This window comes from Propionispora hippei DSM 15287, assembly GCF_900141835.1.
GTDB classification, from domain to species: Bacteria; Bacillota; Negativicutes; order Propionisporales; family Propionisporaceae; genus Propionispora; species Propionispora hippei.
The window spans coordinates 1-179,183 of the sequence record NZ_FQZD01000008.1; the positions used below are offsets into that span (position 1 = coordinate 1).

Here is a 179,183-nt window from a genome sequence, read left to right on the forward strand (position 1 = left end):
CATCAATTCCTACTGCGTTCATAAAGTACACTCCCATTACAGATTTGCAATTGGCGGCCCAGTCTTCTATCGTTGCCGATTCTGTCTGTTTGGTGACACGGACGCACTGGTGAACAGTGGTTCTACCTGCATAAATCGAACGCTGTGAACGAGAGGCTGGCTGACTGGCTTATAACCGGACGTGGTTAGTCCTTGGAGTGATACGTCGGCCTACTGCTCTCTCATTCTAACAGCTTAGGCAACAATGCGGTGAATAACATGGATGTCCATGTTTTGAACCGTAAATATATAGTAACAGGAGTGATCATGGATGAAGAAAAAGATAATTTTGACATGGCTGCTGGCATTGGCTCTGGCAGCAACAGCCGGTACGGGCTTTGCCGCCAGCAGTTTTGTGGATGTCAACGAAAAACACTGGGCTTATGATTCAATTAATAAATTAGTCAGTACCGGGGTAATTGAAGGCTATCAGGATGGTTATTTCCGGGGTGATAAACCGCTGAGTCGCTATGAGTTTGCGGTAGCAACCGCTAAAGCGATTGACAATTATAATAAAGCGGACGATGCGGAAAAATCGGAAATTCTTAAATTAGTTGCCGAATTTTCTAAGGAACTGGACAGCATTGACGCCCGTTTAGGCAAGGTGGAACAAAAAGTGGGCAGCGTTAAGTTCAGCGGTGATTCCCGAATCCGCTATCAGCATAATTACGGACTCAATGGCAAGTCCAACGGCCAAGGCGCTGATGCGTCGAGAAGCCAATTACGCCTGCGGTTGACCGGCGATGCCGTGCTTGATCAAAACTGGTCGGTAAGCACCCGCTTCGGAGTGCAAAATACCACCGGACAAACGGCCGGCGCGGCGGGGGTCACTCTGCCGGCCGGAGCCGAGCAAGGCAGTAATAACGGCCAGGTTTTCTTTGACCGGGCCGAGTTTAAATACAGTAAGGATGCTTTTACCGGGACCATTGGGCGGTCAACTTTGTTTTTAGGCCAGGGCTTGCTGTATGATTTCGCCTTTGATGGGTTCACGGCAGGCTATGCGTCCGGTAAACTGACCAGTAAATTGCTGCTCGGTGACGCCAGCCTGACCCGCTCGGCCTGGGCGCAAAATGTCAGCGGCGGGGCAGGGACTGCTTGGAACCAGACCGAGAAGTTCTGGGGAGCTGACTTTAAATATGCCTTTAATCCGAAACTTTTCGCAACGGCAACGGCATACCAAAGTACTACCGCGGGATATCCTTATAAAGATATAGCGCTGGGCATCAATGCTACGCTTGGTGATTTCCGGCTGTTGGCGGAAGGGGTCAGAAATACGTATAACAATTATGGCAGCAGTCAGTATCAAGGAACGACAACCAGCGCTGATGCTCAAAAAAATGGTTACTGGGTTGATCTGCGCTGGAAGTTTGCCGATGTGAACAAACCCGGTTCCTGGTCGACTAACGTGCGGTATGTCAGCTTAGGCAAGGACGCTATTGACGGACCGCCTACCACTTTGAACTGGGTTGGTTCCTCGACTATCGCCAATGGCGGTGGTACGGCAGCGGCAAGCGGTTACGGTATTAAGGGTTATGAACTGGGCGGTGACTATATTTTAGCCAAAGGAGCCGATCTGAGGCTGGCGGTAGGAAAATATAAGCCTTATGACAAGAATTACGCCGGCTTTGATTCGTATAATACGGTGGCTACGGCAACCTTATTCTTCAATTTTTAAAGCGGTTCGCACTTTTGCGGCCTAGCGATTCAAAGGGTTAGTCTAAATAACAACCTGTCGGAGGAAAACAGTTGCTTTCCGGCAAAAACGGTAAGGTAAATAAAAAAGGTCTTGGGAAGCGTTGACAAGAAATATAAAGATTGGTATTATATTTTTATATTCTAACGGGTAGCCCAAGGCCGATCAGACACACTGAAGGCTAAAGAGTTTTCATAGACGAAAATTCTTTAGCCTTTTTTATTTCCCAGTGCTGGAGCTTTTGACGGCAAAGGCGTTATAAAAAGGGCATAGCAGAAGCTGATCGGTCTTACAGACAGAAGGCTAAACAAGTTCGTTTAACGGACCTGTTTAGCCTTTTTTGTTCATGTGAGTAAAGTAGGGAGGATGATTATGGAAGAGGACTTGTTTCCGTTATTGGCAGCCGGGTTGGGACAGACGGTGTATATGGTGGTTATGTCGACGCTGTTTGCCGTGTTGCTTGGCCTGCCTTTAGGAATATGCCTGGTCGTTACGGCAAAAGGGCATATTATGGAGGCACCTTCGGTGCATAAACCGCTGGATACCTTGATTAATGCCACCCGTTCGTTTCCCGATCTGATTTTGATTGTGCTGCTCCTGCCATTGGCTCGCTGGCTGGTGGGGACTACACTGGGAGCGACCGCCGCTGTGGTGCCTCTGTCGATGGGAGCCGCCCCTTTTGTTGCCAGGCTGGTGGAAAGCTGTTTGAAGGAGGTGGATAGGGGGAAAATTGAGGCTGCCTTGGCCATGGGCGCGTCTTCGCTGCAAATCATTTATAAAGTGTTAATTCCCGAATCGCTTAGCTCTTTAGTTAGAGCATTTACCATTGCCGTCATTACGATAACCAGTTTTACGGCAACCGCCGGGGCGATTGGCGCCGGCGGGCTGGGCAGCCTGGCCATACGTTTCGGGTATATGCGTTACCGGGACGATATTATGATCATGACGGTCATCGTATTGATTATTTTGGTGCAGAGTATGCAGTGGGCAGGCAACCGTGTTGCCACGGTTTTGGACAAACGAAGACAGGGGTAGGTTAACCTATAACAAAGGAGTCGATAAAAATGAACAAGAAGCTTATTCTGGGTTTGGCATTATTAGTCTTGGCCATGGGAGCCGTCGCCGGCTGCGGCAACAATAAGGAAGCTGCCGCAACCAATAGCCAGCCGGCTAAAAAAGTGCTTAAAGTAGGGGCAGCGGTGGTACCCCATGCTGAAATTTTGAATTTTATCAAACCGGCTTTAGCTAAAGAGGGCGTTGATTTGGAAGTTGTCGTACTGGATGATGAAGGACAATTGAATCCGGCGTTAGCGGAAAAGCAGATTGATGCCAACTATTTTCAGCATGTTCCTTACCTGGACTCGGTAAGTAAGGAAAAGGGCTACCAATTTACGGTAACGGCTAAAGTGCACGTGGAGCCGATCGGATTTTATTCGCAAAAGATAAAAGCAACCGGTGAATTAAAAGAAGGAGCCCAAATCGCCATTCCTAATAATCCTTCTAACGAATATCGGGCTTTAGTCCTGTTGCAGAAAAACGGATTAATTAAATTGAAAGAAGGCATACCGGATTTTAAGGCTACACCGCGTGATATTGTGGATAACCCGAAAAAGCTGAACTTTGTTGAAGTGGATGCCGCTCAGTTGACCCGGAGCCTGCCCGATGTGGATGGCGCCGTGATTAATACTAACTGGATTTTGGAGGCTAAAATTGATCCTAAGAGTGCTTTGTTTAGAGAAGAAGCTGATTCGCCTTATGCCAATGTCGTTGTTGTCAGAAAGGGTGAAGAAAATCGCGAGGAAATTAAGAAGCTGGATAAGGCTTTGACTTCGCCGGAAGTTAAGAAATTTATCCAGGATAAATACGGTGTCGCTGTAGTTCCAGCCTTTTAAGCCAGCCCTGAACTTTTCTAATGATGTTTTTTACATAGAAAAGAGCCGCAGTTTCCTGCGGCTCTTTTTCGCATAGGGCGGACGGCAGACGAAAAAAGCTAGTTGGCGTTAACCAGGCAGCAGGCTAACCGTTACCAGCGTGTTTGCTCAAAATATGTCTCAATCCACTGCAATGTCTGCAGGTAGAGATCGGGAATTTCCAACTCGCTTATATGAAGGCGGGCTGCGTAGGCAGAGACAGCTTCCCATTCGCCTTTTTCATAAGCACTAATAAGGCGAAAAATGATGCCCAGCGAGTGGTCGGAACCGGCGAGAGCCAATTTGATTTCCTCAGTAATTGGCAGTTCGGCTAAAACCTCGTCCAGTGGCCTCTGGAAAAAACAGTCCAGCAGGGAGAACATGCCCATCGTGAAAGCGTGGGAGATCATATCGGGCGGCAGGTTCGCTTTGCGGGCCAGGTTTTCCCCGAATTTCGCCCGGATAACGGATAACACCATGATTTCTTCCGGCCTGTCCTTGCCCAGTTCACGCAAAATCAGCAAAAACAGCCATTGACGGATTTGCTGCGCTCCCAGCAGGACGAGTGCCTGCCTGACCGAGTCGACGGTCTTCTTGAAGCCGAAGTAGGAAGAATTGATATATTTTAACAGCTTAAAGGAAAAGGCCACGTCGTGCTTGATGATTTGTTCCATCCGCTGAAAATCCATATCGGGACGGCCCAGTTCGTGTAAGATGCGCATATACTGTGTTTTGTAGCTGGGCACGTCCTCGCCGGACAGTACCTCAGGTTTGCTGAAAAAATAACCCTGGAAGTAAGTATAGCCCAAGGCCACGGCTTCTTCAAACTCGGCTCTGGTTTCCACCTTTTCTGCCAGAAACTTAACCTTGGGGTTGTTGACGCGTCGGATGATTTCACTTCGCTCTTTACCGGTGGTCAGAATAAAATCTACTTTGATGATGTCTGCCAGGGTAAGCAGGTCGCAGTATTTTTCGTCAAAAATAAAGTCGTCTAAAGCAAGTGTATAGCCACAGCGCTTAAGTTGTCTGCACAGGCTGAGCAGTTCTTCATCAGGTTCAACGGTTTCTAATATCTCAAGAACAATGGAATGGGGCGGAATCTGGCGGGCCAGTTTTTTTAAGCTGTTGCGGGTAAAGTTGACAAAAGCCGGTTTTTTTCCGGTTGCTTTATCCATGCCCAGCAGCAGGAAGGCGCCGGAAATAACGGAAGCTGTTGCTGTATCATCATCTTCACCGTCATAGACGGGGGAATTTCCTGAACGGAACAGCAATTCGTAGGCGACAACATTTTCCTTCTTATCAAAAATCGGCTGTCTGGCCACAAAAATTTTCATTACAGATTCACATCCTACTATTCAATTTCATAAGGGCGTATTTTCAAACTAACGGAATGATCCATGGCGAGTGATTTTGGCGCCAGACGAGGCAACATGTTGCGGGAATAGTGGCCCCTATTTCAAAACATGTTAACGAAGTATGGCACAAAAGCGCCGCAGGGGACGTTTCGGATAGCTTGAAGACACACCCTAAAGGACTGCTGATTTATCGCCTTGCGCGTTCAGCGGTTCCTTAAACTCCGGCCGTAGTTCTAATGTTATAAAGAATAGAAAGGGTATCTGAAAAAACATCATAAGAGAAAGGCCATTCGGTACAGTGTATGCCGCAGACTCGCGGCTTGTTCCGGTAGTGTGGCCGCTTGGTAAATGTTGATAAAACCAGCGATCCTTAGAACCATCTTATTGTATATGGGGCGGAATGTCTAGTACTTTGTCAAACCAGGCAGATCTAAGTAGTTCAATGGCTGGCTGAATTTCCTGCCTGGGTATTTTGGAAAAATATAAAATGATTTGCGGCAGCTTGCCGGGCGGATTCTCCCAGTAATATTCTTCAATCGGGACTACGCGGCAGCCTTGCTGGCGGGCGCGGGTCACCAACTCTCCGGTGGATAAGGTCGTCTGGAGGTTCAAAATCGTGTGAAGACCGGAATCGGTCATATTAATTGTGGCCCGGTCACCCAGGCAGCGCTGGATGGTCTCATAAAAGAGCAGACTCTTTTCCTGATACAGCTTACGCAGTCGCCGGATTTGCCGTTCAAAATGCCCGTCCGCCATAAAAGCAGCCAGAGCAAGCTGTTCCAGGGTGGAAGCCGATTGGTTATACAGGGCGGAGTTCTTTTGATACAGATAGAGCAGGCGCGGCGGCAGTACCATATAGCTGATACGGATGGAGGGGGGAATAAGTTTGGACAGGGAGCCTACATAGATAACGGAGCCATCCCGGTCCAGTCCCTGCAGTGCCGGAATGGGCCGGCCGAAATAGCGGAATTCGCTGTCGTAATCGTCTTCAATAATCGTCCCTTGGGCGGTTTTAGCCCAGGCCAGGAGGCGGTGGCGTTGGCCGATAGGCATGATATAACCGGTGGGAAATTGGTGGGACGGACTTAAGTAAACCAGCCGGGTCTGGCTGGTTTGCAGCTCCTGCATATTCAGGCCGTCCGCGTTCATGCCGACGGGAATAATAGTGAAGGAATTGTCCGCGAAGATGCGCCGGCCGTTTTTAAAGCCCGGTTCCTCGAAGGCGATGCTGGTATGCTCCGGTTTCAAAAGACTGCAAAGCATATGGAGCAGATTTTGCACACCGGCGCCGATCACGATTTGCTCCGGATGGGCTGTTACGCCGCGGGAGCTTTGCAGATAACGGGCCAGCTCCTGTCTAAGCTCCAATTCTCCCTGGTAATGGCCGTAGCCGGTTAACTGGTCAGGGCGGGCGAATACTTTATTGATATACCGTTTCCACAAGGGAAAGTTAAAGCCGTTGCCGTCCATTTCACCGCTGGCGAAGTCATAGCGGATGGGCGGTGCAGGCGGCGGATTGACGATCCGGGCGGCCGGCAGGGGATTCTTGGCGACCGGTGCTACGCTGGGTTCAAAAGGACTGACAGTATAGCGGGAGCGATTGCCATTTTCAATATAGCCTTCGCTCATAAGCTGCAGATAGGCTTTTTCCACCGTGATTTTGCTGATGGTGAGTTGTCGGGCCAGACTGCGGATGGAGGGCAGTTTCTCGCCGGCGGTAAGGCTCCCCTGTTCAATTTGGCGCCGAAATTGCTGATATAGCTGGATGTACAGCGGTTCGGGCAAGGTAGGATCAAGTAATAGTAAATCCATAGTCAAACTCCTTTATAAAAAAAACTGTACCTATTAAAAAATATAAAACTGTATATTTTAAAGGGAACAAATATATTTTATACTATACATGTTATTTTTTAAATACAGGAGGCATTGATTTCTATGACTATTTATAAAGCACTGGCAGTAGCCGGTTCGGATACAAGCGGCGGCGCCGGCTTGCAGGCCGACTTGAAGACCATGCAGGAACTGGGCGTATACGGAATGACGGCGATCACCGTCATTGTAGCACAAAATCCCCATAACGGCTGGGCTCACGATGTGTATCCCTTGCCGCTGGAGGTATTGGAAGCTCAAATGGAAACCGTACTGGCCGGTATCGGCGTGGATGCGCTGAAAACAGGCATGCTGGCCAGCAGCGAGGTCATCGCGCTGGTAGCGCGCAAGATTGACCAGTATTCGGTTAAAAATGTAGTCATTGATCCGGTGCTTGTCTGCAAGGGCACTGACGAGGTGTTGCACCCGGAAGCGGCCGTCAGCATCCGTGAGGAGCTGGCTCCCCGGGCAGCCATTATTACTCCTAATATTTTTGAAGCAGGCCAGTTAAGCGGCATCAAACATATCCAGTCTATTGAGGAGATGAAGGCTGCTGCCGAGGCGATTCACAAGCTGGGACCCCGTTATGTTTTGATCAAAGGCGGCGCCAAGTCCGGCTTGGACACGGCGGTGGATGTGCTGTATGACGGCAACCGCTTTGAAACGCTGGAATCACCGCTATTTAAGCAGGCCTATACGCACGGTGCCGGCTGCACCTATGGATCGGCCATTACCGCCGGCCTCGCCAAGGGCCTTGATGTCCCTGCCGCCGTACGCCAGGCGAAAGCCTTTATCACGAAGGCGATCGAGCACTCGTTCCCGCTCAATCAATATGTCGGGCCGACCTATCACGCGGCTCACCGTCTGAAATAACGGAGAGACCGGCAGAAAAGAGCCTGTTTCAATAAAAAAGTTTCGGTAGCCTGTTCGTTCCCCGTTCGGCCTTTCCGGAAAAATACGTTCCGCAGGATGAAAAATTTTTGGCTTACGTTAAGAAATCCGTCTGTGCCCTTTGGGTAGTTGTTTGAGCGAAGCGAGTTTACGGATTTTAGTAAGCCAGAAATTTTTCAAGTATTTTGGAGGTAGGCCTAGCCTTTTTGGTCCTTTTGGGGCAATGCCAAAAGGATGTTATGCTATTTTGGTGACAGCCTTTTCTGTTTAGTAAGCATATACAGGCAGGCTGCCATGGCTATAGGAAAGGAAGGAAAAAGTATGAAACAACAAGCGTTCAGCCAGACAAAACAACTGGCCTATGCCGCGTTAGGCATTGCTCTCGTATTTATTTGTACATCCTTTGTTAATCTTCGTCTTCCCATTGCCGCCAACGGCGGACTGATTCATTTGGGAAATGTGCCGCTTTTTATTTTCGCCATTCTTTACGGCCGTTGGACCGGCGCTTTGGCCGGTGGCATCGGTATGGCTCTGTTTGATGTAGTGGGCGGCTGGTTTCTGTGGGCTCCCTTTACCCTGCTGATTGTCGGTCTGATGGGATATACCGTTGGCGCTATCGCCGAACGGAACCGGGCTATGAAGGCTTATTTTCTGGCGCTGATCGCCGCTTGCCTGATCAAAGTGGTTGGCTATTACGGCGCCGAGGGAATTATTTACGGCAACTGGGTGGCGCCACTGACCTCCGTCCCCGGTAATTTGGTGCAGATCGGTGTGGCGGCGGTTGTCGCCCTGCCGGCGGTGAAAAAGTTGCAAAAATATGTGGCTGCACCAGCGCAGCAAGGCACTGTGCTTTCCACTAACAAGTAAAAATAAAGGCTTTTGCCTAGGTCCGCGGGGACTTGGCAAAAGCCTTTGTTTTTCGGTTTTAAATCTGATAGTCGTATACCGGTTTGATGCAGCGGGCAGCCTGACCGGCCTTGGCATCCCGGATGACCCCGTGATCCAGGGCCAGCCTGCCGTTGAGGAAGACATATTCGATTCCTTCGGGCGGAACGTCGGGCAGACCGAAATCGGCCTTGTCGATCAAGGTTTTTATGTCGAAAACGACAAGGTCGGCGTCCATATCTTCCCGCAGGCGCCCCTTGGTATGAAGTCCCAGCGTTTCGGCCGGCAGCAGGGTAGCCTTGCGAACTGCTTCCATGAGCGTCAACTCATACCGTTCGGCCACCATCTTCTTAAAATAGCGAGGAAAACTGCCGGCGATTTGCGGGTGCCCCTCGCCGGGGGCATAAGCGCCGGTATCGGTGGACGGCATGGCAAAGGGGTGGGTCAGGGCCAGATAAATTTCCTCTTCGATGCCGGTGAGCACAACCACTGCCGTATGCGGCGCCTGGGTGCGCAGTTCGTGATACAAGGCTGGCGTCAGCCGCTGTCCGTTATACGGGCCGGTGATGGCGACGATATCCTGCAGGTCCCAGCCGTTGTCCCGGATATAGTCTTCCTGGAACAGGGCGGCGCCGATATGGGTGGCCCATTGGGTGTACATCCCACTGTCGAAGCGGACATCCAGGCCGTCGGCGCGGGCCCGGTTGATAACCGCCAGCGCCTCTTCCATCATGCCGGTGCCGTATTGATAGACCAGATGGGAGATTTGGACCCGGGCGCCGGTATGACGGGCTATATTGACGGCTTCTACCAGGGAATACATATCAATCCCGGTAGCCATCCGGGTGTCAACGGCGACGATCCGGCCGTAGCGGGCGGCCAGTCTGCTTAGGCGGGACACTTCCTCGTCCGAGCTGCCCGGTGCATAAGCCAGGCCCAGTGACAGGCCGCAGGCCCCCGCTTCAAAGGCTTCTTCCACCAGATACTCCATTTTGGCCAGTTGCTCTGCCGTGGCCGGCTGCATGGGATCTTTGATGCCCACTTTATCCCGGAGGCTGAAGGAGTGGCCGATGAGTTCGGCCTGGTTGACAATAAAGCCGTCTTTTTCCTGTTTGGCGAAAAAGCCGTTAATATCCAAAGGACTAAAGCCGCAGTTGCCGCCCACCGTTGTGGTAATCCCCTGTCGCAGCGATAACTCGCCGCAGTAGGCGTCCAGTTCTACATGGCCGTGAATATCAATAAAGCCGGGGCAGACGATTTTGCCCGTTATATCCAATTGCCGGACACCTGGTAGTTCGGTTTTGCTGATGGCGGCGATTTTTCCGCCGCTAATACCGATATGGCCGGTAAAACGGACCAGCTTCTCCGGGTCAATAAGAATGCCGTTGGCAAGCACAAGGTCAAACATATTTATCACCATCCGAAGGGGGTATACTTTGCAAATAATAGTGGTTGAATCGTAGCATATTTCCCGCAAGCATTCAAGCCAAAGAACTAATAAATTTTTATATAGGCAGGTAAAAAAAGTAAATGCATCTTATTACAACCGTATTGACGTAGCGCAGGGAACTTGCTATAATTTAACTCAATAAAAGAATAAGCTAATCAGAAAAACTGAAGGCTAAAAGTTTTTTCCCAGGGGAAAATCTTTTGGTCTTTTTTGTTTTTCATCGATTACGCTTGTCAATGGCGCGGCTGATCAGGAACTTAACTGAAGGCGCGAGGGAAATATCTGTGCCCTTTAGCCCTAGTACTTTGCCATCTTATCCAATGATTTAAGTGACGCAGAGTACAACAGTATGTTAATCAAGGAGGAGTTATATGTCAGATCATCCTACTGCCAGAAAAAATGTTACAGCCGAAGTGCGCAGTGCGCGGAGTCCGGGAAGAAATACCCTGGGAAAGCAGCTTCAGCACCAGGTACTGGAGATCGTAAATCATTTTTTATTCTCCGCGGAAAATGGCTATTTGATTTTGACAATACAGGACGGCGTTGTTGTTAAAGTTGAAAAAACGGAGAAATATATCATCACCAATAAGAGCCGGGAAACAGGCTATGTAAAATACGGCAAACCTGTATCCGTTCATCCGCTGCAGGCACAGATTGTTACCGAACTGCAAAAAATCCAGTATGGACAACTGGTTATCCGGTTTGCCAATGGTAAAGTGGAACAAATTGAAAAAACCGAAAAACGTCGGGTTCATGAAGTGGAAGGAGTCCATGGCGATGGAATATAACTGTATTATCCATTTTTAGCATTAAACACTATTTTTTGAAAAAAATGCTTGCATTTTAAAAACTTTTGAGTATAATAAACAAAAGAGCTATTATTTAATATTCATATGCTGATTAGTTATCAAGCTAAAGGCCAGAGGCATTTCTGCGGAAATGTTCTTCTGGTCTTTTTTGGTTTATCGGAAACCATACATTTTCTGATAGGCGTAAGTGCAACCAAGGACTAGCGTTATGGCATAAAGCTTGCCGCTAACCGGGTTCTAAATTTTAAAACACAGGGGGATAAAAATGAGTAAAAAGATTAAGCAGATTGCTATTTATGGTAAAGGCGGGATTGGCAAGTCAACAACCACTTCCAATATCAGCGCGGCACTGTCCAAGCTGGGACTAAAGGTTATGCAGTTCGGCTGCGACCCGAAGGCTGATTCGACCAATACGCTGCGGGGCGGTACGTACATTCCCACTGTGCTGGATACCTTGCGGGAGAAAACGCAGGTTAAGGCGGAGGATGTTATCTTTAAAGGGTTTAACGGCATCTATTGCGTGGAGGCCGGTGGGCCGGCGCCGGGAGTAGGCTGTGCCGGACGCGGTATCATTACCGCCGTGCAGCTTTTAAAACAACTGAAGGTATATGAGGAACTCGACTTAGACGTGATTATCTATGATGTCTTGGGCGATGTAGTATGCGGCGGCTTTGCCGTTCCCATCCGCGAGGGCATTGCCGAGCATGTGTTTACCGTCTCGTCGGCCGATTTCATGGCCGTGTATGCTGCCAACAATCTGTTCAAGGGGATTAAAAAATACTCCAATTCGGGCGGCGCCCTGCTGGGTGGTTTAATTGCCAACTCGATCAATGCGCCCTATGCCAAGGATATTGTCGATGATTTTGTTGACCGGACCCAAACGCGGGTTGTCGAGTATATTCCCCGTTCGGTAACGGTAACCCAGGCCGAGCTGCAGGGTAAGACGGCGGTAGAAGCCTCGCCTAATTCCGAGCAGGCTAAAATTTACGGAAAACTGGCCCAGAAAATCATTGATACCACCGAATCCAAAGTGCCGTCACCGTTAGACACTTCGGAGTTGCGCGAGTGGGCAGCCAAATGGGCTGATCATTTACTGGCCCTGGAAACAGGGGAAGTGCGCGGCAAAGCGGCGGCGATTTAACAGGAAAGAGTGGTTCCTCAGGCAAGAAGCTGATCAGACCCGACTGAAGGCTGCAGAAACAGACGATTTCTGCAGCCTTTTTATTAGGATTTGGCAATGGGAGAGAAAGAGGTGATAGTATGAGTTGCGTTTGCCCGGGAAGTATGAGTCAGACAGTTTGGGAAAAGACCCAAAGGCATCCTTGCTATTCCGCCGAAGCGCACAGTAAATACGCGCGTATTCATTTACCGGTGGCGCCCCGGTGCAACATCCAGTGCAATTACTGCAATCGTAAATTCGACTGTGTGAATGAAAGCCGGCCGGGTGTTACCAGTGAGGTATTAACGCCTGAACTGGCCAGGGAAAAGTTTGTCTGGGTCCGTGAAAAGGTGGCAGACCTGAGTGTGGTGGGGATTGCCGGGCCGGGCGATGCGCTGGCTGACTGGCCGGCGACAAAACAGACAATCCAGGCGATACAGGCCATTGCGCCTGAGGTGGTTTTCTGCCTGTCCACCAACGGATTGTTGCTGCCGGACTATGCGGCCGAAATAGTAGAGCTGGGGATTCATCATGTTACCGTTACGCTGAATGCGCTGGACAGCGAGATTGGCGCTAAGCTATATCAGTTTATTACCTATCAGGGCCGCCGCTACGAAGGGAAAGCAGCCGCCGAGCTCTTGCTGAAGAACCAACTGGCCGGCATCCGGTATTTAACCGGACGCGGCATACTGGTAAAGGTAAATATGGTGATGATCAAAGGCATCAACGATCAGCATATTCCGGAGGTTGTAAAAAAGGTTAAGGAGCTGGGCGTATTCGTTACCAATATTATGCCGTTAATCCCGGCACCGGGCAGTAACTTTGAACATTTTCCGCAAACCAGCATGAAAGAGGTCAATGAACTGCGAGATCGTTGTCAGGTTGATCTGCCGCAAATGCGTCACTGTCAGCAATGCCGGGCCGATGCCATCGGTAAGCTCCACGAAGACCGTTCCCAGGAGTTTCGGATGGTAACCTATACGGGTGAGACGAAAAAGATATACAATCCGGTAAGAAAGCAATACCGGATTGCCGTTACTTCCAAGTACAACAAGCTGGTGGATCAGCACTTCGGACATGCGACAGGCTTTACGATTTATCAGGGCGACGGGTATACCTTTCAACCGCTGGAACAGCGCTCAGCCAGCAAGTATTGTTCGGGTATGGCTGATTGCGAAGACGGCGAAAGCAGACGGGATCAGACTATCGACCTGTTGAGAGATTGCGATGCGGTGCTCACCATGCGCATCGGTCCCCATGCCAAAGATAAGCTAAGCTGCCGGGGTGTTACCGCTATCGAATATTGTGACAGTGTGGAAAATGGCCTGCGTTACGCGGTCGAAGTGTTAATTAAGCAGGAGGCAACGGAGTATGAAAGAGGTATTGCGTCAACTAAGCGAACGGCTAATTGATATGTCCGGGGTGATTCTCTTTTTTCTATTATGGGAGATCCTTCCCAGGCTGGGAGTGCTTGATGCTCAGTTCATTCCGCCTTTCTCCGCGGTGCTGCAGGCTATTGTCAAGCTGTTGGCCAATGGGGAGCTGTTTATTCATATGGCGGCGAGCCTGCAGCGTACGTTGCTGGGGCTGCTGCTGGCCCTGGTCCTTGCCATCCCGGCAGGATTTGTGTTAGGCGGTGTTTTTCCCACTCTGTCCCGCCATGTAAGGCCGTTGCTGCGCCTGCTGGGACAGATCAATGCGTTCTCCTTGTTTCCTATTTTTATTCTTTTTTTCGGAATTGGCGAAGTTGCCAAAGTCAGCATTATTTTCTGGTCCACCATTTGGCCGGTGCTGTTTACCACGATTGCCGGGGTGCAGCAGATTGATCCGTTATATATTAAAAGCGCCCGTTCGGTGGGCGCCGGCCGGCTGACCATTTTCACCCGGGTGCTGCTGCCCGGTGCGGCACCGGTCATCTTTACCGGAATCCGTACCGGAGCCTCTCATGCCTTTCTGATGTTGATTGCGGCGGAAATGATCGGTGCCAGCGCCGGACTGGGCTGGATAGTGCATAATTCATCGATGAATTTCGTGATTCCCCGTCTGTTTGCCGCGACGATTATCATTGCCTTGCTGGGAATGGCGATTAACTATTTTATTTACTGGCTGGAGGAAAATCTTCTGGAATGGAAACAGTAACCGGGTTTAGTGGGCTTGTTCGTTGGAATTTTGCTAAAGAAAGGAGTGGTGGTGATGGAAGTGATCTGGAAAGAAGCATCTTCAAGCCGAAAAAAGTTGTTGTCTGCGCAAGGTATTGCCCGGTGGTTTGGCGACGGCCTGTATACGAATAGCTCCATTATCGTTTTCCTGCTGCTGTGGGAAATCGCTCCCCGCGTCGGTTGGGTGGAACAAACCTTTATTTCGCCGCCGTCGGTGGTATTGGAAACCTTGCGGGAGCTCCTGCTTGACGGAACGTTGCTCAAGCATATCGGTGTCAGTCTGGGGCGGGCGCTGGGGGGCTTTGCTATTGCGGCAGTTGTCGGTATTCCGCTGGGCTTTTTTCTGGGAGGCTGGTTTAGGCTGTTTGAACGGATTGCCACACCGGTTTTGCGCCTGTTAAATGCCGTCAATCCTTTCTCCCTCTTTCCGGTATTTATCTTACTGTTCGGTATTGGCGAGGTTTCCAAGGTGGCCATGATTATCTGGGTTTGCGTCTGGCCTGTATTGCTGCACACCATTACCGGCGTTAAGGAAACTGATCCTTTGCTGATTAAATCGGCCCAGTCTATGGGCGTCAAAGGCAAGGAGCTGTTTTATAAAGTGATATTGCCGGCGGCGGCCCCCGCTATTTTTCACGGCCTTAAAATGAGTTCGGGCGTAGCCTTCTTTATGCTGATTGCGGCGGAAATGATCGGCGCCAGCAGCGGTTTGGGCTGGCTGGTCTGGAATGCCCAGATCAATTATCAGATTCCTATTTTATTTGCCGCTACCGTGGTCATAGCCGTATTGGGGCTCAGCCTGAACTACCTGTTTGGCAAGCTGGAGCATAAACTGATTAGCTGGCAGGAACATACACCGGAATATTAGGGATTTATCAAATTGATAAAAAAGGAATGAAGAAATATGGCGGAAAAAAAGACAGTGAAAAGTATTATTGCCGGCCTGGTAGGATTGGCGATTATCGGCGGTATCGCCTATGGTGCTAACTTTGCCGATAAACCGGTCAGCGGTGGCGGAGGAGCTAAAAGTGCGCAAACAACCGACGCGAAGGATAACTTATTCCCCATAAAGACCTGGTCAAAAACCAACTGCGAATCCACCCCCTGGGTAGTGGCGGATTTAAAGGGTTTCTTTGCCGAAGAAGGACTGAAGATTGTCTATACCGGCGATACACAGCCGGCCCAGCAAATCCCGTCGGTGCTCAATGGCAACAATGATGTAGGATCGGCCCATCCCAATACCCTGGCCGTGGCGATAGCCGGCGGCGCGAAAATTAAGGGCGTTGTCCGGGCCGGGATTGATCCTACCCCCGACCAGGACCCCAAACTTCGCCATATGTTCTGGTATGTCAATCCGCAAAAGGATGGCCATATCCATTCATTTAAAGATGTAAACAGCAAAGAAGGGACAGTTAAATTTTCGACGATTACCAAGAACATCTGCGCCGACTTTTTAGCCGGCCAAATAGCTGATAAACAGGGACTGGACCGGAGCAAAATTGAATGGGTATCCATGCCGGACGTGCAGGCCGTACAGGCGTTGAAGCAGGGCCTGGTCAGTGTGGCCGGGGTGCATCCGCCTTACTATAAATCCATGGAAGATGCCGGCATGGTCAAAATAGCCGACAGCCTGGATGCCGGCTTGGGTGTAGGCGGTGGCGTAGGGTATTACTACTTTACCACCGACTTTATTGACAAAAATCCGGAAATCATTAAAAAATTCGCCAGAGCCATTGCCAAGGCCCAAAAATGGGCGAATGACAATCCGGAAGAGGCCCGCAAAATGACGGAGGACTGGATTCATGTACCGGTTAATGCCACTCATTATTATGCTACCGATACCAAAATAGTGGAAGAAGAAATTGTACCCTGGATTCAGGACCTGGAAGCCAATAAGGTTATTCCGCAAGGCAAGGTGAAGGCTTCCGATTTGGTGATTCATTCGTTTGACAGTTGATGCTTGGCAGGGAGGGCCTGCCGGGGTATAAGTAAGCGGTGTCATGGCGGTTGCCCGCAGCGGTGACTGCCATGACAGTATATTTAGTGAAGTGGATAGAGGAGGTGCCATTAGCTATGGCGATTAATTTAGAGCTTCCCGAAGTAGCCATCCGGGAGAACCGTCTGGGCTCCATTACCGGTTATCAGGGTACTATCCGGGATTTGGGAACCCGTGTATCAGGCTGTTCATTGCAAAATAAAGGCAGGTGCTTCAGCCAGGCCAGTGCCTGCAGCTCCGGCTGCGCGCAAAACTACTTGTCCGGCATTGTTGATGCGGCGGTGGTCAATCACGCGCCAATCGGCTGTGCCGGCGACAGTGCCGGGGCCAATGAACAGGATAAATGGGGTCGTAAGGTCAGAGGTCTGGAGTACCGGAATATCAATATTCTTAATACCAATATGGTGGAGGAGGATACCGTTTTCGGGGCGGTTGCCAAATTGAAAGACGCGGTGCGGGAAGCCTACCGGCGGTTTCAGCCGAAGGCTATCTTTGTTACCACCTCCTGCGTATCAGGCATTATCGGCGAGGACATTATCAGCGCGCTGGATGAATTGAGAGAAGAGATTCCGGTGCCGTTGACGCCCGTTTTTTGCGAAGGGTTTAAATCACAAATCTGGGCTTCCGGCTTTGACGCGGCTTTTCATGCCATCTTAACGGGAATTGTCAAACCGCCGGAAAAGAAAACCAATAAGGTCAACCTGATCAATTTCCGGGGCAGCGCCCGTCAACAGATTACGGCTATGCTGGCCCAGTTCGGTCTGGAGCCGGTATTTATGGTGCCCTATAGTTCGATAGACGAACTGGCGCGAACCTCCGAATCGGTGGCGACCATCAGTATTTGCGGCACGCTGGGGGGCTACTTCGGCAATGCCCTGGAACAGCAATACGGGGTTCCTTATGTGAAAGCGTTGCAGCCTCACGGTATAACAGGGACGGACAACTGGCTCCGGGAACTGGGGAAAATTGTCGGCAAGGAAGCGGCCGTGGAAGCTTATATTAAGGAAGAAAAGGACCGCATCGCCGGAGAACTGGCCGAACTGCGGGGAAAACTCAAAGGTAAAAAAGCGGTTGTCGGTATGGGCCCCAGCTTTGCCCATGATTATATCCGGACGCTGCAGGAACTGGGCGTTGAGATTATCTGGGGAGCCTCCTGGCACTACGATCCACAATATGACAGCGGCCAGTCGCCGGAAACGGTACGGCATTTGCTGGAAGGAACCGAGGACATACCCTTTAGCGTGGCCGATCAGCAGGTGTTTGAAATGATGAATCTGCTTAATAAACTGAAACCTGATTTATATATCGGCCGCCATCCGGGCATGACAGTCTGGGCTACAAAACTGGGCATTCCGTCGATTATGATTGGTGACGAATATACCGCCTATGGCTATCAGGGACTGGTGGATTTTGGTTTTCGGGTGCTGGACGCTTTGACAAACCGTAATTTTGTCCAAAAGCTGTCAGCCCGGGTCACCCTTCCTTATACCGACTGGTGGATGGAGCAGGACAGCTTTACTTTTTTACAGGATGAGGTGGGATAATGTCGCGATTTGTAGAGCAGGTACGCCATGTATGCGCCTTAGGCGGCTATCAGTCGGTACTGGCTATTGAAAAGGCAGCGCCTATTTTGCATGCCGGACCGGGCTGCGGTCAGAAGTTATGGCGGACCCTGGGCTCGGCTAATGGCTGCCAGGGGTCGGGTTATGTCGGCGGCCACTCGGTGCCATGCACCAATATCGGGGAAAAGGAAGTCATCTTTGGCGGCGATGACCGGCTGCGCGATATTGTGGGCAATGCTCTTAAAGTCATTGATGCCGGGTTGTTTGTCATTCTGACCGGCTGTACTTCCGATATTGTCGGCGACGACGTAAGCGAAGTGGCCCGCAGGTTTCAGGAACAGGGCAAGCCGGTGGTGGCTGTGGAAACAGGCGGCTTTAAAGGCAGTAATTTGTTTGGCCATGAGCTGGTGCTGGATGCGATTATTGAACAGTATTTGCAGCCGGCCGCGGAAAAAGAGGCCGGGTTGGTGAACATCTGGGCTGTTGTGCCTTACCAGGACCCTTTCTGGGTGGGGAACCTCCGGGAGATTGAAAAGCTGGTAGCGCTGCTGGGTCTGACGCCCAACATTATTTTCGGTCCGGGCAACGGGCTGGAGGCCTTGCAGCGGGTACCGAAAGCCCAGTTTAATTTACTGGTCTCTCCCTGGGTAGGCCTCAAAAATGTAAAACATCTGGAGGCAAAGTTTGGCACGCCTTATCTGCATTATCCGGTGCTGCCGATCGGGCCGACCGAAACGGCGAACTTTTTACGCACCGTAGGAACCTATGCCGGAATTGAAGGCAAACGGGTGGAAAAAATCATTAACAAACTGGAGCAGGATTACTACTATTACATTGACCGGGCTGCCGATTCCCTGCTGGAAACGCAGATGATGCCCCGGCGGTTTGTTTCCATTGCCGACAGTTTCTACGCGCTTGGCGTAGCCCGTTTTTTAATCAATGATTTGGGTTTGCTGCCGGAAACCCAGTATATCACCGACGGCGTTGCCGAAGAATACCAGGACAGCATAACGGAGGAATTTAAAAAATTTGAGGACGGCATTGAGGCGAAGGTGATTTTCAGCAATGACGGCGGTGAAATTCATGAAGATATCCGCAAGCTTACCTTCCGCAGCCGGCCCCTCATCCTGGGCAGCGCCTGGGACCGTGTTTTATCGCGGGAAATTAACGGCTATCAGCTTTCCCTGGCCACACCGGTTACCAACCGCCTGGTGCTAAACCGCTCCTATGTAGGCTATGAAGGGGCCTTGCGGCTGGTTGAGGATATCTATTCCTTGGTACTGGAAGATTTTCAGTAACCGGTTTTTTGACGTTGCTTCCTCTATATTTGGGAAGCCGGCTACCCTCCACAAAGGTCTTGCATTGTACATGGGCCGGCTTCCCATTTTTATCATTCCTGACAAGACCGGTTTGTTATGACAGGCTGTGGACCGCCGGTCCGGTACCCGGCAGACAATATTTTCGCTTGACAAATAAATAGGGATCATTATAATTAAAGAAAATAATGAATGAGAGCATTTGCTGATCAGAATAACTGAAGGCTAAGGTTAGTACCCTCACTAGGGTATGCCTTAGCTTTTTTCATACTCCCGTGCCGGACTTTGCGCGATAGCGGCAAAGTTCTGAGCAAGTGCACGGTATTCATTAAGTGAATAACGAAGTGATGACGGCAGGGCAGCGGTCTTGAAAAAGAAGACTCGACTGCCAAGCCGCCGGCTATGATAGTTGACTGGTCAGTATATCCATACTGAAGGCAAAGAAGAATCCTTTACGGAATCCTCTTTGCCTTTTTTGTTTTAACCCGATTACTTTTATCTGGGAGGCAAGTATATGAGCAAATTTATTGACCGGCCGCGTTATTTGTGCACCATGGGCGGTGCGGTAGCCACGTTGAATGCCCTGCCGCGGACCATATCCATCCTGCATGCCGCTGCCGGCTGCGGCGGCAACTTTACCAATGCCTTAAACGGAGCCGCCGGTTATCTGGGCAGCAGTTACTGTGCCGGCCAGGCCTTGCCCAGCTCCAATATCTACGAGAAGGACATTGTCTTTGGCGGCGAGGAGCGTCTGGAGGAACAGATCGCCAGCACGCTGGAAGTGGTTGACGGCGATTTATATTTTGTTGTAACAGGCTGTATGGTGGATATTATCGGTGATGACGCCGTTGCCGTAGCCAATCGGTTCCGCCAGGCGGGAAAACCGGTGCTGGCGGCCGAGACAGGCGGGTTCAAAGGCAACTCGTATCAGGGCTATGATATTGTTCTCAGCAAATTATTCCGTGATTTTGTTACCTCTAATCCGGTGAAGGAAGAGAAGACGGTGAACCTGTTTGGCCTGGTTCCGGTGCAGGATGTATTCTGGAAAGGCAACCTGCAGGTCTTGAAAGCGCTGATTCAGAAGCTGGGCTATCAGGTCAACACCTTTTTTGGCGAAGGGGAAACACTGGAAAACCTAAAATCTGCGGCGGCAGCCCGCTTGAATATTGTTGTATCCGATGTGTCCGGCGTGGAACCGGCTAAGGTATTTGAAGAGGTGCATGGCGTGCCCTATGTGATTGCCCCGCTGCCCATCGGGCCAACCGGCACGGAGGAGTTTTTGCGCACCGTCGGCAAAGCGCTGGATATTCCCGGCCAGGAGCTGGGAAAAATCATTGCCGGTGAAAAGAAGTGTTATTATGATTACCTGGTGCGGTTAGCCGATGTGTATAACGATCTTGATTTTCAGCGCTACAGCGTAGTCGTAGCCGATGCCAATTATGCGTCGGCGTTAACCAAATTTTTGGCCGATGACCTGGGCTGGCTGCCGGAGCTGGTGGTAATCACTGATGATCTGGAGGAGGCGGAACAGGAGTCGGTAAGAAAGCGCTTTCAGGGGTTGTACGGGGTTGAGCCGCAAGTGATATTCGATACCGATACGGCCAGTGTGGGCAAGCATTTTAGCAAGGCCTGGCCCCGGAACCGGAACAACCGATATTTTGATTCGTTTAGTCCGGCGTTTGTCTTTGGCAGCAGCCTGGAAAAAGATTTTGCCGATACCCTGGGGGCCGCTCATTTAAGTGTGGCCTATCCCATCTCCAACCGGGTAGTGCTGGACCGGGCTTATGCCGGGTATAGCGGGGCCTTGCGGTTGACCGAGGATGTACTGGGAATATTGGTAAGCAATCGATAAGGAAGGGAGCCGGTATCAATGGATTATATACAGGAAAAAGCGCCCCCGGTGCGCGAGGACCGCTTAAAGGCCTGTAATGCCTACGGTGGACCGAGCGACCGGTTGGTAGATCAATCAAAAAAGGGTTGTCTCAACGGGATCAAACGGAAATTCGCCCAGACCCAGGGCTGTCAGTTGAATTTAAGCCTGGCGATTTTAAATACCATCCGCGATGCCGTGGTGATTGTTCATGGTCCGGTGGGCTGCGGTGGCGGCAGTCTGGCGCAGGCGGGCATTAACAAGGGGTTTCAGCAACTGCGTGATAGCAGTGCCCGGGGTCTGATCTGGGTGAATACCAATTTAAGAGAAGCCGAAGTTATTAACGGTGGCGAAGACAATTTGCGTGAGGCTATTTTACATGCTGAACAGGAATTCCGCCCCAGCGCCATTATCATTGTAAATAGTTGTGTGCCGGCCATTATCGGCGATGATGTCGACAGTGTGGTGGAACAGGTGCAAAAGGAAGTAAAGGCCAAAATTGTGCCGGTCCATTGTGAAGGCTTTAAAACGAAAATTATGGCCAGCGCCTACGACGCCGTCTATCACGGCATATTGCGCAATTTGATTGAACCTGATCCGGTCGATGAACGGCTGGAGCGGGATGAACAGGAAATATTTCTGGAAAAGTACCGCATCAGCCGCACGGTCAACGTATTAAATGTTTCTTCCATGAGCCGCATTGACGAATATGAATTGGTACGGCTGCTGCAGGCGCTGGATTTGAATCTCAACATTCTGCCCTGTTATGCTCATCCCGAGGATTTTAAAAAAGCGACTGAAGCGGCCTTAAATGTAAGTATTTGCGCAACCCATGACGACTATTTTGTTGAACATCTGAAAGAGAAATACCATATTCCCTTTATTCTCCGGACCATTCCGATCGGTGTAAAATACACCAATCGCTGGATTCAGGACATTGCCGAATTTTTTGGTATGGAAAAAGAGGCAGCGCGGTTTATTGAGCAGGAGGTCAGGCAGTTGGAAGAAGCCCTAGCCCCTTACCGGGAGTTGTTCAAGGGCAAACGGGTGCTGGTCGGCGGCGGGGAAATCCGTGTCGTGGCCAATGCCGAACTGCTCCAGTATTTAGGGCTGGAAGTCATTGGGCTGCGGGCCTACCATTATGATCAATTCGGCGATGAAATGCTGGGTGAACAGGAGGCTATCCAGCAGATTCCCTTTAATGTCGCTACCGGGCAGCCCTTTGAAATGGCAAACCTGGTACACAGGCTGAAACCCGATGTGTATGTCGGCCATGTGGGCACCAATGCCTGGGCCGCCAAACAGGGTATTCCCGTTATTCCTCTTTTTCACCAGAGCCAGCTCTTTTTGGGGTATGCCGGCGTATTTGAATTTGCCCGCCGGCTGGCCAGAATTCTCCGGAATCCGGCGTTTAACCGGAGCCTGGGGCAAAATGTCCGTCTGCCGTACCGGGATGACTGGTATGAAAAGGATGCCTTTTCGTATATTGATGAAAGCAATGCTTGAACAAAGAGATAAGGAGTGGGAATATGGCTAAAATAGCGAATAGTGTAACCGATCTGATCGGCGGTACGCCGCTGCTCAAGTTAAACAAGGTGGTAACGGCCGAAAGTGCCGAAGTGGTTGCCAAACTGGAACTGTTTAATCCCGGCGGGAGCGTGAAAGACCGGATTGGCCTTAGCATGCTGAAAGCCGCGGAAGAGCAAGGGCTGATCGGTAAGGATACGGTTATTATCGAACCGACCAGCGGCAATACTGGCATCGCCCTGGCCTTTATTGCCGCTGCCAGAGGTTACCGTCTGATTCTGACTATGCCGGAAACCATGAGTACCGAGCGGCGCAGCCTGTTAAAGGTCTATGGCGCAGAGCTGGTGCTGACCCCGGGAGCGGAAGGCATGAAAGGCGCTGTCCGCAAGGCTGAGGAACTGGCGGCGCAAATACCGAACTCGTTTATTCCCCAACAGTTTAACAATGCGGCCAATCCGGCTATTCACCGGGCAACAACGGCAGAAGAGATCTGGGCCGATACCGACGGCCGGGTGGATGTAATTATCGGCGGCGTGGGCACAGGAGGAACCATTACCGGGATTGGGGAAGTGCTGAAAAAACGTAAACCTACGCTGAAGGTTATTGCCGTAGAACCTTTTGATTCGCCGGTGCTTTCCGGCGGTAAGCCGGGGCCCCATAAAATACAGGGGATTGGCGCGGGATTTGTGCCGGGTGTACTGAACTTGGATATTGTTGACGAGATTTATAAGGTGAAAAATGAGGAAGCCGTGGAAACAGCACGGGACCTGGCCCGGCAGGAAGGCATCCTGGTCGGCATTTCCTCGGGCGCAGCGGCTTTTGCCGCCCTGCAACTGGCCAAACGGCGGGAACATGCCGGGCAATTAATTGTGGCTATCCTGCCTGATACAGGCGAGCGCTATATTAGCACCGTGTTATTTCAGGATTAAAAAACAACCGTCATTTTGAAGAGAGCATTTTGGATAAACATAGGGCTGCACACTTGTCCGACTATGAAACATAGAGGCCAAGTTCCTGAACGGAGCTTGGCCTCTATGTTTTCTTAAAGTAAATAAAAAGGCGCAGCAGCGCCATGAGGAGGAAGGAAAATGTCCGGTAATATACAAGCGCAGAGTCAAGAGTCGGCCGGCGACGATAAGATTGTAGCCCGCAATATCCGCCGGGTATATACCATTAAGCAAAAAGGGGACGGCGGACTTAGTGAATTTGAGGCTATCAAGCAGTTGGACCTTACAGTCAAGCAGGGCGAATTCCTGGTGATTGTCGGACCCAGCGGCTGCGGTAAATCAACATTCCTTGATATGGTGGCAGGCTTGGCCAAACCCAGTTCGGGAGAGATTTTTATTGACGGCCGCCTCATTACCGGCCCGGACCTGGACCGGGGCATTGTATTGCAGGGATATGCCTTGTTTCCCTGGCGAACGGTCCGGAAAAACGTCGAGTTTGGCCTGGAAGTGAAAAAAGTGCCGCCTAAGGAGCGCCGGGAAATCAGCCAGAAATATATTGAACTGGTTGGCCTGAAGAATTTTGAGGAACGGTACCCCCATGAACTGTCCGGCGGGATGAAGCAGCGGGTGGCCATCGCCCGGGCGCTGGCGTATGATCCGGAAGTGCTGTTAATGGATGAGCCTTTTGCGGCAGTGGATGCCCAAACCAGGGAGACGCTGCAGGAGGAACTGCTGCGAATCTGGGAAAAAACCAAGAAAACCATTATCTTTGTTACCCATGGCATTGACGAAGCGGTATTTTTAGGGGACCGAGTAGCGGTTATGACGGCCAATCCCGGTACGATCAAAGAGGTTGTGGATATTAACCTGCCCCGGCCCCGGGACGGTATCCGTTCTTCAGCCGAATTTGGCTGGATTCGCCATAAGATCTGGCAGTTGCTGCAAAATGATGAGTCTGCCGGAGCAGGCGGGCCGGTTGCCGGGCAAAGTATTGCCGAAGCCATTTCGTCGTCGGCAGCCTTATAAGCGGAGGGAATGGTATGCATTTGACCACAGCTAAGCTGCGCTATGTTTTACTCCGCTGGTCGGGGGTTTTGGCCTTGCTGGCCCTTTGGGAAATCGCGCCCCGTTTGGGCTGGGCCGATGCCCAGTTCCTGCCGGCGCTGTCCACTACGCTGCAGGCTGTAAAGCAACTCGGCCTGAACGGCAGTTTATACAGCCATTTGGTGGTTAGCCTCTGGCGTGTTCTGACCGGCCTGCTGCTGGCGGTGGCGGTGGCAGTACCGCTGGCCTTTATTCTGGAAGGCTGGTTTGCCGGCCTGTCACGGCAGCTTGATCCGCTGTTCCGTTTGCTCAGCCATGTCAATCCTTTTTCCCTGGCACCGGTGTTTATTCTGTTTTTTGGCATTGGGGAAGCGCAAAAGCTGGCCATAATTTCGCTGGTCACAGTGTGGCCGATTTTATTTCATACCATCACAGGCATCCGCGCGGTAGACCCTTTGCTGGTGAAGACCGCCCGTTCCCTGCATGTATCGCGGTTCAGAATGGCCCGGGACGTGTTATTGCCGGCTGCCTTTCCGACCATTATCACGGGACTGCGGGTCGGCACGCAAATGGCGGTGTTTATGCTGGTGGCGGCGGAAATGCTGGGAGCCAGTGCCGGCATGGGCTGGCTGGTGCATAACTCGGCCATGAACTACCAAATTCCCCGGATGTATGCCGGCGGTGGCTTTATTATTTTGTTAGGCATTGGCATCAATCAATTCATTCTGCAATTGGAACGGGACAGCTTTTTTTGGCAAACACCGCCTGCTTTGTTGGACCAGAGGTCTGAACGGCAGATTCCGGCTACCGGGAATACCTATTACCTGCCGATGATAACAGGCGTGCTGATCGGGATTTTGTTTTTTGGCGGCCAGGAAGTAGCCAGGGTCAACAGCCAAGCCGCCGCCTCAGGTTTTACCGCGGAACAGCATAGCCATCATCATACCCAACCGGACGACGGGGCGGCAAACGCTGCGCCGCCGGAAGGGCATAACCACCATATGTCGATGCCGGGCCATGGCGCCGAACAGGAAGGTGGGGATAAGGATGCCGTGAACGACAAGCCTGAAAGTCCGTAAGACGGCTTCCTGTCAGAGGGAAAATCCAATTAGGAGGTGCTGTATGACAGTGATAAGCCACGCAAAAAGGCTGCTAACGGATAAAGCCGCAGTCTGCCTGTTTTTAGTCGCTTGGGAGGCCGGCGCCCGCCTGGGGCTGGTTAACAATATGTTTATTCCGCCGCTATCCGGCATTTTGGCGACCATTTGGGATTTGCTGCTGGCGGGCAGTTTGCTCCCTCACATTGCGATCAGCCTGGAACGGTCGCTGGGCGGTTTTGCGCTGGCTGCGGCTATTGCCATTCCCCTGGGGCTGGTGATGGGTGGCTGGTTTCCTAAGCTGGAGTTGGTCCTGGAGCCGTTATTTGCGCTTGCCGCCCAGGCCAATCCGTTTATTTTGTTCCATGTCATTATCCTGTTTTTAGGTATTGGCGAAGCCACGAAGCTTACCATTATCGCCTGGATTTGCCTTTGGCCGGTACTGTTTAACACCATGAACGGTGTGCGCCAGGTAGAGCCGGCTCTGCTTAAAGCCGCGTTGTCGTTTGGCCTGAAGCGCCGGCAAATTTTTTTCCGGGTTGTGCTGCCGGCGGCGGCACCGGCCATTTTTACCGGCCTAAGGCTTAGTGCCGGCTATTCATTTTTCCTGTTGATTGCGGCGGAAATGATGGGGGCCAGTTCGGGACTGGGCTGGTTCATCCTGTACAGTCAGGAAAACTTTAATATTCATTGGATTTTTGCCGGTGCCGTGGTGATTGCCCTGCTTGGGTTAGCCATTGACACGGTACTGGTCTTTATGGAAAAAAGGCTAATTGTCTGGCGTATTGACTAAGTCAATTCCGGTGCAGGACGCTTGATGGGCAGCATTTTGTGGAGGTGACAGACGGTGGCTTTTCTTGTTGCGGTGGCCAGTGTTGATGGCAGGTATATTAACCGGCACTTTGCCACTACCGATAAGTTCTGGATTTTCAGACTCATGGAAGACCGGTTTTACCTGGATGACGTTCGTGATGTGGACAGACCGGCTTATGCCAACCACAAGGAAATGCTGCTTAATCTGCTGGAAGGCATTGCCGATTGTAATATGGTACTGGCACAGCAGATCGGTCCGGGAGCTGCCGTCATGCTGGGTTACCGGGGTATGGAGACTTATGTGGCCGAAGGAGAAATTGAGGCAGTGCTTAACCGTATTGCCTGGCTACAAAAAAAGAAACTGTATCGTACCAAACGCCGGACAGCGCAGTTTTCCGGCCTGGGACAATACTGGTAGCCGTTAACACAACGCAGGGTATAAATTTATTAAGAGGAGGAGTTCCCATGGGGTTGTTATATGATTTGACGATTGAGGCAGCCCGGCGTTCCCGCAGTTTACAAGAACAGCAGGCCCAATTACCGCCGCAAGAAAATAAAGATAACAGCAAACAGAGCCGTATTGCTGCTGAGAACGGGAGTTGCCGCAAGTCAGACAAAAAGGCAATCCCGGCAAAGATAAATGGATGGGTCAGCTTTGGCAAATAGCTGGCCAATGTGGGCGATGCCAAATCGCTGGTCATTCATCCGGCCAGCACCACGCATCAGCAACTGACTGTGGAAGAGCAGCTATCGAGCGGGGTTATGGAGGATCTGGTCCGCCTGTCCATCGGACTGGAGGATGTTGACGACTTGCTATATTATCTGGAAAAAGCACTGGAAGTCAGCCAGCAATAAGCCGAGGCTGACAGTACGCGCCGGCCACGTGACTTTTCGCAGGCCCGGAAGGTAACTAACGGGAAAGGTGTGGCAGGGATAGCTTGTTTTCCGGTATGGTTTTCAGTATAATTTAATATAATAAAGGGACTGGTTGGTAAATATGCCAAAGGTCAGGTTAATTTTCTTTTGAACGTTAATCTGGCCTTTTCCCCGTAAACGGAGGCATTGACCGGGAGAAACAACACAGCATGGCCGGATTGGAATCCCGGCAGGCGAGGAAGGATGGTCGGCAATGAGTTTCTTGGAGTTGGCTAAAAAACGATATTCTGTACGCAAATATCAGGAAAAAACGGTGGAGGAAGACAAACTGCTGAAAATACTGGAAGCAGGCCGGGTGGCGCCCACCGCCGCCAACAAGCAGCCTCAGCGACTGGTGATCGTCAGAGAAAAGGAGGGCTTGGCAAGGCTGAAAAAAGGAGCCAATGTCTTTGGTGCGCCCCTGGCGATTATTGTCTGCGGCGAAAAACCGGCAGCCTGGGTTAGAAAGTACGATGGGAAAAACACGCTGGATATTGATGCCTCCATAGTTACCACCCAGCTTATGCTGGAGGCAACGGAACTGGGGCTGGGGACCTTATGGGTATGCCATTTTGACCCGGTGGTAATCCACGACGAATTTAAGCTGCCGAAAGATGTGGAGCCGATCAATATTCTGGCCATTGGCTACGCCGACGGCGATGCGGCTTCACCGGACCGACACGCGACGCAGCGCAAGCCATTAGAAGATATTGTGTTTTACGAAAGCTACCGCTAAAACGGATTTTCCTGCAGGATCTGGTCTACATAGACAAAGCAGGCTGAACAGAGAATGAAGGCTAACAGCCATGCCTTATGTAAGGACTGCTGTTAGCTTTTTTTGCATCGTTATTTTACGGTTGCCACCGCGATAGCCTTTGTAAGCCCGGGAGTATTTTCTTGACAAAATCACTCCTGACTTTATAATGATAAGTAAAAAGAGTGTATTGGCTGATCAGAGCTACTGAAGGCTGCGATAATCCTAGTGGGATTGTCCTGGCCTTTTTTTATTTTTACATTCATAGCGGATTAAGGGAGTGGTATGGGTGAGAGCATTGGTAAAACGGGAAACCGGCTATGGCCATTTACAGGTAGTGGATAAACAGGAACCGGAGCCCGGTCCGGGGCAGGTGAAAATCAAAGTGGCCTATGCCGCCATCTGCGGCACTGATTTACATACTTATGAAGGGAAATACAAAGTAGCCGTACCGGTAGCGCTGGGACACGAATTTTCCGGGGAAATCACCGCTCTCGGCGCAGGAGTTGCCGGCTTTCAGGTGGGTGACCGGGTGACGGCGGAAACAACAGCAGTCGCCTGTGGTGAATGCCGGTATTGCCAAACAAAACAGTATAACCTGTGCAGCCGGCGCCAGGGGATTGGTACCCAGGTAGACGGTGCGTTTGCCGAATATCTGGTGATCCGGGCGGCAAGCGTTCATAAGCTGCCGGAAAACGTTAGCTTTTTAGCCGCGTCGATGACCGAAGCAGTGGCTTGCGCTCATCATATTGCCACTAAAGCCGGCGTGCAGCCGGGGGATGTGGCAGTGGTACTGGGACCGGGGCCGATCGGTCTGCTGACGGCGCAAATGGCCCGCCGCCTTGGTGCTCAGGTGATTATCGCCGGTTTGTCGCAAGATAGGGTCAGACTGGAAAAAGCGCGGGAGGTAGGGATAAACCAGGCCGTGGATATTGAGCGGCAGGATCTGCGGCAGCTTGTGGTCGATGCGACGGCGGGTTATGGGGCAGATATCGTGTTTGAGTGTACCGGGGCGCCGCCTTCGGTGGCTATGGGACTGGAGCTTCTGCGCAAGCAGGGAACTTACGTGCAGGCCGGAGTTTTTCCCACAGCCGAGCTGCCGGCCGACTTTGACAAGATCATTCAAAAGGAACTGCGGATTATTGGCAGCCGCAGCCAGAATCCGTTTGACTGGGAACCATCCCTTCAACTAATCAGTGAAGGCGCTGTAAAAACGCAGGAACTGGTTTCCCATCAATTTACGCTCGCTGAATGGGATAAGGCCTATGCGGTGATCAAACAGGGACAAGCTATAAAAGTGGTGCTGGTACCTGGGCGGGAAATGGAGGCATAACCTCTTGACAGTGATTTGCTTCTGCGGTAGAATGAAAAACAATATACATCTACATAACGTTAAATTCTCTTATTTAGAGTGGTCGAGGGACTGGCCCGATGACACCCGGCAACCGGCAGCAATGCAGTGGTGCTAACTCCAGCAGGAATGATTTCCTGGAAGATGAGGGAAGGGTATTTTATAACAGTAAAACCCCTTTCTGCGGAGAGGGGTTTTTATTATGCCGGAAGGGATAATAAAAATAATTTACGATTTTAGTTTAAATGGGGGATATTATGAAACTGAGTACAAAAATAGTTCATTGCGGCGTGGGGGCCGACCCGCGCACCGGTGCGATCAGCACACCAATTTATCAAAATGCCACCTTTCGCCATCCGGCGTTAGGAGAAAGCACCGGCTATGATTATTCCCGTTCCCAGAATCCAACCAGGGAAGCGGTTGAGAAGGCTATTACCGACCTGGAAGGCGGTGCTGCCGGCTATGTCTTTGCATCAGGCATGGCCGCTGTGACGGCGGTATTGTTGTTATATAAGCCGGGCAGTCATTTTATCGTTACCGAAGATTGTTATGGCGGTACCTATCGCGTGTTGGACCAGATTTTCGCCAATCTGGGTTTTACGGTGAGCTTTATTGACAGCAGCAATCTGACAGAAGTCCAGGAGTCAATTCAAAAAAATACGGCGGCCATTTTAATTGAAACGCCGACCAATCCGCTGATGAAAATTGCCGATATCAAAGCGATTGCCTGTATGGCGGCGCAGCGTGATATTCATACGATTGTGGATAATACTTTCTTATCCCCCTATTTCCAACAGCCCTTACTTCTGGGGGCGGACATTGTCATCCACAGTGGGACAAAATATTTGTCAGGCCATAATGATACCGTTTGTGGTGCCGTCGTTGCCCGCACTGCGGAGCTGGGGGAACGGATACGGTTCATCCAGAACTCAACCGGCAGCATTCTGGGACCGCAGGATAGCTGGCTGCTGCTGCGGGGCATTAAAACGCTGGCTTTACGTATGGAAAAACACAGTGCCAATGCGCTTACCATTGCCAAATGGCTGCAAACTCAGCCGCAAGTCAAACAAGTCTATTATCCCGGCCTGGAAGATCATCCGGGTAAAGCTATTCAGGATGCCCAGGCCTCCGGTTATGGTGGCATGCTTTCTTTTGATGTGGCCTGTCCTTCGCTGGTTCCACAGGTGCTGTCCCGGGTCAGGCTGATTCAGTTCGCCGAAAGTCTGGGCGGCGTGGAATCTTTGATTACCTTCCCGGCTGTTCAGACACACGCTGATGTGCCGCCCGAGGTTCGGGACCGGCTGGGGGTTTCGGACTGCCTTTTGCGGTTTTCCGTAGGGATTGAGGATGTGGAAGATCTAATTGAGGATTTGCGGCAGGCGTTGCATAATAAAGGGTAACGGCCGGAAGAAATGGAGAAAACTAGTGCTCCATCAACTTTGAAAGTGCAAATTAAATTTGCGGAGATTTTTTCGACTGGCAAGGAAGTAAAACCGCAGGAATAGCAGTCCCTACTGCAAGATTTTGCCGACGCAGCCGGGCGGAAAAAGATCCGTCAGGATGCGCAGTGTGAATTAATCAGCGGTTACCTAATGGCAAAAAAATCTTGACATCGCCTGTCATTGGTACTATCATGTAAGTAACAAGTTGGTTTGAATGGTAGGCTGATCAGAAAAACTGAAGGCCAAAGGAGATGCTTGCTGCAGCTTCTTTGGCCTTTTTTGTTTATGTGGCGTTTCCTGACCATACCGACAGCGGCTTATACGCCGGATCAAACTAAAAATTTGGTATGGGCCGTATTTGTCCGTGCATAACTATAACTTGGGTTTGATACATTATCATGTAAATTTAAAATATAAACGGGGGTATTTACTATGTCACGTATTGTAAAGAATTTAACCGAATTAATCGGTAACACTCCGCTGTTGGAATTTGACAACTACCGTAAGGCCAGAGGGTATGAGGCAGCTGTTATTGCCAAGTTGGAATATTTTAATCCCTTGGGCAGCGTGAAAGACCGGATCGGCTATGCCATGATCGCCGATGCGGAAGAAAAAGGCCTGCTTGACAAAGATACTTTAATTGTTGAACCTACCAGCGGCAATACCGGTGTAGGGCTGGCTTTTGTCGCAGCGGCTAAGGGCTACAAATTGGTGCTGACCATGCCGGAAACTATGAGTATTGAAAGAAGAAAGCTGCTTAAAGCGCTAGGTGCCGAACTTGTTTTAACGCCGGGCGCGGAAGGTATGAAGGGGGCTATTAAAAAGGCCGAAGAAATTGTGGCGGAAAACCCGAAGGCCTTTATTCCCCAGCAGTTTAAAAATCCGGCTAATCCGGCTATTCACCGCAAGACCACGGCTGAAGAAATTTGGCGCGATACCGACGGCAAGGTTGATATTTTTGTCGGCGGTGTAGGTACGGGCGGCACCATTACCGGTGTTGGCGAAGTATTGAAGCAAAAAAATCCTAACGTTAAAATTGTAGCGGTTGAACCGAAGGATTCGCCTGTTTTGTCGGGCGGTAAACCGGGACCCCATAAAATTCAGGGTATCGGCGCCGGGTTCGTGCCGGACGTGTTTAATAAAGACGTCATTGATGAAATTATTCCGGTAAGCAATGAGGATGCTTTTGCTACTGGCCGGGAACTGGCCAGAACCGAAGGCCTGCTGGTCGGTATTTCCAGTGGTGCGGCAGCTTATGCGGCAACTCAACTGGCTTTACGTCCGGAAAATAAAGGTAAAACCATTGTGGTGCTCTTGCCGGATACCGGTGAACGGTATCTGTCGACAAGTTTATTTGAAGAATAATAGTAGGCTCGGCTGATCGGACATAACGAAGGCTGGAGTTTGCACTACGACGGCGCAAACTCCAGCCTTATTTCTATACCGGTGGCCGGCTCTCGCAAGAGGTTCTGCTTTTCCCTCTTATTTTAAGAACGGCTACCGGGAATGGCATGATTCAAACTTACCGGACATATACTACCTGTAAGCAGCTTAGCGTGCGCTGAGACAGAAAACTGGTCTGCTTGCTTGGCGGTAAATAGTTATTGACACTGTTATTACCCTATGATACTATTTCATATAAGTTGATAAAGTAGCTCTTATCCAGAGAGGTCGAGGGACTGGCCCGAAGAAACCCGGCAACCGGCAGCAATGCAGTGGTGCTAATTCCAGCAGGATAATTAATCCTGGCGATGAGAGGAAAGTATGACCCCAAACCCTTTCCTTGGAAAGGGTTTTCTTAGTTTCAACCCGGCCGATACAAACTGCTTATAGAGGTGTGAGCATGGCAAATACAAAAAAGAACGCAAGTGCGGTGCAGCAAGAAGTTGTGCCCCAGTCGGTTATGGACCAAATTGAAAAGGTTATTAATAGCACATTGCACGGTTCAGTTACCTTAATCGTCCAGGACTCCCGTATTATCCAGATTGAGCGGGTCGAGAAAATTAGATTATGCTGATACGATAAAGGCAATGGAAAAGATATAGTTAGCAGCGGGGGGAGGCGGCGAGGATTTATGCCTGCAAAAAAGGAAGCAGTTTCACAGGAGGCGGCCAATCAGGCTAAATCGCAGGCTTTGCGCAAACGGATCGCAGAGGCTGTGGACGGACTGAAATTTGGCCAGGTGGTCATTGTGATCAAGGACGGCAAGGTCACCCAGCTTGACCGGACCGAAAAACAGCGGTTTACCGGTGTTGAAGGGATTTATGGTGACGGAATATAACGATAAACCGATAAAATATTACAGGCGGCGGGGACTGGCCGAGGCCGGGCAAAGACTGGTAAAAAAAGGCTTGACTTGCTGAGGGCTTCATGGTATTTTATAACAAAAGAAGATAGTGAATAAGCTGATCAGAAAGACTGAAGGCTAAGGAAACACCTCGAGTGCTTTCCTTGGCTTTTTTATTATCACAACAATATAGCGAATAGAGAGGGGTACATATTATGGCATTACCGGAAAACTTGAAATTTGACTCAGTGGCTGTCCACGGCGGACAAGAACCCGACCCAACCACAGGTTCCCGCGCGGTTCCGATTTATCAAACCACATCCTATAATTTTCGCGATAGCGAACATGGCGCCAATCTATTCGGTCTAAAGGAAGCGGGCAATATTTATACCCGTATCATGAATCCCACCACCGACGTATTTGAAAAACGGGTAGCGGCCTTGGAAGGCGGTGTTGGCGCTCTGGCCTTTGCTTCCGGCCATGCTGCTATCAGCGCGGCTATTTTCAACATTGCCCAGGCCGGTGATGAAATTATCAGCTCATCAACGCTGTACGGCGGTACCTACAATATGTTTACCTACACTCTGCCTCGTTTGGGTATTAACGTGATCTTAGTCGATCCCAGCGATCCGGAAAATTTCCGTAAAGCCATAACGCCGAAAACCAAGGCCATTTATGGTGAAACCATCGGCAACCCTAAAATTGACGTGTTTAATTTTAAAGCCGTAGCGGCTATTGCCCATGAAAATGGTATCCCCTTGATTATTGACAGTACCTTTGCCACGCCTTACCTGTCACGGCCGATTGAATTCGGTGCCGATATTGTTATTCACTCGGCTACCAAGTTTATCGGCGGTCATGGCAGTTCGATGGGCGGTATCGTAATTGACGGCGGTAAGTTCAACTGGGGCAACGGCAAGTTCCCGCTGCTCAGCGATGCCGATCCCAGTTATCACGGCCTGAGCTATACCGAGGCGTTAGGCGAAGCGGCATTCATTACCCGCCTGCGCATTCAGGTGTTGCGCGATTTAGGCGCTGCCCTAAGCCCGTTCAACAGCTTCCTATTCCTGCAGGGTCTGGAAACGCTGCATCTCAGAATGGAACGGCATAGCCAGAATGCTCTGGCAGTAGCTGAATTCCTGGAAAGTCATGAGCAGGTATCGTGGGTAAGCTATCCGGGCCTTGCCAGCCATCCGGATCATGAACTGGCCAAGGAGTACCTGGCGAAAGGGGCCGGTGCTATCTTAACCTTTGGCATTAAGGGCGGCCTGGAAGCGGGTAAGAAGTTCATTGACTCGCTCAAGCTTTTCTCTATTCTGGCCAATGTGGGCGATGCCAAGTCGCTGGTTATCCACCCGGCCAGCACTACCCATTCGCAGCTGACTTCGGAACAGCGGGCAGCGGCCGGCGCACCGGACGACATGATACGTCTCTCGGTTGGTATTGAAGATGCAGCGGATATTATTGCCGATCTGGAACAGGCCCTGCAAGCAGCTAAATAGCATTGTTTCTTGGTTTTTCATTGACAAAAAGAGAACATTTCGCTAGAATTTAGAATATAAATTTTGGCAAAGGAGCCATTTCTCTAAGGGGAGAAGTGGCTCTATTTTTTTGAGGAGGCGGCGACGATGCGGTGGTTTAGCAGCAAGGGGTTACAGCAATTAGCCGAACAGACGAGTCAATATGCAGCCGGGAATATAGCAGGCGAGTTAAAGCCGGAGGAGTATCCGAAGGAGCTGCAGCCACTGGCTGGGCATATTCAGGCCATGGCGGAGATGATCCGCAGCTTTACTCAGGAGTCGCAGGTGGCGTCCAGCCAGGTGATGGCCGCCGTAAAACAGGTTAACAAGGCCATTGTCAATGCCGATACGCTGGGCGGTAAGATTCATCAGGAGACTGCCGGCACGCAGAAGCTGGCCGCCAGTCTCCTGAACGGAGCCTCCCAGGCCAAACAGGAAATCGAACAGGTGGTCCAGACGGCGCAAACCATTACGCAGGTGGCCGGCGGTATTCATCAGGACAGCATTAAAACCAGGCATACCGCCGAGCAAGGCTGCCAGGCAGTGCTGGAGGCATCGGACGCGATGACAGCCATTCAGCAGTCCTCGACCAGAATTGAAGCCTGTATCCAGAATCTAACCAAAATGGCGCGGGAAATTGACAGTTTTCTGGGCGCCATTCAGGGAATATCCACGCAAACTAATCTCTTGTCCCTGAACGCCGCCATTGAGGCGGCCCGGGCCGGCGAGCACGGCCGGGGCTTCGCTGTGGTGGCCCAGGAAATACAGAAGCTGTCCGAAGCCAGTGCCACAGCCGCTTCATCGGCCAATGGCCTGTTGGCCCAAATTGACGAAGGCGTGGCTGCTGCCGCTGCCGCTGTCGAGGAAGGGGCTAAGTCGGTGGAAAACGGCGTCAAGGCGATGCAGGAAGCTGACGGCAGTCTGAAGGAAATCCTGGCGGCCAGCTCCCAAATTGAAGATCAACTGTCGGAAGCCAGCGCGGCCCGGCAATCACAGTTGGCCGCAACCACCGGCGCCTCGGATACGTTGAATGACATGGCCCAGATGTGCGAACAGGCGGCGCTCCATATTGATGAAGTGGTCGGTTCTATTGCCGATCAGGAGCGCCATCTGGCGGAAACACGCAACATGGGTAATTTGCTGGCCAAGGTCGCCAAGTCGTTGGTGGATACAACCCAGAAGATCACTTTGGTAACTATCAGCCCGGAGATGCAAAACCAGATTCAGCGTTTAAAGGAGCAGCTGACTGCCCTTGCCCGGGAACAGTCGCTGCTCAGTCTGGAGCCGGCCGTACATAAAACGGTGTTGTCCGGCTTTTTACAAACCCATGCTAACCTGGAAGCCATTTGGAGCAACAATCTGGAGGGCGAGTTTATTGTTTCCCTGCCACCGGCCGGCATTGCCAATGCCGGATCGCGGGAATGGTTCCAGGAAGCGGCGGAGGGAAAAATCTATGTGTCGGCTGCCTATGTGTCGGCCATATCCCACAAGCCCTGCGTCACCATCGCCGTGCCGATCAGCGGCGCCGGTGGCCGTATCGGTGTGCTGGGGGCCGATGTAAGTGTAGCCTGATTTTTCAGCGAGAGCAGAGGTAGCCGCGCGAAAACGCGTCCTAATACCTCTGTTTTTATTTGAATCAAAAGGTCAAAAGGTCAAATATTTTCCTTGTATAGTTGGGAATTTTTTGCTACATTATAAATGTAACATATATATATAAACAGAGGTTACACGAGGGGGTATCTGTCATGAATCAGGAAAAATATACGCAGAAGGCGATGGCTGTTCTGTCGGCCGCGCAGCAGATCTGCGCCCGGTATTATCACCAGGAAATGACGACAAGACATGTATTGCTGGCCTTGCTTAAAGAAGATGACGGCATGACCGCGCACCTCCTTAAGGAAGCGCAGGTGGACACAAAGCTTTTTCAAAAACAGGCGGAAGCCTTGCTTAAACAACAGCCTGCCGTTCGCGGCCAGGAAAGCGGGCTCAGGATGAATACAGCCATGCTCCGCGTACTGGCTTTGGCTGAGGAGATCGCGGCCCATATGCAGGATGAATATATTAGCACCGAACATATGCTGATGGCGCTGGCCGATGACGGCGACAGCGATGTGGTGGATTTGTGCCGGAAGTTCGGCCTGCACCGCAGCCGTTTGCAGCAGTTGGTCAGTGCTTACCGTCAGGGCCGGCGCATTACCGGTGATAATCCGGACGAGGCGTTCAAGGCGCTGGAGAAATACGGCCGGGATTTGACGGCGCTGGCGCGGGAAGGAAAACTGGACCCGGTGATCGGCCGCGACGAGCAGATCCGGCGGGTGGTGGAAATTCTCTCGCGGCGCACCAAAAATAACCCGGTGCTTATCGGGGAGCCCGGTGTCGGCAAAACAGCCATTGTGGAGGGGCTGGCCCGGCGGATTGTGGCCGGCGATGTGCCGGAAAGCTTAAAGGACAAAATCCTGTACTCGCTGGATTTAAGCTCCCTGGTGGCCGGTGCGAAATTTCGCGGTGAATTTGAGGAACGTCTGAAGAATGTGCTGGATGAAATTTTACAGGCCGAGGGCCGTATCGTCCTGTTTATTGATGAACTGCACACCGTGGTGGGAGCCGGCGCCGCCGAAGGCGCCATGGATGCCGGCAATATTTTAAAACCCATGCTGGCCAGAGGGGAACTGCGCTGTATCGGGGCTACGACACTGAATGAATACCGCGCCCATATCGAAAAGGATACGGCCCTGGAACGGCGCTTCCAGCCGGTCATGGTCGGCGAACCTTCGGTGGAAGATACCATCTCCATTTTGCGGGGCTTAAAGGAACGCTATGAGGTCCACCACGGGGTGAAGATCAAGGACGCGGCCCTGATTGCGGCGGCGACGCTGTCGGACCGTTATATTGCCGACCGGTTTTTGCCCGATAAGGCCATTGACCTGGTTGACGAAGCGGCGGCCAAGCTGCGCACCGAAATTGATTCCATGCCGGCCGAACTGGACGAAGTATCCCGCCGGGTGCTGCAACTGGAGATTGAGGAACAGGCCCTGCGCAAGGAGACGGAAGCAGCGGCTCACAGCCGGCTGGCCGGTATCGAGGCGGAGCTGCGAGAACTGCGGGCTCAGGCCGACAGCCTGCGCGGCCAGTGGGATGTGGAAAAGCAGGGCATTGTCAAGCTGCGGGAACTGAAAAAGCAAATGGAAGCCGTGCGGACAGAAATGGAAAATGCCGAACGGGCCTATGATTTGAACCGGCTGGCCGAGCTGAAATACGGCCGGTTGCCGGCGCTGGAAAAGGAGTTGCAGCAGGAAGAAGCTGCGCTGGCGCAGAAACGGACCCAGCAGGTGTTGCTCAAAGAAGAAGTGGACGAAGACGATATCGCTAAAATCGTCAGCCGCTGGACCGGCATTCCGGTCAGCCGCATGCTGGCCGGCGAACGGGAGAAACTGGCCGGTCTGGAAACCATTCTCCATCAGCGGGTAGTCGGCCAGGATCAGGCGGTGCAAGCTGTCAGCGAGGCCATTATCCGGGCCCGGGCCGGCATCAAGGACCCCAACCGTCCGATTGGTTCTTTCATCTTCCTGGGACCGACCGGCGTTGGGAAAACCGAGCTGGCCAAGACGCTGGCCGAGGTGCTGTTCGATGACGAACGCAGTTTAATCCGGATTGACATGAGCGAGTATATGGAAAAACATGCCGTGGCCCGTCTGATCGGCGCACCGCCCGGCTATGTCGGCTACGACGAGGGCGGCCAGTTGACCGAGGCAGTACGGCGGCGTCCCTACAGTGTGCTGCTGCTCGATGAAATCGAAAAGGCCCATCCTGATGTCTTTAACGTGTTGCTGCAAATCCTGGACGACGGCCGCTTGACCGACAGCAAGGGACGGACGGTCGACTTTAAGAATACCATCATTATTATGACCTCCAACCTGGGGTCGGCGGAAATCCTGAAAAAAGAAGGCGCCGCTGCGCAGGAAGCCGTCTTTACCATTCTGAAAAGCTATTTCCGGCCCGAATTTTTAAACCGCATTGACGACATCATCGTCTTTAAGGCGTTAACGCCGAAGGAAGTCCGGTCCATTGCCGGCCTGCTGCTGCAGAATCTAAAGCAGCGGCTGCAAAAACAACTTAACCTTACCCTGGAGTGGGACGAAGACGTTGAAGCGCTGCTTGCCCGGGAAGGCTACGACCCGGCCTTCGGTGCCCGACCCTTGAAACGGCTGATCAGCCGTACAGTAGAAACTGAACTGGGCAAGAAAATCGTCACCGGCCAGATTCCCGAAGAAGGAACGGTGCAACTGTCGGTGGTTGACGGGAAGCTGACAGTTGAGGGCAGGTAATAGCCGGTTTTAGCTGTAAGATTAACAATAATAATAGATAAAAACGACTTATTTTTTCAAAAACTTTTTTGAAAATAAGTCGTTTTTTTGTTGTATATGATAAATGTTCTGTAGATTAAGGTTGGATATTGTGAAACAATGAATACTTTTGTAAAAATGTGGTGTTTTATGTCGGACGAAAATGGTCGTAAATTAAAAGGAATTTGGAATCTAATGGTAAATATAGAAATCTTGGAATTTTATTTGAAAAAATGTAAAAATGGAAATTTTTTTGAGGTGGATGAATGAAGCGACATAGTAAGATAGGGCTGCTGTTGCTTTCTCTTTTTCTGATGCATCAGGCTGGTTTTGCTCAGCCTAGCGATGATGAGTTAAGGCGGCAGGAAGAGTTTTTGCAAAAACAGGAACACTCTATTGCGGCAAAAGAGTCAATCGAAGAACAGCGTAAACGGACTCAAGCGCCGATGGAAAGGCTAAGAAAAGAAAGCTCGGGGTTGAAAAAGATTGATTTGCCGCAAGAATCGCCCAGCTTTTATATTAGAACCATTCAATTGAGAGGCGCTTATGCGGATAAATTCCTCTGGGTTCAAAAATATTTGCAGCAGTACCAAAATCAGAAAATTGGTATTCAGGGAATTAACTTGGTGACAAAACAAATTAATGAGGCACTTGTCGATAAAGGCTATGTTACTACCCGGGTCTATGTGAAGGAACAGGATATCTCTACAGGAACCTTATTTGTTGACCTTGCCGCCGGGACGCTTGGCGAAATCCGTTTTTCCGATCCTGCAGTGCCGGGAACCTGGAAAAACGCTTTCTCCGCCCGTCCCGGTGATTTATTGAATATCCGTGATTTGGAACAGGGCTTGGAACAAATGAAAAGAGTACCCTCTCAGGACGTGGCTATTAAGATTGAACCGGCAGCTATTGCCGGACAGAGTAACATTGTTCTGACTGTGACCCGGAAGAAGCCCTGGAAGCTCATTACCTCCCTTGACGACTCCGGCACGGAAAGCACCGGTAAGCTGCAAGGGACGGCATCGCTGGAACTGGATAACCTGTTTGCGGTCAATGATATCATCAATATTTCCGTAAATCAGGATGCTGTCAGGGACGGTGAAATCAAGGGGACAAGAGCCAGCAGCTTTTATTATTCCATACCCTCCGGTAAGGACACGTTAACGTTCAGCGGGAGCCGCTATTCTTATCACCAAACAGTGCGTACGGCAGTAGTCCCTTTTTTGCAGTCAGGAGAAACGGGAAATTTGCAGTTTACGGTGACGCATCTGTTAAGTCGTGACCAGACCAGAAAAACCAATATGGAAGTTGGCCTGATCAAAAAAAGCAGACGAAGTTTTATTGATGATACGGAGGTTACGGTGCAGCGGCAGGATACGACAGCACTGCGTTTGGGGCTCACCCAACGGCAATATGTCGGCAACACGGTGCTGGATGCGGCTGTGCGGTATCAAAAAGGAATTCCCTGTCTCGGGGCGAGAGATGGTGTGACCGATCATGTGCCCGGTCAAGCGTCAACCCGCTATCAAATGCTGTTAGCTGATTTTGCTATGGACAGTCCGCTGCAAATCGGTCATCTGAAAAGCTCGTATAATTTACATATCCGGGGCCAAAGAACAGATGATTTGACGTATGGTTCGGAATTTTTCAGCATTGGCGGACGATATACGGTTAGAGGTTTTGATGGGGAGCAGACCTTGTCGGCAGAGAATGGACTGACTGTGCAAAATGAGATCAGACTGCCGGTGAACAAAAACAATCAGCTCTATTTGGCCATTGATTATGGAAAGATACAGGGACCTTCGGCGGAAGCTGCCTTGGGCAAGGAACTCTGGGGCAGTGCGGTCGGTATCAGAGGCAACCTGAAAAAAATTCAATATGATGCCTTTATCGGCTGGCCTCTGAAAAAGCCCGATGGTTTCCAAACATCCAAGCAGGCCTGCGGCTTTCAGATATTAATGGAGCTATAAAGAGGTGGAAAGATGAAGAAAAAAGTACGACTGACGATAAGGAAGATAACTTCTGTTTTTATATTAATTAGTTTTATGGTCCAGCCGTTGGCTGCTTTTGCCGATACTACGGCGGACCCTTCGGCTGATGCCGCGCATAAGCCGACCGTCAATGAAGTAAAACAGGTGACAGTGGTAGACATTGCCGCCCCGAACGCCAATGGTCTGTCCCACAACTTATACACCGACTTCAATGTAAATGCCAAGGGCCTTGTGCTAAATAATGCCTTACAGTCAACGAATTCTGTGCTTGCCGGCACTATACAGGCTAACGCCAACTTACAGGGGACGGCCGCCGGTATCATATTAAATGAAGTGACCGGTTCCAACCGTACCAATTTAAACGGCAGTCTGGAAGTGGCAGGGGCACAGGCCGCTGTGATTATTGCCAATCCCAATGGTATTACCGGAGATGGCTTCGGTTTTATCAATACCAGCCGGGTCAGCCTGGTAACAGGAACGCCGAATATCGATGATAACGGCAATCTGGCCTCGTTTAATGTAAACCGCGGCGATGTGACCGTCCAGGGACAAGGCTTGAGTGAAGATAGACCGGCTACTAAATTGGATATTTTGACCAGGGCGTCTAAAATCAACGCCGGAGTATGGGCCGATGAAATCCATGTTGTAACCGGTACGAATAAGATAAATTATTCTGATCTGACAACTTCGGAGCTTAGTGCGGCTCCGCTTTCGGATACGCCAAGCGTGGCCCTTGATGTAGGGGCGGTTGGTGGCATGTATGCCGGAAAAATCATGTTGATCGGTACCGAAAAAGGTCTGGGCGTTTCGGTTAACGGTGAGATTTCCGCCGATAAGGAGCTTTCTTTAACCAATGAAGGAAAAATAACAATCAACGGAAATGTTAATTCCAAGGAAGACGTGACAATCAGTTCGAAAGATTCTGTTGCAAATAATGGGCAAATTATATCAAATAAAAATATTGCTATTTCAGCCGATCAGATTACGAGCAGCGGCTTCATCAGTGCCGGCGACGAGGACGATGATGAAGATGAGGACGGAAACAGCGGTGCGGTCAGTATTGTTCCTGCCGACGCAACCTTGTTGGCTGCCGGTAATATTGATGTAAGCGGGGCCATCAATGCCAGCCGGAACATTGTTATGACCGGCAAAAAAGTAGCCTATGATCCTAACCGGATGATTGCTCAGAATACGACAGTACATCAATCCGATCCCGATCCGGTGAATCCGGAGCCGGAAAACCCGGACCCGGGACATACCGACCCTAAGCCGCCGGAGGAACAGCCGGTAAGTGAAGTCATACCTAATACCATTCAACCTAAGCTGCCTGACCTGCCTGACCTGCCGGTAATTAACCCGGCGCAGCCGGGAACGGCGGCCACACAGGCCGTGGCCAAGGAAGAAGGGCTGACACTTACTGCGGATATGGCAGCGCCTAATGTGTATAAACCAATAATCGATAAAACGGCCAGCGGGATTGATCTGGTTCAGATTGCCACGCCATCTGCCAGTGGCGTGTCCCGCAATCTATATACCGACTTTAATGTTAAAGCCTCCGGGCTGATCTTAAACAATGCGACACAATATGCTTATACTCAACTGGGCGGCTATATCGATTATAACAGCCGCCTGGCCGGAACTGGCGCCAGAGTCATTTTAAATGAAGTCACCGGCAATCGGTCCAGCAGCTTGAATGGTTTTATTGAAGTAGCCGGCAACCGGGCCAGCATCGTCGTCGCCAATCCCAACGGTATGGTGATTAACGGTCTTGGCTATATCAATACGGCGAATGCCACACTGTCCACCGGATTGATCAGTACCTGGCAGAATGGCAATGTGGAATTTTATCCGGTTGCCAACGGCAGCATCTGGATTCAGGGTGACGGTCTTAATGCGGCAGCTACGGACCAGCTTACGGTCATTACCAATGCCTTTGCCAATACAGCCTCAGAACTGTGGGCTAATCATTTGAGCTTAAGCGCCAACGGTGATATAACCAATAGCGGCAAAATGATCATGTCAGGCAATACGGCCATAACAGGAAACCGCCTGGCCAATACCGCTCAAGGCGTTATTGATTCTGCCGGTACGCTCGATGTGCAGCTTAAGGAAGACCTGGAAAACAACCGGGCGACGCTGAGCAGTGGAAAAACAGCGACCATCGCAGCTAAATCCCTGAGCAATACGGACAGTTCCGTGCTGCACAGCGGCGGCGATCTTCACCTTACGCTTGACGGTAATCTGTCAAACAAAGGCTCACAGGTTACAACTGGCGGACAAGCTGTTATTGCGGCGGACAGCCTTAGCAATGACGCCGGTGCCGCTATCGCAGCAGGCAAAGAGCTTACGTTGGAAGCAGCCGGCGACGTCCTAAATCAGGCTTCTGCTATGCAAAGCGGCGGCAGCCTTGCTATGCACGCTAAGGGTTTTAGCAATCAGGACAAGGCTGCCCTTTTCAGTGGTGGTGATCTTACCGTTGCTGTAAAAAATGACATCGAAAACCACACATCGACTATTTCGGCGGGTGGTAAGGCGCAGCTTGCAGGCAATTCCCTGCAGAATACCGGCAATGCCTTGCTTTATGCCGGCGGTAATATGGGCATAACCGTGGACCGGGCCATCCAGAATGACAAGTCCACAGTGAAAAGTGATGGGAGCAGTACGCTGCAGGCGAAAACCCTGTCCAACCAAAACGGAGCCTACCTGTCGGCTAAAGGCAATCTGGAAGTCACCGCAACAGATAGTGTTGTTAATCAGGGATCGCTTGTGAACGGCCTGGCCGATGCAAAGGTCACAACCGGAACTTTTAGCAACCAGGATGGGGCGGTACTTCAAGCTAAGAGGAATATTACGCTGCAGAACAACGGCGAATTTACCAATCAGGCGGCTGCTGTTAAAGCCGACGGTGATTTGACCATCAGGGCAGCAGACATTGCCAATCAGGATCACGCTTTACTCCATAGCGGGGGAAAGCTGGCTCTGACGGCAGAAAAAAATGTAACCAATCAAACCTCGGTGCTGGAAAGTGGCGACGCACTAACGGCAGCTATGCAAAATCTTACTGTTAGCGACAAGTCGGTGGTAACCAGTGGCAAAAACCTGCAATGGCAGGCGGCAGCCGATATTGCTAACGCTAACTCGACCGTGAAGAGTGGCGGGACGGTTCAGATAACCGGCCAAAATTTGAGCAATGATACAGTGTATTTCAAGAGTAACGGCAATGTAACTATCAACATGTCGGAGAAACTGAGCAATAAGTATACGACAATTGCCGTGGATGGCAATGCCAGTCTGAAGGCCCGTAATATGGCCAATCAGGCGGGTTCTGCCATCTTTACGGACAAAAACCTTACAGTGGACGCAGCGGAAACCATTGATAATCAAAACTCCGTCCTGGCGGCAGGCGGTTCCGCCCGGCTTAGTGCCGCCGATCTCAACAATACCGACAATGCCATGCTGTACAGCTCGAATGATTTGGAGATTAACGCGCAGAACAACGTACTAAACCAATCTTCCAGTATCCAGAGTCAGAAGGATATCCGTATTAAGGCCCAAAAACTGGTCAACGAGAAAGCTGTTTTTAATACCGGCTGGGATGTAAAGAATCAAAACATAGCCTATGCCATCACACCTTTCGCCGGGAACTATAGTGCGACCAGAAATTTTGTTAGAGAAATTAAAACAGGCACGATTCAACAGGAAACAGCCACAGCCCAAATTGCCGCTGATCATGATATTACGATTGATGCCGCCGTAGTCAATCACTACAGCACCATCGCCGCCGGCAATGACTTGACCATAACAGGGCCGAGCGTGGAAAACTATGGGTATCAGGGGACGATTATCACTACGGACAAAGGGAATGACAATCATTTCTGGAAATATATGCATCATGGGAAATGGCATTTGCATTGTCATTGGGTTTACGGAACTACGGTCATCCCATACTCCAATCAGACGGTGGTGGATACCGATACGGCCAGGTTAGGTATATTGAGCGGGGTAAATAAGGTAACCATTATTGCCGATGCTGCTAGCATCGACAATAAAACCTTTGATGCGGGGAAAAATGTGATCGAAAGGGAAGCTAAAAAAGCTGCCGAGCCAAACGTGCTGAGTCAATTGACCAATAAAGAAAAAGGAAAAGCAACCACGCAGGTTAAACCCCAGGTTGCCGAAACAGGCACGGAGCCCAGCATCGGGAGTCTGGCGATCAATACACAAATTTTCTCTATTCATACGGAACCCTCGGCAAAATACCTGATCGAGACAAATGAAAAATTTGCCAACTATCATAACTTCCTGTCCAGTGACTATCTGCTGGAACGGATTAAAACCAATCCGGAAAAAGTCATGAAGCGTTTAGGCGACGGCTACTATGAGCAGCAACTGGTCACTGAGCAAATCACGGAGATGACCGGCAGAAAACTGCTGACTAATTACGGTTCGGAACTGGAGCAATATAAGACGCTTATGGAAAACGCCGCTACCTTTGCCGCACAGTACAACCTGTCGGTGGGCGTGGCGCTGACCAAAGAACAAATGGCCCTGCTTACCAGCGATATGGTATGGCTGGTGGAGGAAGAAATCAACGGGGAAAAGGTTCTCGTACCCGAAGTCTATCTGGCAGGACTTAAAGAAGGGGATCTCACCCCTGGCGGAGCCATTATCACCGGTAACGATGTGGAACTGATTGCCAAGGATGATCTGAAAAATGTGGGAACCATCAAAGCGGATAAAAATCTGACTGTCAATGCGAAAAACATCACCAATGAAAATGGCACGATAACGGCAGACGATATGAGCCTGACCGCTAAACAAGCCATTACCAATAGTAGCGGAACCATCAGCGGCGGTGATGTTTCCCTGCAGGCCGATACCATCGTCAATCAGACCAATACCCAGACCGATACCTATCGGGAACTGGAACAAACAAAGCTTCTCGATACGGCAAGCATAACGGCCGCAAATAATCTGACCTTGCGGGCAGAGGATTCTATTACCAACCGGGGCGCCCAGCTTGGCGCCGGTAAAGAGCTGATTTTGACCGCCAAAAAGGATATTGATATCGAAAGCGTGTCACGGGAAAAACACGTGGCTGTCAGCTATGCCAAGTCCAGCGCAGAGGAAAACGATGTGACTCATATAGGCAGCAGCCTGGGCGGGACCAACGTGACGATCTCCGGGCAGAATATCAACATCAAAGGCTCCGGTGTCGCGGCAAGCGATACCATCCAACTGACTGCCACCCATGACGTCAACATTACGGCAGAAAAAGACCTGGCCCAGACCGACGCTTCGGTCGGCCAGCGGGGCGGCTACTACTTCAACCGTCAGCAAAATACCGATGAAACAGTAGCTGGCAGCAGTATCGCCGCCGGTAAGGGAATTAACGTGGACGGTCAAAATATTGCGGTCAAGGGTTCCGGTATCAGCAGCGAAACAGGCAAAATCAACCTCACTGCCGATCAGAACGTGACCATCACCAACGAAACTGAACGCCACGAAAGCCTGCATGAGGAACACCGGGAAAAAACAGGCTTCCTATCCTCCACCAAAACCGACATCTATGATTACCAAAGTCAGGATAAGGTCAAAGGCAGCAGCCTGTCCGGCCATGAACTGGCGGTAACCGCCAATCAGAATGTGACCGTACAAGGCTCCAGCGCCGTGGCGGACCAGGATGTCACACTGAAGGCGACTACAGGAAACATTAATATCGAAGCAGCAGCAGAAACCAGCCGGAGCGATTATGAAAAATCGGTCAAAAAATCAGGCTTATTCGCCGGTGGCGGTATAGGATTTACCATCGGCAAGCAAAGCCAGAAAAGCACCAACGAACTGGACAGTGTCAGCCAGGCGGGCAGTGTGGTCGGCTCGACCGGCGGCAACGTAACGCTGGAGGCCGGTAAAGACGTAGCCGTCACGGCTTCGGATATCATCAGCGGCCAGGATACGACGATAACCGGCCAGAATGTAACCATTCAGGCGGCGGACAACACCGACAAAGAACATGACACCTATCAATTTAAGCAAAGCGGCCTGAGTGTATCCCTGGGCGGCCGGGCCATAGACAATATCCAGGCAGTCTACCAGCCGGCTAAACGGGCCACGGAAGTGGAAGACGGTCGCCTGAAAGCGCTCTACGACTACAAAGCCGTCAAAGCAGTAGATAACCTTAGCAAAGGGAAAAACGCCGACGGCAGTGATCCCAAGGGCGGCGGACTGTCGGTCAGCGTCAGTCTGGGAACAACGAAGCAGCAAAGCGAAACCAATGCCGAAGCAGTGACTGCCGCGCCGAGCCAGGTAACGGCCGGCGGCGATGTCAACATCACTGCTACGGGAGTGAAGGACAAAGACGGTCAAGTCATTGACGGCGGCGACCTGAATATCATCGGCTCCACTGTGGATGGCAAAAATATTCACCTGAAAGCCGCTAATGATGTAAACCTGATGGCCGCGGATAATACGACCCGGAGTGAAACTACCAGCAGCGGCAAATCGGCCAGCATCGGAGTCAGCTTAAGTCAAGGCCAGGCGCCCGGCTTCTCCCTGGGAGGAAATAAGAGCAAGGGCAACGAAAATGGCAATACGTTAAGCCATACCAACACGCAGATTACTGCCACCGATACGGTGACCATCGAATCGGGCGAGGATACCAACCTCAAGGGAGCGAAGGTCAAAGGAAAAACCGTCAAAGTTAATGCCTCCGGCGACCTGAATCTGGAAAGTCTGCAGGATGAGGATAATTACAAAGAAACCAACAAATCAGCAGGAGTCACCATCAACTTCGGTGTCGGCGGCGTAAGCGGCACCGGCTCAGCCAGCAAAGGCAAAATCAATTCCGAGTACCAAAGCGTCACCGAACAAACCGGCATCTACGCCGGCGAAGGCGGTTTCGATATCCACGTAGGCAAAAACACCGACCTGAAGGGTGCGGTCATTAGTAGCGAGGCTACACCGGATAAGAATAAGCTCTCGACCGATACGCTGACCTACTCGGACATTGAAAACCATGCCGATTACAGCGCCAGCAGCGTTGGGGTGAATTATGATAGCAAGGGTAATGCAGAAAATAATGTTGCAAAAGGTTTTTCACCCATTATGGGTTTGCCAGTATCGGGTGATTCCAGCAGTACAACTAAATCTGCCATTTCATCAGGAAATATTGAAATAAGAAGTAATCCAAATCAAGATATTTCTAATCTTAGTCGTGACCCACAAGGAGCTTTAAATGCACTAGGGAAAATATTTGATAAAAAGACAATTCAAGAACGTCAAGAATTATCACAGCTATTTGCAAAAGAGGCATTTGAAGAGATTCATAAAATTTCTCAGAGAGTAATTGATGCGCAAATAGAAAAAATTGCAAATGCTAAAAGCCCGGAGGAGGTAGATGCCGCTAAGGCTGTTATAAAGCAATGGAGTTCAGGTGGAGAGTATAAAACATTATTGCATACGGCAGTCGGTGGTTTGACAGCTTATTTGGGTGGAGGTAATGTGGCTTCAGGAGCAATTGGTGCTGGAGTTAATCAAGCGAGTCGTGATCTACTGAAGGATTTGCCTCCTGCATTGCAAGAATGGGGTAGTGCTATTATAGGTGCAGCAGCAGCCAAGATTGCGGGAGGTAATACTGAAGATACACAGACGGGTGCATCAACTGCAGTATCGGGAACGCGATATAACGAGAATGCACTAGTTACCTCTGGGCTTGTATTTGATCGTGAAAAAATGTTAAGTGCTTCTCAGAATCTTTATGATTCCTATAAATCCGCAGAAGAAAATATACACACTTTATTAGATGTTTTAGGTTTTGTTCCAGTTATAGGAGAAGGGGCTGACGGAGCTAATTCTATATTATATTTTGTCGATGGTGATTATGTTAATAGTGCTCTCTCTGCTGGTTCTGCAATACCTGTTATAGGTAATGCTATAGCTGGTATAAAAGTAGTTAATAAGGGAATGGGTAATCTAAGAGTGCTTAAAGATGTAACAATAAAAGGATATAGGGTTTCGATGGATTTAGAACGAGGTGGTTCAGGATTAACTAATATACATGTAAAAATAGATAATGTAAAATATTATTTTAATAAAGATGCTGGAGCCTTTTTGAATGAAGCGGGGGATAGATTGCCAAATTCTTTAAGAGGCAATTCCCTTATCACGAAAGCTTTAGAAAAAGCGTTAGATATTGAGAGTAAAGGATGGTAAACAAATAAAAGATGAAAAAGCCAATAATATTAAAATATAGCGAGGATGATATACTCGAAATAGTAACAGAATATATGGCAGAGAAGCATAAATTTGGAGAATATCGTTCTAAGTCGATGATTTTGGGTACTCCGGGAAAAGATCTGAGATTGGTGGCTATCATTACTGAATTAGAGGATGACAGTATTAAAAATACCAATCTAGAAGAGATTGATTCAGTTATTGAATACAATGGAGAACATTCTAAAATCAAACCCATGAGTAAAGAGGATTTATTGAAATTAAGGACTCAGTTAAAGAATTTAAAAGAGGTATAAGTTTTAATTTGTTCATCAATAAGGTCAGCGGAGGTAAAAATCCGCTGACCTCTCTTTTTTCTCTTAGGTGTCGTCTGATGAAAAAACAACAATTGGATAATATTACCTATTAATAATCCCTAAAATCAACTCTCGTCAATCAGAATGACTTAGACTCATTACTCCCATGAAAGACAGGGGGACGGCAGACTGTGTGAAAAGTCGGGCATTAATCACCATACCGATAGCAAATATGGTAAAATATAACTATGAAGAATAAGCTGAGAAGGTGGATTATGGGCTACATCAAAGGCGCAGATCGGAATCAAAATACCTTGTTTCCTGAAAGCTTCGAAGACTACATCAGTGATAATAATCCAGTTCGTATCATTGATGAATATGTCGAACAGCTAGATATGAAACAACTCCGGTTTCAACGAGCCGATTGTCCGGATAGTGGCCGTCCACCCTATGCCCCAAAAGATTTGCTCAAGCTTTATCTTTACGGGTACCTAAACAGAATTCGTTCTTCACGCAGACTAGAGCATGAAACTATCCGTACCATTGAAGTCATTTGGCTATTAAAGAAACTAAAACCCGACTTTAAAACGATTGCGGATTTTCGAAAAGACAATAAAAAAGCATGAAAGGCCGCTTTTAGAGAATTTGTTCGTCTATGCGACGAATGGGAACTGTTTGGAAAAGAACTCATAGCAATTGACGGTACAAAAATCCGTGCATGTAACAGCAAACGCAATAACTTTAGCTCTAAAAAATTAGAGCGGCATATCCAATATATTGACGAAAAGATTGATACCTACCTACAAGAACTGGAACAGCAGGATATGGCGGAAGAGGCCGATCGGAAGCCAACTGCTGAAGAAGTAAACCAGCGAATTAAGGAACTTCGAAACCGCAAACAAAAGTATGAAGCCTATCAGAACGAATTAAAGAAAACAGGACAGAATGAGATTTCTACAACCGATGCGGATGCCCGGCTGATGTGTAACAACAATAACAATGTGGATGTCAGTTACAATGTGCAAACAACGGTAGATGCCAAACATAAGCTGGTTGCCGACTTCAAAATCACGACTAAGCCCAATGACTTAGGAGAATTGGATAACATGGCGCTTCGCGCCAAAAAAATCTTTCAGGCTAAAGGACTTGAAGTGCTGGCTGATAAAGGATATTACAAAGCAGAAGATTTAAAGAAATGTGTCGAGAATCAGATTACCCCCTATGTCACCAAGCAAATGTATTCGAATGGAACGGGAGATCGGGATTTTTACACCGACCGATTTACTTATGTTAAAGACCGGAATTTATATCTTTGCCCAGCAGACAAAGAACTTTTCTTTTGGAGAAACCGTTATACGAGAAAAAAGGTCTTGTAGGTTATGATTACAGAAATTACGAGGCTTGCCAGTCATGCCAGTATAAAGAACGCTGCACTAAAAGCCAAAAAGGCCGAAGTATATTTCGTCATGTAGATCAAGATTTTTTAGATACAATTGATCTACAGACCGAATTAAACAGGGATAAATACAAGCTTAGGCAAATAATTATTGAACATGTTTTCGGAACCGTCAAGAGAGGTTGGGAGGCGTACTACTTTCTGACAAAGCGCAAGCTTTCAGTCAGCGGGGAGATTGCTTTGTCCTTTTTAGCCTACAACTTTAGACGAGCTATAACAATATTGGGTCCGGGAGAAATTTTAAGAAGACTAAGGGAAAAAAGAGATCCTGCTATGGCATAAACCAAGGCTGGTTTTCTCTTTTATTAATTCAACGCAAAATGAAGTTGGATAACCCTTGCTTAGCTAATATTAAAGATGAATTTTCACACAGTCTGCCGTCCCTCTGTCTTTTACACTATAAGTCAAAAATACAGCTATAAAATAGTAAAAAAAGACTTGTTTCAAAGAATTTCTTTGAAAACAAGTCTTTTTTGGTTATGGCTGAAAAGGAGGCGGTAGAATAGTGTTTTACTTGAAATAGCCTCCAGCGCTAGAGATACATCGACCTTTTCCTATACTCTGTTGGTGAACAACGTATGTAGCGCCGGAAGATTTCTGCGTAGTAACTGGAGTTGGAGAAACCAACCGCTTCGGAAATTTCCGTGATATTTTGTACATTACCCAATAATAACGGAATACTTTTCTGAATGCGATAGCGGAGTAGATATTCAAAACAAGTCTGACGCATCATCCTTTTGAAGAAGCGGCAAACTTCGCTCTTACTGATATTACAGGCTGAAGCAATATCCTCTAGAGTAAGATTTTCTCGGTAATTGCTGTGGATATAGTTTAGTGCTTCTTTTAAACGGGGAAGGTTTTTGGAACTGGACGGGCTTTTTCCCTGCATTAATTGAATTTCTTGATACAAAACAGCCCAAAGCACACACAATTTGCTCTTGATTTGTAGTTCATAGCAAGTGGGTTGTTCCTGATGAAGGCTGCTAATATCCCACAAAAGGTCGATAATCTGTTTTTGTATATCGTTTTCCGGATTTAAATACAGAGAAGAAAACTGCGGGGATTGGACTATGGGATCCACATATATATTTTTTATGGCACTAGTTTCATGACCAAAAATCAGGACCGGATCAAATATCACTGCGAAATAAGAGCAGTCCTGTCCTTTATAGGCTCTTGCCGTATGAAGGCTGTTGGAGTTGGCAAATATACCGCAACCCTTTTTTGCGGTATATACGGTATCGTTTACTTGGTATTCCATCATCCCGTCCAAGATGACAGAGAACTCAAATTCCGGATGCCAGTGACAGTCCAAAAAGCCATGCTCAAACATGGACAGGGAATCGTAGCTTGTTTCTAAAGGGAAACCGTAATTGCCATGGGGTGTTTCCTCGAAAAGATTCTCTCCTATTTTTAGCTTCTTTTTCATAACAACCTCCAGTGGGCAATATTGTTATTAATATAGAGAATATTCTTATGGATAGCAAGCTTTAATGCTATTATACTTATGCTAATACAAATTGAAAACATTTTTCTGAAGGGGATTGTTATGAGCGAAGAATTGCACGAACGTAATAAAAACCGGATTAAAAAATTCTTACTTAATTTTCTATCTTGTACCAAAAAAGACGTCGCTGATGGATTAGAGATGGATCTTTCCTTGGTTAGTAAGATTATCGACGAAATGCAGAAGAACGGCGAAGTGGTTCAGGCCGGGCAAGACATATCTCGTGGAGGCTGGTTAATAAATCGATATCGTCTAAATGAAGATTCTTCCTATGCAATGATTATTTGTCTGACAATGAAAACTGTAAAAATTCAGGTGATCAACCTCTTTAAGAAAGTAAAAGAAGAACAAACCTTTGAGGTGACAGGAGAGAAGCATATTGATTGTCTAAATAAAGTCATTCTTGATGTAAAGTTGAGATATCCGACGCTGCGAAATATTACCATGAGTGTGCCGGGAAATGTACAGGACGGGAAGATCATGTATGTCTCCCAACCCAATTATCTTATAGGGACAGATATAGCGCAGATTCTGTCGCAAAAATGTGAGTTACCGGTTTTTACTTTTAATGATGCTAATGTTATGGCACTAGGATACTATACGAAACACATTGAAATTTCTTTGAAAAACAATAGCATGGCCTATCTTTGCTGTACTGAAAACGGTCCTGGAGCAGGAGTCATTGTTGATTCGAAAATTGTAAACGGATTTTCCGGGTTTGCAGGTGAGGTATCTGCAATTTGGCCCAGGCAGGAGAATGAAGCCTTACAAATACAAAATTATATTTCAGCGATTATTTCAGTTGTTAATCCCCGATATCTTGTTTTAAGTCCTCAGACAAATAAAAAAATAGATGAAGACGCCATTAAAGAATTTGTCTGTGAGAATTTTCCCGAGCATAGCATACCGGAACTACGCTTTTCTTCCGAAACTGAGATAAACTTAACAGATGGATTGGCTGCGTTGGCTATTGCTAATCTATTCCCCAATCGATTTTTATTAAATTGGTAGATAGTACCTATATCATAAAATCATGCGCAGAAGTGAATTAATCGCGGGGATAAGGGGGCAGGTTTGTTGTCACAATTATGAAGAAAGTAAAACTACGGGGGCAACGGACGTAAAAATCCGCTGACTTTACGTACTTGATTATAGGCTGGCCTGCTTTTTTTGCCAGTTCGGGCGTCAATTGCACATAGATCCACAAATCGGCTACTCTTCAGTTCAGATAAAAGTATTTCTAAAAATCCTTAAAAAGGCGATATGGTTTCCGAGAATCTTTGGAAACCATATCGCCTTTTGATCAAATTAGTAAATGATTTTGTAAGTTAAAGATAGATATTGAGGAAATATGAGATATTTTGTAAAAATACAAAATATTATGTCGAACGAATGGTTGATTTAAGTAAGAGGAAAAAGTAAGTAAGTGTAAAATATATGATTCTTGGAATTTTATTTGAAAAAATGTAAAAATTGGTTTGGAGGCGAACGAGCTTATGCATTGATGTAAATCAAAACAAAATAAGGGAATTAAATAGAGAGGTGATTTGAGTGGTTTCAAGACCACCAAGGCTTTTTGAGAGAACGATTCTGGCAATTGCCTTAATTGTTAGTTTTTATGCCTTTGTATTAATCGTTTCAGGTGGATTATTTTATATTTCCTATTTAATTTTTTCATGGGCGCGCAATGGTTTATTACTAGCTAAAGTTGGTTTGCCATGTATTGCGATAGGTGGGACTATATTGTGGAGTGCCATTCCACGGTTTGATCGTTTTTTACCACCAGGGTTGCGTTTAACTCAGGAGAAGCATCCCAGGGTGTTTGAACAAATTGCATCGGTAGCGCAAGCGATTAAGCAACGACCTCCCAAAGAAGTGTATCTTATCCCTAATGTGAATGCTTGGGTAGGTGAGAGAGGCGGGATTATGGGAATCGGTAGTCGTCGTATCATGGGAATCGGCCTGCCGTTGCTTCAGACACTTTCGGTTTCTGAATTCAGGGCTGTTTTGGCTCATGAATTTGGTCATTACTATGGCGGCGATACTAAGCTTACTCCGTGGATATATAAAACAAGGACCTCCATTGCTAGAACCATTCAATCCTTGGGGGAAGGGATTCTTCATATTGTTTTTCAAGTGTATGGAAAATTGTTTCTTCGTATTACCCATGCGATATCACGCTATCAGGAATACGTAGCGGATGAGGTGGCGGCTCGAGTGGAGAGCGCCCACGCATTAGCATCTGGATTGCAAAAAATTCATGCGGCAAGTTTAGCTTACAATCCTTTTTGGCAGAATGAATTTCTTCCAGCTTTAAACGCAGGGTACCTTCCGCCTTATGCTGAGGGATTTAAATGCTTTATGAGCAATGATAATATTCATAGCGCCATGATGACTAGTGTGGAAAAGGAGTTGGCGGCAACTTCACCTTCACCTTATGATACTCACCCTCCATTGCGGGAACGACTACAAGCGCTGGGCAGCAATCTGATTTTAGAAGAGGAAATTCCAGCAATCACATTATTGGATGAAATACCTCTTGTTGAAAAAGAGCTTTTTGTGGCGTTGAATGAAGAAGCCGGAAAGAAGCTGCAAGTAGTTCACTGGGCTAGTATAGGTGAATCAGTCTATTTACCAATGTGGAAGGGTATGGAAAAAAGATATAAATCAATTTTTGAGGGAATTGCTTTAGCGGATATTCCCGATATTGCTGGAGCACCAAGAGAATTTATAAGGAAAATAGAGTTGGTCGAAAATCGGCAATTGCCCGTTGATAGCGGCTATTTATATGCAAAACAAATAATAGCAGCAGCAATTAGTGTAAAATTGGCTCATAAGGGGTGGCGCATTAGCGCAATGCCAGGGGAAGCAGTCAAACTAACCAATCAAGACAATGAATTTGAACCATTTAAAGCAATAAATGATTTATTTGAAAAAAAGCTAACAATTTTAGCTTGGCAACAAATATGTCAGCAAGTGGGAATATATGAAATGACACTATAAATTATAAATATAAGGAGATGTAATATGAAAAAAAATATCTTGATTTTAATATGTATAATTTTATTAAGTACTATTTCAACAGTGTTTGCTACAGATGGGAGTTCTAATAAGAAAATAATCAATTTGACAAAATATATAACTACACACCCTAATGATGATAAAGCTTATTATGAGCGAGGTCTTGCCTATTTTTTTGACCACCAAAATGATTTAGCCATTGCTGATTATAATAAGGCGATTGAAATTAATTCTAATAATCCAAACTATTATTATTATCGGGGAACAGCCTATGAAATGAGTAGACAGGATGATTTAGCCATTGCCGATTATACAAAGGTGACAGAAATGAATCCTAAATATTACAATGCTTTTTATGGTCAAGGTAGAGTATACGAGAATTTACAATTATATACAGAAGCCATTAATGCATATAAAAAATATGTTGCCTTAGTGCCATCTACTGAAGAGCCTATGATTGTTCAATATGCCAAAGAACGTATTGATGAACTATGCAAAAGTAATAAGCAGCAAGAAAAGAATAAATAGAATAGTTAGAGGTTACAGACGAATTAATTTGTCCGTTAACCTCTATTTTTTATAAGAAAACCCTACTTTAGCCTGGTGGCAAATGTGCCAGCAAGAGGGGATCTATGAAATGATATTGGGGAATCAGTGAGTTAATGTTCATATTAGGCGGTAAAAGATCGCAGCGTATGAGTCAGCAGTCAGTAGAGAATGATTTTGAAAGTAGATAATAGTGTATAGATGGATGGTTAAAACTATAATAAAGTCGCTTTTCGGCTAATTCCGAGGGACGTTTTTCATTGTAGATCGAGCTGTAAATTAGTGTTTATAAGACTTGGGGACGGTACTTCTGAATCTAAAAATATGATATGTAAAGGAATTTCAAGTTCTGAATATGCGTAAATGACGATATTTAAATCAGGAAAACCGTCCTGGGAGTTATAGATGACATGCTAGTCCAGTGTTAAGGTGATTAAATACCGGGACAAGCTTTTGCTTGGTAATATGTGTAATGCCGGTCAACGGGCAGGATATGCGTCCGGAGTTGGCGAAATACATAAAACATTGTTTCGTTACAGAATCAATCCTTATATTGCATTACTACATGGAGGAATTAATGAGAACGAGAAATTTTACAACTCTTTTGTTTCTGATTGTTTTGACGCTGCAGTTGTCTGTAGCTCAGGCTGCTACTATTCTATATGTCCCGCAGGATGATCGTCCGGTAAGTCTGGATAATGTGGTGGATACGGCGGAAGCAGCCAAGTTGACGGTTTTGACGCCGCCGGCTGAATTGATTGCCAGCCGGGATAAAAAGGGAGAGCCTGATAAGCTATGGGAATGGGTTGACGAGCATGCCGGCCAGGCGGATGCTCTTGTTTTATCAGGCGATTCGTTAATTTACGGCGGTCTGGTCGATTCGCGCACCCATGATTTTGGTGAAGCTGTGCTCACGGCGCGTTTGGCCCGGTTTAACGAGCTGCGTAAAGCACATCCCTTCGTTAAGGTATACGTATATTCGACGGTTCTCCGTACGCCGCAGGGTACGGCCGGCGGAGTGGAACCGGCCTATTATGAGCAGTACGGCTGGAACATCTTCCAGCTTACCGCTCTGCGCGACAAAGAAGAGCTGGCAGGCCTGAATAAAAAAGAACAGGAACTCTTAAAAAACAATCTGGCTATTATTCCGCCGGAAGCGCTAAATGACTGGATGCAGCGCCGGCAGAAAAATTTTTCCATCAACTCCGGTCTGATCGAGCTGGACCGGCAGGGCGCACTGGATTACTTTTTATTAGGACGGGACGATACCGCTCCTTATTCACAAAGCCATAAGGAAGGCCGGGAGCTTAGCGCTCTGGCGGCTGATATACCGCAATCGAAGTTTCAGTCCTTTCCGGGTGCCGACCAACTGGGTATGGTGATGCTGGCCAGAGCCTATAACGATATGATGCTTCGTATTCCGATTGTAAAAGTGCAGTATGCTCCCGGCGCGGGCAAAGACAGTGTGCCGAGCTATGAAGATCAAAAGGTAGGTCAATCGCTTACCGCCCATATCGTGGCCGCCGGCGGTATTGTGCTGAGTAATCCTTTAAAGCCGGATTTTATCGTCGATGTAAATTCGCCGCCTACAGGCAAAACACCTGAGGCCGGATCAGTTAAAAACACAACCAAACTGACACCGGAATTACGGCGCTTTATCGATGATATTCAGGCTCAGGTTGAAGCGGGCCAAAAGGTTTCTGTCGCCGATATTTCCTTTGCCAACGGCTCCGACAATGCCTTTATGTCCGAATTGTCCCGCCGCAACCTGCTGGACAAGCTGAATTCCTATTCCGGCTGGAATACGGCCGGCAATACGATGGGTTATACCATTGGCCAGGGCATGCTGGCCGGTGCGGCTGAAGATAAAGACCGCAAACGCCTGCTGGCTACCCGTTATTTGGATGACTGGGCATACCAAGCCAATATCCGGCAGGAACTGGAGGAAAAGATCGTATATCCTAATAAGGGCAGCTTGGTTTATCTCAATGATTTAAAACCGCTGCTAACAGAAAAAGCACTGGAACAGGAACGTCAATTTGCCCGGCAACACTTGTGGCTGTCGCCAGAACGGGTTACTGTGGAGTTTCCTTGGAACCGGATGTTTGAGCTTAAAGTGATGATTGCTCCCGAATAAAAACGATGATTTCCATTAGTTTAAACGCCTGACGGCCTCATGTCCGTCAGGCGTTTGAACTGTTTATGGGGATAAGAGGGCAGGTTTAAGCTTCTCTCTTGGCAGAGGTTACAAGAATAGAGGGACGGTACGGAGAATAGGATTTAATGATGTATTAAATTGCAGGAGGATCGAATAAACGCTCCGGAAGTTTTGCAGCTTATATGGAACAGCTTGGCGATGGAGTACAGTAATTACTGTGGAGGATAGTGGTAAATCGTTATTATCAGTTGGCAAATATGATAAGGCGATTGCTGACTAAAGGATAATAAAAACGGCTTTCGGCTAATGGCGACCGCCATTTTTATTGAAGGGTCAAACTTGTAAATAGAATGAATGCCTAAATGTATTGCCCGTTAAAGTAAGCAATTTGGCCGATAAATGAATGATGCACATGGAACGCTCCTGTAGAATATTATGAGTTGTGCCAATAAGAATGAGAAGAATCTCAAAGATTTTCATATTGGTACATACTTTCAATTCAGAAAGGGCGCGTAACTATGATGGAGTGGTTCCTGATAGTAGGCTTTGCGATCTCTTCCAGTATAGACAACTTGGGGGTAGGGATGTCTTATGGGATTCGCGATATCCGCATTAACTGGCTTTCTAACCTGGTGATTGCCATAATCTGCTTTCTCTTTAGTGAGGGAGGTATCTTATTTGGGAATTGGTTGTCTGCTGTGATCCCCGGCGTTCTTCCGGATTTGATTGCCGCCTTCATTTTGTTTGCTGTGGGGATTCGGATTATTTTACTAGCCCTGCCGCGTACAAAACAGGGTAAAGAGGTATCAGGAAATGCAAAACTTATGAAACCACAGCAGGGGAAGTTTGCGGCCATATTAGAAAATCCTGAAATGGCAGATATGGATCATTCACAGGAAATTGGCTTTGGTGAAGCTATTCTGCTGGGAATAGTATTATCGGCTAATGCACTGACCAACGGGCTGAGTGCCGGGCTTATCGGACTATCGCCCTTAGCCATTTCACTGGTATCTGCCGTCGGCAGTTTTATCGCGGTTTGGGCCGGTGTTTATTTGGGACACAAAGTCGTGGATTTTCGAATCGGTTCGTTCACTTTGGGGCAGTTTGGGACTATTCTAAGTGGAATCATTTTGCTGCTTATCGCGGCGCATGCGCTCTGGTAGAAGCTGAAAGGTTTGTGTTTCCGGGTCCATTTGTCCGCCAACTTTTTAAAGTTAGCTGGGGAACTAATGGTTTATTCACACTGCGCAGCCAGACGAATCTTTTTGCTGGGGTACGTCAGCAAAACCTTGAAATAGCCGTATTTACATTAGATAAATATAGAGCGCTGCCAAATGCTGAAATCACGGGTGTAGATTATTCCGAGGATATGCTGCTGCAAGCCCGGGAAAGATTCTCTGCTAGTAAACTTGGCAATGTTACTTGTATTCAGGGAGATGTTGGTGATCTGAATTTCGGCGATGGAACCTTTGATATGTCCTTTCCATGAACGGATTTTATGCTTTCCCTGATAAATAAGGTTATTGACCACGTACTCGCAAGTAGAAATAGACAATGAAAAATCAATGGTTTATTTTAAGTGTGTTAAATAGTCATAAGCATTGTTTAGTTCGTCATTAGGGGGATATAGTTTGATTAGATTAACATACTTTCAACAAAATCTGAGGGACGGTACTTTAATTTGATTTGATGGTGTATTAAAACAAAGCACAGGAGAATCGACTCAACCATCCCTGAAAGTTAAAATGATTGGGCATTAATCCAAATGCCTGCCGGCTTTATGCCTGGCAGGCATTTAACAGTCTCGGACGTTCCCTGTCGGAGGCCTGGCGGAGAGGCCATATCTGATAAAAAATGCCAAGGGAGTAAATACTTGAAAGAGACGTCTTATTGTAAGAGGACAAAATGGACAATACCGCATTGATATTAGCAAGAATACAGTTTGGTCTTACGCTGACATGCCATTTCTGGTTTGTGGGGCTTACCCTTGGGTTATCCATCTTAATAGCCTTAATGGAAAGCTGTTATGTGCGCGTGGGAGACCAAATATACAAGTGGATGGCTAAATTTTGGGGCAAGTTGTTTTTGGTCAGCTATGCTGGTGGTATCGTAACCGGTCTTGTCAACGAGTTTCAGTTTGGCATGAACTGGTCAGAATACTCCAGGTTTGCCGGCAGTGCATTTGGGCCGCCTTTGGTATTTGAAGCCTTAACTGCGTTCTTCGTGGAATCAATTTCGGTTGGAGTATGGGCGTACGGCTGGGACAAGGTTTCCCGGCGTGTCCACCTTAGCTTTATCTGGCTTGTGGCGTTAGCTGCCAACTATTCGGCGTTCTGGATCCTAGCGGCCAATTCCTTCATGCAGCATCCTGTGGGCTATGCATTGAACAATGGACGCCTGGAGCTAAACGATCTGGCAGCGTTTATAACCAACCCGTATCTCTTCCATCAATATTCCCACACCGTTCTATCCGGGCTGGTGTTGTCCGGATATTTTGTTATGGCTGTGAGCGCATACTACCTGCTTCGCAAGGAGCAGGTCAATTTATTCATTCGGTCTTACAAAATAGGTCTGGTATGCGCCATGATAGCTACCGTTTCGGTGATTGGTACCGGCCATTTTTACAATCAATATCTTGCGGATACCCAGCCCATGAAAATGGCGGCCTCTGAGGCATTGTGGGAAACGGCCGAACCGGCGCCGTTCGTTTTTTTCGCAAAAATTGATGAAGAGAACCGGCGAAATACTTATCAATTAGCGCTGCCGGCGGGGCTCTCCGCCTTGGCTTACAATAGTTTGAACACTTCCGTGACCGGGATGAATGATCTGCAAGCCGAATTCGTAGAAAGGTACGGTTCAGAGGACTATATTCCGGCGGTGACGATTTTGTTCTGGAGTTTCCGGGGTATGGTTGGAATCGGCTTTTGGCTGGTTTTCCTTGCCGTTCTCAATTTATGGTATTGGTGGAAGAGGCAGCTTGCCGGCAGTCCGGCATTGTTGAAAGCTACCATGTGGAGCCTGCCTTTGCCGTACCTGGCTATCACCATGGGGTGGACAATGACCGAGATGGGCAGGCAGCCGTGGCTTGTTTACGGGTTGCAGTTGACGAAGAAGGGCGTCTCCCCAGTTGTATCTTGGGCAAATGTAGGGACCTCTCTAATGATATACGCGGCGGTATACGCCGGCATCATTTTGTCAGTCCTTTATATTGCCTGTACCATTATCCGGAAAGGCTCTGCCAATACACAGGAGGGGGGCAGATGACTCAATGGATTTAAACACGGTATGTTTTATCATGTTCAGTTTTCTGCTTCTCGGTTATCTGTTATTGGAGGGCTTTGATTACGGTGTTGGCATGCTGCTTCCTTTTCTTGGCGAGTCAGATAGAGAAAAGCAAGCCATAATCCAAACCATAGCTCCGGTTTGGGAAGGAAACGAAGTCTGGCTAATTGCCGCCGGAGCAGTTCTGTTTGCCGGCTTTCCTCACGTCTATGCCACTTTATTCTCCGGGCTCTATCTTTCGCTGGTTCTTATGCTCGTGACGTTGATTCTGCGTGGTGTAGCATTTGAATTTCGCAATCAGGACAACAATCCAAAGTGGCGGAGGTTTTGGGATTGGGCCATATTTTCCGGCAGTATAATACCTGCTTTACTCTGGGGAATCGTATTCGCCAACCTTGTTGCCGGATTACCCATAGACGGTGAAAAGCAGTATGCAGGTACTTTGGGCGATTTGCTAAGTGTATATTCACTGACCGGCGGCCTGTTTTTTGCTCTCCTGTTCTTACTTCATGGAACTGTTTTTCTCACATTGCGGTTGGATCGCCGCTTTATACCGCAGGTCGGAAGGATCGGCCTCACTACCAGTAAGTATGCATTGCTCTTGTCCGTGGGATTTATCATCCTGTCATTCCTGTATACTGACCTGGCAGCAAGGCTTGTGCCTGCACCGGCCCTGGCTGTACTATTTCTAGCGTTGCTTCTTTGCTACCGGCGTTTACAGAAGCAGCAATATGCACTTAGTTTTATGTTTAGTGCCGCTGCTATTATTTCTGCTGTTTCTGCCATCTTTACCGGGCTGTTTCCCAGGTTGATCGTGTCCAGTTTGGACCCTGATTGGAGTCTCACGGTTTATAACTCGGCTTCTAACCCTTTAACCTTACAACTTATGGCTGGCACAATGGCAATCACGTTACCTGTTGTGCTGGCACTCGAGGTTTGGAAATATCACATCTTCCGGGAAAGGGTATCTGTCAACACTTCTGATATTGAGTCGCTATTATGGGAACAATTGTATTGTCAATTGCAGAAAATAAGAACTCATTTAGGCAATCTCCTTACTGTTATCAGTAAAGGAAAGAAAGTATTAGACAGCAATGTGTTAAGGCTCGACAAAGCTCCGGCAACAGCGATGGCAAAGGAGCTACAGGAATTTCGCGAGTTAATACGATACGGCCATCAAGTGGCAAACCTAATCGCCAGAATGATAAGTATGTTGAGGAAGTAATATTTCTTTTCTCTGTTGCTTGTTGTTCTTATAATAGCCGTTCCTGAACGTTAATCCTTTGCTCTCCTACCGGTTGATTAGGATACGGGAACAATAAATACGGAATGTATCACAAGGTTAAGCCGAGACTGCCGGTTCAGCTTGACAGAGAATAAAAAAGGCAATAAAATAAAGTTAAATCCGAGTAATTCGGTATGAATAGTGTGGATTATTGTGAATTGTGTTACAAATTAATTATAGTAAGGAACTGCTGACTAACTGGCTGTTCCTGATATTCAAGATTATGAGGTGAAAAGATGGCAGAAAAACTTTTATCTATTCATGGACTGCGAGCGGCTGTTGACGGTAAGGAAATTTTAAAGGGGCTGGATCTGGAGATTAATAAGGGTGAGGTCCATGTGATTATGGGGCCTAACGGTTCCGGTAAGACTACGCTGGTTAACCTGATTATGGGGCAGCCGCGCTATGAAAAGACGGCTGGCTCTATTTTGTTTGAAGGCGAAGATATTAGCGAGTTGAAAATTCATGAGCGGGCCCGCAAGGGGATTTTTCTTTCTTTCCAAAACCCGGAGGAGATTCCCGGCATTACCGTGGAAAACCTGATCCGAACCGCCCAGAGTGCTGTAACCGGGGAAACGGTCCGAGTCATGGCCTTTAAGAAAAAACTACATAAGACGATGGAAGCGTTGCAGATGAATGATAGCTATGCGACGCGCCATGTAAATGTGGGATTTTCCGGCGGCGAAAAGAAGCGCAATGAGATTTTGCAAATGATGATGCTCAATCCCAAACTAGCCTTGCTGGACGAAACCGATTCCGGTCTGGATGTCGATGCCGTGCGCATTGTTTCCGCCGGCGTGCGTCAGTTTAAAAATGAGCATAATGCTGTTCTGATCATTACCCATAACACCAAAATTCTGGAACAATTGCAGGTTGACCGGGTGCATGTACTCTTAAACGGTCAGATTATCCGGACCGGCGATGCCAGTTTGGTGGAACAGATCAATGAACAGGGCTATGCGCCGTTGGTCGAAGCGCGATGTAGGAACGGGGAAACGGAAAAAGACTACGCGTAATGCGGGGAGCGGGGTGAAACGAAACTATGGATAAGAAAAAGACCGCCGTCGCAGACATTGAGCGAGGGCTATACGATATAAAAAATGAGGACCGGGCTCGTTACAAAGCGGCTAAGGGTCTGACGGCTGAAATCGTCCTGGATATTTCCCGCGAGAAGCGGGACCCGGAATGGATGCGTGATTTCCGTCTGCAGGCGCTGGAGATTTACTCGAAGACGCCGTTGCCGTCCTGGGGGCCTTCCTTACAGGAACTGGACATGGATAACATTGTGACTTATGTTCGCCCCGATACGGAAATGAAGGGGAATTGGCGGGAGGTTCCCGATGATATTAAAAATACCTTTGAACGGTTGGGTATCCCTCAGGCTGAGCAAGAATCACTGGCCGGTGTCGGCGCCCAGTACGATTCCGAGGTGGTATACCATAACGTTAAGCAGGAACTGGTGAAGCAGGGTGTCGTGTATACCGATATGGAAAGCGCCCTGCGGGAACACGAGGATTTGGTGAAAAAGCACTTCATGAAGCTGGTCACGCCCCGGGACCATAAGTTTGTCGCCCTCCACGGCGCCGTATGGTCAGGCGGTTCCTTTGTTTACGTGCCGCCGGGAGTTGAAGTTGACATTCCCCTCCAGTCCTATTTCCGTCTGAATGCCCCGGGAGCGGGGCAGTTCGAGCATACCCTGATTATTGTGGATAAGGGGGCCAAGCTGCATTTTATTGAAGGCTGTTCGGCACCCAAATATAATGTGACCAACCTGCATGCCGGCTGTGTGGAGCTCTATGTCGGTGAAGGCGCCAGCCTGCGCTATTCGACCATCGAAAACTGGTCGCGCAATATGCTGAATTTAAATACCAAGCGGGCTGTTGTTGAGAAAAACGGTTTAATCGAATGGGTGTCAGGCTCTTTCGGCTCCAAGATTTCCATGCTCTATCCCCGCAGCATTTTGAAAGGGGAAGGGGCCAGGGCGGAATTCAATGGAGTTACCTTTGCCGCCGAAGGCCAGCATCTGGATACCGGAGCGGCCGTAATTCACGCCGCCCCCTATACTTCCTCCAACATCAGTTCCCGTTCCATCGCCAAGGGTGGCGGTGTTGCCACTTACCGAGGTGCTATCAAGGTGGCTCCCCAGGCCCACCACGTCAAGTCGTCGGTCAACTGTGAGTCGCTGATGCTGGACGATTTGTCCCGGTCGGATACGCTGCCGGTCATTGATGTCCAGCAGGATGAGGTGGATATCGGCCATGAAGCGAAGATCGGCCGGATCAGCGAGGAGGCCGTTTTTTATCTTATGAGCCGCGGCATCAGCGAGGAAGAAGCCAAGGCCATGATTGTACGGGGCTTTGTGGAACCGGTCGCCAAGGAACTGCCTTTGGAATATGCCGTGGAAATGAACAATTTGATCAATATGGAACTGGAAGGGGCCATTGGCTAAGAGGTGAGGACATGGAAAAACATAATGAGATAGTAAATGCGATTCCGGTGCGGACCTGGAATTGGCTGGGTGTCAATGAAACGGCGATGCCTGTTGCTTTTCCGGTCGTCAAGGCTTATCGCAAGCAGCCACTGGTTCTGACCGGGGGAAAATCGGTAACCATCACATCCCTCAAAGACAGTCAGGCTCAACTGCAACAGTTGGGGCCACTGCCCAAGGCCGGTGTCAGTGGCACTATGAACCGCCTGGTGGCGGAACATACCAACAGCGGATACTTTATTGAAACGGTGGCAGGACAGAAATGTCAGAATCCGCTGGTTTTGCAGTATCATCTGGATGAGGCTGATCCGGTGCTGGTGGACCGGCAGGTCATCCTGGCCCGGGAAAACAGTGAAATCACGGTGGTCATCCGTTATACCTCCCAGGCCGGTACAGCCGCCTATCATAGCGGCATAACTCAGGTCGTTGCCCTGGCCGGTGCGGTAGTGCATCTGGTCAAGGTGCAGCTTTTGGCCGATGATGCTTACCACATGGATGCCGTAGGTGTTGTCAGTGGCGATAACGGACAGGCGGACTGTACGTTGGTCGAACTGGGAGCCTGCCAGACCATTACCAATTGCCAGACTCAACTGATGGGTGCCCACAGCGCCGGGAGCATTCAGTCCATCTACTTTGGTGATAAAGACCGCAGTATTGATATCAATCATGTCCTGACTCATCAGGCCCGGCAGTCGGTAGGCGAGATCAAAGCCCGTGGGGCGCTGCTGGACCGGAGCCGGAAGATATTCCGCGGTACGCTGGACTTTCTGAAGGGTGCCCGCGGTGCCAAGGGTAAAGAAGAAGAATATGCCGTATTGCTCAGCCCCGATGTACGCAACTGGTCGGTGCCGCTGATGCTGTGCGGTGAAGAATCCGTAGAAGGCCAGCACGCCGCCAGTGCCGGCAAAGTAGATGAAAATAAGCTGTTTTATCTAATGAGCCGGGGTCTTAGCGAGAACGAAGCGAAAAAGCTGATTATTGAGGCCTCCTTTGAACCCATCCTGGCCCGGATACCGGTTGAGCAGTTAAAAGAAGAAATTTCGTCCTATGTGAAAGGGAGGCTAGCCTATGTCCAGTAACTATCAAAAAGACTTTCCACTGCTCAAGCAGACCACGGCAAATGGCAAGCGCTTGGTTTACCTTGACAACGGAGCCACAACCCAAAAGCCCTTATCGGTCATTCAGGCGCTGGAAGGCTATTATGGCACGTCCAATGCCAATCCTCACCGGGGCGCCTATGGGCTGAGTGTGAAGGCGACCGAACTGTACGAAAATGCCCGGGAGAAAGTCCGCCAATTTTTGGGGGCAGCCAAAACAGAGGAGATTATTTTCACTAAAAACGCCACCGAATCGCTTAATCTGATTGCCTACAGCTATGGCCTGCAGTTTATCGAAGCAGGTGATGAAATCGTGCTGTCCATCGCCGAGCATCACAGCAATATGGTGCCCTGGCAACAGGTGGCTAAGGCGCGCGGCGCTGTGCTGAAATACATGTATGTCAATGCCGACGGCGTGTTGCCGGAGGAGGAAATCGAGTCGAAAATTACGGCGAAGACCAAGCTGGTGGCGGTGACTCATGTATCCAATGTGCTGGGGATTGTCAACCCGATCCGGCGGATTGCCGCTAAGGCTCACTCGGTTGGGGCTGTGATTGTGGTGGATGGCGCGCAGAGCGTGCCCCATTTGGCAGTAAATGTCCGGGAACTGGATGTGGACTTTTTTGTTTTCTCAGGTCATAAAATGCTGGCACCCATGGGCATCGGTGTTTTATACGGCCGGGAGGAGCTGCTGGAGGCTATGCCGCCTTTTCTCTGCGGCGGCGATATGATCGAGTATGTGGAGGAGCAGGATACCACCTTTGCGCCGCTGCCGGCCAAGTTTGAGGCAGGGACGCAGAATGTGGGCGGTGCCGTAGGATTGACGGCCGCTATTGAGTATCTGGAGCAAACCGGTCTGGATGTCATCGAACGGGAAGAACGGGAACTGGTCCGCTATGCGGTGGAAAAGCTGCAGCAATTGCCCTATATTACATTGTATGGCTGCGGTGATCTGACGAATAAAACCGGGGTGATTTCCTTTAATGTCAAGGATGTACATCCCCATGATGTGTCCACCATTCTGGATGCCGATGGGATTGCCATCCGGGCCGGCCATCACTGTGCCCACCCTCTGATGCATTACCTGGGCGTCAATGCCACCTGCCGGGCCAGCCTTTATTTTTATAATACCCGCGAAGATGTGGATGCGTTGCTTGACAGCCTAAGCCGGGTGAGAGGAGTGCTGGGCTATGGATCTTAGTGAAATTTATACGGAGATTATTGCCGAACACAGCAAGTCGCTCCGCAATAAAAAGCACATGGACAATCCCACGGTGACGTTAAAGGGGCGCAATCCCAGTTGCGGCGATGAAATTGAGCTGGAGCTTAAGCTGGAGAACGGAGTGATCCGGGACGCCCTGTTTACCGGCGTGGGCTGCGCCATATCCCAGGCTTCGACTTCCATGATGATTGATCTGATCCGGGGACAGACGGTAGAAAAAGCCCAGGAACTGATTGATACCTTTCTGGGCATGATCAAACGGGAGATCACCGATGACGAGCAATTGGAAGTACTGGATGAGGCGGCAGCGCTGAAAAATATCTCCAACATGCCGGCCCGCGTCAAATGTGCCGTGCTGTCCTGGCATACGTTGGAGGACGGTATTAAAAAGTCCCGCTGACGGCCAGGTGGGGAGAGAAGCAAATAAAAGTATAAAGGCCAGAAAATAAAGACCGGTATCTTAGGTGCCTGTCAATATTTTCTGGCCTTATTTAGTTTTTATAAAGTAATGAAACCGTGATCTACTAAACAGTCTGTTAGATGAGATAGAGTGTTCTATCTGGAAATTTTATGTTAAAATTATTATAGGCTGTCAGGGAACGGTTGGCTACTCCCGTGAAAAGGGGGTGGTGCCTATGACCACATATGAAGCGTTATCATTTGCTGTTGCATTTGCTACGTTGATTGTTTTGGTCATAAAAAGCAAATAACCGCTCCCTGCCCAAAGGTTAGCGGTTATTTCTTAACTACTTAATTTTGGTCAACCGTTTCCGGTTGCAGCCTAGGGTTGGTATGTTAGCGCATGCCGACCCTTTTTATATATTCATTATAACCTATCTTAAAAAGAATATGCAAGTTTTAACGTTGTTTTTCCGGGTTTCGCCTGCCGGAAAAAATGCACCCGATTTCTATGGCTAGTGGATAATTTTATTGCTTCTTAGCCATGCTGTGGGTGTGTGAAACTGAATTACAGCACCTTCAAGCACCAGGCGATCAGCCTTTGGACCAGAACATCGATGTATTGTTACATAGCTTGCAGCTTTTGGTCGTACTGTGTGTTACAATGTAAAGGTAAAAGTTTTGCCTTACAGGGGCAAACTATACCATGGGTGGTTTGAAGAACTTAGTGATCTGTCCACTCTGAAATCATAATGACTTCACGGGCCTTTTTCCCGCTATGCTTTGTTGTCATCGGCTACCTATGCCCATAGGTGCGTCGCCTATGCCTTGCCTTGCGAAAAAATCCTGCGAATTCTTTTACGCTTTCAAAGTAGACAGACCACTGGCCCTGTGATTTTCCAAGACAAGGAGTCGATCTTCATATGATAATCAAACCAAAATTCCGCGGATTTGTTTGTGCTACAGCACATCCCGAGGGCTGTGCATACCTGGTAAAAAAGCAAATACAATATGTGAAAGCAGAACAGCAGCTCAAGGGGCCTAAACGGGTTCTGGTAATTGGTGCGTCCACCGGCTATGGTCTGGCGTCAAGAATTGTGGCTGCTTTTGGTTGTGGAGCCAGTACCATCGGCGTTTCTTTGGAGAAGAATGCCCTTCATAACACTACGGCAACCGCCGGGTGGTATAACACGGTCACCTTTGAAAAGGAAGCGGCGGCAGCCGGGCTGTATTCAAGAAGTATCAACGGAGATGCCTTTTCTAATGAGATCAAGGAAAGAACGATTGAACTAATCAAACAGGACTTAAAAAAGATTGATCTGGTTGTATATAGTATCGCTGCTCCCCGCCGGACTGATCCTGCCACCGGTGAAATGAGTTCTTCCGTTATTAAGCCTATTGGTAAGCCTTTCACCAGCAAAACGATTAATCTGAATTCCCACGACCTTTATGATGTTACCCTGGAGCCGGCCAGTGAAGAGGAAATCAGGCAGACCGTAAAAGTCATGGGGGGCGAGGACTGGCAGCTTTGGCTGGAGGCGCTGGAAAATGCCGGAGTTTTGGCCGAGGGAGTAAAGACCGTCAGTTATTCTTATATCGGGCCTGAATTGACCTATCCGATTTATACCGGCGGAACCATCGGCAAGGCTAAGGAACATCTCGTGGCAACGGCAAAATTGCTGAATGATCAACTCAAGGCAATTGGCGGCAAAGCTTTTGTTTCAGTGAACAAAGCATTAGTCACCCAGGCCAGTGCGGCTATTCCTGTTGTACCGTTATATTTGATGCTGCTCACAAAAGTCATGGAGAGCAAAAACATAAATGAAGACTGTATAGAGCAGATCTATCGCCTCTTTGCTGACAGATTGTATGCGGCGGAGGGGCGTTTAGACGAGACAACGGTGATTCGGATTGATGACCGGGAACTGCGGGAAGATGTGCAGGCGGAAGTGCTGCAGCTATGGGAACAGGTCTGTTCGGGTAAGCAGGATGTCAGCGGCGCTGTCGAGCGATTCCGCAGGGAGTTTCTAAATCTTTTCGGATTTGAATATGAGCATATAGATTATGAACAGGAAAGCGAAGCGGAACAAGGACACTCGCATATCCTGACTTTATAAGCTATGCTGTTTTAAGTAACGCAGCCGAACTTTTGACGATTATCGCATTAATGTTTAGTAGGCAGAAAATAGGTAATGCAGTTCATTCTTGTAATGTTAACCTGCGCGTCTGACCGTATAAAACGGGTCAGTTCGCGCAGGTTTGATTTTTATGGAGAATATGAAAACTAATCATCTAAAATGCCGGCAGTACCGGATGCGTAAGTATTGGCAATACACAAAATCCTTAAAATTTGATATTTCTGTTTCGATTAAAATTAACCAAAGTATAACCTGATATTAACATGAGGAGGAAAAGAAACATGGTACGCTAAAACAGAGGGTGAGGCGTATGTCGGATAAATTGATCAATAGTTTATTCCTGTTACTGGCGATTGGCTATATGGTCATGTGTTTTTTGCAATGGAGTATTATTTCTGAGCCTGGTGGCATGTTTGATTTACCTGCATCGTAAAAGTACGGTAAAAAGGGAAAAGCTATGGTGATGGTAACCAATAATCCGCTCCGGAAAACAACTGGGAAGATCGTCTTGCGGCCTGCTCTGAAGGGGAAACCGGCGTATCATAAAAAAGGTTGTCAAACGCATTGGTTTGACAACCTTTTTTATTTGGAAAATTAAAAGGTATGAGAAGCGGGAAGGATTTAGTTAGCAAGAAATAAAAGAAAAAATATATTTGCCCGCCGGCATGATGATTCTCTCAAACCGGCAGGAATATGGACTTGTTTCGGTAAATTGGGTTATTATATAGGAAAAAATACATAGGAGGGGGATAAAATAAAAGTTAAATGGTTAGGAAATTTCTGTTTTTTATTTACTGCCAATAGGGGTATGAAAGTTTTGACAGCTCCCTTCGACAGTTCGGTAGGGTATAGCCTGGCTTTCTACGCCTCCGGTACTGGCTTTAGAATATAGATATGGCAGCCTTAGCTAGGGGCGTGTCTTTAAGTGATCGGATACGATTCCCAGCGGTGGTTTTTTGGGCCATTCAGGCATTGATGTTTTTTGAAACAGAGGCCACTATTCCTGCAAAATTTCGTCTGTTCTGTAGAGTATCACTCGTTTGGCCCCGAAAGCCCTCACCATGAAGCATACCGTTATTTTGAAGACACGTCCTAACATAAAGGAGAGATGAACCCCGTGAGACTGGAGGAATTGATTAATCAACACCAGTACGAATTGAGTCAGACCGACCATATTATCTGGAAATATATTTATCATCATAAAAACGAATGTCGCAGAATGTCGGTACATCAACTGGCAGCAGCCTGCAATGTTTCCAGTACGACGGTTGTGCGGTTTGCTCAGAAGTTATCTCTCGACGGTTTTAGTGATCTAAAAGCGCTGCTGAAGATGGAAAGAGAATACACGTTATGTACGGAAGAGGACGCAGTAAAAAAGGTTATTGACCATTATCAGCGCGTCAGCCAGGATATGGCCAAGAAAAGTTTCCAGCCGATGAGTGAGCTTTTATATCGGGCGGAGCGCATTATTGCTTATGGTTCCGGCTATGTGCAAAGCAATGTTGTTAAAGAATTAAAGAGACTGTTTTTGTTTGATAAAGTACTGATTTACGAAATACAAGGCAAGGATGAACTCACCTCAGTTGTGAAGATGCTGACGCCGGCCGACCTTGTTATTATTGTATCTTTAAGCGGCGAAACTCCCCTGGCCGTGGAAGTGGCGCAACAGCTTAAACTGCAAAGTGTGCCGCTGATTTCCATTACCCGTCTGCAGGAGAATTCCCTGGCTGCGCTGAGTACCGAGAACATCTATATTGAAACGTCGGAGTTTCATCTATATGCGGATCAAAGCCTTCCGACATACAAATCAATGATGATTTATTTTCTGGTTATTGAAATATGGTTTATCAGATATCAGGCCTATAAAAAAAGACAAAGGCAATTAAAAGAAAAAGATGCGGAAGAAGAGATTTTTTGAAAAGCCGGCAGGGACACCGTTCCTGCCGGCTTTTCTAACCTGTAACAAAGTACGGAAAATGGAACAAAGTCCATAGTAGTGACAAATATCCGGAATGCGGCAAATCCATTGATGATCGCCGCGAAATACTTTATGATGAGGGAGAAATCCCGGGATGGATTACATGGATTATGATGAAAGGATAAACACCCATGAAAAAATCATCTGTTGTTATAGCCGGCGGAGGAAGTACGTTTACACCGGGCATTGTTTTAATGTTGCTTGAACATCTGGAACGGTTTCCGATCCGGCAAATAAAATTTTATGATAATGACGCCAAACGACAGGAGCTTATTGGTAAAGCTTGTGAGATTTTACTACAGGAAAGAGCGCCGGAAATTGCTTTCAGTTATACCACCGATCCAGAGGAAGCCTTTACTGATGTGGATTTTGTTATGGCTCATATCCGGGTCGGCAAATACGCCATGCGGGAACAGGATGAGAAAATTCCGATGCGTTATAACGTGCTGGGGCAGGAGACCTGCGGACCCGGCGGAATTGCTTATGGCATGCGTTCGATTGGCCCTATTATTGAAATCATTGATTTTATGGAGAAATATTCGCCTGATGCCTGGATGCTCAACTACTCTAATCCGGCCGCCATCGTAGCCGAAGGCACCAGAAGGCTGCGTCCTACCTCAAGGATTATCAATATTTGTGACATGCCTGTCGGTATAGAAGACCGGATGGCGGGGATACTCGGATTAAAAAGCCGCAAGGAGATGCAAGTGAAGTATTACGGCTTGAATCATTTTGGCTGGTGGAGCGATATCCGCGATCAAGCCGGCCATGATTTAATGCCCAGGCTTAAGGAGCATGTGGCAAAGCATGGCTATATTGTCAGACCGGAGGCTGAACAGGTAACCGAACCCAGTTGGAATGATACGTTTGCCAAAGCGAAGGACGTATATGCGGTAGAACCGGATACGCTGCCCAACACGTATTTAAAATACTATTTGTTTCCCGATTACATTGTCAAGCATACCGATCCGAACCATACCAGAGCCAATGAGGTCATGGAGCACAGAGAGAAAAACGTTTTTGCCGCAGCCCGTGATGTGATTGAACAAGGAACGGCCAAGGATTGCCGGTTCACCGCTGATGACCATGCTTCCTATATTGTTGATTTGGCCGACGCGATTGCGTCCAATACCAAGGCCCGGATGCTGCTGATTGTTGAAAATGGCGGTGCTATTGAGAACTTTGACCCCACGGCCATGGTGGAAATTCCCTGCATTGTTGGTTCAAATGGATATGAAAAAGTTTGTATCGGCAAAATTCCTCAATTCCAAAAGGGTTTGATGGAACAGCAGGTGTCAGTGGAAAAACTGGTAGTAGAAGCCTGGATCAGCGGCAGCTATCAAAAGCTGTGGCAAGCGCTGACCCTATCAAAAACAGTGCCTAGCGCCTCGGTAGCCAAACAAATCTTGGATGATTTAATAGTTGCCAACAAGGGCTATTGGCCGGAATTAAAATAAACAGGCTTAATGTTGGATATTGGACTGATATGACCCCAAAACAGGAGGAAAGAAATCTCCCGGCCGTAGTTCAATATCCAATTATTTTTTTGACAGGTATTTTTGGAATTTTGATTTTATTTCGATAAATTTTGCAGACCAACAGCCGTACTGATTTGTTTGCAGCAGTGTGTTTGATTTTTAAGGAGGGTTACTATGGCGATTAACCAGGACGTAATGATGCAAAAGGTACAACGGTTTGGCGGTGCCATGTTTACACCGGTTTTGCTATTTTCATTCTTTGGCATTATGGTTGCCTTGTCGATATTGTCTAAAAATCCCGATATTATGGGTAGCATAGCCCATAAAGGAACACTGTGGTATGATTTCTGGTTTATTGTTGAGCAAGGTGCGTGGACGGTTTTCAGTCAGATGCCGCTTTTATTCGTTATTGCCTTGCCAATCGGTTTAGCACAAAAGAACCATGCCCGGGCCTGTATGGAGTCCTTTGTTATTTACATCGTTTTTAACTATTATGTCTCGGCGATGCTGACTCTGTGGGGCCCGGAGTTTGGTGTGGACTTTACCAAGGCAGCCGTCAGCGGTTCGGGCCTGGCGATGATTGCCAATATTAAAACACTGGACTTTGGCATGCTTGGCGCCATTTTTATCGCGGCTATAACGGTATATCTGCATAACCGTTTTTTTGACGTCGACTTACCCGATTTCCTTGGCGTATTTAAAGGCTCTTCCCTGGTAGTCATTGTCGGATTCTTTACTATGCTGCCGGTAGCGTATCTCTTTTGTCTTATTTGGCCCCATATTCAAATGGGGATTGCTTCTCTCCAGCAATTTCTTAAAATGAGCGGCGTTTTTGGAGTATGGCTGTATACTTTCCTGGAGCGGATATTGATACCAACAGGACTGCATCATTTTATCTACACTCCTTTCATTTTTGGACCGGCCGTTGTCGATGGCGGAATTAAGCAGTACTTTTTTCAACATTTAAATGAGTTTTCCACGACAGCCCATTCATTAAAGGAAATGTTTCCGCAAGGTGGTTTTGCCCTGCACGGATCTTCTAAAATGTTTGGTTCCATCGGGATTGCTCTGGCCATGTATGTCACAGCCAAACCGGCCAAGAAAAAAGCCATTGCCGGCCTTCTGATCCCGGCTACCCTGACGGCCCTGCTTTGCGGCATTACCGAACCTTTGGAGTTTACCTTTTTGTTTGTTGCACCGTTATTGTTTGCCGTACATGCCGTTTTAGCGGCAACCTTAGCTGCCGTATCGTATTCCTTTGGAGTGGTCGGTGATTTTGGCAGCGGTCTTATTGAAAATGCCGTGTTGAATTGGATACCGTTATTCAAGTACCATACGTCTACGTATATTATCCAGTTTATCATTGGTTTTATTTTTACCGGTATTTATTTTGTTACGTTCCGGTATTTAATTTTGCATTTTGATTTTAAAACCCCGGGGCGTACCGATGAAGAGGAAGACAGACTATATACTAAGGCTGATTATAAGGCAAAACAGGCTACGGCAGCAGGGGTTGACCTTGACGAAAGAGACCGGAAGGCAGCAGCCTTTCTGGCCGCTTTGGGCGGCAAGGAAAACATTGAGGAAGTCACGAACTGCGCAACACGGCTAAGAGTTACCGTTAAAAATGGCAAGTTGGTACAGGATACAAAGGTATTTGTCGAAGGCGGCGCTCATGGGCTGGTGTGCAAGGGTAATGCCGTGCAAGTCATTGTCGGGCTTTCGGTACCGCAAGTACGGGAGCGGTTTGAGGCTTTGCTGGCAACAGCACCACAGGACATCGACTCTCAGGAGAATAGGAACAAGAGCGCAGCTCTGAAAGCTTTTGTCTCCGGTCAGGTGTTTCCCATGACTGAAGTAAAGGATGAAATGTTTTCGCAAAAAATGATGGGAGACGGCGTAGCCATCTGGCCGGACAATCAGGTAGTAACCGCTCCGGCTGACGGTGAGATTACCATGGTTACCAGTCAATCCGGACATGCCATAGGCATGAAACTAAAAAACGGACTGGAAATTCTGCTGCATATCGGGCTGGATACGGTGAACATGTCCGGAGAAGGCTTTAAGGTATTGGTTGAACCGGGGCAAAGGGTGCAGGCCGGTACCGAACTGGTCCGGTTTGACCGTAAGCGGATCGAGGAAAAAGGTTATTCACCGGTTGTTATTATGGCGGTTACTAATTTTGACCAGTATCCGATGCTGAGTTTTTATTCCGGTGTGCAGGCCGAAGCCAATAAAACCGTCGTTGCAACTTATTAAAGGCATCAACCGTTGATGTAATGAGTCTGCCGGCATAGTAAGAGATTTTTTCAACAGGCAAAAGAAGTAAGATAATTATAGGTTATGCTTAAACGTAAAGACGGACCAAAAGCCTTAGAAGTAAGGCTTTTGGTCCGTTTGCTCTGCCATTGTGTTGCTTTATAGTTGACTATGATCTGTTATTTGGCAAAACGGGCTAGCATGCCTTCCAGCATCCGGGCGTGGCGGGCTTCGTCTTTAGCCGACTCATTGAAGTAATCTCTGGCCGTTTCAAGACCCAGTTCCTGTGCCTTTTCGGCTGCCTGTTTCTTGCCTTGGTTGGCGAAGGTTTCACCGTCCAGCATTTGACGGAGATTTTCAAACAAATCTTCCTGAATCATACCGTTAAACTCGGCAAAGCGGGCAGCATGCTCCGCTTCTTCCCAAGCAATTGTTTTTAACACTTCCGCAATTTCCGGATAGCCCTGCCGCTGGGCCAATCGGGCAATAGCCAGATAAAGTCCGGCCTCGGAAGTTTCACCGGTAAAGTTTTGTTTTACCATTCTTTCCAGTTCGGTTCCTTTTGTTTCACCGATTATATTCTCAACAGTCAAATCTCTTTTCATTGTATTGGCCCCCTTTTAGTGTCGGCGTTGAACGCTATGTAGAATTTTACCTGCCATTTCGGAATTAACCTTTTGAATATCGTTTAAATACAAGAGTGTGCTGCCTCTGTACTCCTGAACTTCACCCAGCAAGATGATTTCCAGGCTGGAGCGGATGATATTAATAATACAGTCTTCATCATGATAGACATTACAGTTGCGGCATTGATTTAGCAAAAAACCAATGGCGTTAACCACTGTCTCAGTATCATACAGCTTGGTGTCGTTATAAGGGAGGGCCTGCATCCCGTTTGCAATAAAATCGTCTTTTTGTTTAAGCACGGTCAAAAGCGACTTTTTACAAAAACCGATTAAGCATTCCTCCTGCTTACACTGATGGCAAAACTCTTCTCCCAAACAGCAATTGCCAATTTCGGTAATTAAAGCATCGACTTGCAATTGTATTACCTCCTTAATGATAAATTTAGAAATAATTTCCACATATTTAGAAAAAGTTCCCATTAATATTTTATTGCTAATAATTGTTTTCTACAAGTATTTTTTGTTGATTTTTGTACAAATGCCAAGAATAATGGAGTGATTTTGATTATACTGTTGGATGCAGAAAAGGTTAGCAAGCCCTGCCACAGGCCTGCTAACCTTTATTTTTACCAACCAGCAAAGAATGGGAGGACTTTGCAATATTTTGGAGAATTTGTGAAATAAAAGAAAAATATGGTTATTTTTTGTATCAGCGATGTCAGAATAAGGTTACCTTTAGGACTGTTGAGAGGTGAGCAGGTGGCAAAACAGCTAAAACAAACACTCCTATTAGCATTGCAGTACAGTGTATATGAGAATCTTACACCACGCGGCAGGTTGATCTTACAGCATGGAGAAGTATAGCAAGATAAACTGGAGTTCCTCTAAGACAATTGATTTTTTGTATGGGGAAGATGGGTTCTCATTTTAGCTAAGGGATGGTATCGGTGAAGAAAAAGACATTACGCGGTGAATTGTTGATATGGACGTTTATAGCAGGTATCGTTCCGTTTATCGTTGGCAGTTTATATATTGAAAAAACAGTTTCCAAACAGGTCCGGGAGGATTTTGGCGCCTATGCCCAGAGTGTGGTAAGCAAGGTGCATACCCGGATTAATGAAGGTGCCATTAAGCCGGCTTATGAAGCCGTGACGTTATTGGCCGTGGATGAAAATACGGCAAAACTGGCTGATTCTATCGGTAATCAGCAAATAGATAACCTAAATAATAAAAATAATGATATTTATGATGGTTTTATAAAATATACCAATATATTTTCCCAGATTAAAGGGCTTGCTATCGGTACAGAACAGGGAGGTTATTTCGAGTATCCCGATTATTTTACTCAGCTAGGCTATGATCCTCGAACCCGGCCTTGGTATCAGGCGGCATTACAGAAGAGGGGGAAAGCGCTGCTAACGGACCCGTATATTATGCATACCACAGGAGAAATGGTTGTTGCGGTGGCTCATACGGTCGAGCGGCAGGGACGTACTCTGGGTGTGGTGGTAACAGGATGGAATCTAATGGAGTTTCAACGGGAGATTGAAGAGTTAAAAATTGGCTTAAGTGGCTATGTTATGGTTCTAAATGAGAACAATAAAATTATTGTGTCTCCCCGGCATAAAGAATGGTTAATGCATACTCCTGAGGAAGTTGGTTTGCCTGTCGAGATTCTGTCAACAGAGAACGGCAAGATACATCAAGTGAATCTGGAAGGGAAAAAACAACTAATTTGTATAGATACTTCGGAAGAGTCGGGTTGGAGAGTAGTGGCTGTTATGGAGGAAGAAGAATTGCACAAGAAAGTAAGCGCGATTTTGTTTCCCGTTTTGCTTACCTATTTTGCCACACTGGTCAGTATTCTTGGCTTCATTTTTGTAGTGACTCAAAGATATGTAGTGGGACCCATTCGGAGTTTACAGGGGGGGGCTGCCGCAATTGCTGACGGTGATTTAACAGCCCGGGTAAAAAATCAGGAGCACGAAGAATTTGGGATTCTGGCAACGGCATTCAATCATATGGCCGGCGCTTTGCAGGACAGCTTTGCCAAAATACAAGAACAAAATGTTATGCTGTATAAAAGAGAAAAAGAGTTTCAGACCTTGGTGGAAAATGCTCAGGACATTATTTTGCGGATTGACCGTCAGGGGAGAATTACCTATATTAATCCGGTTTTTAGCCTGTATTCTTCGCATCCGGTGGAAGCCTTGTTCGGTCAGAATTTTAAGGCACTGGGCATGCCGGAGCTGTTTCAGAACAAAGTGGAAGCTATGCTGCAAATGGACAAGTCGGGCTTTCAGGAACAGGTATTGGAATTTGGGTTTACTGCCCAAAAAGGATGTGTATATTGGCTGCAGGCCCATATAATTCCGGAATTTTATGACCGGCAGCAACCGGATACCATTCTTTCGGTTATTCGCAACATTACGCAACAACGGGAAATGGAAAAGCAAATAGCCCGTTTGGACAAATTGAGTCTTGTCGGTGAAATGGCCGCCGGGCTGGCCCATGAGGTGCGCAATCCAATGACTACGGTGAGAGGCTTTTTGCAGATGTTGGCCCGCAAACATCCCGATTCGCCCAACATTGCTTACTATGATATCATGATTGCCGAATTGGATCGTACTGATGCTATTATCAAGGAGTACTTGTCGTTGGCCAAAAATAAGGCTATTCACCGGGCACCGGCTAACCTCAATGACATTATCCGGGCAATAGCGCCGCTGATGCAGGCCGACGCGACTATACATAATAAAGAGGTGCGCCTGCAATTGGGAGAAATTCCGGATTTGCTGCTGGATAAGCAGGAAATTCATCAACTGCTGCTCAACATGGTCCGCAATGGCTTGGAGGCCATGCCGGAAAAGGGAGCAGTATGTATTAAAACCTACCGTGAGGAGATGGAAGTCGTGCTGTCGGTAGCCGACCAGGGTACAGGCATCAAAAAAGAAGTACTGGAGCATTTGGGCATACCCTTTCATACAACAAAGGACAATGGCATTGGTCTGGGATTAGCCGTTTGCTATAGTATTGCGGCAAGACATCATGCCAGAATTCATGTGGAGAGTACTAGTCAGGGAACAAGTTTCTTTATTTGTTTTCCTATAGGAGCATAGGTCTGAACGGAGGAGATTGATGATGTCACCTCAGCTTGCTCTTGAAGTGAAGCCGTTGACAATTGAGCATGTACCTGAGATTCTAGCATTACAGGATTTGATTATTGAAACTCTGTCGGATAAAAAAAGTTATTATCGAGAAGAGAATGATTATTTTTTTAAAGCACTGCAGGGAGGCGACTATTCCTTAGGTTTGTTTGATCGGGGAAACTTAGTAGGATATAATATTGTTTCCTTGCCTGATGATATACAGAATCTGGGATATGAAGTTGGACTTTATGAGTCGGCGTTATCAAAGGTAGCGCATTGGGGTCCGGCAGCTATTCATCCTTCTTTGCAGGGAAACGGATTATTAAAGAAAATTCTTGTTAAACAATTAAAAGAATTAAAAGTTAGCGGCTATGAACATATTTTTCTTACTATTGCTCCATGCAATTATTCTTCGTTAGCTGCAGTTTTACAACAAGGGTTTCTTATAAAACGGATTAAATTGAAGTTTGGAAATTTACTTAGATATATATTGCATTTAGATATGAGCCGCACTTTAAAAAAACCTATTTGTCAAGTCAGAGTAACAGGAGAGGATTTGGAATCACAAAAACTTTTGTTAACGTTTGGGTTCTATGGATATTCTGTTGAAAGTGAAAAGTCAGGAACGACAACTCTTTTATTTGGTCATGATGGGCTTGAGGAGACACTATGACGTATTTGGGGCGGCAAAGGAGTAATGTTCATGAAAACTTGCGGTATCGTAGGTGGAATGGGGCCGGATGCCACATCGCTATTTTATATGAAATTGATAAGGAATTTCCAAAACAGGGAAAGTTATCCCCCGGTACTGTTGTATAGTGTACCGGAACCGTTTCAGGCTGCCGATGCCTGGATTAAAGAGAACAGGGACGGCGATTGTTTACAAGAGCTGATTTTGGAAGGTATCCGTTTATTGGGCACACGGGTAGGCTTTATTGTAATACCCTGCAATACGGCCCATATGTTTATGCCTCACATCAGGCAGGTGGCGTCTGTTCCGGTGATTAGTATGATTGAAGAAACCTGCGCTTATATTCAGCTTCGTAAACGATGGAATAAGGTTGGCATATTGGCTTCCACGGCGACGATTCAATCCGGCTTATACGCCTGTGAATTTTGCCAACGCGGTATCGAGCCGGTCATGCCGGACCAAAGTCAGCAAGAACTGTTGGCAAGTATTATTATGCACATTGTTAAGGGGCAGTTTCTGTCCAGGGACCGTGCGGCCCTCCGGCGGATGGTTGCGTCATTGCTGGCTAGGGGAGCCGAGGGGGTTTTGCTGGCTTGTACCGATTTGCCGGTGCTGCTGCCGGATAGTTATGCTAATCCGGTGCTGCTGGACGCTATGGATGTATTGGCAGAGGTGGCCAGTGCCTGGATTCTGGAGGAGTCCACCGGATTGTCTATGGCAGGTTATATTCCCGTGCCGGAGCACAGGAATCATTTGTTTCAGCGGCTATAGAAAGAAAAGAGCAGGTTGCCGGATTTCAAGCCGGCTGCCTGCTCTTTTTGGTTGCTTCGTTTAGAATTTTTGCTTTAGCATAATCTGATAATCGCTGTTGGAGTTGTCAGGATGACGCTCAATTTCAAGTTGCTTATCTTTGTCTTTATCCATTTCGATTTGGACAGCCCCGCTTTTTACCTGTACGCCAGGCAGGATTTGGACAGCCCCGTCTTTTACCTGTATGCCGGGCAGGATTTGCACTCCCTTTTTCTCTTCTTTTTGCAGGTGGTAAGTCTGTTCGGACAGGTTTTCCTGTTTGCCGGCCGGGGTTAACGTTTTCGTCGCTCCCAACTGCTGTGAGCCTAGGTTCGTTTCCCTGCCACTTGCCGGTACTGTTTCGGTTGATGCTTCGGCAGCCTTCTGACCGGCCGGTACTGCCGGTGGTATGGCTTGACTGGCCGGTTCCTGTGAACCGGAAGTTTGATTATCGGTAGCCGGAGATGTAGGCCGACCGGGGTGGGTCAGCAGCCAACCGAGCCAGATTACTAGCAGGGCGACTGTCAAGGCAAGCAGCTTTTTCATGGAAATCCTCCCAGAACTGGATTATGCTGCTTTGATTCGACGCCGGGCAGGCATTTTCCTTGTTCAAAGTTTTGAACTGGAGTTAGAAAAAATGTAGGAATAACTGCTATTCCTACATTTTTTAACGCCTTAAGGCGACAGACCAGGGCAAACGGAACGAAACGGTTAACTTGGTTGTGCAGGTAATATTCTCGCCCGTTTGGAGATTGTTAACCGGGATAAAGTACCTGACCATAATTATACCTTCGCCCTGTCCATTCCATAGAAGAAAAGAACCGTAAGCCGGGAGGTATTTCAGATCCGGCAATATTCTTGGATAACATTTTTGTGAAACTCCCGGCACTTACTTTGAATAATGACGTGACTGGGAGAATAGCAGCAAAAGCCAGTATTAGCAAATGGTAAAGTGCTTTCTCATCTATATACAAATTTTTGGAGGATCTATATAATGAATACATGGTTGACTTTCATTTAAGTAACTAAATATACGGTAGGGAAGAAGGTTGAGTGACATGGAAGGGCATTTGGTTTTACGGCTGTTATTGGCAGGAATCTTTGGCGCAATAATTGGTTTTGAGCGTAAAAGCAAAAGGAAAGAGGCCGGACTGCGTACTCACTTTTTAGTGGCTGTTGGCAGTGCTTTAATCATGATTATATCAAAATATGCGTTTAATGATGTTCTTCCTGAGCATGGGATCGCACTGGATCCCAGCAGAATTGCTGCGCAAGTGGTCAGTGGAATTGGCTTTTTAGGCGTAGGGACCATTATTATTCAACGCCATTCGGTCAGGGGCCTCACTACGGCTGCGGGATTGTGGACCACCTCCGGTATTGGCCTGGCGGTTGGCGCCGGCTTATATTTGTTAGGCTTGGTAGCTACGATCCTGGTGTTGCTGGGCTTGGAAGTCTTAACGAAGCTCTTGCAGATGTTTTTGCCTAAATATGTTCAGATGGCTGTCGATATCAGCGATAAAGCGATCATTGGTCAAATTATAAGTACCTTGAGTGAGCGGGGGATTGAAGTTTCTCTTTGCGAATCAAAGATTCCGCTTAAGACACATAGCGATATTCAGCTTATTTTAAAATTAAATGCTTTAGTGCCCAAAGGCTATGACACTAATAAATTATTGGAAGAAGTACAGTTGATGGCGGGTGTGTGCGCTGTACGCTTTATATGATAAGCGCAGGGTTACATAAAAAACAAAGGTGGAATAGGATATATAAAACGGGCAAGGGAGAATCATTATGTATCCTAAATATCCCTATTATGATAAAGTGAAGAAGTGTGAGGAGCAGCCTATTTCATTTCCACCACAGCATCAGGACCGGCAGCCGGGATTGGAATATATTATGGAGCCGCCGCCTATCTCGGAAAATCCGGATTACCGGGGCAGTGGCAAACTAAAAGGAAAAGTTGCAATTATAACTGGTGGCGACAGCGGTATTGGACGTGCTGTTGCCATTGCTTTTGCTAAAGAAGGGGCAGCGATTGTCATTGTATACTTGAATGAGCAGCGCGACGCCAATGATACGGCCAGGCGGATTGAAGAACTGGGCGGGGAGTGCCTGCTGCTTGCCGGTGATATGCGGGAGGAGCCCTTTGCCGGTTATGTGGTGGAACAGACAATGCAGTGTTTTGGCAAGCTGGATGTTCTTGTCAACAACCACGGGGTCCAGTTCCCTCAGTGCAGCATCATGGATATTTCGGCCAGACAGTTGGAGGACACGTTCCGTACCAATATTTTTTCCTTTTTTTATATGACTAAAGCCGCTTTGCCTTATTTAGACTCCGGCAGTTCCATCATTAATACCGCCTCGGTTACGGCATATGAGGGGAACCGGTATTTAATTGATTATTCGTCGACCAAAGGGGCTATCGTGAGTTTTACACGATCCCTGTCACTTTCCCTGGTAGGGCAGGGAATCCGGGTGAATGCCGTGGCCCCGGGACCGATCTGGACGCCTCTGCAACCGGCAAGCTGGCCGGCTGGTTATATTGCCACGTTTGGCACCGATACCCCGATGAAGCGTCCCGGCCAGCCCTTTGAACTGGCCCCGGCCTATGTCTATCTGGCTTCTCAGGATTCCTGCTTTGTTTCCGGCCAGGTATTGCACGTTAACGGTGGCGTGATTACCGAATCGTAACTCTTTAGAGTGTGAAAGCAATAAGGCGGGAGCAAAGTAAAACAAGATTTTTTTCGACCCTGTATAGAAGCAAACTATACAGGCTTTTTTTATACCTTTTTTACACAGAAATTCATTTACAGGGAGATAAGGCAGCATGTATTTACACACTTAAAAATAGAACTATCAGCAAAGCCTGATTTACGGCCTTTTGCCTTCTAATTAGTGTTTTGTGGCATAGAACTTGCATTTAAATACTTAATGAAACTGATTAATAGGAGGAACCCCATGAGCACATTACAAAAAGCGCTGGATAAAATAACGGCACAAATGACGATAACCGATGAACAAATAGAAAAGATAGCGGAGAACTTTCGCCGGGAAATGGTAAAAGGCCTGGCCGGCGGTAAAAGTTCTTTGAAAATGCTGCCGTCGTTTATTTCAACGCCGGCGGGAACTGAGTCCGGCACCTTTTTGGCCTTGGATTTTGGTGGCACTAATATAAGGGTATTGCTGGTGGATTTATTACAGGACGGAACCTTTGTAGTGCGGGAGCAGCGGATTAAACAACTTAAGGATGAGCAGGGTCAGTATGACTATTTGTATAGCAGAGTGCCCGGTGAAGTACTGTTTGATTTTATTGCCGATCATATTGCCGGTATAGCCGGACCGGAGAGCGCCTATTCTTTGGGGCATACGTTTTCCTTTGCCTGTGCCCAGACCGCTATAAATCAAGCGACACTGCTTCACTGGGGAAAAGAAATTAATGTTACCGGCGTAGAAGGGGTTGATATCAACACCCTGCTTGCCGAAGCCTTGGTAAGGCGCGGCTTGCCTGGCGTAAAACCGCAGGCAATTACGAACGATACGGTGGGAACGCTCCTGACCGCCGCCTATGGCGATCCTTATGCCGATATTGGTTCGATCTGTGGTACGGGGCACAATACGGCTTATCTGGAGACCCATATGCCTGATCGGCCGCCCATGATTATTAATATTGAATCAGGTTTTTTTGATGCTATGGAAACGACCTGCTATGATGATGAGCTTGACCGGGCCAGCGAGTATCCGGGTACAATGCGGCTGGAGAAGATGGTTGCAGGCTGCTATTTGGGTAATTTACTGCGAATTGTCGCCCGGCATTTGCTGCCAAACGGGCTGTTTGCCACTTGCCGGCAAGCAGCGGAGGAAATACTGGAGCAACAGGGCCGCATTTCCAGCCAGGATATCTCGGCTTTACTCAGTGACCGGAGCGCCGACTTGGCAGAGGTAGCCGGTTGGTTGGAGAACAAGCTGAAGCTTACGGTTACTTCCCGGGAAGATCGCCTGGCCATGGTCAAGATGGCCGGGGTGATTGCTACCCGGTCAGCCCGGCTGGTAGGGGCGACGTATATCGGTATTCTTAAGCACATTGATCCCCGGTTAGAGCAAAAGCATACTATTGCCATCGATGGTTCGCTATATGAAAAACTGCCGGGGTATGCCAGGGAGATTCGCCGGATGCTTGACGGGGTATTGAAGGATAAGGCAAAACAGGTGCAGGTGAGACTGTCCAAAGACGGCTCCGGTATTGGGGCGGCGATCGCAGCGGCCATTGCCGTTAACCGGCAGAAATAATGATCAGGCGTTAAAAAACGTCTATATTGAGAGGGTATAACATGAAGGATCAAAGAGGGTTTTTGCTGATTGATGTTTTGCTGGGTTGTTTACTGCTGACAATAGCATTGCTCTCGAGTGGTTTTGCGTTCCAACATTCGGTTAAAGCCTCGGCCTATGTTGAAAATTATAACGGCGCTTTGCGCGTAGCCCGGCAGGTGGCGGAAGCATTACGCACTAACGATGGCGCACAAAGCTTTATTGCCAATATCCCCGATCAAGTGAAAGAGGGCAATATGCTGTATGATGTCAAGGTGTCGCCCCCGGACATTGTTGCAGGAAACGAAAGTTTAGTGGCCGTTACGATAAACGTGTCCTGGGGGACGGATAATCTGACTATTGCCAATTATTATTATTTAAAGCCATGAAGAAGAATGAACAAGGGATGACTCTGGTGGAAATGCTGATTGGTATGGCCATTGCGGCAGTCGTTGGTGCCGGAATACTGGGAGTCTTGTTTACCGCAAGCCGCATATACACCACTTCGGCCGAGCGTCTTGATGCGGCCACGTACAGCCGGGAAGTTTCGTCGGCTATTGCCAATGAGCTTCGCTATGCCAGTAAGGTTTCCATTGGGGAAGCAAGGATACAATATACTGTTGCTGCCGGCACCCGGGAAATGTGGCTGAATACCGAGCAACATGCATTAATAGCCAACGGAGCCGTCATAGCCGCCGGGCAGGTTGAAAAACTGGCCTTCACGGCAGCGGCTGATAAGGATAAGGCTGTTATCACGGCAACCTTTACTCTTTATGGGAGAAAGGAAAACAAAGTTACGGTTATGACGATAAATCCGACCCCGATTGAGTAGGTGAGATTTTGCAACAGAGAGGTTATACGACTATCTTGGCTTTGCTTGTTACCATGTTTCTGCTGGGTATGATGGCCGTATTATTTCCGAAACTGAATAATGCCATATTTGCCAGCAAGACGGAACGCAGCTTGTTAGCTGCCCAGTATGCCGCCGAAGCGGGAGCCAAGCGAGCCATTGCCGCTTTTTATCAGTCTAGTCCTGATTGGACCTGGCTTGATGCCTGGCAAGGTATTGGAACAGGAGCTTATCGGGTGCAAATTGAGCCGCCGCCGGCAAGCTCGGTGGAGTCCGGATCGTATGTGATTACCGCAAAGGGGCGGGATGGCGGCGTGACCAAAACAACCAGCGTTACCGTTACGATCAGCGGCAGGGGGCCTAACTATGCCATGTATGCGGCTAACAATATAGTTATAAACGGGAATCTGCTGCTACAGGGAAAAATAGGGGCAACGGGAATGATAAGCCAAAGCGGAGTAGTTACCTATGTTGATCATGATTCTAAATTGTTGCCGAATCAACAGGAGGATTGGTGGTTTGATGACTATGCCACTTTTAAAAAGTCCAAAACCATGCCAGGTTTTTTAACCAGTGCCAATAGACCGGTTAATTCTGATATCAAGGTAAGTTCGCACCTGGACAAAGGGCAAAACTATAGTAATCAAACGATAGTTATAAACGGCGACCTGCTTTTGTCGGGCACTAAAAACTTTACGAATACATCTATTTTTGTTTCAGGAAATATCGTGAACTCCGGCGATACCAGCTTTACTAATCATTGCCTTGTTGTTGCCGGCAACAGTATAACGGTAAGTGGCAGCAATTTAGGCGGGGCAGTGTATATTTCTTATGGGTCCATTACCTATAGCGGTACGATTAAGGGAGGGGCTGTATATGCTAAAAACGACATTATTGCCAGTGGCAACAGCTCACTTATTTATTCACGGAGCGCTATGGAAGCTAATCAGTTAACAAGCGGCTTTCCCGGGGCTGGAACCAGCCGAACGATGGAAATAAGCTCATGGCGGGAGTAAAAGAGAGAAAGCCGGGATTGCCTCAGGGACAATCCTGGCTTTCTCTTTGGCTGTTTCGATATTGCAGAACAAATAAGATTGCCCCTGCCGCTCCAACAGGAGGCAGGGGCAATGGCTTATTCAAAAACGACAATCGCGTCTTTGCGTTTGATTCTAAGAAGAACGGTTTCCAAAACACGCAGTGTGTGGTTCAGTTTTTCTGGTCCCAGATAACCGGTAATCAGGTCCTGGCCAATGACCAAATCCAGGTTTTGCGGTTCGGCGCAAACCAGTACGGCTTTATTGGTGCCCAGGGCCGGAGTCTGATATACCTGACCGTCCAGCAGTTCTCTTACGCGGGCAATTTCCAGTAAGCCCGTATTCGGTTGCAGCCGTTGTAGCTGGCGGTATAAATCGGGACTCAGTGTTAAAGCAAACTTGCCGACAAAGCCTTTGCCAGCCAGCAGCTCCAGTGCTTCGGCAATATCAGAAAAAGCATTTTCGCCGACTTTCCAATCTTTTTTGGTCAGCGTATTTACACCGGCTGCGGTGGCAAGGCCTTCGTAGCCAAGGTCTTTATTGCCCTGGAAGATCAATTCGTCTTCCTTTCTGGCACAGACAGCGGCGGCGCCGGCGGCTGTTGCCACATCGAGGGGGAGTCCTGTTTGCTTGCTTTGTTCCACATCACGCCAGGGAATGGAAAAATCCTTGTAAAGCAAGGGGATTTCCAGGAACCTTCTGCCCCGGGTTTTTATCACATCCGTATCGTCGCTGTCGCCGAAGAAATCGGTATCGCCCTGGCCGACTGTGCCGTAGTCGTCAATATGTACGCTTTGCGCACCGGCGCCCAGCGGCCCGTAAATATGGATGAATTTCCGGCCCGTCAGTACCTGACGGGCGGTGTTCACGACAAGACTGTCGATTTTTTCCCACTGCTGTTCGGAGAAAGGAGCATCATCCCGTAATAAAAACTCCATGTTCTATACCTCCTGACTATTTTTGAATCAGACTGCCGACAGTCGTGTGGGCAGTTGTTATTTTTTCTACTTTTTCGGAACCGCCGATACCCAGATCTTCCAGCATTTCCTTTACTTCCGCTTCGCCGGAAGCAAAATGTTCAGCTTCTTCCGGGTCCAGATAACGGAGTAACGCCATCAATTCTCCGACGTGAGCTTTTTCCTCGTCACGGATATCGCCAATGACCTCTTTGGCCACAGGATCGTCTGTTGCCTGCACATGAGCGTCATAGATGTAGATTGCTTCCAATTCACCGGCGATATCCAGTCGAATGGCTTGAATCAACTCTTCTTTAGTCAATTTCCGGTTTACGTTTCCCTGAAAGGGGTTTGCAAAATTTGGCATTGTATAGACCATCCTTTCTTTGTTTACATAGGGTTATATAGCTCACTGCCGACGGTAAGCGGCAGAATCACCCGCATATGATGTTGGAAAAATATTGATATTATTATTATAACATAGTATTGTTTTTTATCAATAATCAATCTCCGGGAAATACTCGGCTAAAAGGCCATACCATTAGTATATGTCGTTGCTGGCAGTATCAAACCAATGGCGGCTATAAAATAAAAAACAACAGTCTTTCTTGCCGAAAGAAGACTGTTGCTTGGCGGGTGACTATTTAATTACGATTAAAAGCATTTTAAAGGCTTCGACCGCTTCCAGACCGTGGGGAACATTGGCCGGCATCACGATGGTTTCACCGGCTTTTACCAAATGTTTGTCCGTGCCGATAGTGATTTCCGCCTGGCCGTCGAGCAGGTATACCATGGCGTCGCCAGGTGCCGAATGGGTACTTACCCCTTCTCCACGGGCAAAGGCGAATACGGTAATACTGGTTGTGGGATTTTGTACCAGCGTCAGGCTGATTACCTGTCCCGGCTGGTATTGTACCAGATCGCTCAAGGTCAGGGCGGTGGCAAACTCAATGTTTTTGATGAACTTTTTATCCAATGCAATCACTCCTTGCTATTTGTCGCTATAATATTGTATCTGTTTATAGTATACCGCCGGGTAATGGTTTTTAACTGTGACGGATGTCACAATATTTTACAATACTTTACTTTCGGAGAACTACAGGAAAGCTTACATGTGACCGGTTTGCTTCGCTATGGCGGGAGTGTCAAAAAAAAGGAGGCCGACATATATTATCCTGTAGCCGGAGGCGCAGTTTGCTAATACCCTGGGTCACTTAAATCATTAGGGAACCGCTGATTTAATGAGCCTGCCGGCCTGGGAGAGATTTTTTCGGCCGGCAAGGAAGTAAAACCGCAGGAATAGCGATCCCTATTTTAAGGTTTTGCCGACGCAGCCAGCCGAAAAAAAATCGTCAGGATGTGCAGTGTGAATAAATCAGTGGTCCCTTGAGAAGGTTGCAAGGATTTTTTTCTTCCGAGGCGGAGGAGCCGCGCATATCGGACATATGTAAGGCGACGACAGCGAAGCAGGGTGAAAAAAGAGTGCAGGATTATCCAGGTGTTTAGGTGACACAGAGTACTAGTGTCAGGATAAGAAAACATCTATCTTTTTTTATATATTGATAGTCCAAGGAGATGATAGTTGTGTGTGGTATTGCCGGATGGATTGATTGGGAGAGAAATTTAGCGGAAGAACAGCATACATTGTCGGCCATGGTAAAAACAATGGAGGCCCGCGGACCGGATGCGTCGGGAACGTATATTCGCAATCATGTGGCTTTGGGACACCGCCGGCTGAGTGTGGTAGACCCGGAAAATGGTGCGCAGCCGATGACACGCAAGCGTGGCAAACGGACCTTCACGATTACGTATAACGGGGAGTTATATAATACGCCGGAACTGCGTCAGGAGCTGGAGGCCAGAGGATATTTATTTACCACCAATTGCGATACCGAGGTGCTTTTGACGGCCTATATGGAATGGGGGCCTGCCTGCACCGAAAAACTGAACGGGATTTTTGCCTTTGGCATTTGGGATGAAGAAAACCAGGAATTGTTTCTGGCCCGGGACCGTATTGGTGTCAAACCGTTGTTTTATAGCCTGCGTCCCAGCGGCTTACTGTTCGGTTCTGAAATCAAGGCCCTGCTGGCTAATCCGTTGATCAAGCCGGAGGTGGATGCGGAGGGGTTGGCTGAGATCTTGTTTATCGGGCCGGCCCGTACACCGGGGCACGGTGTATTTAAAGGCATCCGTGAGTTAAAGCCGGGACATTGCCTGGTGTATAACCATACCGGTGCCAAGATCCGGGCTTACTGGTCTTTGCAAAGCCACGACCATGAGGAGGATTTTGACAGTACTGTCCGTGCCGTGCGGGAATTATTGGCCGATACGGTGAAGCGCCAATTGGTGGCCGACGTGCCGGTCTGCACCTTACTGTCGGGAGGACTGGATTCCAGCGCACTCACCGCCTTGGCAGCCGACCATTACAAAGCGGCGGGACTTGGCCGGCTGCATACCTATTCGGTGGATTACCTGGATAACGACAAATATTTCAAGGCCAGCAGTTTCCAGCCAAATGCCGACGCTCCGTGGGTGCTGCGCATGGCGGAAGAGCTGGGCACGGTGCACCATAATATTCTGCTGGATACGCCGGAACTGGCTGGCAGTTTGCCGCAGGCGGCGATTGCCCGTGATTTGCCGGGCATGGCGGATGTGGATACTTCTTTATATCTGTTCTGCCGGGAAATTAAAAAAGGCGCCACCGTGGCGCTGTCGGGTGAGTGCGCTGACGAAGTGTTCGGCGGCTATCCCTGGTTTCGCCGGGAAGATATGATTTCAGCCGATACCTTTCCCTGGTCGATGAAGCCGGAAATCCGTCTGGAATGGCTGTCTCCTTCGGTTACGGCCAACTTAAAACCGCTGCAGTATGTGGCGGAGCGGTATCATGAAGCGCTGCAGGAAGTACCCCGGCTGCCCGGCGAAGACAGCTATGCCGCCCGGATGCGGGAGATTTTCTATTTGAGTCTGACCCGTTGGATGCCTACCCTGCTGGACAGGAAAGACCGGATGAGCATGGCTTTCGGCCTGGAGGTGCGGGTGCCGTTTTGTGATCACCGGATTGTGGAATACGTGTGGAATGTGCCCTGGGAAATGAAAAATTATAAAGACCGCGAAAAGGGGCTGCTGCGGCAGGCGCTCGCCGGACTTTTGCCGGAAGATATTCTGTGGCGGAAAAAGAGCCCTTATCCAAAGACGCATAATCCATCCTATTTACAGGCCGTAAGAAACCGTGTCCGGGAAATTCTGGATACACCGTCCTCCAATCTGCGCTATCTGGTCAATGAGCAAAAAATCCGGCAGATGATGGAAGAAGAAGGCGATGTTGTATTTAATACGCCCTGGTTTGGCCAGTTGATGGCCGGACCGCAGATTTTTGCCTATCTGATCCAGGTGGATGCCTGGCTGCGGGAATATAAAGTAAATCTGGTATAGCCGGCAGTTTTCTGCTAAGGCGTATCTGAGAATGAACGGAATACGGCGAGTGGACTTTTGCGTTAGACAAGGCAATATTTTGAAGGAATAGTGGACTCTATTGCAAAAAATGTTAACCAAGTATGGTACAAAAATCACCGCCAGGGGACATTTCGGAGGTTTTCAGACACGCCCTAACATCCATAAAGTGTAAATGACGAATCAGGACAGACATGATATACTATGTTATGTAACCTAAACTGCTATTTACAGAGAGGATGTTAGAACGAAGATGAAAACCATGCATACCAAAGCTAGAGCCTTGGCCGTTTGCGCGTTGGTTTTGTTTATGTTTGCCCTGGCCGGTTGCGGCGGCGGCGGCTCAAACCTGAAGCGGGAAAGCGGACTGTCGGCCACAGGGGTTGTGGATACCTTCTATAGCCTGGCCAAAGCTAATAAAATCAACGAGGCAGGACTTTATGTCTCTTCTTCTTCCAAAAGCAGTGCCCAGGCGGTAAAACAGTTTATTTCCGATAACGGTGATTTGAGTCAGATTAAAAAATCAAACCTGCTTTCGGTTAAACAGGCGGCAGCCCAAGGTAATTATGCCGTTGTGGTCGCTACACTGCAGGAGCAGGGAACACTTAAGATAACCGTAAAACCGGTGGGCTTGGAAAAAGTAAACGGTGAATGGTATATTGTCGATTTTAATCAAATCTACCAGAATGCCAAGTATCAGGTACTGCAACAGTTGTTGGAAAACGTGAATTTGTAGATGTGGTGAACAGGCAACCCTGCATAAGCAGGGTTGCTTTTATATTACCTTTTTTTAACCGACGCCGGTGGAACAGTTACTTTTTTTCAAACTAACTGTTTCCTTAATTTCAATAAGCAGGAAATTAAATAGCCGGGGAGTATAGTAGTTTGTAAAAGAATTTACTATTTTTAAACTTTTTATAGATGTTATTGGAGGGTTTAAAAATAGTAAAAATCAAAAAAAAAATTAAAAAACTGTAATTAAATCTGCAAAAATGGTAAATGATAAATATTAAATTTGTAAGTTCAGTTACAAATTTTAAAAGAATAATGCCTGGATATGCTGGATTTTACTTGTATAGTAACAATTTTAGCAAAATGTTGGCACGTTTATTGCAGATATAATAGGCAGGAGGGCTGGAAGTGAAAGATAAACTCCGCGATATCATACTGCAAGAGAACCGCAAGGAACCCTTTACCGATATGGAGTTGAGCGACAAGCTGGCTGTAAGCCGCGAATATGTGACACTGTTGCGTAAGGACTTGAATATTGCCGACTCACGGGAACGAAAAAAAACGTATATCTGTGAGGCAATCAGCAATCTATTGGCCGGCAACAGACAGATGGCTTACCGTGAACTGGCTCAGACTTTGAAAAAAGAAGGGTATCAGGTTTCACGCTATTTGCTGGATAAATATCTGGAAGAAGTGGAAGAGCGTGCGCCGGTTCAACGGGTTGCCGACAATACGGGCACTTCCCTGGAAAAAGCTCCAAAGGCCGTCCCGGAAGCGGATGGAGGCCACTATATGGCTTTCAGCAATCTGGTAGGCGCCAGTGGCAGTCTGGAAATGCAAATTCAGCAGGCGAAAGCGTCGATGCTGTATCCGCCCAATGGATTGCATTGTCTGATTCTGGGCGAAACCGGGGTAGGGAAAAGTGAAATGGCGGAGGCTATGTACAAATTTGCGGTGGAAAGCAAGCGTTTGCCGCCGGAAGCCCCGTTTATTGTTTTTAACTGCGCCGACTATGCCGATAACGGACAGCTTTTGATTTCACACCTGTTCGGCAGCGTGAAGGGGGCGTACACCGGTGCGGTCAGTGATCGCAAGGGCTTGGTGGAACAGGCCCACGGCGGTATTTTGTTTCTTGATGAAGTCCACCGGCTGACCTCGGAAGGCCAGGAGATGCTGTTTCATCTGATGGACAAAGGGCGATTTCGCCGGTTAGGCGAATCGGAGTTTGTCCGTGAAGTGCAAGTGCAGCTTATTGCCGCCACCACGGAAAATGTTGAAACCTCGCTATTGGCAACTTTTAAACGGCGGATTCCGATGATCATTGAAATGCCGTCGCTTAGAGAACGGCCGCTGAATGAACGCCTGAAACTGATCAAGACCTTCTTTGGCTACGAATCCACGCGGATGAACGCGCCGATTCATGTATCCATGGATGTGATGAAATCATTTTTGCTTTATGAATGTCTGGGGAATATTGGTCAGCTTAAGAGTGATATTCAGGTAATTTGCGCCAAAAGTTTTCTGGCTTTTGTCATGGAAAAGGATGAATGCGTCAATATTGATGTCCGGGACTTAAATGTTCATGTCAAAAAGGGACTTATGAAAATCAACAGCAAACGTCAGGAAATTGACACGCTGATTTGGCAGGATTTTAGGTTTAGTCCGGAAAGGCATCATATTTCAAATAATATCGAAAATGACATTTACAGTTTTTCCAAGGAATTTTACGGATATATCGAAAAGACCTATACCGAATACTTGGAGCAAGGCTTAAGCACCCATGAAATCAGCCGTGTGCTGGGCAGCCAAATTGAAAAGAAGCTGCAAACAGTTATCAAGCACGTAAAAGGCAGTTTGTCGCCAATTTCGCACGATGAGGTGGCCAAGGTAGTCGGAACCGAGACAATTGCCCTGGTGGAAGAACTCCTGAAGATTGCCGAAGCGGCGCTGGGTAAAATGGATGCATCCATCTTCTATTGCCTGGCGATTCACTTGAATGCCACCTTCAACCGGCTGAAACAAGGCAGGGAAATTGTCAATCCAAATCTGGAAGATATCAAGGTAAAGTGCAGTGAAGAATATACCGTAGCTTTGGCCATGGTGGACTATATTAAGAAGTATTACGGCCTGGAATTGCCGGAGGATGAAGTCGGGTTTATCGCGCTTTATCTGCATGGCAACAAGGAGGAAGACGAGGCCAAGGTGGCTGTTTTGGTGGTCACCCATGGCAATGCCGGCAGCGGGATGGTGGAAATCGCCAATAAGCTGCTCAATGTCAACCATGGTAAGGCCGTTGTCATGAATCTGGAAGAAAATCCTCATGACGTACTTGAACGTATGGTTTCGGTGGTGCATGCCGCCGATGAGGGAAAAGGCGTATTGTTACTGGTGGATATGGGTTCGCTCCTCACTTTCGGTGAGATCATTTACGAGCGCACCGGCATTCCGGTTGAGACGATCGACCGGGTAGACACCGTTATGGTCATTGAGGCCATCCGGCGCAGCCTGCTGCCCGGCTCCACATTGCGGGATGTCGTATATGCCATAGAAACCCTGAACTACACGTTTAAGAAAACCCGGGTAAACCAAAACCTGCCGAAGCGTCAGAAAGCCATTATATCCTTGTGTTTAACCGGGGAAGGAATGGCCATCCACTGCAGCCGCTTATTAAAAAAGATGCTGGGGGACAAACTGAAAGACGTAGCCATTATTCATATGGGAGTTATCGGCAAAAGAGACCTGTACAAGCAGATTCAGGAAACCATGAACCAATATGAAATTGTGGCCATTATCGGCAGTATCGATCCCAAATATTACGGTATTCCTTATGTGTCGATGGAGGATCTCCTAAATGTCAACGGCAAAGAGCAAATCATCAATCTGCTCGATCATGGCAGTAAATTCAGCCTGATCAGCGGCTATCACAATCTGATTCCCAATGTGGTGCGTGAGGCTAAAATCGTGATGATGCCTGCCATTAAGACCAAACAGGAGCTTTTAAAAGTTCTCTGTGACAGCATTATTAAGGAAGGCTATGTAAAGCCCGGCTATTATGAAGCCGTGCTGGAGCGTGAAAGCATGGGCAGCTATGTCATCAATCAAAAGGTCGCTTTGCCCCATGCCGACAGCAGTTATGTGAATCACTCTGTGGTTGTGATAGCCAAAATGCCGGAACCGATTGTCTGGGACGAAGAAAGCCAGGTATCTATTATCTGTCTCCTGGCTCTCGACATCAATGGCAAAGACGGTGTGCGCTATTTATACAATACATTTAAAAACGATGAACTTGTAGCTCAATTGGAAAAGCTGCAAAGTGTACAGGAATTTAGGGAGGTCTTACTGAATGAGCAAGATTAATTTTACCGAAAGCTTGATACTTACCGGCATAGAAGCCAAAACCAACATGGAAGTATTGGAATGTATGGCAGCCAACCTGTGTGAACAGGGTATGGTAAAAGAAAGTTATAAACAGGCAATCAAAGATAGGGAAAACAATTTTGCCACTGGGTTGCCGACATCCAGTGTGGGTGTAGCCATACCCCATACGGACATTGAACATGTTAATCAAGCTGCCATTAGCGTAGGCGTCTTGAAAGAGGAAGTCAATTTCGGCATCATGGGAGAGGAAGAAAGTACTGTCCCGGTAAAAGTGGTGTTCATGCTGGCGATGAAAGAAAGCCATGCCCAGCTTGAACTGCTGCAGAAATTGATGCAAATTTTTCAGGATGAAAGCGCACTGACTACACTAGCAACCGCAGCTTCCAAAACAGTAATTAAAGAACTGGTCAGTGCAAAACTTGGCTTGGAAGGAGGTGAATAATAATGGCTAGAAAAGTTGTATTGGTAGCTTGTGGCACTGGGATTGCAACCTCGACCGTTGTATCTGAAGCAGTGGGTAAAATCGCGAAGGAAAACAAATTGGACGTGGAAGTAGTGCAGTGCAAAATTACCGAGGTCCCCGGTTATGTAGAACGCGCATCGCTTTTGGTAACTACTACCATCGTTAAACAGGAATTCCCGTTCCCGGTTATTAATGCCAGAGCTTTTTTAACTGGTATTGGTCTGGATGCTGTTAAAGCGCAAATTCTCGATGAACTAAAGAAATAATATAAGAGTAAATAGTATGGAGGGATTGCAGTGGAAAATTTAATTCCTATGTTTCAGGCATTTTTGGGCCTAGGCCCGACGGTAATCTTACCGGTAGCCGTTTTCTTCCTGGGTATGCTGTTCGGTCAGACTCCCGGCAGATCGTTCCGTTCAGGTCTTATTATTGGTGTTGGCTTTACAGGTATCTTCATGGTGGTTGACCTGCTGGTTTCCAATCTGGCTCCGGCAGCGCAAGGCATGGTACACCGTTTCGGTATTGGACTTAATATTATTGATATCGGCTGGCCGGGCGCAGCAAGTATTGCCTGGGCATCACCGGTAGCAGCATTGGTTATTCCCGTAGGTTTGGTTGTAAACATCATCATGCTGGTTACCAAAACGACAAAAACGATGGACATCGACCTTTGGAACTACTGGCATTTTACTTTCTGCGGCGCGTTTGTTTATTCCTTGAGCGGCAGCTTGGCACAAGCCCTGATTGCAGCAGTTATCTTTGAAATTGTTATTTTGAAAATTGCCGACTGGACAGCTCCGATGCTGGAAGAGTACTTCGAATTACCGGGTATTTCCGTTCCGACAGGCAGCACCATTTCTTATGCTCCGATCGGTATTCCTCTTATTTGGTTGATTCAGAAAATTCCCGTAATTAAAGATCTTCATGCTGATCCGGACACAATCCAAAAACGTTTCGGTATCTTCGGCGAACCGATCTTCATGGGCTTGATCTTAGGTTGCGTACTTGGCGGTTTGGCTGGTTATGATCTTGGCAAAATCGTTAAAGTAGGCGTGGCAATGGGTGCTGTTATGTTCCTGATGCCGAGAATGGTTAAAATCCTGATGGAAGGCCTTATTCCTATCTCGGAATCGGCCCGTGAATTCCTGAACAAAAAATTCGGTGAAAAAGATGTGTATATCGGTCTGGACGCTGCTGTTGCAATTGGCCATCCGTCCGTTATCGCTACTGCTTTGATTCTGGTTCCTATTACAATCTTCTTGGCAGTTGTTCTTCCTGGCAACAAAGTATTACCGTTCGGTGACTTGGCAACCATTCCGTTTATCGTATGCTTCATCGTCGGTGCTGCCAGAGGCAACATCGTTCACTCCGTTATCGCCGGTACCGTTGTACTCGCTATGTCTCTCTATATGGCAACCGACGTGGCTGTGTTCCATACTCAGATGGCTGTGGACGCTCACTTCAAAATGCCGGAAGGCACAAACCTTATCTCCAGTATTGACCAAGGCGGTAACTTGATTCACTGGTTAATCTATAAATTATTCGCTTTATTCAACTAAGTAAAGCAGTATAATTAAATCAACAAGCGCCTTCCTGGGCTGGCATTTACGGATGCCAGCCCAAAAGGCGCATAATAAACAGACATTGGAGGGGATTTCATGAAAGCGTTGGTAAAACAAGAATTGGGTCATGGCAATCTAATTGTTGTCGACAGAGAAGAGCCGGCAGTAGGCCCTAATCAGGTTAAAATTAAAATTAAATTCGCCGGCATCTGCGGATCTGACCTGCATACGTATGAAGGGAAATACAAGGTGGCTGTTCCCGTTACCTTAGGCCATGAATTTGCCGGTGAAGTAGTGGAAGTGGGCGAAGGGGTAACGGAATTTAAAGTCGGTGACCGCGTTACTTCGGAAACTACCTTCCATATTTGCGGCGAGTGCAGATATTGCAAGTCTCAGGACTATAACCTCTGCAGTCATCGTAAAGGCCTGGGGTCGCAGGTTCATGGCGCCTTCACCAACTATCTGATTGCCCGCAAGGAAAGCGTACATATGCTGCCGGAAAATGTGGACTACCTGGCTGCCTCCATGACCGAAGCGGTAGCCTGTGCCCACCACGCCGTGATGAAAAGCAGTGTAAAACCGGGCGATGTAGCCGTCATTTTGGGACCGGGACCCATTGGACTTTTGGTGGCCCAGATTGCCAAGCATTATGGCGCCAAAACCGTGATTACCGGGTTGTCCAAAGATAAAAGCAGACTTGACAAAGGGTTGAGCCTGGGCGTTGATGTGGCGGTAGATATCCAGACCCAGGATTTAAAACAGATTGTTAATGATTTAACTGATGGTTATGGCGCTGATATCGTGTTTGAATGCACCGGTGCACCGCCTTCCTTAAATACCGGTTTGGACCTCTTACGCAAGCAGGGCGAATACGTGCAGGTCGGTATTTTCCCGCAGACGGAAATCTCCACTGACTTTGAAAAAATCATTCAGAAGGAAATCCGGGTGATGGGCTGCCGCAGTCAGAAACCGGCTGATTGGGAGCCGTCGCTGCATTTGATGAACATCGGCGCCGTAAAAGCTCATGAACTGGTATCCCACCAGTTTAAAATCAACGAATGGGACAAAGCCTACGACGCCATTAAAAAAGGCGAAGCGATCAAGGTCGTGCTGGCTCCGCTGGAAGACTAGGGTTGATTTAATGAGCCTGCCAGCCTGGCGAGAGATTTTTTCGGCTGGCAAGGAAGTAAAGCCGCAGGAATAGCGGTTCCTATTTTAAGGCTTGGCTGACGCAGTCAGACGGAAAAAGATCCGCCAGGCTGTGCGGTGTGAATAAATCAGTGGTTCCCTAGGATTAAGAACAATTGACAAAGTAATTCCTGCTGGTTTTAGCAAAAATTCTTTGTAAACAAAGGAGAATGACTTTTACAAATGTAAACAGTCATTTCTTTTTGTGAAAAAAATTTAATTATCCCTGTTTTTTTATCCGAAAAGATAGTATATAATATAACTATATTCCAGGCATTACCGTTATGCCTATTGTGCGGCAACGGTAATTGTGGATAAATAAGAGGTAAGAAGCATACTCTATTTCCGACAGGAACTGGAGATACTTAAACGAAAGGTGAATGCGGATGAATACGACTGAGCTAAAGAAAATAGCCACTAAAGTAAGAATTAACATCGTTGATATGTTAGCTGCTGCAGGATCCGGCCATCCGGGCGGATCGTTATCGATGACCGACATACTGACCGTGTTATATTTTACGAAAATGAACATTCGGACTAATGAACCTAAATGGGAAGACAGAGACAGATTTGTCCTGTCCAAAGGCCATGCAGCGCCCGGCTTGTATGCCGTGCTGGCCGAAAGAGGCTTTTTCCCGGTGGAAAACCTCAAAACCTTAAGAAAATTCGAGTCCACGTTACAGGGCCATCCGGATATGAAGAAAACTCCCGGTGTCGATATGTCGACCGGTTCCCTGGGACAAGGCCTGTCTGCCGCTAACGGTATGGCTATTGCCGGTAAATTGGACAAAAAGGATTATCATGTCTATGCTATTGTCGGCGACGGCGAACTACAGGAAGGCCAGATTTGGGAAGCAGCCATGTCTTCGGCTCACTACAAACTGGATAACCTGACTATATTTGTTGACCATAACGGCCTGCAGATTGACGGCACCAACGAAGAAGTTATGAACGTAAACCCGGTAACTGATAAATTTGCCGCTTTTGGTTGGAATGTCATCTCCATCGATGGCCATAATCCGGAAGAAATCGGTGCCGCCATTGATCAGGCTAAAACGGTAAAAGGCAAACCGACCGTTATTGTTGCCAAAACAGTAAAAGGCAAAGGCGTTTCCTTCATGGAAAACCAGGTTGGCTGGCATGGCAGTGCGCCGAACAAGGAACAAAGAGATCAAGCAATTGCTGAATTAGAAGGGAGCCTGTAAGCATGAGCATCGCAACAAGAGAAGCCTATGGTCAGGCTTTAGTAGAACTTAGCAAAAACCCTAAGGTGGTAGTCCTTGACGCCGATTTGGCAAAAGCTACGAAAACCATTGATTTTAAAAAAGCATGCCCTGAACGCTTCTTTGATATGGGTATTTCCGAGCAGGATATGATTGGAACGGCCGCCGGTCTGGCTACCTGCGGCAAGATTCCTTTTGCCAGCACCTTTGCTATTTTTGCTGCCGGCCGCGCTTTTGAACAAATCAGAAACTCCGTGGCTTATCCGAAACTGAACGTGAAAATTGCGGCAACCCATGCCGGCGTAACCGTCGGCGAAGATGGTGGCAGCCATCAGGCCGTAGAAGATATTTCCTTGATGCGCAGCATTCCCAACATGGTTGTGCTGAACCCTGCCGATGCGATCGAAGCTAAGCAGGCCATCGCCTTTGCGGCTGAATACTACGGACCTGTTTACATCAGACTGGGCCGGGCAGCTACGCCGGCCATCCATGACGAAAGCTATAAGTTTGAAATGGGTAAAGGCGAAGTGTTGCGGGAAGGCAAAGACGTAGCCATTATTGCCACAGGCATTATGGTAGCCAAAGCGCTGGAAGCAGCCGACCAATTAAAAGCCGAAGGTATTGAAGCTACCGTTGTCAATATTGGCACCATTAAGCCGCTGGACAAAGAATTGGTGATCAAAGTAGCCAAAGCCACCGGCAAAGTGGTAACTGCCGAAGAACATAGCGTAGTTGGCGGTTTAGGTTCTGCCGTATGCGAATTGCTAGCGCAGGAACATCCGACCAAGGTTCGTATGATCGGTATTAACGATTGCTTCGGCAGCTCAGGCAAACCGGCCGAACTCTTAGCCTGTCACAGCCTGACTGCAGAATGCATTGCCGGTACGGTAAAGTCTTTCTAAGATAGAAGGAGATAGATGATGTCGGTAAAAATATCGCCATCGATATTGGGAGCGAATTTCTGTAATCTGGAGCAGGACATCAAGGTGCTGGAGCAACATGCAGTGCCTGTTCTGCATCTGGATGTGATGGACGGCCATTTTGTTCCGAATATTACGTTTGGCCCTGATCAAATAAAAATGCTGCGTTCGGTTACGGAAAAAATGGAGTTTGATGCCCATCTGATGGTGACCGATGCCGACTCCCTGCTGGCCCGTCTGGCTGATGCCGGGGTGGATTCGGTAACCGTTCATGTAGAGGCCTGTCCTCATTTGTACCGGACGCTGACTACCATCAAAAATCTGGGGATGAAGGCCGGTGTGGCCTTAAACCCGGCTACGCCGATCGATACGATCAAGCATGTAGGACATATGCTTGACCGTGTATTAATCATGACAGTTGAACCGGGTTTTGGCGGACAGAAATTTATTCCCGGTATGCTGGATAAAATTGCTGAGCTGAACCAATACAAACAAGAAAAAAGTCTGGGCTTTTCCATTCAAGTGGACGGCGGCATCAACCTTGGCAATATAGCCGAGGTAGTTCGTCATGGCGCCAGTGATATTGTTATTGGTTCCTCTATGTTTAATGGTTCGCTGGAGAAAAACATTCAGGATTTTTACGCCGCTCTTAAATAAAGGAAGGCTAAATATGGTAAGGAGGTGCTGGCATGATCGCTTTAGGTGCCGACCATGGTGGATACCAGCTTAAGAATGCAATTAAAAAACACTTGGAAAGCAAGGGAATTGCCTGTAAGGATTTCGGAACCAACTCGGCCGACAGCGTCGATTACCCGAATTATGCGTTAGCCGTAGCCAACAGCATCAAGTCCGGCGAATGCACGGAAGGGATATTGTGCTGCGGTACCGGTGTGGGTATTTCCATCGCGGCCAATAAGATTGACGGCATCCGCGCTGCCTTAGTGGGGGATGTGTTCACTGCCAAGTTAACCAAGGAGCATAATAATTCCAATGTGCTCTGCCTGGGTGAAAGAGTCATCGGCCAGGGACTGGCGTTGATGATTGTCGATACCTGGCTGGAAGCCGGTTATGCAGGGGCCCATCATCAAAAACGCCTGGATTTGCTTGTCGAGCTGGAGAAAAACCAGAGCTGTTAACAGTTTGGGCAACCTGTAGCAGTGACAGCAAAAGTTAGTAAGTAATATGGTCCAACGCAAGTATAAACTGTAAATTGCAAGGTATTGCCAGTACCTTGTCGGCCTTAAGCTTGACAAGGTACTGTTCTTTTTTGTTTGTAAAGATTTACAGTTTATAGGATATCTATAAGTCTGTAAATCTTTATTTATTCTCTCCGGAAGTCTCCTAAATCTGTGGACAAAAGTGCAAAAATACCGTGCAAAACCAGGTGTTGGGCGGGTTTATTAATTTTTTATTCTGATTTGTGAAAAAATGAACATTTTTTTGCCGAAGTACTTGAAATAGTGGTTATAAGTTTGCTAAAATAACATATCACTACTTTTCAGTCTTTCAGGAAGTCTTCTGCACAAAAGAGTGAAAAAAATCACATATGGTAAATACTGAAAGCAGAATCAGCATTTAAATCGAAAGGATGTTTAGTTATGGGAGAAAATAACAGACCTCATGTAGTTATCATAGGCGGCGGTTTTGGCGGACTCAAGGCTGCGCAATCGCTGGCTCATGCACCGGTACGGGTGACTTTGGTGGAAAAACGCAATTATCAGTTGTTCCAGCCGCTTCTATATCAGGTTGCCACGGCGGAACTGGAACCGTCCGATATTGCTTATCCGTTGCGCGATATTCTGCGTTATCAGAAGAATATTGAATTCCGTATGACCAGAGTATCGAAAATCGATGCGGATAACAAAAAGGTAATGACCATCGACGGCAAGGATATTACCTATGATTATCTGATTATTGCTTCTGGGGGTTCCAGCAACTTTTTCGGCATGCAGTCCATTGAAGAAAATGCCTTTGGCTTAAAAGATATGGAAGATGCCATCGGTTTGCGCAATCACATTCTAAGCATGGTGGAACGGGCCGAGTATGAAGAGGACCCGGAAGTGCGTAAAGCCCTCCTGACTTTTGTCGTGGTCGGCGGCGGTCCTACCGGCGTGGAAACAGCAGGAGCTATATCAGAATTGATGAGCATGGTGCTGGTAAAGGATTTCCCGCGACTAAACTTAAAGGAAGTAAAGGTCATTCTTTTGGAAGCAGCGACCTGTCTGCTGCCGGTTATGCCGCAGCATCATCGCGATTATACGGTGGAAATACTGCGTAAAAAGAAGGTAGATGTCCGTTTGGAAGCCAAAGTGGTTGACTTTAACGGCGAAAGAGTATTGTTGGCCGGCGACGAAGTTATTCCGTCCCATACCTTGGTCTGGGGTGCCGGGGTACAAGCTGCCAGCGTCGCCCGCGAAAGCGGCCTGAAGCTTGCCAGCATGCGCCGGATTGCCGTTACTTCGACACTGCAGGTGGAAAGCCATCCGGAAGTGTATGCCATTGGTGACTCCTCTCATTTTGAGCAGGACGGACGCCCGTTGCCGATGATCGCTCCGGTCGCCACCCAGGGAGCCGCTGTGGTTGCCAAAAACATCTGCCATGCGATTAAGGGGGAAGCCCAGGAAACCTTTGTTTATAAAGATCCCGGCGCCATGGCGATTATTGGTCGTAATGTGGCGGTGGCCCGCATGGGTAACTGGGAACCGACCGGCTTTGTTGCCTGGCTGTTGTGGCTGGTTGTTCATGTCATCCGTTTAGTCGGCGCCAGAAACCGTATCATTACCGTCATCAACTGGGCTTGGGAGTATTTCTTCTACGACCGCAGCGTTCGGTTAATTATGCCGAATGTAAATAAACAGATCAAAGAGTAGCAAAATACTATTTGACAATAGCGGTAAACTTGGTTATTATATAAGCAATAAATGATCAGCTGAGTTAATTTATTATTGTTACAAAGAAATAACTGGCAATAGAGCCTGACAAAAATGTCGTGTACATGACATTTCTTGTTGGGCTTTTTTTTCTGCAATGAAACAGCAAGGTGAAAAATAATCATACCGGCAGGGCAAAGAGGCTCATTTTGACGTACGGGAAACTGTCTGTTGAAGTGAGCCTTTTTGTTTTGCCTATTAAGGAGGATGTGTATGGAAACAAGCATGAAATGTGAAGCAGCCCCTGTGGCACCGGTGGAGGACGTAAAACTTACCCGGGTATTAAAGCCGGTTCATCTGTGGGCGCTGGCGGTAGGTCTTGTTATATCGGGTAATTATTTTGGCTGGAGCTATGGCTTTGCGGCCGGAGGGGCTGTCGGCCTGGCCTTGGCGCTGATCCCGGTTACTATTTTCTATGTTACCTTTATTTTGTCTTATTCCGAGCTGGCTACAGCCATTCCCCATGCCGGCGGTCCTTCGGCCTATGCCCGCCGGGGGCTTGGTAAGTTCTGGGGCTATATGAACGGTATCAGTTGCCTGATTGAATTCGTTTTTGCGCCACCGGCCATTGCTCTGGCAGTTGGCGGCTATATTCACAATATGCTGCCGGGCATTCCTGTCCTGACCGCTACCGTCATCGCTTTCCTGTTATTTATCTTTATCAATTACTGGGGTATGAAAACCTCGGCTACCTTTGAACTGATTGTGACCATTGTGGCTCTAGTCGGCCTGGTGCTTTACTGGGCGCTGGCGCTGCCGCATTTTGAACTGTCCAGACTCACGGCAGAGCCCATGCTGCCTAACGGCATGAGTGGTGTGATGGCGGCAGTTCCCTTTGCCATCTGGTTTTATCTGGCCATTGAGGGGGGCGCTATGTCGGCGGAGGAAATGGTCAATCCTCAGAAGGATATATCGATAGGCTTCCTGAGCGGTATGGGCACACTGATGGTGATGGCTTTCGCCACGCTGCTGCTAACAGCCGGCATTACCGACACCAAGCTTGTTGATTCCATTGATTTTCCGCTGCCCATGGCGCTGTCCGGCATTTATGGCGAAGGGTCCTTTATTGTACTGCTAATTAACTTTATCGGATTGTTTGGTCTGATTGCCTCGCTGCATGGCATTATTTTCGGCTATTCCCGCCAGACCTATGCGATGGCCCGAACCGGCTATCTTCCCAAGTTTCTGGCTTATGTCCATCCAAAACACCGGACGCCTGTCTGGGGTCTGATTGTTCCAGGTATGATCGGCTTAGGCGCCGCTCTGACCGGATTAACCAATGTGGTTATTATCATATCGGCCTTTGGCTCGGTAGTGATGTATATTATCAGCCTGGTAAGTCTGTTTGTGCTTCGTTCGCGGGAACCGGAACTGAAGCGCCCCTTTAAAGTATCTTATCCGATTGTTCCCCTGATCAGTATTGCCATGGCCATATTTTGTCTGGGCAGCCTGCTGTATACTTCCAGCGAGGCGCTAACCTGGGTATGCGGCGTGTATGTTGTTTCCATCATTTATTACTTCATCTGGGGGAATAAAAATATCCGTCCCTTTGAAGAAGAATTCGGCGTACTGGATGAATTGGATTAATCTAACCGCCAGCCGAGTATCGCTGCGTATTGACAGGATAAAATAGAATATGGTTAACTAAGTGATAAATATAAGTAGTTGTGTGTAAGTGGTTGCGGCGGAGGATAAAGTCATGGTTAAAATAACGGGATTGCTGCGTGAGTTATGTCTGGAGTATACGTACCTGACAGAACCGGATATTGTGATTCTGGAAAATATAGCGGGTCAGCTGGACATAACCGCTGAACTGACAGGGACGGATGTTTTCATTGATGCCCTGTGCAGGAACAGCAGCGACTCAATTGTATTGGCCTGGGCTCATTCTTCCGCCAACCGTTCTTTGTACAACCGCAGCGTGGTCGGTCAATTGGCCTATGCGGAGAAAGAGCCGGCTGTGTATAAAGCACTGACCGGCGGGCAAATTATGCGGGATATCCGCGGCATTAGCCAGGAAGGGGTGCCGATTGCCCAGACGGTTGTGCCGGTTACCAATCTGGCGAAACACGTGATTGGCGTATTGATCATGGAAAAGGATATTTCGGAAGAAATACGGCAGGAGGAACAGGTTCAATTTTTAAGTCAGACGGCGGAGCACCTGAGCCGGACTTTGATGGACTTCACCACGACAGGCTGGGGCTGGGAAGAATGGCTGGGCAGTGGCATTTTCGTGCTTGATCAGGCCGGAGCCATTACCTATACCAATAAGCATGCCGAACGCATGCTGGAGGTATTGTGCGGTGCCGGGGAACTGAAAGAAAACCTGATTACCGCCTTGTCCTACGGTTCGCTGGAGGAACTGGTGGAGGGCTTGAAAAAGGCGGTCAACCTGGAATTTGGCCATGTCAGTTACTTGTGTCAGGCCCATCCTCTGGTTACGGACGGGGAGCTAAGCGGCTGTGTGGTATCGGTACAGGATGTGACCGAGCTGCGGCAAAAGGAAAAGGAACTGGATGTAAAAAGTGCGGTCATTCAGGAAATTCATCACCGGGTTAAAAATACGCTGCAAAACGTAGTATCGTTGCTGCGTCTGCAGATGAACCGCTCCCGCTCGGAAACGGTTCAGAGTGAGTTTGCCACCTGTGTCAACCGCATTCTTTCCATTTCCCGGGTTCATGAGGTGCTGGCCCGGCAATCCTGGGAAACTGTCGATTTGAAGGAACTGGCCGAATACATCGTATCTAACATCGTTGCCGGCTACAGTCTGGCTGAACAGGAGATTGTTACCCAGGTGGAGGGAGCATCCATTATGATACCGGCGCAGCAGAGCGTGCCGGTAGCGCTGGTACTAAATGAATTGGTGACCAACAGCCTGAAGCACGGGATCAAGACTGAGACAGACGGTGAAATCCGGGTAAGCATTTGGGAAACGGCCGGCTGTATTACCATTCAGGTGATTGACAGCGGCGCCGAGACGGTGCTGAAGCAGTTGCCGGCAGGCAATAAGCTGGGCCTCTATATTGTCCAGTTGCTTATTTGCGATCAACTGGGCGGTTCATTTTCCCTCAGCCGGCAGCACGGCTCAACAGTTGCGACCATATCTTTTCTTTCAGGTGGAAAGGAGCAGACAGTGTGAAACCATTATCCATATTGCTGGCCGAAGATGAAGTACTGATCCGGGTAGATATTAAGGAGATGCTGGAGAAAGCGGGCCATATTGTCTGCGCCGAATGCGGCGATGGAATGAGGGCTATCGAACTGGCCAAACAGACAGCGCCGGAGCTGGTCATTCTGGATGTGATGATGCCGGGGCTGGACGGGATCGAGACAGCCAAGGTGATGCACAGTCTCAACATACCGGTGGTTATGGTAACGGCCTACAGTCAGCCTAATACGATCAAACGGGCGGAAGCTGTCCATGTGTACGGTTATCTGATTAAGCCGGTATCGGAAAAGAATTTGCTGGCTACCGTACAAATCGCCTATGGACGCTGGCAGGATATGTGTCAGGTCCATCAGGAACTGCAGGCCACCAAGGAGCAGCTGGAAAACCAGAAGCTGATCGCCCGGGCCAGAGCGTTTGTCCAGGACCGGCTGAACCTTTCGGCCCAGGAGGCGCATAACCGGATGCTCCGGGAGGCCATGCGGCATCAGGTGACGGTAGCCCAAATTGCCCGGCGGATTATTGATCGGGAAAAGAAATGAAATGAAGTAAAAGGGAATAAGTTGGCAAAAGAGCCTGTAGAAAAAGCTGTCCCTGGGGCGGTCTTTTTTAGCAGCTCTTTTTTTATTGCAGGCAAGGAAAAGAGTATTTGCCGGCTCTTGCCGACAGCGGTAAAAATGCCTGCCGGGGGAGTAGCCGGAAAAGACCGGGGAGGAAGCGCTATGCAAGACCTGATAAGTGTTGGTATTGATGTGGGAACTACCACAACGCAGCTTATTTTCAGCCGGATCAGGGTGCAAAATACGGCGGCGCCCTGGATGATCCCGGAGCTGAAAATTACCGGAAAGGAGGTTATTTATCAAAGTCCGGTTTATTTTACGCCGCTGCTGGCGACGGATACTATCGACGCGGCAGGTTTGCAGGACATGATTGCCGGAGAATACAAAACGGCCGGCTTTCACAAGGAGGAGGTTTCTACCGGTGCCGTTATCATTACCGGCGAAACGGCCCGTAAAGAAAACGCGGCAGAAGTGGCGCTGGTACTGGCGGAATTTGCCGGAGATTTTGTCGTGGCCACCGCCGGTCCTGATCTGGAGGCCGTATTGGCCGGCTGTGGAGCCGGCGCCCAAGAGGCGTCAAAGCGATTGTCCGGAAGGGTTATGAACATGGATATCGGCGGAGGTACCAGTAATGGAGCGGTGTTTTGGGAGGGCGAAGTGGTAGACGCGTTTGCCCTGGATATTGGCGCCAGGCTGATTCGCTTTGACAGTGAGGGAAGGGTGACGCATATCGCGGAGCGGATTAAACCGCTGTTGGCTGTTCTGGGCGTACCGCTTGCCTTTGACCGGATACCGGAACTGGCTGAGTTACGGCAGGTGACCGATGCCCTGGCCGATGTCTTTTGGCGGCTTCAACAGCAGCATCCTTTGCCGCCGGAAACCCGGGAACTGTTTATTCACCACCCTCACCAGGGGCTGGCCGTAGAACATATGCTGTTTTCCGGTGGTGTGGCCGAGGACATTTATGATAGCCAGGGACCTGACAGAGACAAAGAACTGTTTCGCTTCCAGGATATCGGTCCGTTGCTTGGCAGGTCGATTCGGGATAAATATTGGGAAAAGGGGACACCTCTCCTGGAGCCTAAGGAAAAAATCCGGGCCACTGTTATCGGGGCAGGCAGTCATGCCTTTACTATAAGCGGCAGTACGGTGTTTTTGACGGAGGATTTGCTGCCGCTTAAGAATGTGCCGATTGTCAGACCCTTTGCCGGAGTGGAAGACCTGGACGGACTGGGCGCGGCGATTGCTTTTCAGATCAGGCTGTACGGCGACGAGCAGGTGGCCATTGCATTTTCGGGGCCCCGGTCGCCCTCCTACCGGCAGATACAGGCGATGGCTGCCGACATTGTTGAGGGAATGAGCTTGAGTACCAGACCGCTCGTCGTTATTGTAGAACACGATTTTGCCAAAGCGTTGGGGCAGGCGCTGCGCGGCCTGGTGCAAGGAACGAAGAAAATCCTTTGCCTGGACGGGATTCGGGTAAAGGGCGGTGACTATGTGGATATAGGAAACCCGGTGGCCCAGGCCGTGCCGGTTATTGTAAAAACCTTGATTTTTAGCTGACAAAAGAGGTGCGCTATGCTGTTGAGAACAAAATTATTTGGAAAGACCTATCGCTTTAAAGACGTAAAAGAAGTGCTGGCTAAAGCCAACGAGGAAAAATCCGGCGATCAGCTCGCGGGTATTGCGGCGGCCGATATGGCGGAGCGGGTTGCGGCGAAGGTGGTGCTTGCCGAGCTGACGCTGGAGGATTTAAGAAACAATCCGGTGGTGCCCTATGAGGAAGATGAGGTCACCCGGGTGATTCAGGACGCCGTGGTAGTCGAAGAATATAACAAGATCAAAGCGATGACGGTTGGTGATTTCCGGGAATTCATTCTTAAGGCCGAAGGACAGACGCTGCAGTCCGTCAGCAGCGGATTAACGGCGGAAATGATAGCCGGTGTGGCAAAATTGATGAGTAATTTGGACCTGGTCTATGGGGCCAGAAAAATAGAAAATACGGCGACCTGCAATACGACGATCGGCCGGAAAGGGACGTTTTCTTCCCGGCTTCAGCCCAATCATGCCACTGATGATATTGAGGGAATTATGGCCTCTGTGATGGAAGGGATCAGCTATGGCATCGGTGACGCTGTTATTGGACTCAATCCGGTGGTTGATACGGTAGAAAGCATTTCGCTCATTCTACGCAAATTCAAAGAATTTATGCTTACCTGGGATATACCGACGCAAAACTGCGTATTGGCCCATGTAACCACTCAGATGGAAGCGCTGAAGCAGGGAGCGCCAATGGATTTGATGTTCCAGAGTATTGCCGGCTCGCAAAAGTCAAACGAAGCGTTCGGCATTCATATGGCCTTGATGGATGAGGCCTATCAATTGATGGGGCAGCGAAAGAGTTCGACCGGCAGCAATTATATGTATTTTGAAACAGGTCAGGGTTCGGAGCTTTCCTCAGAGGGGCATCATCAGGCTGATCAGGTGACGATGGAGGCCCGGTGCTATGGTTTTGCCAGAAGGTATAAACCGTTCCTGGTCAATACGGTGGTAGGCTTCATTGGTCCTGAATATTTGTATGACGGCAAACAGGTCATCCGGGCTGGCCTGGAAGATCACTTTATGGGTAAACTAAGCGGGCTGCCGATGGGAGTGGATGTTTGCTATACCAATCATATGAAGGCTGACCAGAATGATCTGGAAAATCTGGCACTTTTGCTGGCTTCTGCTGATTGCACTTATTTTATGGGAATCCCCGGTGGCGACGATGTCATGCTTATGTACCAGACGACCAGCCATCACGATGTGGCGGCTATCCGGGAGATTACCGGTAAAGGTCCCATCGCCGAGTTTGCCGCCCGGATGGAGAGCCTTCGGATAATGAGAGGCAACCGACTGACCGAACGGGCCGGTGACCCGTCAATATTTATGATTCCGGGGTGAGAAGGATGAAACAGGATGAAATTCAGGATATTGCCGCCATAGATTATACCGACAGGGTGACCATTGACCAGCCTTATGATTATGAAATCTGCCGGCGGATGAAAAAAACGACCAATTCCCGAATTTGCATCGGCCGGGCCGCCGACCGGTTTAAAACGGAAACGCTGCTCCGGTTCCGGGCCGACCATGCCGTGGCCGTCGATTCGGTATGGTCCGATGTGGATGAAGCCTTGATCGATGAGTTAGGGTTTTTTAAAGTACAAACACTGGTGCGCGATAAGGAAGAGTATATTACCAGGCCGGACCTGGGACGGCTGTTTTCCGAAGAAACACTGCAAAGGGTAAAGAATAGCTGCGTAGCGGCGCCGGAGGTGCAGATTCTCGTTGCCGATGGACTAAGCTCCCATGCTATTACCGCCAATATCGGGGATATCTATCCGGTTATTGTCGATGGACTGACGGCGGAGGGCTACCGCTTGGGAACGCCAATTTTTATTAAATATGGCCGGGTGGCTACCATGGATAAAATAAGCCAGGCCCTCGCCGCAAAGGTGACCATTCTGCTGATCGGGGAACGGCCCGGACTGGCTACCGGCGAAAGCATGAGCTCATACCTGGCCTATGAAGCAAGCCCTCTTAAGCCCGAGCATCAACGCAACGTGATCTCCAATATCTATAAGAAAGGCACGCCGCCGGTGGAGGCCGGGGCGCAAATTGTGCAAATGGCCTGTTTGATGATGAAAGAGAAAAAGAGCGGTATTGAACTTAAGCTGTAGGAGAGAAAAGATGGAAATCAGAAGGATTATTTTGCTTGCCTTTTTCATTGGATTAAGCTATATGGGAGCGGCGGTTAAAATATTAGGCACCATCGCATTTGATTCCATGCCGGCTTTTTTAGCCGCCTTACTGCTAGGGCCGGCGGGCGGCGCTGCGGTCGGGGCGGCCGGTCACTTTTTCACAGCCGCGTTATCGGGTTTTCCGTTGACCTTGCCGGTGCATGTTCTAATTATGGGCGAGATGGCGTTGGCCGCTGCGGCTGTGAGCTGGATCTACCGCCGGCTGCGGGAACAGCCGCGGGCCAAACGAGTGGCCGGTATGGCTGCAGTGGCGGCCGGTTGCCTGATTAACGGCCCCCTGTCATTGCTGCTGTTATACCCCTGGCTGCTGCCAGTCATGGGGCGGGCGGCGCTGTTAGCTTATCTGCCGGTGCTGACCGCCGCAGCTTTGATGAATATCGGACTGGCCTTCGGTTTACTCCGGGTTTTGCCGGGTTTTGTCAAAGTGAATGGGAAGGCAGGCAGCAACTGTGAAGATTGAAAAAGTCCGGGATCTTACCCTGATCGAGCTGGAAAAGGGAAGCACTTTAGTGATTGCCTGCGATAGCTGCGGTGGTATCGGATTAAAGGACTGCGATGTATTGAAGGTGCCGCCGGAGGTGACCGGCAGATATACGGCCCGGGTCGTCCTGCTGGAGGTGTTATGTGCGGGAGCCCAAGTCGTATGTCTGGCCAATGCGGTTTGCAACGAGATGAAGCCTACCGGGCATGCTGTCATCCGGGGTATTCAGGCCGAACTCGAACTGGCGGAAATTGAGCAGGTGGTACTGACCGGCAGTACGGAGGAGAATTTCGCCACCTTTGCCACCGGTCTTGGCGTTACAGCGGTCGGGGTGGTTGAAACTGCCCGGCTGCGGGTCAAGCGCTGCCGGGCCGGCCTAACCGTTGTGGCAGTGGGAGCGCCCCTGGTCGGCGAGGAAGTGCTGCAGGCGCAGCTTGTGGGCTATTGCACCATCCGGGAGTTGCTTGCCCACCCTGGCGTGTATGAAATGGTACCGGTGGGTTCAAAAGGTATCCTGGCCGAAGCAGAGCTGTTGGCTGCCTGCCATGAACTGACGTTTATTCCGGAGCAGGCGGTACAGATTGACATGAAAAAATCGGCGGGGCCGAATACGGTAATTCTGGCAGCGGTGGATGAACGGTTTTTGGCAAGGCCTGTCCGGCATGCCGCCCTGGAAGTTATCGGAGAGTTGGCAGCAAAGCAGTGAGACAGAAAAAAATAAACAATGCTCGCAGGCAAGGCCCTGGTGGGGACCGCAACATGGTGTCCGGCCAGGGCTTTTTTTCGTAGAATAGGCGAAAAATAAGTGAGAAAAAAGTGAAAATAACCTATTGCAATTTTCTAAAAACTATATTAAGATTAAAACAAGATAACAAAAGTTACTAATCGTCACATATGTGACGGTGAAGCGGCTCACACAGAAAGGGTATGGTTATGCTTCCTGTAGATAAGCGACTATTGATTAAAGTAGCGCAGATGTATTATCTGGAGAATAAGAATCAGCATGAAATTGCCGCCCGATTCGGCATTAACCGTACTACTGTCAGCAAGTATCTGAAAAAAGCCATGTTGGCCGGTCTGGTGCAGATATCGATTGTCAACGACGAGTATGAAGACCTGGAAAACCAACTGGAGAAAACCTTTGGTTTGAAGGAAGCCTATATTGTGGATAAGGCCGCTGACTTGGGTAAGGCGGGCATCCGGTTTTTGCGGCGGGTGATTACCGACGGTGATATTGTCGGCTTTGCCTGGGGCAAGACGATGGCCTCCGTGGCTGATGCGGCTATGACGGAAGCCTGTGACCCAGTAGGCGCCGATATGATTCCCCTGGTGGGCGGCCCGGAGAATGTGGACAGTGAATATCATGTCAACACGATTACCTATAAAGTTGCCAATGCCTTTAAGGCCAAGAGCCACTATTTGTATGCGCCGGCTATTGCCGGTTCGGTCGAGGCCAAGGAGATCATGACTCAGGATGCCAACTGCCGTAAGGTCATTGATCTGTGGGAGCGGGTCAGCATTGCCGTTGTCGGTGTCGGTACGCCGCTAAGACATTCCAATCTGGTCTGGTCAGGGACTTTTGGTAAAGAATATGTTGACGCTTTACAGGAGGCCGGCGTGGTGGGTGATGTTTGCTCCCGCTTCTACGATGTGGAAGGCCGGCTGGTTGACACGGTACTAACCGACCGTACCATCGCCATCGACCTGGAGACGCTGAAGAAGGCGAACTACTCTGTCGGTGTAGCCGCCTCGCCGGAAAAGGTGCCGGCCATTTACGGTGCTTTAAGGGGACGGTTTATGAATGTGCTGATCGCCGATGCAGCTACCGCCAGATTATTGCTAGCCTTCCGGCCGGAAAGACATAATCCGGGCAGCGGCTGAATATATAGGGAGTAAGGGAGCTTTCATAGACTGAGTTCTTTTGCGCTTTTTGCTACCGGGAGACAAAGACAACGCGGGCAGGAGGGGGTTGCTTTGGCCAACAAAATGAAAACGCTGCAACCGGGCGACAAGATATACAGTTTATTCGAGTACAAGGAAGTCCTGATACGCGGTAAGGCGGAGCAGTTTCTGATCAAGATTGAGAAGGTTCCTAATGAAGATAAGGACATAAATGAAAAGACATTTTGTCAGCATGTAAGAGCCATGGGCTAAGCACTGATTGCTTATCTCATGGCTTTTTATTATTTACCTCCGGTTTTTTTATGGAGGCATTCTATGTGTGGAAAGTGGAGGAATGATCATGTCAAAAGTTGCATTAGTAGTAGGTGGCGGCCGGGGGCTGGGCTCCCACTTAAGCCGCCGGATGGCTAAAGAAGGTTATGCGGTAGCCGTTGCCGATCTGGTGGAAGAAAACGCGCAGCAGGTGGCGGCCGCTCTGACGGCGGACGGATACCGGGCGATGGCTGTTAAGGTCAATGTCTGTTCCGAAACCGAGATTAAAACCATGGTAGGTCAGGTAGTCGGGGAGCTGGGAAAAATTGATTCGTTGATTTATAATGTGGGGGCAACCATCAGTGCTAAAATTACCGAGTTTGAGCTTAAAAACTTTCAATTTTTGCTGGATGTCAATCTAACGGGCTATTTTCTCTGTGCCCGGGAAGTGGCCAAGGTCATGATTGCGCAGGGCATCCAGGGCTCGATCATTGTAATTAATTCCAAAACAGGCAAAGTGGGCAGTAAGTTCAATCCCGGCTATTCGGCGGCTAAATTCGGCGCTGTCGGTCTGACGCAGAGCCTGGCGCTGGACCTGGCGGAACACAAAATCCGGGTAAACTCCATGATGCTGGGCAACATGCTCAATTCGGAAATGTTTGAAGGGCTGATTCCGCAGTATGCCATTAAGCTCGGCATTCCTGAGTCGGAAGTGAAAAAGGCTTATATGGAAAAAGTACCGTTAAAACGGGGCTGTGAAGTAGAGGATGTGGCCAATGTCGTAGCTTTCTATTCATCCGAACAAGCCTGTTATCTGACCGGCCAGGCAATCAACATAACCGGCGGACAGGTGATGCATTAGTAAAGGAGGGGAAGGGCCTATGTGGAAACTATTCTTGCTGGCGGCGGGGCTGTGGGGGTTACAAGGTTTGCTGGGCTTTTATCAGATGAAGCACTTTAACAGCCATTTTAAAGCGCTAAGGCAGCAGGGAAGAGTGGTGGTCGGCCGTTCTAAAGGCCGGTTTGTCGCCGGCGTGGTGGTGCTGTTCTGTCTGGACGGGCAGGGACGAATTATCAAAGCGGAAAGGATGGCCGGCGTATCCAGCTTTGCCCGGCTGCGGTCCTTTTCCCTGTTTGATGGTTGTGACTTGTTTAATCTGCCGGACAATCCGGTCGGGGCATCCGGGCCGGATAAGCAAACCTGGAAGGCTGTTCTAAACGCGGTGGAAAACTACCGGTCGTTTATGGAAGCAAATAACCACGCAAGCAGGGAGGTGAAGCCGGCCGCAGGTGAACAAGTAACTGCCTAACCGTAATCATACAATATGAATTCAGAAGGAGAGAAGAATGGTATGGATACTCTAATTTGGCTCGCGACAGGTTTTATCGGTATGTTTGATGCCGGCGCCAAGGTATTCGTCGGTATGTTTTCCGGAATTGTTCCTAAATTAATCATGCTGCTGGTGGCGATGAATGCGCTCATCCGCTTTGTCGGACAGGAAAAGGTGGAGAAGCTGGCTCATATGTGCGGCGGCAATCCGCTTTCCCGTTATCTGATTCTGCCGGTAGTTGGCACCTTTTTCTTCTGCAATCCGATGACCTTATCCTTAGGCAAATTCATGCCGGAAAAATACAAACCCAGCTATTATGCGGCCGGCTCCTTTTCCTGCCACACGCTGAACGGTCTGTTTCCCCATGTTAATCCCGGTGAACTGTTTGTTTTCCTGGGCATTGCTGCCGGTATCACCCAGTTGGGTCTGCCTACCGTTGATCTGGCTGTCCGTTACTTCCTGGTGGGTGTGGTGACCAACTTTTTCCGGGGCTGGGTTACCGACTTTACGACAGCCTATGTGGAGAAACAGCAGGGTATCCAGCTCAAAACCGAGGTTACCACAACACAATCGGGGCTAAACGCCTAGAAGGGAGCAAACAAAGATGGCAAACTATCATTCGATAACCGTTACAGCCGGCAGAGGCGGCTTCGGAGGACCTTTAGTGATTACGCCTGATGAAACCAAAAATAAAGTGGTCAATATTACCGGCGGGGTTATATCGCCGGTGGCGCAGCGGATTGCCGAACTGAGCGGCTGCACGCTGGTGGACGGGTTTAAAACCAAAGTGCCTGATCAGGAAATTGCCTGCGTCATTATCGATTGCGGCGGCACACTGCGCTGCGGCATTTATCCGCAAAAACGCATTCCCACTATCAATCTGATGCCGTCCGGCCCCAGCGGCCCTTTGGCCGAGTATATTAAAGCAGACATTTACGTGTCGGACGTCAAAGAGGACAATGTACAGCAAAGCGGCGAAGGGGTGCAGGCGCCGGTCTACCAGACAGCGCCGGTCAAACAGCCGAAATATGACACCAGCAAAAAGATCAGCCAGCAAAGCGGCGGTTTCATGGCTAAGATCGGCAAATTTATGGGCTCGATTACCGGCACGTTTTATCAGGCCGGCCGGGACACTATCAATACCATTATGCGGACTATCCTACCCTTCATGGCCTTTGTCTGCATGCTGATTGGCGTGGTGTTGAGCACCGGTGTGGGCGATGCCTTCGCTAAAATGCTGACGCCGCTGGCCGGCACGGTACAAGGTCTGTTGCTCCTATCGGTGATTTGCTCCTTCCCGCTGCTCTCTCCATTCCTCGGGCCAGGGGCGGTTATTGCCCAGGTTATCGGTGTTCTGGTGGGCGTGGAAATTGGCAAGGGAACCGTTCCTCCCCATCTGGCTTTGCCGGCGCTGTTCGCTATCAACTCTCAGGCAGCCTGCGACTTTATTCCGGTAGGCCTGGGGTTGGCGGAAGCCGAGGCGGAAACGGTGGAAGTCGGCGTGCCGTCGGTGCTGTATTCCCGGTTTATTACCGGTCCGACTACGGTATTTATCGCCTGGCTGGCAAGCTTCGGGTTGTATTCCAATTAGTTTAGAATGTCAATATGGCAATGAAGGTAGCAGGTTTATACCTTCATTGCCATTTTTATCGGAATGAGCATATAGATTGGGAGGATGGTTTCAATGTCACTCGTGTATCAGACTAGGGTTACGGGAATTGGCGAACTGGCGGCGGTTTTTTCCGGTGAAAAAATGATTATTCTGTTCAAGGATAATGCGCCGGAGGAATTGGCTGACTATTGCATCCTGCACAGCGGCAATACTATGTATGGATCAATTCAGGCCGGTGACTGGCTGCGGATTGGCGATAAGGAATTTCGCATTACGTTTGTCGGCGACGAAGTGGAGCAGAATCTTAGCAATTTGGGACATATTACGCTCCGGTTTGACGGACAGACGGACGGCCTGGGCGGCAGTGTGTATCTGGAAGACAGTGAACTGCCGCAGCTTCAGGTGGGAGATTGCATTTCCGTCGCAAGGAAATAAGGCAGTCGGGCGAAAAAAATTCTCGCCGGCCCGGTACGCTTATTTAATTAGCAGGGTTTCTGGTTCAAGGTCCGAATCTTTAATCTTAAAAGGAGTGATGAGGGACCGATGAAAACCAGAGCACTTAGACTGTATGGAAAACAGGATTTACGTTTAGACGAATTTGAACTGCCCCCATTGCGGGACGATGAAATATTGGCCAGAGTAATTACCGACAGTGTATGCATGTCGACCTATAAGACGGTGCTGCAGGGGAGCGAGCACCGTAGGGTTCCCAAGGATATTGCGAAAAATCCCATCATTGTCGGCCATGAATGCTGCGGCGAGATTCTGGCTGTGGGGAAGAAATGGCAGGCTAAGTACAAGGCAGGCGGCAGGTTTGCCATTCAGCCTACGCTGAACTATCAGGGAAGCCCTTTCGGACCCGGGTATTCATACCGGTTTGTCGGCGGCAATGCGACCTATATCGTGATTCCCAACGAAGTGATGGAAATGGACTGTCTGCTCAATTTTAAAGGCGACGCCTATTTTAAGGGATCGCTGGCCGAGCCATTGTCTTCCATTGTGGCTGCCTGCAAGGCCAGCTACCATACGGTGGAAGGCAGCTACCGGCACGAAATGGGTATTAAGCCTAAGGGCAATATGATTATTTTAAACGGGTCCGGTCCGATGGGTTTTCTGGCCGTCGATTATGCCATTCATGCCGAACGCAAACCGGAGCTGCTGGTGGTAACAGGAACTAATGAAGCAAAGCTCAGCCGGGCCCGGCGCTATAACTCGGTTAAGAAGGCGGCGGAGCACGGCATTACTCTGGTCTATGCCAATACCGGACAGGTCGGTGATGTAAAGAAACATCTGCTGGAGCTTACGGCAGGCCAGGGCTATGACGATGTATTTGTCTATGCGCCGTTAAAGGAAAGTGCCGAGCTGGGCGGCGCGCTATTAGGCAAGGATGGCTGCCTCAATTTTTTTGCCGGACCGACAGATAAGAGTTTTACGGCCGAGTTGAACTACTATGATATTCACTACCGCGGCACCCATGTGGTCGGCACCAGCGGCGGCTATCCGGAGGATATGAAGGAAGCCCTGGCGCTGATTGAAGAGGGGCTGATTAATCCGGCGACCATTGTGACCCATATCGGCGGCTTGAACAGTGCAAAGGATACCATTTTGAACTTGCCAGCTATTGATGGCGGCAAGAAGCTGATCTATAGCGGTATAGACCTGGAACTGACGCCACTCAGTGCGTTTGCCGAGTTAGGAAAAAGTCAGCCGCTCTTTCGCGGACTGCAGGCCATTTTGGAGCGGAACGACGACCTGTGGTGCGCCGAAGCCGAAGCCTATCTGCTGCAGCATGCTTTGGCTGGATTGAGAGAACGAAAATAAGAGGAGGCGGTCAGACTGAGGCGAGACGGTGGAGTGTGGCGCTTTTACAGTCCTGCCGTACTGCCGGCAACGGCAGAATACATGGCGGCAGACCGGGTGGTTCGGCTTAATCCGGCGCTTATTACCCTGTTGGACGGCCGTATTGATGCGGTACCGGTGACTGTATTGCAACAGGAAGTGACAGAGCAGGTACGACATTTATTCTCCCGCAGGAAAGTCATGACCTTTCATTGCGACATTAATTTTCCCGATTACGGCGGGTTTGGTGAACCGGCCCCCTGTAGCAATCAGGCGGTGTTTACTCCGGATTTTCTGGCCGGGCTGGCGGCGGATATCCGCTGCCAGGGCGGCTATCTTAATCTGCATATGTTGACCGACCGGCCGCTGGAACGCTGGCGGGAGTACCAAGGTGTCTCGCCGGCTGCCGTGTGCTATCAACTGGATGCGGTGCCCGATCCTGTGTATCACCGGCAGTTGCTGGACAGTATCAATGAGCAAGGCAGCTGCGCCAGCCCGGTGATTGAAATTTTCGGTTCTGACAGCCGGCCGGCCCGAGCGCCAGCGGACACATTTTCTCAGGTTCAGCCATTTTTGAGGGAACTGCCGATGCTGACCTTTCAGGCCGAAGCCACGGCAGCCCGTTCAAGCTTTGCGGCCGGTGGCCTGGCTTCATTTGCAGTTAAAGAATACATCGCTTATTATCAAGAACGCTATAATGGTGCCATCCAGCTGCAGGGTGGCGTCAAACCGGGAACGATACGGGATGCCGCCGCGTTAGGCGCAGACTTTCTCGTCTGCGGCACAGCCATCTTTCGGAGCGGAACGAACAGCCCGGCGGAGATGGTTGATCGGCTGCTGTGGGAATTGGCCGCCGAGAAATAAAAAACAATAGTAAAGTAAAATATAGGAAACCACGCATGAGGAATTAAGTCCACTGCGTGGTTTTTCTATGTTCTGGAGGAGTTTACATATTTCTTATAACTGAGAACTTGGTATAATGTAATTTAGTTATGTTCTGGATGAAAATGGAATTTTATCATAGCCATATCATACACTGCGTTTTTGTAAAGCAACGCCTGCCGGAAACTGTATGAAGATTTCGGAAAATGTAAGCCGCCATACGAACAGGCCGGTAAATGGCTTTGCGACGGGAAAAAGTAATTTGTGTTTTTGTATGGCACGGCATTTGCAAAGTATAGTTAAGAGAAGAGAGGTCATGAAATGGATTTAAAGGAAAAGCTGGTAAACATTATACGGTCGGAAAATCCCAAGGACCCTTTTACCGATGTGCGTTTGGCTAAAATGCTGTCCACCACCCGGGAGACGGTGACCATGCTGCGCAAGGAGCTTTCCCTGGGCAATTCGCGGGAACGGCGTAAACCGTACCTAAAGAAAGCCATCGAGGAGTTGTTCCGGCAAAGCAGTAAAATGACGGTGGCTGAGGCGACTAAGCGATTGATGGAACGGGGTTTTGACATCTCCCGCCATGTAGTGGAAGAGCTGCTCAGGGAGACGGGCATTCCGGCACCGGTGGAGGAGGCTTGTGTCAGGGATACGGTCAATCCGTTTCAGGCACTGGTCGGCTGCCACGGCAGTCTGGAAAAACCGGTCAATCAGGCCAAGTCGGCCATTTTGTACCCTCCCTTTGGACTGCCTACGCTGATTATTGGGGAAAGCGGGGTGGGAAAAACCCAGTTTGCCGAATGTATGTATAATTTTGCCAGGCAGAAACAGGTGATTGCCGACGACAGGCCGTTTATTGTATTCAACTGCGCCGACTATGGCGACAATCCGCAGTTACTGCTGTCCTTGCTGTATGGCTATAAGAAGGGGGCTTTTACCGGCGCCGACAGTGACACGGAAGGTTTAGTTGAGCAGGCCCATAACGGAGTGCTGTTTTTGGATGAAATCCACCGGTTGCCACCTAAAGGGCAGGAGATCCTGTTTTCCATTCTTGACCGGGGGCAGTTTCGGCGGCTGGGAGAAACCAAGGATGAACGGCGGGTCAATATCATCTTTATCGGTGCCACTACGGAAAATATTGAGTCCAGCCTGCTGCTCAGCTTCCGGCGGCGCATTCCGATGATCATTTCGATTCCTTCGCTTCAGCAGCGTTCGTTCTTGGAAAAGGTGGAGATTATTTACGACTTCTTTCAACAGGAGTGCAGCCGGGTCAATGAAAAGGTGTTCGTCGAGGCCAAGGTGATTGAAATCCTGTCACTGAAACGGTTTGGCGGCAATATCGGTCAGCTAAAGAGTACCATTCAGGTGATCTGCGCCAGGGCATTTATGAAATACATTGGCAAAAATGAGGAGTTTATCAGCATTGGCTACGAGGATGTGCTGGAGACCAACACTATGCAGCAGGATTTTGCCCTGGAGGATGTCAATGTGGTGAAAGTCCGCAAGTACATCCAGGATATGATGTTTATTCCTTTCCTTAATAATAAAGCCAGCTTCATCAAGCACATGCAGGAAGGCTCTTACTCGCTGCCGGAGGACTTTTACCGGCAGATGGAACAGAAATACAAAGAACTGACCAAGTTTAATATGGACTCCCGGGAAGTGGAAGAGATTCTGTGGAGTTTCATTATCAACAAGTTCAATAATCTGGAATTAAGCGGCAATACCAAGTCCAAGTATGTTTCGCTCAACGAGCTGGTCAATATTGTGGATAAGGACATTATTGAGCTGGTTAAGGAACTGCGGCTGCAGCTCATCCAGGAGCGGCTGTACCATGATGTGAACGAAAGCATTTTTACTCATTTGGCCATTCACTTGGAGGAAACGGTCAAACGCATCCGGCTGAAGCAGCAGATCATCAATATCAACCTGCCTAAGATCAAACAGGACTTTTCACGGGAGTATCAGTTGGCGGTGCAGTTTGCCGGACAACTGGCAGCACGCAAGCAACTGGAGCTGGTGGAGGATGAAATCGGCTTTATTGCCATGTATATTAAGGCCGCTATTGAGAAAAAGCCCTTTGAAAACCGGGTCAGTGTCGTGGTGGTATCTCATGGACGCATTGCCACCGAGATTGTTACGGTGGTCAAGGAATTGCTGGGGGTGCAGTTCCCGGTGGCTATCGATATGCCGCTCAATGAGGCGCCTTCCATTATCTATGAAAAGATTATCGGCATATCCCAAATTATTGATGAGGGAAAGGGCATTCTTTTCCTGGTTGATATGGGTTCACTAACCAATGTGGGCAAGATCGTCACAGACAAGCTGGCGATTCCCACCCGGACACTGGACAGGGTGGATCTGGTAACGGTGATTGAGGCCGTTCGCAAGGCGTCCATCCCGGAAAACGAGCTGGACGAAATTTACTCCAGCCTGCTCAAATCCCGTTATAATTATCCGGTTTTGACCATTAATGAACCGGCCCGGCCGTTGGCGCTGGTGGCGGTCTGCCTGACCGGTGAGGGTACAGCCTGCCATATCCGGCGGCTGCTGGAGGAGAAGTATCCCGGGGTAACGGTTTTCCAGGTCGGGGCGATGGATGAGCAGCTAAAAAACAAGTTGGTCGAGATCCAGCAGAATTATCAAATTCTGGCCCTGATCGGTACCATCAACCCGGAAATTGAAGGGCTCCATTTCATCGTCTATGAGCCGGGCATGGCCAAAGCGGGTATCCGCGAACTGGATTATGTGCTGGCGGCGCAGCAGGTGGATGAACTGGCGGGCTTTTCCAAGGACGATCTGATCGTGTTTGAGTCGGACGCCCGTTCGCAGAAGGAACTAATTGAGGTCATGTGCCTGCTGATGATCAACAAAGGCTATGTCCGGAAGGAATTTTTAGAATCGGTATTCCGGCGGGAGGCTATCGCCCCTACCTTTATGAAGGGCGGCATTGCCTTTCCCCATGGCGATTCGCTGGCCGTACATAAATCGGCCATCGTGGTTGCCAGGCTGAAGCAGCCTATTATCTGGGGCAGCGGCCCGGTCGAAATGGCTTGTTTACCGGCCTTTAAGGTGAATGATAAGAAGATGGTCAAGGGGATTTTGCGGCCATTCCTAAAAATGCAGCTGATTGACAGTTTGAAACAAAGCAAAAATATGCTTGAGCTAAAAGAAACGCTCTATCGGGAGATGCGAAGCAGTTCCTAATGGCGATAGCAGATAAAAAACTACCGGCAAGGAGTGGACACAATATGTTGGATGCAGATTTATTGGTGCTTGACCTGGAGGCGGAAACATCGCGGGAGGTCATTGAACATTTGGGCAGGCTGATGAGAGAAAAAGAGTATGTGAAGGACAGCTATGTCGAGGCAGTGCTGACCAGGGAGAGCACTTTGCCTACGGGCTTATCGATTGGCAATTTTTATGTGGCCATTCCCCATACCGATTCCAATCATGTGAACCGGTCGACCATCGGGCTGGCGGCACTGAAAAAACCGGTGGCCTTTCATTCGATGATCAATCCGGAGGAGAGTCTGGCGGTGGAGCTGGTCTTTCTCCTGGCGATTAAGGATCCGGGCATGCAGGTGCAGACATTGAAAAATCTCATGGCCGTATTCCAAAACAAGGAACTGCTTATGGCGTTGAAGGCGGCCAAAACCCGCGAACAGGCGGTAGAACTTTTACAGTCTCTGGCGGTATGAGTTAAGACGGACAACAGGCAATACGGCTCTTGCGGGCCATGCAAGATAAATATAAAAAAATATAAGGAGCGTGTTAAAAGATGAGAAGCTTTAATGTATTGTCGGTATGCGGTTCGGGGACAGTGACTTCCTCAATGATTGCCGAAAAGCTGAAGGACGCGATGGAGGAACGGGGGATCAAAATCACCGCGACCGAGGCTAAGCCGACGGAAGCGATGAATCTGGCCCAGGGAGGGAGGTTTGATTTTATTACCCACACCAGTCCCTTACCGGACGGCGATTACGGTATACCGACCATCAGCGCTTTTGGTTTTCTTACCGGGTTTGGCGAAGATGAATTTTTGGAAGAGGTGATGAGCGTTATTGAAGGTCTGGAAGCAAAAAAATAATTCATTTGGTATGAGGAGGAGAAAATATGTTTCTTGAAACACTTAAAGCCATTTTTGATACCTTTGGTGCTCCGGTATTTGTCCCGGTCATTATCTTCATCATTTCCAAGATTCTTAAGGTAGACACCAAGAAATCCTTTTTTTCCGCATTGTATGCCGGCGTCGGCCTGCAGGGCTTTACCCTGCTGTTAAATGCCTTTACACCGATTATTACGCCGGTGGTTAAAAAGATGGTAGAAAGTACGGGCATTCAGTTGCCGGTATTTGACGTAGGCTGGCAGGCCACCGCACTGGTCGCCTTTTCCACCGAAGCCGGCATGGTCTTCCTCGGCATCGGTCTGGTGGTGCAGACTGTGCTGTTCCTGAGTAAATGGACTTCGGTGTTCCAGCCCGGTGATTTGTGGAATAACTATTCCTACATGGTTTGGGGTTCCATGGTTTATCTGGTTACGAAAAATATGATGCTGGCTTTGGGCTGCATGATTTTATTGAATATGTACAGCTTGCTGATTGCCGAGCTGATGGCCAAACGCTGGTCGACTTATTACAAATATCCCAATTGTACCATTATTGCCATGCATAACATTGAAGCTGCCATTTTTACCGTGGTATTTGACCCGCTTTTGAATCTGTTCGGTTTAAACAAGGTAAAACTGAGTCCCCAGGAATTGCAGAAGAAATTGGGCTTTTTCGGTGAACCGGTTTCACTGGGCCTGCTGCTGGGCATATTCATCGGTATCATGGGTAACTTCAAAAACTTGGGCACCCTGGCAGCCTGGGGACAGGTGGCCGTTATGGGTATTGCCACCAGCTCAATTATGGCAATCTTCCCGCGGGTAGCCGGCTTGTTTGCCCAGGCCTTCCTGCCAATCACCGAAGCGGCCAGAAAATCCATCAAGAAGGATGCCAAGGCGCGGCAATGGTTCCTGGGTGTGAACGATGCCACCGGCTACGGCGAACCGGCCACTTTAATTTCCGGTATTATTCTCATTCCGATTATGGTCTTTTTGGCGATTGCCCTTCCCGGCAATCAGGTGCTGCCGGTTGTTGACTTATTGGCACTGCCCTTTATGGTACAAGGGATTGTACCGCTGGTTAACGGCAATATCTTCAAGGTACTCATTACCGGTGCCATCTGGTTTAGTGCCGGACTGTACATGTGCACCTATACGGCACCGCTGTTTACCGAAATCTGCTCAACCGTGGGCGTGCATCTGCCGGTAGGCGCCCTGCTGATCACCAGCTTTAATATTTTAGGCAAACCGCTGATGGGCTTGGTCTTCCTGGCTTTCCTCAGCCAGTCGCCGCTCCTGATCGGTCTGGCCATTGCCGTCTATCTGGTGCTGTACTTCCTGTTCCGCAAAAATAAGGAAGCCGTATACGATTACCTGGATCAGAACGCAATGAAAAATACGGCTGAAGAAGAGAATGGTGCCGTACAAGCATAGGCTGTCCGGGGCTGCCACAACTTGATTTTATTTATAACAGCCTGTAGTGTGGAAAAACAGCTAAGGGTCCCTTTATCATTGCCACAAAGTGACCCAAAAGGCTAGGCCTGTCTTCCAAAATACTTGAAAAATTGCCGGCTTACTAAAATCCGTAAACTCGCTGACGCTCAAACAAATACCCAAAGGGCACAGCGCGGATTTCTTAACGTAAGCCGGCAATTTTTCATCCTGCGGAACGTATTTTCCCAGAAAAGGCCGAACGAAGGACCAAAGAACAAGGCTATTACGCTTTTCTTAGAGCGACGATCCCTTTTGCTGGCCGGGATGCGTAAATGGATGTGTCGATATGCACGAAATGTATGGACTGTTGGCAAAAATGTAGTACTTGGCCGTCAAGCCGCCGGAACGGGGGCATTTGGGGACTGTGGCGAGATAGCTTTTTTGGTTGGCATGTATCTTGCATATTCATAGCGGCAAGAGCGGGACGGTAAGGTAAGCGATGCCGCCCTGCCTGGTAAAGGGAGGAAAATGACGATGCAAAAGACGATGAAAGCGGCGGTACTCTACGGCTTGCGGGATATCCGCTGCGAAACGGTGCCTGTGCCGGACATCGGCCGGGAGGATGTACTGGTAAAAGTAAAGTATGCCGGGATTTGCGGCTCCGATATACCGCGAGCTATGGTGAGCGGCGCCCGCCGCTATCCTTTGATTCTGGGTCATGAGTTTTGCGGGGAAGTTGCTGCCGTGGGCGAGGCGGTCGATAGCTACCGCCCGGGCGACCGGGTAGCGGTGGCACCCTTGATCCCCTGCGGGAATTGTGAGCATTGCCGGGAGGGACATTACGGCCTGTGCGAGCATTATAATATCATTGGCACCGGCAGTGACGGGGCGTTTGCCGAATATACCGGAGTGCCGGCCCGGCACCTGCTGCGGTTGCCGGATCAACTGGATTATGCAACGGCAGCCGGCATTGAACCGGCTACCATCGGCTATCACGGGGTGGCCAAGGGGGGAATTCAGGCCGGCGATACGGTGGCTGTACTGGGCTGTGGGCCAATTGGCCAACTGACGTTGCAATGGGCTAAACTGTTTGGTGCCGCCACCGTCATTGCCGTGGATATTTTTCCCGAAAAGCTGGACCTGGCTAAGTCACTGGGCGCCGATATTCTAATCAATTCCCGTAAGTGTGATCCGGTGCAGCGAATTAAGGAGCTTACCGGCGGCGGTGCCCAGGTGGTACTGGAAACGGCGGGCAGTAAAATCACCCAGGAGCAGGCTGTGCTGGTCGCCCGGAAGCAGGGGAGAGTGGTGTTTTTGGGGATTTCCCACAGTAACTTGTCCTTGCAGGAGAAAACGATTGAGGCCATTTTGCGGGGAGAAATTTCCCTGCAGGGTTCCTGGAATTCCTATTCGGCGCCCTATCCCGGCAAAGCCTGGACAGCGACTCTGGAGTTTATGTCCCAGGGAAAATTGCAGTTTGCGCCGATGATTTCCCATCGGATCAAGCTGGAAGAACTGGCCCATTATCTGGCGGCCATTGCGGACCGCACTATTTCCTTCAACAAAATTCTTGTGGAAATTTAAGGGGGGGATGAACTATGCTGGAGCAGTTAAAAGAAGAGGTGCTGGCTGCCAATCTGGCGCTGCCGGTTCATGGTCTGGTTAAATTTACCTGGGGCAATGTCAGCGGCATCGACCGTGAGCGGGGTTTGGTTGTTATTAAACCCAGTGGCGTGGACTATGAAAAAATGACCGCCCAGGATTTGGTGGTACTGGACCTGGCGGGCCATCAGGTGGAAGGAAAGTTAAGGCCTTCTTCCGATACGCCGACTCATTTGGTGCTATACCGGGCCTACCCTCAGTTAAGGGGCATCGTCCATACCCATTCCACCTGGGCTACGATCTGGGCCCAGTCAGGCCAGAGCCTGCCGGCGCTCGGCACTACCCATGCCGACCATTTTTACGGCAAGGTGCCTTGCACCCGGGCGTTGACCGAACAGGAAATTGACGGGGATTATGAAGTAGAAACAGGCAATGTGATTGTCGAAACGTTCAAGAAACTGGATATTAACAGCATTCCCGGCGTATTGGTACGCAACCACGGGCCTTTTGCCTGGGGCAAGGATGCCCAGGATGCGGTGCATAATGCCGTGATTTTAGAGGAAATCTGCCATATGGCTTATCATACGGTGCGGTTAAACAATACCGCCGGCTCCATTCAGCAGTGCCTGCTGGATAAGCACTATTTGCGCAAGCATGGCAGCGGGGCGTATTATGGACAGTCTTAGGTAAAGAAAGGAATCGAGGTTAAAGCTTCTATATAGGAAAAAGCAACAGGGGAAAATCAGCCGAACTATGGGGAGGCTGATTTTTTTATTTACCGGGGAATCCTAACTTTTCAAGACCTGGGGGAAGCAGGGGTTACAGGAGAACAACGAGAATAGTTTAAACAGACTGTTTTTCGGCTATTTTTGGTTGGCAATGCAGTGAAAATTATGCAAAGCTGACCGGATGAAACAATCGAGAGGACGATTGTTTTAATGAGCCAGATACGGGGGGGAAACCTAAAGGCTAGCGGTGATCTTTTTGGGGGCTTGCTGACGTGTCCGGGCGAATAAATCAGGGTTTTATAATAAGGAGAAGGCGTATGTCCATTGAAAGGTACTGCAATCAGGATTTGATTTTATTTTCAACGTTGTCCGTAAAGGAGGATATACTAAGCTATATGGCAGCCTGCTTATGGCGGCACGGTTATACGAAAGAGAGTTACCGGGAGGCTGTTTTGGCACGGGAAAGGGTGTATCCTACGGGACTTGGCGGCGAAACGATCGGAATTGCCATTCCGCATACCGATATTGTTCATGTGATTAAACCGGCGATTTGCCTTTGCATATTGAAAGATCCTGTGCAATTCGGCCTAATGGGGGGCGAGGATGCGGAAACGGTGCGGGTGTCGGTTGTTTTTATGCTGGCGCTGAGGGAACCGGAAAAACAATTGGAGGTGTTGCAAATGGTTATTACCATGCTGGAACAGGAGCATTACCTGAAATCTCTGCTGCAGTGTTGTTCGACAGAGGAAGCTTTGTCTGTTCTGGTACAGGCAGCAAGCCGTTAATCATGGATGACAAATAAGGCGGGAGGAAACGGGATGGCGATCAAAAAGAGAATTTATATTTGCTGTGGCACAGGCATTGCCACTTCGACGGTTATCGCAAGAAAACTTAATGAGGTGCTCAAACAGTATAAAATTACGGCTGATGTCAGTCAGTGTAAGCTGACGGAAGTTGTCTCACGCGTGAGGGCCGTTAAGCCTGATTTGGTCATTAGCGCCACGCAGATTCCCGGCGGCATAGGGGATGTGCCGGTTTTGCTTGGACGGGCCTTTCTTACCGGAGTTAATAAGCAGCAGCTTATTGCGGACGTTGTTGCCATTTTGGAAAAATAAAGTACAGTTAAGTATGCGGGAGCAGATATATGGAGCTTATCCTGAAGGTTTTTACCTATGTTATCGGCTTAGGCGTAACGGTCATGATGCCGATTATTATTACGATCTTGGGTCTTATCTTTCGTAAAGATTTTTCCGTGTCTTTTAGGGCCGGTCTTACCGTTGGCATGGGCTTTGTCGGACTGAAAACCATCATCAGCTTGTTGCTGCATACCATCGGCCCGGTTAACCAGGGGCTGGTGGAGCGGCTGGGGTTCAAGCTGACAGCGGTTGATATGGGCTGGAGCTTCGGCTCTTCCATTGCCTGGGGGACAGAGGTAGTGCCTTTCGTGTTTTTGGCTATTGTCGGCACCAATGTAGCTATGGTGTTTTTAGGCTGGACTAAGACGATGGATATTGATATATGGAACTTCTGGCATCCCTTATTTATTGCCAGCGGCCTGTATATGACGACAGGGAGCATGCTGCTTGCCGTGATTAGCGCGGTAATTAATATGGCTATTATTTTTAAAGTGGCCGACTGGACGCAGAAGGATTGTGAAGAGGTGCTGGGGCTGGATGGAATCTCGCTTCCCCATATTCAGACTTCCGCCTGGGCCCTGGTGGGCTATCCGCTGAACTGGATACTGGATCAAATTCCAGTGATAAAAGATATTAACTGGACGACCGAGGGGGTTCAGGAAAAGCTTGGACTCATTGGTGAACCGATGATCATGGGGTTGATCATTGGTTTGGTATTGGCCTGGGCGGCCGGGTTTGATTTTGCCCAGAGCGTCCAGACCGGCGTTGTCGTTGCCGGTTGCCTGGTGCTGATGCCGCGGATGGTGTCGCTGCTCATGGACGGGTTGATCGTGATCGCCGAGGCGGCCAAGGAATTTATGGAAAGCCGGTTTCATGGGCGTAAAATCTATATCGGGCTGGATTCATCGGTAGCGATCGGCCATCCCTTTGTTATGGCCATGGGACTTTTAATGATTCCGGTTGTTATGGGACTGGCCTTTATTCTGCCGGGCAATACCACACTGCCGCTGGCTGATTTGTCGGTTTTGAGCTTTTTCATGGTTTATGCCATTGTTCCCTCGAAGGGTAACTTGTTCCGGGGAATTGTGATCGGTGTGGTCATTTCCATTATTCTTTTGTATGTTTCCAGCTATGCTGCCCCGGTCATGACCCAGTTAGCCGGGCAGTTGAAAATTGCCATGCCGCCGGGCACTATGCAGATTACCTCACTGGCTCTGGGGGCTCAGTGGTATACCTGGCTGGTGTATGCCGCCCTGAACTGGCTTGGTGGTGGCGGCTGAGCAGAAGTTTCTGCTCGGGAGACAGAAGAGAAAATAACAAAAGCGGCTTGGACAGCAAAGTCCAGGCCGCTTTTGTCGCAGTCCGGAAATTTTTCAGGGGTAGCCGATAGGTGTGGGCTGTAACCAAAACAGCAAAATGGTTTGCAGATAATGTTAGCATAGCGGCCGGCGGTATAATTTGTTGGCTTTAAGGAGTATGGCAGGTGAGGCGGCGGTGGTTTTGCCGGTCATTGAGACAGGGGATTTTTTGGTTTGGCACAACACTTGCATTAAAAATAGGCAGGCGGAAGGCTCTTTCCCCAAACAGGAAAATCATAGGAGCAAAGGAGGATTTACGCACCGTGGATTTTACTCAGCTACTTAGGCAAGAACTGATGATTGTGCCGCTTCAGGCCAATAGCCGGGAAGCAGCATTGGAAAAAATGGCCGACCGGCTGTGGCAGCAGGGGTATGTAAAAAATTCGTATTTGGCGGCGGTAAAAAAGCGGGAAATTAGTTTTCCAACCGGACTGTCGACAGGAAGCATCAATGTGGCTATTCCACATACCGATGCGGAGCATGTATTGCAGGCAGCTATGGCAGTGGGCGTGCTGGACAGGCCGGTTTTGTTTTCCAGTATGGAAAACCCTCAGCAAACAATTGCAGTATCACTGATCTTTATGCTGGCGTTGAAAGAACCGCATGAACAGCCGGTGTTCTTGCAAAAAGTTGCCGGTATATTGGAAAATGAAGGCTTGCTGCAAAGTTTAGTTTTGCAAACTGACACAGCTGGTGCGTACCGTTTGTTATTTGGCGTGTTTTCGTAAGGTCCGGACGGTAAGATAATGCAAAATCATAAAGAGTAGGGGGATTGGACAATGGCTGGTGAAAAAAGAATTCTGGTTGCCTGCGGGGCAGGCGTATGCACATCCACTATGGCGATTAACAAACTGAGAGACGCGCTGGACAAGAGAGGCAAGCTCAAATTGGTGAAGATCAGTCAGTGCAAAATTGCCGAAATTTCATCGATGGCGGCAGCGCATGATTTGGTTGTCGCTACGACGCAGGTATCGGCTAAGATTTCGATTCCGGTCGTTACGGGGACTGCTTTCTTAACAGGGGTTGGGATAGACCGGGTTGTGGAAGAGATCATCGGGCATTTGAAAATTTAAAACAGGGGGGGACGAAGCTATGGAAATTATCAATTACATTGTCAGCCTCGGCGCCAGCGTAATGATGCCGATCATTATCACTATATTGGGAGTATGCCTGGGCGCCAAATTGAGCCGGGCCATTCGTTCCGGACTGACGGTTGGCGTAGGATTTATCGGGCTGAATTTAGTCATCGGATTGTTGACAAGTACGCTGGGGCCGGCGTCGCATACTATGGTGGAACGTCTGGGCTTGCACCTGACCGTTATTGATGTGGGTTGGCCGGCGGCTGCAGCCATTGCGTTCGCCTCGACGGTGGGGGCTATTATTATTCCGATCGGTTTGGCAGTCAATGTGATCTTGCTGCTTACCAAGCAAACCAGAACGATTGATGTGGATATTTGGGATTACTGGCATTTTGCTTTTACCGGTGCTTTGGTTACCGCAGCAACCGACAGCATTTTCTGGGGAGGCTTTGCGGCGGTTGTCAACATGATTATCGTATTTTATTTGGCTGATTGGACGGCGCCGGGAGTGGAAGAATACAACAAATTACCCGGCGTTTCCTTGCCGCACGGTTTTTCGGCGGCCTATGTACCGATTGCCATTGTGATTAACAAGGCGATTGATATGATTCCGGGGATTAGAAATATCAAGGCTGATCCGGAAACTTTGCAGGAACGGTTTGGGATTTTTGGGGAACCGATTATTATCGGCAGTGTATTGGGACTAATTATCGGCGTTCTAGCCGGCTATGATGTTAAGACGATATTAACGGTAGGTATCACCATGGGGGGCTGCCTGGTTTTGATTCCGAAAATGGCAGCCATGCTGATGGAAGGCTTGTTACCTATATCTGATTCGGCTCAGGAATTTATTCAAAAACGGTTCAAAAATGCCGGAAAAATTTACATCGGTTTGGATTCGGCCGTGGCCATCGGTCACCCGGCTTGCATGGCTGCTGCCTTGGTGCTGGTGCCTATCACCATCATTCTGGCTGCCGTGCTGCCCGGCAACCGCGTACTGCCGTTTGCCGATCTGGCTGTGCTGCCGTTTATGCTGGCTATGGTAGTTCCTGTCACGCGGGGCAATGTATTCAGAACCTTTATTGTCGGACTGGTCATGGTGGTTGTAGGTTTGCTGATTGCAACCGATATGGCACCACTGCATACCCAACTGGCCATCAACGCTAATTTCAAAATGCCGAGCGGTGCTACCCAGATTGCCTCCATTTGTGACGGAGCCAATCCCTTAACCTGGCTAATATTGCAGATAACCGGTCTTAAAGCGGTGGGCGTAGCCGTGTTGGTTGCCATTATCGGCGTTATGGCTGTGATCAACAAAAAGATTACCAAACGGCGGGATGCCGTGGAAGATTTACAGGCTTGATTAATACAAAGCGTGGTTCCTGGAGCATGAGGCGGGAACCGCGCTGCCACAGCAAAGGAGGAAACCGGCATGTTGCTTGAGAATTTGCGCAAAGAGGTTTTGTCTGCGGCTTTGCAGCTCATCCGTTACGGTTTGGTAACGCTTACGGGGGGGAATGTCAGCGGCCGGGATGAACAAACCGGGTATATCGCTATCACGCCCAGCGGAATGGATTATGAGAAGCTAAATCCGGCGGATATTGTGATTATTGATGGGGCGGGAAATACGGTGGACGGGAAGTGGAAGGCTTCCGTGGATACCAAGGATCATCTTTATATCTACCGGCAGCGTCCGGATATTCAAGGAATTATCCACACGCATTCGCCATATGCCTGCAGCTTTGCTATGCTGCACCGTGAAATCCCCTGCTGCAGCACGACGCTGGCCAATGAGGTGGGGGGCAGTGTGCCTGTAGCCAGATATACGCCGGTGGCTGAAGCCGCAATCGGTCCGGCTGTTATGGAAGTGCTGGGCGATAAGAATGCCTGTCTATTGGCCAATCATGGTGTCATTGCCGTTGGCCATTCAGTCCGTCATGCGCTGGTGGCCGCCGTTATGCTGGAGGATGGCGCCAAGGTATATCACCTGGCCAGTTTAAAGGGTGAGCCGGTGCAGTTGCCGCCGGAAGAAATAGAAAAAGCCAGAAATGTTTTTCTTTATACCTACGGGCAAAGCTCATAAGATTATGGTTAACAAAATAGGCGAAAACATGGTAACATAGAACCGGGCAGTGTTTGATTTGTCTTTATAGAAAGCTGCAAGGAGGAGAGTTGCATTGGGGAAAGCAGACAGTCTGCGGTTGTTGCTTGGCAGTGAAGATAAAAAAAATCCCTATACCGATCAGGAACTGGCACAAAAACTGGCAATTTCCCGGGGCGAAGCGACTCTTCTGCGGCAGAGGATGAAGATTCCCGATTCAAGGGAACGAAGAAGGCCGGTATTATGTGAAGCTATCCGGCAGATTATGGACAGCGAGCCTCATCTGGCAAAGCGGACTGTGACCGAAAAGCTGCGCCAGATGGGATTTGCCGTATCCCGCTTTACTACGGAGCAATTACTGCAAAACGATACGTACCGCCAGTCGCCGGAAGCTGCGGTGCCGCCAGGTATACAGCAGCCGGTGGCGGAATATGGCGGTAAAGAAATTACCGGTATGGCCTTTGGGCATTTGATCGGTCAAAAAGGCAGTCTGTTTCCTGTCATTGAGCAGGCCAAGGCAGCTATTCTCTATCCTCCCAAGGGGCTGCATACGCTGCTGTTTGGTGCGACAGGCGTTGGTAAAAGCGATTTGGCGGAAGCTATGTACCGCTTTGCGATAGAGACAGGCAGACTTAATGCAACGGCGCCCTTTGTGATGTTCAACTGCGCCGATTATGCCGACAATCCCCAACTGCTGCTTTCGCAACTGTGCGGACATGTGCAGGGAGCGTTTTCCGGTGCGGAACGGCAGAAAGAAGGTTTGATCGAAAAAGCCAATGAGGGCATTTTATTTTTGGATGAGATTCACCGCCTGCCGCCGGAGGGACAGGAAATTTTGTTTTATCTTATTGACAAGGGGCGGTTCCGGCGCTTGGGCGAGACTGAAAGCCTGCGGCAGGCTTCAGTCATGCTGATTATGGCTACTACCGAGTTGCCGTCGGCTTCATTGCTGGCGACCTTTAGGCGGCGTGTGCCGATGGTCATTGAATTGCCCAGCCTGCAGGAAAGGCCGCTGTCTGAGCGGTTGTTGCTGATTCATCATTTTTTGCGGCATGAAGCGCAGCGCACCGGCAATACCCTGGCTATTGATGCCGATGCGGTGCGCGCCTTGCTGCTTTATGATTGTACCGGCAATGTCGGTCAGCTGTCCGCCGATATACAGGTTGCCTGTGCCCGGGGATTTTTGAACTTGATTACCGGCGGTAACCGGAATATTTCCGTTACCGTGGCCGATTTGCCGGCTCATGCCCGCCGCGGACTGCTTAAAGTACGGCACCAGCGGGATAAACTGGATAAATTACGGGTAACCGGCTATGAAATCGCGCCCGGTAAAGACGATATGGTATATATGGATGAGCTGTATACCTGGCCGCGCGAGATATACTCGTATATTGAGGAGCGGTATGGAGAACTTTCCTGCCAAAAGCTCTCCCAAAAGGAGCTAAACCGGATTATTGGGGCGGAATTGGAGGATAAGCTTCGCCAGTGGATCAAGCGGGCCGATGAAACGGCGGAACTTGTTAACAAGACTGATTTATACAAGGTGGTAGGCCGGTCGATTGTTGATATTGTGGAAAGCATGCTGGAACGGGCCGAATCGATGCTGGGACATGCCAATGAACGGATTGTGGTTGGATTATCCATTCATTTGACTGAAACGTTAAAGCGCCTCAAACAGAATAAGGCGATTATGAATCCCCACCTGGAAAAAACAAAGCATGAATATGCCCGTGAATTTGCCATCGCCCAGGATATGGCCGAATGTTTTGCCCGGCATACGGGAATCCGGCTGCCGGAGGAAGAGATTGGCTTTATTACATTATATTTAACTATGTACTGCCGTCAGGATAATGAGGGCAGAGTGGGAATCCTGGTGTTGTCACACGGTCATGTGGCGGCGGGCATGGCGGAAGTAGCCAATCGTTTATTAGGCGTAAATCATGCCAAAGCGGTGGAGATGTCGCTGGATGAAAGTCCGGAAACAGCCTTGGAGCGTACGGTGGAGCTGGTGATGCAGATTGATGAAGGCAAGGGTGTGCTTTTTTTAGTTGACATGGGGTCGCTAGCCGACTTTGGCACCCGGATTACCGAATTGACCGGCATACCGGTGCGATCGGTCGGGCCGGTTTACACCATGATGGTCATTGAAGCCGTTCGCCGTGCGTTGCTGCCGGAAGCCAGCCTGACAGAACTGGCGGACAGTATAGGTCAGTCCTGCATAAGTATGACCAGTGCGAAACAGGAGCTGTTGCATAGTCCGTCAGGCAAGCCGGTGATTTTATCGGTCTGCATTACCGGTCAAGGCGCAGCGCTGCAGTTGCAAAAGGAATTGGACCGGAAACTGGGGCAAGCCGGCGGTGTGGAAATTATTTGCCTGGGGCTGGCCGACCGCCAAGCGTTTACGCAACAGGTCGGACAAATTATGAGTACCCGTACCGTCCAGGCTGTCGTCGGAACTTTGGATCCTCATATTCCGGGGGTTCCCTTCATTACGGTTGAGCAGGTATTGAGTAACAATCTGCCGTCTGTTTTTAAACCGATGGCGTATAAGCCGGCGGCTTTACAGGATATTATTAAGGAAGAGCTTATTTTCTTTCCCAATCAGGAGGCAAGCAAGCCGCAGATTATTGAATTGCTGGCGGAAAGTCTGATCAGCCGGAATTTGGTTAAGCCTCAGTTTGCGGCTGACGTAATGAAGCGGGAGTTAATCGGTGTACCGGTATTGAGCCTGCGGGTGGCCATTCCTCATGGCGAAGATCCCCGTTATATTCAACAAACTTCAGCCGCGTTGGCCGTATTTCCTGAGGCGGTTCCCTGGGGGGAAAATTACCGGGTAAATATAGTCTGTATGCTGGCGGTAACTGCCGATGGCAAAGAAATCGTGCAGGCACTGGGGGAACGATTGACGAATGATGCTTTGGTGGAACGTTTGTTAGGTACGCAGAGTGCGCTGGAAGTCAGAGAAATTCTCCTGCAAGATTTATAAGAAGAAAAGTACAGCTATAAATAGCTGTATTTTTTTGTGGCTATTGCCGATAAGAAGTTTTAAAAAATTGTTGCCCCATAGAATTTCGTCTATTTTTTCAAAGTGTATTCCAATAGAGTACCGCGACAATAAAAAAGGAAGCGATTTACGGCGACCATTATCAGTAAAGGAGAGTGAAATAATGTCAATTTCTTCGATTAGTAACAACTGGACGTATTATCCCCATCATAGTCGGAAAAATAGTTCGACCAGCAGTATTGCGGACACTACCGCAACGGACGATAGCCAGGCGCAAAGCGCCTCTAGCAGTACTGACTTGGATGACACTTCGATTCAAGACTTGTTCAGTGGTGTGATGAGCCAGGGCCTGCTGCCTGTCAGCAGCAGCGACGAGGACGGAACCGATGAAACCGGTAGCGATATGGCTATGGCCATGATTATGCCGCCACCGCCGCCATCAATGGACAACACTGCGGCGACACCCAGTAACGAAGATGCTATCAGTGTTTTTCTGGACAAGGGGCAAAGCGGTACGGCTACGGGAACCGATGTAAACGGTATCCAGCGTGTCCTGGCGCAATCGGGCAACCAGACCGGGGCTGCGCAAACAACCTCGGACAGCACCGGTGCGACTGACAGTACACTGACCTTGCAGTCCTTTCTGGAAAAGGTAAAAAACGGTACGGTAACCGATTCCGATCTGAGCGCCTTGCAGGCCTTGCTGAATACAGCTCAGGGGCAGTCGGGAATGATGCCGCCGCCAACACCGCCGGAGCAGACGGACAGCAATTCGGTCAGCGGCGCTAGGCAAAGCCAACTGGTCAATGCCATTCAGTCGTATGAAAATACCGGAACAGTGTATGGTGACAACTCCTCCTGGAGCAGTTAACATCAAAAACAATATGCCAAGAGGGAAGCTGCAGTGATACAGGAGACGCAGCTTCCCTCTTGGCATATTGTTGTGGAATGTTAACGGACTGTCCGGTGCTTTTGAACATAGCCGACTACCAGCACCAGCACTACCAGAGTGGTATGGAGAAGGGGCTGATAATTGGCCGTGAAAGCGTGCAGTGCCGGGTCGGTCACGATCATTTCCGAAGCGGCATAGCCCAGAATGCCGGCACCGGCATACACGATAATGGGAAATCTGTCCATTAAATGGCTCAGCAACTGGGCGCCGAACATGACCAGAGGAATGCTGGCCAGCAAACCGAGCACAATGAGCAGGTATTTGCCCTCCGGCACGGTATTGGCCACACCGGCTAAGGCCAATACATTGTCCAGACTCATAATGACATCGGCCAGGACAATCATTTTGATAGCTTCCCGCAAACAGGCGGCCTTGTGGCAGGTTACCTCGGATTCATCCTTGTCCAGCAGTTTGATGGCAATCCAAATGAGCGCCAACCCGCCGGCAAACCGGAGATAGGGGACATCCAGCAGAGAGGCAGCCGTGAAGGTAAGTGCAATGCGCAATCCTACGGCGGCGGCGCTGCCCCAGCGAATAGCCAGTTTCCGTTCGTTTGGCGGCAGATTTTTGCTGGCCAGGGCAATGACTACGGCGTTGTCGCCGCTCAATACTAAATCAATCAGCATGATGCCGCCGAATCCTAAAAGCCACTCAAGCGAAAAAGAAGGTAAGAAATCCATCAATATATCGCCTCCAAAAAATAAAGACCCTGCCTCATTCGTGAGTCAAGGTCTGGCTTGCAAAAAAATTGCCAGCATAGCCGGGACTTAAAAAATCCGTGTTTGACGACATATGCTGTAAGGCTACTCCCCTTGGTATTTATAGCCCTATGGTATCATAGGGCAAAACAGGTTGTCAATCGGAACAGAGGGATAAACGATAGAAACGGCTTGTAAAAATTCCGGTGAATTTCCCGAAAAATACAGGAAATTTTGTAGAAAAATAGAATAATATAGCAAGTCTATTTGTTTATTTTGTATTTATATTTAAATTTTCAAGTAATGGAGAGAATGCCATGCCTTCTTCCAATGATATGCTGACACCGGAGGAAATAGAAGCATTGATGGCTTCTATGAATACGGAGGCAAGTGCGCCTCCGGCACCGCCAGCGCCGGAAAACCCCGATCCTGCGGCAGAAGGGCCGATGAGCCAGGATGAGATTGAGGCTTTTTTAGCTATGCTGAATGAGCCGAAACCGGAAGAAATCCCATCGGCACAGGAAAGCCAAGAGCCCCGTTCGGCTTCCTCGCTGCCTGATTCGGTGCTGTCCGTGACCACTCCGGTACCTGAGCCGGCGGGGGAAGTCAAAACGGCAAAAATTGGTCTGGGTGCTAAGCTAACGGCTTGGGCCGGTAAGCTGGCCGGAAGTATATCCTATAGCAGGCTGCCTTTTTTTAACCGGAAGAAGATGGGCGGGAATGCTCCGGCTGTAGCTGAGGCTGCCGCGGAGGAACTGTCGGAGCAGCAAGCAGCAGAAGCATTGAGCGAGGCCATGCCGGGCAGCTTTTCTCAGCGGCATGCCATGACGATTGCCGCCAGCGTGATGCTGGTGATTGTGCTCTGTGCAGGCACTTTGATCGGTTTCAGTATGTATAAAAACCACGGTCAGGCTGAGGCCAGCCCGGAAAATCAGCTGTCCGGGCTGGGAATCGAACTGTCGCCGGCTGAAATGGTCAAGTATGCCGGGCGCGGCAATCAAAAGATTGTTAACCTGTTTTTGTCAGCCGGGATGGATGTGGATGCTCAGCGGGAAAGCGACGGATTCACTTCCTTAATGGCATCGGCGGCGTTTGGCCGTCTGGAAATGGTGCAAATGCTGCTGGAACAGGGCGCTAATGTGAATAAAAAGAATTTCGACGAAAGCACGGCGTTGATGCTGGCCGTTAAATACAATCAGCCGGCAGTGGTCGCGGCATTGCTGCAAGCCGGCGCCAAGCCTAACGGACGGGATTTGTACGGCAATACGATGGTTTCCCTGGCCTTAACTTATAAAAATCCGCAGATTATCAATGCTCTGACCCGGGCGGGGACTAAAGGGCTGACGGAGGAGCTGGAAAAGCTGCGGAATGCCGATAAAAAACAGACCGACGCCGCGACTGCCGGTCAGGCGGGAAAAACGGCGGCTGCCGAGGTTAATCCCGAGTTTCTGCTGGCCGACGGCAGGGCCGGCTATGTTCAGATCGGCCGGTCGGTGGAAAGCCTGTACCGTTACTATGACCGCAGCCTGGTAACCTTTGAGGCTGAAAACCGGGATGGTATTCCATATCCGGTGGTTAAGCTTTTTATACCGGAAAAGAAAGCGCCCGCTATGGTCTTAAGTGTTTCAGTCAGTCGCCAGGGGCAGCAGCAAACGATTGACGGCATCCGGGTATATGATGAACGGTTTAAAACAGAAGACGGTATCGGTATTGGTTCTACTTTGGGTGATATGAAAAAGGCAGGTACTTTGCAGGGAGTCAAACAGATCGACCAGTCGCTGTATGCCGTTTCCAGGGAAGCTCATCTGCTGTTTGAACTGGAAGTCGCCATGGCCAATCTGCCGGTGGAATGGCTGCGGTCAGGCGAGGTGGACAGCCTGCCGTCGTCGATGAAAATCCGGGGGGTTTTATTGCAATAGAAGCCTGCCGTCTGCAATTGACACCTGGCTCATTTTACCATATAATAAAATGAGTTGACTATATAGTCAGCGTAAGTGATACAGATGTTAGGAGGAAAGGGTATGCCTGGAAAAAGCGTGTGGAAAAAACGCCTGGCGGCTATGCTGGCCGGAGGTTTTTTATTGTTAAACACGGCTGCTGTACTGGCGGCGCCGATGGAGTTATCGTTGGAAGACAGTATCGCCTTAGCGCTCAAGAATAACGATTCAATAAAAATAGCCAATTCAAGTAAGGAAAGTGCCCGCTGGCAGGTAAAGGAAGCGGAAGCGGGAAAATCAATCACTGGAACCCTAACGCACACTGCCAGTAAATATGATTATGATTACAACAGTCCAAATCAAGGAAAGAATTTTAGCAATGATTTGGCGATTTCCTGGAATGTATATACTGGTGGTAAGGTGGAAAGCGGTATCAAGCAGGCGCGTTTGGGATTGACTTCAGCCGATTTGGCCGTTGACGCCGCCCGGCAACAGGTAAAGTACAACGCAGCCAGCAAGTATTTTACCGTGTTGCAGACCCGCAACATGGTACAGGTGAACAAGGAGTCGGTGGAGAACCTGACGGCCCATTTGAAGAATGTACAGGCCCAGTTTGAGGTGGGAACAGTGGCTAAGACCGATGTGCTCCGCTCCCAGGTGGAGCTGGCCAATGCTCAGCAGTCGCTGATTAAAGCGGAGAATAGCTACCAACTGGCTGTTTCCAATTTGAATAATGTCATAGGCCAGCCCTTGAATACCGAACTACAGATCAAACAGGAACTGGGCTATGAAGCCTATGCTTTGAGTATGGACGATTGTATCGCCTATTCGTTGCAGCATCGTCCTGAACTGACACAGGCAAAATTAAGTGAAGAAGTCAACCGGGAAAAGGTTAAGTCAGCTCAGGCGGGTTATCGGCCGACTGTTATAGTGACTGCCGGAACTGATCTGAGTGACCCCTCTTTTCCGGGAGATAATTATAAGGACTGGTATGCTATCGCTAAAGCTAGCTGGAATATCTTTGATGCCGGCGCTACCAAATCCAGTGTAAAAGCGGCTCAGGCTACGCTGGAAGAAAGCGGTCACACCCTGAATCAGACCAAAGACAGCGTACAACTGGAAGTACGGCAGGCTTATCTTAACATGAAGGAAGCGGAAAAGCGGATTGATACCAGCAAGGTCGCGGTTGATCAGGCCCAGGAAGATTTTAAAATTGCCCAGGTGCGCTACACGGCCGGAGTGGGCACTAACTTAGATGTCATGGATGCTCAGGTGGCACTGACTGAAGCCAAGACCAACTATATCCAAGCTTTGTATGATTACAACACCAGTAAAGCCGATTTGGAACGGGCGATGGGTGTGCCGGTCCAATAACAAGGAAAATACATAAGCTATCGCAGTCAAGCTGCGGCAGCAAGAGGAATGCCAGCCGGCAGACTTTGCACGGCTGGCATTTTTTATACCGGGACAGGAAGGAAATGGTCAATAAGAGTATGTTTTCAGTATCAGGTAGTTTGAACATACATCGTAGACCGCTGAGCCGGTTACAATAGGAAAGGGAATGGCAGATTATTCCGGTTCGGTGACAGAGGAAGATATTACAGCTATGTCGAAGAACAAAAAATAAGTATGTTTTAAAGAAGCGGCATGGCAGGTGACAGGATGAAAAAAGCGATAGTGCTGTTGGTAGTAGTTGTGGCAATAGGCGCTGCCGGTATTTGGTGCATGAATAAAAGCTATAGTGTGATGGCGTCCCTGTCGCCAGCATTGGCCCAGGAATTATCGACGACCTTGGGAGTGCCGGTGGAGGTCGGGGCAGTGGAGGTTAGCTCCTTCCATTCGGTCACGGTACGCAATATGGCTGTTTATGATAAAGACCGGGCGTTGGTTGCGAGCAGTCCGGCGGTGACGGTAGATTTCAGTCTATGGGCCGTTTTGCAGGGGAAACCGGCAACAGCGGCAATTGACCGCCTCACGGTGCGGGACCCAGTGGTGCGACTTGACCGCCGGCCGGCCGGTGACTGGAATATTGAGGATTTATGGCAGCAGCAAGCCGGTGGTGAGCAGACGTTTCGCGGGATTATGGAAATTGTCAATGGCTCTGCTGCTATCCGGGCCGCCGGACAGGCCTGGGATATGACGGACATTCAGGGGGAATTTGATTTTTCTGTCAAACCGGGTATTGCGCTTAAAGGAACAGCGAGGTACGGTGGCAAGCCGGTTAAGGTACAAGGCGTGGTACAAAGCAGCAGCGGCCAGTCACTGACCGTTTGGGTGGAAGAGCTTGCTCTGGCTGATTTTGCCGCGTTGTTCCCGGCGGAAAGCGCTCTAAAACCGGTGGAAGGAGAATTGCGGCAGGTTACGGTCAATTGGCAGCAAAGCAACGGCGATAGCCGATTAGCCGGTGAAGCCGAGTTGGTGCAGGCAGGGCTGGATATGGAGCAGGTCGCGGTGCGGAATATTAACGGTCATATGGCGTTTACCGATAAAGCCGTATATCTTTTTGATACGGCGGTGAAGGTCTGGCAGCAGCCGCTGACCTTGCGCGGCAAAATCACTTTTGCCGGCCAGGAGCCGGTGGTTGATCTGAAGGTCGCTTCGTCTGGTTTTGATCCGTCGGTACTGCCGGTGGAATTGCCGCTGCAGGGTACGGTTGCTTTTTCGGCGGCTGTCTCGGGACGGTTGGATAATCCTGCGGTAAAGGGTCAATTTTCCCTGCCCCAGGGAACAGTAAACGGCGTGTCTGTCAGTAACGGCAAAGCTTCGCTCCGTATGTCCGACAAGCTGGTGACCCTGGAGGATGTGCAAGCCGATCTATGGGAAGGGCATGTGGCACTTCAGGGCGCGTTTGACTCGGCCCGGATGGCCTATTATCTGCAACTTAACGGCAGCCATATTAACACCCAGGCGGTACCGGTGGGAACAGCGGGCCTGTCAGGCTACGCCGATATAACAGCTCTGATTGACGGACAGGGAGCTATCGGTGATGCCAGGATCGGCGGTACGGTGCATATGGCTTCCGGCGCGGCCGGCGGTGTTGCGTTCACCGGTTTGGAAGCGGGTTTCTTTCATCAAAAGGACATTGTAAACCTTGACTACTTACGGGGGCAAATCGGGCAGGGAACGGTAACGGCCAGTGGTACGGTGCCTTTAACCGGTGAGTCAATACAGTTGACTGTTTATGGCCGGGAACTGCCCTTGGCGTCTTTAGCCGGGCTAGTGGACAAACTGCCGTTGACGGGAACAGCCAGTTTTCATGGCAGTGTGGACGGCAGTTTGACGCAGCCTCATTTTTCCTGTGAGTTTACAGCCACCGACGGACAGGTCTTACAGCAGCCCTTTGCCAAGGCGCAGGGGCAATTGGAGGCAACGCCGGAGCTGCTTCGCCTGAACCAGGTGGTTCTGTCTCATGGGGCAGGCAGTCATGAAGTCAATGGCAGCCTTGGGCTTAGCGGTGACCGGCAGGTGAATTTGCATATTCTGTCCCGCCAGGTGCGGGCGGAAAATCTGGTCGATTGGCTGCTGCCCGGCGAGAAACTGACCGGTAATGTGGATAATGAGGTTTGGGTAACCGGACCACTCGCAAACTACAATCTGGAGGGGAGGCTGTGCCTGACGGAAGGCAGCTTCCGGGGGCAACTGATTGCCCGGGCGGAAGGCCGCTATCAGCGAAAGCAGGGTGTGACTACGATCCAGGATTTTCTGATTGATTCGCTGAATACGAAAATTAGTGTAGCCGGTACGGTCAGCGCCGATAACCGCTTGGATTTTGCCGTCATGGCTAAAGACATTGATTTGGGGAAACTTCATGTAAATTTCCCTTACCCGGTCAGCGGGCAGGCCAATTTTGCAGGCAAACTGACAGGCACGGTAGAGCAGCCTCTGTTTGACGGTGATCTGGCGGCAGAACGGCTTAGCTTCAACGGGCAGGATTTGTCGGCAGTGTCCGCCAGCCTTACTTTTCAGAACAATCAACTGGAAGTAGCTTATTTAAAATTTTTGCAGGATAAAGGAAACTTTACGTTCCGCGGTGGAATTGACATTGCTTCCAATGAGGTATATGGCAGCCTGGCTGTGGTTAACGGCAATCTTGCCTCCCTGCTGCCGGTGCTGAATGTGCCTGCCCGTGATGTGGAGGGCCTGCTCAATGGCACTATCCGGATGAGCGGCGTGCTGCCGGAGCCAAATTTCTGGCTTAGCGGCAATATGGTCAGCGGAAAAATAAAAAAATATCCCTTGGAAAATATTGCGATCGACGCCTCTCTGGTCAATCGTGTTCTCACCGTTAATACCTTTACGGCCCAGCAAGGGACAGGTATTTTAGCAGTTCGTGGTACGGCCGATTTTAACGGAGCCATCCAGATGGAAGTCGGCGGCAGGGATATTGATGCCGGTCTTCTGGCTGTCCTGGCCGACAGTCCGGTGGACGTGAAGGGGAAATTGGGCTTTGCGGCGCAGCTTTCCGGTCAAACTAAGCAGCCTCATGCCGACATGTCGCTGGAGATCGCCCAGGGCAGTGTGGGGAATGCCGCGTTTGATTCATTGTACGGCTTATTTAGGTTTGATGACGGTAAAATCAATGTGAATCAATTGCTGTTGAGCAAGGGGCCTTACCGGGCCAGCGCCTACGGCACGGTGCCGCTTGCAGCACTTGACACGTCCCGGCGGCAGCAGACGGAAAACAGCGAACAGATGGATCTTAAGCTCCGGCTGGATGAAGCTGATTTGAGCATTCTGCCGTTTTTAAGTAAGGAAATCTCCTGGGCCCAGGGGCCTACGCAGGGGGAACTGGCGCTTGGCGGTACGCTGGACCGGCCACTGATTAACGGGCACGTCTCAGTCAAGAACGGTATTGTGAAATTAGCCATGTTAAACGATCCCATCCAGAATGTAGGGGTTGATATTCAGTTTCAAAATGATAAAATTAATGTAAATACCTTCACCGGCCATTTGGGCAGTGGCTCATATCAGGTGACCGGTTCAGCCCGGCTCCAGGGTTTTTCTCTGGCTGATTATGACCTGACTGCCGTGCTGGACAATCCGGTCATTACCAGTAAATATTTCAGAGGTCCGGTAAACGGCAAGCTATCGCTGAAAAGTGAACGGTCCCGGCCGGTTTTGGCCGGGCGGCTGAGGCTGGAGAATGATACCGTCGATATTCCCCTGATGCCTGACCTGCAGTCCTCTGAGCTTGATCTTGGTTTGGATCTGGAAGTATCGGCCGGCAATAAGGTAAGACTCTATAACCCTTATTTGTACGATATCCAGGTCGGGGGCCGGGTGAATTTTGCCGGCACGACCCAGCGTCCCGATGTTTCAGGCCGTTTCTTTGCCAAGCGGGGAACGGTCAGTTATCTGCGGACTCAGTTTAAAATTAAAGAGGCAACGGCTGAATTTAGCCAATTTTCCTCTTTTGAACCGGTGATCCGTTTGAGTGCCGAAACTAAGCTGCAAAGAACCAAAGTAAACTTAGACATTAACGGTCCGGTTACAGAAATGAACTTTACCCTGGAATCCGATCCGGCGATGAGCCAGCAGGAAATCTTATCCTTGCTGACTCTGCGCAGCCGCTATTTCGATAAAGAAAATAGCGGCAAGGATAATGACGGACTGGGCAGGGATGAATTGATGAGTGTGCTGGATGCGGGCTTGCAGTTGCGATTTGTCAGCGAAGTGGAAAATATTTTTCAAAATGCTTTGGGCCTTGATGAATTTCACGTAATCAGAGATACCTTTTCAGATCCCGATTCCAGCTCTACGGCTACGAACAGTTCGCTGGGACAGCGCGAGGGGTACAACCTGGAAGTGAGCAAATATTTGACAGACCGTTTTATGGTTACGTATAATATGGGCATTGACCATAATAGCTATAAGTGGGATTTTCGCTACGATCTTACCCGCCGGATCAGTATAACCGGCGGCACCGATAATGAAAAAGATCATAGACTGGGTATAGAGGCCAGATACCGGTTTTAATTAATCTGGCGTATATTGTAGAGAAGGCGGGCTGATTGGGCATGACCATCGCGCATTATCTGGCTGAATTGAAGAAGATTACGCTGCTGACGAGGGAAGAGGAAACTCTGCTTTGGCAGCAGTATAAAGAAGCGGGCGATCTGGAAAGCCGCCGCCGGCTTATTGAGAACTACCAGCCTTTGGTTTTTAAAGCGGCGGCCCGGTTCCGGACGGATCATCCGGCCATTATGGACATGATCCAGGAAGGTACGGTGGGTTTGATCGAGGCGGTGGAAAGCTATCAGTATACCCGTGGTGTCGCCTTCAGCCTGTACGCCAAATACCGCATTCAGGGAAGGATTATGAATTACCTGGAACGGGAAGGAAAGAAGAACTGGGCTTACATTGACAGTCCGGTGGAGGGCGAGGAATGCGGTACTCTGGGCGAATATCTGGTGGATACCGCGCCGGAGATTTCTCAGCAGGCCGAGCATAACTATTTACTGGATCAGGTCCGGCAGGCAATGCAGCGCCTGCCGGTGAAAGAACAGCTGGTGCTGAGCGGTGTGTTTCTGGAAGAGCAGGAGCCGAAGGAATTGGCGGAGACTTTGGATATGAGTATTTCCCATATTTACCGGCTGCAGAAGCAAGGCATTCGCCGGATTCGCGGTATGCTGTCCAAGTTTATGCAAAATTGGTGAAGCCAGTTGGCTGTACAACGGGTAGAACTGGGTTAAACAGGTGAATTACGGCTGAAACTGTAAGATAATGCGAGAAAATAATGAGAAACACTGAAATTTTAGTTGGATTCGACGATTTTTGGATGACCAAAATCTGGCCTCTTCTCATGACTATAGGATTGTGGTTATAATAGGAGTGGTGAAAATGGCTGATTTTAAAAAGCATATGGTTTTGCGCTTGCAATCGGCCCGCCATTGGCTATTACGGGCTGAGGAATCCTTTGACAAGGAACGGGACATACGGGGAGAACTTGATTTGCTGTTGGCTCAGGCCGAATTGCAGCATGTCAAGGAGGAGCACCGTTCCCGGCAGTGGCGTTATAAATATCCGCTGCTGCGTCATGGATTGGCTATTGGGTTAGCTCTGACGGCAGGTGTTATAGGCACAGGCGGTGTGTTTTGGTGGCAGCATCAGGCCCCGCAGTCTGTTCCCGCGCCGGCGGTTATCCGCCAGGAGGCCGGAAGGACGGAGTTGACGGCTCATTCCGGCAATTCCAAGGCTGCGGCGCTTCCCCAGGCTAACATTGCTGCAGAGCCGGCACCGCCGGAACCCTCGTCCCGGACGGCTGAAGAGCCAGCCAAAACTCAACAGATTATTCCACCGGTTGCTAAATCTCATACGGAGGCCCGTCCGGCTGCGCCTGAGAAACAGGAACAGGCCATATCACCGGACGAAATGCAAAAACTGGTCCGGGCGGCGGGAAAATCGCTGCGGGGCCAATAGTTTACCGGCGGTGCCTGCTAGCCGTGTGAAGTACTTTAGAGTACTGGAAAACTAGATAAGGAGGTCATTCATGGAAAAGCTGCGACGCTATGGACAGCTATTGGTAGCTGCCGTTTTTGGGCTGAGTATGGTTTTTTCTGCTGTGATTCCCGCATATGCTGCCGATATAACCGGTAAAACGGTTACGGCCGTTACTGTCAGCGGCAATGCTACTGTTCCGGAAGACACTGTGATGGCGGCTGTAAAAGTAAAGCCGGGCAGCACACTGACACCGGATGCTGTCAAGCAGGATATGCAGGCAATCTACGAACTAGGTTACTTTTTTGACGTGGTAGCTAATTTCACGGAAGTGCCTGAAGGCGTCAAGGTGGTCTACACCGTTATGGAAAACCCTGTGTTGACCGATATTGTCGTGCAGGGAAATACCAAAGTATCGACCGAAAAAATTACGGACATACTGAAAGTGGAAAAAGGAAAAATTCTGAATACCAAGACGTTGAACGAAAATGCCAGAGGCATTGAGCAGTATTATCGTGATCAAGGCTATATTCTGGCCAAAGTCAGCGATGTGTCGATGAGTCCTGGCGGGGTGCTGACCGTTTCCATTAACGAAGGCATGCTGGAAGGCATTCAGGTAAAGGGGAACGACAAGACCAAGGACTATGTTATAACCCGCGAAATGAAACTAAAAACGGGACAACCCTTCAATGTAAAGGATGCCCGCCGCAGTATGCAAAAAGTGTACAACCTGGGCTACTTTGAAGACGTCAACATGAAGCTGAACCCAGGCAAAGAACCCAATGCCGTGGTGCTGGAGACCGATGTAGTGGAGCAAAAGACCGGTACCTTTACCATTGGCGGCGGTTACAGTGAAAATGACGGGTTAATCGGAATTATTGAACTGGGGGACAACAACTTCCGGGGAACCGGTGACAAAGCTAAAATCCACTGGGAGTTTGGCGGCGATACTGATAACAAGAACTACAGTATTGGTTATACTAAGCCTTGGCTGGACAGCAAGGAAACTTCAGCCAGCTTTAATTTTTACGATATGACCAATGAGTATACCGACTACCAGAATGGTAAGTCATTCTCGACTTACGACCGGAACCGCAAAGGCTGGGATGTTACGTTGGGCCGGCCGCAAAATGAGTATATGAAAAACTATATTACTTTTAAAAGCCGGGATGACAGCTATGTAAAACCTGTGTCAGGTACAGATGTAAGTAATAATACCGAGTATCTGCAGGATAATTTCGGCCTGACCCACAGTGTCACCTTATCCAGGGTTTTTGATTCCCGTGACAATGTGTTTAATCCAACCGAGGGTAGTTACTACTCTCTGTCGGCAGAATTTGCCGGACGCTTTATGGGCGGCGAGTTCAATTTCAATAAATATACGGCAGAAAGCCGCAAATATTACAAGGTTGGTAAGGACCAAGTTATTGCAGTGCGGACGGAAGCTGGCTATGCCGACGGTAAAATGCCGCAAAGCGGCAAGTTTAATGTCGGCGGCAGCGACAGCCTGCGCGGCTATGACGACGACCAGTTTGAAGGCGATAAGATGTTGCTGGGTTCGGTGGAATACCGTTTTCCGATTGTCAAAAAGGTACAGGGCGTCGTCTTCAGCGATATCGGTAACGCCTGGGAAGGCGAAGGCTATAAGCTGAACGATCTGAAAGGCAGTATCGGGGTCGGCGTGAGGATCAATACGCCGCTGGGACCGGTTCGCCTGGATCTGGCCAAGGGCTCGGAAGGCGCCAAAACTCACTTTAGCTTTGGCGGTCAGTTCTAACTGGATAGAGGACAGGCTTCTCGATAGAGAACGATTGTTCAGGCAAGAGTCAGGTGCAGGCCTGACTCTTGCACTATTCATTGATAAGAAAAAATGTTAAACCGTTGCACCTGGAGGTGTACCTGCTATGAACAAGAAGCCTTTGCGCTGTAGCCTCAGGCTGTGCTTGCTGCTTCTATTCTGTTTGCTGCCTATGGTGTCGGGGGCGGCTGAAGCTGCAGTGGTAGATTCCATTACTGTTGTCATTGTTCCCGCGCCGGGAGCGGCTAAACCGCCTGCTTTGGTGGCAAAGCGTATGGCGGCCAGTGTCAATACGGTGGGCGAGCATGTGCTGTTGGGTCATAAGGTGACAGACATTGCCTCTAATGAGGCGGCCTATGAAAAAGTCATACAGGAAGTGTTTGACCGGGTGCTCATTGGCTATGAAATTTGCCGGGTGCAAATCGAGCCGGGCAGCAACAGTACCATTACGCTGGAAGTGGCTCCCTGGGGCGATACGGTGGCAAGGGTTGACTGGGAATATGATTATGGCGGCCTTTCGCCGGACATGATTGCTTTGCTGAAAAAAGACCTGGGAAATCTGGAGGAAAAAGCCGACAATGTTTTAATAGGGCTACCGGTGGACGCGGTTGACTGGGCGGGAGCTGTAACTAAAACGTTGATCCGCGATGTGTTTGAGGAACAACTGCCGGAGTTTCGACCCAGTATGGATATTGTACCGGGACAGCATACCTTGATCCGGGTGTCGCTGGTACCTATGGGACAAACCATTCAAAACACGACAGTTTCCCTGCGTTCGGAGACCATTCCCAATTTGCTGCTGTTCCAGGTGCGGCCTGCGGTGGAGGCGTTAAGTAAGCAACTCCGAGGATTGCCGGTAGCTTTTGTTGAACGGCATAACACTTATTTTACCAGCGCTTTGGCGACTACGGCCGTTTCGCCCGAGACGGTCAGGAAATACGGTTTAACGGTAAAGCCGGTCATCAACGCCGGTCAGGACGCTGATATACTATTGCAGGTGGAAACCAGCCGTTATAAGTTGTGGCTGGAAGGGTATCTGGATTTTGGCCGGCAGGAGAATAATACTTCGGCTAAAATGCATATCGGCAAATATCTGGATAACCGCAATGAAGCCTTTTTTGAAGCCGGTTTTATACCCGGCACAGTAGCCTGGGAACTGGAACCGGGCTGGGGTCACCGTTTTACTGCCAATACAACAGCCGGTTTTAAGTACGAACTGACTCACGGCCAAGATATTCTTTGGCTCCGGCAGCATTTGAGTCCGGCGTGGGATATGCGGCTGGAGCATAGACTGGATGACCACCACAATGAACTGGGGCTTCGTTATAAGCTGCACGAGTTTGCCAGCCTGGAATATGTTTTTGACGAAAACGATCATTGGCTGCGGCTGGTTGGTAATTTGTAGGTTGAACAAGCCGAAGCTCCTTGTTATAATAGAAAAGGACAAATTGATGCCATACGGCAAGAGAGAAGGGTTACAATTGTTGAAACTGGAAAAGAAACAGGTAAAACTGGTGACAGTGGCCATTGCATTGTTTTTTGTATTAGGAATCGTGGGTCTGGCTTTATCACAGAGCCATTTATCCTACGCGGCAGGTGCAAGCAGCCAGTCGAATATCGGTGTGATTAATGAACAGATGGTCATTTCCCAGCATCCGGACATTGCTAAAGTGCAGGAAACCATGAACTCGGAAATTGATCAGGCAAAAAAAGATTTTGATGCCAAAACGGCAAGCATGAACGACCAGGAAAAACAGCAGTACTATTCACAGACCTCGCAGCGCTTGAGCTTAAAGCAGCAGGAACTGATGGCACCGATATTGGATAAAGTCAGAAGCGCTATTCAGGAAGTGGCTGCGGCTAAAGGGTTGACCGTAGTATTGGATAAAAGTAATGTTGTCTATGGCGGCCAGGATATTACCGATGAGGTATTGAAAAAAATCGGCGCCAGCAAATAAATAAGGCTTACTGAACCGAGCCGGTAATCCAGCTCGGTTCTTCACTAGAAAGGGGGGGAGCCGGAATGAATCGAAAGGTACAGGCTTTTCTACTCGTTTTAATTGCCTCAATTCTTGTTACCGGTTGCAGTTCCCGGTCTTCCCAGCAAAATACAACACCTTCTCCCGCCGCGCCAACAGTCGGTGTTATTGACATGCGGCAGGCGGTACAGGCCCATCCGAAATACAGCGAGCATGAGCCGCTGCAAAAGGCTATCACCACGCTGGAAGCCCAGTTGGCCGCAGCCCAGTCCGGTGCCGCAGCAACACCATCAGGTAATCTTTCGCCGGCCGGCAGCTATGGAAATCAGATGATGTCTGGCGTACAGGCTACTCTGGAACAAGAATATCAGACGAAAATGACGGCCAAGCAAAACGAGCTTACTCAGCGTCTGGAAAAAAAAGCGGCAGAACTTAAGGCCGGAGAGAGCGAAGAATTAAAGGCTTATGCGGCCGAAGTGGAGCCAAACTATCAGCCACAAATTTTTAATTTGCAACTGAAAATGAAAACGGTACAGTTAAGCAAGGAAGAAATAGACAGCCTAAGTAAGCAAATGGAGGCCCTGCAAAAAGAGCGGGATGAAAAAATTGCGGCTAAAGATAAGGAATTGGCCGAACGTTTGACAGAACAGATGCAACAGGAGCAGGCCGGTGCCAACAGAGAACTCAATCAATACGCCGAGCAACTCCGGAAGGAACAGGCGGCACAGGCAGCGGCCAAACAGCAGGAAGCGGCTGCCCGCATCCCAAGTACAGGTGCTTCCCTCGCTATGCCGTCCGGTGGTGACCCGCAACGGGTAGAACTGGAGCGGCAGTTGGCGGCTAAACAGCAGGAATTGCGAAACTTGGAAGATACCATTGTCGAAGCGGTAAGGGATAAGGCGGCTCAAATTGCAGCAGCCAAAGGACTAAGCTCCGTTTTGACCAATGTAAATACGAATATCAGTGCGGTGGATATTACGTCCGACGTAATTGCCGAGTTTAAGAAGCCATAGGGCGGTATATACTATGTCTTAAAGAAGTGGCCGTGGAAGTGGCTTATTTCTTAACGCTATGCACTTAAGGATGGAGGAAACAGGATGAAACGTACGATGAAAACTTTGCTGCTGCTGGTTGCAGTGGTGGCTGCGGCCTTGCTGTTTAGCGGCTGCGGCTCAACCCAGAATGTCGGAGTGCTGGATGTCAACAAGGTAATGACCGATAGCCCGAAAGTAAAGCAGTTTCAGGACCAACTCAATACCAAGGGCAAGGAACTAAGTGATCAATTGGAAAAAGATAAACCAAACATTTCAGCAGAGGAATTCCAAAAACGGCAGGAAGCGGCCTATAATGAATTTCTGAAAATGAAACAGGATATGGAAGGCCAGATCGACACCAGCATCAAGCAAACACTGGAACAAGTGGCTAAGGACAAAAAAATGAGTATTGTTCTTTATAAAAACGGAGTGGCTCAAGGCGGTACGGACATCACCGATGAAGTGATCAGTAAACTGCAATAGTGCCCGGGGAGGCTTTTGGTTGAGATGGAGTTACGCGAAATTGCTGAGTTAGTCGGCGGCAGCGTTGTGGGAGACGAAACTGTCGAAATACGAGGAGTTACCAATATTGAAGAGGCCGGCAGCGGCGACATTACCTTTGCCGTGCCGCCTCATCTGGAAAAAGCGGCAGCTTCCCAGGCTGCTGCCGTTATCATCCCTTCTGATATTAGCCAGTTTGCCAAGCCGGCTGTGCGGGTGGATAATCCCCGCATGGCTTTTGCCAAACTGTTGGAACACTTTACACCACCTGTGGCAGTAGAACGGGGGGTTCATCCCTCAGCTGTCATCGGGAACCGGGTTGTCTTAGGCCAAAATGTCGCCATTATGGCTCACGTTGTGCTGGCCGACGATGTGGTGATCGGCGATAACACGGTGATTTATCCCCATTCCTATATCGGCGCCGGTGTGGTAATTGGCAGCGATACGCTGATTTATTCCAATGTATCGATCCGGGAAGGCTGCCAGATCGGCAGCCGGGTTATCCTGCAAAACGGCGCAGTCATCGGCAGTGACGGTTTCGGATTTGTTACTATACAAGGCCGTCATCACAAAGTGCCGCAGGTAGGTAATGTGATTATTGGGGACGATGTGGAGGTTGGCGCCAATACGGCAATTGATCGTGCCACCACCAGCAGCACTGTCGTGAACCGGGGAACGAAAATTGATAATTTGGTTCATTTAGGTCATAATGTGGTGATTGGCGAGAATTGCTTTGTTGTGGCATTAACCGGTATTTCCGGCAGCACTAAGGTAGGTAATCAGGTTACCTTTGCCGGGCAGGTGGGTAGTACCGGACATATTACCATTGGCGATAACTGCGTGTTTGCCGCCCGGGCAGGCATCATCGGCGATGTGGCGCCCAATTCGTTTTTTGCCGGGTTTCCCGCCAGACCTCACAAGGAGTGGCTGCGCGCCGAAGCTTATATTAATAAATTGCCCGATTTGGTCAAAAAGGTGAAGGAACTGGAGAAACGGGTGACGGAGCTATCCCCGGAGGGATAACAAATAAGACTTAAAGGTACTTGTAAGGCAAAGGCGGTTGGGTGAGTCCTGACCGCCTTTGTATTGGTTGGCACCTGTTGCCAGCAGGAGTTTCGACAGGATATGCTGAATATGTATACAGAACAAATGTCTTGGGAACCGCTGATTTAATGAGCCTGTCGAGAGATTTTTCATCTGGTAAAGCGGCGAAACCGCAAAAATGGCCTGGCTATTTTAAGGCTTTACCGGCGCAGCCAGACGGGAAAACCCGCTAGGACGCACTGGGACGAATAAATCAGTGGTTTCCTTGGATGTAGGAGGCTTTATCAATGCGAAGGTTGTTTTATTTCTTACTGCCGCTGCTAATCTGTATCAATCCCGTTCAGGCGGCTCCTTCGCTGGCCGGCTCCACCGGCATGATTGACAATCCGTCGGCTGATGTGCTGCGCGAGGGACAAATATCGACCGGTTATTACCATGTTGCCGGAGGGACTCAATTTGCCTTTTCCGCTTATGTAGCGCCACGAGTTGAAGTGGGAACTATTATTCTTCATGACCAGGACGGCAAGCATACCGGATTGAACGCCAAATTTTCCCTGAGACAGGAGCAGGTGAATACGCCCGCCGTGGCGGTCGGCGTTGAAGATATTGCCGGATACCGGGATACCTCCTGGTATGCGGTGGCCAGTAAAAGTTTGCCGTTTGGCATCCGCCTGCACGCCGGTGTAGGCAACGGTCGGTTTAACGGTGTGTTTGGCGGCGTGGAAAAGCAATTAAATACTTTAAGTGTGCTGCCGGGGAAATACTTGCCCTCAGCGTCGCTTATGGCCGAGTTTGACGGCCGGCAAATGAATTATGGACTTCGTTTTGCAGTAGCGCCCGGTGTTAAACTAGACGGTGGCTGGCGGAAGCACGGAAGCTATTTTGGCATTAGCTATACGCATTGATAGTAAGTGAATTTTATCCGATGGCCAAGCTGCAGCGGGTGTCAAGCCCTCGGCAGCAAGTCTCCATTCATGTCTGGAGGAATCCTTGATGATCTATCAGCTTGTGAAACTATGTAGCCGTTTATTGTGCCTGCTGCCTGTCAGACTGCAACGCAGTGTCGGCAATATGCTGGGAGCCGCCTGCTGGCCCCTGGTGCCGCCTAAACGACGCCGCATGGCCATTGACAATATTATGCGGAGTTTGGCGGTAGACAGGCAAGTGGCGCAAGAGATCGCCAGGATCAGTACAATCCGTTTCGGGAGAATGTTTATCGAAGTGCTTTGCCTGCCTGAGCTCAAAGCGGACAATATTGGCCGTCGGGTGGAGCTTAAAGGGAAGGAGCATTTGGAGGAGGCTTTGTCCTATGGACATGGGGCGGTGATTGCTACGGCACATGCCGGCAATTGGGAGCTATTGGGGGCAGCGTTGGCGATGCACGGCTTTCCGTTGATCGCTGTGGCCCAAAAACAGACCAGCGAGCAAATGGACCGCTTCATTAACGAATATCGGACAATGGCGGGTATGCACGTGACCTACAAGACAGGCGTCCGGGAGATGATCAGGATGCTGGGGCAGGGTAAAATTATCGGTTTGTTAATGGACCAGCATGCCGGACGGGACGGGGTTTGGGTGAATTTTTTCGGTCGTCAGGCCTCCACAGCGACAGGTGCTGCCGCCCTTGCCCGGATGAAGGGGGCGCCGATTGTGCCGGCTTTTATTACCGAGAATTCAGATGGCACCCATACTGTGCTATTGCATCCCATCATGTGGTCCGATAAGACCGAGGCTAAGGACGAGGATATCCGCCAAACCACCCAGCGTCTGACGACTATTATCGAAGCCCACATCCGCCAATACCCGCAGGAATGGTTCTGGCTGCACAACCGATGGAAACACTCCCCGGACCAATAAGGGCTAAAAGAACCATTGTTCTTTGGGTTAGTGTACTGTCCTAGCTATATTGCACTTTTCCTTCTGAAAGAGGGTGCTTCAACAATAAATATTACCAAGATTGCGGGAGCTGCCGAAATAGTAATATTAGGGCAGCTCCATTCTTTTTCCGGCGTTCCCTCGTCGGCCTTTTCCGAAAACATACGTTTTTGATATACTTTTGTAATATAATTTTATACAGTATGCTCTAGTTTGTTGAGGTGTTCTTGGGTGGCCGTTACGGAAAAAGACGGTCCGCAGGATGCCGGAAGAGGCAGCTGCCGTTAAGAAATCCGCTTGTTTGAGCGAAGCGAGTTTCGGATTTTAGGCAGCTGCCTCTTCCGGCAAGTCTTTTGGAGTGTCAGGCCTAGATTTTTTGCCTACTTTTGTATCATGACAAAAGTAGGGAAGGAGATCTTCCAGTATATACATTATACAATTATAGTATATACGAATAGACATAAAAGTGATATACATGCTATAATATAAGCCGGAAAAGAGGTGAGTGACTCATGCCGGCTATTAGCAATAAAAGCGTGGATACGGTAAAAAGAATGATGAGGAGACTGCTTACCGATACCTTTAACCGTGACCTGTTGACCTTGCTCATTGTCAGCATCGTGATAGGGTCACTGTTCGCCAGTACGGTATCGTTAGCAGCCAATGCTTATTTTTCCAAGACACTGGCGAATCTCGTCGGTGACTATGGTGAATATGATCTGGTGATTCAGTCCAGAGAAGAAATGAAACAAGATACGGCAACTCAGATACAAAAAATTCTTAATGATGTTTTTCCGGGGGCAGTCCTCAAGGAGGGACCGACCATCACCGGTAAAACCAACTTCTTCGTAGCCTTGCCGGCACAGTACCGGACTAAAGAAGTCTATGAAAATATGGGAAAAACCTTTGGCAGCATACCGGGCGGTGCCGGTGTAGGCTTTCTGACTGAGCCGCGCCTGACCTTGCGCGGTGTGCCGGAGGGAGCCCGCAATATGCTAATTGAAAAGATTGAGCAATTTGATGGTGTCAGCTTTGCGTTTCATGATGGTGCTTCCATCGGTGTCATTTTGACTTCGTTGGATAAATCGGCAGCCGTCAATGAGCAAATCAAGGCATTGTTGCAGCAGTATCAGGTCGTGGAAATTAGTTTTCCTGTAGGCAGTGAACCGGCCAATCCGATTCGGCTGGGTCAAGCCATTACCGACGCTATGAAAGAACGGCTTAAGGTCGACTATGCAGAGAATGTTTCGGTAGACGGTAAGAACGATGATATGACTGCCACCGTCAGCACGATGATGGAGTTAAAGCGCTTTCTGGCAGCCTATGCTTCGGACATTACCATCACGCTAACTGGCAGTGCCAAGCTGATTAAAGGAGACACCGTGGTATTCCAGGGCAATGCGGAAAGTGCACCGGCTAGCGGTGCACCGGTCGGCACAGGCAATGTTCTGGTAGAAGTGACCGAGGTGGAAGCCAACGGCACGGTAAAGGGCATGATTATCCAGGGGGATGCCTCGCAGCTAACCAATACTCAGGGATATAAGCTAACTAATAACGTAGTCGGCGAGGCCGTGGGAACGGTTGCTTATCGCAATCCCCGCCAGGAGCTTGGCAATGCTTTGGGGGAAACTAACAAGTTAGTAGCGCAGATTCCCGGTTTTGCTGCTGACGGACGAAACGTATCGGCTATTGCCTTACAGACATTGAATAATTATGATACCAGTGTTGCCGGCTTGGAGAAACTGCTGAATAATTTGCAAACAGCAGGAGGTACGATTCAGACGGTAACCGGCAGCCTGGCCAGCCTTGATACCCGGGCCATAAGGACCCAGGTAGATAATTCAAACCAGGCGTTAGGAAATCTGGCTACAGGTATGCAAGTGCTCCAACTGATTAATCCGGATGTGAAAAATACGGTAAACAATATTACCGGAGCACAGCAAAACTTAAATAGTCTCAGCCAGACGCTGGGGGCCATGGAGTCGGTATCAGATCAAGCCCGCCAGGCGCAAAGCGTCATTGACGGAATTACTGCTAACGGACAAACGACCCTTGCCAATTTGCGGGCCTTTGATGCAGAGGGGGCTAAAAAGAATCTTACCGATGCACAAAGTCATCTGGCCAAACTGGATGAGGTCAATATCCCGCTGGTTACAGCTCAACTGCAGTATCTGTCGGCAGCGGTGCCTAATTTAAAAGATGAGGAAATCGGCCATTCCATTAAGCTGTTGGATAAGTTTATTGCCGGACAGGTGGTACCCGGTGAACGTATCCAGATTCTGACCAGCCGTAATATCAGCACCGATGCGATTGCACCGATTGTATACGAAAAGGCCGGTCATAATAATGTGTCGCTCTATTCAACCGACCTGGGTGTTATGGAGCCTAATGCCCGGGGCGAGGTATACAAGGTATTGAATGAAGTGCGGGCCACGCTGGCCGGCATGACGGCGATCATTATCACTCTGGTGTTTTTGGCACTGGACCATACTTCGGTTATGGCTGTGATGCGCCGCAAACGTCTGGCGATTAAAGAAACACACCAAGGCTGGCGCGGTGTGCTGTACCGCTTGGCGATTACTTTTACCGCACCGGAAAGACGGTACGGTATGGCTATGGGAGCGATCTTGCTGACAGCCATGTTTATTTTGGCCAAGGGCGGCATTCCGTATCTGCCCTGGCTCGGTGTACCGCTGATCGGTGCCTTGTTAGGATTGATCGCGGCTAATTACGCTGAAAAAATTAATCCTGTGTCAACCGAAGAGGTTATGGCCGGCGAAGCCATCGGCCTGTCATTTGATGAGATTATGCGGGAAATCGTTATTCCTGCCGGACGGCCTGGCTTGCTGCAAAAACTTAATACCCGCAAGGTAAAATTTAAATAAAGCAGGAAGGAGGTGAACGGGCATGTTAGACATTCAGCATTTAAAAAAACAGTTTGGCAAATTGACGGCGGTGGAAGATGTGAGTCTTCAGGTGGCGGCAGGCGAAACCGTCGTACTGATGGGGCCGTCGGGCTGCGGCAAATCAACCACCATTCGTACCGTTAACCGTCTGATTGAAGCGGACGGCGGCTCCATTCTGTTTTGCGGCAAGAATATTCTAGAAATGAACGACGAGGAATTGCGACTGGTTCGGAAAAAGATCGGTTTTGTGTTCCAGCAGTTCAACCTGATTGGTCGCCTTACGGCAGAAGAGAATGTTATGCTGGGCCTGGTTATGGGCGGCCTGCCGCGGGAACTGGCTCAGGAAAAAGCACGGGAGGCACTGCGCAAGGTAGGCATGGAAAGCCATGCCACGCACAAGTCGGGTGAAATGTCCGGCGGTCAGCAGCAGCGGGTAGGTATTGCCCGCGCCCTGGCCTTTGAGCCGGAGCTGATGCTTTGGGACGAGCCGACGGCTTCTCTTGACCCTATTTTGGTACGGGAAGTATTGGTGGTTATGGAGGAATTGGCTAAATACCGTTCCAGTGCCATGCTGGTGGTGACCCATGAGATTCCCTTTGCCCTGCATGTGGCTGACCGCATTGTATTGATGGAACAGGGAAAAATCAGAGAGGAAGGCATTCCTTCCGAAGTGTTTGTGCGGCCTGTATCTGATATCGGCAAAAAGTATAAGGAGCTGATCGAATATCAGACCAATACCAATACCCTGACGCTGGCCGGCAAGCGCATTGCGTAAGCCTTTTGCGGAAGGCGAAGCTGGGCGGTCCGGTGATAAAATTCCTGCAATTTCTTTTACGCTTTCAAAGTAGACAGGCAGTAGGACGAAACAGACCTGTAGAAAAAATATACCGCTTATCTATTGCGGGATACAGCAAATTTCTGTAGAATAAGGAAAGGTTATCATGTCAGAAAGGTTTATATACTATGCAAAATGAGACGACACTTGCCCGGCGAATATCGTATACCGGGATTGGACTGCACTCGGGACAGGATGTGACGATTACCCTGTGTCCGGCACCGGCCCAGACCGGCATTGTTTTTGTTAGAACCGATTTGCCGGGAGCGCCGCAGGTCAGGGCCTGTGCTTCTTACGTTACCAATACTATGCGGGCGACTACCCTGGAGAACGGCCCGGCGAAAGTCTTTACAGTGGAGCATCTCTTGGCTGCGCTGGCTATGTTGGAAGTGGACAACTGCTTTGTGGAAATCAATGCGGTAGAGCCGCCGGTGGCCGATGGCAGTTCCCTGGCTTTTGTCAGACTGATTGAGGAAGCCGGTATGCAGGCACTGACAGCTCCGCGGCAAGTTTTTTATGTAACAAGGGAACATACCGTACGTGTTGATGATAAATTTATTACCATTTTGCCTTATGACGGTTTACGGGTTACCTTTACGTCGGTCAATCCCCATCCCGCGCTTGGGGTTCAATTTGGCGATTATGAGATAAATCCCGCTACGTTTACCGAGCAGATCGCGCCGGCCAGAACCATCGGGTTTATGCATGAAGTCAAAGCCCTGCAGGAAAAAGGGCTGGCACTTGGCGGCAGCATGGATAATGCCGTGGTCTACGAGAATGGCAAGGCGTTAAATCCGCTGCGTTTTCCCGATGAACTGGTGAGGCACAAAATTTTGGACGTATTGGGCGATTTAGCGTTGGCTGGCCAGCTTCGCGGTCATATCATCGCGGTCAAGTCTGGCCACGCCTTAAATACAGCATTAGCCAGGGATATATTAGCAAGCCAAAATAGACTCTAATGTGGGAGTGATGATACCGATGTTATCTTCAGCAGAAATTCAGAAAGTGATACCTCACCGTTATCCGTTTTTATTGGTGGACCGGATTATTGAACTGGAACCGATGAAACGGGCTGTGGGCATTAAATGTGTTACTTCGACCGAACCGTTTTTTCAGGGCCATTTCCCCGGCCATCCGGTGATGCCGGGCGTGCTCATTTTAGAAGCCATGGCTCAGGTCGGTGGTGTGGCCATGCTGTATCCGGAAGAAAACCGTGGTGATATTGCGTTGTTTGCCGGCATCGACCGGGTGAAATTCCGGAAACAGGTCGTTCCCGGCGATCAGCTTAAAATGGTGGCCGAATTGATTAAAGTCCGCAGCTCCATGGGTAAACTTTGGGCGGAATCTTTTGTGGACGGCCAATTGGTGGCTGAGGGTGAATTTTTGTTTGCCCTGACTAAACGGTAAAGGTAAAGCTGCTAAGTTGCTTTTTATATGGTAACGTATGCTTAAGAAAAAAGGCTGAATTTGTTTGAAAAATTGTGGAAATAACTGCAGAAAAGGAATAAAGGCTTTTTTTGGGCTAAAATGAATTGCCATGCCGTGACTAGTGAGTCGGATTATATGAGTAGAGAGTAGATAGTGCGTGCAAAGCGGTATCAGCCATGTGCTCATTTTTAAAGGAGTTGATATACGGTGAAACCTGAATCTGTCGTAATTCCATTACGTAAAATACACGAAACAGCAGTCGTTCATCCAGGGGCACGGATCGGTAAGGATGTGGAAATTGGTCCCTATGCGGTAATCGGTGAGAACGTACTCATCGGCGACGGCACGGTCATTGGCGCCCATGTTGTGGTTGATGGCTGGACAAGTATTGGAAAAAACTGCGTGGTTTTCCATAGTGCCTCGATCGGCACCGAACCGCAGGATTTGAAATTTAACGGTGAAAAGAGCTATGTGTTTATTGGTGATAATACCAAAATTCGCGAGTTTGCCACTGTGAACCGGGCAACCGGTGAAAACGAGGAAACCCGAGTGGGTTCCAACTGCCTGTTAATGGCCTATACCCATGTGGCGCATAACTGCGTGGTAGGCAACCATGTGATTATGTCCAACGCTGCGACACTGGCCGGTCACGTCATTGTGGAAGACCGGGCGGTCATTGGCGGGTTGGCCGGTGTGCATCAATTTGTTAAAATCGGGCGCAATGCTATGATTGGCGGCGCTTCCAAGGTAGTGCAGGACGTACCGCCTTATGTAATTGTTGACGGTCACCCGGCTAAGGTATCGGGACTGAACAATGTGGGCATGTCCCGTTCCGGCATCAGCCTGAATGCACGGCGTAACCTGAAGAAGGCCTATAAGCTGCTGTACCGTTCGGGCTTAAGTCTGGCGCAGGCCATCGCTGTAATGGAACAGGACCTGGAGTCCTGCGAAGAGATTGAACACTTTATGCGTTTCCTGCGCAATGCGGAACGGGGAGTATGCCGCAGCCGCAAGGATACGTCGGAATAAAGGGGTATTGGTTGATGAAAAGAATCGGTTTATTAGCTGGTGTTGGAAGACTGCCGGTAGAATTTGCCCGTGCCGCTCGCGGCATGGGCTTTGCCGTGATTGCAATTGCCCTGCTGCCGGAGGTGGACGAAGAGTTGTCTCAGGCAGCAGATGTGTTTTATCCTATTTCCGTAGGGGAACTGGAGCGTATTCTGACGGTGTTGAAACAGGAGGAGGTCACTCAGGCCACGATGATTGGCAAGGTGACCAAGGAATTGCTGTTTAGCGGCGTGCAGCGGCCCGATGCCCGGCTGCAGAAACTGCTACTCGGATTACCTGATCACAAGGATGATACGATTATGCTGGCTTTGGTTAAAGAACTGGCCACTGAGGGAGTTGGCATCCTGGATCAGACCGCCCTGCTTAAGCTGCTGATGCCTGCGCCGGGTGTGTTAACCGAACGGCGGCCGACCCCTCAGGAAGAGGCTGATATGAAGTTCGGTTTTACCATGGCCAAGCATATGGGCAATTTGGATATTGGCCAAACGGTGGTTATCAAAAATTGTGCCGTTATGGCTGTGGAAGCCATTGAAGGTACCGATGCCTGCATCCGGCGCGGCGGTGAGCTGGGGCGGGGCGGGGTTACGGTGGTAAAAACGGCTAAACCCGGTCAAGACATGCGGTTTGACGTTCCCAGTATCGGACTGCAAACCATTCGTTCTATGGTGGAAGCAGGGGCTACGGCGCTGGCACTGGAAGCGGGCAAAACGCTGCTGGTGGAAAGACAGGCGGTGCTGGAGCTGGCCAACCGGCATCAGATGACCATTGTAGCCGTGTGATGAGTTGCAACAGAACATTTCGGCAGCCGAGGCGCGCAAGCGCCTTTTTATCATACTTAGTGCCCCGCCAAATTTGGAACTGAAAGATGATGGCAATGCAGGCTGGCGAAAGATTGACCGTCAGCAATTTCTGTTTCCAAGGCTGATGGAGTACTGGTATCGTGTAACCTCTAAAACAATACATAGGCTGGCGAGAAGATTTTTCGTAAGACAAGGCAGAGGAATGAGGCGTAGTGGTTCCTACGCCAATTGGCGACAACGAAATATTGCGAAATATTCCCGTCAGAATAATATGGGATTAGAGGTCAGACGATACTAATAGCCGGACGATTTGTTCATACTATAGAAATACCCGCATCTTATGGAGGATGTGCTATGCGTAAAATTATGATTTCCGTCGGCGAGGCATCGGGAGATTTGCACGGCGCCAGTCTGGCAAAGGCCTTGAAACAGCTTGAACCGGCTATTGCCGTATTCGGCATGGGCGGACAAGCCATGCGCGACGCCGGTGTGGATATCGTATATGATATTGCCGATATTAACGTTATGGGTTTTGCAGAAGTAATTAGAAATTTGCCCCGCCTTTTCCGTCTAAAGGACAGCCTGGTTGCGCTGATGGCGGCGGAGAAACCCGATGTGCTGGTTGTGATCGACTATCCCGATTTCAATATGCGGCTGGCTAAGGCTGCTAAAAAGCAGGGTATTCCTGTGGTATACTATATTAGCCCGCAGGTGTGGATCTGGCGTAAAGGCCGGGCAAAGGATATCGCCGCCATGACCGAACAGGTGGCCGCTATTTTTCCTTTTGAAGCCGAAGTGTACCGGGAGGCCGGCGCTAACGTTACCTTTGTCGGTCATCCACTTTTAGATATTGTAAAGCCCAACTGGGATAAAGAAACGGCTTACCGGCAGTTTGCAGCCGATCCGGAACGGCCGGTCGTACTTTTGATGCCTGGCAGCCGGAAGCAGGAAGTGGACCAACTGCTGGATATTATGTTGTCGGCGGCGGAAAAAATAAGAAGAGTTATGCCGGAGTGCCAATTCTTTTTACCGGCGGCTACGACAATTTCCCGGGAAATGCTGCAAAATAAGCTGGATAAGTATGCCTTACCGGTGCAGATTACCACTGGCAATATCTATGATCTAATGCAAATTGCCAATCTGGCCATTGCCGCCTCCGGGACGGCGACGCTGGAAACGGCACTCATGCAGGTGCCGACTATTGTTGTGTACAAGACTTCGCCAATTACTTATTTCATTGGGAAACAACTGATTAAAATTCCTTACGTCAGCCTGCCAAACATCATTGCCGGCCGTCAGATAGTCCCGGAACTATTGCAGGAAGCGGCCAACCCCGGCCGGGTGGCTGACGAGGCCTTGCGGATTTTGTCTAATTGGGATATATACAGTCAAACTATAGAGGATCTAATTGCCATGCGCCAAGCTTTGGGCAGCGGCGGTGCCGTACGGCATACCGCCGAACTTGTTCTGGAAGTTGCCGCGCAGCAGGCTGGAGGAAAAGAATGAATACCTATTTGCGCTTGCTCGCCTTTGTCCGTCCTTATATTCCCCGTCTTATTCTGGCAGTCATTTGTATTATGATGGCAGCCAGTGCCAATTTGTATATTCCCTGGATTCTAAAGGAAGTTATTGATAAGGTTCTCGCCGATAAAGATTTGCTTACTCTTAACATTATTGCCGGCGGTATTGTCGTAGTATTCCTTTTGCGAGGTATCTTCTTTTACGGACAGACCTATCTGATGGCCTATATCGGTCAACGGATCATTATTGATATCCGTTCAGCCGTATATCGTCATTTTCAGCGGTTGTCGCTTTCCTATTATGAGAAACGGCAGACGGGGACACTGATGAGCTATGTGACCAACGATGTGGCAGCCTTGCAGAATGCATTGGTCGACAATGTGATTGACGGCGTGACCGAAGGCATGACCCTGATCGGGTCTTTGGGGGCCATGTTTTATATTCACTGGAAACTATCCCTTTTAACCATTATTACGCTGCCGCTGGTGGCGCAGACCATTAATATTTTCGGGAAAAAATTGCGTACAACCAGCCATGTCATGCAGGAACGGGCGGCCGATATTACTTCGGTGCTGCAGGAAACCATTTCGGCTATCCGGGTCATCAAGTCCTTTGTCCGAGAAGACCATGAAATCCAACGTTTTGAAAACGAGAATTATAAAAATTTCCGGGCGCAGATGAAAAACGCCCAATTGATGGCTCTGTTAACGCCGATTGTTGAATTTTTGTCGGCCGTGGGAGTTACCTTGATAATCTGGTATGGTGGTTTAGAAGTGATTAACGGCAATTTAACGGCCGGATCACTGATTGCCTTTCTCATGTATGTTGTCAATCTTTCCAATCCCATTAAACGACTTAGCCGGGTGTATGGGGGAATACAACGCTCATTAGCTGCGGCACAGCGGATTTTTACCGTGCTTGATACCGAGCCGGAAATACAAAATATGCCTGGTGCTGTGGCATTGCCGGCCATTCGTGGTGAAGTGGCTTTTCACTCAGTTGATTTTTCTTACAAAACGGGTGAACCAACGCTGCAGGATATTTCCATCCAAGCCCGGCCGGGCCAGATGGTGGCAATTGTCGGGGCCAGCGGCGCCGGCAAGACGACAATTGCCAACCTGATCCCACGATTCTACGATCCGTGCTCTGGCTATATTAGTATCGACGGCATTGATATCAAAACGGTAACCGTCGAGTCGCTGCGGGAACAGATTGGCATTGTGCCGCAGGAAACGGTGCTGTTTAACGGTTCTGCCTATGAGAATATCCGCTATGGCCGGTTGGACGCAACGCGGGATGAAATTATTGAAGCGGCTAAGGCAGCCAACGCTCATCAATTTATCAGCCGTATGCCTGAGGGTTATGAAACCCAGATCGGTGAGCGGGGTTCGAAGCTATCCGGTGGTCAGCGTCAGCGAATTGCCATTGCCCGTGCCATTTTAAAAAATCCCCGGGTACTCATTCTGGATGAGGCCACCTCGGCTTTGGATACCGAAAGCGAAAAGCTGGTGCAGGAAGCGCTGGACAAATTAATGTCCGGCCGGACTTCCTTTGTCATTGCCCATCGTTTGTCTACTATTAAAAGGGCCCATGTTATCCTGGTTATGGAAAAGGGCCGGATTGTCGAACAAGGAACGCACGAACAGCTTATGGCGCATGGCGGCGCGTATTATAACCTGCATCAGGTGCAGTTTTCCAGTAATAAAGCGGCCCGGTAGAGGCTGTTATTCTTGATTGTTACCTTACGGAAAGAGGTATGGTGTATGTATTATTTATATAATATACTGGGACTGCTGCTGGTGATTATCGCACTGCCTGTCTTTATGATCCGGCTGGTTCGGGAAGCCGGGTTTGGCGAGCGACTGCGGCAAAGTTTCGGTTTTTTGCCCAGTGAGGAAATTGACAAAGTGGCGCAGCAGGACTGTATCTGGGTCCATGCCGCTTCGGTAGGGGAGATTGTAGCGGCCAGTCCGATCATCAAAGAGTTTCGCCGGGAGTTTCCGGTTCAGCCTATTCTGGTTTCGGTAGTTACCTCCAGCGGTTATGAAATGGCCCGGCGGATTGTGAAGGATGCCGATGCGATCATTTATTTTCCGCTTGATTTGCCCTGGATCAGCCGGGCCGTTGTCAGAAAAATCCATCCCAGGGTTTTTGTACCGGTAGAAACCGAGCTGTGGCCGAATTTTTTAAAGAATATGCGACGCAAGGGTATTCCGGTGATGATGGCTAACGGACGAATTAGCGACAAAAGCGTTACCCGTTATCATTATCTGCGGAATGTTCTAAAAGATATGATGGGAACGGTTACCCGATTTTGTATGCAGTCGGCGGTGGATGCTGAATACATCATCCGGCTGGGGGCCGATCCGGACCGGGTCACTGTCACTGGCAATACCAAGTATGATCAGACTTATACGGCTGTCAGCCCGGAAGAAAGAGAAAAATTGTATATGGAAATGGGCGTTTCCGGCAATCAGCCGATTATTGTGGCCGGCAGCACCCATAAGGGAGAAGAGGAGCCGTTACTTATCGCCTTTACGGCCATTCAAGCGGAGTTCCCGGCGGCTAAGCTGATTATCGCTCCCCGGGAGACGCTGCGGACCCCGGAAATTGTGAATCTGGCCGCCCAATACAAGCTACAGGCGGCGGCTCGTAGGGAACTGAAAGAGCAGCCCCGAACCGGACACGATATTGTCATCGTCGATACCATTGGCGAATTGGGGAAAATTTATGGTATTGGTGATATTATTTTTGTCGGCGGCAGTCTGATCCCTCATGGCGGTCATAATATTCTGGAACCGGCGGCACATGGGAAGCCGATTTTGACCGGACCTAACATGTTCAACTTTAAAGATACCTATGCTCTGTTCGACAGCCGTCAGGCATGCATTACGGTGAAGAGCGGCGAGGAACTGAAAAGTGCTATGCTGCAACTGCTCCATAATAGTCAGGAGCGGACCGTTATGTCCAGCCGCTCCTTGGCGATCATCCAGGAAAATCGCGGCGCTGCCCGAAAGAGCGCGCTCCATTTGAAAGAATTGCTAACCTCGTCCGAGAGCGTCGCCGACCGGAAGCGGGCAGTCAGAATGCGGCAGCGGGAAAACTCGCAGATTTATCTATACCGGCTGGTGCATGGTGAAAAAGAAGGTCTAATAGCCGATTGCCTGCTGGCTGTTTTGCGTCTGCTCTCTTTTTTGTATGAAATCGGTGTTTCCCTCAAGCTAAGCCTGTATCGTAGCGGTATACTGAAACAGCACAAGCTGCCCTGCCAGGTCATCAGTCTGGGGAATATTACGGTAGGCGGCACCGGCAAGACACCAACTGCCCAGCGTTTAGCTGCCATTATTCGGGATATGGGCTGCCGGGTGGTGATTCTAAACCGGGGCTACCGGGCCAAGCACAAAGGAGAAGTCGGTGTCGTATCGGATGGCAAAAAAATCTATATGTCGGCGACTGAAGCGGGCGATGAGGCTTATCTATTGGCTAAAAATCTTCCCGGTGTTCCCGTGCTGATTGGCAAGCACCGTTCGATTACCGGGCAGTACGCCGTAGATAAGTTCCAGGCGGAGATTATTATTATGGATGATGGCTACCAGCATTGGCAGTTGGTTCGGGACCTTGATATTGTCCTGATTGATACCATCAATGTTTTCGGCAATAATTTTATGCTGCCTCGCGGTACCCTGCGGGAGCCGCTGGAAAATCTGGACCGGGCCAATGCTTTTTTGCTGACTAAGGCCGACCAGTCTACCGAGCATGCCCGCTTTGATATCCGGGACAAAGTAAAAACCTATAACTCTCAGGCGCTCGTCGTCGAAAGCATCCATAACCCTCGCTGCTTTATTGAAATTGAAGAGTGGTATAAAGGGGAGATTTCCAAGAATATTGCGCCGCTGGAAGCTATACAAGGCAAGAAGGTGATGGCGCTGTCAGCCATCGGTAATCCTTCCTCTTTTGAACAGACCATCGTTGATATCGGTGCTGAGGTAGTCTATTCGGCCCGTTACCCCGATCACCACAGCTACAATATGAAGGAAATGCAGGAGGTGCTGCAGCAGGCGATTGATAATGACGTATATGCCATCATTACGACGGAAAAAGACGCTGTTAAGATTCCTGCCGAGTTTATTCATTCCGAAAGGAAAGTACCCATTTATGTATTAGGCATTGAACTTAAGTTTACTGAGGGCTCTGAGGAACTGATGGCCTTGATTGCTGCTATGGTAGCCAAGGGCCAGAAGCAAACAACAATCCAGGAGGTGGGATAAGTGAAAATCCTGTGTGTCATTCCGGCGCGGTATGCATCCACACGCCTGCCGGGAAAGCCTCTGGCTGACATTGCCGGCAAACCGATGATTCAGCGGGTGTATGAACAGGCGAAAAAGGCTGTTCGTCCGGCTATGGTGCTGGTGGCCGCCGATCACCGGCTGGTGGCTGACGCCGTAACCGGCTTTGGCGGCGAAGTGATGATGACTTCAGCCGACCATCCTACCGGCACTGACCGGCTGGCGGAAGTTGTCCGGGCTTTTCCAGAGTTCGACTTGATTATTAATGTGCAGGGTGATGAGCCGCTGATCGAGCCGGTAGTGATTGATCAATTGGCGGCCGCCTTTGACGAAGAGCCGGATCTCTTAATGGCTACCCTTAAAACGAAGGCCGACGAGGAAGAATACAATAATCCCAATGCGGTAAAGGTTGTGACTGACTTGAACGGCTATGCTCTTTACTTTTCCCGTTCGTTGCTGCCGTACCCGCGGGTTCGGCCAGAGAGTTTTGCCGCGTACAAGCATATCGGCATTTATGCATACCGCCGGGATTTTTTATTGACCTATGCAGCCTTGGCACCAACACCATTGGAAAAGACGGAATCTTTGGAACAGCTTCGTGCCCTGGAGCATGGCTACCAGATTAAAGTGCTGGAGACAAGCTTTAAGCCGGTTGGTGTGGATACCCTGGAGGATTTGGAAAAAGTACGGGCTATATTGGAAACATTAAAATAAGGAGGATTTACTTATGAATACTGTAAAAATCGGAAATATCACGGTAGGTGGGCAGAATCCCATTGCGCTCATTGCCGGACCCTGTGTTATTGAAGACCCGCAACGCACGTTGAAAATTGGGCAATCCATTAAGGCCATTACCGAGCGTCTGGGGGTTCCCTATATCTTTAAAGCCTCCTTTGATAAGGCTAACCGTTCTTCTCACAGCTCGTTCCGCGGTCCCGGACTGGAAGAAGGCCTGGCTATTTTAAAACATATTAAGGAAACGCTCAAGGTGCCTGTACTTAGCGATATTCATTGCAGTAACCAGATCGAAGCGGCGGCTGCGGTGCTCGATATTCTACAGATTCCCGCTTTTTTAAGCCGGCAGACCGATTTGCTGCATCAGGCGGCGCTGACCGGTAAGGTGGTCAATGTCAAGAAAGGCCAGTTTCTGGCGCCTAATGATATGAAAAATGTCATCAATAAATTACGGGAAGCGGGCAACGAGAATATCCTGCTCACCGAACGGGGCGCCAGCTTTGGTTATAACAACCTGGTGGCCGATATGCGCGGTTTGCCGATTATGCGGTCCATGGGCTATCCTGTGGTATTTGACGCCACTCATTGCGTGCAGCTGCCCGGCGGCGCTGGCACTTCTTCCGCCGGTCAGCGCGAATTTGTGCCTTATCTGACCCGTGCGGCCGTGGCCACCGGTATTGACGTGTTATTTATGGAAGTTCATGACAATCCAGAGGAAGCGCTGTCCGACGGCCCGAATATGCTGTATGTCGACCAGCTGGAGGATCTCCTGAAAGACGTTATTTCCATTGACCATGTGGTAAAACGTCATAAGTAATATGAACCTAAGCTGATAGACAAGCTGTCTTAAATCACAGGGGATGGTTTTATCGGAAAATAATTCATCCCCTTTTAATAAAAAAGGAGGCACTGTCCATGAGTATACAAGAAGAAGCAAAAAAGGTGCTGTCCATTGAGGCGGCAGCCATTGAAAATCTGATTCCCCGGATCAATGAGCGGTTTATGGCGGCGGTAGACAGAATTTTGACCTGTAAAGGCCGGATTGTCATTACCGGTATGGGTAAATCAGGCATTATTGGCAAGAAGATGGCGGCAACCTTTGCCAGTACAGGAACCCCGTCTTTTTTCCTGCATCCGGCGGAAGGTATTCACGGCGACCTGGGCATGGTTACGGCCAACGATATTGTCATTGCCATATCCAGCAGCGGCGAATCGGATGAAATCCTGAATATTTTGCCGGCCATCAAGCGGATCGGGGCGTCGATCATTGCCATGAGCGGCCGGGAAAACTCGACGCTGGGTCAGGCAGCCGATCTGTTTATTGATGTCAGTGTGGAGAAAGAAGCTTGCCCGCTGGGACTGGCGCCGACGGCCAGTACGACGGCCACGCTGGCTATGGGCGACGCTCTGGCTATCGCGTTGCTGTCATCCCGCAAGTTTACCCCGGAGGATTTTGCCTTGTACCATCCCGGCGGTGCGCTGGGACGGAAGCTTTTACTGACGGTGGAAAGCGTCATGCATTCCGGCGAGGAAATGCCGCGGGTGACGTTGGATAGGACAGTGAAGGAAGCGTTGTTCGTTATTACTGATAAGGGACTTGGCGCTACCCTGGTGGTGGATAAAGCTAATACTCTCTTGGGACTCATCACTGATGGCGACATACGTCGCGGTCTGGAAAAAGGGCATGAGTTTCTGGACAAAACGGTAGAGACGCTAATGACCCAGGCACCCCGGACGATTACCTCCGACCGGCTGGCAGCCGAAGCACTCCGGACGATGGAGACAAATCAGCCCCGGCCAATTACCGTGCTGCCGGTAGTGGATGGACAAAACCGGGCAATTGGTATTATTCACCTTACTGACTTATTGCGTCAAGGAGTGGTATAATGGACTATAAGGCGCGGGCCCGGAACATCGAACTTATTGTGTTCGATGTGGACGGCGTGCTGACCGGCGGCCAGCTTATTATCGGCCCGGCGGGGGAAGCCATGAAGTTTTTTCATGCCCATGACGGCATGGGCATTTCGCTGGCTCACCAGGCCGGTCTGTATACCGCCATTGTCACTGCCCGCGAAAGTCAGATTGTGGCTTGGCGTGGTACGGAACTGAAAATCCGGGATATTTGCCAGGGGGAAGATGACAAAGCCAGGGCAGTACGTAATCTGATGGTTAAATATGACCTGAAGCCTGAGCAGGTTGCCTATGTGGGCGACGACCTCAACGATTTGCCGGCCTTCAACCAAGCAGGAATGGCCTGTGCCGTGGGTAATGCCGCCCCTGAGGTAAAGGCCCAGGCTCACTATGTGGCCGGTAAAGACGGCGGACAGGGAGCGGTGCGGGAAATCGTGGAGATGATTTTGAAGTCCCAGGGTAAATGGGACAAACTCGTACAGGCTTATCTGGCGGCAGGAAACCTGCATGTGGTGCAATAAACGGGTGTAGATGGGAGGTGCGGTACGTGGCATCAAACTGGCAATATCATATGTTTAAATCGATGAGCCGCCTGATTTCTTCGCTGCCGTACTCATGGGTCCTACTGATTGGCAAGTGGCTGGGACGACTATATTATCATGTGGCCGGACGGCAGCGGAAAAGAGCCCTGCAGCATATTACCGAAGGCATGTCGCTGACGGTGGCCGAAGGCGAACAAATTATAAAAAGTCTGTTTACTAAAATCGGACAGACCTTTTTGGAGATTATGTACACACCGGTGCTGACACCGCAGAATTTTGAACGGTATATCAGTCTGGAAAACCGGCATTATATGGATGAAGCTCTGGCCCAGGGGCATGGTGTTGTCATTCTGACAGCCCATATCGGCAACTGGGAGTGGCTGGGGGCCGGTTTGGCCCTGACCGGCTGGCCGATTACCAGTGTGATTAAACGGCAGCCAAACGATCAGCATACGCGATTGTTAAATGAGTACCGCGAAATGGTGGGCATGGAAATTTTTGCCCGGGGCACGACCGAACTGGTAGCGGCAGCCAAGGCCATGAAAAAGGGCAAAGCACTCGGCTTTTTGGCCGACCAGGATGCCGGACGCAGTGGGATTTTTGTTGAGTTTTTTGGTAAAACAGCCTCGACGCCACCGGGGCCGGCGGTATTTGCCAAGCGCTTTAAAGCGCCGGTGGTCCCCTGCTTTGCCGTACGCAAGAAAGAAGGCGGCCACCGGCTGCTGATTTATGAACCGATGTACTATCAGGATACGGGCAACGAAACGGAAGATATAAGAAACTTCACCATCCGGATGACCAACCTGCTGGAAAATGTAATCCGGACTTACCCGGACGAGTGGCTGTGGTTTCAAAAACGCTGGACCACCCAGCCGGACAATCCGGTGATGGACAGTCTAAAGGCGGCGACAGCGACAGTGGCGGCCGGAGAAGCTGATGACAGGAGAGAGGGGGAGCAGGCTTGATAAAAAAACAACATGCCGTAATAGCCTGTGCCGTCCTTGTCCTGGTCGGTGGACTATACTATATACTGGGGGGAGACTCGGCTTCTACCCGTCAGCCGGTATCGGAAGCAGGCAGTACAATAACGGATAAACTCTCCTATTCCGGCAGCTCCATTATCGAAGAACATGACGGCAAACGTTCCTGGGAACTGTCTGCCGAGACGATAGAAGTAGATCCTAATACGAAGAATACGACATTAAAAAATATAACCGGTACGTTTTACCGGGATGATGGCAGTAAAATTGTGGTAACTGCCCCGCAAGGTTCGATTGACGGCACAACCCGGGATATTGTTCTTGACAGCCAGGTGAAGGCGGTGGCCGAGGACGGCGCTACCTTTACGGCGCCTACCGTACGGTTTAATAACGCCGAAAAACGCTATTACGGTACCGGCGGTATCCGGGTGACAAGGGACGGTACCGTGCTTACCGGGGACCAACTGGAGAGCGACGCCAATATGGAAAAAATTAAAGTGTCGGGCCATGCCCACATTATACAGGGAGGGAAAGCCCAGTGAAACATCTGACGAAACAAATGATTAGCGGGTTGGCTGTGCTGATGGTACTTGGCCTGTCCGGTGCCCGTATTGATGCCGCACAGCAGCAGCCGGTGGAAATGGATGCCGACACCATTGAATATAACTCAACCAGCGGCCTGATGCAGGCTGACGGCGGTGTCCGGTTTGTACAGGGAGAGGCTGTTTTGACCGGGCAAAGCGCCCAGTATAATACTAAAACCAAGGAAGGCTATGTGACCGGCGGCGTTAAGGCGGTCAAAGATACAGCCACCCTTACGGCACCGGAGGTGCGCTCTTATGGCGATAATCATCTGGTGGCATCCGGTGGCGGAGTGGTCTTGACGAAAGATGACAGCCGACTGGACGGTGATTTGGTTGATTACTACACTGATAAGGATTATGCCGTAGTGCCGAATGGCGGGGTGATTACCATGCCGGACGGTACCATGAAGGCCGACTATTTGGAAGCTTTCTTAAAAGAGAACCGGGCAGTAGGCAAGGGGAATGTGCATATTGTCAGTGAGGCGCGCAAACTGGACGCTACTTCCGATCAGGCGGTGTATTACGGCGGCAAGGACGGTAAAGCAGTGCTTACCGGCAATGCCCGCGCCGTACAGGACGGCAATGTTCTGACAGGCAGTACGTTGACCATCACGCTGGACGACAAGGCTATGACGGCTTCCGGCCGGCCACGGCTGGTTGTGACGCCGCAATAAATTGAAGAAACGAGGATACGACCGGCATGTATATTGAAACTGTCGATCTGGTAAAGACCTATAAGGGACGCAATGTGGTAAACGGTGTCTCGGTAAAGGTGAAGCAGGGGGAAATTGTGGGGCTGCTTGGGCCGAACGGTGCGGGCAAAACCACTACCTTTTATATGATTGTTGGTTTGGAGCGGCCCAATGCGGGACGGGTGATTGTAAACGGTGAGGATGTAACCTCCCTGCCGATGTACCGCCGCTCCCGCTTCGGCATCGGCTATCTGCCCCAGGAAGCCTCGGTTTTCCGGAAATTAACGGTGGAAGACAATCTGATGGCTATTCTGGAAACCACACCACAGAGCGAAGCGGAACGTAAGGATATGCTGGAGCGGCTGCTGGAAGAGTTTCATATTACCCATGTCCGCCAGCGAAAAGGGTCGGAGCTGTCCGGCGGAGAACGCCGGCGGGTGGAAATTGCCCGCTGCCTGTCGACCAATCCGTATTTTATTCTGCTCGATGAACCGTTCGCCGGAGTCGACCCGATCGCGGTGGCCGACATTCAAAATATTATCGGCTATTTGAAGGAACGGGGCATCGGCATTCTTATCACTGACCATAATGTCCGGGAGACGCTGAGCATTGTGGACAATGCCTATATCTTAAGCGAGGGGCAGATTCTGGTGGCTGGCGACAGCGATACCATTGCCGCCAGTGAAGTGGCCAGAAAGTTCTATTTAGGAGAAAATTTTGCCTTGTAGACATACTTTGCCAGGTCCGTTTGACAAAAGGTATGATATAATAGAGTAAACTGACTGTTAACGTGGTATTATGAAGATAATACCACGTCTTTCGTGTATGGGAGGCAGCAGCTTAGCTCGGGCTGCCATAGATTGTAACCGCCTTTTTACTGTAATACTTTTATTCTTTTGTGCCGGAGCGATACGGACAGATTAAAGGAGAATTGCCTTGAGAATACTCGACAAATATATCATCAAAGAACTGCTGGGACCTTTTCTGTTTGGTGTTGCTTCTTTTTCCAGTATCATTATCGGGACAAGCACGCTCTTTCGCATTGCCCAGTATGTTACGCAATACGGCGCCTCACTGTATTCAGTGACCCGGTTGTTCTTGTATAGCCTGCCGTCCATCGTGGTGCTTACTTTTCCTATGTCGATGCTGCTGGCGGCGCTGATGGCTTTCGGCCGTTTGTCCGGCTCCAGTGAAATCACCGCCATGCGTTCCGGCGGCATCAGCTTCTACCGGCTGTCAGCGCCGGTGTTTGTGGTAGCGCTCCTAGTCAGTATTTTTTCGATTGGATTTAACGAGCTGGTGGTTCCCCAGTCTACGGCGGCTTATAATCAAATTATACAGAATGAAATTATGAAAAGCACCACGCCCAAGGCACAGGAGCACATTATCATCAAGGATCTGAATAAAAGCGGTTCCTTGGAGCGGCTGACCTATGCCCGCCGTTATGACGAAGCTACCCAGAGCATGCAGGGCGTCGTGGTTGAGGATTTTGAAAACGAGCGAATGGTGCGGGTGGAAAATGCTGAACGGGCTGAATGGAAAAATGAACGCTGGGTTATGTACAACGGCGTGATCAACGACCTGAGCATGGAAGGTAATGTGGAACGGACCATGCGGTTTAATCAGCAGTTTATGCCTGTCAATAAAACCCCCAAGGCCATTTCCCAGGAGCAGAAGAAGCCCGATGAAATGACTATCCGCGAATTGCGGGAAAACATCAAAGCCCTGCAGCGGGAATTTGTCAATACCAAACAGTACGAGGTAGAGCTTCATCAGCGGTTTGCGGTGGCCATGGCCAGTTTTCTGTTTGCCATGATCGGTACCCCGCTGGGGTTGCAGCCTAACCGCTCCAGCTCCTCCATTGGTTTAGGTCTCAGTATTATCATCATTTTTATTTACTATATTATTATGACAACGGCTAAAGCATTGGGACAGGGGGGCGCGATTGCACCGATGCTAAGCGCCTGGATTCCCAATTTGGTTGCCTTTGTTGCCGGATTGTTTTTGATTCACCGGGCTTCGAAATAGGGTAGTACCTGAGGCACTGCATACCGACAGAAGAAGTGAAGGGAGGGAACAACGTATGTACGGCATAGTGCTCATTGCTGTGTTGGCTGTTACCGGTGGCGCCATCGCCTATATCGGTGACCGGCTGGGAACCAAAGTCGGGAAACGGAAACTGACTATCTTTGGTCTGCGGCCCAAGCATACTTCTATTTTAGTCACGATCATCACCGGCATTCTGATTGTATCTTCCACTTTAGGCGTGTTGTCCCTGGTATCCCGGGATGTTCGCACAGCTCTGTTCGGTATGGACGAATTGAAGGCCCGCCTTTCTTCGTTGTCTGCCGATGTGGCCACGAAGAATCAGGAGCTGGAAGCTAGCCGGGCCGAACTGGAGGCTAAGACTAAGGAATATAGTGGGTTGACGGCTAAGATAAAAGAAACGGCAGCCCAATTGGCGGTAATTACCGATGAACTATCCAAGGTTGCCGCCGAACGGGATCGTACAGCGGCTTCCTTAAAACAGGTGCAGGCCGATTATGCTCAGGCCAGGGGTGACTTGACGAAAGCGGCTACCGAAATACAGGCATTAGAAACTACTAAAAAAGAACTGGATGCGCGGGTTACTTCACTAAATGAGGCGAAAACCACTCTGCAAAGCGATGTGGACCGGCTAAACGAATTGACTGTCAACCTAAAAGAGGGGCTGCAAGTAGTCCGGGAAGGGTCCATCCTTTATCAGGCCGGAGAAGTGCTGTCGACCTCGGTCATATCCGGCGCCAGCAGCCGGGAGGACATCGAAAACCATTTGCGGGGTATTGTCTATAGTACTAACCAGATGCTGGTTAATAAGCTGGGGCTGAACGGTAAAGAGGTTAATGTTCTTTGGATTAGCAAAAAAGATTTTGACCAAGCTGTAGATGCGATTGCTTCTGAACCGGAAACGGCGGTGGTGCGGATTGCTGCTTACGGCAATACTGTTTATGGCGAGCCGGTTATCGGCAGCATTTCGGTATTTCCTAACCGTCATCTGTATAGTGAAGGGACAGTAGTCTATTCGCAGGTCTTTGATATACCTGACTCATCCAAAGCGACGGAGGAACTGGTGCTTCGGTTCCTGCAGCAAGTCAATGCGGTTGCCATCAAGCAAGGCATTCTGGCCGATCCGCTGCAGGGGACGGTTGGCTCCATCAGCGGCGCCCAGTTTTATGATACGGTCAATAAAGTAAAACGCTACAATAACGGCAAAATCGAAATGACAGCTGTGGCGAACGGCAATGTCACTACCGTTGGGCCGCTGACGATCGATATCCGGGTCCGTAATATAAATTGACATAATATACCGGCGGAGAATCCTGCTTACTAAGCAGGATTCTTTTATTTTTCGCCGAATTTATAGATCTATAAAATACATTATGTAAATGTGTTTTATTTTTCGGGAATACGTGACTGAGTAGTCAATGCTTAATAAATAAGGATTATGGTAAAATTTACACCAGCCGGTTAAGCAGGAAAACGAAAAGAAACGTAGAATTATGTAAACTATAAAACCTGTGAAACGCGACAGGGGCAATAACAAGAGTAAGCCAAAGTGAATGAGGCCTATGAGGAAACGTGGAAACTCATATCATCCTCCTAAACTGGCGGTTTACGAATGGAAAGCCGGTGGCAACACCCGCGAACAAACATTAATTTTAGGGGGATTTCGCAAATGAAAAAGAGACTCTTACAAGCAGCTATTGCTGCCGCATTGACCATGGCCTTCACTGTTCCTGCATTCGCTAATCCGTTCTCCGATGTCCCTGCCAAACACTGGGCCTATGATGCAGTAAGCAAATTGGCTCAAGCCGGTATTGTTGACGGTTATGACGATGGCACCTTCAAGGGTGACAAAACCATGACCCGTTATGAAATGGCTCAAGTAGTTGCTAAAGCCATGAATAAGAACCTGAATCCCGATCAACAGGCCACTGTGGACAAACTGTCCAAAGAATTTGCCACTGAATTGAACACCTTGGGTGTAAAAGTTGACGGCTTGCAAGATCAAATGGATAACCTGGTGAAAATGTCCGGTGACGCTCGTGTCCGTTATGGCAGCGTTGAAGACGGAGCCAGCAAAGTTGACTACCGTGCCCGCTTTGGTGTTGACGGCAAAATCAGCGACAACATGAAATTCAGCGCTCGCTTGACTACTGGCGACATCAATGCAAAAGAAGACAATTCCGATGCTAAAATCGACCTAGATACTGCCAATGTCAGCTTCAATGCTCTTGGCCTGGGCAACACCATTGGCCGTCAGGACTTCTTCCTTGGTTCAGGCGCCATCATGGATGGAACCTTAAACGGTATCTCTTCTCAATTGGGTAACGTAAAAGTATTTGCCGGTAACACCAAACAAGCAGACCGTGTATACGCTGCTGAATACGGCACAACCTTCAACGGTGTGAAACTGGGTGCCGACTTCCTGAAAAATGATACTACCGGAAATAAACTGTATGGTGCTAACGCTGCCTTCGGTATTGCTAAAAACGTAACTGCCAATGCTGAATACGTTAAAAATGATACTACTGACGCAACTGCTACCGCTTATGGCGTGAAATTTGATAAAGTTGGCTTGAGCGCAACCTACAGAGACATCGAAGCCGGTGCTCTTGACAGCTACTCTACGTTGAATGACGGCTTGACTGGCCTCGACGTTACCGGAAAAGTAAAAGGTATGGAATATCAATATGACAAAGATCTTGACAAAAACGTGAACCTGAACGTTAAATACCAAGATTTCGACAACGATAACCACCGTACTTCCGCTAGCGTAAATGTAAAATTCTAATATAGCTGATGCAAAGAAGGCGTCCCTTTTGGGGACGCCTTCTCAGCTTGTTGAAAAAGTATATAGTATGAAAATGGTTTTTGAGGGTCCATGTAGAATTAATTCTGCATGGACCTAATTTTGTTAGGAGGTAGAGTATGCTTAAAGAACGAGCACCTCAGCAGATGAAATTCGAATTAGTTTGTATTGATCAATTAGTTCCTGAAGATCACCTACTTAGAAAGATAGATAAATACATAGATTTTTCGTTTATATACGAGAAGACCACCCCCTACTATTGTCAAGATAATGGACGACCACCCGTAGATCCGATTGTCCTTTTCAAAATGATCTTTATTGGCTATCTTTAT

Annotated in this window: 150 protein-coding genes, 2 pseudogenes and 2 riboswitches; of the genes and pseudogenes, 141 read left to right on the forward strand and 11 right to left on the reverse strand. The window is 49.2% G+C overall.

Annotated features, from left to right (window positions below; translation table 11 throughout):
• Window positions 1–310 precede the first annotated feature (310 nt).
• The 3 genes from F3H20_RS05535 (at window position 311) to F3H20_RS05545 (ending at window position 3,624) form a co-directional block, all read left to right on the forward strand.
• Entirely contained in the window at window positions 311–1,714 is a 1,404-nt protein-coding gene (locus F3H20_RS05535) for an S-layer homology domain-containing protein (RefSeq protein WP_149733964.1), read from the forward strand.
• A gap of 390 nt (window positions 1,715–2,104) precedes the next feature.
• Window positions 2,105–2,767, forward strand: a complete 663-nt coding sequence (locus F3H20_RS05540; protein ID WP_091748289.1) for a methionine ABC transporter permease — start codon at window positions 2,105–2,107, stop codon at window positions 2,765–2,767.
• Window positions 2,768–2,796: 29 nt separating this feature from the next.
• Complete coding sequence (locus F3H20_RS05545; protein WP_149733965.1) at window positions 2,797–3,624, forward strand: MetQ/NlpA family ABC transporter substrate-binding protein; 828 nt, start codon at window positions 2,797–2,799, stop codon at window positions 3,622–3,624.
• 131 nt (window positions 3,625–3,755) lie between these two features.
• Here F3H20_RS05545 and F3H20_RS05550 read toward each other — a convergent pair whose 3' ends face one another.
• Together F3H20_RS05550 and pdxR are read right to left on the reverse strand one after the other, a co-directional pair.
• Window positions 3,756–4,976, reverse strand: coding sequence for an EAL and HDOD domain-containing protein (locus F3H20_RS05550; protein ID WP_091748283.1), 1,221 nt, complete (start codon window positions 4,974–4,976; stop codon window positions 3,756–3,758).
• Window positions 4,977–5,378: 402 nt separating this feature from the next.
• Window positions 5,379–6,809: a MocR-like pyridoxine biosynthesis transcription factor PdxR gene (gene pdxR, locus F3H20_RS05555; RefSeq protein WP_149733966.1), complete on the reverse strand. Its 1,431-nt coding sequence runs from the start codon at window positions 6,807–6,809 to the stop codon at window positions 5,379–5,381.
• A gap of 123 nt (window positions 6,810–6,932) precedes the next feature.
• Here pdxR and pdxK point away from each other — a divergent pair, with 123 nt between their 5' ends.
• On the forward strand, window positions 6,933–7,739 hold the full coding sequence (gene pdxK / locus F3H20_RS05560) for a pyridoxine/pyridoxal/pyridoxamine kinase (RefSeq protein WP_091748277.1): 807 nt from the start codon (window positions 6,933–6,935) through the stop codon (window positions 7,737–7,739).
• 339 nt (window positions 7,740–8,078) lie between these two features.
• Window positions 8,079–8,624, forward strand: coding sequence for an ECF transporter S component (locus F3H20_RS05565; protein ID WP_149733967.1), 546 nt, complete (start codon window positions 8,079–8,081; stop codon window positions 8,622–8,624).
• Between the two features lie 58 nt (window positions 8,625–8,682).
• On the opposite strand, the gene F3H20_RS05570 is transcribed toward F3H20_RS05565, so the two are convergent.
• Complete coding sequence (locus F3H20_RS05570; RefSeq protein ID WP_223191638.1) at window positions 8,683–10,050, reverse strand: N-acyl-D-amino-acid deacylase family protein; 1,368 nt, start codon at window positions 10,048–10,050, stop codon at window positions 8,683–8,685.
• A gap of 413 nt (window positions 10,051–10,463) precedes the next feature.
• On the opposite strand from F3H20_RS05570, the gene F3H20_RS05575 reads away from it, so the two are divergent.
• The 32 genes and pseudogenes from F3H20_RS05575 to F3H20_RS20420 all read left to right on the forward strand — a co-directional run bounded on the left by F3H20_RS05575 (window position 10,464) and on the right by F3H20_RS20420 (window position 51,260).
• Window positions 10,464–10,880 carry a DUF2292 domain-containing protein gene (locus tag F3H20_RS05575; RefSeq protein WP_149733968.1) on the forward strand — a complete coding sequence of 139 codons (417 nt, stop codon included), beginning with the start codon at window positions 10,464–10,466 and terminating at the stop codon, window positions 10,878–10,880.
• A 286-nt stretch (window positions 10,881–11,166) separates the two neighbouring features.
• On the forward strand, window positions 11,167–12,042 hold the full coding sequence (gene nifH / locus F3H20_RS05580) for a nitrogenase iron protein (protein WP_149733969.1): 876 nt from the start codon (window positions 11,167–11,169) through the stop codon (window positions 12,040–12,042).
• Window positions 12,043–12,161: 119 nt separating this feature from the next.
• Window positions 12,162–13,472, forward strand: a complete 1,311-nt coding sequence (gene nifB, locus F3H20_RS05585; RefSeq protein ID WP_149733970.1) for a nitrogenase cofactor biosynthesis protein NifB — start codon at window positions 12,162–12,164, stop codon at window positions 13,470–13,472.
• Window positions 13,432–14,199, forward strand: a complete 768-nt coding sequence (locus tag F3H20_RS05590) for an ABC transporter permease (protein WP_149733971.1) — start codon at window positions 13,432–13,434, stop codon at window positions 14,197–14,199. Before nifB ends, F3H20_RS05590 begins: the two co-directional genes overlap by 41 nt.
• A 54-nt stretch (window positions 14,200–14,253) precedes the next feature.
• Complete coding sequence (locus F3H20_RS05595) at window positions 14,254–15,087, forward strand: ABC transporter permease (RefSeq protein ID WP_149733972.1); 834 nt, start codon at window positions 14,254–14,256, stop codon at window positions 15,085–15,087.
• A 36-nt stretch (window positions 15,088–15,123) separates the two neighbouring features.
• Window positions 15,124–16,176 carry an ABC transporter substrate-binding protein gene (locus F3H20_RS05600; RefSeq protein WP_149733973.1) on the forward strand — a complete coding sequence of 351 codons (1,053 nt, stop codon included), beginning with the start codon at window positions 15,124–15,126 and terminating at the stop codon, window positions 16,174–16,176.
• A gap of 116 nt (window positions 16,177–16,292) precedes the next feature.
• Window positions 16,293–17,759 carry a nitrogenase component 1 gene (locus F3H20_RS05605; protein ID WP_149733974.1) on the forward strand — a complete coding sequence of 489 codons (1,467 nt, stop codon included), beginning with the start codon at window positions 16,293–16,295 and terminating at the stop codon, window positions 17,757–17,759.
• Entirely contained in the window at window positions 17,759–19,075 is a 1,317-nt protein-coding gene (locus tag F3H20_RS05610) for a nitrogenase component 1 (RefSeq protein ID WP_149733975.1), read from the forward strand. The genes F3H20_RS05605 and F3H20_RS05610 overlap by 1 nt, the downstream gene beginning before the upstream one ends.
• A 532-nt stretch (window positions 19,076–19,607) precedes the next feature.
• The gene (locus tag F3H20_RS05615) at window positions 19,608–20,945 is read left to right on the forward strand and encodes a nitrogenase component 1 (protein ID WP_149733976.1); all 1,338 of its coding nucleotides are present in this window, start codon (window positions 19,608–19,610) and stop codon (window positions 20,943–20,945) included.
• A gap of 18 nt (window positions 20,946–20,963) precedes the next feature.
• Entirely contained in the window at window positions 20,964–22,469 is a 1,506-nt protein-coding gene (locus tag F3H20_RS05620) for a nitrogenase component 1 (protein ID WP_149733977.1), read from the forward strand.
• Between the two features lie 23 nt (window positions 22,470–22,492).
• Window positions 22,493–23,419 carry a cysteine synthase A gene (gene cysK / locus F3H20_RS05625; RefSeq protein ID WP_149733978.1) on the forward strand — a complete coding sequence of 309 codons (927 nt, stop codon included), beginning with the start codon at window positions 22,493–22,495 and terminating at the stop codon, window positions 23,417–23,419.
• A gap of 159 nt (window positions 23,420–23,578) precedes the next feature.
• The gene (locus F3H20_RS05630; RefSeq protein WP_149733979.1) at window positions 23,579–24,463 is read left to right on the forward strand and encodes an ABC transporter ATP-binding protein; all 885 of its coding nucleotides are present in this window, start codon (window positions 23,579–23,581) and stop codon (window positions 24,461–24,463) included.
• Between the two features lie 14 nt (window positions 24,464–24,477).
• Window positions 24,478–25,560 carry an ABC transporter permease gene (locus tag F3H20_RS05635; RefSeq protein WP_149733980.1) on the forward strand — a complete coding sequence of 361 codons (1,083 nt, stop codon included), beginning with the start codon at window positions 24,478–24,480 and terminating at the stop codon, window positions 25,558–25,560.
• 43 nt (window positions 25,561–25,603) lie between these two features.
• Window positions 25,604–26,371: an ABC transporter permease gene (locus tag F3H20_RS05640; RefSeq protein WP_149733981.1), complete on the forward strand. Its 768-nt coding sequence runs from the start codon at window positions 25,604–25,606 to the stop codon at window positions 26,369–26,371.
• 54 nt (window positions 26,372–26,425) lie between these two features.
• The gene (locus F3H20_RS05645; protein WP_149733982.1) at window positions 26,426–26,809 is read left to right on the forward strand and encodes a NifB/NifX family molybdenum-iron cluster-binding protein; all 384 of its coding nucleotides are present in this window, start codon (window positions 26,426–26,428) and stop codon (window positions 26,807–26,809) included.
• A gap of 47 nt (window positions 26,810–26,856) precedes the next feature.
• Entirely contained in the window at window positions 26,857–27,057 is a 201-nt protein-coding gene (locus F3H20_RS05650; protein WP_149733983.1) for a hypothetical protein, read from the forward strand.
• Window positions 27,058–27,246: pseudogene (locus F3H20_RS05655) on the forward strand (PLP-dependent transferase); the annotation flags it as partial.
• A 274-nt stretch (window positions 27,247–27,520) separates the two neighbouring features.
• Window positions 27,521–28,042: a nitroreductase family protein gene (locus F3H20_RS05660; RefSeq protein WP_149733984.1), complete on the forward strand. Its 522-nt coding sequence runs from the start codon at window positions 27,521–27,523 to the stop codon at window positions 28,040–28,042.
• A gap of 307 nt (window positions 28,043–28,349) precedes the next feature.
• On the forward strand, window positions 28,350–29,393 hold the full coding sequence (locus F3H20_RS05665; RefSeq protein ID WP_149733985.1) for a zinc-binding dehydrogenase: 1,044 nt from the start codon (window positions 28,350–28,352) through the stop codon (window positions 29,391–29,393).
• 66 nt (window positions 29,394–29,459) lie between these two features.
• A riboswitch (SAM riboswitch) is annotated at window positions 29,460–29,562 on the forward strand.
• A 106-nt stretch (window positions 29,563–29,668) separates the two neighbouring features.
• Window positions 29,669–30,811, forward strand: a complete 1,143-nt coding sequence (locus F3H20_RS05670) for a trans-sulfuration enzyme family protein (RefSeq protein ID WP_149733986.1) — start codon at window positions 29,669–29,671, stop codon at window positions 30,809–30,811.
• Between the two features lie 474 nt (window positions 30,812–31,285).
• Window positions 31,286–32,218, forward strand: a complete 933-nt coding sequence (gene cysK, locus F3H20_RS05675) for a cysteine synthase A (protein WP_149733987.1) — start codon at window positions 31,286–31,288, stop codon at window positions 32,216–32,218.
• 290 nt (window positions 32,219–32,508) lie between these two features.
• Window positions 32,509–32,611, forward strand: a riboswitch (SAM riboswitch).
• Window positions 32,612–32,696: 85 nt separating this feature from the next.
• Window positions 32,697–32,870 carry a YezD family protein gene (locus F3H20_RS05680; RefSeq protein ID WP_223191639.1) on the forward strand — a complete coding sequence of 58 codons (174 nt, stop codon included), beginning with the start codon at window positions 32,697–32,699 and terminating at the stop codon, window positions 32,868–32,870.
• A gap of 57 nt (window positions 32,871–32,927) precedes the next feature.
• Window positions 32,928–33,134: a YezD family protein gene (locus tag F3H20_RS05685; protein ID WP_091748197.1), complete on the forward strand. Its 207-nt coding sequence runs from the start codon at window positions 32,928–32,930 to the stop codon at window positions 33,132–33,134.
• Window positions 33,135–33,355: 221 nt separating this feature from the next.
• Complete coding sequence (locus F3H20_RS05690) at window positions 33,356–34,642, forward strand: homocysteine synthase (RefSeq protein ID WP_149733988.1); 1,287 nt, start codon at window positions 33,356–33,358, stop codon at window positions 34,640–34,642.
• Between the two features lie 126 nt (window positions 34,643–34,768).
• Complete coding sequence (locus tag F3H20_RS05695) at window positions 34,769–36,232, forward strand: methyl-accepting chemotaxis protein (protein ID WP_149733989.1); 1,464 nt, start codon at window positions 34,769–34,771, stop codon at window positions 36,230–36,232.
• 173 nt (window positions 36,233–36,405) lie between these two features.
• On the forward strand, window positions 36,406–38,985 hold the full coding sequence (gene clpB / locus F3H20_RS05700) for an ATP-dependent chaperone ClpB (protein WP_149733990.1): 2,580 nt from the start codon (window positions 36,406–36,408) through the stop codon (window positions 38,983–38,985).
• A 284-nt stretch (window positions 38,986–39,269) separates the two neighbouring features.
• On the forward strand, window positions 39,270–40,973 hold the full coding sequence (locus F3H20_RS05705; protein WP_149733991.1) for a ShlB/FhaC/HecB family hemolysin secretion/activation protein: 1,704 nt from the start codon (window positions 39,270–39,272) through the stop codon (window positions 40,971–40,973).
• A 12-nt stretch (window positions 40,974–40,985) separates the two neighbouring features.
• The gene (locus tag F3H20_RS05710) at window positions 40,986–49,205 is read left to right on the forward strand and encodes a two-partner secretion domain-containing protein (protein ID WP_149733992.1); all 8,220 of its coding nucleotides are present in this window, start codon (window positions 40,986–40,988) and stop codon (window positions 49,203–49,205) included.
• Between the two features lie 11 nt (window positions 49,206–49,216).
• On the forward strand, window positions 49,217–49,522 hold the full coding sequence (locus tag F3H20_RS05715) for a hypothetical protein (protein ID WP_149733993.1): 306 nt from the start codon (window positions 49,217–49,219) through the stop codon (window positions 49,520–49,522).
• Window positions 49,523–49,797: 275 nt separating this feature from the next.
• Window positions 49,798–50,148: a transposase gene (locus F3H20_RS05720; RefSeq protein ID WP_188128210.1), complete on the forward strand. Its 351-nt coding sequence runs from the start codon at window positions 49,798–49,800 to the stop codon at window positions 50,146–50,148.
• Between the two features lie 198 nt (window positions 50,149–50,346).
• Window positions 50,347–50,898, forward strand: coding sequence for a hypothetical protein (locus F3H20_RS05725; RefSeq protein ID WP_394349562.1), 552 nt, complete (start codon window positions 50,347–50,349; stop codon window positions 50,896–50,898).
• Window positions 50,862–51,260, forward strand: coding sequence for a transposase (locus tag F3H20_RS20420; protein ID WP_188128211.1), 399 nt, complete (start codon window positions 50,862–50,864; stop codon window positions 51,258–51,260). Before F3H20_RS05725 ends, F3H20_RS20420 begins: the two co-directional genes overlap by 37 nt.
• A 250-nt stretch (window positions 51,261–51,510) precedes the next feature.
• Here the strand turns inward: F3H20_RS20420 and F3H20_RS05735 are convergent, their stop codons facing one another.
• Window positions 51,511–52,407 carry an AraC family transcriptional regulator gene (locus tag F3H20_RS05735; RefSeq protein ID WP_149733996.1) on the reverse strand — a complete coding sequence of 299 codons (897 nt, stop codon included), beginning with the start codon at window positions 52,405–52,407 and terminating at the stop codon, window positions 51,511–51,513.
• A gap of 120 nt (window positions 52,408–52,527) precedes the next feature.
• Here F3H20_RS05735 and F3H20_RS05740 point away from each other — a divergent pair, with 120 nt between their 5' ends.
• The 17 genes from F3H20_RS05740 (at window position 52,528) to F3H20_RS05820 (ending at window position 75,836) form a co-directional block, all read left to right on the forward strand.
• A complete protein-coding gene (locus F3H20_RS05740; protein ID WP_188128212.1) occupies window positions 52,528–53,496 on the forward strand; it encodes an ROK family protein in 969 nt (322 codons plus the stop codon).
• Window positions 53,497–54,036: 540 nt separating this feature from the next.
• Complete coding sequence (locus tag F3H20_RS05745) at window positions 54,037–55,488, forward strand: M48 family metallopeptidase (RefSeq protein WP_149733998.1); 1,452 nt, start codon at window positions 54,037–54,039, stop codon at window positions 55,486–55,488.
• Window positions 55,489–55,512: 24 nt separating this feature from the next.
• Entirely contained in the window at window positions 55,513–56,034 is a 522-nt protein-coding gene (locus F3H20_RS05750; protein ID WP_149733999.1) for a tetratricopeptide repeat protein, read from the forward strand.
• Between the two features lie 595 nt (window positions 56,035–56,629).
• The gene (locus F3H20_RS05755) at window positions 56,630–58,189 is read left to right on the forward strand and encodes a DUF4127 family protein (protein ID WP_188128213.1); all 1,560 of its coding nucleotides are present in this window, start codon (window positions 56,630–56,632) and stop codon (window positions 58,187–58,189) included.
• Between the two features lie 539 nt (window positions 58,190–58,728).
• The gene (gene ytaF, locus F3H20_RS05760; protein ID WP_223191640.1) at window positions 58,729–59,373 is read left to right on the forward strand and encodes a sporulation membrane protein YtaF; all 645 of its coding nucleotides are present in this window, start codon (window positions 58,729–58,731) and stop codon (window positions 59,371–59,373) included.
• A 14-nt stretch (window positions 59,374–59,387) separates the two neighbouring features.
• Window positions 59,388–59,699 (forward strand): class I SAM-dependent methyltransferase, encoded by a 312-nt coding sequence (locus F3H20_RS05765; protein ID WP_223191641.1) that lies wholly within the window; start codon window positions 59,388–59,390, stop codon window positions 59,697–59,699.
• Between the two features lie 416 nt (window positions 59,700–60,115).
• Window positions 60,116–61,474, forward strand: a complete 1,359-nt coding sequence (locus F3H20_RS05770; protein WP_149734001.1) for a cytochrome ubiquinol oxidase subunit I — start codon at window positions 60,116–60,118, stop codon at window positions 61,472–61,474.
• Window positions 61,475–61,478: 4 nt separating this feature from the next.
• Window positions 61,479–62,717 carry a cytochrome d ubiquinol oxidase subunit II gene (gene cydB / locus F3H20_RS05775; RefSeq protein ID WP_149734002.1) on the forward strand — a complete coding sequence of 413 codons (1,239 nt, stop codon included), beginning with the start codon at window positions 61,479–61,481 and terminating at the stop codon, window positions 62,715–62,717.
• Between the two features lie 296 nt (window positions 62,718–63,013).
• The gene (gene sufC, locus F3H20_RS05780) at window positions 63,014–63,793 is read left to right on the forward strand and encodes a Fe-S cluster assembly ATPase SufC (RefSeq protein ID WP_149734003.1); all 780 of its coding nucleotides are present in this window, start codon (window positions 63,014–63,016) and stop codon (window positions 63,791–63,793) included.
• A 26-nt stretch (window positions 63,794–63,819) separates the two neighbouring features.
• Window positions 63,820–65,226, forward strand: coding sequence for a Fe-S cluster assembly protein SufB (gene sufB / locus F3H20_RS05785; RefSeq protein WP_149734004.1), 1,407 nt, complete (start codon window positions 63,820–63,822; stop codon window positions 65,224–65,226).
• A gap of 11 nt (window positions 65,227–65,237) precedes the next feature.
• A complete protein-coding gene (gene sufD / locus F3H20_RS05790) occupies window positions 65,238–66,344 on the forward strand; it encodes a Fe-S cluster assembly protein SufD (RefSeq protein WP_149734005.1) in 1,107 nt (368 codons plus the stop codon).
• Window positions 66,334–67,563 carry a cysteine desulfurase gene (locus F3H20_RS05795; RefSeq protein ID WP_149734006.1) on the forward strand — a complete coding sequence of 410 codons (1,230 nt, stop codon included), beginning with the start codon at window positions 66,334–66,336 and terminating at the stop codon, window positions 67,561–67,563. The genes sufD and F3H20_RS05795 overlap by 11 nt, the downstream gene beginning before the upstream one ends.
• A complete protein-coding gene (gene sufU / locus F3H20_RS05800) occupies window positions 67,553–67,984 on the forward strand; it encodes a Fe-S cluster assembly sulfur transfer protein SufU (protein ID WP_149734007.1) in 432 nt (143 codons plus the stop codon). Before F3H20_RS05795 ends, sufU begins: the two co-directional genes overlap by 11 nt.
• A 922-nt stretch (window positions 67,985–68,906) precedes the next feature.
• The gene (gene fabV, locus F3H20_RS05805; protein ID WP_149734008.1) at window positions 68,907–70,100 is read left to right on the forward strand and encodes an enoyl-ACP reductase FabV; all 1,194 of its coding nucleotides are present in this window, start codon (window positions 68,907–68,909) and stop codon (window positions 70,098–70,100) included.
• 1,138 nt (window positions 70,101–71,238) lie between these two features.
• Window positions 71,239–72,039, forward strand: coding sequence for a MurR/RpiR family transcriptional regulator (locus tag F3H20_RS05810; RefSeq protein WP_149734009.1), 801 nt, complete (start codon window positions 71,239–71,241; stop codon window positions 72,037–72,039).
• A 191-nt stretch (window positions 72,040–72,230) separates the two neighbouring features.
• Window positions 72,231–73,556, forward strand: a complete 1,326-nt coding sequence (locus tag F3H20_RS05815; protein ID WP_149734010.1) for a 6-phospho-alpha-glucosidase — start codon at window positions 72,231–72,233, stop codon at window positions 73,554–73,556.
• Window positions 73,557–73,751: 195 nt separating this feature from the next.
• On the forward strand, window positions 73,752–75,836 hold the full coding sequence (locus tag F3H20_RS05820; protein WP_149734011.1) for an alpha-glucoside-specific PTS transporter subunit IIBC: 2,085 nt from the start codon (window positions 73,752–73,754) through the stop codon (window positions 75,834–75,836).
• A 179-nt stretch (window positions 75,837–76,015) separates the two neighbouring features.
• On the opposite strand, the gene F3H20_RS05825 is transcribed toward F3H20_RS05820, so the two are convergent.
• Window positions 76,016–76,441 carry a ferritin-like domain-containing protein gene (locus tag F3H20_RS05825; RefSeq protein WP_149734012.1) on the reverse strand — a complete coding sequence of 142 codons (426 nt, stop codon included), beginning with the start codon at window positions 76,439–76,441 and terminating at the stop codon, window positions 76,016–76,018.
• Window positions 76,442–76,456: 15 nt separating this feature from the next.
• On the reverse strand, window positions 76,457–76,879 hold the full coding sequence (locus F3H20_RS05830) for a hypothetical protein (RefSeq protein WP_223191642.1): 423 nt from the start codon (window positions 76,877–76,879) through the stop codon (window positions 76,457–76,459).
• A 530-nt stretch (window positions 76,880–77,409) separates the two neighbouring features.
• On the opposite strand from F3H20_RS05830, the gene F3H20_RS05835 reads away from it, so the two are divergent.
• From F3H20_RS05835 to F3H20_RS05845, 3 genes are read left to right on the forward strand one after another with little or no spacing between them, the layout of a single operon-like run.
• Window positions 77,410–79,581, forward strand: coding sequence for a PAS domain-containing sensor histidine kinase (locus F3H20_RS05835; protein WP_188128214.1), 2,172 nt, complete (start codon window positions 77,410–77,412; stop codon window positions 79,579–79,581).
• Window positions 79,582–79,600: 19 nt separating this feature from the next.
• Window positions 79,601–80,284, forward strand: a complete 684-nt coding sequence (locus tag F3H20_RS05840; protein WP_149734014.1) for a GNAT family N-acetyltransferase — start codon at window positions 79,601–79,603, stop codon at window positions 80,282–80,284.
• Between the two features lie 30 nt (window positions 80,285–80,314).
• Window positions 80,315–81,073, forward strand: coding sequence for an aspartate/glutamate racemase family protein (locus F3H20_RS05845; RefSeq protein ID WP_149734015.1), 759 nt, complete (start codon window positions 80,315–80,317; stop codon window positions 81,071–81,073).
• Window positions 81,074–81,133: 60 nt separating this feature from the next.
• Here the strand turns inward: F3H20_RS05845 and F3H20_RS05850 are convergent, their stop codons facing one another.
• The gene (locus tag F3H20_RS05850) at window positions 81,134–81,637 is read right to left on the reverse strand and encodes a hypothetical protein (RefSeq protein ID WP_149734016.1); all 504 of its coding nucleotides are present in this window, start codon (window positions 81,635–81,637) and stop codon (window positions 81,134–81,136) included.
• A 512-nt stretch (window positions 81,638–82,149) separates the two neighbouring features.
• Here F3H20_RS05850 and F3H20_RS05855 point away from each other — a divergent pair.
• The 6 genes from F3H20_RS05855 to F3H20_RS05880 all read left to right on the forward strand — a co-directional run bounded on the left by F3H20_RS05855 (window position 82,150) and on the right by F3H20_RS05880 (window position 87,262).
• Complete coding sequence (locus F3H20_RS05855; RefSeq protein WP_149734017.1) at window positions 82,150–82,815, forward strand: MgtC/SapB family protein; 666 nt, start codon at window positions 82,150–82,152, stop codon at window positions 82,813–82,815.
• Window positions 82,816–82,882: 67 nt separating this feature from the next.
• On the forward strand, window positions 82,883–83,782 hold the full coding sequence (locus F3H20_RS05860) for an SDR family oxidoreductase (RefSeq protein WP_149734018.1): 900 nt from the start codon (window positions 82,883–82,885) through the stop codon (window positions 83,780–83,782).
• A gap of 267 nt (window positions 83,783–84,049) precedes the next feature.
• Window positions 84,050–85,378, forward strand: a complete 1,329-nt coding sequence (locus F3H20_RS05865; RefSeq protein ID WP_149734019.1) for a hexokinase family protein — start codon at window positions 84,050–84,052, stop codon at window positions 85,376–85,378.
• Between the two features lie 41 nt (window positions 85,379–85,419).
• Window positions 85,420–85,785: a PilV family protein gene (locus tag F3H20_RS05870; protein WP_149734020.1), complete on the forward strand. Its 366-nt coding sequence runs from the start codon at window positions 85,420–85,422 to the stop codon at window positions 85,783–85,785.
• The gene (locus F3H20_RS05875) at window positions 85,782–86,228 is read left to right on the forward strand and encodes a PilW family protein (RefSeq protein ID WP_149734021.1); all 447 of its coding nucleotides are present in this window, start codon (window positions 85,782–85,784) and stop codon (window positions 86,226–86,228) included. Before F3H20_RS05870 ends, F3H20_RS05875 begins: the two co-directional genes overlap by 4 nt.
• A gap of 8 nt (window positions 86,229–86,236) precedes the next feature.
• Window positions 86,237–87,262 carry a hypothetical protein gene (locus tag F3H20_RS05880; RefSeq protein ID WP_149734022.1) on the forward strand — a complete coding sequence of 342 codons (1,026 nt, stop codon included), beginning with the start codon at window positions 86,237–86,239 and terminating at the stop codon, window positions 87,260–87,262.
• A 116-nt stretch (window positions 87,263–87,378) separates the two neighbouring features.
• On the opposite strand, the gene F3H20_RS05885 is transcribed toward F3H20_RS05880, so the two are convergent.
• The 3 genes from F3H20_RS05885 to F3H20_RS05895 all read right to left on the reverse strand — a co-directional run bounded on the left by F3H20_RS05885 (window position 87,379) and on the right by F3H20_RS05895 (window position 89,212).
• Entirely contained in the window at window positions 87,379–88,218 is an 840-nt protein-coding gene (locus F3H20_RS05885; protein ID WP_149734023.1) for a family 1 encapsulin nanocompartment shell protein, read from the reverse strand.
• A 16-nt stretch (window positions 88,219–88,234) separates the two neighbouring features.
• Window positions 88,235–88,603, reverse strand: coding sequence for a demethoxyubiquinone hydroxylase family protein (locus F3H20_RS05890; RefSeq protein ID WP_091747104.1), 369 nt, complete (start codon window positions 88,601–88,603; stop codon window positions 88,235–88,237).
• 273 nt (window positions 88,604–88,876) lie between these two features.
• Window positions 88,877–89,212: a cupin domain-containing protein gene (locus F3H20_RS05895; protein WP_149734024.1), complete on the reverse strand. Its 336-nt coding sequence runs from the start codon at window positions 89,210–89,212 to the stop codon at window positions 88,877–88,879.
• Window positions 89,213–89,811: 599 nt separating this feature from the next.
• On the opposite strand from F3H20_RS05895, the gene asnB reads away from it, so the two are divergent.
• From asnB to F3H20_RS06115, 44 genes are all read left to right on the forward strand, one after another.
• Entirely contained in the window at window positions 89,812–91,668 is a 1,857-nt protein-coding gene (asnB, locus tag F3H20_RS05900; protein ID WP_223191643.1) for an asparagine synthase (glutamine-hydrolyzing), read from the forward strand.
• A 271-nt stretch (window positions 91,669–91,939) separates the two neighbouring features.
• Window positions 91,940–92,422 carry a hypothetical protein gene (locus F3H20_RS05905; RefSeq protein ID WP_223191644.1) on the forward strand — a complete coding sequence of 161 codons (483 nt, stop codon included), beginning with the start codon at window positions 91,940–91,942 and terminating at the stop codon, window positions 92,420–92,422.
• A gap of 404 nt (window positions 92,423–92,826) precedes the next feature.
• Window positions 92,827–95,775 (forward strand): sigma 54-interacting transcriptional regulator, encoded by a 2,949-nt coding sequence (locus F3H20_RS05910; protein WP_149734026.1) that lies wholly within the window; start codon window positions 92,827–92,829, stop codon window positions 95,773–95,775.
• On the forward strand, window positions 95,762–96,238 hold the full coding sequence (locus tag F3H20_RS05915) for a PTS sugar transporter subunit IIA (RefSeq protein WP_149734027.1): 477 nt from the start codon (window positions 95,762–95,764) through the stop codon (window positions 96,236–96,238). Before F3H20_RS05910 ends, F3H20_RS05915 begins: the two co-directional genes overlap by 14 nt.
• A 2-nt stretch (window positions 96,239–96,240) precedes the next feature.
• Window positions 96,241–96,525: a PTS sugar transporter subunit IIB gene (locus F3H20_RS05920; protein ID WP_091747089.1), complete on the forward strand. Its 285-nt coding sequence runs from the start codon at window positions 96,241–96,243 to the stop codon at window positions 96,523–96,525.
• Window positions 96,526–96,573: 48 nt separating this feature from the next.
• On the forward strand, window positions 96,574–97,818 hold the full coding sequence (locus F3H20_RS05925; RefSeq protein WP_149734093.1) for a PTS galactitol transporter subunit IIC: 1,245 nt from the start codon (window positions 96,574–96,576) through the stop codon (window positions 97,816–97,818).
• 99 nt (window positions 97,819–97,917) lie between these two features.
• Window positions 97,918–98,952, forward strand: coding sequence for a zinc-binding dehydrogenase (locus tag F3H20_RS05930; RefSeq protein WP_149734028.1), 1,035 nt, complete (start codon window positions 97,918–97,920; stop codon window positions 98,950–98,952).
• A gap of 443 nt (window positions 98,953–99,395) precedes the next feature.
• Window positions 99,396–100,214, forward strand: a complete 819-nt coding sequence (locus tag F3H20_RS05935) for a transketolase (protein WP_091747083.1) — start codon at window positions 99,396–99,398, stop codon at window positions 100,212–100,214.
• Between the two features lie 2 nt (window positions 100,215–100,216).
• On the forward strand, window positions 100,217–101,134 hold the full coding sequence (locus tag F3H20_RS05940) for a transketolase family protein (RefSeq protein WP_149734029.1): 918 nt from the start codon (window positions 100,217–100,219) through the stop codon (window positions 101,132–101,134).
• Between the two features lie 15 nt (window positions 101,135–101,149).
• A complete protein-coding gene (gene rpe / locus F3H20_RS05945; protein ID WP_223191646.1) occupies window positions 101,150–101,809 on the forward strand; it encodes a ribulose-phosphate 3-epimerase in 660 nt (219 codons plus the stop codon).
• A gap of 32 nt (window positions 101,810–101,841) precedes the next feature.
• Window positions 101,842–102,288, forward strand: coding sequence for a ribose 5-phosphate isomerase B (gene rpiB / locus F3H20_RS05950; RefSeq protein ID WP_149734030.1), 447 nt, complete (start codon window positions 101,842–101,844; stop codon window positions 102,286–102,288).
• Window positions 102,289–102,750: 462 nt separating this feature from the next.
• Window positions 102,751–104,022 (forward strand): NAD(P)/FAD-dependent oxidoreductase, encoded by a 1,272-nt coding sequence (locus tag F3H20_RS05955; protein WP_149734031.1) that lies wholly within the window; start codon window positions 102,751–102,753, stop codon window positions 104,020–104,022.
• Window positions 104,023–104,295: 273 nt separating this feature from the next.
• Window positions 104,296–105,669 (forward strand): ethanolamine permease, encoded by a 1,374-nt coding sequence (eat, locus tag F3H20_RS05960; RefSeq protein ID WP_223191647.1) that lies wholly within the window; start codon window positions 104,296–104,298, stop codon window positions 105,667–105,669.
• 112 nt (window positions 105,670–105,781) lie between these two features.
• Window positions 105,782–107,221 (forward strand): sensor histidine kinase, encoded by a 1,440-nt coding sequence (locus F3H20_RS05965; protein WP_149734032.1) that lies wholly within the window; start codon window positions 105,782–105,784, stop codon window positions 107,219–107,221.
• Window positions 107,218–107,790: an ANTAR domain-containing response regulator gene (locus F3H20_RS05970; RefSeq protein ID WP_149734033.1), complete on the forward strand. Its 573-nt coding sequence runs from the start codon at window positions 107,218–107,220 to the stop codon at window positions 107,788–107,790. The genes F3H20_RS05965 and F3H20_RS05970 overlap by 4 nt, the downstream gene beginning before the upstream one ends.
• Before the next feature lie 180 nt (window positions 107,791–107,970).
• Window positions 107,971–109,371, forward strand: coding sequence for an ethanolamine ammonia-lyase reactivating factor EutA (locus F3H20_RS05975; RefSeq protein ID WP_149734034.1), 1,401 nt, complete (start codon window positions 107,971–107,973; stop codon window positions 109,369–109,371).
• 15 nt (window positions 109,372–109,386) lie between these two features.
• Complete coding sequence (locus F3H20_RS05980) at window positions 109,387–110,751, forward strand: ethanolamine ammonia-lyase subunit EutB (RefSeq protein ID WP_149734035.1); 1,365 nt, start codon at window positions 109,387–109,389, stop codon at window positions 110,749–110,751.
• 5 nt (window positions 110,752–110,756) lie between these two features.
• Window positions 110,757–111,527 carry an ethanolamine ammonia-lyase subunit EutC gene (gene eutC, locus F3H20_RS05985; protein WP_149734036.1) on the forward strand — a complete coding sequence of 257 codons (771 nt, stop codon included), beginning with the start codon at window positions 110,757–110,759 and terminating at the stop codon, window positions 111,525–111,527.
• Between the two features lie 10 nt (window positions 111,528–111,537).
• The gene (locus tag F3H20_RS05990) at window positions 111,538–112,068 is read left to right on the forward strand and encodes an ECF transporter S component (RefSeq protein ID WP_149734037.1); all 531 of its coding nucleotides are present in this window, start codon (window positions 111,538–111,540) and stop codon (window positions 112,066–112,068) included.
• Complete coding sequence (locus F3H20_RS05995; RefSeq protein ID WP_149734038.1) at window positions 112,058–112,795, forward strand: alpha-ribazole-5-phosphate synthase; 738 nt, start codon at window positions 112,058–112,060, stop codon at window positions 112,793–112,795. The genes F3H20_RS05990 and F3H20_RS05995 overlap by 11 nt, the downstream gene beginning before the upstream one ends.
• Window positions 112,796–113,022: 227 nt before the next feature.
• Window positions 113,023–113,970, forward strand: coding sequence for a sugar-binding transcriptional regulator (locus tag F3H20_RS06000; protein ID WP_149734039.1), 948 nt, complete (start codon window positions 113,023–113,025; stop codon window positions 113,968–113,970).
• Between the two features lie 93 nt (window positions 113,971–114,063).
• A complete protein-coding gene (locus F3H20_RS06005) occupies window positions 114,064–114,243 on the forward strand; it encodes a hypothetical protein (RefSeq protein ID WP_149734040.1) in 180 nt (59 codons plus the stop codon).
• A gap of 88 nt (window positions 114,244–114,331) precedes the next feature.
• Complete coding sequence (srlD, locus tag F3H20_RS06010; protein ID WP_149734041.1) at window positions 114,332–115,105, forward strand: sorbitol-6-phosphate dehydrogenase; 774 nt, start codon at window positions 114,332–114,334, stop codon at window positions 115,103–115,105.
• A 19-nt stretch (window positions 115,106–115,124) separates the two neighbouring features.
• Entirely contained in the window at window positions 115,125–115,553 is a 429-nt protein-coding gene (locus F3H20_RS06015) for a transcriptional regulator GutM (RefSeq protein ID WP_149734042.1), read from the forward strand.
• A 42-nt stretch (window positions 115,554–115,595) separates the two neighbouring features.
• On the forward strand, window positions 115,596–116,162 hold the full coding sequence (gene srlA / locus F3H20_RS06020; protein ID WP_091747042.1) for a PTS glucitol/sorbitol transporter subunit IIC: 567 nt from the start codon (window positions 115,596–115,598) through the stop codon (window positions 116,160–116,162).
• 16 nt (window positions 116,163–116,178) lie between these two features.
• Window positions 116,179–117,165 carry a PTS glucitol/sorbitol transporter subunit IIB gene (gene srlE / locus F3H20_RS06025; protein WP_149734043.1) on the forward strand — a complete coding sequence of 329 codons (987 nt, stop codon included), beginning with the start codon at window positions 116,179–116,181 and terminating at the stop codon, window positions 117,163–117,165.
• 93 nt (window positions 117,166–117,258) lie between these two features.
• Window positions 117,259–117,621, forward strand: coding sequence for a PTS glucitol/sorbitol transporter subunit IIA (locus F3H20_RS06030; protein ID WP_149734044.1), 363 nt, complete (start codon window positions 117,259–117,261; stop codon window positions 117,619–117,621).
• Between the two features lie 108 nt (window positions 117,622–117,729).
• Window positions 117,730–119,007 carry a zinc-binding dehydrogenase gene (locus tag F3H20_RS06035; RefSeq protein ID WP_149734045.1) on the forward strand — a complete coding sequence of 426 codons (1,278 nt, stop codon included), beginning with the start codon at window positions 117,730–117,732 and terminating at the stop codon, window positions 119,005–119,007.
• 33 nt (window positions 119,008–119,040) lie between these two features.
• Entirely contained in the window at window positions 119,041–119,889 is an 849-nt protein-coding gene (locus F3H20_RS06040; RefSeq protein ID WP_149734046.1) for a beta/alpha barrel domain-containing protein, read from the forward strand.
• A gap of 339 nt (window positions 119,890–120,228) precedes the next feature.
• Window positions 120,229–123,117, forward strand: coding sequence for a sigma 54-interacting transcriptional regulator (locus tag F3H20_RS06045; RefSeq protein ID WP_149734047.1), 2,889 nt, complete (start codon window positions 120,229–120,231; stop codon window positions 123,115–123,117).
• A gap of 44 nt (window positions 123,118–123,161) precedes the next feature.
• The gene (locus tag F3H20_RS06050) at window positions 123,162–123,611 is read left to right on the forward strand and encodes a PTS sugar transporter subunit IIA (protein WP_149734048.1); all 450 of its coding nucleotides are present in this window, start codon (window positions 123,162–123,164) and stop codon (window positions 123,609–123,611) included.
• A gap of 80 nt (window positions 123,612–123,691) precedes the next feature.
• A complete protein-coding gene (locus tag F3H20_RS06055; protein WP_091747270.1) occupies window positions 123,692–124,000 on the forward strand; it encodes a PTS sugar transporter subunit IIB in 309 nt (102 codons plus the stop codon).
• 26 nt (window positions 124,001–124,026) lie between these two features.
• Window positions 124,027–125,448 (forward strand): PTS galactitol transporter subunit IIC, encoded by a 1,422-nt coding sequence (locus F3H20_RS06060; RefSeq protein WP_149734049.1) that lies wholly within the window; start codon window positions 124,027–124,029, stop codon window positions 125,446–125,448.
• A gap of 534 nt (window positions 125,449–125,982) precedes the next feature.
• Window positions 125,983–127,032, forward strand: coding sequence for a galactitol-1-phosphate 5-dehydrogenase (locus F3H20_RS06065; protein ID WP_149734050.1), 1,050 nt, complete (start codon window positions 125,983–125,985; stop codon window positions 127,030–127,032).
• Between the two features lie 14 nt (window positions 127,033–127,046).
• Entirely contained in the window at window positions 127,047–127,736 is a 690-nt protein-coding gene (araD, locus tag F3H20_RS06070; protein ID WP_149734051.1) for an L-ribulose-5-phosphate 4-epimerase, read from the forward strand.
• Between the two features lie 359 nt (window positions 127,737–128,095).
• Window positions 128,096–128,563 (forward strand): PTS sugar transporter subunit IIA, encoded by a 468-nt coding sequence (locus F3H20_RS06075; protein ID WP_149734052.1) that lies wholly within the window; start codon window positions 128,096–128,098, stop codon window positions 128,561–128,563.
• A 33-nt stretch (window positions 128,564–128,596) separates the two neighbouring features.
• Window positions 128,597–128,893: a PTS sugar transporter subunit IIB gene (locus F3H20_RS06080; protein ID WP_149734053.1), complete on the forward strand. Its 297-nt coding sequence runs from the start codon at window positions 128,597–128,599 to the stop codon at window positions 128,891–128,893.
• A 29-nt stretch (window positions 128,894–128,922) separates the two neighbouring features.
• Window positions 128,923–130,194: a PTS galactitol transporter subunit IIC gene (locus F3H20_RS06085; RefSeq protein WP_149734054.1), complete on the forward strand. Its 1,272-nt coding sequence runs from the start codon at window positions 128,923–128,925 to the stop codon at window positions 130,192–130,194.
• Window positions 130,195–130,535: 341 nt separating this feature from the next.
• Window positions 130,536–131,000 carry a PTS sugar transporter subunit IIA gene (locus F3H20_RS06090; RefSeq protein ID WP_149734055.1) on the forward strand — a complete coding sequence of 155 codons (465 nt, stop codon included), beginning with the start codon at window positions 130,536–130,538 and terminating at the stop codon, window positions 130,998–131,000.
• Between the two features lie 51 nt (window positions 131,001–131,051).
• Window positions 131,052–131,345 (forward strand): PTS sugar transporter subunit IIB, encoded by a 294-nt coding sequence (locus F3H20_RS06095; protein ID WP_149734056.1) that lies wholly within the window; start codon window positions 131,052–131,054, stop codon window positions 131,343–131,345.
• A gap of 19 nt (window positions 131,346–131,364) precedes the next feature.
• Entirely contained in the window at window positions 131,365–132,714 is a 1,350-nt protein-coding gene (locus tag F3H20_RS06100) for a PTS galactitol transporter subunit IIC (protein ID WP_091746997.1), read from the forward strand.
• A gap of 69 nt (window positions 132,715–132,783) precedes the next feature.
• A complete protein-coding gene (locus F3H20_RS06105) occupies window positions 132,784–133,434 on the forward strand; it encodes a class II aldolase/adducin family protein (RefSeq protein WP_223191648.1) in 651 nt (216 codons plus the stop codon).
• A 94-nt stretch (window positions 133,435–133,528) separates the two neighbouring features.
• Window positions 133,529–136,438, forward strand: a complete 2,910-nt coding sequence (locus tag F3H20_RS06110) for a sigma 54-interacting transcriptional regulator (RefSeq protein WP_149734057.1) — start codon at window positions 133,529–133,531, stop codon at window positions 136,436–136,438.
• Between the two features lie 181 nt (window positions 136,439–136,619).
• A complete protein-coding gene (locus tag F3H20_RS06115) occupies window positions 136,620–137,327 on the forward strand; it encodes a hypothetical protein (RefSeq protein ID WP_149734058.1) in 708 nt (235 codons plus the stop codon).
• 80 nt (window positions 137,328–137,407) lie between these two features.
• On the opposite strand, the gene F3H20_RS06120 is transcribed toward F3H20_RS06115, so the two are convergent.
• Window positions 137,408–138,088, reverse strand: coding sequence for a TerC family protein (locus F3H20_RS06120; RefSeq protein ID WP_149734097.1), 681 nt, complete (start codon window positions 138,086–138,088; stop codon window positions 137,408–137,410).
• 335 nt (window positions 138,089–138,423) lie between these two features.
• Between F3H20_RS06120 and F3H20_RS06125 the strand changes: the two genes are divergently transcribed.
• The 34 genes and pseudogenes from F3H20_RS06125 to F3H20_RS06290 all read left to right on the forward strand — a co-directional run.
• Complete coding sequence (locus tag F3H20_RS06125) at window positions 138,424–140,025, forward strand: ankyrin repeat domain-containing protein (RefSeq protein ID WP_149734059.1); 1,602 nt, start codon at window positions 138,424–138,426, stop codon at window positions 140,023–140,025.
• A 102-nt stretch (window positions 140,026–140,127) separates the two neighbouring features.
• A complete protein-coding gene (locus tag F3H20_RS06130) occupies window positions 140,128–141,417 on the forward strand; it encodes a TolC family protein (protein ID WP_149734060.1) in 1,290 nt (429 codons plus the stop codon).
• Window positions 141,418–141,705: 288 nt separating this feature from the next.
• On the forward strand, window positions 141,706–146,019 hold the full coding sequence (locus tag F3H20_RS06135; RefSeq protein ID WP_188128216.1) for a translocation/assembly module TamB domain-containing protein: 4,314 nt from the start codon (window positions 141,706–141,708) through the stop codon (window positions 146,017–146,019).
• Window positions 146,020–146,060: 41 nt separating this feature from the next.
• Window positions 146,061–146,699 (forward strand): sigma-70 family RNA polymerase sigma factor, encoded by a 639-nt coding sequence (locus tag F3H20_RS06140; protein WP_149734098.1) that lies wholly within the window; start codon window positions 146,061–146,063, stop codon window positions 146,697–146,699.
• Between the two features lie 184 nt (window positions 146,700–146,883).
• Window positions 146,884–147,462, forward strand: coding sequence for a hypothetical protein (locus F3H20_RS06145; RefSeq protein WP_149734062.1), 579 nt, complete (start codon window positions 146,884–146,886; stop codon window positions 147,460–147,462).
• Between the two features lie 70 nt (window positions 147,463–147,532).
• A complete protein-coding gene (locus tag F3H20_RS06150; RefSeq protein ID WP_149734063.1) occupies window positions 147,533–149,257 on the forward strand; it encodes a BamA/OMP85 family outer membrane protein in 1,725 nt (574 codons plus the stop codon).
• Window positions 149,258–149,384: 127 nt separating this feature from the next.
• Window positions 149,385–150,683 carry a hypothetical protein gene (locus F3H20_RS06155; RefSeq protein WP_223191649.1) on the forward strand — a complete coding sequence of 433 codons (1,299 nt, stop codon included), beginning with the start codon at window positions 149,385–149,387 and terminating at the stop codon, window positions 150,681–150,683.
• A 76-nt stretch (window positions 150,684–150,759) separates the two neighbouring features.
• Window positions 150,760–151,236, forward strand: a complete 477-nt coding sequence (locus F3H20_RS06160) for an OmpH family outer membrane protein (RefSeq protein WP_149734064.1) — start codon at window positions 150,760–150,762, stop codon at window positions 151,234–151,236.
• A 65-nt stretch (window positions 151,237–151,301) separates the two neighbouring features.
• Window positions 151,302–152,270: a molecular chaperone Skp gene (locus F3H20_RS06165; protein WP_149734065.1), complete on the forward strand. Its 969-nt coding sequence runs from the start codon at window positions 151,302–151,304 to the stop codon at window positions 152,268–152,270.
• A gap of 84 nt (window positions 152,271–152,354) precedes the next feature.
• Window positions 152,355–152,774 carry an OmpH family outer membrane protein gene (locus tag F3H20_RS06170; protein WP_149734066.1) on the forward strand — a complete coding sequence of 140 codons (420 nt, stop codon included), beginning with the start codon at window positions 152,355–152,357 and terminating at the stop codon, window positions 152,772–152,774.
• A gap of 24 nt (window positions 152,775–152,798) precedes the next feature.
• Window positions 152,799–153,815, forward strand: a complete 1,017-nt coding sequence (lpxD, locus tag F3H20_RS06175) for a UDP-3-O-(3-hydroxymyristoyl)glucosamine N-acyltransferase (RefSeq protein WP_149734067.1) — start codon at window positions 152,799–152,801, stop codon at window positions 153,813–153,815.
• Window positions 153,816–154,123: 308 nt separating this feature from the next.
• The gene (locus F3H20_RS06180) at window positions 154,124–154,741 is read left to right on the forward strand and encodes a YjbH domain-containing protein (RefSeq protein WP_149734068.1); all 618 of its coding nucleotides are present in this window, start codon (window positions 154,124–154,126) and stop codon (window positions 154,739–154,741) included.
• 88 nt (window positions 154,742–154,829) lie between these two features.
• Window positions 154,830–155,693, forward strand: a complete 864-nt coding sequence (locus F3H20_RS06185; protein WP_149734069.1) for a lysophospholipid acyltransferase family protein — start codon at window positions 154,830–154,832, stop codon at window positions 155,691–155,693.
• A gap of 530 nt (window positions 155,694–156,223) precedes the next feature.
• Window positions 156,224–158,596, forward strand: coding sequence for a hypothetical protein (locus tag F3H20_RS06190; protein ID WP_316842649.1), 2,373 nt, complete (start codon window positions 156,224–156,226; stop codon window positions 158,594–158,596).
• A 22-nt stretch (window positions 158,597–158,618) separates the two neighbouring features.
• Window positions 158,619–159,392: an amino acid ABC transporter ATP-binding protein gene (locus tag F3H20_RS06195; RefSeq protein ID WP_149734070.1), complete on the forward strand. Its 774-nt coding sequence runs from the start codon at window positions 158,619–158,621 to the stop codon at window positions 159,390–159,392.
• Window positions 159,393–159,580: 188 nt separating this feature from the next.
• A complete protein-coding gene (gene lpxC, locus F3H20_RS06200) occupies window positions 159,581–160,411 on the forward strand; it encodes a UDP-3-O-acyl-N-acetylglucosamine deacetylase (RefSeq protein ID WP_149734071.1) in 831 nt (276 codons plus the stop codon).
• A 19-nt stretch (window positions 160,412–160,430) separates the two neighbouring features.
• Window positions 160,431–160,859, forward strand: a complete 429-nt coding sequence (gene fabZ, locus F3H20_RS06205; protein ID WP_091744608.1) for a 3-hydroxyacyl-ACP dehydratase FabZ — start codon at window positions 160,431–160,433, stop codon at window positions 160,857–160,859.
• A 228-nt stretch (window positions 160,860–161,087) separates the two neighbouring features.
• On the forward strand, window positions 161,088–161,909 hold the full coding sequence (gene lpxA, locus F3H20_RS06210; RefSeq protein ID WP_149734072.1) for an acyl-ACP--UDP-N-acetylglucosamine O-acyltransferase: 822 nt from the start codon (window positions 161,088–161,090) through the stop codon (window positions 161,907–161,909).
• Window positions 161,910–161,923: 14 nt separating this feature from the next.
• On the forward strand, window positions 161,924–162,727 hold the full coding sequence (locus F3H20_RS06215) for an LpxI family protein (RefSeq protein WP_149734073.1): 804 nt from the start codon (window positions 161,924–161,926) through the stop codon (window positions 162,725–162,727).
• Window positions 162,728–163,102: 375 nt separating this feature from the next.
• Window positions 163,103–164,254 carry a lipid-A-disaccharide synthase gene (gene lpxB, locus F3H20_RS06220; protein ID WP_149734074.1) on the forward strand — a complete coding sequence of 384 codons (1,152 nt, stop codon included), beginning with the start codon at window positions 163,103–163,105 and terminating at the stop codon, window positions 164,252–164,254.
• Window positions 164,251–165,987, forward strand: coding sequence for a lipid A export permease/ATP-binding protein MsbA (msbA, locus tag F3H20_RS06225; RefSeq protein WP_149734075.1), 1,737 nt, complete (start codon window positions 164,251–164,253; stop codon window positions 165,985–165,987). Before lpxB ends, msbA begins: the two co-directional genes overlap by 4 nt.
• Before the next feature lie 45 nt (window positions 165,988–166,032).
• Window positions 166,033–168,537 (forward strand): tetraacyldisaccharide 4'-kinase, encoded by a 2,505-nt coding sequence (lpxK, locus tag F3H20_RS06230; protein ID WP_149734076.1) that lies wholly within the window; start codon window positions 166,033–166,035, stop codon window positions 168,535–168,537.
• Window positions 168,538–169,269 carry a 3-deoxy-manno-octulosonate cytidylyltransferase gene (gene kdsB / locus F3H20_RS06235; RefSeq protein ID WP_149734077.1) on the forward strand — a complete coding sequence of 244 codons (732 nt, stop codon included), beginning with the start codon at window positions 168,538–168,540 and terminating at the stop codon, window positions 169,267–169,269.
• Window positions 169,270–169,282: 13 nt separating this feature from the next.
• Entirely contained in the window at window positions 169,283–170,107 is an 825-nt protein-coding gene (gene kdsA / locus F3H20_RS06240; protein WP_149734078.1) for a 3-deoxy-8-phosphooctulonate synthase, read from the forward strand.
• 98 nt (window positions 170,108–170,205) lie between these two features.
• On the forward strand, window positions 170,206–171,177 hold the full coding sequence (locus F3H20_RS06245) for a KpsF/GutQ family sugar-phosphate isomerase (RefSeq protein ID WP_149734079.1): 972 nt from the start codon (window positions 170,206–170,208) through the stop codon (window positions 171,175–171,177).
• Complete coding sequence (locus F3H20_RS06250) at window positions 171,177–171,722, forward strand: KdsC family phosphatase (RefSeq protein ID WP_149734080.1); 546 nt, start codon at window positions 171,177–171,179, stop codon at window positions 171,720–171,722. Before F3H20_RS06245 ends, F3H20_RS06250 begins: the two co-directional genes overlap by 1 nt.
• A 26-nt stretch (window positions 171,723–171,748) precedes the next feature.
• Window positions 171,749–172,708: a lysophospholipid acyltransferase family protein gene (locus F3H20_RS06255; RefSeq protein WP_149734081.1), complete on the forward strand. Its 960-nt coding sequence runs from the start codon at window positions 171,749–171,751 to the stop codon at window positions 172,706–172,708.
• Window positions 172,705–173,265 (forward strand): LPS export ABC transporter periplasmic protein LptC, encoded by a 561-nt coding sequence (gene lptC / locus F3H20_RS06260; protein ID WP_149734082.1) that lies wholly within the window; start codon window positions 172,705–172,707, stop codon window positions 173,263–173,265. Before F3H20_RS06255 ends, lptC begins: the two co-directional genes overlap by 4 nt.
• Window positions 173,262–173,981 (forward strand): LptA/OstA family protein, encoded by a 720-nt coding sequence (locus tag F3H20_RS06265; RefSeq protein ID WP_223191650.1) that lies wholly within the window; start codon window positions 173,262–173,264, stop codon window positions 173,979–173,981. The genes lptC and F3H20_RS06265 overlap by 4 nt, the downstream gene beginning before the upstream one ends.
• A 26-nt stretch (window positions 173,982–174,007) precedes the next feature.
• Window positions 174,008–174,727, forward strand: a complete 720-nt coding sequence (gene lptB / locus F3H20_RS06270) for an LPS export ABC transporter ATP-binding protein (RefSeq protein ID WP_149734083.1) — start codon at window positions 174,008–174,010, stop codon at window positions 174,725–174,727.
• Between the two features lie 208 nt (window positions 174,728–174,935).
• The gene (locus F3H20_RS06275; protein WP_149734084.1) at window positions 174,936–176,027 is read left to right on the forward strand and encodes an LptF/LptG family permease; all 1,092 of its coding nucleotides are present in this window, start codon (window positions 174,936–174,938) and stop codon (window positions 176,025–176,027) included.
• 55 nt (window positions 176,028–176,082) lie between these two features.
• The gene (locus F3H20_RS06280; RefSeq protein WP_149734085.1) at window positions 176,083–177,336 is read left to right on the forward strand and encodes a DUF3084 domain-containing protein; all 1,254 of its coding nucleotides are present in this window, start codon (window positions 176,083–176,085) and stop codon (window positions 177,334–177,336) included.
• A 378-nt stretch (window positions 177,337–177,714) separates the two neighbouring features.
• Window positions 177,715–178,833 (forward strand): S-layer homology domain-containing protein, encoded by a 1,119-nt coding sequence (locus tag F3H20_RS06285; protein WP_149734086.1) that lies wholly within the window; start codon window positions 177,715–177,717, stop codon window positions 178,831–178,833.
• A 137-nt stretch (window positions 178,834–178,970) separates the two neighbouring features.
• A pseudogene (locus F3H20_RS06290) lies at window positions 178,971–179,183 on the forward strand (IS5/IS1182 family transposase); the annotation flags it as partial.

Bases quoted from the DNA above. Each gene is read 5' to 3' on its own strand.
- F3H20_RS05535 (WP_149733964.1), top strand. From the start codon at position 311: ATGAAGAAAAAGATAATTTTGACATGGCTGCTGGCATTGGCTCTGGCA.
- F3H20_RS05540 (WP_091748289.1), top strand. From the start codon at position 2,105: ATGGAAGAGGACTTGTTTCCGTTATTGGCAGCCGGGTTGGGACAGACG.
- F3H20_RS05545 (WP_149733965.1), top strand. From the start codon at position 2,797: ATGAACAAGAAGCTTATTCTGGGTTTGGCATTATTAGTCTTGGCCATG.
- F3H20_RS05550 (WP_091748283.1), bottom strand. From the start codon at position 4,976: ATGAAAATTTTTGTGGCCAGACAGCCGATTTTTGATAAGAAGGAAAAT.
- pdxR (WP_149733966.1), bottom strand. From the start codon at position 6,809: ATGGATTTACTATTACTTGATCCTACCTTGCCCGAACCGCTGTACATC.
- pdxK (WP_091748277.1), top strand. From the start codon at position 6,933: ATGACTATTTATAAAGCACTGGCAGTAGCCGGTTCGGATACAAGCGGC.
- F3H20_RS05565 (WP_149733967.1), top strand. From the start codon at position 8,079: ATGAAACAACAAGCGTTCAGCCAGACAAAACAACTGGCCTATGCCGCG.
- F3H20_RS05570 (WP_223191638.1), bottom strand. From the start codon at position 10,050: ATGTTTGACCTTGTGCTTGCCAACGGCATTCTTATTGACCCGGAGAAG.
- F3H20_RS05575 (WP_149733968.1), top strand. From the start codon at position 10,464: ATGTCAGATCATCCTACTGCCAGAAAAAATGTTACAGCCGAAGTGCGC.
- nifH (WP_149733969.1), top strand. From the start codon at position 11,167: ATGAGTAAAAAGATTAAGCAGATTGCTATTTATGGTAAAGGCGGGATT.
- nifB (WP_149733970.1), top strand. From the start codon at position 12,162: ATGAGTTGCGTTTGCCCGGGAAGTATGAGTCAGACAGTTTGGGAAAAG.
- F3H20_RS05590 (WP_149733971.1), top strand. From the start codon at position 13,432: ATGAAAGAGGTATTGCGTCAACTAAGCGAACGGCTAATTGATATGTCC.
- F3H20_RS05595 (WP_149733972.1), top strand. From the start codon at position 14,254: ATGGAAGTGATCTGGAAAGAAGCATCTTCAAGCCGAAAAAAGTTGTTG.
- F3H20_RS05600 (WP_149733973.1), top strand. From the start codon at position 15,124: ATGGCGGAAAAAAAGACAGTGAAAAGTATTATTGCCGGCCTGGTAGGA.
- F3H20_RS05605 (WP_149733974.1), top strand. From the start codon at position 16,293: ATGGCGATTAATTTAGAGCTTCCCGAAGTAGCCATCCGGGAGAACCGT.
- F3H20_RS05610 (WP_149733975.1), top strand. From the start codon at position 17,759: ATGTCGCGATTTGTAGAGCAGGTACGCCATGTATGCGCCTTAGGCGGC.
- F3H20_RS05615 (WP_149733976.1), top strand. From the start codon at position 19,608: ATGAGCAAATTTATTGACCGGCCGCGTTATTTGTGCACCATGGGCGGT.
- F3H20_RS05620 (WP_149733977.1), top strand. From the start codon at position 20,964: ATGGATTATATACAGGAAAAAGCGCCCCCGGTGCGCGAGGACCGCTTA.
- cysK (WP_149733978.1), top strand. From the start codon at position 22,493: ATGGCTAAAATAGCGAATAGTGTAACCGATCTGATCGGCGGTACGCCG.
- F3H20_RS05630 (WP_149733979.1), top strand. From the start codon at position 23,579: ATGTCCGGTAATATACAAGCGCAGAGTCAAGAGTCGGCCGGCGACGAT.
- F3H20_RS05635 (WP_149733980.1), top strand. From the start codon at position 24,478: ATGCATTTGACCACAGCTAAGCTGCGCTATGTTTTACTCCGCTGGTCG.
- F3H20_RS05640 (WP_149733981.1), top strand. From the start codon at position 25,604: ATGACAGTGATAAGCCACGCAAAAAGGCTGCTAACGGATAAAGCCGCA.
- F3H20_RS05650 (WP_149733983.1), top strand. From the start codon at position 26,857: ATGGGGTTGTTATATGATTTGACGATTGAGGCAGCCCGGCGTTCCCGC.
- F3H20_RS05660 (WP_149733984.1), top strand. From the start codon at position 27,521: ATGAGTTTCTTGGAGTTGGCTAAAAAACGATATTCTGTACGCAAATAT.
- F3H20_RS05670 (WP_149733986.1), top strand. From the start codon at position 29,669: ATGAAACTGAGTACAAAAATAGTTCATTGCGGCGTGGGGGCCGACCCG.
- cysK (WP_149733987.1), top strand. From the start codon at position 31,286: ATGTCACGTATTGTAAAGAATTTAACCGAATTAATCGGTAACACTCCG.
- F3H20_RS05680 (WP_223191639.1), top strand. From the start codon at position 32,697: ATGGCAAATACAAAAAAGAACGCAAGTGCGGTGCAGCAAGAAGTTGTG.
- F3H20_RS05685 (WP_091748197.1), top strand. From the start codon at position 32,928: ATGCCTGCAAAAAAGGAAGCAGTTTCACAGGAGGCGGCCAATCAGGCT.
- F3H20_RS05690 (WP_149733988.1), top strand. From the start codon at position 33,356: ATGGCATTACCGGAAAACTTGAAATTTGACTCAGTGGCTGTCCACGGC.
- F3H20_RS05695 (WP_149733989.1), top strand. From the start codon at position 34,769: ATGCGGTGGTTTAGCAGCAAGGGGTTACAGCAATTAGCCGAACAGACG.
- clpB (WP_149733990.1), top strand. From the start codon at position 36,406: ATGAATCAGGAAAAATATACGCAGAAGGCGATGGCTGTTCTGTCGGCC.
- F3H20_RS05705 (WP_149733991.1), top strand. From the start codon at position 39,270: ATGAAGCGACATAGTAAGATAGGGCTGCTGTTGCTTTCTCTTTTTCTG.
- F3H20_RS05710 (WP_149733992.1), top strand. From the start codon at position 40,986: ATGAAGAAAAAAGTACGACTGACGATAAGGAAGATAACTTCTGTTTTT.
- F3H20_RS05715 (WP_149733993.1), top strand. From the start codon at position 49,217: ATGAAAAAGCCAATAATATTAAAATATAGCGAGGATGATATACTCGAA.
- F3H20_RS05720 (WP_188128210.1), top strand. From the start codon at position 49,798: ATGGGCTACATCAAAGGCGCAGATCGGAATCAAAATACCTTGTTTCCT.
- F3H20_RS05725 (WP_394349562.1), top strand. From the start codon at position 50,347: ATGGCGGAAGAGGCCGATCGGAAGCCAACTGCTGAAGAAGTAAACCAG.
- F3H20_RS05735 (WP_149733996.1), bottom strand. From the start codon at position 52,407: ATGAAAAAGAAGCTAAAAATAGGAGAGAATCTTTTCGAGGAAACACCC.
- F3H20_RS05740 (WP_188128212.1), top strand. From the start codon at position 52,528: ATGAGCGAAGAATTGCACGAACGTAATAAAAACCGGATTAAAAAATTC.
- F3H20_RS05750 (WP_149733999.1), top strand. From the start codon at position 55,513: ATGAAAAAAAATATCTTGATTTTAATATGTATAATTTTATTAAGTACT.
- F3H20_RS05755 (WP_188128213.1), top strand. From the start codon at position 56,630: ATGAGAACGAGAAATTTTACAACTCTTTTGTTTCTGATTGTTTTGACG.
- ytaF (WP_223191640.1), top strand. From the start codon at position 58,729: ATGATGGAGTGGTTCCTGATAGTAGGCTTTGCGATCTCTTCCAGTATA.
- F3H20_RS05770 (WP_149734001.1), top strand. From the start codon at position 60,116: ATGGACAATACCGCATTGATATTAGCAAGAATACAGTTTGGTCTTACG.
- cydB (WP_149734002.1), top strand. From the start codon at position 61,479: ATGGATTTAAACACGGTATGTTTTATCATGTTCAGTTTTCTGCTTCTC.
- sufC (WP_149734003.1), top strand. From the start codon at position 63,014: ATGGCAGAAAAACTTTTATCTATTCATGGACTGCGAGCGGCTGTTGAC.
- sufB (WP_149734004.1), top strand. From the start codon at position 63,820: ATGGATAAGAAAAAGACCGCCGTCGCAGACATTGAGCGAGGGCTATAC.
- sufD (WP_149734005.1), top strand. From the start codon at position 65,238: ATGGAAAAACATAATGAGATAGTAAATGCGATTCCGGTGCGGACCTGG.
- F3H20_RS05795 (WP_149734006.1), top strand. From the start codon at position 66,334: ATGTCCAGTAACTATCAAAAAGACTTTCCACTGCTCAAGCAGACCACG.
- sufU (WP_149734007.1), top strand. From the start codon at position 67,553: ATGGATCTTAGTGAAATTTATACGGAGATTATTGCCGAACACAGCAAG.
- fabV (WP_149734008.1), top strand. From the start codon at position 68,907: ATGATAATCAAACCAAAATTCCGCGGATTTGTTTGTGCTACAGCACAT.
- F3H20_RS05815 (WP_149734010.1), top strand. From the start codon at position 72,231: ATGAAAAAATCATCTGTTGTTATAGCCGGCGGAGGAAGTACGTTTACA.
- F3H20_RS05820 (WP_149734011.1), top strand. From the start codon at position 73,752: ATGGCGATTAACCAGGACGTAATGATGCAAAAGGTACAACGGTTTGGC.
- F3H20_RS05825 (WP_149734012.1), bottom strand. From the start codon at position 76,441: ATGAAAAGAGATTTGACTGTTGAGAATATAATCGGTGAAACAAAAGGA.
- F3H20_RS05840 (WP_149734014.1), top strand. From the start codon at position 79,601: ATGATGTCACCTCAGCTTGCTCTTGAAGTGAAGCCGTTGACAATTGAG.
- F3H20_RS05845 (WP_149734015.1), top strand. From the start codon at position 80,315: ATGAAAACTTGCGGTATCGTAGGTGGAATGGGGCCGGATGCCACATCG.
- F3H20_RS05850 (WP_149734016.1), bottom strand. From the start codon at position 81,637: ATGAAAAAGCTGCTTGCCTTGACAGTCGCCCTGCTAGTAATCTGGCTC.
- F3H20_RS05855 (WP_149734017.1), top strand. From the start codon at position 82,150: ATGGAAGGGCATTTGGTTTTACGGCTGTTATTGGCAGGAATCTTTGGC.
- F3H20_RS05860 (WP_149734018.1), top strand. From the start codon at position 82,883: ATGTATCCTAAATATCCCTATTATGATAAAGTGAAGAAGTGTGAGGAG.
- F3H20_RS05865 (WP_149734019.1), top strand. From the start codon at position 84,050: ATGAGCACATTACAAAAAGCGCTGGATAAAATAACGGCACAAATGACG.
- F3H20_RS05870 (WP_149734020.1), top strand. From the start codon at position 85,420: ATGAAGGATCAAAGAGGGTTTTTGCTGATTGATGTTTTGCTGGGTTGT.
- F3H20_RS05875 (WP_149734021.1), top strand. From the start codon at position 85,782: ATGAAGAAGAATGAACAAGGGATGACTCTGGTGGAAATGCTGATTGGT.
- F3H20_RS05885 (WP_149734023.1), bottom strand. From the start codon at position 88,218: ATGGAGTTTTTATTACGGGATGATGCTCCTTTCTCCGAACAGCAGTGG.
- F3H20_RS05890 (WP_091747104.1), bottom strand. From the start codon at position 88,603: ATGCCAAATTTTGCAAACCCCTTTCAGGGAAACGTAAACCGGAAATTG.
- asnB (WP_223191643.1), top strand. From the start codon at position 89,812: ATGATAGTTGTGTGTGGTATTGCCGGATGGATTGATTGGGAGAGAAAT.
- F3H20_RS05905 (WP_223191644.1), top strand. From the start codon at position 91,940: ATGAAAACCATGCATACCAAAGCTAGAGCCTTGGCCGTTTGCGCGTTG.
- F3H20_RS05915 (WP_149734027.1), top strand. From the start codon at position 95,762: ATGAGCAAGATTAATTTTACCGAAAGCTTGATACTTACCGGCATAGAA.
- F3H20_RS05920 (WP_091747089.1), top strand. From the start codon at position 96,241: ATGGCTAGAAAAGTTGTATTGGTAGCTTGTGGCACTGGGATTGCAACC.
- F3H20_RS05925 (WP_149734093.1), top strand. From the start codon at position 96,574: ATGTTTCAGGCATTTTTGGGCCTAGGCCCGACGGTAATCTTACCGGTA.
- F3H20_RS05930 (WP_149734028.1), top strand. From the start codon at position 97,918: ATGAAAGCGTTGGTAAAACAAGAATTGGGTCATGGCAATCTAATTGTT.
- F3H20_RS05935 (WP_091747083.1), top strand. From the start codon at position 99,396: ATGAATACGACTGAGCTAAAGAAAATAGCCACTAAAGTAAGAATTAAC.
- F3H20_RS05940 (WP_149734029.1), top strand. From the start codon at position 100,217: ATGAGCATCGCAACAAGAGAAGCCTATGGTCAGGCTTTAGTAGAACTT.
- rpe (WP_223191646.1), top strand. From the start codon at position 101,150: ATGATGTCGGTAAAAATATCGCCATCGATATTGGGAGCGAATTTCTGT.
- rpiB (WP_149734030.1), top strand. From the start codon at position 101,842: ATGATCGCTTTAGGTGCCGACCATGGTGGATACCAGCTTAAGAATGCA.
- F3H20_RS05955 (WP_149734031.1), top strand. From the start codon at position 102,751: ATGGGAGAAAATAACAGACCTCATGTAGTTATCATAGGCGGCGGTTTT.
- eat (WP_223191647.1), top strand. From the start codon at position 104,296: ATGGAAACAAGCATGAAATGTGAAGCAGCCCCTGTGGCACCGGTGGAG.
- F3H20_RS05965 (WP_149734032.1), top strand. From the start codon at position 105,782: ATGGTTAAAATAACGGGATTGCTGCGTGAGTTATGTCTGGAGTATACG.
- F3H20_RS05975 (WP_149734034.1), top strand. From the start codon at position 107,971: ATGCAAGACCTGATAAGTGTTGGTATTGATGTGGGAACTACCACAACG.
- F3H20_RS05980 (WP_149734035.1), top strand. From the start codon at position 109,387: ATGCTGTTGAGAACAAAATTATTTGGAAAGACCTATCGCTTTAAAGAC.
- eutC (WP_149734036.1), top strand. From the start codon at position 110,757: ATGAAACAGGATGAAATTCAGGATATTGCCGCCATAGATTATACCGAC.
- F3H20_RS05990 (WP_149734037.1), top strand. From the start codon at position 111,538: ATGGAAATCAGAAGGATTATTTTGCTTGCCTTTTTCATTGGATTAAGC.
- F3H20_RS06000 (WP_149734039.1), top strand. From the start codon at position 113,023: ATGCTTCCTGTAGATAAGCGACTATTGATTAAAGTAGCGCAGATGTAT.
- srlD (WP_149734041.1), top strand. From the start codon at position 114,332: ATGTCAAAAGTTGCATTAGTAGTAGGTGGCGGCCGGGGGCTGGGCTCC.
- F3H20_RS06015 (WP_149734042.1), top strand. From the start codon at position 115,125: ATGTGGAAACTATTCTTGCTGGCGGCGGGGCTGTGGGGGTTACAAGGT.
- srlA (WP_091747042.1), top strand. From the start codon at position 115,596: ATGGATACTCTAATTTGGCTCGCGACAGGTTTTATCGGTATGTTTGAT.
- srlE (WP_149734043.1), top strand. From the start codon at position 116,179: ATGGCAAACTATCATTCGATAACCGTTACAGCCGGCAGAGGCGGCTTC.
- F3H20_RS06030 (WP_149734044.1), top strand. From the start codon at position 117,259: ATGTCACTCGTGTATCAGACTAGGGTTACGGGAATTGGCGAACTGGCG.
- F3H20_RS06035 (WP_149734045.1), top strand. From the start codon at position 117,730: ATGAAAACCAGAGCACTTAGACTGTATGGAAAACAGGATTTACGTTTA.
- F3H20_RS06045 (WP_149734047.1), top strand. From the start codon at position 120,229: ATGGATTTAAAGGAAAAGCTGGTAAACATTATACGGTCGGAAAATCCC.
- F3H20_RS06050 (WP_149734048.1), top strand. From the start codon at position 123,162: ATGTTGGATGCAGATTTATTGGTGCTTGACCTGGAGGCGGAAACATCG.
- F3H20_RS06055 (WP_091747270.1), top strand. From the start codon at position 123,692: ATGAGAAGCTTTAATGTATTGTCGGTATGCGGTTCGGGGACAGTGACT.
- F3H20_RS06060 (WP_149734049.1), top strand. From the start codon at position 124,027: ATGTTTCTTGAAACACTTAAAGCCATTTTTGATACCTTTGGTGCTCCG.
- F3H20_RS06065 (WP_149734050.1), top strand. From the start codon at position 125,983: ATGCAAAAGACGATGAAAGCGGCGGTACTCTACGGCTTGCGGGATATC.
- araD (WP_149734051.1), top strand. From the start codon at position 127,047: ATGCTGGAGCAGTTAAAAGAAGAGGTGCTGGCTGCCAATCTGGCGCTG.
- F3H20_RS06075 (WP_149734052.1), top strand. From the start codon at position 128,096: ATGTCCATTGAAAGGTACTGCAATCAGGATTTGATTTTATTTTCAACG.
- F3H20_RS06080 (WP_149734053.1), top strand. From the start codon at position 128,597: ATGGCGATCAAAAAGAGAATTTATATTTGCTGTGGCACAGGCATTGCC.
- F3H20_RS06085 (WP_149734054.1), top strand. From the start codon at position 128,923: ATGGAGCTTATCCTGAAGGTTTTTACCTATGTTATCGGCTTAGGCGTA.
- F3H20_RS06095 (WP_149734056.1), top strand. From the start codon at position 131,052: ATGGCTGGTGAAAAAAGAATTCTGGTTGCCTGCGGGGCAGGCGTATGC.
- F3H20_RS06100 (WP_091746997.1), top strand. From the start codon at position 131,365: ATGGAAATTATCAATTACATTGTCAGCCTCGGCGCCAGCGTAATGATG.
- F3H20_RS06105 (WP_223191648.1), top strand. From the start codon at position 132,784: ATGTTGCTTGAGAATTTGCGCAAAGAGGTTTTGTCTGCGGCTTTGCAG.
- F3H20_RS06115 (WP_149734058.1), top strand. From the start codon at position 136,620: ATGTCAATTTCTTCGATTAGTAACAACTGGACGTATTATCCCCATCAT.
- F3H20_RS06120 (WP_149734097.1), bottom strand. From the start codon at position 138,088: ATGGATTTCTTACCTTCTTTTTCGCTTGAGTGGCTTTTAGGATTCGGC.
- F3H20_RS06125 (WP_149734059.1), top strand. From the start codon at position 138,424: ATGCCTTCTTCCAATGATATGCTGACACCGGAGGAAATAGAAGCATTG.
- F3H20_RS06130 (WP_149734060.1), top strand. From the start codon at position 140,128: ATGCCTGGAAAAAGCGTGTGGAAAAAACGCCTGGCGGCTATGCTGGCC.
- F3H20_RS06135 (WP_188128216.1), top strand. From the start codon at position 141,706: ATGAAAAAAGCGATAGTGCTGTTGGTAGTAGTTGTGGCAATAGGCGCT.
- F3H20_RS06140 (WP_149734098.1), top strand. From the start codon at position 146,061: ATGACCATCGCGCATTATCTGGCTGAATTGAAGAAGATTACGCTGCTG.
- F3H20_RS06145 (WP_149734062.1), top strand. From the start codon at position 146,884: ATGGCTGATTTTAAAAAGCATATGGTTTTGCGCTTGCAATCGGCCCGC.
- F3H20_RS06150 (WP_149734063.1), top strand. From the start codon at position 147,533: ATGGAAAAGCTGCGACGCTATGGACAGCTATTGGTAGCTGCCGTTTTT.
- F3H20_RS06155 (WP_223191649.1), top strand. From the start codon at position 149,385: ATGAACAAGAAGCCTTTGCGCTGTAGCCTCAGGCTGTGCTTGCTGCTT.
- F3H20_RS06165 (WP_149734065.1), top strand. From the start codon at position 151,302: ATGAATCGAAAGGTACAGGCTTTTCTACTCGTTTTAATTGCCTCAATT.
- F3H20_RS06170 (WP_149734066.1), top strand. From the start codon at position 152,355: ATGAAACGTACGATGAAAACTTTGCTGCTGCTGGTTGCAGTGGTGGCT.
- lpxD (WP_149734067.1), top strand. From the start codon at position 152,799: ATGGAGTTACGCGAAATTGCTGAGTTAGTCGGCGGCAGCGTTGTGGGA.
- F3H20_RS06180 (WP_149734068.1), top strand. From the start codon at position 154,124: ATGCGAAGGTTGTTTTATTTCTTACTGCCGCTGCTAATCTGTATCAAT.
- F3H20_RS06185 (WP_149734069.1), top strand. From the start codon at position 154,830: ATGATCTATCAGCTTGTGAAACTATGTAGCCGTTTATTGTGCCTGCTG.
- F3H20_RS06190 (WP_316842649.1), top strand. From the start codon at position 156,224: ATGCCGGCTATTAGCAATAAAAGCGTGGATACGGTAAAAAGAATGATG.
- F3H20_RS06195 (WP_149734070.1), top strand. From the start codon at position 158,619: ATGTTAGACATTCAGCATTTAAAAAAACAGTTTGGCAAATTGACGGCG.
- lpxC (WP_149734071.1), top strand. From the start codon at position 159,581: ATGCAAAATGAGACGACACTTGCCCGGCGAATATCGTATACCGGGATT.
- fabZ (WP_091744608.1), top strand. From the start codon at position 160,431: ATGTTATCTTCAGCAGAAATTCAGAAAGTGATACCTCACCGTTATCCG.
- F3H20_RS06215 (WP_149734073.1), top strand. From the start codon at position 161,924: ATGAAAAGAATCGGTTTATTAGCTGGTGTTGGAAGACTGCCGGTAGAA.
- lpxB (WP_149734074.1), top strand. From the start codon at position 163,103: ATGCGTAAAATTATGATTTCCGTCGGCGAGGCATCGGGAGATTTGCAC.
- msbA (WP_149734075.1), top strand. From the start codon at position 164,251: ATGAATACCTATTTGCGCTTGCTCGCCTTTGTCCGTCCTTATATTCCC.
- lpxK (WP_149734076.1), top strand. From the start codon at position 166,033: ATGTATTATTTATATAATATACTGGGACTGCTGCTGGTGATTATCGCA.
- kdsA (WP_149734078.1), top strand. From the start codon at position 169,283: ATGAATACTGTAAAAATCGGAAATATCACGGTAGGTGGGCAGAATCCC.
- F3H20_RS06245 (WP_149734079.1), top strand. From the start codon at position 170,206: ATGAGTATACAAGAAGAAGCAAAAAAGGTGCTGTCCATTGAGGCGGCA.
- F3H20_RS06250 (WP_149734080.1), top strand. From the start codon at position 171,177: ATGGACTATAAGGCGCGGGCCCGGAACATCGAACTTATTGTGTTCGAT.
- lptB (WP_149734083.1), top strand. From the start codon at position 174,008: ATGTATATTGAAACTGTCGATCTGGTAAAGACCTATAAGGGACGCAAT.
- F3H20_RS06280 (WP_149734085.1), top strand. From the start codon at position 176,083: ATGTACGGCATAGTGCTCATTGCTGTGTTGGCTGTTACCGGTGGCGCC.
- F3H20_RS06285 (WP_149734086.1), top strand. From the start codon at position 177,715: ATGAAAAAGAGACTCTTACAAGCAGCTATTGCTGCCGCATTGACCATG.